Origin of the sequence: Brevundimonas sp., from assembly GCF_047617075.1 — a bacterium.
Classification (GTDB): Bacteria; Pseudomonadota; Alphaproteobacteria; order Caulobacterales; family Caulobacteraceae; genus Brevundimonas.
In genome coordinates, this window is sequence record NZ_JBLGCI010000001.1 from 1 (window position 1) to 223273 (window position 223273).

Annotated in this window: 214 protein-coding genes, 2 tRNA genes, 1 other RNA gene and 2 pseudogenes (1 of these 219 cut by a window edge); 129 read left to right on the forward strand and 90 right to left on the reverse strand. The window is 68.4% G+C overall.

The genetic code is table 11. The features are described from left to right. The 3 genes from ACI8U3_RS00005 to ACI8U3_RS00015 form a co-directional block, all read left to right on the forward strand. Nucleotides 1-1543, forward strand: a 1543-nt coding sequence (locus ACI8U3_RS00005; RefSeq protein ID WP_415012832.1) for a hypothetical protein, incomplete at its 5' end; no start/stop codon positions are given. A 21-nt stretch (nt 1544-1564) separates the two neighbouring features. Then, nucleotides 1565-3703 (forward strand): integrase, encoded by a 2139-nt coding sequence (locus ACI8U3_RS00010; protein ID WP_415012833.1) that lies wholly within the window; start codon nt 1565-1567, stop codon nt 3701-3703. 168 nt (nt 3704-3871) lie between these two features. Continuing rightward, nucleotides 3872-4735 (forward strand): ArdC family protein, encoded by an 864-nt coding sequence (locus ACI8U3_RS00015; RefSeq protein ID WP_016744721.1) that lies wholly within the window; start codon nt 3872-3874, stop codon nt 4733-4735. 3 nt (nt 4736-4738) lie between these two features. Here ACI8U3_RS00015 and ACI8U3_RS00020 read toward each other — a convergent pair whose 3' ends face one another. Continuing rightward, nucleotides 4739-5155, reverse strand: a complete 417-nt coding sequence (locus ACI8U3_RS00020) for a MerR family transcriptional regulator (RefSeq protein ID WP_016744720.1) — start codon at nt 5153-5155, stop codon at nt 4739-4741. A 74-nt stretch (nt 5156-5229) separates the two neighbouring features. On the opposite strand from ACI8U3_RS00020, the gene ACI8U3_RS00025 reads away from it, so the two are divergent. The 5 genes from ACI8U3_RS00025 (at nt 5230) to ACI8U3_RS00045 (ending at nt 8493) form a co-directional block, all read left to right on the forward strand. Further along, a complete protein-coding gene (locus ACI8U3_RS00025; protein WP_021224336.1) occupies nt 5230-5589 on the forward strand; it encodes a hypothetical protein in 360 nt (119 codons plus the stop codon). Then, nucleotides 5582-5806 (forward strand): GDCCVxC domain-containing (seleno)protein, encoded by a 225-nt coding sequence (locus tag ACI8U3_RS00030; RefSeq protein WP_021224337.1) that lies wholly within the window; start codon nt 5582-5584, stop codon nt 5804-5806. Before ACI8U3_RS00025 ends, ACI8U3_RS00030 begins: the two co-directional genes overlap by 8 nt. 12 nt (nt 5807-5818) lie before the next feature. Then, nucleotides 5819-6598, forward strand: a complete 780-nt coding sequence (gene merB / locus ACI8U3_RS00035; RefSeq protein ID WP_021224338.1) for an organomercurial lyase — start codon at nt 5819-5821, stop codon at nt 6596-6598. Next, complete coding sequence (locus tag ACI8U3_RS00040; RefSeq protein ID WP_415012834.1) at nt 6580-7929, forward strand: dihydrolipoyl dehydrogenase family protein; 1350 nt, start codon at nt 6580-6582, stop codon at nt 7927-7929. The genes merB and ACI8U3_RS00040 overlap by 19 nt, the downstream gene beginning before the upstream one ends. A 330-nt stretch (nt 7930-8259) precedes the next feature. Next, complete coding sequence (locus tag ACI8U3_RS00045) at nt 8260-8493, forward strand: zincin-like metallopeptidase domain-containing protein (RefSeq protein ID WP_415012835.1); 234 nt, start codon at nt 8260-8262, stop codon at nt 8491-8493. 61 nt (nt 8494-8554) lie between these two features. Here the strand turns inward: ACI8U3_RS00045 and ACI8U3_RS00050 are convergent, their stop codons facing one another. Further along, nucleotides 8555-8794: a hypothetical protein gene (locus tag ACI8U3_RS00050; RefSeq protein WP_045318789.1), complete on the reverse strand. Its 240-nt coding sequence runs from the start codon at nt 8792-8794 to the stop codon at nt 8555-8557. 165 nt (nt 8795-8959) lie between these two features. Here ACI8U3_RS00050 and ACI8U3_RS00055 point away from each other — a divergent pair, with 165 nt between their 5' ends. The 3 genes from ACI8U3_RS00055 (at nt 8960) to ACI8U3_RS00065 (ending at nt 12090) form a co-directional block, all read left to right on the forward strand. Then, nucleotides 8960-9481, forward strand: a complete 522-nt coding sequence (locus tag ACI8U3_RS00055) for a MobC family plasmid mobilization relaxosome protein (RefSeq protein WP_415012836.1) — start codon at nt 8960-8962, stop codon at nt 9479-9481. Then, complete coding sequence (locus ACI8U3_RS00060; RefSeq protein WP_021696602.1) at nt 9478-10518, forward strand: relaxase/mobilization nuclease domain-containing protein; 1041 nt, start codon at nt 9478-9480, stop codon at nt 10516-10518. The genes ACI8U3_RS00055 and ACI8U3_RS00060 overlap by 4 nt, the downstream gene beginning before the upstream one ends. Nucleotides 10519-10998: 480 nt before the next feature. Then, the gene (locus tag ACI8U3_RS00065) at nt 10999-12090 is read left to right on the forward strand and encodes an acyltransferase family protein (protein ID WP_415012837.1); all 1092 of its coding nucleotides are present in this window, start codon (nt 10999-11001) and stop codon (nt 12088-12090) included. Between the two features lie 349 nt (nt 12091-12439). Here the strand turns inward: ACI8U3_RS00065 and ACI8U3_RS00070 are convergent, their stop codons facing one another. Together ACI8U3_RS00070 and ACI8U3_RS00075 are read right to left on the reverse strand one after the other, a co-directional pair. Further along, nucleotides 12440-13564, reverse strand: a complete 1125-nt coding sequence (locus tag ACI8U3_RS00070) for an acyltransferase family protein (RefSeq protein WP_021696601.1) — start codon at nt 13562-13564, stop codon at nt 12440-12442. Between the two features lie 142 nt (nt 13565-13706). Further along, nucleotides 13707-13979, reverse strand: coding sequence for a metal-sensitive transcriptional regulator (locus tag ACI8U3_RS00075; protein WP_415012838.1), 273 nt, complete (start codon nt 13977-13979; stop codon nt 13707-13709). A 100-nt stretch (nt 13980-14079) separates the two neighbouring features. Here ACI8U3_RS00075 and ACI8U3_RS00080 point away from each other — a divergent pair, with 100 nt between their 5' ends. The 6 genes from ACI8U3_RS00080 to ACI8U3_RS00105 all read left to right on the forward strand — a co-directional run bounded on the left by ACI8U3_RS00080 (nt 14080) and on the right by ACI8U3_RS00105 (nt 22276). Continuing rightward, nucleotides 14080-16434 (forward strand): heavy metal translocating P-type ATPase, encoded by a 2355-nt coding sequence (locus ACI8U3_RS00080; protein WP_415012839.1) that lies wholly within the window; start codon nt 14080-14082, stop codon nt 16432-16434. A gap of 272 nt (nt 16435-16706) precedes the next feature. After that, a complete protein-coding gene (locus ACI8U3_RS00085; RefSeq protein WP_196839251.1) occupies nt 16707-17378 on the forward strand; it encodes a DUF305 domain-containing protein in 672 nt (223 codons plus the stop codon). Nucleotides 17379-17438: 60 nt separating this feature from the next. Beyond that, complete coding sequence (locus tag ACI8U3_RS00090; protein ID WP_045318786.1) at nt 17439-17891, forward strand: DUF305 domain-containing protein; 453 nt, start codon at nt 17439-17441, stop codon at nt 17889-17891. Between the two features lie 139 nt (nt 17892-18030). Next, on the forward strand, nt 18031-19893 hold the full coding sequence (locus tag ACI8U3_RS00095) for a copper resistance system multicopper oxidase (protein ID WP_021696596.1): 1863 nt from the start codon (nt 18031-18033) through the stop codon (nt 19891-19893). Nucleotides 19894-20141: 248 nt separating this feature from the next. Then, complete coding sequence (locus ACI8U3_RS00100) at nt 20142-21446, forward strand: copper resistance protein B (RefSeq protein ID WP_415012840.1); 1305 nt, start codon at nt 20142-20144, stop codon at nt 21444-21446. 260 nt (nt 21447-21706) lie between these two features. After that, nucleotides 21707-22276 (forward strand): HAD family hydrolase, encoded by a 570-nt coding sequence (locus ACI8U3_RS00105; protein ID WP_081703401.1) that lies wholly within the window; start codon nt 21707-21709, stop codon nt 22274-22276. A gap of 147 nt (nt 22277-22423) precedes the next feature. On the opposite strand, the gene ACI8U3_RS00110 is transcribed toward ACI8U3_RS00105, so the two are convergent. From ACI8U3_RS00110 to ACI8U3_RS00130, 5 genes are all read right to left on the reverse strand, one after another. Then, nucleotides 22424-22834, reverse strand: a complete 411-nt coding sequence (locus ACI8U3_RS00110; protein WP_021696592.1) for a copper resistance CopC family protein — start codon at nt 22832-22834, stop codon at nt 22424-22426. Nucleotides 22835-22862: 28 nt separating this feature from the next. Beyond that, nucleotides 22863-23180 (reverse strand): hypothetical protein, encoded by a 318-nt coding sequence (locus ACI8U3_RS00115; protein WP_021696591.1) that lies wholly within the window; start codon nt 23178-23180, stop codon nt 22863-22865. 223 nt (nt 23181-23403) lie between these two features. Next, a complete protein-coding gene (locus ACI8U3_RS00120) occupies nt 23404-23982 on the reverse strand; it encodes an RNA polymerase sigma factor (RefSeq protein WP_021696590.1) in 579 nt (192 codons plus the stop codon). Nucleotides 23983-23990: 8 nt separating this feature from the next. Further along, nucleotides 23991-24431, reverse strand: coding sequence for a Spy/CpxP family protein refolding chaperone (locus ACI8U3_RS00125; protein ID WP_021696589.1), 441 nt, complete (start codon nt 24429-24431; stop codon nt 23991-23993). Further along, a complete protein-coding gene (locus ACI8U3_RS00130) occupies nt 24428-24697 on the reverse strand; it encodes a hypothetical protein (protein WP_415012841.1) in 270 nt (89 codons plus the stop codon). The genes ACI8U3_RS00125 and ACI8U3_RS00130 overlap by 4 nt, the downstream gene beginning before the upstream one ends. 128 nt (nt 24698-24825) lie before the next feature. On the opposite strand from ACI8U3_RS00130, the gene ACI8U3_RS00135 reads away from it, so the two are divergent. From ACI8U3_RS00135 to ACI8U3_RS00150, 4 genes are all read left to right on the forward strand, one after another. After that, entirely contained in the window at nt 24826-25479 is a 654-nt protein-coding gene (locus ACI8U3_RS00135; protein WP_196839252.1) for a DUF2231 domain-containing protein, read from the forward strand. Nucleotides 25480-25578: 99 nt separating this feature from the next. After that, on the forward strand, nt 25579-26118 hold the full coding sequence (locus tag ACI8U3_RS00140) for a YybH family protein (RefSeq protein WP_045318783.1): 540 nt from the start codon (nt 25579-25581) through the stop codon (nt 26116-26118). A gap of 197 nt (nt 26119-26315) precedes the next feature. Further along, nucleotides 26316-26630, forward strand: coding sequence for a DUF411 domain-containing protein (locus tag ACI8U3_RS00145; protein ID WP_021696585.1), 315 nt, complete (start codon nt 26316-26318; stop codon nt 26628-26630). 14 nt (nt 26631-26644) lie between these two features. Next, nucleotides 26645-27367: a PepSY domain-containing protein gene (locus tag ACI8U3_RS00150; protein WP_196839255.1), complete on the forward strand. Its 723-nt coding sequence runs from the start codon at nt 26645-26647 to the stop codon at nt 27365-27367. Between the two features lie 30 nt (nt 27368-27397). Here ACI8U3_RS00150 and ACI8U3_RS00155 read toward each other — a convergent pair whose 3' ends face one another. From ACI8U3_RS00155 to copC, 3 genes are all read right to left on the reverse strand, one after another. Then, nucleotides 27398-27880 carry a DoxX family protein gene (locus ACI8U3_RS00155; RefSeq protein WP_415012842.1) on the reverse strand — a complete coding sequence of 161 codons (483 nt, stop codon included), beginning with the start codon at nt 27878-27880 and terminating at the stop codon, nt 27398-27400. A gap of 74 nt (nt 27881-27954) precedes the next feature. Beyond that, nucleotides 27955-28887 carry a copper homeostasis membrane protein CopD gene (gene copD, locus ACI8U3_RS00160; protein ID WP_021696582.1) on the reverse strand — a complete coding sequence of 311 codons (933 nt, stop codon included), beginning with the start codon at nt 28885-28887 and terminating at the stop codon, nt 27955-27957. A gap of 6 nt (nt 28888-28893) precedes the next feature. Beyond that, complete coding sequence (gene copC / locus ACI8U3_RS00165) at nt 28894-29256, reverse strand: copper homeostasis periplasmic binding protein CopC (protein ID WP_415012843.1); 363 nt, start codon at nt 29254-29256, stop codon at nt 28894-28896. 216 nt (nt 29257-29472) lie between these two features. Here copC and ACI8U3_RS00170 point away from each other — a divergent pair, with 216 nt between their 5' ends. Further along, nucleotides 29473-29835 (forward strand): hypothetical protein, encoded by a 363-nt coding sequence (locus tag ACI8U3_RS00170; protein WP_045318780.1) that lies wholly within the window; start codon nt 29473-29475, stop codon nt 29833-29835. Nucleotides 29836-30132: 297 nt separating this feature from the next. Here ACI8U3_RS00170 and ACI8U3_RS00175 read toward each other — a convergent pair whose 3' ends face one another. The 4 genes and pseudogenes from ACI8U3_RS00175 to ACI8U3_RS00190 all read right to left on the reverse strand — a co-directional run. After that, entirely contained in the window at nt 30133-30819 is a 687-nt protein-coding gene (locus ACI8U3_RS00175; protein ID WP_415012844.1) for an LPD7 domain-containing protein, read from the reverse strand. A gap of 95 nt (nt 30820-30914) precedes the next feature. Continuing rightward, nucleotides 30915-32759 carry a type IV secretory system conjugative DNA transfer family protein gene (locus ACI8U3_RS00180; RefSeq protein ID WP_415012845.1) on the reverse strand — a complete coding sequence of 615 codons (1845 nt, stop codon included), beginning with the start codon at nt 32757-32759 and terminating at the stop codon, nt 30915-30917. Next, on the reverse strand, nt 32725-33105 hold the full coding sequence (locus ACI8U3_RS00185) for an ATPase, T2SS/T4P/T4SS family (protein WP_415013173.1): 381 nt from the start codon (nt 33103-33105) through the stop codon (nt 32725-32727). The genes ACI8U3_RS00180 and ACI8U3_RS00185 overlap by 35 nt, the downstream gene beginning before the upstream one ends. Before the next feature lie 71 nt (nt 33106-33176). Further along, nucleotides 33177-33263, reverse strand: a pseudogene (locus tag ACI8U3_RS00190) (RNA polymerase sigma factor); the annotation flags it as partial. A 580-nt stretch (nt 33264-33843) separates the two neighbouring features. Between ACI8U3_RS00190 and ACI8U3_RS00195 the strand changes: the two are divergent. After that, complete coding sequence (locus ACI8U3_RS00195; protein ID WP_415012846.1) at nt 33844-34086, forward strand: helix-turn-helix domain-containing protein; 243 nt, start codon at nt 33844-33846, stop codon at nt 34084-34086. 152 nt (nt 34087-34238) lie between these two features. On the opposite strand, the gene ACI8U3_RS00200 is transcribed toward ACI8U3_RS00195, so the two are convergent. Both ACI8U3_RS00200 and ACI8U3_RS00205 read right to left on the reverse strand, forming a co-directional pair. Beyond that, entirely contained in the window at nt 34239-34475 is a 237-nt protein-coding gene (locus tag ACI8U3_RS00200; protein ID WP_081703410.1) for a helix-turn-helix transcriptional regulator, read from the reverse strand. Nucleotides 34476-34710: 235 nt separating this feature from the next. Continuing rightward, nucleotides 34711-34786 (reverse strand) — tRNA-Lys (locus ACI8U3_RS00205). 117 nt (nt 34787-34903) lie between these two features. On the opposite strand from ACI8U3_RS00205, the gene ACI8U3_RS00210 reads away from it, so the two are divergent. Beyond that, nucleotides 34904-35245, forward strand: coding sequence for an Hpt domain-containing protein (locus ACI8U3_RS00210; RefSeq protein ID WP_415012847.1), 342 nt, complete (start codon nt 34904-34906; stop codon nt 35243-35245). A 267-nt stretch (nt 35246-35512) separates the two neighbouring features. Further along, on the forward strand, nt 35513-36211 hold the full coding sequence (locus ACI8U3_RS00215) for a hypothetical protein (RefSeq protein WP_415012848.1): 699 nt from the start codon (nt 35513-35515) through the stop codon (nt 36209-36211). Nucleotides 36212-36248: 37 nt separating this feature from the next. Here ACI8U3_RS00215 and ACI8U3_RS00220 read toward each other — a convergent pair whose 3' ends face one another. Beyond that, nucleotides 36249-37652 (reverse strand): helix-turn-helix domain-containing protein, encoded by a 1404-nt coding sequence (locus ACI8U3_RS00220; protein WP_415012849.1) that lies wholly within the window; start codon nt 37650-37652, stop codon nt 36249-36251. Nucleotides 37653-37809: 157 nt separating this feature from the next. Between ACI8U3_RS00220 and aceA the strand changes: the two genes are divergently transcribed. The 3 genes from aceA (at nt 37810) to aceB (ending at nt 41103) form a co-directional block, all read left to right on the forward strand. After that, nucleotides 37810-39093 carry an isocitrate lyase gene (aceA, locus tag ACI8U3_RS00225; RefSeq protein WP_415012850.1) on the forward strand — a complete coding sequence of 428 codons (1284 nt, stop codon included), beginning with the start codon at nt 37810-37812 and terminating at the stop codon, nt 39091-39093. Nucleotides 39094-39104: 11 nt separating this feature from the next. Continuing rightward, nucleotides 39105-39314, forward strand: coding sequence for a hypothetical protein (locus ACI8U3_RS00230; protein ID WP_415012851.1), 210 nt, complete (start codon nt 39105-39107; stop codon nt 39312-39314). A gap of 208 nt (nt 39315-39522) precedes the next feature. After that, nucleotides 39523-41103, forward strand: coding sequence for a malate synthase A (aceB, locus tag ACI8U3_RS00235; protein ID WP_415012852.1), 1581 nt, complete (start codon nt 39523-39525; stop codon nt 41101-41103). Between the two features lie 10 nt (nt 41104-41113). Here aceB and ACI8U3_RS00240 read toward each other — a convergent pair whose 3' ends face one another. From ACI8U3_RS00240 to ACI8U3_RS00260, 5 genes are all read right to left on the reverse strand, one after another. Continuing rightward, nucleotides 41114-41686: a cob(I)yrinic acid a,c-diamide adenosyltransferase gene (locus ACI8U3_RS00240; protein ID WP_415012853.1), complete on the reverse strand. Its 573-nt coding sequence runs from the start codon at nt 41684-41686 to the stop codon at nt 41114-41116. 7 nt (nt 41687-41693) lie between these two features. Then, a complete protein-coding gene (locus tag ACI8U3_RS00245) occupies nt 41694-41900 on the reverse strand; it encodes a twin transmembrane helix small protein (protein WP_415012854.1) in 207 nt (68 codons plus the stop codon). Nucleotides 41901-41933: 33 nt separating this feature from the next. Further along, nucleotides 41934-43583 carry a M28 family metallopeptidase gene (locus tag ACI8U3_RS00250; protein ID WP_415012855.1) on the reverse strand — a complete coding sequence of 550 codons (1650 nt, stop codon included), beginning with the start codon at nt 43581-43583 and terminating at the stop codon, nt 41934-41936. 76 nt (nt 43584-43659) lie between these two features. Continuing rightward, nucleotides 43660-44859 carry an NAD(P)/FAD-dependent oxidoreductase gene (locus ACI8U3_RS00255; RefSeq protein WP_415012856.1) on the reverse strand — a complete coding sequence of 400 codons (1200 nt, stop codon included), beginning with the start codon at nt 44857-44859 and terminating at the stop codon, nt 43660-43662. A gap of 3 nt (nt 44860-44862) precedes the next feature. Then, a complete protein-coding gene (locus tag ACI8U3_RS00260) occupies nt 44863-46164 on the reverse strand; it encodes an SLC13 family permease (RefSeq protein ID WP_415012857.1) in 1302 nt (433 codons plus the stop codon). Nucleotides 46165-46253: 89 nt separating this feature from the next. Here ACI8U3_RS00260 and ACI8U3_RS00265 point away from each other — a divergent pair, with 89 nt between their 5' ends. Together ACI8U3_RS00265 and greA are read left to right on the forward strand one after the other, a co-directional pair. Continuing rightward, nucleotides 46254-47108: a hypothetical protein gene (locus ACI8U3_RS00265; RefSeq protein WP_415012858.1), complete on the forward strand. Its 855-nt coding sequence runs from the start codon at nt 46254-46256 to the stop codon at nt 47106-47108. Between the two features lie 72 nt (nt 47109-47180). Next, nucleotides 47181-47657, forward strand: a complete 477-nt coding sequence (gene greA / locus ACI8U3_RS00270; RefSeq protein WP_415012859.1) for a transcription elongation factor GreA — start codon at nt 47181-47183, stop codon at nt 47655-47657. A gap of 42 nt (nt 47658-47699) precedes the next feature. On the opposite strand, the gene ACI8U3_RS00275 is transcribed toward greA, so the two are convergent. Continuing rightward, nucleotides 47700-49247, reverse strand: coding sequence for a GNAT family N-acetyltransferase (locus tag ACI8U3_RS00275; RefSeq protein WP_415012860.1), 1548 nt, complete (start codon nt 49245-49247; stop codon nt 47700-47702). A 107-nt stretch (nt 49248-49354) separates the two neighbouring features. On the opposite strand from ACI8U3_RS00275, the gene hslU reads away from it, so the two are divergent. Next, nucleotides 49355-50656, forward strand: coding sequence for an ATP-dependent protease ATPase subunit HslU (gene hslU / locus ACI8U3_RS00280; RefSeq protein WP_415012861.1), 1302 nt, complete (start codon nt 49355-49357; stop codon nt 50654-50656). 3 nt (nt 50657-50659) lie between these two features. Here hslU and ACI8U3_RS00285 read toward each other — a convergent pair whose 3' ends face one another. Next, entirely contained in the window at nt 50660-51568 is a 909-nt protein-coding gene (locus ACI8U3_RS00285) for an Hsp33 family molecular chaperone (protein ID WP_415012862.1), read from the reverse strand. Between the two features lie 125 nt (nt 51569-51693). On the opposite strand from ACI8U3_RS00285, the gene ACI8U3_RS00290 reads away from it, so the two are divergent. The 5 genes and pseudogenes from ACI8U3_RS00290 (at nt 51694) to ACI8U3_RS00310 (ending at nt 57888) form a co-directional block, all read left to right on the forward strand. Continuing rightward, the gene (locus ACI8U3_RS00290) at nt 51694-53076 is read left to right on the forward strand and encodes an SDR family oxidoreductase (RefSeq protein WP_415012863.1); all 1383 of its coding nucleotides are present in this window, start codon (nt 51694-51696) and stop codon (nt 53074-53076) included. Nucleotides 53077-53167: 91 nt separating this feature from the next. Further along, nucleotides 53168-53716: pseudogene (locus tag ACI8U3_RS00295) on the forward strand (HAD-IB family phosphatase); the annotation flags it as partial. Between the two features lie 123 nt (nt 53717-53839). Further along, nucleotides 53840-55084 (forward strand): phosphoglycerate dehydrogenase, encoded by a 1245-nt coding sequence (gene serA / locus ACI8U3_RS00300; RefSeq protein ID WP_415013174.1) that lies wholly within the window; start codon nt 53840-53842, stop codon nt 55082-55084. A gap of 88 nt (nt 55085-55172) precedes the next feature. After that, the gene (locus ACI8U3_RS00305) at nt 55173-56996 is read left to right on the forward strand and encodes an autotransporter domain-containing protein (protein WP_415012864.1); all 1824 of its coding nucleotides are present in this window, start codon (nt 55173-55175) and stop codon (nt 56994-56996) included. A 256-nt stretch (nt 56997-57252) separates the two neighbouring features. Then, nucleotides 57253-57888 (forward strand): M23 family metallopeptidase, encoded by a 636-nt coding sequence (locus tag ACI8U3_RS00310; protein WP_415012865.1) that lies wholly within the window; start codon nt 57253-57255, stop codon nt 57886-57888. Between the two features lie 3 nt (nt 57889-57891). Here ACI8U3_RS00310 and ACI8U3_RS00315 read toward each other — a convergent pair whose 3' ends face one another. Further along, nucleotides 57892-58290 carry a hypothetical protein gene (locus ACI8U3_RS00315; protein WP_415012866.1) on the reverse strand — a complete coding sequence of 133 codons (399 nt, stop codon included), beginning with the start codon at nt 58288-58290 and terminating at the stop codon, nt 57892-57894. A gap of 120 nt (nt 58291-58410) precedes the next feature. Between ACI8U3_RS00315 and ACI8U3_RS00320 the strand changes: the two genes are divergently transcribed. Further along, nucleotides 58411-59364, forward strand: coding sequence for an ABC transporter ATP-binding protein (locus ACI8U3_RS00320; RefSeq protein WP_415012867.1), 954 nt, complete (start codon nt 58411-58413; stop codon nt 59362-59364). Then, a complete protein-coding gene (locus ACI8U3_RS00325) occupies nt 59361-60815 on the forward strand; it encodes an ABC transporter permease (protein WP_415012868.1) in 1455 nt (484 codons plus the stop codon). The genes ACI8U3_RS00320 and ACI8U3_RS00325 overlap by 4 nt, the downstream gene beginning before the upstream one ends. A 72-nt stretch (nt 60816-60887) precedes the next feature. On the opposite strand, the gene rpsU is transcribed toward ACI8U3_RS00325, so the two are convergent. Further along, entirely contained in the window at nt 60888-61118 is a 231-nt protein-coding gene (rpsU, locus tag ACI8U3_RS00330) for a 30S ribosomal protein S21 (protein WP_148291571.1), read from the reverse strand. Between the two features lie 202 nt (nt 61119-61320). Between rpsU and ACI8U3_RS00335 the strand changes: the two genes are divergently transcribed. After that, on the forward strand, nt 61321-61959 hold the full coding sequence (locus tag ACI8U3_RS00335) for a COQ9 family protein (RefSeq protein ID WP_415012869.1): 639 nt from the start codon (nt 61321-61323) through the stop codon (nt 61957-61959). Nucleotides 61960-62026: 67 nt separating this feature from the next. Then, nucleotides 62027-62416 (forward strand): endonuclease domain-containing protein, encoded by a 390-nt coding sequence (locus ACI8U3_RS00340; RefSeq protein ID WP_415012870.1) that lies wholly within the window; start codon nt 62027-62029, stop codon nt 62414-62416. A 41-nt stretch (nt 62417-62457) separates the two neighbouring features. Here the strand turns inward: ACI8U3_RS00340 and ACI8U3_RS00345 are convergent, their stop codons facing one another. Then, complete coding sequence (locus ACI8U3_RS00345; RefSeq protein ID WP_415012871.1) at nt 62458-63537, reverse strand: 5-(carboxyamino)imidazole ribonucleotide synthase; 1080 nt, start codon at nt 63535-63537, stop codon at nt 62458-62460. Continuing rightward, nucleotides 63537-64028, reverse strand: a complete 492-nt coding sequence (gene purE / locus ACI8U3_RS00350; RefSeq protein ID WP_415012872.1) for a 5-(carboxyamino)imidazole ribonucleotide mutase — start codon at nt 64026-64028, stop codon at nt 63537-63539. Before purE ends, ACI8U3_RS00345 begins: the two co-directional genes overlap by 1 nt. 246 nt (nt 64029-64274) lie before the next feature. Here purE and ACI8U3_RS00355 point away from each other — a divergent pair, with 246 nt between their 5' ends. Genes ACI8U3_RS00355 through ACI8U3_RS00365 form a run of 3 tightly spaced genes read left to right on the forward strand, consistent with a single transcriptional unit; the run spans nt 64275 to nt 67108 of the window. Beyond that, nucleotides 64275-64862: a GGDEF domain-containing protein gene (locus tag ACI8U3_RS00355; protein WP_415012873.1), complete on the forward strand. Its 588-nt coding sequence runs from the start codon at nt 64275-64277 to the stop codon at nt 64860-64862. Between the two features lie 55 nt (nt 64863-64917). Then, entirely contained in the window at nt 64918-65889 is a 972-nt protein-coding gene (locus tag ACI8U3_RS00360; protein ID WP_415012874.1) for an aspartyl protease family protein, read from the forward strand. Nucleotides 65890-65944: 55 nt separating this feature from the next. After that, complete coding sequence (locus ACI8U3_RS00365; protein ID WP_415012875.1) at nt 65945-67108, forward strand: aminotransferase class V-fold PLP-dependent enzyme; 1164 nt, start codon at nt 65945-65947, stop codon at nt 67106-67108. Between the two features lie 19 nt (nt 67109-67127). Here ACI8U3_RS00365 and ACI8U3_RS00370 read toward each other — a convergent pair whose 3' ends face one another. From ACI8U3_RS00370 to hppD, 9 genes are all read right to left on the reverse strand, one after another. Continuing rightward, nucleotides 67128-68018: a hypothetical protein gene (locus tag ACI8U3_RS00370; RefSeq protein WP_415012876.1), complete on the reverse strand. Its 891-nt coding sequence runs from the start codon at nt 68016-68018 to the stop codon at nt 67128-67130. Between the two features lie 84 nt (nt 68019-68102). Continuing rightward, on the reverse strand, nt 68103-68891 hold the full coding sequence (locus ACI8U3_RS00375) for an energy transducer TonB (RefSeq protein WP_415012877.1): 789 nt from the start codon (nt 68889-68891) through the stop codon (nt 68103-68105). Next, nucleotides 68891-69898 (reverse strand): fumarylacetoacetate hydrolase family protein, encoded by a 1008-nt coding sequence (locus tag ACI8U3_RS00380; protein ID WP_415012878.1) that lies wholly within the window; start codon nt 69896-69898, stop codon nt 68891-68893. Before ACI8U3_RS00380 ends, ACI8U3_RS00375 begins: the two co-directional genes overlap by 1 nt. Nucleotides 69899-69938: 40 nt before the next feature. Continuing rightward, entirely contained in the window at nt 69939-70592 is a 654-nt protein-coding gene (locus ACI8U3_RS00385) for a hypothetical protein (RefSeq protein ID WP_415012879.1), read from the reverse strand. Between the two features lie 86 nt (nt 70593-70678). Then, nucleotides 70679-70954: a hypothetical protein gene (locus ACI8U3_RS00390; protein ID WP_415012880.1), complete on the reverse strand. Its 276-nt coding sequence runs from the start codon at nt 70952-70954 to the stop codon at nt 70679-70681. Then, complete coding sequence (locus tag ACI8U3_RS00395) at nt 70945-71421, reverse strand: methyltransferase family protein (protein WP_415012881.1); 477 nt, start codon at nt 71419-71421, stop codon at nt 70945-70947. Before ACI8U3_RS00395 ends, ACI8U3_RS00390 begins: the two co-directional genes overlap by 10 nt. 69 nt (nt 71422-71490) lie before the next feature. Continuing rightward, a complete protein-coding gene (locus tag ACI8U3_RS00400) occupies nt 71491-72555 on the reverse strand; it encodes an isoaspartyl peptidase/L-asparaginase family protein (protein WP_415012882.1) in 1065 nt (354 codons plus the stop codon). Between the two features lie 16 nt (nt 72556-72571). Beyond that, a complete protein-coding gene (locus tag ACI8U3_RS00405; protein WP_415012883.1) occupies nt 72572-72757 on the reverse strand; it encodes a hypothetical protein in 186 nt (61 codons plus the stop codon). Nucleotides 72758-72770: 13 nt separating this feature from the next. Continuing rightward, nucleotides 72771-73874 carry a 4-hydroxyphenylpyruvate dioxygenase gene (gene hppD / locus ACI8U3_RS00410; RefSeq protein ID WP_415012884.1) on the reverse strand — a complete coding sequence of 368 codons (1104 nt, stop codon included), beginning with the start codon at nt 73872-73874 and terminating at the stop codon, nt 72771-72773. 134 nt (nt 73875-74008) lie between these two features. On the opposite strand from hppD, the gene ACI8U3_RS00415 reads away from it, so the two are divergent. Genes ACI8U3_RS00415 through ACI8U3_RS00425 form a run of 3 tightly spaced genes read left to right on the forward strand, consistent with a single transcriptional unit; the run spans nt 74009 to nt 75839 of the window. Next, nucleotides 74009-74686: an exopolysaccharide biosynthesis protein gene (locus tag ACI8U3_RS00415; RefSeq protein ID WP_415012885.1), complete on the forward strand. Its 678-nt coding sequence runs from the start codon at nt 74009-74011 to the stop codon at nt 74684-74686. A 44-nt stretch (nt 74687-74730) separates the two neighbouring features. Further along, nucleotides 74731-75279: a disulfide bond formation protein B gene (locus ACI8U3_RS00420; RefSeq protein ID WP_415012886.1), complete on the forward strand. Its 549-nt coding sequence runs from the start codon at nt 74731-74733 to the stop codon at nt 75277-75279. After that, nucleotides 75279-75839, forward strand: coding sequence for a demethoxyubiquinone hydroxylase family protein (locus ACI8U3_RS00425; RefSeq protein ID WP_415012887.1), 561 nt, complete (start codon nt 75279-75281; stop codon nt 75837-75839). Before ACI8U3_RS00420 ends, ACI8U3_RS00425 begins: the two co-directional genes overlap by 1 nt. Here ACI8U3_RS00425 and wecC read toward each other — a convergent pair whose 3' ends face one another. The 3 genes from wecC to ACI8U3_RS00440 all read right to left on the reverse strand — a co-directional run bounded on the left by wecC (nt 75840) and on the right by ACI8U3_RS00440 (nt 79271). Beyond that, a complete protein-coding gene (wecC, locus tag ACI8U3_RS00430) occupies nt 75840-77111 on the reverse strand; it encodes a UDP-N-acetyl-D-mannosamine dehydrogenase (RefSeq protein WP_415012888.1) in 1272 nt (423 codons plus the stop codon). Continuing rightward, the gene (wecB, locus tag ACI8U3_RS00435; protein WP_415012889.1) at nt 77089-78207 is read right to left on the reverse strand and encodes a non-hydrolyzing UDP-N-acetylglucosamine 2-epimerase; all 1119 of its coding nucleotides are present in this window, start codon (nt 78205-78207) and stop codon (nt 77089-77091) included. The genes wecC and wecB overlap by 23 nt, the downstream gene beginning before the upstream one ends. A gap of 86 nt (nt 78208-78293) precedes the next feature. Continuing rightward, nucleotides 78294-79271, reverse strand: a complete 978-nt coding sequence (locus tag ACI8U3_RS00440) for a hypothetical protein (protein ID WP_415012890.1) — start codon at nt 79269-79271, stop codon at nt 78294-78296. A 145-nt stretch (nt 79272-79416) separates the two neighbouring features. Here ACI8U3_RS00440 and pseC point away from each other — a divergent pair, with 145 nt between their 5' ends. From pseC to ACI8U3_RS00505, 13 genes are all read left to right on the forward strand, one after another. Further along, nucleotides 79417-80556, forward strand: a complete 1140-nt coding sequence (gene pseC / locus ACI8U3_RS00445) for a UDP-4-amino-4,6-dideoxy-N-acetyl-beta-L-altrosamine transaminase (protein ID WP_415012891.1) — start codon at nt 79417-79419, stop codon at nt 80554-80556. 1 nt (nt 80557) lies between these two features. After that, entirely contained in the window at nt 80558-81265 is a 708-nt protein-coding gene (pseF, locus tag ACI8U3_RS00450) for a pseudaminic acid cytidylyltransferase (RefSeq protein WP_415012892.1), read from the forward strand. Continuing rightward, nucleotides 81262-82296 (forward strand): PseG/SpsG family protein, encoded by a 1035-nt coding sequence (locus ACI8U3_RS00455; RefSeq protein ID WP_415012893.1) that lies wholly within the window; start codon nt 81262-81264, stop codon nt 82294-82296. The genes pseF and ACI8U3_RS00455 overlap by 4 nt, the downstream gene beginning before the upstream one ends. Nucleotides 82297-82304: 8 nt before the next feature. Next, nucleotides 82305-83429, forward strand: coding sequence for an ATP-grasp domain-containing protein (locus ACI8U3_RS00460; protein WP_415012894.1), 1125 nt, complete (start codon nt 82305-82307; stop codon nt 83427-83429). Nucleotides 83430-83477: 48 nt separating this feature from the next. After that, complete coding sequence (locus tag ACI8U3_RS00465) at nt 83478-84407, forward strand: NAD-dependent epimerase/dehydratase family protein (RefSeq protein ID WP_415012895.1); 930 nt, start codon at nt 83478-83480, stop codon at nt 84405-84407. Continuing rightward, complete coding sequence (gene pseI, locus ACI8U3_RS00470; RefSeq protein WP_415012896.1) at nt 84407-85462, forward strand: pseudaminic acid synthase; 1056 nt, start codon at nt 84407-84409, stop codon at nt 85460-85462. The genes ACI8U3_RS00465 and pseI overlap by 1 nt, the downstream gene beginning before the upstream one ends. Continuing rightward, nucleotides 85459-88671: a hypothetical protein gene (locus tag ACI8U3_RS00475; RefSeq protein WP_415012897.1), complete on the forward strand. Its 3213-nt coding sequence runs from the start codon at nt 85459-85461 to the stop codon at nt 88669-88671. The genes pseI and ACI8U3_RS00475 overlap by 4 nt, the downstream gene beginning before the upstream one ends. A 34-nt stretch (nt 88672-88705) precedes the next feature. Continuing rightward, on the forward strand, nt 88706-89716 hold the full coding sequence (gene pseB / locus ACI8U3_RS00480; protein WP_415012898.1) for a UDP-N-acetylglucosamine 4,6-dehydratase (inverting): 1011 nt from the start codon (nt 88706-88708) through the stop codon (nt 89714-89716). 103 nt (nt 89717-89819) lie between these two features. Further along, nucleotides 89820-90029: a hypothetical protein gene (locus tag ACI8U3_RS00485; RefSeq protein ID WP_415012899.1), complete on the forward strand. Its 210-nt coding sequence runs from the start codon at nt 89820-89822 to the stop codon at nt 90027-90029. A gap of 90 nt (nt 90030-90119) precedes the next feature. Further along, entirely contained in the window at nt 90120-90983 is an 864-nt protein-coding gene (locus tag ACI8U3_RS00490) for an ABC transporter permease (RefSeq protein WP_415012900.1), read from the forward strand. Between the two features lie 9 nt (nt 90984-90992). Further along, the gene (locus tag ACI8U3_RS00495) at nt 90993-91661 is read left to right on the forward strand and encodes an ABC transporter ATP-binding protein (protein ID WP_415012901.1); all 669 of its coding nucleotides are present in this window, start codon (nt 90993-90995) and stop codon (nt 91659-91661) included. Next, nucleotides 91658-92794: a hypothetical protein gene (locus tag ACI8U3_RS00500; protein WP_415012902.1), complete on the forward strand. Its 1137-nt coding sequence runs from the start codon at nt 91658-91660 to the stop codon at nt 92792-92794. The genes ACI8U3_RS00495 and ACI8U3_RS00500 overlap by 4 nt, the downstream gene beginning before the upstream one ends. Further along, nucleotides 92791-94437, forward strand: coding sequence for a polysaccharide biosynthesis/export family protein (locus ACI8U3_RS00505; protein WP_415012903.1), 1647 nt, complete (start codon nt 92791-92793; stop codon nt 94435-94437). The genes ACI8U3_RS00500 and ACI8U3_RS00505 overlap by 4 nt, the downstream gene beginning before the upstream one ends. Nucleotides 94438-94464: 27 nt before the next feature. Here ACI8U3_RS00505 and ACI8U3_RS00510 read toward each other — a convergent pair whose 3' ends face one another. From ACI8U3_RS00510 to ACI8U3_RS00550, 9 genes are all read right to left on the reverse strand, one after another. Then, complete coding sequence (locus tag ACI8U3_RS00510; protein ID WP_415012904.1) at nt 94465-95238, reverse strand: methyltransferase domain-containing protein; 774 nt, start codon at nt 95236-95238, stop codon at nt 94465-94467. Beyond that, entirely contained in the window at nt 95235-95891 is a 657-nt protein-coding gene (locus ACI8U3_RS00515) for a hypothetical protein (protein ID WP_415012905.1), read from the reverse strand. The genes ACI8U3_RS00510 and ACI8U3_RS00515 overlap by 4 nt, the downstream gene beginning before the upstream one ends. Then, the gene (locus ACI8U3_RS00520; RefSeq protein ID WP_415012906.1) at nt 95888-97609 is read right to left on the reverse strand and encodes a hypothetical protein; all 1722 of its coding nucleotides are present in this window, start codon (nt 97607-97609) and stop codon (nt 95888-95890) included. The genes ACI8U3_RS00515 and ACI8U3_RS00520 overlap by 4 nt, the downstream gene beginning before the upstream one ends. Nucleotides 97610-97715: 106 nt before the next feature. After that, nucleotides 97716-99575, reverse strand: coding sequence for a glycosyltransferase (locus ACI8U3_RS00525; protein ID WP_415012907.1), 1860 nt, complete (start codon nt 99573-99575; stop codon nt 97716-97718). Nucleotides 99576-100150: 575 nt separating this feature from the next. Continuing rightward, a complete protein-coding gene (locus ACI8U3_RS00530) occupies nt 100151-100810 on the reverse strand; it encodes a cytidylyltransferase domain-containing protein (protein WP_415012908.1) in 660 nt (219 codons plus the stop codon). Then, nucleotides 100807-101871, reverse strand: a complete 1065-nt coding sequence (locus ACI8U3_RS00535; protein WP_415012909.1) for a nucleotidyltransferase family protein — start codon at nt 101869-101871, stop codon at nt 100807-100809. Before ACI8U3_RS00535 ends, ACI8U3_RS00530 begins: the two co-directional genes overlap by 4 nt. Next, nucleotides 101868-103007, reverse strand: a complete 1140-nt coding sequence (neuC, locus tag ACI8U3_RS00540) for a UDP-N-acetylglucosamine 2-epimerase (RefSeq protein ID WP_415012910.1) — start codon at nt 103005-103007, stop codon at nt 101868-101870. Before neuC ends, ACI8U3_RS00535 begins: the two co-directional genes overlap by 4 nt. Beyond that, the gene (locus tag ACI8U3_RS00545; RefSeq protein WP_415012911.1) at nt 103004-104059 is read right to left on the reverse strand and encodes an N-acetylneuraminate synthase family protein; all 1056 of its coding nucleotides are present in this window, start codon (nt 104057-104059) and stop codon (nt 103004-103006) included. Before ACI8U3_RS00545 ends, neuC begins: the two co-directional genes overlap by 4 nt. Then, entirely contained in the window at nt 104056-105054 is a 999-nt protein-coding gene (locus ACI8U3_RS00550; protein ID WP_415012912.1) for an SDR family NAD(P)-dependent oxidoreductase, read from the reverse strand. Before ACI8U3_RS00550 ends, ACI8U3_RS00545 begins: the two co-directional genes overlap by 4 nt. 187 nt (nt 105055-105241) lie before the next feature. On the opposite strand from ACI8U3_RS00550, the gene otsB reads away from it, so the two are divergent. From otsB to ACI8U3_RS00565, 3 genes are read left to right on the forward strand one after another with little or no spacing between them, the layout of a single operon-like run. Beyond that, nucleotides 105242-106003 (forward strand): trehalose-phosphatase, encoded by a 762-nt coding sequence (otsB, locus tag ACI8U3_RS00555; RefSeq protein ID WP_415012913.1) that lies wholly within the window; start codon nt 105242-105244, stop codon nt 106001-106003. Further along, complete coding sequence (locus ACI8U3_RS00560; RefSeq protein WP_415012914.1) at nt 106000-107793, forward strand: glycoside hydrolase family 15 protein; 1794 nt, start codon at nt 106000-106002, stop codon at nt 107791-107793. The genes otsB and ACI8U3_RS00560 overlap by 4 nt, the downstream gene beginning before the upstream one ends. Then, the gene (locus ACI8U3_RS00565) at nt 107790-109202 is read left to right on the forward strand and encodes an alpha,alpha-trehalose-phosphate synthase (UDP-forming) (protein ID WP_415012915.1); all 1413 of its coding nucleotides are present in this window, start codon (nt 107790-107792) and stop codon (nt 109200-109202) included. Before ACI8U3_RS00560 ends, ACI8U3_RS00565 begins: the two co-directional genes overlap by 4 nt. Before the next feature lie 5 nt (nt 109203-109207). Here the strand turns inward: ACI8U3_RS00565 and ACI8U3_RS00570 are convergent, their stop codons facing one another. Further along, nucleotides 109208-110710: a CoA-acylating methylmalonate-semialdehyde dehydrogenase gene (locus tag ACI8U3_RS00570; RefSeq protein ID WP_415012916.1), complete on the reverse strand. Its 1503-nt coding sequence runs from the start codon at nt 110708-110710 to the stop codon at nt 109208-109210. 138 nt (nt 110711-110848) lie between these two features. Between ACI8U3_RS00570 and ACI8U3_RS00575 the strand changes: the two genes are divergently transcribed. Together ACI8U3_RS00575 and ACI8U3_RS00580 are read left to right on the forward strand one after the other, a co-directional pair. Next, nucleotides 110849-112006, forward strand: coding sequence for a hypothetical protein (locus ACI8U3_RS00575; RefSeq protein ID WP_415012917.1), 1158 nt, complete (start codon nt 110849-110851; stop codon nt 112004-112006). Beyond that, a complete protein-coding gene (locus tag ACI8U3_RS00580) occupies nt 112003-113406 on the forward strand; it encodes a cytochrome P450 (protein ID WP_415012918.1) in 1404 nt (467 codons plus the stop codon). The genes ACI8U3_RS00575 and ACI8U3_RS00580 overlap by 4 nt, the downstream gene beginning before the upstream one ends. 233 nt (nt 113407-113639) lie before the next feature. On the opposite strand, the gene ACI8U3_RS00585 is transcribed toward ACI8U3_RS00580, so the two are convergent. Then, nucleotides 113640-115703 (reverse strand): prolyl oligopeptidase family serine peptidase, encoded by a 2064-nt coding sequence (locus ACI8U3_RS00585; RefSeq protein WP_415012919.1) that lies wholly within the window; start codon nt 115701-115703, stop codon nt 113640-113642. A gap of 312 nt (nt 115704-116015) precedes the next feature. Here ACI8U3_RS00585 and ACI8U3_RS00590 point away from each other — a divergent pair, with 312 nt between their 5' ends. The 8 genes from ACI8U3_RS00590 to ACI8U3_RS00625 all read left to right on the forward strand — a co-directional run bounded on the left by ACI8U3_RS00590 (nt 116016) and on the right by ACI8U3_RS00625 (nt 127124). After that, on the forward strand, nt 116016-116891 hold the full coding sequence (locus ACI8U3_RS00590; RefSeq protein ID WP_415012920.1) for a GNAT family N-acetyltransferase: 876 nt from the start codon (nt 116016-116018) through the stop codon (nt 116889-116891). Next, nucleotides 116884-117354: a tRNA (adenosine(37)-N6)-threonylcarbamoyltransferase complex ATPase subunit type 1 TsaE gene (gene tsaE, locus ACI8U3_RS00595; protein ID WP_415012921.1), complete on the forward strand. Its 471-nt coding sequence runs from the start codon at nt 116884-116886 to the stop codon at nt 117352-117354. Before ACI8U3_RS00590 ends, tsaE begins: the two co-directional genes overlap by 8 nt. Then, complete coding sequence (amgK, locus tag ACI8U3_RS00600; protein ID WP_415012922.1) at nt 117341-118432, forward strand: N-acetylmuramate/N-acetylglucosamine kinase AmgK; 1092 nt, start codon at nt 117341-117343, stop codon at nt 118430-118432. Before tsaE ends, amgK begins: the two co-directional genes overlap by 14 nt. After that, nucleotides 118429-119142, forward strand: coding sequence for an N-acetylmuramate alpha-1-phosphate uridylyltransferase MurU (gene murU / locus ACI8U3_RS00605; RefSeq protein WP_415012923.1), 714 nt, complete (start codon nt 118429-118431; stop codon nt 119140-119142). The genes amgK and murU overlap by 4 nt, the downstream gene beginning before the upstream one ends. Next, nucleotides 119139-122156 carry a double-strand break repair protein AddB gene (gene addB / locus ACI8U3_RS00610; RefSeq protein ID WP_415012924.1) on the forward strand — a complete coding sequence of 1006 codons (3018 nt, stop codon included), beginning with the start codon at nt 119139-119141 and terminating at the stop codon, nt 122154-122156. The genes murU and addB overlap by 4 nt, the downstream gene beginning before the upstream one ends. Continuing rightward, nucleotides 122153-125656 (forward strand): double-strand break repair helicase AddA, encoded by a 3504-nt coding sequence (gene addA, locus ACI8U3_RS00615; RefSeq protein WP_415012925.1) that lies wholly within the window; start codon nt 122153-122155, stop codon nt 125654-125656. The genes addB and addA overlap by 4 nt, the downstream gene beginning before the upstream one ends. A gap of 77 nt (nt 125657-125733) precedes the next feature. Continuing rightward, a complete protein-coding gene (gene trxA, locus ACI8U3_RS00620; RefSeq protein WP_415012926.1) occupies nt 125734-126072 on the forward strand; it encodes a thioredoxin in 339 nt (112 codons plus the stop codon). Between the two features lie 47 nt (nt 126073-126119). Beyond that, a complete protein-coding gene (locus tag ACI8U3_RS00625) occupies nt 126120-127124 on the forward strand; it encodes an adenosine kinase (protein ID WP_415012927.1) in 1005 nt (334 codons plus the stop codon). Between the two features lie 12 nt (nt 127125-127136). Here ACI8U3_RS00625 and glk read toward each other — a convergent pair whose 3' ends face one another. The 6 genes from glk to ACI8U3_RS00655 all read right to left on the reverse strand — a co-directional run bounded on the left by glk (nt 127137) and on the right by ACI8U3_RS00655 (nt 136063). Beyond that, nucleotides 127137-128126, reverse strand: coding sequence for a glucokinase (gene glk, locus ACI8U3_RS00630; protein WP_415012928.1), 990 nt, complete (start codon nt 128124-128126; stop codon nt 127137-127139). Next, entirely contained in the window at nt 128126-130030 is a 1905-nt protein-coding gene (edd, locus tag ACI8U3_RS00635; protein ID WP_415012929.1) for a phosphogluconate dehydratase, read from the reverse strand. The genes glk and edd overlap by 1 nt, the downstream gene beginning before the upstream one ends. Nucleotides 130031-130034: 4 nt before the next feature. Next, nucleotides 130035-130736 carry a 6-phosphogluconolactonase gene (gene pgl / locus ACI8U3_RS00640; RefSeq protein WP_415012930.1) on the reverse strand — a complete coding sequence of 234 codons (702 nt, stop codon included), beginning with the start codon at nt 130734-130736 and terminating at the stop codon, nt 130035-130037. A gap of 246 nt (nt 130737-130982) precedes the next feature. Continuing rightward, the gene (gene zwf, locus ACI8U3_RS00645; protein WP_415012931.1) at nt 130983-132434 is read right to left on the reverse strand and encodes a glucose-6-phosphate dehydrogenase; all 1452 of its coding nucleotides are present in this window, start codon (nt 132432-132434) and stop codon (nt 130983-130985) included. A gap of 149 nt (nt 132435-132583) precedes the next feature. Next, nucleotides 132584-134545, reverse strand: a complete 1962-nt coding sequence (locus ACI8U3_RS00650) for a TonB-dependent receptor (RefSeq protein WP_415012932.1) — start codon at nt 134543-134545, stop codon at nt 132584-132586. A gap of 120 nt (nt 134546-134665) precedes the next feature. Beyond that, nucleotides 134666-136063, reverse strand: a complete 1398-nt coding sequence (locus ACI8U3_RS00655) for a UDP-N-acetylmuramate--L-alanine ligase (protein WP_415012933.1) — start codon at nt 136061-136063, stop codon at nt 134666-134668. Nucleotides 136064-136138: 75 nt separating this feature from the next. On the opposite strand from ACI8U3_RS00655, the gene ACI8U3_RS00660 reads away from it, so the two are divergent. From ACI8U3_RS00660 to ACI8U3_RS00695, 8 genes are all read left to right on the forward strand, one after another. Continuing rightward, nucleotides 136139-136990, forward strand: a complete 852-nt coding sequence (locus ACI8U3_RS00660; RefSeq protein ID WP_415012934.1) for an LD-carboxypeptidase — start codon at nt 136139-136141, stop codon at nt 136988-136990. A 51-nt stretch (nt 136991-137041) separates the two neighbouring features. Continuing rightward, nucleotides 137042-138094, forward strand: a complete 1053-nt coding sequence (locus tag ACI8U3_RS00665) for a LacI family DNA-binding transcriptional regulator (protein ID WP_415012935.1) — start codon at nt 137042-137044, stop codon at nt 138092-138094. Between the two features lie 117 nt (nt 138095-138211). After that, complete coding sequence (locus ACI8U3_RS00670; RefSeq protein ID WP_415012936.1) at nt 138212-139375, forward strand: fumarylacetoacetate hydrolase family protein; 1164 nt, start codon at nt 138212-138214, stop codon at nt 139373-139375. Further along, nucleotides 139372-140130 (forward strand): SDR family NAD(P)-dependent oxidoreductase, encoded by a 759-nt coding sequence (locus ACI8U3_RS00675; RefSeq protein ID WP_415012937.1) that lies wholly within the window; start codon nt 139372-139374, stop codon nt 140128-140130. The genes ACI8U3_RS00670 and ACI8U3_RS00675 overlap by 4 nt, the downstream gene beginning before the upstream one ends. Nucleotides 140131-140179: 49 nt before the next feature. Continuing rightward, nucleotides 140180-141688: a sugar porter family MFS transporter gene (locus ACI8U3_RS00680; RefSeq protein ID WP_415012938.1), complete on the forward strand. Its 1509-nt coding sequence runs from the start codon at nt 140180-140182 to the stop codon at nt 141686-141688. Nucleotides 141689-141813: 125 nt separating this feature from the next. Next, on the forward strand, nt 141814-143256 hold the full coding sequence (locus ACI8U3_RS00685) for an aldehyde dehydrogenase family protein (RefSeq protein WP_415012939.1): 1443 nt from the start codon (nt 141814-141816) through the stop codon (nt 143254-143256). 2 nt (nt 143257-143258) lie between these two features. Further along, on the forward strand, nt 143259-144116 hold the full coding sequence (locus tag ACI8U3_RS00690) for an SMP-30/gluconolactonase/LRE family protein (RefSeq protein WP_415012940.1): 858 nt from the start codon (nt 143259-143261) through the stop codon (nt 144114-144116). Further along, nucleotides 144116-144964 carry an aldose 1-epimerase gene (locus ACI8U3_RS00695; protein ID WP_415012941.1) on the forward strand — a complete coding sequence of 283 codons (849 nt, stop codon included), beginning with the start codon at nt 144116-144118 and terminating at the stop codon, nt 144962-144964. Before ACI8U3_RS00690 ends, ACI8U3_RS00695 begins: the two co-directional genes overlap by 1 nt. A gap of 5 nt (nt 144965-144969) precedes the next feature. Here the strand turns inward: ACI8U3_RS00695 and ACI8U3_RS00700 are convergent, their stop codons facing one another. Next, entirely contained in the window at nt 144970-146757 is a 1788-nt protein-coding gene (locus ACI8U3_RS00700; protein ID WP_415012942.1) for an IlvD/Edd family dehydratase, read from the reverse strand. 152 nt (nt 146758-146909) lie between these two features. After that, the gene (locus tag ACI8U3_RS00705; RefSeq protein ID WP_415012943.1) at nt 146910-147674 is read right to left on the reverse strand and encodes a FadR/GntR family transcriptional regulator; all 765 of its coding nucleotides are present in this window, start codon (nt 147672-147674) and stop codon (nt 146910-146912) included. Nucleotides 147675-147879: 205 nt separating this feature from the next. On the opposite strand from ACI8U3_RS00705, the gene ACI8U3_RS00710 reads away from it, so the two are divergent. Beyond that, complete coding sequence (locus tag ACI8U3_RS00710) at nt 147880-150297, forward strand: glycoside hydrolase family 3 N-terminal domain-containing protein (protein WP_415012944.1); 2418 nt, start codon at nt 147880-147882, stop codon at nt 150295-150297. Between the two features lie 45 nt (nt 150298-150342). Here ACI8U3_RS00710 and ACI8U3_RS00715 read toward each other — a convergent pair whose 3' ends face one another. Continuing rightward, the gene (locus ACI8U3_RS00715) at nt 150343-151044 is read right to left on the reverse strand and encodes a DUF1499 domain-containing protein (protein ID WP_415012945.1); all 702 of its coding nucleotides are present in this window, start codon (nt 151042-151044) and stop codon (nt 150343-150345) included. Nucleotides 151045-151388: 344 nt separating this feature from the next. Continuing rightward, nucleotides 151389-153014 carry a long-chain-fatty-acid--CoA ligase gene (locus ACI8U3_RS00720; protein ID WP_415012946.1) on the reverse strand — a complete coding sequence of 542 codons (1626 nt, stop codon included), beginning with the start codon at nt 153012-153014 and terminating at the stop codon, nt 151389-151391. Between the two features lie 165 nt (nt 153015-153179). Here ACI8U3_RS00720 and udk point away from each other — a divergent pair, with 165 nt between their 5' ends. Continuing rightward, complete coding sequence (udk, locus tag ACI8U3_RS00725) at nt 153180-153827, forward strand: uridine kinase (RefSeq protein WP_415012947.1); 648 nt, start codon at nt 153180-153182, stop codon at nt 153825-153827. A 56-nt stretch (nt 153828-153883) separates the two neighbouring features. After that, a complete protein-coding gene (locus ACI8U3_RS00730; protein ID WP_415012948.1) occupies nt 153884-154570 on the forward strand; it encodes a TetR/AcrR family transcriptional regulator in 687 nt (228 codons plus the stop codon). Here the strand turns inward: ACI8U3_RS00730 and pdxH are convergent. Continuing rightward, nucleotides 154561-155223: a pyridoxamine 5'-phosphate oxidase gene (gene pdxH, locus ACI8U3_RS00735; protein WP_415012949.1), complete on the reverse strand. Its 663-nt coding sequence runs from the start codon at nt 155221-155223 to the stop codon at nt 154561-154563. The two genes, ACI8U3_RS00730 and pdxH, sit on opposite strands and share 10 nt — an antisense overlap. 89 nt (nt 155224-155312) lie before the next feature. Between pdxH and ACI8U3_RS00740 the strand changes: the two genes are divergently transcribed. From ACI8U3_RS00740 to ACI8U3_RS00750, 3 genes are read left to right on the forward strand one after another with little or no spacing between them, the layout of a single operon-like run. Continuing rightward, nucleotides 155313-156035, forward strand: coding sequence for a DnaJ C-terminal domain-containing protein (locus ACI8U3_RS00740; RefSeq protein WP_415012950.1), 723 nt, complete (start codon nt 155313-155315; stop codon nt 156033-156035). Nucleotides 156036-156047: 12 nt separating this feature from the next. Further along, complete coding sequence (gene aroC / locus ACI8U3_RS00745; protein ID WP_415012951.1) at nt 156048-157166, forward strand: chorismate synthase; 1119 nt, start codon at nt 156048-156050, stop codon at nt 157164-157166. Then, a complete protein-coding gene (locus ACI8U3_RS00750; protein WP_415012952.1) occupies nt 157163-157420 on the forward strand; it encodes a hypothetical protein in 258 nt (85 codons plus the stop codon). Before aroC ends, ACI8U3_RS00750 begins: the two co-directional genes overlap by 4 nt. Nucleotides 157421-157430: 10 nt before the next feature. Here ACI8U3_RS00750 and galU read toward each other — a convergent pair whose 3' ends face one another. Then, complete coding sequence (gene galU, locus ACI8U3_RS00755; RefSeq protein WP_415012953.1) at nt 157431-158315, reverse strand: UTP--glucose-1-phosphate uridylyltransferase GalU; 885 nt, start codon at nt 158313-158315, stop codon at nt 157431-157433. 160 nt (nt 158316-158475) lie between these two features. Here galU and ACI8U3_RS00760 point away from each other — a divergent pair, with 160 nt between their 5' ends. After that, nucleotides 158476-158763: a hypothetical protein gene (locus ACI8U3_RS00760; RefSeq protein ID WP_415012954.1), complete on the forward strand. Its 288-nt coding sequence runs from the start codon at nt 158476-158478 to the stop codon at nt 158761-158763. Here ACI8U3_RS00760 and glmS read toward each other — a convergent pair. After that, entirely contained in the window at nt 158750-160567 is a 1818-nt protein-coding gene (glmS, locus tag ACI8U3_RS00765; protein WP_415012955.1) for a glutamine--fructose-6-phosphate transaminase (isomerizing), read from the reverse strand. The genes ACI8U3_RS00760 and glmS overlap by 14 nt on opposite strands. A 172-nt stretch (nt 160568-160739) precedes the next feature. Between glmS and glmM the strand changes: the two genes are divergently transcribed. Further along, complete coding sequence (glmM, locus tag ACI8U3_RS00770; protein WP_415012956.1) at nt 160740-162089, forward strand: phosphoglucosamine mutase; 1350 nt, start codon at nt 160740-160742, stop codon at nt 162087-162089. 32 nt (nt 162090-162121) lie between these two features. Continuing rightward, nucleotides 162122-163123 carry a YeiH family protein gene (locus ACI8U3_RS00775; RefSeq protein WP_415012957.1) on the forward strand — a complete coding sequence of 334 codons (1002 nt, stop codon included), beginning with the start codon at nt 162122-162124 and terminating at the stop codon, nt 163121-163123. Here the strand turns inward: ACI8U3_RS00775 and ACI8U3_RS00780 are convergent. Together ACI8U3_RS00780 and ACI8U3_RS00785 are read right to left on the reverse strand one after the other, a co-directional pair. Next, nucleotides 163120-164619 carry a phosphomannomutase/phosphoglucomutase gene (locus tag ACI8U3_RS00780; protein ID WP_415012958.1) on the reverse strand — a complete coding sequence of 500 codons (1500 nt, stop codon included), beginning with the start codon at nt 164617-164619 and terminating at the stop codon, nt 163120-163122. The genes ACI8U3_RS00775 and ACI8U3_RS00780 overlap by 4 nt on opposite strands. Before the next feature lie 18 nt (nt 164620-164637). Further along, nucleotides 164638-164769, reverse strand: coding sequence for a hypothetical protein (locus ACI8U3_RS00785; protein WP_415012959.1), 132 nt, complete (start codon nt 164767-164769; stop codon nt 164638-164640). Between the two features lie 127 nt (nt 164770-164896). Between ACI8U3_RS00785 and gpmA the strand changes: the two genes are divergently transcribed. From gpmA to ACI8U3_RS00800, 3 genes are read left to right on the forward strand one after another with little or no spacing between them, the layout of a single operon-like run. Beyond that, nucleotides 164897-165610: a 2,3-diphosphoglycerate-dependent phosphoglycerate mutase gene (gpmA, locus tag ACI8U3_RS00790; protein WP_415012960.1), complete on the forward strand. Its 714-nt coding sequence runs from the start codon at nt 164897-164899 to the stop codon at nt 165608-165610. Beyond that, entirely contained in the window at nt 165607-166233 is a 627-nt protein-coding gene (gene ribD / locus ACI8U3_RS00795) for a bifunctional diaminohydroxyphosphoribosylaminopyrimidine deaminase/5-amino-6-(5-phosphoribosylamino)uracil reductase RibD (RefSeq protein ID WP_415012961.1), read from the forward strand. The genes gpmA and ribD overlap by 4 nt, the downstream gene beginning before the upstream one ends. A gap of 50 nt (nt 166234-166283) precedes the next feature. Then, on the forward strand, nt 166284-167558 hold the full coding sequence (locus ACI8U3_RS00800; protein ID WP_415012962.1) for a pentapeptide repeat-containing protein: 1275 nt from the start codon (nt 166284-166286) through the stop codon (nt 167556-167558). A gap of 51 nt (nt 167559-167609) precedes the next feature. Here ACI8U3_RS00800 and ACI8U3_RS00805 read toward each other — a convergent pair whose 3' ends face one another. Beyond that, nucleotides 167610-168071, reverse strand: coding sequence for an Hsp20 family protein (locus ACI8U3_RS00805; protein WP_415012963.1), 462 nt, complete (start codon nt 168069-168071; stop codon nt 167610-167612). A gap of 258 nt (nt 168072-168329) precedes the next feature. Between ACI8U3_RS00805 and ACI8U3_RS00810 the strand changes: the two genes are divergently transcribed. From ACI8U3_RS00810 to ACI8U3_RS00820, 3 genes are all read left to right on the forward strand, one after another. Beyond that, complete coding sequence (locus ACI8U3_RS00810; protein WP_415012964.1) at nt 168330-169205, forward strand: class I SAM-dependent methyltransferase; 876 nt, start codon at nt 168330-168332, stop codon at nt 169203-169205. A 116-nt stretch (nt 169206-169321) separates the two neighbouring features. Further along, complete coding sequence (locus ACI8U3_RS00815; RefSeq protein ID WP_415012965.1) at nt 169322-170245, forward strand: class I SAM-dependent methyltransferase; 924 nt, start codon at nt 169322-169324, stop codon at nt 170243-170245. After that, nucleotides 170242-171288 (forward strand): alpha/beta fold hydrolase, encoded by a 1047-nt coding sequence (locus ACI8U3_RS00820; protein WP_415012966.1) that lies wholly within the window; start codon nt 170242-170244, stop codon nt 171286-171288. The genes ACI8U3_RS00815 and ACI8U3_RS00820 overlap by 4 nt, the downstream gene beginning before the upstream one ends. On the opposite strand, the gene hisN is transcribed toward ACI8U3_RS00820, so the two are convergent. Together hisN and ACI8U3_RS00830 are read right to left on the reverse strand one after the other, a co-directional pair. Beyond that, nucleotides 171285-172073 (reverse strand): histidinol-phosphatase, encoded by a 789-nt coding sequence (gene hisN / locus ACI8U3_RS00825; protein WP_415012967.1) that lies wholly within the window; start codon nt 172071-172073, stop codon nt 171285-171287. The genes ACI8U3_RS00820 and hisN overlap by 4 nt on opposite strands. 50 nt (nt 172074-172123) lie before the next feature. Next, entirely contained in the window at nt 172124-172510 is a 387-nt protein-coding gene (locus tag ACI8U3_RS00830; RefSeq protein ID WP_415012968.1) for a helix-turn-helix domain-containing protein, read from the reverse strand. 199 nt (nt 172511-172709) lie between these two features. Between ACI8U3_RS00830 and ACI8U3_RS00835 the strand changes: the two genes are divergently transcribed. Next, nucleotides 172710-172958: a GlsB/YeaQ/YmgE family stress response membrane protein gene (locus ACI8U3_RS00835; RefSeq protein WP_409748429.1), complete on the forward strand. Its 249-nt coding sequence runs from the start codon at nt 172710-172712 to the stop codon at nt 172956-172958. Nucleotides 172959-173028: 70 nt separating this feature from the next. On the opposite strand, the gene ACI8U3_RS00840 is transcribed toward ACI8U3_RS00835, so the two are convergent. Further along, on the reverse strand, nt 173029-173544 hold the full coding sequence (locus ACI8U3_RS00840) for a superoxide dismutase (protein WP_415012969.1): 516 nt from the start codon (nt 173542-173544) through the stop codon (nt 173029-173031). Between the two features lie 211 nt (nt 173545-173755). Here ACI8U3_RS00840 and ACI8U3_RS00845 point away from each other — a divergent pair, with 211 nt between their 5' ends. Then, the gene (locus tag ACI8U3_RS00845; protein ID WP_415012970.1) at nt 173756-177019 is read left to right on the forward strand and encodes a hypothetical protein; all 3264 of its coding nucleotides are present in this window, start codon (nt 173756-173758) and stop codon (nt 177017-177019) included. A 176-nt stretch (nt 177020-177195) separates the two neighbouring features. Here ACI8U3_RS00845 and typA read toward each other — a convergent pair whose 3' ends face one another. From typA to ACI8U3_RS00875, 6 genes are all read right to left on the reverse strand, one after another. Next, complete coding sequence (typA, locus tag ACI8U3_RS00850) at nt 177196-179028, reverse strand: translational GTPase TypA (protein ID WP_415012971.1); 1833 nt, start codon at nt 179026-179028, stop codon at nt 177196-177198. A gap of 122 nt (nt 179029-179150) precedes the next feature. Next, complete coding sequence (lptB, locus tag ACI8U3_RS00855; protein ID WP_415013175.1) at nt 179151-179873, reverse strand: LPS export ABC transporter ATP-binding protein; 723 nt, start codon at nt 179871-179873, stop codon at nt 179151-179153. A gap of 110 nt (nt 179874-179983) precedes the next feature. Beyond that, the gene (locus tag ACI8U3_RS00860) at nt 179984-180508 is read right to left on the reverse strand and encodes an LptA/OstA family protein (protein WP_415012972.1); all 525 of its coding nucleotides are present in this window, start codon (nt 180506-180508) and stop codon (nt 179984-179986) included. 12 nt (nt 180509-180520) lie between these two features. Continuing rightward, complete coding sequence (lptC, locus tag ACI8U3_RS00865) at nt 180521-181180, reverse strand: LPS export ABC transporter periplasmic protein LptC (RefSeq protein WP_415012973.1); 660 nt, start codon at nt 181178-181180, stop codon at nt 180521-180523. A gap of 2 nt (nt 181181-181182) precedes the next feature. Further along, complete coding sequence (locus ACI8U3_RS00870) at nt 181183-181797, reverse strand: ribonuclease D (RefSeq protein WP_415012974.1); 615 nt, start codon at nt 181795-181797, stop codon at nt 181183-181185. Between the two features lie 88 nt (nt 181798-181885). Further along, nucleotides 181886-181972, reverse strand: a tRNA-Leu gene (locus ACI8U3_RS00875). Nucleotides 181973-182156: 184 nt separating this feature from the next. Between ACI8U3_RS00875 and ACI8U3_RS00880 the strand changes: the two genes are divergently transcribed. Further along, on the forward strand, nt 182157-183116 hold the full coding sequence (locus ACI8U3_RS00880; RefSeq protein WP_415012975.1) for a complex I NDUFA9 subunit family protein: 960 nt from the start codon (nt 182157-182159) through the stop codon (nt 183114-183116). Here the strand turns inward: ACI8U3_RS00880 and ACI8U3_RS00885 are convergent. Further along, the gene (locus ACI8U3_RS00885; protein WP_415012976.1) at nt 183113-183919 is read right to left on the reverse strand and encodes an undecaprenyl-diphosphate phosphatase; all 807 of its coding nucleotides are present in this window, start codon (nt 183917-183919) and stop codon (nt 183113-183115) included. The two genes, ACI8U3_RS00880 and ACI8U3_RS00885, sit on opposite strands and share 4 nt — an antisense overlap. Before the next feature lie 41 nt (nt 183920-183960). Beyond that, nucleotides 183961-185124, reverse strand: coding sequence for a citrate/2-methylcitrate synthase (locus tag ACI8U3_RS00890; protein WP_415012977.1), 1164 nt, complete (start codon nt 185122-185124; stop codon nt 183961-183963). A 164-nt stretch (nt 185125-185288) separates the two neighbouring features. Between ACI8U3_RS00890 and ACI8U3_RS00895 the strand changes: the two genes are divergently transcribed. From ACI8U3_RS00895 to queG, 3 genes are read left to right on the forward strand one after another with little or no spacing between them, the layout of a single operon-like run. Continuing rightward, entirely contained in the window at nt 185289-186239 is a 951-nt protein-coding gene (locus ACI8U3_RS00895; protein WP_415013176.1) for a cation diffusion facilitator family transporter, read from the forward strand. A 37-nt stretch (nt 186240-186276) separates the two neighbouring features. Next, nucleotides 186277-186966: a glutathione S-transferase family protein gene (locus ACI8U3_RS00900; RefSeq protein ID WP_415012978.1), complete on the forward strand. Its 690-nt coding sequence runs from the start codon at nt 186277-186279 to the stop codon at nt 186964-186966. Nucleotides 186967-186997: 31 nt separating this feature from the next. Next, nucleotides 186998-188035: a tRNA epoxyqueuosine(34) reductase QueG gene (gene queG / locus ACI8U3_RS00905; protein ID WP_415012979.1), complete on the forward strand. Its 1038-nt coding sequence runs from the start codon at nt 186998-187000 to the stop codon at nt 188033-188035. Here queG and gcvA read toward each other — a convergent pair. Continuing rightward, the gene (gcvA, locus tag ACI8U3_RS00910) at nt 188032-188961 is read right to left on the reverse strand and encodes a transcriptional regulator GcvA (RefSeq protein WP_415012980.1); all 930 of its coding nucleotides are present in this window, start codon (nt 188959-188961) and stop codon (nt 188032-188034) included. The two genes, queG and gcvA, sit on opposite strands and share 4 nt — an antisense overlap. A gap of 102 nt (nt 188962-189063) precedes the next feature. On the opposite strand from gcvA, the gene cysG reads away from it, so the two are divergent. The 5 genes from cysG to ACI8U3_RS00935 all read left to right on the forward strand — a co-directional run bounded on the left by cysG (nt 189064) and on the right by ACI8U3_RS00935 (nt 194719). Continuing rightward, nucleotides 189064-190458, forward strand: a complete 1395-nt coding sequence (gene cysG, locus ACI8U3_RS00915; RefSeq protein ID WP_415012981.1) for a siroheme synthase CysG — start codon at nt 189064-189066, stop codon at nt 190456-190458. Further along, nucleotides 190455-190736, forward strand: a complete 282-nt coding sequence (locus tag ACI8U3_RS00920) for a DUF2849 domain-containing protein (RefSeq protein WP_415012982.1) — start codon at nt 190455-190457, stop codon at nt 190734-190736. Before cysG ends, ACI8U3_RS00920 begins: the two co-directional genes overlap by 4 nt. Further along, nucleotides 190736-192391, forward strand: a complete 1656-nt coding sequence (locus ACI8U3_RS00925) for a nitrite/sulfite reductase (RefSeq protein ID WP_415012983.1) — start codon at nt 190736-190738, stop codon at nt 192389-192391. The genes ACI8U3_RS00920 and ACI8U3_RS00925 overlap by 1 nt, the downstream gene beginning before the upstream one ends. After that, nucleotides 192378-193448, forward strand: coding sequence for a phosphoadenylyl-sulfate reductase (locus ACI8U3_RS00930; RefSeq protein WP_415012984.1), 1071 nt, complete (start codon nt 192378-192380; stop codon nt 193446-193448). Before ACI8U3_RS00925 ends, ACI8U3_RS00930 begins: the two co-directional genes overlap by 14 nt. A gap of 245 nt (nt 193449-193693) precedes the next feature. After that, nucleotides 193694-194719: a cysteine synthase A gene (locus ACI8U3_RS00935; protein WP_415012985.1), complete on the forward strand. Its 1026-nt coding sequence runs from the start codon at nt 193694-193696 to the stop codon at nt 194717-194719. Nucleotides 194720-194725: 6 nt separating this feature from the next. On the opposite strand, the gene ACI8U3_RS00940 is transcribed toward ACI8U3_RS00935, so the two are convergent. Continuing rightward, entirely contained in the window at nt 194726-195748 is a 1023-nt protein-coding gene (locus ACI8U3_RS00940) for a class I fructose-bisphosphate aldolase (protein WP_415012986.1), read from the reverse strand. Nucleotides 195749-195827: 79 nt separating this feature from the next. Beyond that, complete coding sequence (locus ACI8U3_RS00945) at nt 195828-196601, reverse strand: YebC/PmpR family DNA-binding transcriptional regulator (RefSeq protein WP_415012987.1); 774 nt, start codon at nt 196599-196601, stop codon at nt 195828-195830. Nucleotides 196602-196723: 122 nt separating this feature from the next. On the opposite strand from ACI8U3_RS00945, the gene ACI8U3_RS00950 reads away from it, so the two are divergent. After that, nucleotides 196724-196903, forward strand: a complete 180-nt coding sequence (locus ACI8U3_RS00950) for a hypothetical protein (RefSeq protein WP_415012988.1) — start codon at nt 196724-196726, stop codon at nt 196901-196903. Nucleotides 196904-196920: 17 nt separating this feature from the next. Here the strand turns inward: ACI8U3_RS00950 and ACI8U3_RS00955 are convergent, their stop codons facing one another. The 5 genes from ACI8U3_RS00955 to ACI8U3_RS00975 form a co-directional block, all read right to left on the reverse strand. Continuing rightward, the gene (locus tag ACI8U3_RS00955; protein ID WP_415012989.1) at nt 196921-197742 is read right to left on the reverse strand and encodes a TIGR00282 family metallophosphoesterase; all 822 of its coding nucleotides are present in this window, start codon (nt 197740-197742) and stop codon (nt 196921-196923) included. Next, nucleotides 197739-198362, reverse strand: a complete 624-nt coding sequence (locus ACI8U3_RS00960) for a 5-formyltetrahydrofolate cyclo-ligase (protein WP_415012990.1) — start codon at nt 198360-198362, stop codon at nt 197739-197741. The genes ACI8U3_RS00955 and ACI8U3_RS00960 overlap by 4 nt, the downstream gene beginning before the upstream one ends. Nucleotides 198363-198398: 36 nt before the next feature. After that, nucleotides 198399-198560, reverse strand: a non-coding RNA gene (gene ssrS, locus ACI8U3_RS00965) — 6S RNA. A 101-nt stretch (nt 198561-198661) separates the two neighbouring features. Next, nucleotides 198662-198970: a cell division protein ZapA gene (locus ACI8U3_RS00970; RefSeq protein WP_415012991.1), complete on the reverse strand. Its 309-nt coding sequence runs from the start codon at nt 198968-198970 to the stop codon at nt 198662-198664. Beyond that, nucleotides 198970-199224, reverse strand: coding sequence for a hypothetical protein (locus tag ACI8U3_RS00975; protein ID WP_415012992.1), 255 nt, complete (start codon nt 199222-199224; stop codon nt 198970-198972). Before ACI8U3_RS00975 ends, ACI8U3_RS00970 begins: the two co-directional genes overlap by 1 nt. Nucleotides 199225-199375: 151 nt before the next feature. On the opposite strand from ACI8U3_RS00975, the gene tkt reads away from it, so the two are divergent. Both tkt and purT read left to right on the forward strand, forming a co-directional pair. Beyond that, entirely contained in the window at nt 199376-201325 is a 1950-nt protein-coding gene (tkt, locus tag ACI8U3_RS00980) for a transketolase (protein ID WP_415013177.1), read from the forward strand. A 53-nt stretch (nt 201326-201378) separates the two neighbouring features. Beyond that, nucleotides 201379-202578, forward strand: coding sequence for a formate-dependent phosphoribosylglycinamide formyltransferase (gene purT, locus ACI8U3_RS00985; protein WP_415012993.1), 1200 nt, complete (start codon nt 201379-201381; stop codon nt 202576-202578). A 38-nt stretch (nt 202579-202616) separates the two neighbouring features. Here the strand turns inward: purT and ACI8U3_RS00990 are convergent, their stop codons facing one another. After that, a complete protein-coding gene (locus tag ACI8U3_RS00990; protein ID WP_415012994.1) occupies nt 202617-203504 on the reverse strand; it encodes an AraC family transcriptional regulator N-terminal domain-containing protein in 888 nt (295 codons plus the stop codon). Between the two features lie 143 nt (nt 203505-203647). Here ACI8U3_RS00990 and ACI8U3_RS00995 point away from each other — a divergent pair, with 143 nt between their 5' ends. Then, complete coding sequence (locus ACI8U3_RS00995) at nt 203648-204382, forward strand: SDR family oxidoreductase (protein ID WP_415012995.1); 735 nt, start codon at nt 203648-203650, stop codon at nt 204380-204382. Nucleotides 204383-204431: 49 nt separating this feature from the next. Here ACI8U3_RS00995 and ACI8U3_RS01000 read toward each other — a convergent pair whose 3' ends face one another. Beyond that, entirely contained in the window at nt 204432-205061 is a 630-nt protein-coding gene (locus tag ACI8U3_RS01000; RefSeq protein ID WP_415012996.1) for an EF-hand domain-containing protein, read from the reverse strand. Between the two features lie 144 nt (nt 205062-205205). On the opposite strand from ACI8U3_RS01000, the gene ACI8U3_RS01005 reads away from it, so the two are divergent. The 19 genes from ACI8U3_RS01005 to ACI8U3_RS01095 form a co-directional block, all read left to right on the forward strand. After that, nucleotides 205206-205916, forward strand: coding sequence for a response regulator (locus tag ACI8U3_RS01005; RefSeq protein ID WP_415012997.1), 711 nt, complete (start codon nt 205206-205208; stop codon nt 205914-205916). Then, complete coding sequence (locus tag ACI8U3_RS01010) at nt 205913-207439, forward strand: ATP-binding protein (protein WP_415012998.1); 1527 nt, start codon at nt 205913-205915, stop codon at nt 207437-207439. The genes ACI8U3_RS01005 and ACI8U3_RS01010 overlap by 4 nt, the downstream gene beginning before the upstream one ends. Nucleotides 207440-207559: 120 nt before the next feature. Then, on the forward strand, nt 207560-208567 hold the full coding sequence (gene gap, locus ACI8U3_RS01015) for a type I glyceraldehyde-3-phosphate dehydrogenase (RefSeq protein ID WP_415012999.1): 1008 nt from the start codon (nt 207560-207562) through the stop codon (nt 208565-208567). Next, nucleotides 208567-208866 (forward strand): hypothetical protein, encoded by a 300-nt coding sequence (locus ACI8U3_RS01020; protein WP_415013000.1) that lies wholly within the window; start codon nt 208567-208569, stop codon nt 208864-208866. The genes gap and ACI8U3_RS01020 overlap by 1 nt, the downstream gene beginning before the upstream one ends. 2 nt (nt 208867-208868) lie before the next feature. Beyond that, entirely contained in the window at nt 208869-210068 is a 1200-nt protein-coding gene (locus tag ACI8U3_RS01025; protein WP_415013001.1) for a phosphoglycerate kinase, read from the forward strand. 193 nt (nt 210069-210261) lie between these two features. Next, on the forward strand, nt 210262-210945 hold the full coding sequence (locus ACI8U3_RS01030; protein ID WP_415013002.1) for an MgtC/SapB family protein: 684 nt from the start codon (nt 210262-210264) through the stop codon (nt 210943-210945). 62 nt (nt 210946-211007) lie between these two features. After that, nucleotides 211008-211508: a crossover junction endodeoxyribonuclease RuvC gene (gene ruvC / locus ACI8U3_RS01035; RefSeq protein ID WP_415013003.1), complete on the forward strand. Its 501-nt coding sequence runs from the start codon at nt 211008-211010 to the stop codon at nt 211506-211508. Continuing rightward, nucleotides 211505-212122 carry a Holliday junction branch migration protein RuvA gene (ruvA, locus tag ACI8U3_RS01040; protein ID WP_415013004.1) on the forward strand — a complete coding sequence of 206 codons (618 nt, stop codon included), beginning with the start codon at nt 211505-211507 and terminating at the stop codon, nt 212120-212122. The genes ruvC and ruvA overlap by 4 nt, the downstream gene beginning before the upstream one ends. Then, on the forward strand, nt 212119-213150 hold the full coding sequence (ruvB, locus tag ACI8U3_RS01045; protein ID WP_415013005.1) for a Holliday junction branch migration DNA helicase RuvB: 1032 nt from the start codon (nt 212119-212121) through the stop codon (nt 213148-213150). Before ruvA ends, ruvB begins: the two co-directional genes overlap by 4 nt. A gap of 24 nt (nt 213151-213174) precedes the next feature. Further along, complete coding sequence (gene ybgC / locus ACI8U3_RS01050; RefSeq protein WP_415013006.1) at nt 213175-213618, forward strand: tol-pal system-associated acyl-CoA thioesterase; 444 nt, start codon at nt 213175-213177, stop codon at nt 213616-213618. 138 nt (nt 213619-213756) lie between these two features. Beyond that, the gene (tolQ, locus tag ACI8U3_RS01055; RefSeq protein WP_415013007.1) at nt 213757-214512 is read left to right on the forward strand and encodes a protein TolQ; all 756 of its coding nucleotides are present in this window, start codon (nt 213757-213759) and stop codon (nt 214510-214512) included. A 3-nt stretch (nt 214513-214515) separates the two neighbouring features. Then, nucleotides 214516-215010 carry an ExbD/TolR family protein gene (locus ACI8U3_RS01060; protein ID WP_415013008.1) on the forward strand — a complete coding sequence of 165 codons (495 nt, stop codon included), beginning with the start codon at nt 214516-214518 and terminating at the stop codon, nt 215008-215010. Nucleotides 215011-215014: 4 nt separating this feature from the next. Then, nucleotides 215015-215815: a hypothetical protein gene (locus tag ACI8U3_RS01065; protein ID WP_415013009.1), complete on the forward strand. Its 801-nt coding sequence runs from the start codon at nt 215015-215017 to the stop codon at nt 215813-215815. Nucleotides 215816-215946: 131 nt separating this feature from the next. Beyond that, the gene (gene tolB / locus ACI8U3_RS01070; RefSeq protein WP_415013010.1) at nt 215947-217314 is read left to right on the forward strand and encodes a Tol-Pal system beta propeller repeat protein TolB; all 1368 of its coding nucleotides are present in this window, start codon (nt 215947-215949) and stop codon (nt 217312-217314) included. Between the two features lie 128 nt (nt 217315-217442). After that, nucleotides 217443-218006 (forward strand): peptidoglycan-associated lipoprotein Pal, encoded by a 564-nt coding sequence (pal, locus tag ACI8U3_RS01075; protein ID WP_415013011.1) that lies wholly within the window; start codon nt 217443-217445, stop codon nt 218004-218006. A 189-nt stretch (nt 218007-218195) separates the two neighbouring features. After that, the gene (locus ACI8U3_RS01080; protein ID WP_415013012.1) at nt 218196-219107 is read left to right on the forward strand and encodes a tol-pal system protein; all 912 of its coding nucleotides are present in this window, start codon (nt 218196-218198) and stop codon (nt 219105-219107) included. Further along, the gene (tilS, locus tag ACI8U3_RS01085; RefSeq protein WP_415013013.1) at nt 219095-220471 is read left to right on the forward strand and encodes a tRNA lysidine(34) synthetase TilS; all 1377 of its coding nucleotides are present in this window, start codon (nt 219095-219097) and stop codon (nt 220469-220471) included. The genes ACI8U3_RS01080 and tilS overlap by 13 nt, the downstream gene beginning before the upstream one ends. Before the next feature lie 29 nt (nt 220472-220500). Beyond that, nucleotides 220501-222426 carry an ATP-dependent zinc metalloprotease FtsH gene (gene ftsH, locus ACI8U3_RS01090; RefSeq protein ID WP_415013014.1) on the forward strand — a complete coding sequence of 642 codons (1926 nt, stop codon included), beginning with the start codon at nt 220501-220503 and terminating at the stop codon, nt 222424-222426. A gap of 86 nt (nt 222427-222512) precedes the next feature. Beyond that, nucleotides 222513-223273 carry the 5' portion of a ligase-associated DNA damage response exonuclease gene (locus ACI8U3_RS01095; RefSeq protein ID WP_415013015.1) on the forward strand. Its footprint extends 283 nt past the window's final position, so the window shows 761 of its 1044 coding nt (coding positions 1-761); its start codon is at nt 222513-222515; its stop codon lies beyond the right edge, outside the window.

Below are 223273 nucleotides of genomic sequence, written 5' to 3' on the forward strand. Positions count from 1 at the left end.
GGTCTATCGCCACTTCTTCGCCTGGCTTGGCGATGATGCGCCGGAGGTGACCGGCGTCAACGACCTGCGCGCAGTCCATATCGATGGCTTTGCGTCCGCGCTCGAACGGCGTGGGATGGGCGCGATCCACCGGCACATAACGGTCGGCAAGGTCATCAACACGCTGCGCGCGATCGAGGCAGACCGGCCCGATCGGATCGCGCCCGACCTGCATGAGCGGCTGCGCTACACGCTGGCCACTTCGGCGGGCCGCTCGACCCCGCGCGATGCCTATAGCCCCTTCGTCGCCCGCGCGCTGCGCGACGCCGCGAGGGCCGATATCGAAGCGATGCTTCGCCGCCTCGGCGCCGACGACCGCACTGATGAGGGCGACCCTGTCGTCGCCAGGGCGCGCGCCGATGTCGAAGCGATCATCGCGCGGCAGGGCTTTATCGTCGCAGACCAGCCCGCGCTGAAGCGCCTCTATTTCATGCGCATGCGGCGCGGATTGCCGATCAGCACGCTCATCGACGACCTGCATGGCCGCCATCATCTGCTCGCGCGCGATCTGCCGGCGCTGCTCGTGCTGCTCACGCTCGATACCGGCCTCGAGCCGGAGTGCCTGAAGACGCTGACCGTGGATTGTCTCACCAACCCGCATGCCGGCACGGTGGAGCTACGCTATCTGAAGCGCCGCGCCCGCGGTGCCGAGCACAAGAGCATGCGGGTCCGCGATGGTGGTAGCGGCACACCCGGCGGCCTCATGCGTCGCCTGATCGACGTCACCGCCGTCGCACGCGAGCATCTGACCGACGATTGCCTCTGGCTCTATCACAACGTTGGCGGCCTTCGCGCCGGCATCGTCGATCCCAAGTTCCAACTCGCCGCCTGGGCTCGTCGCCATGGTATCGCCGGCGATGATGGGAAGCCGCTCCATCTGCTGCTTTCCCGGCTGCGCAAGACCCACAAGGCGCTATGGTACACCAAGACCGAGGGGCATATGGCCCGCTTCGCGGTCGGTCACACCCGCGAGGTCGCGGCGCGCCACTATGCCGATCTGCCGTCGCTCCGGCCGTTGCACGAGGCGGCCGTCGCCGATGCCTTCCGCGCAGCGGTCGCTGCGGCGATGCCGACCGTGCTTCCACCCACCGCCGAGCAGGCGCTGCGCGAAGCGCCCGAACAGGTCGCGTCGCTGATGTCGGCTGATACGGTGGGTCCGGTGCTCGACGGCGAACAGGATGTCTGGCTCGCCGCCTGCGCGGGCTTCCATAGCAGTCCTTTCGCCGAGCCCGGTTCGCCCTGCGCGCAGCCCTTCTGGGGCTGCCTCGATTGTCCCAACGCCGTCATCACCGCGCGCAAGCTCCCCGCGATCCTCGCCTTTCTCGCGTTCGTCGAAGAGCAGCGATGCAGCCTGCCGGCGAGCGACTGGGCCGCCAAGTTCGGCCGCGTCCACACCCGGATCACGGTCCAGGTCCTGCCGGTCTTCTCCGATGCCGTTATCGCCGAAGCGCGCCGGCAGATGGGGAGCGAACGGCTCTATCTGCCGCCGGAGGCACGCGCATGACCACGCCCCGTCCATGCCCTCGTGCCCGCGTTCGACGATCGCCCTGTGCTGGCGAGCGCGCCGCTCAAGGCGGGCCATGCCCGCGAGGAGCTGTCGCACGTCGGCGACCCGACCTGGGATCTCGGTCCCGCCGTCTTCCGCGAGAACGCTCGGCGCTGCCACGTCACCGTGCATTTCGACGTGCTCGAACATGCCGATGTGCAGGCGGCAATGCGCGCCTATCTCTACGCCCGCCTCAACGTCGGTCTTCCCGGCTACCACCCGAAGCTGCCGCCCGCCAGCATCCGACAGGCATTCAACCGGGCTCGCCGGTTCTTCGCCTTCGCGCGCGAGCGGCTTGGGCGGCTCGACCTGGGCCGCATCGATCAGGCGCTGATCGACGCTTATGCGCGCCACCTGCGGGATGATTCAGCGCGGCGCCCCGTCATCGTCGGCCAGCTCTTGCAGGTGGTCACCGATCTCTACCATCTCCGGGATCACCTGCCTGGAGGCGGTCTCGGGTTCGAGCCGTGGGCCGGGCAAGCGGCTGCGCGCGTCGCCGGATATCGGCATGTGCGCGAGAACCGCACCCCACGCATGCCGGAGGAGATTGTCACGCCGCTGCTCGCCTGGTCGCTGCGCTATGTCACGACCTTCGCGACCGATATTCTGGCGGCTCGGGTCGCGCTCGATCGGCTCGAGGCAGTCCGCGCTCGGCTGCTCGCCGCCGAACGCGGACTGCCTGATGCAGAGCGCCGCCTGCGGCAGCGCGCGCGCCTCGAGCGCTATCTCGCGCGCCGAGCCCGGCAAGGACGCGGCGTGCCCATCTGGACGACGGCACACAACGGCGCCACGCGCATCGATCCCCTCACCGGGGATGCAACCCCGCCGATCAACGCCCATCTCCTCCATTTGCATGCCGGCATCGATGCCGTCGCCGAGCCGGCCATGCATCTCATGCTCACTACCGGCGCACCGGATGTCATTCGCGAAGCGGTTGCATCGCTTGGTACCGAGGTCGGCGGCATGGACACGCCGATCTCGATCGCTCCCGAGAGCGGTCGGCCATGGCGTGCCCGCTTCGACGTGAAGACCCTAGCGATCGAGGAGCGGATGCTGCAGGCCGCCGCCTATATCGTATGCGCCTATCTGACCGGCATGCGCGACTGCGAGGTCCAGGCGATGCGGCGCGGCTGCCTCTCGATCGCGCGCAGCGAAGACGGCCTGATCGAGCGGCAACGCGTCCGATCGACCCTCTACAAGCGCCGATCGAGCGCCGGTGAGTCGGCGAGCTGGGTGACGATCGAACCGGTGGCCGAGGCGATCACGGTGCTCGAACGGCTGTCGGAACACGCGGCACGGAAGACTGGAAGCGACACGCTCTGGCCGGTGCTTCGTCCCCGCGCTGTCACCAAGACGCATCTGTCGAGCGAGGTGGTCCGCCAGCTCAACGCCTTCCGCGACCACCTCAACACCGTCTTCGGCAGCCCCGATGCGCCGGTCATCCCACCCGGCCCCGATGGCAAGCCGTGGCGCATCACGACGCGGCAGTTCCGGCGCACCATCGCGTGGCACATCGCCAACCGTCCGTTCGGCACCATCGCCGGCATGATCCAGTACAAGCATGCCTCGGTCGCCGCTTTCGAGGGCTATGCCGGGACCAGTGGATCGGGGTTTCGCGCAGAGGTCGAGGCGCAGCGCCGGCTCGGTCAGATTGACGATCTGCTGGACTATTTCGACCGGCGGCAGGGCGGCGCATCACTCGGCGGACCGGCGGGACCACGCATCGCGCGGACCCTCGACGATGCCGCCGTTAAGCTCGGGCCACTGCCCGCCATGATCGCCGATCGGGCCCGCCTGCGCGTCATGCTCGCCAGCGTCGCGCGCACCTTCCACGTCGGTCTGCTCGCGGATTGCTTCTTCGATCCCGCGACCGCGCTCTGCCTCAAGCGCGTGACGACCCCCGATCCCAGGCAGCCGCTCACCGCTCTGTGCGAGCCGACCCGCTGCCCCAACGCCTGTATCACCGCCCGCCACAGGCCGGCGTGGGAGCGCGCGGCCGATGATGCCAGGGCGCATTTACGCGAACGGCGCATGTCCGATCTCCAGCGCCGCGCGCTTGAGGGCGAGCTTGGCCGCCTGACCGCGGTGATTGCCGGGATCGACCCTCCCGCGCCGTAGACCACCCCGGCTGTTGGCGGAGTCCTGCGCCGGTCGGCGCACCCGCGCAACGGCTTCGCCGTCCTCCGCTTCGCTGCGGCCCTGACGGGTGCGCGAGCCCCCTGTGCCCGGCGCGAACGGGCCTCCGCCGCCGGGGATGGTCCCCGGCGCGAGAACGGAGAACAGATCATGTCAGCCTCACCACGCTCAGACGTCTATGCGCGCGTCACCGACGCGATCGTCGCCGCGATCGAAGCCGGCACCGGCACCTGGCGCATGCCGTGGCATCATTCTGGCGCCGACGTCACCCGCCCGACCAACGTCGCCAGCGGCAAGCCCTATCGCGGCATAAATACGGTCTCGCTCTGGGCGGCCGCCTATGGCAGCGGCTATGCGAGCGGGGTCTGGGGCACCTATCGCCAGTGGCAGGCGCTCGGCGCGCAGGTCCGCAAGGGCGAGCACGCCAGCCTCGGCGTCCTCTGGAAGGAGTTTCGCGCGAAGGGCGATGACGCCGGCGACGATGACGACCACCGACGGCTTTTCGCCAAGGCATTCAGCCTGTTCAACGCCGATCAGGTCGATGGCTATGCGCCCGAACCGGGGCCGGTCCTGCCCGAGAGCGAACGCCTCGCCGCCGCCGAAGCCTTCATCGCCGCGCTCGGCATCGATACCGTCTACGGCTCGGCCAGTGCCTATTATCACATCGCCGAAGACCGCATCCACTTGCCGGATTTCAGCGCCTTCCACGACGCCCACGGCTTCTATGCCACCCACATTCACGAAGCGGCTCATGCCAGTGGCGCAGTCCATCGGCTCGACCGGGATTTCAGCGCCAAGTGGACCAGGCACGCGCTCGCGATGGAGGAAGCAACCGCCGAGCTGACCGCATCGTTCCTGCTTGCCGATCTCGGGATCGCGCACGAACCGCGACCCGATCATGCGGCCTACATCGCCTCCTGGCTGCAACTGCTCAAGGACGAGCCTCGGGCGATCTTCACCGCGGCGAGCAAGGCGCAGGCGGCAGCCGACTGGATGCACGCCCGACAGCCGTAATGCTCACGCGACCCGCACTTCGGCGCCAAGTGTGTCGAGCAGCGGACAGCCCGGATCCCGACCGGCATCGCAGGCGCGCACCGAGTCGGCCAGAACCCGTTCCATCCGCTTGAGGTCCGCGATCCGCGCGCGTACGTCCTTCAGGTGCGACGCCGCGAGCTCGCGCACCTCGGCGCAGGAGGCCTGACCGCCAACCGCGAGTCCGAGCAAGGCGCGTACCTCGTCCAGGGTAAAGCCCAGCTCCCTCGCGCGGCGCACGAAGCCCAGGCGAGCCACGTCCTCCCGGCCATAGCTGCGGTAGCGGCCCCGCCGCGGCGGAGCGGGCAGCAGCCCGATCCGCTCGTAATAGCGGATCGTCTCGATGTTGCATCCGGTGCGGCGTGAGAGTTCGCCGATCTGGATCGCGCCGGTTGCGGCCATCCCCAAAATACCTCTTGAGTCTGTAGTCGCTACAGATGTTAGGACAGCTCAATGCCCGCCACAAGGAGTCGCCCGTGACCCAGACGCCAAGCCCGCCTAAGGGGATCGGCACCGCCACGCTCACGCTGGCGGGGATCGCTGCGGCGTTCGGCGTCGCCGCCTGCTGTGCGCTGCCGATCCTCTTCGCATCCGCCGGGATCGGCGCAGCTTGGCTCGGCGGCGTGGCCATTGTCGCCGCGCCGTATCGCACGCCGCTTCTCCTCATTGGCGCATTGTGCCTGCTTGCCGGCGCGGCGCTGCTGTTGCGCCAGCAAGTTACGGCGGCGCGCTGTGGGCCGGGCGGCATATGCACGCCGCGCTGGATGCGTGTTCTCACGCTCATCGGATTGCTGCTCGGTGCGGCCCTGCTCTGGGCAGGCTATCGCTATGTCTGATGCCACCCCCGAGCTGCGCTCGACGCTGACCTGTCCCCACTGCGGTCATCGGGCGACGGAGACCATGCCGACCAATGCCTGCCAGTATTTCTACGACTGCCGGGGTTGCGGCGCGGTCCTCAAGCCCAAGCCGGGCGATTGCTGCGTCTATTGCTCCTACGGCGACGTGCCCTGTCCGCCGATCCAGGAGAGCGGCGGTAAGGCGTGCTGCGGCTGAGGAGGGCGGGCGATGGCGCGCGCATCATCCGCTGAAGCCGCCTTTGGATCGACGGTTACATTTCCCGGCGGTGCCGTTGTCCCGGACTGGAGCGCAGTCACAACACCCAGCGCCCGCGCAGCCCTGACGGCACTGTTCGCGGCGTTCATCGGTTCGAAGTGGCGCGGGATGGACGGCGTCGAGGAGCGGGTCCGGCGCGCCGTGCTTCAAGCCTATGCTGCCGATGGTCGCTCGCCGGTGCCGGCACAGATCGCCGCCGCATCGGGACTCCCCTCCGGCGAGGTCGGCTCGGCCCTGCAGCGGCTCGCCGGGCGCGATCTCGTGGTCCTCGACGGCGCGGGCCGGGTGACCGGCGCCTATCCGTTCACCGACGGCCCCAGCGAACATCAAGTCGAAGTCAGCGGAGTGACCATGAGCGCCATGTGCGCCATCGACGCGTTGGGGATCGGCGCCATGCTGGAGCGGGACTGCATGATCCGCTCGGCCTGCCGCCAGTGCCGGCGCACGCTCGCCATCCATACCCCCAGCCGCGGCCGCGAGCTGGAAGAGGTTGAGCCGGGCGCGATCGTCGTCTGGTCCGGCCGTCGCTATGCCAGTGGCTGCGCGGCATCGTCGCTCTGCACCTTGCAGGCCTTCTTCTGCGATGACGATCATCTGGCGGCCTGGTGCGCGAGCGGTCCGGTCGGAGCCGATGACGGCATTCGTCTGTGCCTGGCCGAAGCGCTCGAGGTTGGGCGCGCGATTTTTGCGCCGATGCGGATGGAGATGCGACCATGGCTTCCTACGACCTGATCGTCATCGGCAGTGGCACGGCAGCGCAGGTCGCGGTCGGCCGGGTCCGTGCCGCTGGATGGTCCGTCGCCGTCATCGATCACCGTCCGTTCGGCGGCACCTGTGCGCTGCGTGGCTGCGATCCCAAGAGGATGCTGGTCAGCGGCGAGGAAGCGATCTACGCGGCAAGGCGCATGGCCAGACATGGCGTCGACGGCACGCTGGCGATCGACTGGCCCGACCTGATGGCGTTCAAGCGGACCTTCACCGATCCGATCCCCGCCAAGCAGGCGCACCGCTACGCCGAGCTCGGTGTCGACGCATTACACGGTGTTGCTCGCTTTGCCGGCCCAGACACGATCGTGGTGGAAGGCCGGACATTGCGGGCCCGCCATATCCTGATCGCCAGCGGCGCGCGTCCAGTCCCGCTCGGCATTCCGGGCGAAGATCTGGTGAGCACAAGCGATGCGTTCCTGGAGCTTCAGGCCCTGCCGCGCCGGATCGTGCTGATCGGCGGCGGCTATGTCGCTGCGGAGTTCTCGCATCTGGCGGCCCGAGCGGGCGCAGAGGTCACCATCCTACAGCGGGCCGAGCGGCTCCTGCCGCACTTCGATCCCGACCTGGTGGGCTGGCTGACGCCCCGGTTCGAGGCGCTCGGCATCCGCGTCGAGACCGGTGCCACCGTTACCCGGGTCGAGCGCAGCGGGAGCGGTCTGCTGGTCCACGCCGAGCGCCAGGGCGAGCCTGATCTCAGCGTCGCCGCCGATCTCGTCGTTCATGCCGCCGGGCGCGGTCCTGACCTCAAGGCGCTCGACCTGTCCGCCGGCGAGGTGGCCGTGCAGGACGGGCGCCTGCAGCTCGACGCGCATCTGCGGAGCATTTCCAACCCGCGGGTCTATGCCGCCGGCGACGCTGCCGGAGTCGGGCCGCGGCTGACGCCGGTGTCCAGCCACGATGCCAAGGTAGTTGCCGCCAACCTCCTGGATGGCCCGACGCACCAGCCGGACTATCGCGGCGTGCCGAGCGTGGCCTTCACTCTGCCGCCGATCGCCGCCGTCGGACTGTCAGAGGAGGCGGCGCGCCGCGGCGGCGTCGCGCTCCGGGTCAACGCAGCCTCGACGCCAGACTGGTTCACCGCCCGCCGCCTCGCCGAGCCGGTCTACGGCCATAAGCTGCTGATCGACGAGGACACGGACCTCATCCTCGGCGCGCATCTCGTGGGGCCGAACGCCGACGAGGTAATCAACGTTTTCGGTCTGGCAATCCGCCACGGCCTCACCGCGGCCGATCTTCGCTCCACCATGTTCGCCTATCCGACCGGCGCCTCCGACGTCGGCTACATGCTGACTTAACGCACGAGCGCCACTGCCATGGCGGCCGATCCCTCGCGCGATCGGCCGCTTCGCGATGCATGTCGATGCGGGCTGTCGCCCGCCATTAAGCGGACGCCGCTTGCGCGGCGGCTCCGATTTTTTGGCCTCTCCCTCGATGCGGGAGTGGTCGGCGCTCCCTGCTAGGCCCGCCGCGGCGCGCTGCAAGCCTCGGCTTCGCCGGGCTGCTCCATTTCATTTCGCCCCTGCGGGTGCAGCCCGCCGCTTCAGCAGGCCTCTCCGGTCGCTCTCGCCGCCCACCCCCGCCTCGGGGGAGGCCATGGGGCTTTTGGGCAGTGCTGGAGGCAACCGATGGTTTTCACCTTCCAACCGCCATTTTGGGCTGGACTGTCAGGATATGTGGCGGAATTGGGCGCAGCATTCCTGTGCGCCGACCTCGAACTCCATCTGGAACCGCGTGACGATCACGCCGCCTATGTCGAGTCCTGGCTCCGGGTGCTGCGCGACGACAAGCGTTTCGTCTTCAGCGCGGCCGCCCACGCCCAACGCGCGGTGACCTTCCTGCACGAACTTCAATCCGGCTGAGACCGTCAATCGTATCGACGCCGCGTGGCGGCGGCGTCGATCTACGAGGTTGGATCGTTCGTCACGTCGCTGAATCTACCCGCAGAAGGCGTATCACCGCCAGCCGTTCATCCGACATCTCCGTGAAGAAGCTGTGTGGTTGACCGGGATAGACGGTGAAGATGGTCGCGTCCGCGGCGTCGTGGGGCGACAGAAAATACACGCAGTCGAACCTGAGGGGTGTGTTCTCCAACCGCCGCCGCACAAGTGCCTGGAACGCTGAGAGCACGATCTGGATGAAAGCATGGCGGGGTCCATCCATCGCCCGTCGTCCGGCTGGGGCGCCCTTCAGGGCGGTGGGCGAGCGGTCGCGAAGCGGACGCCGAGGGGAGGACGGGGCAGCCCCGCAGGCCTACGGGGCGAGGGAGGTGACTGTCTAGGGCAGGATAGGCTTTGCGCCGGCAATGTCTGACAAAGCCCTCGACCGATGGACCGCCTCACCCTTCGCCTCTCGCCCGATCTGGCCCGTCGTTTCGACGCCGCCGCAGCCGGTCACGGGGGCCGGTCGCGCTTCCTGCGCAGCCTCATGGAGGGCGTCGCGCAGGCACATCTTCCCGTGCCCGAGAACCCTCCGACGGGCGGCAAGTCGAGCAAGCTGACCCTCCGCCTCAGCGAGCTGGATGTGGCCCTGCTCGAGACCGAGGCGGCAAGCGCGGGCCTGTCCCGCACCCAATGGTCTGTCGCCCTGATCCGCGGACGCCTTCACAACCGGCCCCAGTTCACCCGGCCGGAGGCCCTGGCGTTCATCGAGGTCCAGCGCGAACTCCGGCGGATCGGCGTCAACGTCAACCAAATCGCCCGCGCCCTGAACACGGCGGTGATGGAAGGGACGGTGCTCGACCTGGAGACGGCCCAGCTGGCGGCCTTCAGCGACGAAGTCCGGGCGCACATCGCGGGTCTGCATGATGCCTTCAACGGGAACTTGGCCTACTGGTCCGCGGAGCTATGACCGACTTCCGGACACCCTTCGGCTTCGAGGAGGTCCTTCGGCCGCCCATCGACATTCGACGCGCGCGGATCACTCCGACCGTGCTTCGCGGACCAACCGCCGCGGCAGGGTCGGGAACGCGCGCGCAACTGGCGCGGGTCGTGCGCCGGGCGCCGGAGGTGATGGTCAAGATCACGGGTCGGACGCGCGATGGAGGCCATCTTCTGCGCCACCTCGACTACATCTCGCGCAACGGCAAGCTCGTTCTGGAGGGGCCGGACGGCGAGCGGCTGGAGGGTCGATCTGCGGTTAAGTCACTGGCGGAAGACTGGACGGCCGAACTTTCGGTCGACCCAAGGCATCGACGGAATTCGCCGGTGTCGCTGTCGATCGTGCTCAGTATGCCGGCGGGGACCGACTCGTTTCGGGTCCACGACGCCGCGCGCGCCTTCGCCGACCAAACCTTCGGCGACCGCCATCCCTATGTGTTCGCGCTCCACACAGACGACCGTCACCCTCATGTGCATATGACTGTGCGGGCGCTCGGGCGGGATGGAGAACGGCTGAACCCGCGCAAGGCCGATCTGCAGGTTTGGCGGGACAGGTTCGCAGCCGCGATGCGGGCGAGGGGCGTCGAAGCCGAGGCGACCCCGCGTCGCGCGCGAGGCGTAGTCAAGAAGGCCGAGCGCATCCCCGTACGCAAGCTGCGGGAACGGTTCGTCGCGGGGACGGGTGAGATCCCTGCGGTGCTGGCCAGCGCCTATCGCGACGCCGCCAGACCGGACGGTCGTGACGCCGGCTGGCTCGGACCGATCCGGGACCGGCAGCTGACCATAAGGCGAGCGTTCGTCGCGGAGGCGCTGAGGCTCGCCCGGTCCGGTCAGGTGGAAGACCAGGCGATGGGCCGCAGGATCGAGCAGTTCGTGCCCGACATGCCGCCCGTCCTAACTCGAGGACAACAGATCGAGCGTCAACTCGATCAGGCGTGGCTTGGGAAGGATTTCACCCATCCTCCGGCGGCGCCGCCACCCGACCGATCGGCGCGCCGTCGCCGCTGATTGGCGGCAGCCGAAAGCGTCAGGACGAAGCCCTGTGTTTCGGTGAGCCGTTTGTCGTCATTTTCATTGCAGAATCACGAGCGCTTTTGAGGCGGAAAAATCAGTAAGGAACAGCGAAGCGCGACATGCCTGCCGCCGTGCTTAATCGTCTTCGGGTTGAGCGTGACCGACAGGTCCACGCCGAGCGGTTCTTCCTGGGCCGTTCGATTAACCGCTGCGACGAGCCGCGCTAGACCCCCTTGGGGTCCGTCAGCTCCAATACAAGGGCCAGCAACATCGGATCGTCCGGCGCTGAATAGACCTGAGTCGGAATCCGGCTCTGGGTCAGTCTCATGGCGATTTCTACTCAGCTCCCCCACGGAGCGCCGCCTTCCTTTCAGATAGAGCGCGAAATAATTAATTCGTCGAGGAAGTCGAACGAGCGGAGTGAGGGAACTAGTCGCTCGCCACGTAATCAATTTAGGAAGCGGAGGACTGTCGATGGTTGGTGCGCAGCGTCTTGCTTCGCTCGATGTGATGCGCGGTTTCGCCGTCGTAGGCATGATTATCGTGAATTGGGCGGCTACGGTCGCAAACCATCATGTCAGCGTCGTGCCTTGGCCCCTTCTCCATGCAGAATGGACGGGTTTAACCCCTGCTGATCTCGTATTCCCAGCGTTCGTTGTACTGATGGGGGTCTCGCTGGGGCTCAATTATGACGCCTCTGTAAAGCAACCGTTTCGACGAGTCCTGGTCCGATCAAGCCGCCTCTTTGCCGTAGGCCTTGTGCTTTCCAATCTCTATTGGTTGAGGGATCCGGACCCAGACACATTCCGTATACTCGGCGTTTTACAACGGCTCGCCCTTGTTTATTTGGCGACCGCCCTTCTCATTCGCCATACTTCCAGCCGTTTCCAGATAGTCATGATTGCAACTCTTCTTGTCGGGTACTGGGCGGCTCTCCTCGCGCCGCTACCCTCCGGTGTCCCTAGAGATATAACGGTGCCGGGCGCAAACTTCGTCTCGTGGTTTGATCGCGTGACGCTCAGCGGCCACATCTACGTACCGGGCCCTTCGGGTTACGATCCGGAAGGGGTTCTCAGTACGTTTCCTGCGGTGGCCCTGTGTATGATCGGTGTGATGGCGGGTCTATGGTTGTGCAAGCGCACTCCGTCCGCTGGTATATCCTTTCGCTTAGCGATTAGCGGTGCTCTGTTTTTGGCGGTGGGCGTTGTCTGGTCAGGGGCGCTCCCGATCGTAAAGAACCTCTGGACTAGCAGCTATGCGATGGTCAGTGCTGGCCTCACTCTTTTGATACTGGCATCTGCATACTGGTTAGTCGACGTCCTTGGCCGACGGCCCATCGGCACCGAATTCTTCCGGTCGTTCGGGCTCAATGCGATCGCGGCTTACGTTCTGCATGCGCTGATTTTGACGGCGCTTTCCGCTGGACGCTTATATGTAGGCCGGGCTTTCGACGGGTTAGTAGGAGGGGCGACCCTAGCGTCGTTATTTTCACTCGCTGTCGTGCTAGGCGTCACTTGGTTTATAGTAGCTTGGCTGCGACAGCGTCAGGTATTTTTGCGGATATGAGTGCCGCTAGATTGCTTGCGGCCAATTCTGTCGGGCCGAATTCAAGGAGTTCGTCTTTCTGCTGATGAATTGGCGGCCTTGACCTACAGAAAGGCGGCGTGTCCGTAGCTATCCTAGCCTAGCTGCCTGACGTTGCGGGCCGAATAAGCTTGATGACAAAGTCCCTGCGAGGAGTGGTGACAAGTGGGGGCATTCGTGGACTTGAACCACGGACCTGCGGCTTAAGAGGCCGCAGGTCTGCGCGTCAGCGTCTGAGCTATTAGATCAGGAGTCGCCGACGGCTCCGACAAGGCGGTCGGGCCGACACCATCATTTGGGCTGAAAGAACCAGCAGCAGGATAGATGCTGATTAGTCGGGCGCAACTCCTTCAGACCTATGGCTCTCGAACCTGCGTCGTATCCAAGTTCGACCGGGTTTCTCTACGAGCAAATGCAAGGCGGCTGCGATCAGCGCCGTGGCGACAAACAACCCCGTCAGTTCGACCGGTGTGATCCGGAAAGCGCTGTCGATGCCTCGGAGTTCGGCAACGACACCCTTGAATGCGACGATGACGGGCATATGCACGAGATAGAGGGCGAAGGACGCCTCGCCGGCGAAGACTAGGGCCGGGGCGGCAAGGGGGCCTTCGCAGTCCGCGCGGGCGAGCAGCGACCATGTCAGGATCACGGGGGCCGCGAGGGCGACGATGATGCGGTCGTCCAGCGACAGCTGCATCGCACCGAGCAGGAGCACTGTGGTGAACAGGGCGGCGGCGGCGGCGACGGGCCGGCTCCAGCGCCAGCGATGGCCCAGCGCATAAAGCGCCATGCCGATCAAGAATTCCGGGACGATCCGCAGGATGCCGAGCGAATCCTCGGCCCGGGGCAGGACCTTGCCGAACGCCTGGACATACAGGGCGTCGATCGCAATGAAAGCCACCGCTCCGATCCCGAGCAACGCCCAGGGGCGCGCTCGGAACCGCAGGGCCAGCCATGCAAAGGCGGGGAACAGCAGATAGGCAAACCATTCCGCCGAAAGCGACCAACTGGGTCCGCTCCAGTTGATGACGGCGTCCGTCGGGAACCAGGACTGGACGAGGAACAGGGTCTGGAAGAAGGCGAGCGGAGGGTAGCTGTCGGCGTCGAACTGCACCCCGGCCGCCATGGCGCCCAACACCATGATCAGCACCCCTGTCAGTACGGTCAGATGCAGGGGGTAGAGCCGCGCCAGCCGGGCCACGATGAAGCGCCTGTAATTGAAGGTCCCGGCAGCGAAGGCCGGCCCGTAGACGTGGGTCAGGATGAAGCCCGACAGCATGAAGAAAGCGTCCACCGCCAGGCGGCTTCGCTCAATAATCGGACTGAAGCCCAAGGCTGGGTCCCACTGGAGCTGATAGTGGAATAGCACCACCCCCACCGCCAAGAAGGCCCGCAAACTGGTCAGGGCCCTCAGTTCGGCGGGGTAGCCGTCGCGGGTCGGCGGTACAGACGTCATGAGCGATGGCCCCCAAGGCGGGCGGGGATAAAACGTCCGCCTAATCGGGTTACGCATCGGATGCAGACAGCCCTCATACCGGACCCCGGCGTCGGAGGATATCTCAGCACGTCGCCGAACCGCTCCGACGGGACCTGTCGCGTTAGCGGGCGCGAGCGAGAAGGTAGATCAGTTCGGTGGCTTTGGCTTTGCGGTCGGCGAGATCGTCGCCGGTCATCGCCCCCATGACGCAGTGGTCGAGGTGGTCCTTCAAGACCTCGCTCTCGACGCGCAGGAGGGCGGCCCGCACCGCCTGGAGCTGGGTCAGGACCTCGACGCAGTACCGATCTTCTTCGACCATCCGACCGATGCCGCGCACCTGTCCTTCGATTCGGTTCAAGCGGTTTAACACCTTGGGCTTAGCTTCGGTCTGCATCCAATTCCTCGATCGAGTGGTTGGACCGTATCCCAGGTCGGCGCCTTGCGATATACCCCCGTAGGGTATATTTGAAGCGCGGCCTTCCAAGGAGCCCGCAATGTCCATGCCCTCCCATTCGCCGCCAGCCGGTCACAGCTGCTGCTCGACCAAATCGGCGGACAGGGACTCAAAGACGGTCGATCCGGTCTGCGGCATGACCGTCGATCCGGCGACCACGGCGCATCGAACCGCCCACGAGAGACAAGATCACTTCTTCTGTTCGGCGGGCTGCCGGACCAAATTCATCGCCGATCCGGACCGGTATCTCAGCGAGGCCCCGGGACCGGCGTCCGTCACCCCCGACGCGATCTACACCTGTCCCATGCATCCGGAAGTGCGCCAGGAAGGCCCTGGCTCCTGCCCGATCTGCGGCATGGCGCTGGAGCCGGAGACAGTCTCCGCCGAGGCGCCGGTCAATCACGAACTGATCGACTTCACCCGCCGCCTCTGGGTCGGCGCGGTGTTGACCCTGCCGGTCTTCGCGCTCGAAATGGGCGGCCATCTGACGGGACTGGCCATGCGGATTCCGGGCCAGACCTCCAACTGGATTCAGTTCGCCCTGGCGACGCCCGTTGTGCTGTGGGCCGGCTGGCCCTTTTTCCAGCGTGGTTGGGCTTCGATCCGCAACCGCAGCCTCAATATGTTCACCCTGATCGCCATCGGCGTCGGAGCGGCGTGGATCTACAGCGTGGTCGCGGTGATGGCGCCAAGTCTGTTCCCGGACGCTATCCGGCGGATGGACGGAAGCGCGCCGGTCTATTTCGAGGCTGCGGCCATCATCACAGTGCTGGTTCTAGTGGGCCAGATCTTGGAACTGCGTGCGCGCGAACAGACATCCGGCGCCATCCGGGCGCTGCTGGATCTGGCACCCAAGACCGCGCGGCGGGTTCGTGACGACGGCGGCGACGAAGACGTCACGCTCGACTTGGTCGTCGTGGGAGATCGGCTGCGCGTCCGTCCCGGCGAGAAGGTGGCGGTCGACGGCGAAATCCTGGACGGTCGCGTGACCATCGACGAGTCCCTGGTCACGGGCGAATCCATGCCGGTGACCAAGACCGTCGGCGACAAGGTCGTTGCCGGGTCGCTCAACAAGACCGGCTCCTTCGTCATGCGGGCGGATAAGGTTGGCGCCGACACCCTGTTGGCCCAGATCGTCCAGATGGTCGCCCAGGCGCAACGAAGCCGAGCGCCTATCCAACGTCTGGCTGACAAGGTTTCGGGCTGGTTCGTGCCGGCGGTGATCGTTATCGCGGTTCTCGCCGCAATCGTCTGGGGCCTGGTCGGTCCCGAACCGCGACTGTCATACGCGCTGGTCGCTGCGGTGTCGGTCCTGATCATCGCCTGTCCGTGTGCGCTGGGTCTGGCCACACCCATCTCAATCATGGTCGGGGTAGGACGCGGCGCCCACGCGGGGGTTCTGATCAAGAGCGCCGAGGCGTTGGAGCGCTTTGAGAAGGTGGACACCCTGGTGCTCGACAAGACCGGCACCCTGACCGAGGGACGCCCGTCGGTGACGACTATCCGCCCAGCCGCCGGTTTCGACGAGGTTGAGCTTCTAAGGCTCTCCGCCAGTTTGGAACGCAGCAGTGAACATCCGCTGGCCGATGCGGTCGTACGCGCAGCGACCGACCGAAATCTGGTGCTGTCGGAGGCGTCGGAGTTCGACAGCCCGGTCGGGCGCGGCGTCACCGGGGTGGTCGACGGTCGCCGGGTGGTGCTCGGTAACGGCCGCTACCTCAAGGAGATCGGCGTCGACGTCGCAACGCTTGAGGCCGAGGCTGAGGCGCTTCGCCAGGACGGCGCCACCGCCATCTTCGTGGCCGTGGACGGAGCTGCGGCCGGCGTCCTGGGCATCGCCGATCCAGTCAAGGCGACGACCGCCGGGGCTATCCGCGACCTGAAGGCGGCGGGCCTGCGTCTGGTGATGATGACCGGCGACAACCGAACCACGGCAGAGGCGGTGGCGCGCCAGCTAGGCATCGACGACGTCCAGGCCGAGGTCCTGCCGCAGGACAAGGCGGCAGTCGTCGAGCGGCTGCGCGCCGAGGGCCGGATCGTCGCCATGGCCGGGGACGGGGTCAACGACGCTCCAGCGCTGGCCGCCGCAGATGTCGGTGTGGCGATGGGCGCAGGTTCGGACGTGGCGATCGAAAGCGCCGGCGTCACCCTGCTAGGCGGCGACCTTCAGGGCATTGTCCGAGCCAGGAAGCTGTCGAAGGCGGTGATGAGCAACATCCGCCAGAATCTGGTCTTCGCTTTCGGCTACAACGCCCTTGGCATCCCGGTCGCGGCGGGGCTGTTGTACCCGATCTTCGGCCTTCTGCTGTCACCGGCCCTGGCGGCGTTGGCGATGGCCTTATCCTCGGTCAGCGTCATCGCCAATGCGCTTCGGCTTCGTGCGGTCCGGCTTTGAAGGGGGCGGCGTCGGGATGCGATCAGGGAACATGATGAATGGCGCTTGGGTCAATACGCATCCCGGCGGAAGACCCTTCGCCTGATCTGGCGACGCTCCGGTATATTTAATCAAGGCGGAACCGTGGCGGCTGGCCCGGATTAGGTTGTCATCCATGTCCGGCGTGTTGCCGGGGCAGGTCAAGTCCGCCCCGCCGCAGCGGATGCCGGACGCCCCTCATTGTTTGGCCGCCCCGCGAATCGCCGGCGACCGCATCGAAGCCGGAGATTCCATTGATCAACCCAACCATCACGCGCTTGACCCTCCTTGCAGCCGGCTCTTCAGCTCTCGTTCTTGCAGCCTGCAGTCCTGCGGCAGAGGCGCCGTCGGCGCCGGAGGCGGACGCCTCCTCGGAACCCATGGCGATGGCGCAGACGCCGTTCTCCGCCGCCGAGACCGAAATGCACGAGGCCATGAGGGCGGCGACAGGAGCCAACGCCGGCGAGTCATGGGCCCGCAAGATGATCCCCCATCATCAGGGCGCCCTCGACATGTCCCAGATCGTGCTGCGGGATACCCGGGATGCCGACATTCGCCGGATGGCGCAGAAGACCATCGACATGCAGACCGGGGACATCGCCGAGCTCCGGCGTTGGCTTGAGACGAACGTGGGGGCCGCAGACGGTGCGGCGGCGCCGGACGGAGGCGGTGAGCCGCCGTTCGCGCCGGCCGAAGCGAAAATGATAGACGCCATGATGGCCGCGACCGGAGCGAACACGGACCAGATGTGGGCCAGCAAGATGATCGCTCACCACCAGGGCGCTCTCGACATGTCCCAGGTGGTGCTGCGCGAGAGCCAGGACGCCGGCATCCGGCGCATGGCGCAGAAGACGATCGAGATGCAGACGGCCGACATCGGCGAGTTACGCGCGTGGTTGGAAGCCCATCCCGGGAATGCCGGCTGACGCAGCGTTGCTGATGCGGGGGCGGGTTTTGATCAGAAAAGGGTTGCAGCCGTGGAAAACATGAAAGCCATGAAGGGGAGCTATCGGTCGTTTGCGATCGAACTCGTCCTTGATTTCATCATCATGTACCTTGTGATGTATACGATGATCGCGTCCCTCGATCATTTCTACCTTAACCTCAATAACGTCTACATGACCCTGATGATGGTCTCGCCGATGGCGATTCTTATGCTGGTCTTCATGAGGTCAATGTATCCCTCTAAACGAACCAATCTGCTGATCGGCGCCGCCGCCGCTTTGGTCTTCGCGGTCAGCTTCTGGGGGATGCGGACCCAGGCGGCGGTGGGCGATGCGGAATTCCTGCGTTCGATGATCCCGCACCACTCCGGCGCCATCCTGATGTGCCAGCAGGCGTCGCTGACGGATCCGGAAGTGCTCAGTCTGTGCGAAGAGATCGTCAGCTCCCAGGAACGAGAAATCGCCCAGATGAAGGCTCTTCTGGCGCGGCGGTAATTCGGCGGGCGGTCCAAGAAGGCGCTGGCGCGGTCGGCTCTCTGCGGCAGCGTGTCGCGAGGGACGGCCGCGCCGCTTGCGTAAATCCCTATAGATCGTCGCCGTTCGGAGGTGCGATCATGACTTTCAGGAGTATCCCATGAAGCTGGATCGTCGACTGCTGCTGCGCGGCGCCGTCGCCGGAGGCAGTCTTGCGGCCTTGCAGGGCATGATGCCTGCCTGGGCACAGACCGGCACGCCGGGACTGAGGTCCGACCTGCCGACCCTGACGGGACCGAACATCGACCTCACCGTCGGCCAGACCCCATTCACCGTGGGCGGCAGAACCGGTCTCGCGACGACGATCAATGGGATGCTTCCGGCGCCCCTGCTTCGGATGCGCGAGGGCCAGAACGTGCGACTGTCTGTGACCAACACCTTGGACGAGGACACCTCGATCCACTGGCACGGCCTGTTGCTGCCGTTCCAGATGGACGGGGTTCCAGGCATCAGCTTCCCAGGCATCAGACCGCGCGAGACGTTTGTCTACGAGTTCCCGATCCGTCAGTCCGGGACCTTCTGGTACCACAGCCATTCGGGGCTCCAGGAAGCGCTCGGCCACTACGGCCCGATCGTCATCGATCCAGCGGCCGCGGACCCGATCGGCTATGACCGAGAGCATGTTCTGGTCCTGTCGGACTGGAGCTTCATGAACCCCCACGACATCCTGACCAAGCTTAAGCAGAGCCCGGGATATTTCAATCGGCAGCGGACGACCTTGGCCGGGCTCATCTCCGGCGAGGACCGGATGAGCCTGGAGGAACGCCGGATGTGGGGCGAGATGCGCATGGATCCGCGCGACATCCTCGACGTCAACGGCACGACCTACACTTATCTGATCAACGGCCACGGGCCGCAGGAGAACTGGACCGGCCTGTTCGGGCCGGGCGAGCGGGTGCGCCTGCGCATCATCAACGCCTCGGCCATGTCGATCTTCAACGTCCGCATCCCCGGCCTGCCGATGACGGTGGTCCAGGCCGACGGCGAGAACGTCCGGCCGGTCGAAACCGACGAATTCCAGATCTCGGTCGCCGAGACCTATGACGTGATCGTTCGGCCGACCGAGGACCGCGCCTACACCATCGTCTCCGAGGCCATCGACCGTTCCGGCATGGGTCGGGCGACCCTGGCGCCGCGCCTGGGCATGAGCGCCGAGGTGCCGCCGCTGCGCGAGGTCCCCAACCTGACCATGCGCGACATGGGCATGGGCGACATGGGCGGCATGGGCGGGATGGATCACGGGTCCATGGGAGCCCAACCAGGCGCGGCCATGGCCGGGATGGACCACGGGGCCATGACCGGCGCGTCCGGCGGAGCCATGGCGGGCATGGATCACAGCGCCATGGCTCCCCAATCCGCCGGGACGATGAGCGGGATGGACCATGGGTCCATGGCCGGGATGAACATGCGCGATCCTGAGAACGCGCCGCCCGACATGGCGGTCGGGGTGGGCGTTGACGCCATCGCCATGGCCCCGGCGAACCGGTTGGGCGAGCGCCCGACCGGGCTACAGGACGTTCCCCACCGCGTCCTCGTCTACACCGACCTGGTGTCGCTCCAGCCCAATAAGGACCAGCGTCCCCCGTCACGGACGATGGAAATCCATCTGACCGGCAACATGGAGCGATTCATGTGGGGCTTCGACGGGCGCAAATTTAGCGAGATCGTTGAACCCATCCGCTTCGAGCGAGATGAGCGTGTGCGGGTGACCCTGGTCAACGACACAATGATGGCCCACCCGATCCACCTGCACGGCCATTTCTTCGAACTCGTGACGGGCGGACCAGCCGGCCACCAGCCCCTCAAGCATACGGTCAATGTCGCGCCGGGCGGCAAGGTCACCTTCGATCTGACGGCCGACGCCCCCGGCGACTGGGCTTTCCACTGCCACATGTTGATGCACATGCACGCGGGGATGTTCAACGTCGTCACCGTGCGCCCCATGGATGGAGTCGCCTCGTGATCCGGACCTCAGTCGCCCTTCTGCCGCTCATCCTCGCATCCGCGTCTCCCGCCCTGGCTCAGTCCCATGCTGGGCACTCGGTCGCCGCCCAGCCCGCGCAATCCGCGCCGCTTCCGCCAGGCTGTGTTCGACGCGGCGCCCCGACCGGCGACGCCGCGCGGGTCAGCGCGACCGGGGCTCCCATTTGTCCTGTGGGAGCCGTTCCCGAACGCGTTCAGCCCGCCGCAGATCCTCACGCCGGCCATGACATGTCCGCGATGCCGTCGGGATCGATGCCCGCGACAGGACAGGTCGATCCGCACGCAGGCCACGACATGTCCGCGATGGGCCAAGCCCAGCCGGCGCAGGCGGATCCCCATGCCGGCCATGACATGTCCACGATGCCGGCGGGATCGATGATGCCCGCGGCCGGACAGGGCGATCCGCACGCAGGCCACGACATGTCCGCGATGGGCCAGCCTGAGCCGAGGCAACCGGATCCCCATGCCGGCCATGACATGTCCACGATGCCAGCGGAATCGATGCCCGCGACAGGACAGGTCGATCCGCACGCAGGCCACGACATGTCCGCGATGGGCCAAGCCCAGCCGGCGCAGGCGGATCCCCATGCCGGCCATGACATGTCCACGATGCCATCGGAACCGAGGCCCGCGACTGGCCAGGCCGATCCGCACGCAGGCCACGACATGTCGGCGATGGGCCAGCCCCAGCCGGGACAAGCGGATCCCCATGCCGGCCACGACATGTTAGGGATGGCAATTCCCCCCGACGTGCCGACGAGCGCCGACACCCCGGGGCGCCCCCCGGAGATGCCGGTCCCGTTGGCCGCGACCTCTGGTCCCACGCATGCCGCCGATCTGTTGTTCGATCCGGCTGAGATGGCGGCGTCGAGGGAGCAGCTTCGGATCGAGAACGGCGAGGTGCGCGCCAGTTCCGTCATCATCGACCAATTGGAAGCGAGCTCCTCGGATGGCGAGGAGGCATACGGCTTCGATGTTCAGGGTTGGACGGGCGGAGACATCAATCGCTTCTGGTGGAAATCGGAAGGGGAGGGTGAGTTCGATGGCGGGTTGGAGGAGGCCGAGCTTCAGGCCTTGTACAGCCGCGCCATCAGACCTTTCTTCGATTTCCAAACCGGAGTGCGCCAGACTTATCGCCCCGACGGAGGCGACCGGACTGATCTGGTCGTCGGTATCCAGGGGCTGGCACCCTATTGGTTCGAAGTCGATGCAGCCGCCTTCCTGTCCACCAAGGGCGAGCTGACGGCGAGGGCGGAGGCCGAATACGATCAGCGAATCACCAATCGCTGGATCGTGCAGCCGCGCGCTGAAGTGGTGTTGTCAGCCGAGGACATTCCCGAGCTTCGAGTCGGGTCCGGCCTGTCGTCGCTCCAGGTGGGGGCTCGGTTGCGGTATGAGTTCCGCAAGGAGTTCGCCCCTTATGTCGGCTTGGAATGGACGAAGAGCTTCGGCAATACGGCGGACTTCCTCGAAGCCGATGGGCGAAGTTCTGAAGACACGCGGTTCGTCGTCGGTATCCGGACGTGGTTTTAGCGGGGTTGAGGGCGGCAAACCTCATCCGACCTGAAGCTATCGCAGGCCCTTCCGGACCGCTCGCAAGATCAGCCCGGCGCCCGCCCGCAGGGCGGCGTCGTCGGTCGTGGTCATCGATATGGATGATACGCTGATCTCGGCTTACCGCAGGCCGGATTAGGCGTAGCGGAGCGTTTGCTTGGCGTTGCAAGCCGAGCTTGGAGACTTGGCGCCAGACATCGCGGCACAGGCCCTGAACCAAGCCGGCGAAGCGTTCTGGCGTGACCCGAACAGTCACCGCCGGGGCCGCGCCGCCCGCCGCATCGCCGCCGCCGCCTTCAAAGGCGCTTGACCGGGAGGGATATCCCGCACCGCTGACGGAGGTGGCCGAGCGCCTCGCTCACGCCTTCAGCCAGCAGCGAGACCAAGACATACGGCTCGAGGTCGGGGCGGAGGCGCTGCTGGTTGAGTTGCGGAACGCGGGACATCGTTTCGCGCTTCTCACCAACGGCTCCGGTCCGTTGCAGCTCGCCAAGATCAAGCGGTTCGGTCCCGAATCCTATTTCGATCACATCTGGATCGAGGGCGAAGTCGGTATCGGAAAGACCTGCCCCGCCGCGTTCAGACGGGCGTTTTGCCCCCTGGCGGGTGAGCCCCGCAAAGTCTGCGTGATCGGCGGCAACCCCGAAAGGGACATCGTCCGTCCAAGGCTCTGGGCTGTTTTACTATCCTATACGATCCGGAGGCGGGCCAAGGGTAAGGGGCCGTTCCGGCGACGCCGATATCGTGGTCCGGACCTTGGCGGGCCTGGGCGAACGGCTGGTCCCGGCCCCCAGAGCCAGCGTGGATGAAGACCGCCACACGCGCGATCTCACCGCCGCTTGCAATCGACCGATGATCAGAGGTCAGGAGGCCGATGATCCGATTGGTCAAAAAGGAACGCCGCGCGGCGTTCCTTCACATCTGTTTGGGCCCTCAGGAGGCGAGAGGCCGCCGCCTCAGTGAACCATGAAACGAACGACGCCATTCATCTCGTGGCCGTCGGGGCCATTCGCTGCCCAGGCGGCGGTGTAGGAGCCGGGCGCCATGGTGGGAAGCGGCGCCCTGACCATGGTCGCAGGCGCAGCATCCGCCGACACGGCCACATCGACCGCCTGCCCCGAAGGCCCGCCGGTCAGGCGAAGCGACGTCAGGACCATGGCGTGCGGGAAGGTCGCCGAGAAAGCGGTCGGGGCGGCGGACAGCATGGCGTTGTCCGCCGGGGTCGTCACGACGCCGTTGGCCGGTGCCTGCATTGCAGCGTGCTCCTGCGCCGACATGCCCGCGTGCGGCTGGCTCTGGGCGTGGGCGAGGGAGACGGGAGCCAGCGCCGCCAAGATAGCGAAGCCGGCGAGAATTGAACGGTTCATGGGAAAAACTCCTGATACTTACGCGGAACTATTGGTTGGGCGGCATGGTCATGTCGTCCATCTTCGACATGTCATGGCCGGCCATCGGATCGGCGGGCGGCGGCGTCGGAACGGGCGCTGGCGCTGGCCGGGCCGGTCGGGGCGCCGGGGCACGCGGGGTCGCGGGCGCCGACTCGGCGGTCTGCGGCTGCGGGGTCGGCTCGGGCGTGACGACCGGCGCGGCGTCCATCGGGGTCGTCGCCGAGGCGTCCGGCGCAGTCTGGGCGTCGACAGGCTGAGGCTCGGCGGCTTGCTGGCAGGCGCCCAGGGTGACCGCCGCAGCGGCGGTGAGGATCAAGGTTCTCATGTAACGGCTCCTCAGAAAGGGGTGACGGTCGGGTCGCCTTTGGCGACGCCTAGGTCAAAAGGAATTCGGCCTTGTTGGGCCACCCGCGGGAGCGGGCGACGTCTTATACTTGATTACGCGGGCGCGCGCCGCAGCCCTCGCCGACCATGTCGATCGACTGGCGCTCGGTCCGGCGCGAGCATATGGCCGGACGCCGATGACGGTCCCGGGGACAGCGGACCGGTCACTCCAGAATGGTCCGGACGGCGCTCGTGTCCCCCAAGGCGTCGGAAAGTTTGCGGCGGGCGCGCGCCACGCGGGTCTCGACGGCCTTGATGGAGATCCCGAGCATTCCAGCCGTTTCCGCCTGACTGCGGCCCTCGATCGCCGTGAGCAGAAGCGGAGCCTTGAGGTGAGGGGGTAAACGGCTCATCGCCTCGTTCAGCCGGGCGAGCCGCTCGCCGGCCTCCATCCTCTCGTCCGCCGACTCGGCCACGTCCGGCACGGCCATGGCTTCCGGCGAAGACAGATCGACGCCGCCCCGGATGAGCCGCCGGACGGCGCGACGGCGGCTCCAGTCCCTGCATTTGTTGAGCGCGATGGTCCGGATCCAGGCCTCGAAGGGCCGCATCGGATCGTAGCGGTGGATGTTGATCCAAGCCGCCGCATAGGTCTCCTGTAACAGATCCCATGCCTCCTGCTCGTCGCCGACATAGCGCCGGACGAAGCGGAACAGCGCCGTCTTGGTCTGCCGCATCAACTCGCTGAAGGCCGCCCGGTCGCCGCCGGCGGCGCGGGCTGACAGGTCCGTTGGACTCTCCACCCGGACCGCTAGTTTTCGTCGGGCGCGAGAGCCGCGACGATGCGGTCGTCGAAGACCTCGGCCTGGGCCGGCGTCAGCACCGATCGCATCTCGAACACGTGGGCGATCGTCTCCTTCTGGAGGGCGCCCATCGCGACGTGAAAATGGTCCACTGCGGCTTGGACCTGGGGCCCGTCGCCATCGCTCTGTTCAATGGCGCGCGCCAATTCTCGGTTCGCCGCGCGGACGTCGGCTTCGAGCGCAGGCCGGCGGGCCGCGAACCGGGCTTCGACCGCCTCGATGCGGGTCAATTGGTCGGATGAGAGCGTGAGGCCATTGTGCACGATGTCGTGCAGCGACGGCGGTTCGCGCCGGCTCAGCACCCAGCTGGCGCTGATCCAGGTGCCCGCGCCGCCTGCGACTGCGGCCAGCACGGCCGTCAGGACGATCGCCCGCCAGCCGCGCATCATCGGCCGGTTTCCAGGCGCACCAGGAGCGACAGGCCCGCATCAACCGTGAAGATGGCCATTTCGCCGGGCGGTCGTGGCGCGGCGACAGCGCCGACGCCGCCTGCGGTAAGGCCGGTCGCCAGGGCCATGGCCACAGCCCCGAACCGAAGCTGCGCGACGAGGCGCTCCCCCCTTAAAACATCGACTCGGCGCCAGATGATGGGCTCCAGTCCGTCGAGCGACCTATCGACGGGCATCGCCGCCCACCGCACCAGAAGATCATCCAAATTACGCATCATCGAACATTCTCCTTGCGCCCCTAATCCCTATTACGCCGAAACGCGCCAAATCCCTCGAGCGAGGGGACGGGCTTTGCGGCGCGTAGATAGCAGAAGGGACAGGATTGGAGAGGGCCATGGCGCTGCGTAGATTTCTGTCGGGTCTCGCCCTGGTGCTGGCGCTGTCGGTCAGCGCGCCGGCAATCGCGCACGAGGACCATGACAAGCAGGCTGCGGCCCGCGTCCAGGCCGCTGCCCCGGCCGGCGCCGTGCCGGAGGGGGGGATGATGGCCATGCCGGACATGGCCCAAGACATGGACCACGGCGCCATGATGGCAGACGAGAGTCCCAGGCCCATGCCCCAGCGTTTGTATCGCTGGTTCGGCGCCATGCATCCGGCGGCGGTGCATTTCCCTATCGCACTGTTCCTCGTCGCCGCCCTTCTCGAGATCGCTGCTCTGACGTTGCGTCGGCCGGTCCTGACCCAGGGCACCCGCGTCATCATCGCTCTGGCGGCGATCTCCTCGATCGTCGCGGTGGCGCTGGGGTGGTTCGCCATGGGGCTTCCCGGCAAGGACGACGCGACCCACGCCTATCACCGGTGGCTCGGCACCTCGATCGCCCTTCTGGGCCTGCTCTGCTGGTGGGCGAAGGAACACTGGGTCCGCCGACCGGGGCGCGGGCGTGAGATGATCTACATCGGCCTATTGACGCTCACCGCCGCCGCCGTGATGGTCAACGGCCTGCTGGGCGGGATGCTGACTCACGGCATGAGACATCTGATGTTCTGACGGTCCCCAAGGACGCTCGCCGTCCAGCCACATTGTTTTCGATCCACTTCGGCCGGACCAGGACGCTTTCGCGGCCGCGGCTAACCAGGAGCTTGATCCATGTCGTTTCGTTCAGCACTCGCCGGATCGGCGCTCGCCGCCATCCTCGCTACCTCTGCCCAGGCCCAGGCGCCCCACTCTCACGCCCCCGGCTCGACACACACTCCAGGCTCGGCACACGCCCCCGGTCATGCGCAAACCGCTGACGAGGCGCAGGTCCGAACCGTCGTCACCGCCTACAAGGACGCCATTATTCGGATGGACGTGTCACAGACCACGGCTCTGTTCTGGGAGGACTCGGCGATTTTCGAGAACGGCGGCGTCGAGGGGACGTTCGCCTATTATCTCGAGCACCATCTCGGACCCGAGTTCACCGATCTGGCGGGTTTCGAGTTTCGTAACCACGAGATGACTGTGGAGATCGACGGCGATACCGCATTCGTGAGCGAGACCTACACCTATCACATCACCTTCAAGGACACGGCGCGCGAACCGATCGAGCGCCGCGGCGTCGCCACAAGCGTCCTGCGCAAGCGGGGCGACGAGTGGAGGTTCGACATCTATCACTCTTCGGCTCGGCCCTTGCGTCGGGCGACTTGACGCCCAACCGGGTTACCCCGCCTCTCAATCACCAGAGTAACGAGCCAATGATAATGTCGCTTTCGCGCCGCTCTCTTCTGATCATTGGAGTCAGCGCCTCGGCAGCCGCAGCCTGCTCGCAAACCTTGCATCCTTCATCTGACCTCGCCGTCTACAAATCGCCCACCTGCGGCTGCTGCGGCGCGTGGGTTGAGCACATGACAGCGGCGGGCTTTCAGGCGCAAATCACCGAGGTGAGCGACCCTGGCACAGTTCGCGGCGCCGAAGGCGTTCCCGCGTCTGTAGCCTCCTGTCATACGGCCGTGATCGGGGGATATGTCCTGGAGGGCCATGTACCAGCCGAGGACGTGCGCCGGCTGCTTGCGGAGCGTCCCGACGCCCTGGGTCTGGCGGTGCCGGCGATGCCGCTGGGGTCTCCCGGCATGGAGACGCCCGACGGCCAGCGGGAGCCTTATGAAACCCTGCTGATCCTCAAGGGCGGCGGCACGCGCGTCTTCGCGCGTCACGGCTAGGCGGAGGCGCGGGCATGAAGGTTCTCAGGCTCTCCACCCAACTGCATAAATGGATCGCGCTCGTCGTCGGTCTTCAAGTGCTGTTCTGGGTCGGCGGCGGTCTGGTGATGACGGCCATCCCGATCGAGACGGTGCGCGGCGAGCATCGCGCGGCTGAACTCAACCCGGTGCCGCTGGAGCTCGGCGCCCTTCCGGCCCTCGGCGAGATCGCCCGCCGCGCGGGCGTCGCGCCGGTCCAGGCGGAGTTGCGCACAACGCCGCGGGGCCCGGCGTGGACCCTGACACCGGCGGCGGGCGAGCCGGTCATCGTGTCGGCTGCGACAGGTCGGCCGTTCGGACCGATGTCGACCGCCCAGGCCACGGGCTTCGCCAGGCGCGCTTACAGGGGCGAGGCGGGGGTGTCGGAAGCCGTGTTCCTGAACACCGCGCCCCAGGAGACCGGACAAACCGGGCCGTTGTGGCGGGTGGACTTCGCCGACCGCGAAAAGACCAGTTTCTACCTGTCGCCGGCGACCGGCGAGGTGGTGACACGCCGGTCGGGCGTCTGGCGGATCTTCGACTTCTTCTGGCGTCTCCATGTCATGGACTGGAACGATGGCGAGGATTTCAATCACCCCTTGATCATCATCACCACGGCGTTGACGCTGAGCATCGTCGTGTCAGGGTTCATCCTGTTGTGGATAAGGATTTCGCGGGACCTGAAGACGGCGCGCGCGTCCAGGGGATCCAAACGCTGAGTCTGTGCCTGTCTCGACGGCCTGGACCAATCAGTCGGGTGATTTGCGGCGGCCATGGAAGGGCCAGTCGATCACGCCAGAGCACCAGAGTGCCCACCAGACGATGATCGGCTGAAGCGCTAGCCGAGGGCCATGATACCACCAACCTGGGAAGGCGCTGGCCTCAGCGGCCGAGTCCATGGCGTGCTTGATGTTGGCCGGGAAGACGCAGATCGCATACGCGGCCAAGGCCAGTCCGGCCGCGCGACGCAGGCGCGGGACGTACAGGGCGCTCGCGCCCAGTATCTCCAGCAGGCCCGTGACGCGGATCACCGTTTGCGGCCAGACCACCCAGTCGGGTGTGATCGCCAGGAACGGTTCTGGCGCTGTCAGCTGGAGGATGCCTGCCATCACAAACGCGGCGGCCAGAAGGGCCTTGGCGATGGTTTTTGCCAGGGAACCGATATGTCGCCTCACAATACCGGGTGCAAAAGGACACGCCAGGACCCCGGGTCCGATGGACCGGCGGCGCACGACGGCTTCGAGAAACGTTTCTGGGTCTTCGTGCGGTTTCGAGGCTTCTTTGCACCCATTTCAGAACCTGACGGCTACATCGTCATGTCCATTGCAGAGACAGGCGCTAAGGTGCCCATAACCGCAACGAGCACGAGAAGCGCTAGGGCCAGCAGAGTTTCCATGATCAGGCTGCGCTTCAGACGTCCCACCGCGACCCGAAGATCCTCGGGATCATCGAGGACGCGGGCGAGATCCGGGGTTAGGTGGAAGCGATTTGCTGCGGCCAGGACCAGCATGAGCACGAAGATGACAAGCTTGCCCGTCAGCAGCAGGCCGTAGGGCGTGGTGAGAAGACCAGAGAGTCGGTCAGGTCCGATCAGGAACCAGCTGTTGACCAGGCCGCTCAGCACCAGGACGGCGACCGACGCGGTCCCCACGCCTGCGAAGCCGTGAAGCGCCTGGTGAAGGATCCGGTCAGCGGCTGGGGCGGGACGGTGGCGGACCGTCAGGATCAGCAGGGCCGCGAGCGCGCCGAGCCAGACTGCGGCCCCCCAGCTGTGCAGTATGGCCGCCGTCAGGTGAACGAGACCTCCCGGCCCCTCCGTGGCCGCGCCGTGCCCCGTCCAAGCGAAACTGGCGCTCACGACGAGCCCGGCCAAGGCGACGACGATCCAGACCGGTCGGGAAGGCTTGGCCAGCACAAGGAGGACCAGAGCGGCCGCAGCGACCAAGGCGCGGGCCAGGAAGGCCGGCCCTAGGCTCGTGCCGGTGATCATGAAACCCAGGGAAGCGGGTTTGAGACCCTCGGCGATCGAGCCCGCCATCACCGAAGTCTGGGCCCCGAGCGCTGCGGCCGAGCTCAGGGCGACAACGGCCGAGGCGGCGATCAGCAGCGGCCTCGGCCAACCGAGTGCCACCCCGTCCGACGCGCGCAGTCCATAGATGAGGAACAGCGGCGTTCCCAGAAGGACGACAGCGCCCCCGTACTGAGCGAGCCGGAGCAGAATGACCAGGCTGTCGAGCACGAAGGCTCAGCGCACGGTGAAGGCGATAACGCCGGTCATGCGGTGACCATCAGCCGACGCCGCGCGCCAGTTGAGATTGTAGGCGCCGGCGGCGAGCGGGCGGGCCGTCCGCCCTGAGATGGTCTTGCCGTCCTCGGAGACGGTGGTGGTCACGGCGAATTTGGCCCCCGCCGCGTTGACGACCTCAAGGCCCGAGAAGGCCGGGACCACGCGCTCGCTGAAGGTCACCGTGAGCGCCCGGGGAGAAGCGATGGTCGCGGTTGCCGCCGGCGTGGAGGAGACGACGCGGGCATGGGCCTCGGCCTGGGTGGCGACCAGCAGCAGAGCGCTGGCCGCGCCGACGAGGGAAAGGATCTTGCGAGGGGTCATTCTGGATACTCCGAAACCAAAGGGGTTCAACGATATATACGGGCGCCGGGGCTCAATCCCTCATCCGACCTTCGGCTGACGCAAACTCACCCCGGGTCGGCGCTGTCCGGAATGGGATGCGGTGCAAGGCAATCGGCACCCATTGGCCGCGCGAGGGCCTGACGCAGGCAAGATCGGTCGTTTGACTCCGCGTCGGCAGGGGTGGGATGGAAGGGCATGTGGAATATCGTTCGCACCGTTCTGTTCGCCTTGGCAGTGGCCGGCTTTATCGGGCAGTCGTCGGCGCACGCCACCCCGTTGCAGGTGTTCGCATCGACGGGTGGCATGGCGGAGATGGACTGCGCCCTAATGATGGTGATGGAGGACGAGTCTTCCGGCAAGGCGATGAGCCCCTGCGACGAGATGACGCCCGATTGCATCGCCAAGATGGGCTGCGCCGCCGTTGCGGCGCCCCTGCCGCCGGCGCCGACTGTCCAACGCCCGTCCGCGCGGCGGGGGATCAGGTTCGACGCCGTCGATGTCGTGCGAGAGGGCGCTGGCCCGCTTCCACACAAGAATCCGCCAAAACGGCTGTCGTAGAACGGCTTCCGCTGCTTGGGAGGCCGTGCGCGCCGTTACGCGGCGACCGCCGATCAATTTAGCTCGTGGCCGATATCCGCCCATACGGGGGGTACGACGGTTTCGAGGAATTTCATGACCATCCATGGTTCACTAGGAGAATGACGATGAAAATTTCCAACCTGCTGGCGGCCGCCGGCGCGATCCTGACGCTGAGCGCTGGCGCGGCTCTCGCCGCCGAAGCTTGCGAATGCTGCAAGGATATGGCGGCTGACGCCGAGATGAAATGCTGTGACGACATGAGACCGGCCCAAGAACCTACGGCGCCGTCGGCTGAACCGTCCGATGAGGCCTCAGCCACGCCGGAACCAGCGCCCCAAGGCTAGGCGAAGCGTTCCTCTGGAGCGAGTGTTCAGGCTTCCGGCGGCGAGGGCGTCGCCGCCGGAAACCTTCCGGACCTACCGTTTCAGCGGTCGCGGTTCTGATCTCTCTGCCGCACAGACCCATGTCCGGTGCCCGACGAATCCGCTCCAGATGCGCCGTCGCCCGGGTCCAGGCCCGCTCGATCAACCGGCCCTGCGCCTGCGGATCGGTGACCAGCGTGCGAATGACGGCGGAAGCGATCTTCACCCGATCGTCCACGGTTCGCCCGACCTGGACGCGAGCGGGAGCCGTTTCCTGCTGGCGCTCCTGGACCTCGCCGCCAGCTTGGCGGTCTCGCTGTCTCGGGCGGTATCCGGTAACGTCCATGCCGAGCGACTTGGCCTGGACCCAGACCTCTCGCCGGAACGACTCGTCCCCCGCGACCCGGATTTTCGACCAGCCCCGATGCTGGGCCACCTTGAGCATGTCGGCCACGGCGTCCGGATAGGCCTGCGAGGCGACCAGGGATCGCCCCTTGTCGCGAAACATCGGCTCCCTGGCCCTGTGGTCGCGGAAGAACCGCTCGGCGCGGCCCTGTCGGTCGCGCTCAACCAGATAGCGGTCAAGCACGGCGGCGGGCATGTCGCCCTTCGCCGTCGAGCGCGGGCGGTGCGCGCCAGGACCGGACGTCGGAGCAAGCCGGTTCTGATCGGGGCTCGGTTGTTGCTGGGTCGCCATCAGCGGTCGCGCGCCTCCACGAGGTCGGCGGCCGGTGGGGCGGCGGTGTCGATCATCCGATCGATCCAGTCGCCGAAGGCGCCCTCGGATGCGTCGACCGGCGGCGGAGCGAGCCCTTCGGCGGCGAGAGCCAGGGCAAGGCTGTCGAAGTCCAACTCGGGCTCCGCTAGCGACGACGGGGGCGGCGTCGCAGACCGAGGCGTGGGCGACACCACCGGAGCGGGCCGAAGGCGGTCCACGAACGCCCGTTCACGGTAATAGACGATCTTGCGGGCGCGGACCGGCGGCAGCCCGGCCTTCAGCACGATGAGCCTGTCAGCGTGCATCTGCATCAGTTCTTGCGGCAGCATCAGGGCGCGGCGCTGGTCGGAGTCCGTCAGGCTTCGCCGTCCCGCGGCGAGCCCGCTCGGCCGACTGCGGCTTCGAGCGCGATAGGTGTAATAGCCGAGCCGCTCGCTGAGGTCCTGGGCGACCTTCAGTTCCTTGGGCGCGAAGACGATCTCGAGGCCGCAGTTGGTCAGAATCTCTTCGGTGACATCGGGGCCGTAAAGCGCGCGGAGCTGAGCCGGGCTCTGGATCACCGGCAGCAGCCGCAGGCCGTAGCCGGCGGCCCAGGCGAAGGCGTGGGCCAGTACGGGCGCCGGACCCAATCGGGCGAACTCGTCCAGCAAAACCAGAACGGGCCGATCCGACGGGCCGGGCAGGGTTCGGCTGTTCAGATCGACGAGTTGCTGGAACAGCAGTCCATAGAGGGGCGCGACACGCAGCATATTGTCCGGCGATGCGCCGAGATAAAGCGATACGCGCCCTCGGCGCAGATCCCGCAGATCGAAATCGCTTGTACTGGTTGCGGCATCGACGGCTGGATTGAGCCAGAGGCCCATCCGGGTGGTGATCGTCTGGCGGATCGAGGCGAAGGTGTTTTCGCTGGAGGAGCAAAAGTCGCTCAACGCGGAGACGCAGCCGGGCGATAGCGGCGATCCCTCGTCGCGCCGACGTCGGATCAGCCCGGGGAAGCGCCCACGGGGATCGGCTTGAGTTAGTTGCCGGAACATCTCGCCCAGGGTGAACGGCAGCGTCGGCGTCTCGGCCACGAAGGCGCCGACGCCGATGAAGCCGGTCCGGGCCGCCTCCGACCAGAATGGGTCAGAGTGTTCGCTGCCGACGAACAGCATCGACGCCATGCGCTGAAGTTCGTCCACCACCGCGACGGAATCGGTCCGGTCGATGTGACCTAGCGGGTTGAAGCGTGCCGTCCGACCGTCTGCCGCCAACGGATCGAACAACAGGACCCGCTGGCCCGCCTCGGCGCGATAGCCGGCGGTCGCCGCGAAATTCTCACGTTTGATGTCCAACACGACCGTGGAGCCGGGCCAGGCGAGCAGGTTGGGGATGACGACCCCGACGCCCTTGCCGGTGCGCGTGGGCGCATAGAGCATGACATGGTCGGGACCGTCGGCGATCAGGAGGCCGTCGCCGGAGCGGCCGAGGATCAAGCCCTGGCGGGCGCGCAGGCCCGCGCGGCGTTGTTCCGAGGCCGACGCCCAGCGCGCGGCACCGTGCAAGGTACGTCGGCGGTTGAGCAGGGCGCCGGCCCCGATCATCAGGGCGGCCAGCGCCGTCGAGCCGGCGCCGATGGTCAACCAACGACGCACCTCTGGATCGTGCCGGTAATACCAAAACCAGGTGGGAATGCGGGCAGGGTCAATGTCTCCCGAGAACCGGCCAAGACCGATGAGCGCCACGGTCATCGCGCCGAACGCGATGAAGCCAAGGCCGATCAAGACGGTGGCGGCGACCAGCGCCGCTCTAGTCGCCGGACCGGCGCTTTCGAAGCGGGTCATGCCAGACCTCCGTGATCCGAAACCGGCCGTCGCTCTTCTTCATCTGCACGACCACATCGACCAGCAGATGGAGCAGGGCGCGGATGTCCTCGCGCGGCAGATCGCGTCCGCCCTCGGATTCCCGGACCAGCAGGGTGAGTTGTTCGAAGGCCAGGGCGGCGGAATCCGCGTGCACCGTGGTGATCGAACCGGGGTGGCCCGAGTTGACGTTACGCAGATACCGCCAAAGCGGCTCAATACGAAGATGTCCCGATACAGCGGCGGCATGGTAAGGATGATTTGCTTCAGCATCAGCTGTTCCGCCTGAGAAGCGGCCCCACTCTGCTCTTGACCAAAATCGCCCAATGCCTCGTGCTGTCGTTTCAGGCGCCGGCTCTCGTCACGAACCAGATTGAGCGCAATCCGCAGCAAGAAAGACTTGGGGTGTCGGATGTCCGCGCTCCGATAGGGCGCGGCCCGCAGATAAGTCTCTTGAACCACGTCGGCTGCCTGGTCGGCGCCCACGTGCGCCCTGAGCCGCCCATCGAGCCAGCCGGCATAGCGGCGATACAGGCCGTTTAGGCCCTCCGCTGCTTCCGGTTCCAGCTCTTTGGTATCGGTCAACGCACCTCTCCGACCTTCAGGGAAGGACGGGGAATCCGCAGACGAGATCAGACGGGTCGCCGCCGTGCGGACGCACGGGCTCTCTCCGTCGACAAGCGACAAGCGCGCGGGGCGCGCGTCGTTTGAGTTTGACTTCGCACAGGGGATTCCAAGCCCCTATCGGCGCGCACGCCGACACTAGAGCATGAATCAAACGGAATCCTGACGCAAGGCGGAGGGGTCGGGCGTTGGAATCCTCGCGAAACGAGGCCCGATACTTCGACGCGCAGCGCTGCCTCCGCCATGGGCGAACCCCGGCTCCAGCTCCGCGCCTATCTCACGGCGCCCGACCGGAGGGCTGTAGTCGCCGACGGCTGCGGGTTCAACCGTCCGACAAGGTTGGCAGGACCGCAAGAAACCTGCGGGAAAGCCGCAAAACATTGACGTTGCTCGCGCTTCGATCCGCCGTGTACGGATGGACCGAGTCAACCACTGGTGTAGCATGGAAGCTAATGCCGAAGACCCGGAACCCCAGCTGCCCCCGGCCTCGCTGAGCCCTCGCGAACAGGAGTGTCTGCAGTGGGTGTGTCGCGGGAAAAGCTCCGCAGACATTGGGACCATCCTCTCATTGTCGCCGCGCACGGTGGACAGCTACCTTGAGAAAGTCTGCTCCAAGCTGAAGGTTCGAACGCGAATTGAGGCTGTCGCGTCGGCTGTTCGACAAGGTTTGATCGAAGCACGATGATGAGGGAAGGGGGCGGGCCAGGAACTTCTGTGATGAAGCCCGGCGTTTCGACCCTGGTCGCCGTCGACGCTAAGCGTCCCCTGACTCAAGACCAGCGCCTACCCGTTCCGGAACCCGCCATTCACGAGTCTAAATGAGGGCGGATGACAAGGCTAGGCGCGCGGTGACGCCGGATGCGGACCGGAATGAGGATCGGATGTCGAGGCTCGAAGACCGCTGTCGGCCCATTGGCAAAGGTCGTCGAGATCGTAGACCACGCGTCCGCCGAGCTTTCGATACACGGGCCCCGTGCCGTAGGTTCTGTGCTTCTCGAGCGTTCGGCTTGAGAGGCCCAGATATTCCCCTGCTTGCGGGGTGCGTAGAAATCGCTGACCGACCCGTGCGCTCACGGCGAACCTCCGTCTCAGTTCGGACCATCATCCCCCGAACAGCAGGCGGACGCGACCCGAGGGATTCGCACCGTGAAAAGGCGGGGCGGTTTCCTCCATCACGAAGAAGTCACTCGTTCTTAAAAGCCGTGAACGTCAGCCGAAAGCACCGTTCTAAATACCGTTCTAAACGGCCAAGCTAGAACGGAAGGGCACCTCCGGAGAGGTTTAACTTGCTGTTTTTATTGGGAAACGATGGTGGGTGATGTAGGGTTCGAACCTACGACCCGCTGATTAAGAGTCAGCTGCTCTACCAACTGAGCTAATCACCCGAACCATCGTACGCCTCGCCGGACATGTCCTGCGAAGGGCGGACCACCTACTAGGTCGCGAATGCTTTCGCAAGGCTTTTGCGTCGGTCATGATGACGAACGGGAACGGAGGGCGTGATGGCCAGGCGGGATGTGAGCGGGGCGGTGGATTTTTCGGTGCTGGAGCGGACCACCGGCGGCGACGACGGGGTGTCCGAGGAGGTGCTGGCCCTGTTCGCGGAACAGGCGGCTATCTGGGCTCCGATGCTTCAGGCCGGGACCGACGGCTGGCGCGACGCGGCCCATACCCTGCGCGGCGCGGCGGCGGGCATCGGGGCGGGCGACCTGGCCCGCGCCTGCGCCGAAGCGGAGGCCGGAGACGGCGTCGGGCTGGACCGGGTGCAAAACGAACTGGACCGGGCCCTGGCCGATGTGGCGGCGTGGCGGCACGAGTTGATGCTGAGGTCGCTGAAGGGCTGATCGCGCCGGGGCCCTTGTCATCCCGGCCGGAGCTCAGCGGAGAGCCGCTCCTTTTGTCATCCCGGCCGGAGCGCAGCGGAGAGCCGCTCCTTTTGTCATCCCGGCCGGAGCGCAGCGGAGAGCCGGGACGGGCGGGCTGCGGGATTGGTCGCCGAAAATGGGGAATTCCGGGCGCGTTCGGGGCGAGGCGCCCCGACAGGTTCCGTGTGTTGCGGTCAGGGGCGGCGGCCATAAGCTGACGGTTCCAGTGACGGCGAGGGGCGCGGGATGATCAGTTCGGCGGTGAAGAGCCTGGCGGCGCTCGTGGCCTCTCTCGGCTTGACGGCCTGCATCACCCAAAGCGACGGGGTTCTGGCGCCGGATACGCGGGGCGTGGTGATCCATGCCGGAACGGGTCAGCCGGTGGAGGGCGCTCAGGTGCGCCATGCCGGCCTTGCCGATGCGCCGACGGTGGTTACGGGGGCGGACGGCGGCTTCATCCTGGAGGGCCGCAACGAGAGGCGGCTGATCCTCACCCATCCGCTGGGCGGCGGGGTGTTTCGCGATGCGCGACAGGTGCGGGTCTCGGCGGCGGGTCTGGCGGACGGCTACGCCACCGCCGGCTTCGTCAACAACTGGTCGGGGCCGGGCCCGACCCTGTACGCCGTGCCGGTGCTGATGTTTCCGGCCGACGCCGCTGAAACGCCGCTGCACGCCCTGATGCGCGACTGCATCCAGCGGCCCGACCAGCATCACGCGGTGCATGTGGCCGCCTATATGGAGCGCCTTGATCGCGACAGCCCGCCGGACTGGATGGACGCCGACGCCGTGGACGGGCTGATCGAACATCTGGATCGCGTGCTGCCCTTTTCGGGCTTTGACGCCTGTGCGCAGGGGGCGGCGGCCAGGACCCTGTTCCTGTCCCAGAGGGCGGCGCTGGAGGCGCTTCAAACGCCCCGGACCATCGTGATGCCGCGCCCGGAGTGATCGGGAGGGTTTCCGGGGGCTGTGGCGGGGCGCCCCGCTACCCCGCCGCGAACGGATAGGGACTCACCGACTTGGCCCAGTCGTCGACGGTGAGGGGGCGGCCCTGGGGCGGTTCGGCGCGTTGGGGGCAGGGGTGTCGGTCGCACAGGCGGCAGGCGGGGCCGATGCCGGTGACCTCGGGGGCGTCGAGATTGAGGCCGCGGGCGTGGATCAGGCGGTGGGCGTGCTTGAGCTCGCAGCCCAGACCCACGGCCAGGTCGTGGTCGTGGGTCCCTTGTCGCGGCACCGTGCGGGCCAGGGTGAACCAGCGCTGGCCGTCGGGGGTCTCCACGATCTGGGTCAGGACCCGGCCGGGGGAGCCGAAGGCGTCGTGCAGGCGCCAGCGGGGGCAGCCGCCGCCGAAGCGGGCGAAGGGGAAGGCGGACGAGGCGTAGCGCTTGGACACATTGCCCGCCCGGTCCACGCGGATGAAGAAGAAGGGCACGCCGCGCGCCGTGGGCCGCGACAGGGTGGTCAGCCGGTGGGCCGCCTGTTCGAACGAGACGCCGAAGCGGGCGCACAGGCGGTCCATGTCATAGCCGCTCTGTTCGGCCAAGGCCTGGAAGGCGCCGTAGGGCATCAGGACGGCGGCGGCCAGGGTGTTGGCCAGGGAGACCTTGAGCAGGCGCGCCGAGGCGGCGTCCGGCGGGGCGGCCTGATCCACCAGGGCCTGAAGCTCGCCGCCGTGCTCCATCAGGCCCAGCTGATAGGCCAGGGCGAAGGCGCGCGAGGCGGGGGACAGCACCTCGGAGACCAGCAGCCGCTTGCGGTGCGGGTCGAAGCGGCGGGTCCATTCCACCATCACCTCGGCGGGCATGACGCGCACGCCCATGTCGTGGCGGGCCTTCAGCCGCTCGCGGATAAGGGCCTCGGGCCCGGCGGTCTGAAGCGTCGCGGGGTCGGGCGCCAGATCATGGCTGAGCGCCTCGCCCATCAGGTCCAGTTCGGGGAAGTGGTTGCGGCGGGCCTGAATGTGGTCGCGGACCCAGTCGGCGGGGCCGGCGGTCTCGGCGGCCGGGGCGGCGGGGCGGCCCTGCGAGAGGGCGCGGTACAGGCGCACCACCGCGTCGGCGGCGCCGGGCAGATCCTCGGCCAGCTGCAGGATCTCGTGGCGCGGGATGGGGATGCCCTGGAACAGGGGGTCGGCGAAGACCTCGGCCAGCGCCGCCTCGCCGCCGGGACCGGTCTGGCCGCCGAAGGCCCGCAGGTCCACGTCATAGGTTTCCGCCAACCGCAGCAGGAGCTGAGCCGAGACGGGGCGCTGGTTGCGCTCGATGTGGTTCAGATAGCTGGGCGAGACCCCCAGATCCGCGGCCATGGCCGTCTGCGACAGGGCGAGTTCGCGCCGCAGCCGCTTGAGGCGTCCGCCCAGAAACAGTTTGCGGTCGGCGTCGTCGCTCATTCGGTCATGATGTCATGAAGTGACTGGATAATGCTAGTCACGATGTGACCAATAAGCGCGAAAGGCGGGTGTGTGGCTGTTACAATCCGGGCGGCAGCGTGTTTTCTGGCCAGCGACGCGGCGATGCAGCCGCAAGATCGGTTGTCGGAGACACATCATGACCACTTTCGCGGAACTGGTTCCGGGCGCCCCCGAGGGACGGTTCGACGGGATCGAGCGTCCCTATGGCCCCGAGGAGGTGCTGCGCCTGCGCGGCTCCTTCCCCATCCAGCACACCCTGGCCGAGCGCGGCGCCAACCGCCTGTGGGAGCTGCTGCATACCGAGCCCTTCATCAATGCGCTGGGGGCCGTGACCGGCAACCAGGCCATGCAGATGGTCCGCGCGGGGCTGAAGGCCATCTATCTGTCCGGCTGGCAGGTGGCGGCGGACGCCAACACCGCCTCGGCCATGTATCCGGACCAGTCGCTGTATCCGGCCAATGCGGCGCCGGAGCTGTGCCGCCGCATCAACCGCACCCTGCAGCGCGCCGACCAGATCGAGCACGGCGAGGGCGGGGCGAAGCGGGACTGGTTCGCCCCCATCGTGGCGGATGCGGAGGCCGGCTTCGGCGGGCCGCTGAACAGCTTCGAGATCATGAAGGCCTTCATCGAGGCGGGCGCCGCGGGCGTGCACTTCGAGGACCAGCTGGCCTCCGAGAAGAAGTGCGGCCATCTGGGCGGCAAGGTGCTGATCCCCACCCAGGCCCACGAGCGCAACCTGATCGCCGCCCGTCTGGCCGCCGACGTCATGGGGGTTCCGACCCTGACCGTGGCGCGCACCGACGCGGAGAGCGCCCAGCTGATCACCTCGGACGTGGACGAACGGGACCACCCCTTCATCGACCGCGAGAACCGCACGCCGGAGGGCTTCTATCGCCTGAAGGCCGGGACGGGTCTGGACCACTGCATCGCGCGCGGTCTGGCCTATGCGAAATACGCCGACCTCTTGTGGTGGGAGACCTCGCATCCGGATCTGGACGATGCGAAGCGGTTCGCCGAGGCGGTTCAGAAGGAACATCCCGGCAAGCTGATGGCCTACAATTGCTCGCCCTCGTTCAACTGGGAAGCCAAGCTGGACAAGGCGACCATCGCCAAATTTCAGCGCGAGCTGGGGGCCATGGGCTACAAGTTCCAGTTCGTGACCCTGGCCGGGTTCCACAGCCTGAACAACGGCATGTTTGAGCTGGCCCAGGGTTATCGCGACCGGGGCATGGCGGCCTATTCCGAGCTGCAGCAGCGCGAGTTCGCCAACGAGGCCGCTGGCTACACCGCCACCCGGCACCAGCGTGAGGTGGGCACCGGCTATTTCGATCAGGTGGCCATGACCATCTCGTCGGGGAACTCGTCCACCACCGCCCTGAAGGATTCCACCGAGACCGCCCAGTTCGTGGCGGCGGAATAAGGAGCACCATCATGACCGAGATCAGAAGCGCCGACGCCATCATCGACTTCTGCCTGGCGCCGCTGGCGCTGGACGGGAAGAGCGCCGCCGAGCGGGAGGTGCGTCACCGCATGGCCCATGTCATCAAGACCTATCAGGCGCGCATCCCCCAGCCGGTGGCCGTGGACTTCAACGCCATGCCGCCGCTGGTCATCAACGAGGCCGCGCACGGATATGAGTAGCGTCTCCTTCTCCCGATGGGAGAAGGGGGACCCGCGCACCTGAGCGTAGCAGAAGGTTCTGCGCGCGGGGGATGAGGGTCGGGTGGTCCGGCTGGGAAACACCGGACCCTCACCCTGCGCGCAAAGGAGCGGACTGCTTCGCATTCCGCTGCGCGCAGCCCTCTCCCACCGGGAGAGGGGACGCCGAGGCTGAAGAAAGAGATACGACATGCCGCTGGACACCCTGACCGACCCCGCCATCCGCGTCACCGGCCCCGTCGAGGGCCGCGCGGGCGAGATCCTGACGCCGGAAGCGCTGTCCTTCGTGGCCGATCTGCACCGGCGTTTCGACGCCCGGCGGCTGGCGCTGCTGGCCGAGCGGGACGCGCGGCAGACGCGGTTCGACGTGGGCGAGACGCCGGACTTCCGGGCGGACACCGCCCATATCCGTCAGGGCGACTGGCGGGTCGGGCCGATCCCGGCGGAACTGCTGGACCGGCGGGTGGAGATCACGGGCCCGGTGGACCGCAAGATGGTCATCAACGCCCTGAACTCCGGGGCGAAGGTCTTCATGGCCGACTTCGAAGACGCCACCAGCCCCACCTGGACCAATCAGGTGGAGGGGCAGGTCAATCTGAAGGACCTGTGGGCGGGAACCCTGTCGTTCGATGATCCGAAGACCGGCAAGGCTTACCGGTTGAAGGACAAGCGCGCGGTGCTGAAGGTTCGCCCGCGCGGCTGGCACCTGCCGGAGCGGCACATGACCGTGGACGGCAAGCCTGTGTCGGGCGCCCTGTTCGACTTCGGCCTGTACGCCTTCCACAACGCCAAGGCGGCGATGAATGCGAGATCAGGCCTGTGGTTCTACCTGCCCAAGCTGGAGACCATGGAGGAGGCGGCCCTGTGGGACGAGGTGTTCCGCGCGGCGCAGGACGGGCTGGAGATACCGCACGGGACCTTCAAGGCCACCATCCTGATCGAGACCATCACCGCGGCCTTCGAGATGGAAGAGATCCTGCACGCCATGAAGGACCACATCGTCGGTCTGAACTGCGGCCGCTGGGACTACATCTTCTCGACCATCAAGCGGCTGGGCGGCAACCCTGACTTCCTGACGCCGGACCGCTCGGCCATGGTCATGGGCGATGCGTTCCTGAACGCCTATTCCCTGAAGCTGATCGATGCGTGCCACCGGCGCGGCGCCTTCGCCATGGGCGGCATGGCGGCCCAGATTCCGGTCAAGAATGACGAGGCCGCCAACACCGCCGCCTTCGCCAAGGTCAAGGCGGACAAGGAGCGGGAGGCGTCCAACGGCCACGACGGCACCTGGGTGGCGCACCCCGATCTGGTCCCCGTGGCCATGGAGGTGTTCGACCGTTTGATGCCCGGCTCAAACCAGCTGGAGCGGCCTCTGTCGGGTCAGGAGATCGGCCGCGAGCGTCTGCTGGAGATCCATCAGGGACCGCGCACCGAGGCGGGTCTGCGCGAGAACATCCGCGTGGGGATTCTGTACACCGAGGCTTGGCTGGGCGGACGCGGCGCGGTGCCCCTGTTCAACCTGATGGAGGACGCCGCCACCGCCGAAATCAGCCGCACCCAGGTGTGGCAGTGGCGCAAGCTGGCCGCCCATCTGGACGACGGCCGGGTGGTGGACGAGGCGCTGGTGCGGGCCCTGATCGAGGACGAGATCCGGCGCATGCCGAAGGATCTGTCCCATCTGGAAGAGGCGGTGCGCCTGTTCACTGACCTGTGCCTGGCCGAGACCTGCGAGGAATTTCTGACGCTGCCGGCCTACGAGCGGCTGGATTAGGTCGGGCCTGTCAGCGGGTCGCGCCGGGCCTCCACAGCACATCCTCGGCGCCGTTGACGTTGGCGCGGCGGCTGGCGACGAACAGCAGGTCGGACAGGCGGTTCAGGTAGATCACCGCCTCGGGGGTGACGGTCTGGCCGGACTCCACCAGGCGCACGGCCTCGCGCTCGGCGCGGCGGCAGACGGTGCGGGCCAGGTGCAGGTGGGTCGACAGGGGCGACCCGCCGGGCAGAATGAAGCTGTCCAGCGGTTTCAGGGCTTCGTTGATCTCGTCGATCTCGGATTCCAGCCGCTCCACCTGGGACGCCACAATGCGCAGGGCCTCCCACTGGGGCGGCGGGTCGTGGGGCGTGGCCAAGTCTGCGCCCAGGTCGAACAGCTCGTTCTGGACGCGGGCCAGCTTGGCGTCGATGCGGTCATGCTGGGCGGTGTGCAGGCGGCACAGGCCGATGACGGCGTTCAGTTCGTCCACCGCGCCGTAGGCCTCGACCCGCAGGTCGGACTTGGATGTGGGCGCGCCGTTGGCCAGGCGGGTGGCGCCGTCGTCGCCGGTCTTCGTGTAGATCTTGTTCAGCACCACCATGGGCGGATCAGCCTCCGTTCTGGGTCTTCCACCACATGCCCGCCACCAGCAGGATTACGGCCACGGCCTGAAGCGCCACGCGCAGGCGCATCAGCTTGTTGGAATGGGACCGGGCGAAGTCGCCGCCGCGGTACAGCGAATAGATGCCCATGAGCAGGGTAACGGCCACCGCGCCGATGGCCAGCAGGATCAGGATGTCGAACAGGTTTGCCATGACCTGCGTTCTACGCCCCGACGTAGCCGCGCGCTAGCGACGCGACGCCGCGGAGGCCTGACGCACCGCCTCGAACTCGTCGCCCTCGGTCCATTCGGGCCAGACGTCGGAGTTGGCCAGCTCGGCGCCCACATCGAACAGCAACTGAACATTGGCGGCGGCGGCGTCCATGGTCCAGCTCTCGTCCCACTCGTCGGACGGCTGGTGATAGCGGTTCTGCACATAGTCGCGGCTGGCCTCGTTGTGGCCGGTGAAGTCCGCCGCCGCGAACAGGGCGGGCACGCCCCGGCGCGCCAGGGGGAAGTGGTCCGAGCGGTAGAAGGCGCCGGCGTGGGGCGCCGGGTCCGGGATCACCGTGCGGCCCGCCGCCTCCACATGGCGCTCCAGAATGGCGTCCAGCTGGCTCTTGCCCGGGCCGATGATGACGACCTGCGGGTCGATCTCGTCGCCGGGCAGGAAGGAGTCCATGTTGATGTTGGCCACCGTGGTCTCCAGCGGCGCCAGCGGATTGACCGCATAGTACTCGGCGCCCAGAAGGCCCGGCTCTTCCGCCGCCCAGGCCATGAAGATCACCGAGCGTTCCGGCTCGGGGCCTTCCGCGAACAGGCGGGCCAGCTCCAGCAGGGCGGCCAGGCCGGTCCCGTTGTCCACCGCCCCGTTGTAGATGTCGTCTCCGTCCGCATCGGGGGTGGCGCGGCCGAAGGCGTCCCAGTGGGCGCCGTAGATGACCGTCTCGTCCGGGCGGTCGGCGCCGTCCACGCGGGCCACCACGTTCTGCGTTTCGATGCGGTCCACGGTCTGGCCGAAGTCCACCGACAGGGTGACGCCGTCCAGCTCCACCGGCTGGAAGTCGCGCTGCTGGGCGGCGGCCTTCAGCGTATCGAAGTCCAGACCGGCCTGTTCCAGCAGGGCCTCGGCCTGTTCACGCTGGATCCAGCCCTGGAAGGGGGCGCGATCGGCGTTCGGGTCTTCGCGCACGATGTCGAGCTTGGGCGCCGGGGCGGAGTTCTGCAGTACGCTCCAGCCATAGCCGGCGCCGGAATCCTCGTGGATCACCAGCACCCCGGCCGCGCCCTGACGGGCCGCTTCCTGGAATTTGTAGACCCAGCGGCCATAGAAGGTCATGGCGTTCCCGTCGAACAGGCCCGCCGTGGGGTGGTCCTCCGGAACCTCGAAGTCCGGATCGTTGACCAGAACCACCATGATCTTGCCGGTCAGGTCCACGCCCTTGAAGTCGTCCCAGTCGCGCTCGGGCGCGCTGACGCCGTAGCCGACGAACACCAGCGGGGCGTCGGTGACGGTGATGCGGGTTTCGGGGCGGTCGCTGCTGACCAGAATGTCGGGGCCGCGCTCCAGCGTGCGGGTCCAGCCGTCGGCGGCGGCGGTGATGGTGGCGGGGCCGTCCTGGGTCGTGCGGCTGAGGGGCACGGTCTGGACCCACTGGCCGTCGGGGCCGCCGGGCTGCAGGCCCAGGGCCTGAAACTGCTCCACCAGATAGTCGACCGTAGGCTGTTCGCCGGGTCCGGCGGGGCCGCGCCCCTCGAACTCGTCCGAGGCCAGCACCCGGACGTAATCGTTCATGCGATCCGCATCGACGGCGATTTCGGGGCCGTCCGAAGACTGGGCGCAGGCGGCCAGAATGGCGGCGGACAGTGCGGGAATGAGGGCGCGGCGCAGGGACATGGGGTTCTCGGGCTCGGTCAGGGATCGCCCCAAGGCTGCCCGGCGAGACGGGCGAAGTCGACCCCGGCGGCCGAATTCAGCCCAGCCAGTCCGCCGCGCCGAGGCCCGCCGCGCGGCCGGTGGCGAAACAGGCCTGCAGCAGATAGCCGCCGGTGGGCGCCTCCCAGTCCAGCATCTCGCCGGCTGCGAACACGCCGGGCAGGGCGGTCAGCATCAGGCGGTCGTCCACCGCATCCCAGGCGATCCCGCCCGCGCTGGAGATGGCGCGCTCCAGCCCCTGCACCCCGGTCAGGGTCAGGGGCGCGGCCTTGATGCGGGCGGCCAGGGCGGCCGGGTCGGTCGGCGGGGCGTCGCCGGTTTCACGCAGCAGGCCGATGGCGACGGGGGGCAGGCCGGCGGCCTTTCTCAGATGGTTGGACAGGGACTGGGACCCGCGCGGGCGCGCCAGCCGGTCAGTGAGGGCCGCGAGGGCCAGGTCCGGCTTCAGGTCGAGGGTCAGGACGGCGCGGCCGTCGCGCTGGACAGCATCGCGCAAGGGGGCGGACAGGGCGTAGATCGCCCCGCCCTCGATGCCGTAGGCCGCGATCATGGCGTCGCCGCGCACGGTTCGGCCGTCGAAGGTGAAGGCGGCCCCTTTCAGCGGCTGACCGGCGAAGCGCGCGATGAAGGCCGGACTCCAGTCAGCCAGAAAGCCGCTGTTGGCGGGGCGAAAGGGGGCGACCGGGACGCCCCGCGCGCTCAGCCATTCGGCCCATTCGCCGGTCGATCCCAGCCGCGGCCAGCTGGCGCCGCCGAGGGCCAGCACCACGGCGTCGGCCGTCTCGGCGCGCTCTCCGTCCGGCCCGGCGACGATCAGGCGCCGCTGGTCATCCCAGCCGCGCCAATGCTGGCGAGTGCGGACCTCCACGCCCTGATCCGCCAGCCGCGTCAGCCATGCGCGCAGCAGGGGTGAGGCCTTCATGGCGCGGGGAAATATGCGGCCGCTGGTTCCGGTGAACACCGGCTGGCCCAGACCCTCGGCCCAGGCGGTCAGGGCGGCGGGCGGAAAGGCGTCGATAAAAGGCGCGAGGCGATCAGCGGTCTCGCCATAGCGGCCCAGAAACGGCGCGATCGGCTCCGAATGGGTCAGGTTCAACCCGCCGCGCCCGGCCATCAGAAACTTGCGCGCGACCGAGGGCATGCGCTCCAGCACGGTGACGCCGTGGCCGCGCTGGGCAAGGGTCTCCGCGGCCATTAGGCCGGCCGGCCCCGCGCCGATGATGGTGACCCGCGCCACGGCTCAGAAGGGGAAGAACAGCGGAATGGTCAGCCCGCCCACCGCCCAGGTGATCAGGTTCATGGGCAGGCCCACCCGCACGAAGTCCATGTAGCTGTAATTGCCCAGCTGATAGACGATGACGTTGGTCTGGTAGCCGAACGGCGTGGCGAAGGCGGCGCTGGCGGCCATCATAACGGCCACGATGAAGGGCCGGGCGTCGACGCCCAGGCTGTCGGCCAGGGCCACCGCCAGCGGCGTCAGCAGCACCGCCACCGCCGCATTTGACAGCACCTCGGTGGTCAGCAGCACGAAGCCGTACAGCAGGAACAGGGCGCCCCACGGCCCCAGCGGCTGGATCAGGCCGATCAGGCCGCCGGTGATGGCCGAGGCCAGGCCCGTCACCTCGAACGACAGGCCCACCACCACCATGCCCGCGATCAGCAGCAGCACCTCGGGGCGCAGGCCCCGGTAGGCCTCGTCGGCGTTGATGGTGCCCAGCAGCACCAGCAGCACCGCCCCGGCGAAGGCCGAGGCGGCGATGGGCGCCCAACCCATGGCCGCCACGATGACCACCCCGGCGAACACCCCGGCCGACACCAGGGCGCGGGAGAGGTCCAGCGGACGGTGCTTGGCGAACAGCTCGGCGTCGCCGACGAAGCCGACCCCGGAATCCGCCGCGTCCTGATCCGCCGCGCCGCGTTCGTCGTCGGCGTGTTTGGCCAGGGTCCGGCCGCCCAGCAGGAACAGATAGGCCGCCCCCGCCGCCCCGATGATCAGGGCCACGGAGGTGATCTCGAAGATACCGAAGGCGGGCTGACCGGCGTTCCTGGCCATATCGTTGACCAGCAGGTTGGTGGAGGTGCCGATCAGGGTGCAGGCCCCACCCATGATGGTCAGATAGGACAGGGGAATCAGATAGCGCTTGGGCGAATGCCCAAGGGACTGGGCCATGTCCCGCACCACCGGCGCGGCCAGCACCACGATGGGCGTATTGTTCAGAAACGCGGACCCGGCCCCGCACAGGGCCATGGTCAGCCACACGCCCAGTACGCCGATCCGCCGGCACAGGATGATGGCGCGCTGGATCAGCCAGTCCAGCAGGCCCGACAACTCGATGGCGTAGGCGATGACGAACAGGCTGGCCAGGGCGATGATGGCCGGGCTGGCGAAGGCGCCCTGCACCTCCACCGGGCGAATCACGCCCGTGGCCAGCAGCGCCGCCGCCCCCGTCAGGGCCACTACATCGGAGCGCACCTTGCCATGAATCAGGGCGGCCACCACGGCCGCCAGAATCACCAGTGCGAGCATTTGATCGAAGGTCATGGGATCAGGACACAGACCCGAGGCCCTGCGTCAACACTCCGTTGCGTGATCTGACTGTCGCAGCGCAAAGTCTGTGCTAGGGTTCGTTCATGTCTAGCTCTCCGTCTAATCCGAACCGCCTGCGGCTGATCCTGGCGGCCGTGGTGTTCGTGATGATCCTGGGCGCCGTGGGCGTCATGCTGCTGCGCGGCGATCCCACCCCCGAAGAGCCGGAACCGGCGGTCGAGCCGGAGGTCGTTGAGCCGGTGCAGACCCCGACCATTCCCCTGCCGCCGCCCGCCCTGACACGGGCCGAACTGCTGGACATGGTCGATCAGGCCACCGCCGCCTATGCGGCCGGGGAGCCGGCGCCCGAGGGCGAGGCCGACTTGGCCGGGCGCAATTTCCGCATTCGCATTCCCTTCGGCTGTTTCGGACCGCGTCAGGCGGGATCGGACGCCTGGGCCTGGTGGGAATACGCCGACGAGGGCGCGACCATCCGCCTGTCGGCCACGCCCGAGAACTGGACCGAGACCGGCTTCGTGGCCCAGCTGGGCGGCGGACCCTATGACGCGGTGGAGGGCTTCTGGATTCCGCGCCCGTGGATGACCGGCGACGGCTGTCCGCCGATCCGCGTCGATCCGCTGGGCGGCGCCCCGGCCGCCTCGCCCCAGACCGTGGGTCTGGCCGCCTTCTTCGAGGCCGACAGCTCGCGGGTGAACCAGCGCGGCGACCGGCCCTGGCAGGCCGCCATCCGCGCGGAGGAAGGCGAGACGCTGGAACGCCCCACAGGCTTCCACCTGATCATCGAGGGGCGTCTGGGCGCCTTCTCCGACGGCCGCCCCGTGCGCTGCCAGAGCGCCGGTCCCGATCAGCGCCCCCTGTGCGTCATCCGCATCCGCCGCGAGTATGTGGCCTTCGCCCCCATCGGCTCTGACGAGATCATTCAGGAGTGGCGCAGCTGACGGTGGAACCCGTCCGTGCGCTGACCCTTTCTCTGACATGACCCTGATGACGCACCCCATGCGAGGGCGGCCATGAGCGTGGCCTTCACCCGCGAGGAGGATCTGGAGGCCACGGCCGCCGATCTTCCCGATCGCCCCGTCTCCGCCCATCCCAATCTGGTGACGCCGGACGGGCTGGCCATGATCGAGGCCGAACTGGCCTCCGCCCGCACGGCCTATGCCGCGGCCCAGGCGAAGGGCGACATCGAGGCGGACCGCACCGCCATGGCGCGGGCCACGCGCGACCTGCGCTACTGGTCCGCCCGGCGTGGCAACGCCCAGCTGGTGGAGACGGCCCCGGACGGCGCCGTGCGCTTCGGCGGTTCGGTGACCATCGAGCGCGAGGACGGCCGCACCCAGACCTGGCGCATTACTGGCGAGGATGAGGCCGACCCGGCGAAGGGATCGGTGTCGCACGTGTCGCCGCTGGCGCGCGCCCTCATGGGCAAGCGGGTCGGCGACAGCGCCGTCGTGGCGGGGCAAGACGTGGAAATCACCGCCGTCGACTGAGGGCGACATCGGATTCTCGCGTCGACGTTAGCCGATGGCCGCCTAGCCCTTGTCGCTCCAGACGGTCTTGTAGAGGTCGAAGCGGCGGTCGCGCAGGTTGCGCACAGTGCCCTGGGCCTTGGCCCAGGCCAGGTCGGACAGGTCCAGGTCGGCCACGGTGACCGTCTCGACATTCTCGGACGCCTCGGCGGCGATGCCGTCGCGGGCGAAGGGGAAGTCGCACGGGGTCAGGATGCAGGACTGGGCGTACTGGATGTCCATGTTCTCGACGTTGGGCAGATTGCCCACATTGCCGGACAGGGTGACGTAGCACTGGTTCTCGATGGCCCGGGCCTGGGAGCAATAGCGCACCCGCAGATAGCCCTGACGGTTGTCGGTGCAGAACGGCACGAACAACAGGCGCGCGCCCTCGTCCACCAGCCGGCGGGCCAGTTCGGGGAACTCGGAATCGTAGCAGATCAGCACCCCGATCGGGCCGCAGTCCGTCGGGATTGCGTGGACCATGTCGCCGCCCTTGATGTTCCACCAGTGCCGTTCGTTGGGCGTGGGGTGGATCTTCTCCTGCTCGTGCACCGAGCCGTCACGCAGGAAGACATAGGCGACATTCTGGATCTCGCCGTCGTCGGTCCGGGTGGGGTGCGAGCCGCCGATGATGTTGATGTTGTAGCTGATGGCCAGCTTGGACATTTCCTCCACGAAGCGCGGCGTGTAGCGGGTCAGCGCCTCGATGGATTCGGCCGGATTCAGCTTCTTCTCCTCAAGCGCCAGCAGCTGGAGGGTGAACAGCTCGGGGAACACAACGAAGTCCGAGCGATAGTCCGCCGTCACATCGACGAAATATTCCACATTGTGCATGAACTCCTCGAAAGAGGAGACCTTGCGGGCCTGGAACTGCACCGTCGCCACGCGCACGTTTTCCTTGGAGGCGAACACCGCCCCCTTGGCGCCGCGCTCCTCGGGGTAATAGGGATTGCGCCAGATCATGTGGGTGGCGTGACCCATGGACTGGCGGTCGGCGGGCAGATAGTCCTTCAGCACCCCTATGGGCTCGAAGCCGGCCCTCAGGTGGAAGGCCACCACCGGGTCCTTGGCCTTTCGCGCCGTGACGGCGTCCAGATATTCCTCTGGCGAGGGATAGGTCTTTTTCCTGCGATCCAGGCCCGGCATGCGTCCACCGAAGACGATGCCTTTCAGTTCCAGATGCTCGCAAAGCTCGCGCCGCGCGTCATACAGGCGCTGACCGATGCGCAGGCGGCGCGCGTCCGGATCGACGCACACCTCCATACCGTACAGCCACTCGCCATTGGGATCATGGCGCGAGGCGTAGCCGCCGCCGGTGATCTCGTCCCAGGTGTGGGCCTGCATGGCTGTCTTTTCGTCGATCAGGAAGCCGGCGGCGTAGCCCACCAGGTCGCCCTCGTATTCGACGATGAACTGGCCCTCGCGGAAAGTCGCCACCTGCCCCTGCAGCATGCCGCGCGTGTAGCCGCTGTTGCCGTAGACTTTCTGGACCAGGTCATAGATGCGGGGCACGTCCTTCAGCGTCGGATTACGGATTTCGATGAGGGCGGTGCGGGCGGTCTTGGTCATGGGACTCCAGATGGTCGGCGTTATGTTCTGGCCAGCTTAACCGTTCAGCGGCGGGTTGGATGCATGCCCCCCTCCCTTTGCGGCCACACAGCGCCTATGTGTGCGCCATGACAGACCTCTCTCCCCGCGAAATCGTCTCCGAACTCGACCGCTTCATCGTGGGCCAGCACGACGCCAAGCGCGCCGTGGCCGTGGCCTTGCGCAACCGCTGGCGGCGCAAGCGCGCGCCCGAGGACATCCGCGACGAGATCACCCCCAAGAACATCCTGATGATCGGCCCCACGGGCGTGGGCAAGACCGAGATCGCCCGGCGCCTGGCCCGGCTGGCCGGCTCGCCGTTCCTGAAGGTTGAGGCCACCAAATTCACCGAGGTGGGCTATGTGGGCCGCGACGTGGACCAGATCATGCGCGATCTGGTGGAGGCGGCGCTGGTGATGGTGCGCGAGGATCGCCGCACGGGCGTGAAGGCCAAGGCCGAAGCCGCCGCCGAGGATCGCATCCTGGACGCCCTGGTCGGGCCGGGCTCGCAGCCGACCACCCGCGACGCCTTCAAGAAGAAGCTGCGCGCCGGCGAGATGGACGACAAGGAGATCGAGCTGGCGCTGGCCGACACCGCCTCGCCGTTCCAGAACATCGACCTGCCCGGCGGGGCGGGCATGGGCGTGCTCAACCTGTCGGAAATGCTGGGCAAGATGGGCGGCGGCAAGACCAAATCGGTCAAGCTGAAGGTGCGCGACGCCTGGGCGCCCTTGATCACCGAGGAGAGCGACAAGCTGCTGGATCAGGACAGCCTGACCCGCGAGGCGGTGATGCTGGCCGAGAACGAGGGCATCGTCTTTCTGGACGAGATCGACAAGGTTGCGGCCAAGTCCGACCGCTCGGGCGCCGACGTCAGCCGCGAGGGGGTGCAGCGCGACCTGCTGCCCCTGATCGAGGGCACCACCGTTTCAACCAAGTACGGGCCGGTGAAGACCGACCATGTGCTGTTCATCGCCTCGGGGGCGTTCCACGTGGCCAAGCCCAGCGATCTGCTGCCCGAGCTGCAGGGCCGCCTGCCGATCCGGGTCGAGCTGAAGGCCCTGACCCGTGATGACTTCAAGCGCATCCTGACCGAGCCCGAGGCCAATCTGATCCGTCAGAATCAGGCCCTGCTGGCGGCCGAGGAGGTGACCCTTGTCTTCACCGATGACGCCGTCGAGGCCATGGCCGACGCGGCGGTGGCCGCCAATGGCGCGGTGGAGAACATCGGCGCGCGGCGTCTGGTGACCGTGATCGAGCGGGTGCTTGAGGAAACCAGCTTCAAGGCGTCGGACCTGTCGGGCCAGACCCTGACCTTTGACGGCGACATGGTGCGCGAAAAGGTCGGCGATCTGGCGAAGAACGCCGACCTCAGCCGTTTCATTCTCTGATCGTCAGACGCTCGCGGGTTCGATCTCGTAGGTGGTCGAGCAGTACTCGCAGGTGACGCGGATCTTGCCGTCATCCTCGACCATTTCGGCGCGCTGATCCTCGGGGAACGAGCGCAGCATGCCGGTGACGCGCTCGGGCGAGCAGCGGCACACGGCGGCCAGGGCCTGCGGATCCTCCAGACGCACGCCGTCCTCGTGGAACAGGCGGAACAGCAGGGTTTCCGGCGTGATGGTGGGGTCCACCAGCTCATCGTCGCCCAGGGTGGCGAACAGGGCGCGGGTGCGGTCCCACACCTCTTCCGTGGAGCCGCGCGTCTCGTCGCCGGCGATCAGCTGGATCATGGCCCCGCCCGCGCGCCATTGCTCGCCCGCATCGGTAGTGACGCGGCCGACGGCCAGATTGACCCGAGTGGGCACCTGTTCGGACTGGGCGAAATAGGTCTCGGCGCACAGGGCCAGGGTCTCGCCCTCGATGGGGGTGACGCCCTGATGCCGGTCACGGTCCGACCCCTGATCCAGCGTCATGATGAAGACGCCTTCGCCCAGCAACGACTTGGCCCCGGGCCGCGCGAAGCCCTTTGACGCTTCCGCCACCTCGTCGGGGTCGAACCGGCAATAGCCGCGCAGGGTTCCGGCCGTGTCGTAGTCGGCGACCACATAGCGCACGGGGCCATCCCCTTGCGCCTGCACGATCAGGCGGCCCTGGAACTTCAGGGCGGAGCCCACCAGGGCGGCCAGGGCGCAGGCTTCGCCCAGCAGGGCGGCCACGGGCTCGGGATAGTCGTGGGCGGACAGAATGGCGTCCACGGCCGGGCCCATGCGGACCAGGCGGCCGCGCACGGGCCAACCCTCGATCTGGAAGGCGGCGGCCAGATCGTCGTCAGGCGTATGAATGGGCGCGGCGTCGCTCAAGGCGCATATCCTCTGGTTTGTCGGGCGGACGCGGTCAGATAGTGTCTATCATCGCCCATGATAAGGGGCGGAACCCGTCGCGACGACGGGCCGTTCCGATTCCGACCCGTGCAGCAAGGCCATACATGTCCCGCAGACCCAAGCTGAAGCCCCTTTCGAAACAGGCCATCGTCATCACCGGCGCCACCTCCGGCATCGGCCTGGCCACCGCACGGCGGGCGGCCAAGGCGGGGGCCTGTGTGTTCCTGATCGCCCGGGGCGAAAGCGACCTGAAGGCCCTTTGCGAGGAGATCCAGGCCGAGGGCGGACGCTGCGCCTATGCGGTGGCGGACGTGGCGGACCATGACGCGCTGGCGGAGGCGGCGGACAATTGCCGTCGGCTGTTCGGCGGGATCGACACCTGGGTGAACAATGCGGGCGTGTCCATCTATGGCCCCATCCGCGAGACGACGCTGGAGGATCACAAACGCCTGTTCGACACCAACTACTGGGGCGTTGTGAACGGGTCGATCATTGCGGTGGAGCATCTGCGCGCCCGGCCCGGCGGCGGGGCCATCATCAATGTGGGCTCGACATTGTCCGACGCGCCGTTCCCGGTGCAGGGGCTGTATGCGGCGTCAAAGCATGCGGTGAAGGGCTTCACCAACTCCCTGCGCATCGAGATGCTGCGCGAAGGGACGCCGGTGAAGGTGTCGCTGGTCAAGCCGGCGGCGGTGGATACGCCCTATCCCCGACACGCCCGCAACCTGACCGGCGAGGCCGTCCGCAACCCCCAGCCGGTCTATGCGGCCCATGTGGTGGCCGAGGCCATTCTGCACTGCGCGACCCATTCTACGCGAGAAATCACGGTGGGCGGGAGCGCATCGGTGCTGGCTGCGTTCTACTCGCTGTTCCCCGGTGTGGCGGAACCGCTGCTCGCGCGCTTCGGACCCTCGATGATGCGTGATCGGCGTGCAGATTATCAGACCTATGACGACGGGCTCTATGACCCGACGGAAGACGGTCTCTATGAAGAGGTTCATTATCCGATGGTTCGACAGTCCAGCCTTCTGGCTCAGGCCCGCATGCACCCCGGCATCACCGGAGGCGGTCTGGCTCTGATCGCCCTGGCCGGCGTCGCGGCTGTGCTTCTGACCCAGCGCAGCGGCCCCACCCGCTATGAGCGCCTGCGCGAGCGCGTCGACCCGCGTAACTGGCGTCGCCGGCCCAGCGTAACCGACCGGCTGGGCCGCTGGACCGACCGGGTCCGCGACGACGCCGAGGACTGGGGCGGCCGCGCCGCCAAGGACGCCCGCCGCTGGTTCGACCGCGCCGCCGACGCCTTCCCGTCGGAAGAGATCGAGGCCGGCGCCCGCAAGACCGGTCGCATGGCCCGCGACGGCGCTGTGCGCACGGGCCAGTTCGCCAAGGATCATGCGCGGGAGGGCGGTGCGCTGCTGGCGCTGGCTACGATCGCCGCTGCGGTGGGCGCCGCGGCGCTGGAGCATCACCGCGCGCAGGACCGCTGAACGGCCTTCAGAGAAAAAATGCCCCGGAATCGGTCCTGATCGGACCCTCCGTGCATTGCTGCACCCGCGAAGGGGCGGCTAAAGAAACGGAATGAACGCTTCGCCGTCTTCCGCTTCCACAGCCGCCCCTTTTGTCGTGCTGGATTTCGACTCCACCCTGGTCAAGGTGGAGACGCTGGATGCGCTGGCAGATCTGGTGCTGAGGGAGTCCGCTGAAGCTGACGCCATCCGCACCCGCGTGTCGCGCCTGACCGATCAGGCCATGGCGGGCGACATTGACTTCGGCGAGGCCCTGAAGCGGCGCTTGGAGCTGCTGCAGCTGACCCGGAGCCATGTGGAGGCGCTGGCCGGCCGCATCCTCGGTGAGCTGACGCCCTCGGTGCGCCGCAACGCGCGGTTCTTCGCCGAGAATGCCGACCGCATCATCATCCTGTCGGGCGGTTTCCGCGAGATCATCGCGCCGGTGGCCGCCGAACTGGGTGTGGCGCCCGCGCGGGTGCTGGCCAACGACCTGCTCTATGACGACGAGGGCCGGGTCACCGGCGTGGACGAGACCAATCCCCTGTCCCGCGAGGGCGGCAAGGCCGAGGCGCTGAAGGCGCTGAACCTGCCCGGCCCGGTGATCCTGATCGGGGACGGCTGGAACGACGCAGTGATCAAGCAGGCCGGGGTCGTGGACCGCTTCTACGCCTTCACCGAAGTGGCGCGGCGCGAGCCGGTGGTGGCCGCCGCCGACGCCGAAGCCCGCTCGCTGGACGAGGTGCTGCACGCCGAAGGTCTCAGCGGGCGCTGGTCGTTCCCGCGCAGCCGCATGAAGATCCTGCTGCTGGAGAACATCCACCTCCTGGCCGTGCAGCGGCTGCGGGAGGAAGGCTATTCGGTCGAAACCCTGAAGGGCGCGCTGGACGAGGATGCGTTGATCGAGCGCATCAAGGGCGTGCATGTGCTGGGCGTACGCTCCAAGACCAATGTCTCGGCGAAGGTGCTGGAGGCGGCGGACAAGCTGATGGCGGTGGCCGCCTTCTGCATCGGCACCAACCAGATCGATCTGGAGGCTGCGGCCGACCGGGGCGTGGCGGCGTTCAATGCGCCCTATTCCAACACCCGCTCGGTGGTGGAGCTGGCCATCGGCCTGACGGTCACCCTGATGCGCGACGTGGTGGACAAGTCCGCCGCCATGCACCGGGGCGCCTGGAACAAGTCCGCGACCGGATCGCGTGAGCTGCGTGGCAAGACGCTGGGCATCGTGGGCTACGGCGCCATCGGCTCGCAGCTGTCGGTGCTGGCCGAAGCGCTGGGCATGCGGGTGGTGTTCTACGACGTGGTGGAGCGGCTGGCCCTGGGCAATGCGCGGCGGCTGCGGTCGCTGGATGCCCTGCTGGCCGAGGCGGACGTGGTCAGCCTGCATGTGGACGGGCGCCAGTCGAACACCAATCTGATGGGCCCGCAGCAATTCGCGCGCATGAAGCCGGGCGCCCTGCTGCTGAACCTGTCGCGGGGCCATGTGGTGGATATCGGGGCGCTGGCCCAGGCGCTGGGCTCGGGCCGGGTGGCCGGGGCGGCGGTGGATGTGTTCCCGGAGGAGCCGCGCACCAATGACGACCCGTTCGACAGCCCGCTGAGGGGCCTGAAAAACGTCATCCTGACGCCCCACATCGGCGGCTCCACCGAGGAGGCGCAGGAAGCCATCGCCGACTTCGCCGCCGAGCGGGTGCTGGGCTATCTGAACCGGGGCGACACCACCTTCAGCGTCAACCTGCCCAACGTCCAGCTGGCCGAGGTGACGGGCGGGCACCGGCTGCTGCACATCCACCGCAATCAGGCGGGCGTGCTGGCGGCCATCAACCGGGTGCTGGCGGACGCCGGGCTGAACATTCTGGCCCAGCACCTGAAGACCGACGAGCGCACCGGCTATGTGATCGCTGACGTGGACCGGGACTACGACCGCGCCCTGCTGGCCGACCTGAAGGCCATCCCGGGCACCCTGCGGTTCCGAATTCTGCACTGAACCTTCCCTAGCGGCATCTTGCGTCCGCCGCTGGTCGGCGCACACTGCCCTGAACGACCGCATGCTGACGGTCGAAGGGAGGAAGATCATGTCTCGTCAAACCGTTTCGGCGGCGGCGCTCGCCGTCGTCCTGGGCGTCACCGCCTTCGCCGCCGCCCCCCAAGCCCAGGCCCAGTCCTATGACCGGCTCGTCGTGTTCGGCGACAGCCTGAGCGACAACGGCAATCTGTTCGCCTTCACCGGGGGAACCCAGCCGCCGGCGCCGTTCTACTTCAACGGCCGCTTTTCGGACGGGCGGGTGTTCACCGAACTGCTGGGCTTCGATCTGACGGGCTTCGGCACGACCTCTGGCAGCGTCAACTACGCCTTTGGCGGCGCTCGAACCGATGCGGCCATGAACCCGCCGGGCATGCAGGTCCAGCTTCAGGCCTATCTGGGCGCCGGGGGCACATTCGGCTCGAACGACCTGGTCAGCATTCTGGGCGGCGCCAACAACATCTTTCAGGCCATTCAGGTGGTGGCCACCACACCGCTGGCCGATCCCATCGGTTACCTGACGCTGGAGGCCACGGACGCGGCCGCCGAGGTTACGGGCCTGGTCAACGCCGTGGCGGGCGCCGGCGCCGGAACGGTGCTGGTCTCGAACCTGCCCAGCCTGGCCGCCACGCCGCAGTTCCGCGGTGGCCCGGCCCAGAATCTGGCGGGGGGCGCGACAGCGGCCTTCAACGGAGCGCTGCGACAGGGGCTGTTCGCCGCCGCAGCGGCCAATTCCAACAGCAACATCATCCTGATGGATCTGGAGACGGCCTCGGCCTTCTTCGCCGCCAATCCGGGCCTGTTCGGGGTGAGCAACGCGACGGACGCCTGCTTCAACCAGACGACCCTGACGGTCTGCGCCAATCCGGACAGCTATTTCTACTTCGACGGCGTGCATCCCACGGCGACGGGGCACCGGGCGCTGGCGAACCTGGCGCTGGATTACATGTACTACGGCGATGCCGGGGCCCAGACCACGGTGCTGGGCGAGACCGCGTTCCGCCACCGCGAGCGGTCGCTGGAGGACGGCTCGTCCCGCCTGTCGGGCCGCGAAGGCTGGGTGGAAGGCTCCGGCGGCGTCAGCGCCACCGCGATCTATGACCAGACCGAGTTCGACGCCCGGGGCGCAATCGCGGCGGCCGAAACGGAGACCTGGGGCGCCCGTTTCGAAGCCGAGGCCATGCCGTCGTCCAACTGGCGGTTCGGCGTCGGCGTCGGTTTCGACGAGGGCGATCTGACCGCCGGGCGACTGGCGGCGGATATTGAATCCGTCGGTGCGGACCTGTGGGCCGGTTGGCGCTCGGACGCCTGGTTCGTCAACGGGGTGCTGGGCGCCTCCAGCACGCGGTTTGACGACATCTCGCGCCTGACGGCCCTGACCCCCGTGGCCCATTCGGGCAAGACCCGCGCGGTCACCACCGGGGCCAGGCTGCAGGCCGGAACCTGGATGGACATGGGCGGGGTCAGCCTGTCGCCCCGTGCGGCCCTGGCCTGGGTCAGCGCGGATGTGGACGGCTATGTGGAGCAAGGTCCGGCCGCCCGGCACGAAATCGCCGACCGCACCGTTGAAGGCCTGACGGCCGAGGTGGCCATGCGTCTGGAAGGCGGCGGCCCGGCGTTCGGCTTCTATGCCGAGGGCGGTTATCGCGATCTGATCAACGACGACGCCGATCCGGTCACCGTCGGCCTCGCGGCTAACCCGGCCCAGGCGCTGTCCACGGCGTTCGACAATCCGCTGTCGCAGCAGGCCATGGTCAATCTGGGGGTCAACGCCCGCCTCGGCGAGCGGCTGAACCTGGACATCGGCTATCGCGGCCGCTTCGCCGAAGCCGCGGACAGCCACGTGGGCGCTGTGACCCTGCGGCTGCCGTTCTGATCCACGGCGAGGCCTGATGAGAGACGGCGGCGGGCCATGCTCGCCGCCGTTTTTCCGTCACGATCCCAGAAGGTTGCGCGGGTGCGACAGTCTGACGCATGCGGCGCCCAGATATAGCCCCATCGGTCCGCAATAAAGGCTGCTCGATCAGGTCGCCGACCTTCTTGCCTGAAGGTTCCGGGTCTCTCGCAGACCCGCGCGGCGATCTTCCCATCGAGCTTTCACGAGCTTGTCACGCCGCCGACGGAGCCGCCGCTTGCGACGACTATTGCCGACTGCGAGGTCTTTCCTCACCCACACCAGCCAGACCATGGGTCTGGCCGCCGTCGCCGTGATGGCCATGGCCGCCGCGCCCCAGGCCATGCATGTGGCGGTCGAGGCGCCCGCGCTGGTTGAGGAAAAGCCGATCGCGCCGCCGGTGATCGCCGAGGCCAAGGACATGGGCCCGCCCACGCGGATCATCCTGTTCGACCTGCCCGTGAAAAATCACCCCATCAACTCCCGCTTCGGCACCCGCCATCTGGCGGGCGAGGCGGCGGCGCGGGCGCACCAGGGCGTGGACATCGCCGCGCCCACCGGCACGCCGATCCTGGCCACCAGCGAAGGCGTGGTGACCGCCGCCGGTTATGACCGCGCGGGCTATGGCCGCTATGTTGAGGTGCGTCATCCCAACGGCCTGCGCAGCTTCTATGCCCATATGAGCGCGGTGGACGTGCAGGTGGGCGCTGAGGTGGCGGGCGGCCAGGTCATCGGCAAGGTGGGCTCCACCGGCTATTCCACCGGTCCGCACCTGCATTTCGAGATCCGCCGTGGCGGGGCCCGCCTGAACCCCGCCAGCTATCTGGGCCGCGAGTTCACGGTGCGCATTCCGGGCGACCACGCACGGGGCTGAGCCTTATTCGACGACGCTGGAGAGCGGCGCAGAACCACCGCTCATTCGCTGGCTCGTCCATTGGGCCAGGGTGCTGCCGACCCCCACCACCGCCAGAGACAGGGCCAGGAACCAGAGCGGGTGGGGCATCATGACCACCAGCGCGATCACAGACGCCGCCATCAAGCCGCCCACAATCAGCGCCGCCCAGTCGACCCTCGCCAGCCGCGCGGCGGTCAGGGCGCCCAGAAAGGTGGCGACGCCGTAGCCGACGATCACCAGAGCCAGGGTCGGCGCGCCGGGCGCCACGTCCAGACGCGTGGGCGGCGGGGGCATCAGATAGTGGGCGGTCATCTCCCACAGGCTGGTGATGACGACGGCCAGCACAATCCCCGCCAGCGTCCCCAGAACTCGTCTCAGCACATCCGTCTCCATGAAAGCCCCGTCTGACCATCCGACGCGGCCGAAGTTGCGTCAACGGCCACGGTTGGCGGGCGGTGGAGAAGCGGGCTAGGGATAGCGTTCGCGAACAGGGGAGGCGGCATGGGTCCGGCGCTCGCACTTACGGATGTCAGCAAAAGGTACGGCGCCTTTCAGGCCGTGCGTGATCTGAGCTTTCAGGTTCCCAAGGGATCCATCTGCGGCTTTCTGGGGCCGAACGGGGCGGGCAAGACGTCCACCATCCGCATGATCCTGGGCCTGACGCCGGCCACCTCGGGGCGCATTGAGATTCTGGGCGCGGACGACGGGCGCAAGGTGCGCGACCGCATCGGCTTCCTGCCCGAAGAGCGCGGCCTGTACCGCAAGATGACGCCGGTGGACGCCATCGCCTTCTTCGCCGGTCTGAAGGGTGTGCCGCTGGGCGAGGGCCGCCGGCGCGCCCGTGTCATGCTGGAGGCCCAGGGACTGGGCGCCGCCGCGAACAAGAAGATGAAGGACCTGTCCAAGGGCATGGCCCAGAAGGTCCAGCTGATCGCCGCCCTGGCCCATGAGCCGGAGTTCGTCATTCTGGACGAGCCGTTCTCGGGCCTCGACCCCATGAACCAGCAGGGGCTGGAGGTCATGATCCGCGACATCGCCGCCAAGGGCGCCACGGTGCTGTTCTCGACCCACGTGATGCAGCACGCCGAGCGGCTTTGCGACAAGGTGGTGCTGATCGCCGGCGGGCAGAAGGCGTTCGAGGGTACGGTGGACGAGGCGCGAGCCACGGCGCCGCGCTATCTGGACCTGGAAGGCGCCATCGCGCCGGACGCCGTCGCGGCCTTACCGGGCGTGGTCTCGGTGGACAGCGAGGATCTGGGCGAGACGCGCCGCATCCGCGCGACAATGGCGGCGGGCGGCGCGGGACAGGAGGCGCTGAAGACCGCCTTCATCCAGGGCCTGGACGTGCGCACCTTCCAGATGCGCGAGCCCAGTCTGCATGACGCCTTCATCGGCCTGACCGGGACGGACCCCGAACAGGCCCAGGTTCGTCAGGACGAGGAGGCCGCCCGATGAAACGCGCTCTGCTGATCGCCCGCCGCGAATATCTGGCCTACGCCCGCACGGTGGGCTTCTGGCTGTCGCTGCTGGCCCTGCCGTTCTTCGCTGTTCTGGGCGGCTCGGTGCCCATTCTCATGGAACGCTCTGAACCGGTGCGCGAGGTGGTGCTGGTGGAGGCGCAAGGGGAAGGCGCGTCCCTGAGCGCCGCCGTACGCGCGGCGCTGGACCGTGAGGCTCTGGGCCGACAGGCGCAGGCCCTTCGCGCCGCGGCCCGCATCGAGGCCGGGCCGGAGCAGGCGGACGGCGTGCGGGATATTGCCGAGCGCGAGGGTTACGAGGCCGGGCTGGCCGAGTTGAGGCGCGTGGCGCCCCAGGCGGCCATGGGGTTCAGCGCGCCGCGCGAACGCATCCGCATCGTCGAGCCGGTCCCCGCCGAACTGACTGAAGTGGCGTCGGCGCAGGATCCGGCGGCGGTTCTGGCGCCTTGGTTCGAGGGCGAGCGCATGCTGCCCGGAGATGTGCGGCTGGACTCGGCGGTGATCCTGAACCGGACCGACGGCGCGCCCTCGGCGGTGGTGTGGTCGCGCCGAGCCACGGACGACACGGTGGAGGATGCTGTGCGCGCGGCCCTGGTGGAGGTGAACCGGCGCGAGGCCCTGACCGGCGCCGGCGTGGCCGATGCGGTGGTTGACGATGTGCAGCGGTTCCGGCCGCAGGTGCAGCTGTTCTCGCCGGCCAGCGTCAGCGGGGGCGAGGTGTCCCTGCGCGACCGCCTGCCCGGCATCATCGGTTTCGCCCTGGGCTTCATGCTGTGGTCGCTGGTGGTCACAGGGGCCTCCATGCTGATGAACAGCGTCATGGAGGAGAAGGCCAACAAGGTGCTGGAGGTGCTGATGTCCTCGGCCTCGTCCACCGAGATTTTGGCGGGCAAGGTGCTGGGCGTCGCCGCCCTGACGGGCACGGTGCTGCTGGCCTGGGGGGCCATGGGCGTGGCCGGATTTGCGGCCCTGATCCCCGAGATCGGCGCCGACGTGGCCTCGGTGCTGATGCAGGACGGGCTCTTGTTCTACCTGTTCGCCTATCTGGCGGGGGGCTATCTGATGTACGCGGTGATCTTCGCCGCCATCGGCGCCTTTTGCGAGACGCCGCGCGAGGCCCAGACCCTGATCGGGCCGATCATGATGATCCTGATCGTGCCGCTGCTGGTCATGCAGCTGGCCATGCGGAGCCCAGACGCCATGGTGGTCAAGGTGCTGTCCTGGATCCCGCTGTTCACCCCGTTCCTGATGAGCGCGCGGGCGCCTTCGGGTCCGCCGCTGATCGAGATCCTCGGCACCATCGCGGCCATGGCCCTGACGGTGGTGATCGTCACCTGGCTGGCGGGGCGGGCGTTCCGGGCGGGCGCCCTGTCGGGGATCAAGCTGGACTGGAAAAGCCTGGGGCGGGTGCTGAAGCGGCAGGCCTGACGCCGGGGCCAGAACGCGAAAAGGCCGCTCCGGCGAACCGGAGCGGCCTGATCGTTTAGCCGGCGTGAAGCCTTAGCGGCGCGGCGGCGGCGCGGGCAGCAGACCCTCGCGCTGGGCGCGCTTGCGGGCCAGCTTGCGGGCGCGGCGCACGGCCTCGGCCTTTTGACGGGCGCGCTTTTCCGACGGCTTTTCATAATGCACGTGACGCTTCATTTCACGGAAGCTGCCTTCGCGCTGCATCTTCTTCTTCAGGGCCTTAAGCGCCTGATCGACATTGTTGTCGCGAACGAAAATCTGAACCAGGGGTCTCTCTCCTTTGGCCGCCCGCCGCGTCCTTATCCAAGGGAGACGGGCGAACAAGAAACAATTTCTCGCGGAAGGCGGGCTCCCGCAAGGAAGGCGTGCGGATACACGAACCGCGTAAGCCTGTCTAGGTTTCCGGTCCAAAGGACGCAGATTGTGATGCAGGCTCGCCACGCGCGCGGGCCGGGCGTATTCTGAACGCATGACCACGAGCACGAAACCTGATTGGGCCGACCGCATGGAGCAGGCGGTGCTGGACGCCGCCATCGAGCGCGCGCCCACGCTGGGCTGGAACCGCCGTCTGGTGCGCGCGGCCTGCGAGGCGAACGGCCTGTCGCGGGGGGATGAGGAACTGCTCTTGCCCAACGGCCCGCGCGATCTGGCCGCTCTTCTGTCGCGTCGCCACGACGCCCGGGCGCTGGACGGCCTGTCGTCCGAGGGCCTGAAAATCCGCGAGCGCATCTTCGCCGGGGTTTCGGCCCGCATGGAGGCCGGGGCTGCGGACCTTGAGGCCACCCGCCGCTGCGCCGGCTTCCTGGCCCTGCCCACCAACGCCGACCTGGGGCTGGAACTGGCCTGGGAGAGCGCCGACCGCATCTGGCGCTGGGCCGGCGACACGGCCACGGACGAGAATCACTACTCCAAGCGCATGATCCTGTCGGGCATCCTGATCCCGGCCCTGACCATGCGCTGGTTCGACGGCCGCGACGCCGCCGAGGCCTTCGTCCAGCGCCGCATCGCTGACGTCATGACCTTCGAAAAGTGGAAAGCCGGCAAGGATTTCGACGCGCCGCTGCGCAAGGCCACGGAATGGCTGGGCCGGATGCGGTACAGAGGCTAGAACTCTCCTCTCCATTCATGGGGAGGGGGACCGCGCCCGACAGGGCGTGGTGGAGGGGGCGGCGCCGATGGCGGACAGCAAATCCCATGAGCGCGCACGAACGTTCCGGCGCGAACTCACCCCGCCGGAGGCTCGGCTCTATGTCCAACTCAGAAGCCGAAAGCTGCGCGGCCTGAAGTTCCGCCGCCAGCACCCTATCGGGCCGTACATTCTGGACTTCTATTGCCCCGCCGCGAAGCTGGCCGTCGAGGTGGACGGCGCTTCGCACTTGACCGCCGAACGCGGCGCCCACGATGGACGCCGCACGGAATGGCTGGCCGGGCAGGGCATCAAGGTCATGCGGATCGCCGCGTCGGACGTGCGGGACCATCTGGTGGATGTGCTGGGCTGGATCGGAGATGCGGCCGAGGCGCGCTTGCCTGAAACACCCGGCCGCCCCCTCCACCACGCGGGCTGAGTCGCCCGCGCGGTCCCCCTCCCCGCGAGCGGGGAGGAGAACTAGAGGTTCCGCACCCGGTTCACATGTCCCATCTTCCGCCCGGGGCGCGCCTCGCCCTTGCCGTAGAGGTGCAGCCGCGCGGCGGGGTCGGCGGACAGAGCGGGCCAGTCGAGGACGTCTTCGCCCAGCAGATTGGTCATCTCCACCCGGGCTGTGGCGTCGGTTGACCCCAGCGGCCAGCCGGCGATGGCGCGGATGTGCTGTTCGAACTGGTCGCAGAGGCAGCCGTCCTGGGTCCAGTGGCCGGTGTTGTGCACCCGGGGCGCGATCTCGTTGACCAGCAGGGTTCCGTCCGCCAGCTCGAACAGCTCCACCCCGATCACGCCCACATAGGCCAGCCCGTCCAGAATGGCCTCGGCGATCTCGCGGGCGCGGGCGGCGGTTTCGGGGCGCACCTCGGCGGGAGCGAGGGTGGTGCGCAGGATGCCGTTGGCGTGTCGGTTCTCGCCCAGCGGATAGACGGCGATCTCGCCCTCCAGACCGCGCGCGGCGATGATTGAAAGCTCGCGCACGAAGTCGGCCTTGGCCTCGAGGATGGCGGGCGCCCGCCCGATGGCCTCGAAGGCGGCCTCGGCCTCGTCCGCCGAGCGCACCCAGGCCTGACCCTTGCCGTCATAGCCCTCGCGCCGGGTCTTCAGCAGGGCGGGCAGGCCGATGCGGGGCAGGGCGGCGGCGATGTCGTCGGCGGAATCGATGGAGGCGAACTCCACCGTCGCGGCGCCCACGGCGTTGAGGAAGGTCTTCTCCGCCGAACGATCCTGCGCCACCGCCAGCGCCGTGGGGCCGGGCGCCACCGCCGCGCCGTTGACGGCCAGCAGGTCCACGGCCGCCGAGGGCACGTTCTCGAACTCGAAGGTCACCACATCCGACACCCGGCCCAGCGCCTCCAGCGCATCGGGATCGTCGAAGGGGGCGGTGATCTGCTGGCGCGACACGCGTCCCGCCGGGCTTTCGGCCTGCGGGTCGAGGATCACCACGTCGAAGCCCAGCCGCGAGGCCGCCTGCGACAGCATCCGGCCCAGCTGGCCGCCGCCGAGAATGCCGATGCTGGAGCCGGGAGCGAGGGGAAACTGCGCCATCAGTCCTCGACGGTCTCCGCCACGGACTCGGTCAGCTCCGCGCGCCATTTGGCCAGCCGTCCCGCCAGCGCCTCGTCCGACAGGGCCAGGATCTGGGCGGCCAGCAGGCCGGCATTGGTGGCTCCCGCCTCGCCGATGGCCAGGGTCCCCACCGGCACGCCGCCGGGCATCTGGACGATGGAGAGCAGGGAATCGAGCCCCTTCAGCGCCTTGGACTTCACCGGCACGCCCAGCACAGGCAGCTCGGTCATGGAAGCCACCATGCCCGGCAGGTGCGCCGCGCCGCCCGCGCCGGCGATGATGACCTTGAAGCCTTCGCCCTTGGCCCCGCGCGAGAAGGCGACCAGCCGGTCGGGGGTGCGGTGGGCCGAGACGACGCGCGCCTCCCAGGCGACATCAAGCGCGTCCAGCGCGTCGGCCGCGCACTTCATAGTGGGCCAGTCCGAACGGCTGCCCATCACGATGGCGACCAGGGGCGTAGAGCGGTCCATGAACCCTCCGACGTCAAGGAAACAGCGGGCTTATAGGACCGGCGTTGCGCGAGCAACCGGGTGCGCCGGGATCAAGATCGATTCAGGCGATCTCGCCTGAATCATGAATCTTGATCCCCGCTTTTAATCTGGAGCCTGATTCACGCTTTAGGGGGAAGCGCGGCGCGCGCTTGCCCTAAAGCGATCAGGCTCTAGCATCAGGTCTGTAAACGGGGGTGAGTCGCGCCCCCGGCGGGGAGTTCGGGAGTGTCCGACGGTGGTCAGGGTCCGGTGAGCGGCGCGCTCGCGATCGACCTGGAAGGCGAGCTCCGGCGTCTGCGCGCGGAGGTCGAGGCCCTGCGCGCCCGCGCCGAGGCGGCCGAGGCGGCGGCGGACCACGATGTTCTGACCCCGGCCCTGAACAGGCGCGGCTTCATGGAGGCGCTGCACCGGACCCTCGCCTATTGCCGCCGCCACGACGTTCCGGCGGTGCTGCTGTATCTGGATCTGGACGGCTTCAAGGGCGTCAATGATGCGCTGGGCCATCCCGCCGGGGATGCGGCGCTGAAGCGCGTAGCCGAACTGATGCTGGCCAATCTGCGGGAAAGCGACGCCGTGGGCCGTCTGGGGGGCGACGAATTCGCCCTGCTGCTGCTGAACGCGGGCGCTGACGAAGGCCGCGACAAGGCGCGCCGCCTGCTGGAGGCTCTCAATTCCGACGGTTTCGAATGGGAGGGCGAACGGGTGCCGCTGGGCGGCTCATTCGGCGTGCGCGCCTATGCGGGCCAGCCCGACGCCGAAACCTGGCTGGCCGAAGCCGACGCCGCCATGTGGGTGAAGAAGAAGGGGCGCTGATCCGGACGCCGCGCCGCAGCGCGGAACGCGTCGATTACCGCTACGTTGGCTGCCCATGCCCGATTCCCCCTCCCGCCCGCGCGGCCGATCGCGCCGCTCCGTCCTGACCAGCCTGGGCCTGCTCGGCGCCGGCGGGGCGGCGGCGTGGTGGGCGCGGGAGAATCTGTTCTGGCCGGGGCCGAGCGCCACCTTCGCCGAGGACGGGACCAGCGGCTGGCTGGCCTTCGCCACCGAGCATCGCCTGTTCGTCTCGACCCGCGCCGTGATCGGCGGCGTGCCGGTGGACGCCCTGATCGACAGCGGGGCCCAGCGCTCGGTGGTGGACGCCGGCCTGGCCGAGGAACTGGATCTGCCGCGCCGTCTCAGCCCGCCCCAGATCGCCTATGGCCTGGGCGGCGGCGCCCAGCTGGGCCATGCGGTCAATGCGGACGTGCGGCTGGGCTGGATGACCCTGAACGGATTGACGGCGGGGGTGCTGGACCTGGGCCCGCTGGCGTCCAGCGGCCTGAACACACGGCTGGTGCTGGGCTATGACGTGCTCAGCCGCATGGCGCTGGACATCGATTTCCCGCGCCGCCGCCTGCGCTTCGGGCGCGACGAGGCCGCCGTGGCGCCGCCGGGCGCCCAGGTTCTGCCCGCCGAGCGCGAGGGCCGGTCCCTGATGACCCAGGTGTCGGTGGAGGGGGCGGTTCTGGAGGCGGTGCTGGACACCGGCGCCTCGCCCGCCCTGAGCCTGAACATGGAAACGGCTGAGGCGGCCGGGCTGCTGGACGGGCGGGCCGCGCGCGAGGCGTCCAGCATCGTGCTGGGCGGCGTTCTGGCGGGCCAGGTGGTCACGGCCCGCACCCTGACCCTGGGCGAACGGCTCTATGAGGATGTGGAGGTTCACGCCTATCCGCGCAGCAGCCTTCCGGGCGTGCCCGCCGTGCTGGCGGGCATGGGCCTGTTCCGCGACGACCGCCTGATCCTGGACATGGGCGCCGGGCGGCTTCTGGTTGCGGCGAGCCCGACGTCCGAGTCTTCTTGAGCCGGCCCGGCGCCCGCGATAACCCTGCCTCTCCGGCTGCGATGTGGAGACGACCTTGAGCTACAAGCCCCTGTTCTCCCGCGCCCTGGGCGCTGATCCGAAACGGCTGCATTTCGCGGCCCACAGCCACCACCTGTGGCCGGACGCCAGTTTCGACGGTCAGGTCCGGGCCTGGGCCGAGGCCAATCGCTACGCCGACCGCAAGTGGGACGTGATCTTCGGCGAGGTGGTGCCGAAGGCGCAGGCGCATGTGGCGCGCGAGCTGAAGCTGCCGTCCGCCGACACGGTGGTGTTCGCGCCCAACACCCACGATTTTCTGGTCCGCATCGTATCGGCGATCGAGAAGAAGCCCGTCCGCATCCTGTCCACCGACGGCGAGTTCCATTCCTTCCGCCGTCAGGCCGCGCGCTGGGAGGAGGCCGGCGAGGCCGTGGTGACCCGTGTGCCCATCGCCCCCTTCGACACCTTCCCCGCCCGCTTTCTGGAGGCCGCGCGGGCCGGCGGTCATGACCTGATCATGGTCAGCCAGGTGTTCTTCCGCACGGGCTGGATGGTGGAGGCCTTTGACGAGCTGGCGGCCCTGGCCGATCCCGCTGGCCCATGGGTGGTGGTGGACGGCTATCATGGCTTCATGGCCGCCCCCACCGATCTGTCGCGGGTGGCGGACCGCGTGTTTTTTGTGACCGGCGGCTACAAATACGCCATGTCGGGCGAGGGCGCGGGCATTCTGCATGCGCCGCCCGGATTTGGGCGCCGACCGGTGGTGACCGGCTGGTTCGCCGAGTTCGGGGATCTGCAAGGCCCGCCGGGCGGCGTGGGCTACACCACGGACGCGGGCCGGTTCTGGGGCGCCACCTTCGATTCCACCCCCCTGTACCGGTTCAACGCCGTTCGGCGCATGCTGGATGACGCAGACCTGACGACGGCGGATATCGCGGCCCACGCGCGTGGCCTCCAGACTCTGTTCTCGGGCGCTGTGAGCGACAGGAAGGCCGGGCGACTGTCAGAGGCCGAGCTGCTCAATCCCGTGGACGGTAAAAAGCCTCGCGCCCGTTTCCTGGCCTTCCGCCACCCGGACGCCCAGGACTGGAAGGCCCGGCTTCAGGACGCCAATGTCATCACCGACGTGCGCGACGACGTGCTGCGCTTCGGTTTCGGCCTGTATCAGGACGAGAACGACCTGGGCCGTCTCATCGAGGTGTGCCGCCGGGTTCTGTGATCTGCCTGAGAGGGCGGCCTCAGAAGAAGGTGGCGTCTTCCTGCGTCTCGGCCCGGGGCGCCTCGCGCGGGGCGGCGGGGCGGCTGGGCCGCGAAGGCTCGGCCCGGTTCCCTTCGGGCGCCGGATCGACCGGAGAGTTCATGGGCGGTTCGCCGTCGTCGGCGCCGTCCGACGGCGGAATGTCCGGCAGGTCGCCCACCTCGGGGTAGGGCAGGGGTTCGGAGCCGAAGTCATCCTCCACCGGCGCTTCGGGCGGCGAGGTCATGTCCGGCGCGTCCAGATCATCGCGGATGAAGGCCCACGAGCGCGGGTCCGAACAGGCGCAGGCCTTCAGATAACCCTCGCGGTCCCGCCACAGGATCAGGGGGTAGCCGGCCCCGACACCCTGGCCGCGCAGCAGGTCGCTCAGCCGATCAACGAACTCGCGTCCCGCCGCCACCACGGCGCCCCGCGCCAGATTGCCGTCCGCCGAAGGGATGCCCGCCGCGGTCCAGTTGCGCGGCGCGGTGGCCGTCCAGCGCTCATAAAGGGTCCAGTCGCGGCTCAGCCATATCTCGGCCACCGTGGCCCGCTCGGCGGCCGTGGACTGGGCCATGCCTTCGCGGTCCGGCCGGGCGAAGACGATGATGCGCGGCTCGACCCCCGCCGCGCGCAGCTTGGGGAATTCCTCGCGCTCATAGCGCTGGGCCGCAGCGTTGTCGCGCCAGGCGACCACATAGAGGGGCTCGCCGCCGCCGCCGGGCGAAATCCATGAGGCCTCGTCCAGCAGGCGCTGGATTTCGGCCTGGTCCCGCTGGATCACCACCGGCTGGAACCGGGCGTAGAAATTCCAGTAGGCCCAGTACCCGCCCCCGGCGAGCCCCAGGCCGATCACCAGCGCCAGCGCGCTCCAGACCAGAAATCGACGCATGATTGGCTCCCCCGGTTCAACCAGGCCCTACATAGCGCGGGAATGTGCAAAAATCAGGCCGGAAGGGCGCAGCGAGGGAGTCTGTCACTGCATCCGCCAGTTTATCGGCAAGCGGATCACCGACTCGCCATAGGGCACGCCTTGCACGTCCATTGGGGTCATGCGGAACCTCGAGGAGAGAGCGACAGTGGCGGCGCCGAACCCCATGCCCTCGGGCTCTTCGGACAGAACGATACAGTCCTCAACCTGACCGTTGGCGGCCACGCGGCACTCCAGTACGGCGCTTCCAGTTATGCGGTTTCTCGCTGCGTCTCGTGGATATAACCGCGCCAGATCAGATCCGCTTGGTCTGGCTACCCAATCTGGATTGGTGATGCGGGCCCCGTCGACGAAAGGCGAGGATACGGGCTGCCCGCAGGCTGCAAGCACGGCAGCGAGCGCGGCCTCACTGGAGGGAGCTGCCAGTTCGTAGTGGTGCGCGGGCCCCTCGTCTGGGCGCAACTCCACCGAGGCCGGCTCCCGATCAATCAGATTCCAGGCCAAGCGGAGCGGCTGGCGCGCAAAAACCACGGCTCCATCCTGTGAAAGCCGCCAGCGTTGCTCGGGGAAGTCAGTGTCGCCAAGAGTGAAGCTGACAGCCACGTGAGGCTGGGATACCGGCTGGCCCAGCGTCATTCCGACATCAAAGGTGCGTCCGTCCGTGCAGCGGGCAATCATCTGCACCCCCGACGGCCATTCGGCGGAGACGGCGACCACGTTGTTCGGGGCCTCCGCGACAGGCGCCCAGGTCTGGGCGTGAACGGTCCCGGCCACACTGGACAACGCAGCCGCCGTGAAGGCCGACAGGTTCCGTGCAAAGGCCCGACCCTTCATCACACCGCCTCCACCACCTGCTCGATGGTTCCGAAGATGGAGTGATGCTTCTCGTCCAGCATTTCGATGCGGACGGTGTCGCCGTGCTTCAGGAACGGCGTCTCCGCCTTGCCGCGCAGGATGGTCTCGACGGTGCGGACTTCGGCGATGCAGGAGTAGCCCAGGCCGCCGTCGCTGACGGGCTTGCCCGGACCGCCGTCGGCGTCCCGGTTGGACACGGTGCCGGAGCCGATGATGGAGCCGGCGACCAGCGTCCTCGTCTTGGCCAGATGGGCGATCAGGGTACCGAAGCAGAAGGTCATGTCGACGCCCGCGTCGGCCTTGCCGAAGGGCTGGTCGTTCAGGGTGACGGTCAGCTCGCCGTGCAGCTTGCCGTCCTTCCACCGATCGCCCAGCGCGTCCGGTGTAACGAACACGGGCGACAGGGCGCTGGCGGGCTTGGACTGGACAAAGCCGAAGCCCTTGGCCAGTTCGCCGGGGATCAGATTACGCAGGGACACGTCGTTGACCAGGCCGATCAGGCGGATGTGCTTCAGCGCCTCTTCCCGCGTCACGCCCTGGGGCACGTCGCCGGTGACCACCACGATCTCGGCCTCCAGATCGCAGCCCCAGGCCTCGTCCTTGAGCGGGATGGCATCACGGGGGCCCAGCATGGAGTCCGAGCCGCCCTGATACATCAGGGGATCGGTCCAGAAGCTCTCGGGCATCTCGGCGCCGCGCGCCTGACGCACCAGAGCCACGTGGTTCACATAGGCCGAGCCGTCGGCCCACTGATAGGCGCGCGGCAGGGGCGCGGCGGCGTCCCGCTCGTGGAACCGGCCGCGCGGCACGGCTTCGTGCTCCAGACTTTCGGCCAGGGCGTGCAGTTGCGGTTCACAGCGGTCCCAGTCGTCCAGCGCCGCCTGCAGCGTCGGGGCGATCAGGAAGGCGTCGGTGAACCAGTTCAGGTCGTTGGAGACGACCACGAGGCGGCCGTCACGGCCGTGTTTCAGAGATGCGAGTTTCATGCCTCAGGCTTACCGGTCATGGCCGGGCTTGGGAAGCCGATCAGCACAGGTTCGCCCGGGCGCGGCGCAGTTCATCCAGGCGGTGGGGCTTGTCGCGCCAGTGATCGGCGAAGGCGTGCAGGGCGGCGCGGAGCCGGGACACCTCGTCGCGCGGTTCGGTCTTGTGGGGCTTGTCGCGCGCGTCATGGGCGGCGGCGCCCGGTTTGTGGTCGCCCTCGCCGGCGCCTGCGTGAACCGTCATGCGGCCGTTGTTGACCACCACCACGTCGGGGCGGTCGCGGTCGGGCTTTTCAGGATGCGGCGGGTGGTCGTGACCGCTGTGGCTGTCGTGGGGTTCCGGTTCGGGATCAAGCACGGCCTTGATCTCGCTCCAGGGGGCATCGACGCCGTGGGCCAGGGTCAGCACGCCGCCCAGGCGCCGGTCCAGCACCTCGATCAGGCGGCGGGCCTTGCCGCGCACGTCGTCGCGGGAGGCCTTTAGTGCGTCCTCGGCCGCCTTGCGCACGGCGTCGTAGATGGCGTCGCAAGGGTCCTTCTGTTTCGGCCCCATCTGTTCGCGAGCGTACCAGCCGCACAACAGGGCCAGCAGCAACAGAAGCAGGAACAGCAGCAGGATCACCGGCGGGACGCTGAGGAACAAGTCGGAGTCCGCCGGATAGGCGGCGGCCGGCGTCTCGAATTCCGATGGATACATGCGCGCCTCCCCTGAGCTCAGCCATCTTGGCCAAGCGGGGCCGTGTGGCAATCGAAAAGGTTAACGCGGCTCCTCGAACCGGGTTCTCAGGATTCGGAGGCGTCTTTGGTCAGGGTGGCGCCGGCCTCTGCGCCCACACCGGCGGCGGGGTCGCGCACCTCCACCTCGACCCGCACGGCGCCGGCCGGGTCATGGGCCCAGATGTAGCGGCGCTCGATCTCCACCTCGCGGCCCGAGGGCGCGAAGCCGGTGAAGCTGTCGCCCCAGGGGGTGATGCGGGTCAGCTCGGGCCAGCTGAGGCCGCAGGCGGCGTCCAGCTCCTCGATGGCCATGGCCGACAGCTCGTCGTCGTTCACAGCCATCGGCGCACCTTGCCCTTGTAGGTCAGGTAGGCCTGGCCGAATTTGCGCTCCAGATAGGCCTCCTCGCGGACGATGACGAAGCGGTCGATCACGATCAGACAGGGCAGGATCATGGCCGCGGCGAGCGGGCTGTCCAAACCGATGGCCAGGCCCGCATAGACGATGGTGAAGCCCACATAGATGGGGTTGCGGCTCAGCCCGTAGATGCCGTTCGTGACAAGGGCCGTGGACGGCTTCCACGGCTCCACCGCCGTCCGGGCCCGGCGGAACAGGCCCGCCGCCCAGCCCTCGACGATGAGACCGGCGGCGATCAGCACCAGGGCGCCGCCGCGCCGCCACAGGTCGGGCAGTCCAAAGGAGGGCTCGCCGATCAGATTGCCCAGGGTCCAGCCGCCCGCCAGGAAGGCCAGGAAGATGATGGGCGGCGGGGCGATGACGCCGGGGATGTCGCGGGGTGCGGAGGTCATGGAGGCATCCTATTCGTCCGCGCATTCGGGCGAAAGGCGGCGTACTTCGGCGACGCCGGGTGAAACGCGTCAGTCCTCGTCGCCGTAGATGGCCACGCGGGCCTCTGAGCCGGAGGACGCCGCGCCCCGGTACATGCCCGAGGTGTTGAGGCTGAAAGCCACGTTGCCCTCGACGTCCAGGGCGATGACGCCGCCGTCGCCGCCCAGCTCACCCACCTGCCGGATCTCCGCGTCGGCGGCGGACTGGAGGTCGCCGCTTATGGCGAGCCTCAGGCAGATGTCCCGGGCCACCGTGGCGCGGATGAAATACTCGCCCGAGCCGGTGGCCGAGACGGCGCAGCCGTCCTGATTGGAGGCGTAGGTGCCCGCGCCGATCACCGGCACGTCCCCAACCCGGCCCCAGCGCTTGGCGGTCATGCCGCCGGTGGAAGTGGCGGCGGCCAGCCGGCCTTCGGAATCCAGCGCCACGGCGCCCACCGTGCCGAATTTGCGCTCGTTCAGGGGCGGGGCTGGAAAATTGGCCTGCCCCTCCGCTGTGGGCGCCCCTGCGGGGCGTTCGGGGATGGGCAGGTTCTGGGCCTCTAGCGCGCTGACCAGACCGTGCCAGCGGCGCTCGGTGAAGAACCACGACGGGTCCACCTGCTCCAGGTTCTGTTCGACGGCGAAGGCGTCGGCGCCCTGGCCGATCAGCATGACGTGGGGGGATTGCTCCATGACCGCGCGGGCCAGGGCCACGGGATGGCGGGTGCGGGTGACGCCCGCCACGGCGCCGAGATTGAGGTCTGACCCGTCCATGATGGCGGCGTCCAGCTCATTGGCCCCGGCGGCGGTGAAGACCGCGCCGCGCCCGGCGTTGAACAGGGGATCGTCCTCCATCAGCTCGATGGCCGCCTGCACCGCGTCCAGGGCCGAGCCGCCGTTTCGCAGCACCGCCGCGCCCGCCTCCAGCGCCGTGGACAGGGCCGCGCGATAGGCCGCGTCCTGCTCGGGGCTGAGGTCGTCCCGCTCGATGACGCCCGCGCCGCCGTGGATGGCCAGCGACCAGCGGGGCTCCGCATCCTGGGCCTGGGCGGCGCCGGAGAAGATGGCTGCGGCCGCGAGAGCGGCGAGCGCGGTTTTGGTGATGGACGACATAATTTCCCCCGAGTGTTCAGTGATGTCCGCCCGTACGCCAGCGCCAGATGCGCACGATCAGATAGGGCAGAAAGCCGACGACCAGACCGATCAGCACAAGCTGCCAGTAGCCCGCGCGCGGCAGAAGGGCATAGGCGGCCAGAACGGCCAGGCCCGCGAGCGGCGGGCCCAGCCAGGGCAGCCAGCGGGGCGGCTGGACCACCGCCGCCTCTCCGTCAGGCGTCCACCTTGATGACGCCGCGCCGAATCTGGTCCAGCTCGATGGAATCGAACAGGGCCTGGAAATTGCCCTCGCCGAACGCCTGGTTGCCCTTGCGCTGGATGATCTCGAAGAAGATCGGGCCGAAGGTGTCCTGGGTGAAGATCTGCAGCAGGATGCCGTCCTCGTCCGAGCCGTCGATCAGGATGCGGTTTTCGCGCATGCGGGCCACGTCCTCGCCGTGGCCGGGCAGGCGCTTGTCGATCAGGTCGAAATAGGTCTCGATGGTGTCCTGGAAGGGGATGCCCCGCCGCTTCATCTCCTCGACGGTCTCGAAGATGTTGTCGGTGTGCAGGGCGATGTGCTGGATGCCCTCGCCGTTGTAGCGCTTCAGGAACTCCTCGATCTGCGAGTTGTCGTCCTGGCTCTCGTTCAGGGGGATGCGGATGGCGCGATCAGGCGCGATCATGGCCTGGGACAGCAGGCCGGTCGCCTTGCCCTTGATGTTGAAATATTTCTGCTCCTCGAAGGCGAAGACGTCGCCGTAGAAGCCCGACCAGGTGCGCATCTGGCCCCGGCGCACATTGTGGGTCAGGTGGTCGAGGCTGAACAGGCCGACGGAGTTCTTGCGCTCGGCCTCCTGCCAACCCTCGATCTCGGTCCAGCCGTCGTACAGCGATCCAGCGGCGCCGTATTTGTCGATGATATAGAGCAGCGAGCCGCCGATCCCCTGCAGCACATAGGGATAGCCGCCGGCCAGCGCGCCGCCGTCGTGCCCCTCGGCGGGCTTGGCGCCGCGCGAGACTGCGCCCTCGAAGGCCGCCTTCGCATCGTTGACGCGGAAGGCCATGCCGTTGGCCGAAGGACCGTGGTCGTTCGCGAACTCGGCGGCCTGACCCTTCGGGGTGCGGTTCACCAGCATGGTGATGTCGCCCTGCTTCATCCGAACCACGTCATTGGCCGGGTTCACATGGGTCTGGGTGAAGCCCATCAGCTCCAGTCGTTCGATCATGGCCTTGGGCTCGGGGCCTGTGAACTCGACGAATTCAAAGCCGTCCACGCCCAGCGGGTTCTCGGCGTCCAGAGCCTTGGAAGCGGTGGTCTGAGGGGCGTCGTGCATGGGGAATCTCCCTGAATCCTGTGCGTCCCGGACGTTCTCGCCGGGCGTTTGGCCCGGAACCTAGGCGTCGAAACGACGCGGGACAAGAACGGGCGCCATATGGAAACCTTTGTCGAGCAGGATCGCTCCCGATCATGACCCAGGTTCACGCAGACATGACCGACGCCGCGCATACCGGCGATGGCGGACGGCATCAGGACGACGCCGGCCGCGGCGCCATCGACATGATCGTCCATCTGGCCCGGGAGGGCGAGCGGGACGGCCTGACCCTGCGCGACATCCGCGATCATCTGGACGAACGCGGTTTCGGTCTGATGATCCTGATCCTGTCGATCCCGTGCCTTGTGCCGGCGCTGTACGGCGTGCCGCAGGTGCTGGGGATACCGCTGTTGCTGCTGGCCGGTCAGATGCTGGTGGGACGTCAGGAGCCGTGGTTGCCCTCTGGCGTGCTGGACCGGCGGGTGCCGTCGTCCTGGCTGAAGCGGATGGCGGACTTCGCCGACAACCGCCTGCGCTGGACCGAGCGTTTGTCGCGGGCGCGATTGAAGATGTTCGCCGATGGACCGGCGGAGCAGGTGGCGGCCTTCTTCATGATCGTGGCGATCCTGACCATCGTGCTGCCCATGACCAACACCGTGCCCTCGGTGGGGCTGGCGTTGATGGCGGCGGGCCTGATCCAGCGGGACGGCCTGTTCGTGCTGGCGGGGATGGGGGTGGCGGCTGCCTGGGCCCTGTTCCTCGGACTGGTTGTGGCGGGGGTGGTGATGGGCGCGAGCTGGGCGGCGGGTTTCGCCGGGCTGCTGCCGGGCTGATTGAGCGCATCGACGGGCAAGCGCAGCCGGTCTAGAACATCGCCATGCTGAGCGCTTATCGCCTGATCACACGCTGGTGGACCGCCTTCGCCCTTGTGGCGTCCCTGGCCATGCTGGGCGCGGCCCACGCCTTCGAACGCTATGCGGGCCTGGCCCCGTGCAATCTGTGCCTGAAACAGCGCGAGGTGTTCTGGGCCGCGGTGGCCATCGCCCTGCCCGCCACCCTGTGGGCCGTGTTCAGCCGGGCCAGCCGCGGCACGCCGCGCATCGCCGCCTTCCTGCTGGCCGCCGTGTTCGCCACGGGGGCGGTGACGGCCGGATTCCATGCAGGCGGGGAGCTGGACTGGTGGGCCCTGCCGGCCACCTGTGCCGGCGGAGGGATGGTGGATCTGGAGGCGCTGACGGCGCTGGCCAGGGGCACGGCGCCCGTCGCTCGGCCAGCCATGTGCGACGCGGTGGTGTGGAGCTTTCTGGGTCTGTCCATGGCAGGATGGAACACCCTGCTTTCGGCGGGGTTGGCGGTGTGCAGCCTGATGGCCGCCAAACGTCCCAAGGATGCCCGCGCGCCCAGGATCACGCCGGAGAAACGCTGATGAACCGACGCATTCCCCTGCCGCGCCCCGGTCGTGGGGCTCCCGCCGCCAGACTGGCCGAAATACTGCGCGTGGATCATGCGGGCGAGATGGCGGCGGTGCAGATTTATCGCGGCCAGAAGCGTGTGTTCGAGGCGGCGGGCCGCTCGGGCATCGCCGCCGACATGGGGCGGATGGAGGCCGAGGAGGACGTGCACCTGAAGCGCTTCGAGGCGCTGCTGACCGAGAAACAGGTACGGCCCACCCTGATGACGCCGGTCTGGCGTCTGGCGGCTTACGGGTTGGGCGTCGGCACGGCCCTTATGGGCGAGAAGGCGGCCCACGCCTGTACAGAGGCGGTGGAGAGCGTCATCGGCGAGCATTACGCCGACCAAGCCGAGGAGATGGCGGACCGCGATCCGGAAATGGCGGCCCAGTTCCGCCAGTTCCGCGACGAGGAGTTGGCCCACCACGACCACGCCATCGCGGAAGGGGCCCACGAAGCGCCCGCCTATCCGGTGCTGAGCGCGGTGATCAAGGCGGGCTGCCGCGCCGCCATAAAGATCAGCGAAAAGGTCTGATCAGGCCCACAGGCCGCAGGCGTCCACCACCTGGGCGTCCGGACGATTCGCGGCGCGGAACTCCACATGGGGCACCAGGGCCAGAACCACCGGCTGGGCCAGGGCTTCTTCCGCCTCCACGAGGGCCAGGCCATGGTCGGCCGGCAGGGCGTGCCCGTAAGGGTCGGCGCAGACCACGCGACCCGGATACAGGGCCGACAGAGCCTTTGCGATATTCAGCGACGGGCTTTCGCGGAAGTCGTCCACGTCCGCCTTGAAGGTCATGCCCAGGCAGCCCAGACGGAAGGCCGGGTCCAGGTCCATCAACTCGCAGACCTTTTCGATGACGAAGCGCGGCTTGCCGTCGTTCACCAGGCGGGCGGTGCGGATCAGGCGCGCGGTTTCAGGCGCCTGGGCCACGATGAACCAGGGATCCACGGCGATGCAGTGGCCGCCCACACCGGGCCCGGGGGTCAGTATGTTCACCCGGGGATGGTGATTGGCCAGCTGGATGATCTCCCACACATTCAGGTCCAGCTCGTCGCAGACCAGCGACAGTTCGTTGGCGTAGGCGATGTTCACGTCCCTGAACGCGTTCTCGGCCAGCTTGACGAACTCGGCCGAGCGGTCGTCGGTCAGCAGGATTTCACCGGAAGTCAGGGAGCGGTAGAGGGCGGCCGCCCGGCGCGCGGCCTGGGGCGTGACGCCGCCGACCACGCGGGCGTTGGTTTCCAGTTCGCGCAGGGTGCGACCCGGAATGACCCGTTCGGGTGAATAGGCCACGTCCACCTCGCCCGCGTCGCGATCGGACGCGCCGGTGGCCACCTTGAGGTCCGGGCGCAGCTCGGCGATACGCCGGGCCACCTGGTTGGTCGTGCCCACGGGGGACGTGGATTCGAGAACCACCAGTGCTCCGGCCTTCAGGCGCGGGGCGATGGCGTCCACGGCGCTGAACACGGACGACAGATCCGGATGATTGAAGTCGCCGGACTTGGTGGGCGTCGGCACGGTGATGAGGTAGGCCTCCGCCTCGGGGGCCTCGTCCGTCGCCGTCAGTGACTTGCTGGCGGTGACGGCGGCGAGCAGCAGGTCCAGGCCCGGTTCCACCAGATGGCTGCGGCCTTCGCGAACGGAGGCCACCACTTCGGGCTTGATGTCGTAGCCGATGACCCGGTGTCCCGCGCGGGCCAGGACGGCGGCGGTGGGCAGGCCGATATAACCAAGCCCAACCACCGCAATGGTCAGCTGTTCACGCGTTTCCGGCTGAAAGTCAGCGTAGAGAGTCAGCGGCATCAAGAATTCCCTGAACGATACGATGGCTCGCGCGCCCGTCGCCGTATGGATTGCTTATGTCGTTCCGCATTTCACGGCCCAAGACATCAAACACGCCTGACACGATACGGTTCGGATCGGTGCCGACCAAATGTGACACGCCGGCGTCGACGGCCTCGGGACGTTCGGTCACTTCGCGCATGACGAGCACCGGCTTGCCCAGACTCGGGGCCTCTTCCTGGACGCCGCCGGAGTCCGTCAGGATCACGTCACACCGATCCATGAGATAGACAAAACTCTCGTAATCCACGGGCTCGACCAGATGAACCCTGTCGTATCCGTCCAATAGCGCATGTACCGGACCCTGCACATTCGGATTCAAGTGCACGGGGTATATGATTTCGAGGTTTTCGGTCTCGCCGAGGCGTGCCAGAGCCTTGCAGATGTTGGCGAAGCCCGCGCCGAAACTCTCGCGCCTGTGGCCGGTGACCAGCACCAGCCGCTTCTCGGGGTCGAGGAACGAGAACCGCTGGTCCAGTCGTGCGCGGACCTCCGGCTGGTCGGCCATGCGGTCGACCATGGTCAAAAGGGCGTCGACCACGGTGTTTCCGGTGACCAGCACCCGTTCCGGCGCCGCGCCCTCCGCCAGCAAGTTGGCGCGAGCCCCTTCGGTGGGCGCGAACATCAGTGAACTGACCATGTCCGTGAGGCGGCGGTTGAATTCTTCCGGCCAGGGCTGATCCATGCGGCCGCTGCGCAGTCCGGCTTCCACGTGACCGATGGGGATCGCCAGATTGAAGGCCGCCGTGGCCGCGGCGGCCGCCGTGGTGGTGTCGCCATGGACCAGAACCAGATCGGGGCGATTCGCCCTGAGCAGGGCGTCCACACCCGTCACGGCGGCGGCGAACAGATCGTTCAGGCTCTGGCCCGGCTTCATCAGGTCCAGGTCGCCGTCCGCGCGAAGGTCGAACAGGCCCAGCACCTGGTCCAGCATCTGGCGGTGCTGGCCCGTGGACCACACCTGGCAGGTGATCGCCGGCTCGGCTTTCAGAGCCCGGACCACCGGCGCCATCTTGATGGCTTCTGGCCGCGTGCCGAAGATCACCGCGATGTGCATGAAGGCGTGGTTCCTGAGCCGCCGACCGTCTGAATGCGGTCGTGTGGCGGCGCTGAATAAGGCCAACCGCCGGAAAATGTAAGCCTTCAGGCGCGTATTCGGGCGACCTGCCCGGCCAGGCGAGCCGCGCCCAGCCCGTCCACCGCTGTCTGGCCAGCGAGACTCATGGCCGCGCGGACCGAGGCGGAGTTCATGGCTGCGAGGCAGTCCAGGATGCGATCCTGCAGACCCGGCGCGTCCCACATCCCGGCGGACAGCATCGCGCCGGTCGCGGGCCATTCCCGCAGGTGCTTCGTCTGATTGTCCGCGACGCCAATCATCAGCGTGGGAACCCCGCAGCGCGCCAGTTGGTAGAGCGTCTGGCCCGCCGCGCTGATGGCCAGATCCGCCTCCAGCATCAGGTCGCGCAGAACCTCCGGGGCCAGGGCCCGGTGAACGGTGACAGGGCCGGACCCTGAGACGTCTCCGCGCGCCCCGGCGCCGCGAACCAGATGAATCCGGCTGCCCGGAAAGGCCTCGCGGGCGAGGGCGGCCAGGCGACCGCCCATGTCGCGCAGATCGGTGCCGCCGGCCAGGACGAGAACGGAGCCGATGGTCTCGGCCACGGGTTTTCGTTCGGCCACGGTCCAGAACGCCGACGGCATGGGCTGCCAGGCCGGGCCGATCAGCCATTCGGCCCGGCGGCCAGTCCGGTCCAGCGGTCCCGGCGCGCTGTGCACCACAAGGCCCGGCGGATAGTCATCCTGTTCAAGGTCATCGAGATAGACGGCCGCGCCAGCTCGCTCTGCGATGGCCTGGAGCGCGGCCGCGCTCGCACCATAGGAGTCGGCGATGGCGACGGCGCCTTCGGCCTCGGGAATATCCCCATCGTCCTGCCAGCGGCGCCAGACCACGGTTTCTCCGGTCAGAAAGCGGCGCGCGGCGTCATCGCCGTCCACGACCCACAGAACCCGCCGTCCCATGCTCCGCCAATGCTGGGCGTAACCCAGGCATCGCCCCAGGTGGCCCAGACCCCGCGCCCAGTCGCCTTCTGTCAGGATCACCAGATCGGGAAGCCGTGTCATGCGGTGTCAAACGCCGTAAGGTTGCGTCAGGGCCATTGTGAACCGGATTGGGCTTGCTGACGACCGGCGGGCGGGTTAGCCGTCAGCGGCCGTGATCACGGGTTCGTGTTTTCGGCCGGATCAACCCAGAACCGAGGACAGCGCCGTGATTCCCTATGGCCGACAACTGATCGAGGCCGACGACGAGGCGGCGGTTCTGGAGACCCTGCGGTCCGATTTCCTGACCCAGGGCCCGAAAACCCAGGCGTTCGAGCGGGCGCTGGCTGAGCGCGTCGGGGCGCGCCACTGTCTGGTTCTGTCCAGCGCCACGGCGGCGCTGCACGTGGTCTATGCGGCCATGGAGCTGGAAGGGCGCGAGGGGATCACCACGCCCAACACCTTCGTGGCGACGTCGAACGCCATGGCCTATGCGGGCATGAAGCCGCGCTTCGCCGACATCGACCCGGCCACCTTCAATCTGGATCCCGACGCGGTGGAAGCCGCGCTGACCGACAATACGGCCCTGATCGCGCCGGTGCATTTCGCCGGCCTGCCCGCCGAGATGGCGCGGTTCGCAGCGCTGGCGAGGGCGCGCGGGCTGAAGGTGGTCGAGGACGCCTCCCACGCCATCGGGTCGGAATATCCGGACGGCGGCCGGGTGGGCGACTGCCGCTACTCCGACGCCACGGTGTTCTCATTCCATCCGGTCAAGACCATGACCACGGGCGAGGGCGGGGCCATCACCACCAATGACGACGCGCTGTACGAGCGCATGGCGCTGCTGCGGTCGCACGGCATCGAGCGGGCGCCCGAGCGCATGGCCGAGACCCCCGGCCCCTGGTTCTATGAGCAGCAGCATCTGGGCTTCAACTACCGCATGACCGAGCTGCAGGCGGCGCTGGGCGAGACTCAGCTGGCCAAGCTGGACCGGTTCGCGAACCGCCGCCGAGAGATCATCGCCGCCTATCACGCCGGGCTGTCGGACCTGAACTGGCTGGGCCTTCCGGTGCAGCCGTCCCAGACCGTGTGCCACCACCTGTTCGTGCTGCAGATCGATTTCCAGGCCATCGGTCAGAGCCGGGCCGAGGTCATGGCCCGGCTGAAGGCGGCGGGCGTGGGGACGCAGGTCCATTACATCCCGGTGCATCTGCAGCCCTGGTACAAGGCGCAGTGCGGCACGGCGCCGGGGGATTTCCCGAATGCGGAGCGGTACTATGACCGCACGCTCAGCATTCCCCTGTATCCCGCCATGACCGATGCGGATGTGGCCCAGGTGATCGCCGCCGTGCGCGCCCTGGGGGCCTGAGATGCGCATAGCGGTGATTCCGGCGCGGGGCGGATCCAAGCGCATTCCGCGCAAGAACATCCGCGAATTCGCCGGACAGCCCATGATCGCCTGGCCGGTGGGCGTGGCGCTGGAGAGCGGCCTATTCGACCATGTGGTGGTCTCCACCGATGACGAGGAGATCGCGAGCGTGGCCGAGGCGGCCGGGGCGACCGCGCCCTTTCGCCGTCCCGCCGAGCTGGCCGACGACCACACCCCGACGCGGCCGGTGATCGCCCACGCCATCCGCGAGATGCAGGAATTGGCCGGCCGCGAGGTGACGCAGGCCTGCTGCATCTACCCGACGGCGCCGTTTCTGGATGCGGGCGACCTGAGGACCGGTCTGGACCTGCTGGCTGACAGCCGTTTCCGCTATGCGTTTTCGGTGACCAGCTTCGCCTATCCGGTTCAGCGCTCCCTGAAGCGCCTGCCGGGCGGCGGGGTGGACATGCTGCAGCCCGAGCACCGCCACGCCCGGTCGCAGGACCTGGAAGAGGCCTATCATGACGCAGGCCAGTTCTACTGGGGAACCGCCGAGGCCTTCCTGACCGACCAGCCGGTGTTCGCGCCCCATTCGGCGCCGGTCATCCTGCCGCGCTGGCGGGTTCACGACATCGACACGCCCGAGGACTGGACCCGCGCCGAGCTGGTGTTCCGCGCGCTGAAAGAAGGCGGGGCCCCCGGCGCATGATCCTGTTTCGCTGCAACGTCTCGCCGTCGGTAGGCGCCGGGCACCTGACGCGCTGCCGGACGCTGGCCGCCATGCTGAGGGCGCGCGGCGTCGCCTGCGCCATGGCGGGGCCGGACGAGACCTGGCGGCTGGGCGGCGACGACACCCTTTTCCAGAGCTGGACGCCCCTGACCTGGACCACGGGCGAGGCGGACGCGGAGGCCTTCATCGCCCTGGCGAACCGGCTTGGCGCGCGGGTGGCGGTGATGGACGACTACCGCATGGATGAGCCCTATCAGCTGCGCCTGCGGGCCGCCGGGCTGAAGTGGCTGCAGCAGTTCGACGCGTCCAATCCGCCCCCGTTCTGGGCCGATTTCGTGGCGAACGGCGGTCCCCGTGAAACCCCGGAGCACTACCGCGCGTTGGCGCGGAACCCGGGGACCGAATTCCTGCTGGGGCCGGAGTTCGCCGTCCTGAGACCCGCCTTCGCCAATCTGCCGCCGCGTGATGCGGATCGCCCGCTGAAGCGGCTGCTGATTTCGTTCGGCGGCGGCGACGATCGGGGCATGGTCGTGCGTACGCTTGAGGCGCTGATGGACAAGGGACCGGGCGACGTATCGTTGCGTGTGATGTCCGGCGTCGGCAACCCCGGCAACGCCGCCATCGCGGACTGGATCGTCGGGCATGCGCCGGAGCGCGCGGTGCTGGCGGTCAATCCCGATGACGTGGCGGGCGAGTATCTGAATGCGGACCTGGCCGTGATCGCCGGGGGCACCAGCACCTTCGAGGCGGCGGCGGCGGGCATTCCGATGCTGATCACCGCCATGGCCGACAACCAGATCCGGCAGGGGCTGGGCTGGCAGGACCGGGGCGCCGCCATCTATCTGGGCCGCGCGCCGGAGGTGAATCCCCTCGACATCGCGGCGCATGTGACGGCCCTTGCCGCCGACGACGGGCGGCGGGCGGCCATGTCGCGGGCGGGGCAGGCCAATGTGGATGGTCAGGGCTGCGCCCGTCTGGTGGACCGGCTGATCGGGGCGATGAACGGATGAACGAGGCCATGCGCGAAAAGAGGGCCCTGGTGCTGGGCGCCAACGCCGGTCAGGCGGACCTGATCCGCTATCTGGCGGAGCATGGCTGGCGCGTCACCGCCTGCGCCCACCGGGCGGGCGGGGCGGGCGCGAAGCTGGCGCACGACTTCGCCCTTGTGGACATCAACGACAGGGACGGGGTGACGGAGCTGGCCCGGTCGATCGGGGCGGATCTGGTCTATTCGGTCTCGTCCGACATGGCGGTCCCGGCGGTGGTGGAGGCGTCCAGCCGGCTGAACCTGCCGCACTATTTCGATCACGATCTGGTCGCCCTGCTGGACGACAAGGCGGCCTTGCGGGCGCATCTGAACGAGCGCGGCCTGTCGGTGGTCCCCTATCGCCGCGTGAAGACGTTCGCGGACTGCGCCGACTGGTCGGCTTTCCCCTGCATGGTCAAGCCGGCGGACTCGCAGGGCCAGCGCGGGGTGGCCAAGGTCAATGACGCGGCCGACTTCGAGGCGGCGGTGCGCCGCGCGCTGGACCTGTCGCCCACCGGCACGGCCATCGTCGAGGCGTGGCTGGAAGGGGTGGAAATCTCCTACAATGTGCTGGTCGCGGACGGCCGCGTTTTGGTCAATGAGTGCTCGGAACGGCTGGTGCACGGCGAGCATCTGGTGGGGGTTCCCCGCGGCCACCTGATCCCGCCGGTGGCGGTGGATCAGGCGGTGGTGGATCAGGGCGCCGAACTGGTGGAGGCCGTGGTCGCGTCGATGGGCGTGCGCGAGGGCACGCTCTATTTCCAGATGAAGGCCACGCCGGACGGGCCGAAAATCATCGAGATCGCGCCGCGTCTGGACGGGTGCCACATCTGGCGGCTGATGAAACACGCGCGGGATCTGGACTATCTGGACCTGGCCGTGCGTCGCCTGGCCGGCGAGGACATCTCGGCCCTGACGGACGGTCGTCCGGCGGACGGTGTTTACGAACTGATGTTCCAGCAGACGCCCCCGGGCGGGGCGTTCTCGGCCTCCGACTTCCCGATCCCGGACGACGCCCTCTATCACGAGTACCGCTACGAGGACGGCGAACAGGTCCTGCCCATCAATGGCCGCATGGAAGTGGTCGGCTATTACGTCCGCAGGCGGTCGAACTGACATGAAAGCCTGCTACGGCCATCAGATTCGTATCAGGAGGCAGCACGCATGAGGGTCGCCGTCACCGGCGCATCGGGCTTCATCGGCCGCTATCTGGTCCCCGCGCTGGTCGCCGGGGAGCATGAGGTCGTGGCGCTCGGCCGCGAGGCCGGTGGGCTGGCGCCGCTGCAGGGCGACGGGGTGACGGTGCGGGCGACCGACTACGGCGCGGGCGACCTGGCTTATGCGCTGAAGGGCGTGGAGGCGGTGGTCCATCTGGCCGGGCGGCGCAGCCAGCGGGACGATGATCCGCTCAGCTTCCGGCCATTCGCCGAGACGAACCTGAACCTGCTGGAGACGCTGTTCTTCGCCGCGCGGGATGCGGGTGTATCCCGTTTTGTTCAAGCCTCGACTATCGCGGTCTATTCGGCAGCCAACGCCGTTCCGTATGCGGAGACCGACCTGCCGGTTCCGCTCAACCCTTACGGCCTGTCCAAGCTGACGTCCGAGCAGTTGCTCACCCTTTGGGGCGGCAAGACCGGGATGCGGACCAACTCGCTGCGGCTGGCGGCCTCGTACGGCTACGGAGAGCGCATCTCGGCGGTGCTGATGAAATTCGCCGATGCGGCCTGGCGTCGTCAGACTCTGACGGTCCGGGGAAATGGACGGATCGGAATTGATCAAATATATGTGAAGGATGTGGTTCGGGCGTTCGCCGCCGCTTTGGCGCCGGACGCGCCGGGAGGGGCCTTCAACGTCGGAGCCGGCCGGGTTTTCACCCTGCTGGAGATGGCCGAGGCGGTGAACGCCGCCTTCGGCAACCACGGCAATCTGAGGATCGAGGATCCCCAGAACGGGCCCGCCCCGGCGCCGCACATGAGTATCGAGGCCGCGCGTCAGGGGCTTGGGTGGAAACCCGAGTTTTCGCTGGGGCGCGCCTTGCGTGATTTTTGCGAGACGTGGCGCGCGGTCGAGGCGCGCCCGAACGAGGAAGACTGATGAGCCGTCTGAAGCAGTTGCTGAACCCCAACGCCGCAGACGATGGATCGCCCTTCGTGATTGCGGAGATGTCGGGCAACCACAACGGTTCGCTGGACCATGCCCTGGCCATCGTCGATGCGGCGGCCGAGGCGGGCGCCGACGCGGTCAAGCTGCAGACCTACACCGCCGACACCATGACGCTGGACATCGCCGAGGGCGAGTTCGTCATCAATGATCCCAAGTCCCTTTGGAAGGGCCGCAATCTGTACGACCTGTACCGCGAGGCGCACACCCCGTGGGATTGGCACGCCCCAATCATGGCGCGGGCGAAGGAGAAGGGCATTTTGTGCTTCTCGTCGCCGTTCGACGAGACGGCTGTGGATCTGCTCGAGAGCCTGGGGGCGCCCTGCTACAAGATCGCCTCGTTTGAGTGCATCGACCTGCCCCTGATCCGGCGGGTGGCGGCGACGGGCAAGCCGATGATCATCTCCACCGGCATGGCCACCATCGCCGAGATCGCCGAGGCGGTGGAGACCGCGCGCGAGGGCGGATGCCCGCACTTGGTGGTGCTGAAGTGCACCAGCAACTATCCGGCCCCGCCGGAGCATTCCAATCTGCTGACGATCCCGCATATGGCCCAGCTGTTCGACTGCGAAGTCGGGCTGTCGGACCACACCATGGGCATCGGGGTGCCCGTGGCCGCCTGCGCCCTGGGCGCCACGGTGATCGAAAAGCACATGACCCTGGACCGCGAGGACGGCGGGGTGGATTCCGCGTTCTCGGCCGAGCCGGCCGAAATGGCGGCGCTGGTGGCCGAGGCGACACGGGCGCGTCAGGCGCTGGGCGTCATCCGCTACGGTCCCACCGAGGTGGAGCGCAATGCCCGCCGCCGCCGCCGGTCGCTCTACATCGCCCAGGATCTTCAGGCGGGCGATGAACTGACGCCGCAAAACCTTCGCCGGGTGCGGCCGGGCCACGGCCTCGAGCCCAAACACTACGACGTGCTGCTGGGCCGCCGCGTGTCGAAGGCGGTCAAGGCGGGCACGCCCATGAGCTGGGACCTGCTGGGATGAAGACCGACACCGTTACGCCCATGCGCCGATTGCTGACGGATGTGCGCGCCATGCATCGCAGGCTCGTGCTCAGGACGGCCGGTCCGCTCACGCGCCATCGCATGGGGGGGCTGGCCTTGTGGCAGCTGAGCGCCCTGGAGCGCGCTGGACAGGCCAACACCGAGGTCATCGAGGCCCTGTTCCGCACGCACAGCAAGCTGGGCAATGCGAAAGAGGCGGACGCTTACCGCGCCAAGATCCTGCGCGGTCGAGCGACCCGCGCCGCGAAAGCCAAGGGGCTGGATCGGCCGATCCAGAATCTTCTGCGGGCCATGGCCGGACTGGAGCTGATGAATCTGGCGGCCCCCTTGCCGGCCGCCGCCAGGCTGACAGAACTCATGGGCGCCGACGATGGTCTGAGCGTGCTGCTGGACGCCTCGGAGCCGGTGATCGAGGAATTTCCCCAGAGCGTGACGCTTATCTATGTCCGCGCCTTCGCCCTGGCCAAGAAAGAGCGCATCCCCGAAGCCTCGGCCCTGGTCATGGAAGCGACCCGGCTGACAACGGACCTGACGCCGGACAATCCGGTTGAGGAGCGGCGCAAGTCCGCCCGGTTGAAGAACCTGGGCAAGATCTGGCGGGTCGTGGACGCCGTGGCCCGCGACAACATGGCCTGGCTCGACGGAGGCGCCGAAGCGGACGCCTCTGACAGCGAGCCAAACGCCGACAGAGGCGACGGCGCCGCCGAGGCCGACGATGCGCCCACCGAAGCGCCCATCGAAAGTGAAGCCCTGCTCCAGAGCCGCAGGCAGGGCCGCTATCTGGCGGCGTGCAGGCAGCGGTTCAATGCGGAACCGGAACTGCGCGAGAAGCTGATCGCCATCAATGACATGCTTCGTCAGGGGCTGCGCAGGTTGCCGACCTATCACGCCTCTTACGAGGCGGCGCGCAAGGCGTATGTCTCTGTGCGTCAGATGTGGACGCCTATGCTGGCCATTGATGACGACGCCGTCGCTGCGAAGTTGATCGGCGGCGATGGCGGATTGAAAACGGCGCGTGTGCTCATTCAGGTCCTGCAGCTGGCGCGCGAGCTGGGCTTCGAGGACGATGTGGCTACCCTCGAGAGCGCCCTGCTGGCGCTGGCGTCCAGGAATGAGGCCCGAACCGCCCTCTGGACGGTGGCCTCGGTTCTGGTCAACGGGGATCCCGACCGGTTCACTGAGGCGACCACGACTCTCGTGGAGAATGCGCCCGCCCCGACCAAGGCGCATGAGGTCAGGGACTTCCTCGCCTGGGCGGCCGGCGCCCGCCGGCACGACCTGGCGCACGCGTATTTCAACGCGGCCCCCGAGCAGATCCGGCGATCCTACCCCGCCATCCACTACGTCAAGATTCTTCAGAGGGACGGACAGTTCAACAGGGCGCTGACCTTGTTGCGAGCGATCACCGCGTCGGTGCTCGCGACTCCCAAGAGCTTCTGTCCCCATCGTCACTGGACCCTGATCCGCCGGATCATGGAGATGGAATTCCTCGTGGATTCGGCCAAGTGGATGCGGGCCGTCCCCCAGCCGACCAAGCCCAAGGGGCTGATCTTCGTGTCGCCGCGGAACGCCGGACTGCTGACCCGCTATCCAATGGCGGCTCTGCTGGAGCTGAAGAAGCAAGGCTGGGCCATCGTCCCGCTTGTGGAAGGCGTGTTGCCGCTCGAGCTCACCGGCGATCCCGACATCGATCAGTTCATGGGGTGCCAGCTTCAGGACGTGCGTCTGAACGGGCATGCTCGCGAGCATTTCCAGCCCATCAGCGACTTCAACCCGCGCGTGGACCAGGGCCAGCTGACATGGCGGGACATGAGCTTCGCCCAGTCATTGTGGGAAGAGTCCGCGGTTCACAGGCGGCGTTTCAACATCGATTACACGTGCCCTTCGCTGCAGAAGCACCTGGGGCGGTTGACGGAGTGGACGCGGCTTCAGGCCACGGTGCTTGAGAACGCCCATCGAATATTCAAGCGCAAGAACCTGAGGCTGGCTTTCATGGTGCCGTACCAGGTGCGCATGCCGGATGTGGTGAACCGCTTCTATTGCGCGCAGTACGGCGATCCGAAGACGTTCTTCTGTGTTCACGTGTCGAACGGCTACGAGAACTATTTCGCCAACTTCAAGTATCTCATCTCGACCAAGGCCGCGATGCGCAACATGACGGCGCACCCCGAGCTTCGCTCAGCCGGCTTTCCCGTGCCCTCGCAATTCCTGCAGTGGTATGACGCCCGCAAGGCCTATGGGCGGGCCATGCTGGACCAGGTCCGCGACACCACCAAGGTCCGCCGCTCCACCCGCACCGCCGCCGCGCCGCCTCCCGAAGCCATGGCCTGTCTTGATCGTCTTCGGGCGCATCGCGCGCAAGGCGGCAAGGTCGCCTGCGCCTTCGGGAAGCTGGTTTGCGACATGCTGGCGCCGACCGACGGCGGGCCCGCGCACAGCAACATGAAGGACTGGCTGAACCACACCATCGAGTCCGTCAGGGGGTCGGACACCCTGCTGCTGATCAAGCCGCACCCTCACGAACTGCGCAACGAGATCGCCACGTTCCTGACGGAGTATCTGGTGGATCTGATCGAGGTGGATATCCCCGACAATGTCATCATCTCGGGTCAGGACTGGTTCGACCTGAACGATCTGGACGGGCTGGTGGACCTGGGCCTGCTCTACAACGGGACCACCGCCATCGAATTGGGGCTGATGAACATTCCGGCGGTGGTGTGTTCCGATTTCGCGCCGATCGATTACCCCATTGGCCACGCGGTCCCTCGCAACCGGTCGCACTATCGCAAGATGGTTCGCTTCGAGGCGCCGGTGAAGGTGGCCGAGGATCTGCCGGAGCGAGCGGCCGCCTGGATTCACTATATGAGCGGTGATCTACTCACCATTCCCTACCGCTATCATGCGCGACCTCTGACCAATAAGGTCGTCATGCCGCCGCGCTGGTTCGACGAAGACATCACCAGATACCTTCAGAAGGGCGACCCCAACGTGGTCCGGCTGGCGGCGCGGCTGGACAAGGTTCCAAACGTCGCCGGCGTGCGAACCAAGGCGGTCAGGCCGAAGCCCCTCCCTGTCAAGGCGGCCGGCGAACCGGGCGCGCGATCCGCCGCGACCGGCGCCCGGCGCAAGGCCCCGGCCTCGTCACCCTCCCGTCGACGGCGCACGACGCGCGCCGCCGCGGCCGAATAATTCAGACATTCAGAACTTCAGGGCTTCAACACGCATGTTCGACGATAAATCCATCCTCATCACCGGCGGCTCCGGCTCGTTCGGCAAGATGTACGTCCGCACCATCCTGGAGCGCTACAAGCCGCGTCGCCTCATCGTCTATTCCCGCGACGAGCTGAAGCAGTTCGAGATGGGCCAGTCGTTCAACGACCCCAGCATGCGCTATTTCCTGGGAGACGTGCGGGATCGTGATCGGCTGATGCAGGCGATGCGCGGCGTGGATTTCGTCATCCACGCGGCGGCCATGAAGCAGGTGCCGGCGGCGGAGTACAATCCGACGGAATGCATCCGCACAAACATCCACGGCGCCGAGAATGTCATTCACGCCGCCCTGGCCAACGACGTTGAACAGGTCATCGCCCTGTCCACCGACAAGGCGGCCAATCCGATCAATCTGTACGGCGCCACCAAGCTGGCGTCCGACAAGTTGTTCGTGGCGGCCAACAACATGGCGGGCAGCCACCGCACCAGCTTCGGGGTGGTGCGCTATGGCAATGTGGTCGGGTCGCGCGGATCGGTCGTGCCGTTCTTCGAGAAGCTCATGGAGCAGGGTGTCACGTCCCTGCCGATCACCGACACGCGAATGACGCGGTTCTGGATTTCCCTGCAGCAGGGCGTGGACTTCGTCCTGACGAACTTCCAGCGCATGCACGGGGGCGAGATTTTCGTGCCCAAGATTCCTTCGGTCCGGATCGTCGATCTGGCGACTGCCATGGCGCCGGACCTGCAGCAGCATGTCATCGGCATCCGGCCGGGCGAGAAGCTGCACGAGATCATGTGCCCCGCCGACGACAGCCATCTGACGCTCGAGTTTGACGATCACTATGTGCTGTCGCCCACGATCCGCTTCCATCGCGGCGACCTCGACTATGCAGTCAATCGACTCGGGGAAAAGGGACAGCCGGTGCCCCAGGGGTTCGAGTACAACTCGGGGTCCAACGAGGTCTTCCTGACGCCGGACGAGATCGTCGAATTCAACCGTGTCGCCCTGGAGCGGGGCGCCTGATCCGGGGCACCCACGGAGCATGGTTAAGAAACTGTGTTATATCGCCCGTCGCGATGCGACGCGAATGTCGTTAGAAGCCATCTTTCACAAGGGCAGAGAAGCAATGACTCGTTTCGTAGAATTGACGCAGGAAAGCGGCTCCAAGATCACGGTGAATGTGGAGCAGATCGTGACCTTCGCGCCCCTGGGCGGAGATCCGCTGCGGGGCACGGCGATCGCCTTCGGTTTCTCGACCGGGGACAAGATGGCCGCCCGAACAGTCCGGGTGGTGGAGCCCTACATCGAGGTCTCCAAACTGTTCGCCAGAAAATAGGGTTTCTCGCCAGGGGCCGCTGACACTGTTCAGGCTTGTTGCGGCCTGATAACCATCGGGGCAGTGCAAGCCTGAGGTTGATCCCGCCCCATGTTCATGACTGAGGGAGAACAGGTCCACGAAGGCCTGCCGCGGCGACGTCGTATCCTGGCGGCCGCGTCCCCGTTCCTGACAGCGGCCCGGTCCACCATCGTAACGATCCACGCCCTTCTGCTCAGGGAGTCGCGCACGCGATATGGTCGCCGTTCCGGTGGTTACGTCTGGGCTCTGATCTCGCCGATGATCCTGCTGGTCACCATGGTCGCCGTGTTCGCGGTGATCACACGGCCAGCCGGAGCGGGCGACAGCATGGTGGTCTTTTTCCTGACCGCGATCCTGCCCGTCTTTCTGGTGCGCAACGTCATCGCTCGGGGCGGAAACGCTATCCGGGCCAACCGCGTCCTGATGCACTATCCGCAGGTCAACGCCTTCGAGGTGATCACGGCCCGCACCCTTCTGGAGTGTCTGACCTATTTCATCGTGCTGGTCCTGTTCGCCCTGATCATGTTCGCCTTTTTCGGACTTTCGTTCTCGGCGTGGATCGATCAGCCGATGGGCATGCTGGAGGTCGGGGGGGCGCTTTTCCTGCTTTGCTATGGCGCGGGTTTCCTGAGTTCGCAGATCGGCCGGGCGTTCGACCCGTGGAACGAGCTGACCGGTCCCATCGGCCGCGTTCTGCTGCTGACGTCCGGACTTTGGTTCACGCTGGGCAGCCTGCCGCCCGAGTTCCTGGCCATCGTGAAGTACAATCCCTTGGCGCACATCGTGGAGTGGATCCGCGACGTGTCGATCCGGGATTTCCGCAGCGATCTCTACAATCCCTGGTATCCCATCGGGATGGGAGTGGTTTTCCTGGCGGCGGGGCTGTTCATCGACTGGCTTTACCGGATCAGCGGTTATGACCTTCAGCCCTGAGGCCGCAGCATGATCGAACTCATCGGGGTCGAGAAATCGTATCGGACGCGGTTCGGCAAGCGACCGATCATCCGGCCCACCGACCTGGTCTTCTATCGCGGCTCATCCACCGCGGTTCTGGGACTGAACGGAGCGGGCAAGTCCACGCTGCTTCGGCTGATCTCGGGTGTGGAGCGGCCCGATCGCGGCGAAGTCCGGCGGTCGGTGACCGTGTCGTCCCCGCTGGGACTGGCAGGCGCCTTTCACCAGACCATGACCGGGGCGGAGAACCTGAAATTCGTCTGCCGCATCTATGGCAAGGACATCGCCGAGACGACCGACTTCGTGCGTGATTTCTCGGAGCTGGGGCCGTATTTCCACGAACCGCTGGGAACCTACTCTTCCGGCATGCGGGCGCGGCTGTCGTTCGCCCTCAGTCTTGCGGTGGACTTTCAGGTCTATGTGATCGATGAAGGTCTCAGCGTCGGCGACGCGGCTTTTCGCAGGAAGGCTCAACAGGCGTTCGCCGAACGGCGGGCGCGATCTGACATCATCATGACTTCCCACAGCATGTCGACCATTCGTGAATTCTGCACCCGCGCCGTGGTCATGGATCGGGGCGAGGCGGCGGCGTTCGAAAGCTTGGACGCCGCAGAGGACTACTACATGGAAATCGTGGCCAGAGGGCGCGCCGCATGACCACCATCGACGTTCCCGTGACGGCCGGCAGGGACAAGGCCGCGCGCCGACGCACCTGGCTGGCGCGGTCGGCCGTCCTGTTCATCCTCGGCCCGGCGATTCTCTATGCGCTATATCTGATCCTGCTGGCTCCGGCGCAGTACCAGACCAACACCGCCTTCGCGGTCCGGGGGGCCGAAGCCGCGCCCATCGACGCCCTGGGCGCCCTGGGCATCGCCCCGCCCAGCTCCAACACCCTGGATGCCCGCATCGTCGAGGAATACATCCGCTCCAATGCGATGGTGGAGGGCCTGCGCGAGCGCTACGGCTTCGAGGAGGCCTATTCGCGGTTCAGCCTGGACCCGTTCTCGTTCCTGTCAGCCAGCGCTGACCACGAGACGGCGACCCGTTTCTGGCGCGGCAAGGTGCGGGTCATGCATGACGCCGCGTCCCAGTCCGCCACGGTGGAGGTCAGCGCCTTTACGCCTGAGGATTCCCTCCGCCTCAGCCAGGGCGTGCTGACTCTCAGTGAGGAACTGGTCAACCGGATGTCCGATCGGGCCATGGACGACCTGATGGCCGCCGCCGACCGGGAGATCGAGCGCAAGCGCGAGGAATACGAGGCTGCCCGCGACCGGCTGGCCGAATATCAGGGCCAGCGCTTCTCCGGCGTCGATGTGGCCACGCCGGCGCAGCAGGCCATGGCCCTCGTGGGCAGCCTGGACACCCAGCTGGCCCAGAAGCGCACCGAGCTGGCCACCATGAGCCAGACCTATCAACCTGACGCGCCCCAGCTGACCGGCCTGCGCCGTGAGATCGCAGCGCTGGAGGCCGAGCGGGCCCGGGCCGTGCAGCGCGCCATGTCGACGCCGGGCGAGCAGGCTTCCGGTCGTCAGATCGAGGCCCAGGCCGTGCTGATGGACTATGAGTTCGCCCAGCAGGCCTACACCACCGCCCTGCAGGCCGCCGAGAGCGTCCGGCGCCAGTCCATCAACGACCGTAAATACGTGGTGGCCTATGTGCCGCCGCGCGAGCCGGAGCAATCAAACTGGTGGTCGCGTCTGGGCAATATCTTCGCCGTGCTGATCGGTTCGGCCCTGCTCTGGGGCGTCGGCGCCCTCATCTATTCGATCATTCGGGATCACATGGAATGACCGGTTCTCGCTTGCTGAAGATCGCGGCTATGGTCGCCGCCCTGATGGCGCCGGCCGGTCTGGCCCAGGCCCAGACGGGGGCCGCCGCGCCGACCCTCACCGCGCCGGAGCAGGCCGCGCCGCAGGGTCCGGAAGCCCTGGTCATCCAGGAGCGGCGAGGGGTGCGCCCGCCGCCGCTGGGCGCGGACATGTTCGGGGGCGAGGCGCCCCAGGCCTCCACCGACGTCGTGGACCCGGACTATATCCTGCAGCCCGGCGACACGGTGCAGGTGACCCTGTGGGGCATGGTCGAGGGAACCCACGAACTGACCATCGACGCCCAGGGCAATGTGGTGGTGCCCGGCGTGGGCCCGATCCGCCTGGCCGGCGTGACGGCGTCCCAGGCGCCCGTCGTGGTCGAGCGCGCCAGCCGCCGGGTCTACAATGAAGGCGTGCAGGTTTACGCCACGCCCATCACAACCGCCTCGACGCGGGTTCTGGTCACCGGTCCGGTGGAGCAGCCGGGATCCTTCGCCGGCGCCTCGGACGACGCGCTGATCGTCTATCTGCAAAGGGCGGGCGGCATCGATCCCGTGCGCGGCAGCTATCGCCGCATCCGCATCCTGCGCAACGGCGAGGTGATCGCCCGCGCCGACCTTTATGATTTCCTGCGCGAAGGCGTCCTGCCGCGCGTCAGCTTCCGCACGGGCGACGCCATCGTGGTGGAGGATCAGGGCTCCATCGTCTCGGTCAGCGGCGACGTGCGTGCGCCCTTCACCTTCGAACTGGCGGGGTCGACAGGCCAGGGCGGAGAATTGATGCAGTTCGCCCGGCCCCAGCCCGGCGCCACCCACGCGGCGGTGGTCGGTGTGCGCGACGGACAGCCCATCAGCGCCTACATCCCGCTGAACCAGTTCTCGGCCTTCACCCTTATGGATGGCGACCGGGTCCAGTTCGAGTCCGATACGCGACCCGCCAACGTGCTGGTGCGGGTCGAGGGCGCGCATGGTGGACCCTCTGTGTTCACCGAGGCGCGGGGGATCACCGTGGCCCAGGTCCTGTCCCAGGTGGCCATCGACGCGGACGCGGACATGGAGTCCATCCACCTGCGCCGCCAGAGCGTGCGTGAGGCCCAGCGCCAGACCCTGAACGAGGGGCTGGAGCGTCTGGAACGAACCGTCCTGCTGTCGCCTGCGCGGTCGCCGGCCGAGGCCCAGTCGCGCGCCAGCTCCCTGGCGTTCGTGACCGAATACATCCAGCGCGCCCGGCAGGTTGAGCCGCTGGGCATCCTGGCGCTGGACGGTCAGGACCTGAACCAGGTGCGGGTGGAGACCGGCGACGTCATCGTCATCCCGCGCCGTTCGCAGGTGGTGACCATCGCCGGCGAGGTGAACGCACCCCAATCGATCCTGGCCCAGTCGGGTCAATCGGTCTCCAGCTATGTTCGCGCCGCCGGCGGCTACACGTCGCGCGCCGACCGACGTAATGTTCTGGTGTTCCGCCAGGACGGCCAGTTGCGCGAGGGCGGGCGGGCCATGCCGGGCGACCGGATCCTGGTCATGTCCAAGCCCGACTCTACGCTGCTGCCGTTCCTGCGGGACCTGACCCAGACCATCTTCCAGATGGCCGGCGTTCTGGTGGCGGTGGATCGGTTCAGCGACTGAGCGGACAAGGGCGCGGTCTCGGCCGCGTCAGCCTGCTTTCTTGTTGCGCGCGCGGCGCTGATCGCCGAAGGGCCGCAAGGCGTCCAGCTCCCAGGACTCCCAGGGACGGATCAGGTGCAGGTGCAGTTCCGCCGTCAGACGCTCGTCGTCCGAGGCTTCGGGAAGGCGCGCGGCGGCCGCGCCCTGATCCGCCGGGGTGCGCCACACGCGACGCTGCCCGGCGATCTCGAAGCCGGCGCCGAGCATCAGGGCGACCCAGGCCGTGGGCGTCAGAAAACCGTAACCCGGGGCGTCCTGTGAATCGCCGCCGTCGCCGCAACGCAGGCGCGCGAGCATCTCGCCACCCGGTCGCAGCAAGGCGTAAAGCCGCTCAAGTCGATCTTCCAGCCCGCTCAGGGGCAGGAAACCGTCGAGCTGGCGAGCCAGGATCAGATCCGCGGCCCCGTCCTCGAACGCGTTCAGCGTCTCAAGGCCGGCGGTGAGCTCCACGGCCGCCATGTCCTGAAGGTTCCAGGCGGCCCCGCCGCCCACGCCGGTCCAGTATGGATGATGATCCAGGCCCGTCACCGAACGTGCGCGCCCGCTCGCCGCCAGGGCGCCGGCCAGACGGCCGTCGCCGCATCCCAGCTCCAGCACGTCCGCGCCCTCGACCACGGGGGCGAAGGGCGCGAAAAGATCGTTCCACAAGGCGACCGCGTCTTCCCAGGCGGCCTGATCCGCCGGATCGACCCGCTGTGGTCCAGGCAGGATCACCTGCCGACCGGAGCGCAGTATCTTCCTGGCCTTGTTCAGCATGGTCATGCCGCGCCTCCCGCCTTTCTCGCGACCAGGCGCAGGGCGCCGGTGCTCAACTCGACCGGATCGTAGGCGGCCAGTCGCGCCGAATGCAGCAGGCCGAGCTCCTGCGGCAGCCGCTGCGCGCCGACGCCGTCCAAGGCTGCGGGATGCAGCCCGGCGGAACGCAGCAGCAAGGTCCAGGACGCCGCCGTCAAGGGCGCTCGCGCCGCCCGACCGTCCTCCAGCTCGCCTGCGCGCGCCAGATGAGGAAACAACAGAGCGTCGAAGTCCTCGTCCGGCCCCGGCGCGGCGAAGGTCTGGATTTCGGCGGCCAGAACGCCGTCCTCCGTCAGAAGCTCAGCCAGGGCGGCCAGGCGTGACCTCACTTGCGAAAGGCCGCCGATCTCCAGCCCGCCGCCGGCCACGATCAGATCGAAGGCGCCGGGCCGGACCGCAGCCAGGTCAGTGAGAGTCGCCGGATCTGTCCTGAAGCGCGCGCGGGGCGGCGGAGGATCGGGATGAAGCAGGGTCAGGCTGCCGGGCGACAAGGCTGTCTGGACGGCTCGCGCCAGATCCGCGCCCTGGGGCCCGAATACGAGGGCGTTCTCGACGCCGGTCGGCGCGCCCAGGCTTTTCCAGCGCCTGGCCAGGGACTGGACGGGGGAGGCGGGACTCATACGGGATCCGCCTTCAACGCCTGACGGTAGGCTGCGTCGTAGCGCCTGACGCCTGACAGGCGGAATCGTCGCGGCCCACGCCTCTGTTCCGCCAGCGGCTCGAACGCCTCCGGCGCCTCGACGAGGGCGCGCAGATGGCCGGGCGAGAAGACCGCCGCCGGATCAACACAGGCGATCCGGGTCTCGCCCAGACCGGCGATGAGCTTCGCCATCATCTCCACCTTGATCTCGTCGCGATCCGCCAGAACGGGGAAACCGTGCGGACTGCGTTCCCAGCCCGCTTCCAGCCAGGTCGGCAGTCGCGCGGCCATGGCCTGATTCCACGCATCGGCCTGGGCCGCGGAACGGACCACGGAGCGTCGCAGCAGGGCCAGGGGGGCGATTCTGGCGGTGATCAGGCTGTCGGTTCTCATCCTGAGGGCGGCGACGACCAGATCCGCCGCCGCCTCGGCGGCCATCGCATCGACCGTGTTCAGGGCGTGACGCACGGTCCGGTCGCGGACATGAGCGGGGGTCGACAAGGCCATGGTCGTCGGTACGACCACCAGGTCGTCATAGGCGGCGAAGGGCGCCGTTTTCCAGCGCATCCACGCAGGCAAATCCAGCTGTTCGGGCCGGTCGACCAGCACGACGTTCGCGCCGAGACGCCTTGCCTCGGCGAGAGTCTTCTCGTTCAGCGCGCCGGGGCCGAAGCTGACGACCTGCGGCGCCGCGCCGACGATGGACAGATAGCGCTCATGAGCAAAAGCGGTGACGGCGACGTCGTCCAGCTGAGCCAGGTCTTCCGACAGGGCGCGCCACGGTTCGGGGTTGACCATCAGTCCCAGGGCGTGCCCGCGCGTCACGAGCAGGTCTGTCAGCCGCCGGACCTCATCGTCGCCCATGGCCTCGGCGGCGAGCGCGTCCACCAGAAACAGACCTTTGAAATTGCTCTTCTCCAGGGTCAGAACCACGCTTTCGAGCGCCGCCTCGCCTGTTCCGGACCACCACTGGCGTGACGCGACGTCCCGCACATCGGCCATCGGCGACAGGTCGGGACGCGCCGTCACGTCCACGGCGATCAGCAATGCCGATCCGATGGCCTCGGCCTGCGGCGCGAGTTTGTCGGGACGCCCCGGCGCATGGGACGCAGGCGCGCCTCGAATGACCTTGTCTTCTGTTTCGGGGCGCGGGACGGGACGGTCGCCTCGCTCATCGGCGGCGGCGATCATCGCCGGCGTGATCTCCAGTCCCTTGCGGTTGCGCCAGCGGCCGCGGACCTTCGGCAGAATGTCGTACTCGAACTGCCCATCCCGCAATTGACCCGGCGGCAACAGAAAACGCGGCTTGCTGCTGACCATGTCCACAAGAGGTCGATCAACGCCCGGCCGCTTGACCTGGAGACGGTACAGGTCAGCCCCCTTGACCACCTCGCCCATCAGCAGGTCGGGCGCGGGTGTTTCAAGGTCATCGCCGATGCGAGGGATCGGCGCATAATCATGCAGCCGCGAGAAGCGTTCCTCGGGATCGTCGATGGAGCGCACCATGACCCGGAAGGCGAGCTGATCGGGCGTCAGCCGAAGATCGGCGGGTAGCCGACATTCCGTCCGGAAGCCGTCATATACCCGCTGGCGCTCGCCCGTGTCCTGGTTTCGTACGATGACGCGGTACTGCTGATCGGGGCCGGCGGGCTCCCACCGCAGCACGGGACTGGCGACACATCGACGAATGGTCTTCAAGCGGCCGGCTCCTGCTGTCAGGCCTGGGGAACGCTCGGGGCTCCGCATGGCTGCGCCCCATGCGGATATCGGCGTGGCGGCCTGTGGTCAATCAAGCGCTCGCCGTTCAGGCCGCCTTCTGGGCCCACTGGCCATAAAGATCATCCAGACCCGCTGCGGCGCGAGCCCATGTGAAGCGCTGCTCAACATCGCGACGCGCGTTCCGGGCGACAGCCATGGAGCGGTCGGGGGCTCCGATGACCTCGCCCAGCAGGTCGGTCAGCTCACCCACGTCCCCCTTGTTGAAGAGGAAGCCGTTCTCCCGGTGGATGAGGGTTTCGGATATGGCCGACACATTGGACGCCACCACCGGCAGCTCCATGGACATGGCCTCCAGCGGCTTCAGGGGCGGCACCAGTTCGGTGACTTGCGCCGGACGCCGTGGATAGACCGCCACATCCATCAGGGAATACCAGCGTGGCGCATCTGTGTGGGGCACGCGGCCCGGCATGATCAGGTGATCGGAGACCCCCATGACCCGAGCCGCTTCCCGCACCTCGCGGAACGCGGGGCCGTCGCCGACCAGAAGGGCGCAGACGTCCAGACCGTCCTTGCGCAGGTGGGACAGCGACGTGATCAGATCGACCAGGCCTTCGTAACCGGTCATGGACCCCAGGAAACCGAGCACGCGCCGGTCATCCAGGCCCATTTCGCTGGCCAGGGCCTGGTCGCGGGGGCGCGGACTGAAAACCTGCGGATCCACGCTGTTGGGAATGACGATGATCTTGCGCCCGTCGACGCCGCGAGAAATCAGCTCGTTCTTCAAACCGTTCGAGATCGCCACCACCGCGTCAGCCTCCTGGGCGACGACGGTTTCCTGGCGACGCTGGAATTCAAAGCGCTCCGAGCCTTCCCAGTGGGGCGTGCGGGCCGCGCTGGTCAGTTCCCACAATCCGCGAACTTCATAGACGAAAGGAAGGCCGGCCCGGCGCGCCGCCATGAGGGCGGGGGCTGCGTTGACGTGGTTGGACGCCGCCTGAACCACCGACGGCCTGACCTTGTGGATGTGATTCAGCAGGGCGCCGCCGGCTTCGTCGCAATACCGGTCAAACGGCGTGGCGTTGGACGGCGGCCCGGCGAGGCGGGAATAGACCACGCCATCGACCTCCTGAGGGCCGAGGCGACCGGTGACATGCTGGGCGTCGTTGCGATCGGCGGGATAGCCGGGCCGGGTCACGGCCTCCACACGCCAGCCCTGGCGGCCGATCGCCTTGATCAGGGAATGGGTCCGCGCCGCGTAGCCCGTGACGTGATGGGGAAAGGAGCTGGCGGCCACATAAAGCAGCGAGCGATCCCCCACCGGTTTGATGGACCGTCTTGCCGGCACCGACAGGCCGGAACGCTGGATGCGGGCCACGCCTTCGATCAGGTCCCGCCGTAGTCTGGCGTGGGCCGGCAAGGTGGCCTGGGCGTCGTCGAGCCGGCGATACAGGGCCAGCGGCTCATCGATCATGCCGGCGTTGTAGAGCACGCCGGCCAGCCACAGAATCCTGTGGGGGCTGGGGTCATGCTCCACCGTGCTGCGCGCCAGGGCGATGCTCTTGTCGAAGTCCACCAGCTGTAGCGACATGGACAGATCAGCCACCACCCGCATCGCCAGCTTGGGGTCGCGGCATTCCGTCAAGGCGGTGGCGACAATCTCCTCCGCCCTCATGTCGAAGACATTGAGGCTGAGCTGCTGGATACGTGCTGCGGTATCAGGATTCAGGTTGGGGTCACGGACCGAGGATCGCCCCCGGCGCTGCCGGGACTGGCGCACGAGCCGAAGCAGTCCGGCCGGCAGTTCGATCGCGCCACGCCAGGTCTTGGCGCGGATCAGCAGATTGCCGAGCTGGAACGAAATGGTGTCCTTGAGGCGCTCGTTCTCCGCCGACAGGGCCAGCACCTTGAGGCGCAACTGGGCCGCTTCGGCCGCCAACTTCAGCATGTTTTCGCTGGAGGCGCCCACGGTCGGCGAGCCTGGCGAAGATTCATGCGATTGCGTCGCGGACGAGGCTGACGAACGGTGAATGCTGTCGGGCAAGCCGCGCCTCACGGAAAATTCCTAACGCATCGGTTGTGTCACACAGAGGCTTGATTGGCCACCGACCCGCAGGTCCGTGTTTCATTGCTGTGTGAATTGTGCCGTTAAGGCCACGCAGACAGCCCACAACCCCTTCAAAAAAAAAGGAAGTGTTGATTGGTTCCTGACGTCCAGAGGTAATTTCGTCAGCCTTCATCCACGGCTTCGAGCACGAGGGATCGATGCTCCGTGATGGGCCGAACCTCGGCGTAAAGCCCAGCCCCGCGCCCCGCGGCCCCATAGAAGCGATCCGCCCGTCGTTCTTCGCGGCGAGGCTCACTCACGACAGGTCTCTTGTGATCCTGACTGGCTTCCATCGTCATGGCTTCCCCTTCCTCTGACTCCGGATCCGACGGGGCTGGACTCTTAGTGATCTGGAAAGGATGCGCAAGCATTTATCGCGCCATCGTAAGTCTTCGTCAGGCGCGCGAATTCTGAAATCAGGATTTCAGAAACTGTGCTGCGCGGCCGAGGTCCTCCATGGTGTCCACGTCCACTGATCGACTCTCGACCATGACGTGATAGGCCGTGTCCTGAGCGATGAATCCGCCTGCGATATTGGCGTGTTCCCATTTCAGGACATAGACGGCCCCGTTGAGGGCGAAGGGCGTTCCATAGGCGGATGCCGGCGCGAGCGCGCCATCTCGTCCAATCACCAGGGTTTCCGGCTTCAAGACCGGGGTCACGCTGACGGCGGTGGAGCAACCCCGGTCGCGGCAGAGCCTCAGGGTCACGTCGATATCCTCGGCCGTGCGCAGGGGCGAGGTGGGCTGGAGCAGGACCAGGTGGGAGAAGGCGCCGGGTTCGTCCTCATCAGCCCAGGCCATGGCGTGGCGCACAACGTCGAACGAGGAGGCTTCGTCCGTGGCCAGTTCGGCGGGACGCGTGAAGGGGACCTCGGCGCCGCCCGCGCGGGCGGCCTCGGCGATGGCGGGGTCGTCGGTGGAGACGATCAGGCGATCTATGCCGCGCGCTTCCAGCGCCGCGTCGATGGCGCGCTGAAGCAGGCTGCGGCCGTGCAGGTCGGCCAGATTCTTGCCGGGCAGGCGTTTGGAGCCGCCGCGCGCGGGGATCAGGCCGAGGACGCGGTTTCGGCTCATGGGGTCGCGGCGGCGAACACCGCCTCATAGTCGCTGCGGGCCAGCTCGAAGTCCGGCGGGCGGCCGATGTCGATCCAGTATTCGTGAATGGGGAAGGCGCCGACGGTATCGCCCCGGTCCGACAGGGCGGCCAGCAGGGTGGGCATGTCGTAGTGGCCGCTGTCCGGCACTTGTTTCAGGGCGTCCGGGCCCAGCACATAGATCCCGGCATTGGCGAACCAGCGGAAGGTGGGCTTTTCGCGGATGGAGACCAGCCGGTGGCCTTCGGTCTCCACCACGCCGAAGGGGGCCTCGAACCGGTGCTCGCGCACGCAAACGGTGGCGGCGGCCTCATGATCGCCGTGGAAGTCCAGAAGCTGGGCGAAATCCAGCCGGGTCAGGACGTCGCCGTTCATGACCAGGAAGGGTTCGTCTATGGGCTCGTCCAGCAGGGCCAGGGCCCCGGCGGTGCCGCGCGGCTCTGTCTCGCGCAGGTAGGAGATTTCCACGTCAAACGCCGAGCCGTCGCCGAAATGGCCCTCGATCACCTCGGCCAGATAGTTGACCGCCAGCCGGAAGCGCCCGAAGCCCTGATCGCGCAGGCGCTCGATGATGGTCTCCAGCAGGGGGCGGCCGGAAATGGTCAGCATGGGCTTTGGGGTGTGACGGGTCAGGGGGGCCAGGCGCGCCCCGCGTCCGCCGGCCATGATCACCACCAGATTGTCGCGCAGCCCGGCCTCGCCGTAGTGCTCGGGATACAGGCCCACCACCCGGCCCGCGCGGTCGATAACGGGGGCCTGGGTGGCGCCGCGCACGTCCAGCTCGGCCTGAATCTCGACAGGGTTCTGGCCCCGGCGCACGGCCACGGGCTCGGCATTCATGGCCGTCTCGACGCCGGCCTCCATGGGGGTCATGCGCAGCAGGGCCCGGCGCACGTCGCCGTCGGTCAGGGAGCCGCGCAGTCGGCCGTTCTCATCGATGACCACCACCAGCTGGCCGCGCACGGCGTCCAGCCGTTCGATGGCCTCGCGCAGGGTGGCCTGATCGGACAGCAGGTAGGGGGCCAGTTCACGACGGGTCATGATGGGCGCTCCTCGGGAAAGGACTTTTGTCTGAGACGGGCGTCGATGGGCTCGGCGGCCAGACGGGCGGCGATGCGCGGGCCTGCGCGGCCGTCGCCATAGGGATTGATCATGGCGGTCAGGCTGGCCCGGAAGGCCGGGTCCAGCGCGCGGCTCAGGGCCTGCCGCACGGCGGCCGGGTCGGCGGGCGCGTCGACGACGTTGGCGCCCCGGTCGCGGCCTTTCTGGCGGTCGCCCACATTGACCACGGGCAGGGCGAAGGCCGCCGCCTCGATGATGCCGCTGGACGAATTGCCCGCCATCACCGCCGCGTGGGCGAGGGCCGGGGCGTAGAGGGCGCCGAGGCTGGGGATCAGGTGAACGCTAGTCTGTTCCTCGGCCCAGCGGCGGATGTACGCCGCCTGTCCCGCTCCGCCGGGGTCTGAGTTGACGCCGGTGAACAGGACCGGACGTGCTGCGTCCGACAGGGCCTTCAGCAGAGCCTCCAGCCCAGCGGCGCCGCCGTCGGCGGTCAGGGTTTCCGGATGCCAGGTGGCGAGGATGAAATCGCCGGGATCGGTTATATTCAGGGCGCTGAAGAAGTCGACGCGCGGCATGGGCGGCGCCGACATCAGCAGGTCCAGCCCCGGCGCCCCGGCGAGGGTGATGCGCCAGTCCTCCTCGCCCATGCGGACCAGGCGCGCCGCAGCGGATTCGGTGGCGGGGAAGTGCAGGTGGGCCAGTTTGGTGATGGCGTGGCGGAACGCGTCGTCCATGGCGCCCAGGGTCAGTTCGCCGCCGTGCAGGTGCGCGATGACCACACCCGCCAGCGAGGCCGCGCCCGCTGCCGCCAGGGTCTCGTACCTATCGCCGGTCAGGACGACCATGTCGGGCAGTTCGTCGGCCAGCACTTCGGCGAAAGCGGCGGTGAGGGCGCCCATGCGGCGGCCCGGGTCGGCGGGGCCGTCCCCGTCCATGTGGGCGGGGATGCGGCGGGTGCGCACGCCGTGATCCTCAATCAGGCTGTCGGGGCCGAGCGGATCGTCCACCACCATGGCCCACGCTGACACCCCCGCCTCGTCCAGCGCGGGGCCCACCACCGCCGCCATGGCGCGGTCGGCGCGGGAGACGGAGACCACGCAGACCGTTCGCGTCATGTCCCGGCGGGCTCCACATCGGCCCAGCCCACGGGCTCGTCGGGCTGCAGGGCGCGTGTCAGGCGATGACCGATCAGGCGCGGCAGATCGTCGGGCGGGGCGCCGGTTCCGGGGCGCTTGCAGCCCAGATGGGCGGCGGTCAGCAGGGTTCCGGCGGGCAGGGCGTCCAGCGCCACCACGCTGCGCCGGATGCCCGGAATATTGGCGGCCTCGGACGGGCGGGGGCGCTTGACGCCATCCCCCAGCATGGCCTCGATCCGGCGCACGGCGCGGACCAGGGCGGCGAAGTCGTCCGGCGCCATGGAGGCGGCGTGGTCCGGGCCGGCGGCGGCCGTGTCCAGAGTCAGGTGCTTTTCGATCACCCGGGCGCCCATGGCCGTGGCGGCGACGGCGGCTTCGGCGCCCAAAGAATGATCCGACAGCCCGACCACAACGCCCAGCTCACCCGACAGGGTGGTCAGGGCGCGAAGGTTCATCTCCCCGTCCGGGGCCGGATACTCCGACACACAGTGCAGCACGCACACCGGCGGATCGCCCCCGGCGCGCACGGCGGTCAGGGCGTGGCGGGCTTCGTCCAGGGTGCTGGCGCCGGTGGACAGAATGACGGGGCGGCCCGTCTTGCCGGCGGCGGTCAGGAAGGCGGAATGGTTGACCTCGCTGGAGCCGATCTTGACCACGGCCATGTCCAGATCCCCGGTCAGGTACGTCAGGGTGTCGAAGCCCTCGGGCGTGGACATGAACATCACGCCCGCCGCCTCGCACGCGGCCTTGAGCCGGGCGGTGTCCTCCAGCCCGATGCGCAGGCGCTCCAGCAGGTCGTAGAAGCTCTCCTGAACGCCGGTGGTGCGCTCCAGATAGTCCACCTTGTGGCTGAACCGGCCGACGATCTCGCCCGGCAGCCAGGTCTGGAACTTGACCGCGTCGGCGCCCGCAGCGGCGGCGGCCTCGATCAGGGCGAAGGCCTTGTCCATGTCGCCGTCGTGGTTCACCCCCGCCTCGGCGATGATGAAGACGCGGTCGTCCCAAGGGGCGTTTTTGGGTGCGGCGGTCATGTGGCGTAGTCCTGCGGCCGGTACAGATGCAGGTTGTCGCGGATGAAGGCGACGGTGCGCTCCAGCCCCTCCTCCAGCGACACGCGCGGGGTCCAGCCCAGGGCCTCGCGGGCCTTTGAGGCGTCGGCGATCAGGCGGTCCACCTCGCTGCCCTCGGGGCGCAGGCGCTGGGGGTCGGTGACGATCTCGATGTCGCGGCCCGCCGCGCGGCTTATCATCAGGGCCAGGTCGCCGATGGACACCTCGCGACCGCCGCCGAAGTGCAATGTCATGCCCTCGACCCCGGGCGCGGCGGCGGCGCGCAGGAAGGCGTCGGCGGTATCGTCCACGAAGACGAAGTCGCGGGTGGGGCTGGTGGCGCCCAGGTTGACGGTATTTCCGCTGAGCGCCTGCACCGCCACCGCCGGGATCACCGCCCGGGCGCTCTGGCGCGGGCCGAAGGTGTTGAACGGGCGCAGGGTCACCACTGGCACGCCGAACGACAGGTGGAAGGACTCGACCAGTTTGTCCGCCGCGACCTTGGAGGCCGCATAGGGGGACTGGGCCTGAAGCGGATGGTCCTCGGTCATGGGGGTGAAGCGGGCGGTGCCGTAGACCTCGCTGGTGGAGGTGTGGACCATGCGGGCGACGCCGCACTCGCGCACCGCCTGCAGCACATTCAGCGTCCCCAGGGCGTTGACCCGCACGTAGCTTTCGGGCGCGGCGTAGGAATAGGGAATGGCGATCAGGGCGCCCAGATGCAGGACGATCTCGCAGTCCCTGACCGCGTCCATGACCGAGTCCCGGTCCGCCAGATCGCCGCGCCGGATGTCGACCTCGGCGCGCACGGGCGACCCGTCCAGCCACTCGGCCGTGCCGGATGAAGTGTAGAGCACCAAGGCGCGCGTTTCCGCCCCGGCCTCGACCAGCCGTTCGCACACGCGGCTGCCGATGAAGCCGCCGCCGCCGGTGACCAGCACCCGCTTGCCCTTAAGGGAAGCGATGGGATCGATCATGTGAATTACGCCCCGGAACGCGAATCGCTTTGCGCAGTTTAGCGCGGCGCCTCCCCACCCAATCCTTAACGACGCGACCACACGGCGCGATTTCGCAGTTGCGAAGAAAAATGCCGCCCGGGGGGTCAACTTCGGGGGCGATCACGCGTTAGGGTGCGGGGGACAAGCCAGACAGTACATGAGGACCATGCCCGCAGACGCCGCCCACGCCGTTACGCCCCTGTCCGCGCCCCCCGCCTTGCCGGAGCGGCCGGCCCTGTTTCTGGACATGGACGGGGTGCTGGCCCCGATCACCGCGACGCCGGGCGGCGTGGGGCCGGACGCCCGCCGCAGCCGGGTTCTGGCGCGGCTGCTGGAGCGGCTGGACGGCCGGCTGGCGGTGCTCAGCGGGCGCACCATCGCCGAGATCGACCGCATTTGCGAGGGCGTGGTGCCCTGCGTGGCCGGCGTTCACGGACTGGAGCGGCGCGGCGCGGACGGGCAGGTGCGGCGGCTGGACCCCCACCCGGCGCTGGGCCGGGTTCACGACGCGCTGGAGGATTTCGCCCGCGACCGGCCCGGCGTGCTGATCGAGGACAAGGCGCTGGGCGTGACCCTGCATTACCGCCAGGCGCCGGATCAGGCGGGCGCGGCGCGGGATCTGGCGCGCGGCTTGGCGGAAGAGCACGGTCTGACCCTGCAACCCGGCGACATGGTGCAGGAACTGAAGACCCCTGGCGCCGACAAGGGCCGGGCCTTGACCGCCTTCATGGACGAGGCGCCGTTCAGGGAGGCCGTGCCCATCATGACCGGCGATGACCTGACTGACGAGTTCGCCTTCGCCGCCGCCGCCGGGCTGGGCGGGTTCGGGGTGCTGGTGGGGCCGCCGCGCGAGACGGCGGCGACCTTTGGCCTGACGGATTCCGGGGCGGTGATGGATTGGCTTGAAACCCTGGCGGAGCGCGCATGAACGGTCATCGACCCAATCTGGACCTGGCCCCCATCGGCAATTGCGCCATTTCGAGCCTGATCGACCGGCAGGGCCGCCATGTGTGGTCCTGTGCGCCGCGCGTGGACGGGGACCCGGTGTTCTCCGCCCTGATGGACGGCGACGATCCCCAGCACGGATTCTGGTCCATCGAGCTGGAAGGCCAGAAGCATGTGGAGCAGGCCTATGTGCGCAACACCCCGGTGCTGCGCACGGTGCTGACGGCCGAGGACGGGGCGGCGCTGGAGATCATCGATTTCGCGCCCCGTCACGCCAAGCACAGCCGCACCTATCGCCCCATCGCCCTGGCCCGGATCATCCGGCCGCTGCACGGCGTGCCCCGCATCACCATCCGGATGCGGCCCGCCCGGGACTGGGGCGCCGCGCGTGCGCCGATCACCTCGGGCTCGAACCACATCCGCTATCACTGCACGGACCTGACGTTCCGCCTGACCACGGACTGTCCGGTGTCCCATGTGCTGGACGAGCGGACGTTTAGGGTAGAGCGGACCCTCTCGTTCTTCTTCGGGCCGGACGAGGGCTACGATCAGGAAGTGGGGGCCGGGGTCGCCGCCGCGCGCGAGCGGACCGAGGACTACTGGAAGCAGTGGGTGCGGACCCTCTATTTGCCGCTGGACTGGCAGGAGGCGGTGATCCGCGCCGCCATCACCCTGAAGCTGTGCGCCCATGAAGAAACAGGGGCCATCGTCGCCGCCCTGACCACCTCGGTGCCCGAGTTTCCCGAGAGCGGGCGCAATTGGGACTACCGGTTCTGCTGGATCCGAGACGCCTATTACACCGTGCGGGTGCTGACCCGGCTGGGCGCCATCGACATTCTGGAGAACTATCTGGTCTATCTCAGGAACCTGGTGGACAACGCGGCGGGCGGCCATGTGCAGCCGGTTTACGGCGTCGGGCTGGAGGGGGCCATCACCGAGCGGACCGTGGACACGGTCGCCGGCTATCACGGCATGAAGCCGGTGCGCGTGGGCAATCAGGCGCACGAGCATCTGCAGCACGACGTGTACGGACAAATCGTCCTGCCGCTGGTGCAGTCCTTCTACGACCAGCGCCTTCTGCGCCCCGGTTCGGTGGAGGATTTCCATGCGCTGGAGAAGGTGGGCGAGCGCGCCTTCGCCGTGCACGACCAGACCGACGCGGGTCTGTGGGAGTTCCGCACCATCGCGCGGGTGCACACCTATTCCTCCATGATGTGCTGGGCCGCCTGCGACCGTCTGGCCAAGGCGGCGGACCAGTTGAGGCTGCACGACCGGGCCGAGGTCTGGCGCGAGCGGGCCGGCATCATCCGGGAACGCATCGAGAAGGAAGCCTTTGTGCCCGAGGAGGGCCGCTTCGCCGCCAGCTATGGCGGGACCGAGCTGGACGCCTCGCTGCTGCAGATGGTGGAGCTGGGCTTCCTCGACCCCATGGATCCGCGTCAGGTGGCCACCTTCAACGCCATCGAGAAGGACCTGAAGAAGGGGCCGTATCTGTTCCGCTATGTGGAGCCGGACGATTTCGGCGAGCCGGAGACGGCGTTCAACTTCTGCACCTTCTGGTTCATCGAGGCCCTGCACATGAACGGACGCGTGGATGAGGCGCGCGAGATGTTTGAACAGATGCTGAGCCGCCGCACCCATGCGGGCCTGCTGTCCGAGGACATATCGCTGGGCGATGACGAACTGTGGGGGAACTACCCGCAGACCTATTCCCTTGTGGGGATCATCAACTGCGCTGTGTTGCTGAGCCGTTCCTGGACGGATGTGAGATGAGCCGACTGATCGTCGTATCCAATCGTGTTTCCGCGCCGAAGGATGCGGGAGAAAGCTCGACCGGAGGCCTGGCCGCGGCCCTGTCGGCGGCGCTGCGGCGGTATGACGGCATATGGTTCGGCTGGTCGGGCGAGACCACCGAGACCTTCACCGGCGAGCTGAAGATGGAGGACCGGGCCGGGGTCACCGTGGCGCTGGTCGACCTGGAGGAACAGGACGTCGACGAATATTACAACGGCTACGCCAACAAGACCCTGTGGCCGCTGTTCCACCACCGGGTCGACCTGACCGCCTATGAGCGGTCCTACGGCGAAGGCTATGAGCGGACCAACGCCCGCTTCGCCGAGGTTCTGGCGCCCCTGATCCAGGATGACGACATCGTCTGGATCCACGACTATCACATGATCCCCCTGGCCCGGGATCTGCGGCGGTTGGGGGTGAAGAACCGGATCGGCTTCTTCCTGCACACGCCCTGGCCGGTGCGGCAGCTGTTGGTGACCCTGCCGTTCCACCGGCGGCTGGTGGAGTCCCTGTTCGACTACGACCTGTTGGGCTTCCACACCCGCGAGTGGCTGGACCTGTTCCGGGACTATGTGGCGTCAGAGGCGGGCGGACGGCTGGTGGGCAACGACGGCATGGAGGCGTTCGGCAAGACGGTGCAGGGCGGGGTGTTCCCCATCGGCATCGACGTGGACGGCTTTGTCGCGGCGCGGGACTCGGCGCTGGGCCAGCGCACCTATGACCGCATGGCGGCGTCCTCGGCATTCCGGTCCATGATCGTGGGCGTGGATCGGCTGGACTACTCCAAGGGGCTGGAACAGCGGCTGCTGGGCTTCCAGCAGTTCCTTGAGGACAACCCCTCCATGCGCGGCGAGGTGTTCCTGCTGCAGGTGACGCCCATCTCGCGCGACGAGGTGGACACCTATCAGGATCTGCGCGCCCGGCTGGACGCCCTGGCCGGCCATGTGAACGGCGCCTATGCGGACATGGACTGGGCGCCGGTGCGCTATTTGAACCGCACATATCGCCGGGACCAGCTGGCGGGCATCTATCGGGCGGCGAAGGTGGGGTTAGTGACGCCCCTGCGCGACGGCATGAACCTGGTGGCCAAGGAATATGTGGCGGCCCAGAATCCGGACGATCCCGGCGTGCTGATCCTGTCGCGCTTCGCCGGGGCGGCGGAGGAGCTGCGCGACGCCCTGATCGTCAATCCCTTCGCCCGCGAGGAGGTGGCCCAGGCCATCCACAAGGCCCTGACCATGTCGCGGGACGAGCGGATCGAACGCTGGAAGAGCCTGATGACGGCGGTGCGGGCCTCGGACGTGGCCATCTGGCGCGACGACTTCGTCAAGGCGTTGACGGCCCTGCCGGGCAAGGAAGAGGCCGCATCCGACACGGACGCGGCCTGATCAAACTACCGCATCGTCGGAATGACGAAGCTGGAATCCGCGTGCTCCAGCTCGGAGTCGGGCCAGCGGGCCGTGACGGTCTTGGTCTTGGTCCAGAAGCGGACGCCTTCCATGCCGTGCTGGTTGATGTCGCCGAAGGCCGAACGCTTCCAGCCGCCGAAGGTGTGATAGGCCACCGGCACCGGGATCGGAACATTGATGCCCACCATGCCCACATTGACCCGGGCGGCGAAGTCGCGGGCCGCGCGGCCGTTCTGGGTGAAGATGGCCACGCCGTTTCCGTACTGATGCTGTGACGGCAGGGCCAGGGCCTCCTCGAAGTTCTCGGCGCGCACAATCTGCAGCACGGGGCCGAAGATTTCCTCCTTGTAGGACTCCATGCCCGGCTTGACGTGGTCGAACAGGGACGGGCCGACGAAGTAGCCCTTCTCGTGGCCTTGCAGGGAGAAGCCGCGGCCGTCGATGACCAGTTCGGCGCCGTCCTTGACGCCCTGGTCGATCCAGCCCTCGACGCGGGCCTTGTGGGCGGCGTTGACCACCGGGCCGTAGTGGGCCTCGGCGTCGGTGGAGACCCCGATCCTCAGCTTCGGAATCTCTGCCACCAGACGTTCGCGCAGGGTCTCGGCGGTCTTCTGGCCCACCGGCACCACCACGGGCAGGGCCATGCAGCGCTCGCCCGCCGAGCCGAAGGCGGCGCCGGTCAGGTCCTTGATGACCTGATCCATGTCGGCGTCGGGCAGGACGATGCCGTGGTTCTTGGCGCCGCCCATGGCCTGGACGCGCTTATGTTTGGCGGCGCCGGTCTGGTAGACATAGTGGGCGATGTCGGACGAGCCGACGAAGCTGACCGCGTGCACCAGCGGATGAGTCAGGATGACGTCCACCGCCGTCTTGTCGCCGTGGACCACGTTCAGCACCCCGGCCGGGGCGCCCGCCTCCATCATCAGTTCGCCCAGACGGACCGGCACGGACGGATCGCGTTCGCTAGGCTTGAGGATGAAGGTGTTGCCCACCGCGATGGCCACGCCGAACATCCACATGGGGATCATGGCCGGGAAGTTGAACGGGGTGATGCCCGCCACCACGCCCAGCGGCTGGCGCATGGAATAGACGTCGATGCCGGGCCCGGCCCCTTGCGTGTATTCGCCCTTCAGAGCGTGGGGGATGCCGCAGGCGAACTCGATGACCTCGAGGCCGCGCTGGATGTCGCCCTTGGAGTCGGCGATGACCTTGCCGTGCTCGGACGACAGCATCTCGGCCAGGTCGTCCATATTGGCCTCGACCAGGCGCTTGAACTCGAACATCACCCGGGCGCGGCGCTGGGGGTTGGTGGAGGACCAGGCCTCGAAGGCGTTCTGTGCGGCCTGCACGGCCTTGTCGACTTCGCCCTCGGTGGCCAGCTGGACCCGCGCCTGCACCTCGCCGGTGTTGGGGTTGAAGACGTCCCCGAAGCGGCCCGAGGCGCCTTCGAAGGAAGCCCCGTCGATGAAGTGGCGAATGTCGCGCATGTCCTGAATGTTCCCTGATCTGGTTGTTTGGGCGCCGTCTTAAACCCGCCGCGCGCCCGTGGCCAGCGGAGCGGGAGAGTGGCGGTTTGACACGGCCGGGCGGCGCGGGTTCATTGCCGCCGGGGATGGAGGGGACAAATGCGGGATCAGGTCGATTCGGCCGGGCAGGAGCGCGCGCACCGGCGCCGGCTGCTGTTCATTCCCGGCTACGACCCCCGCTCGCCCGCCGCCTATCACCGCATGTGGACCGAGGAGGCGCCGAGGCAGGCGGCCGTGTCGGGCGCGGTGATCGCGGTTGGGCGCAAGCACGCCGACGGGGACCATGCGCTGGGCTGGACGGTGCAGACGATGATGGACGGGCGCGCGGCGGAGACCCGGGTGACCCTGCTGCGCTGGGATGATCTGGTCCGGGCCTGGTGGCTGAGAGGCGAGCGGCGGGTGATCGCGGCCATGCCCCGCTGGGTCGGGGCCATGGCCGGCGCCGGGGTTTACGGTCTGACGCGGCGATCGGCGCGGGCCCTGTGGCTGTGCCTGATGACGCCGCCGGTGATTCTGAGCGCGCTGGTCGGGTTGATGGCTCTGGTGGCGCTGGCGGCGGGGCTGGCTGCGTCGTGGGCGGCGATCCCGGTGGCGGCGGCGGCGCCCTTCGCTATCGTCTGGCTGTGGCGGCGCATCGACTCGCAGGTGAACTGCGGCTGGGTCAGCCAGTGTTTTTCCTACATGGCGCGCATCGCCGCCGATCCGCCCCCCGAGCAGGCCGAGCGGTGCGACCTGTTCGCGCGGCGCCTGATCGCGGCGGTGGACGAGGGCTGGGCCGACGAGGTGGTGCTGGCGGGTTTCAGCCTGGGCGGCAATCAGGCGGTGCGGGCTCTGGCGAGGGCGCTGGCGCTGCGGCCTGATCTCGGGCGCGGATCGACGGCGGTGACCCTGTTGACCCTGGGACAGGGTCTGTGCATCCAGGCGGCGCTGGGGGATGAAACATTCCGGGGAGCGTTGAAGACTGTTGAGGCCGAGCACTCCATCGGTTGGGTGGACGCCACATCGGCATCGGACCCGGCGTCGGCCTGCACGATTCATGCGCTACACGGCGTCATCGACGCCCCGGATCCGAACCGGCCGCTGAGGCGGGCGCCGCGCTTTCACAAGCTGCTGACGGACGAGCATTTCCGCGCCATCCGCCGCGACCCGCTGGCGTTTCATTTCCAGTATCTGAAGGCCACCGATCTGCCGGACGGCTACGACTGGTTCGCCCTGGCGGCGGGACCGGATTTCCTGATCCAGCGGAGCCCGGCATGAGCCTGTTCATCCCCCCGCGCCCGGCCACGGCCCCGGAGAAGCGCTCGACCCTGACCCAGCGCATCGCCCTGCTGCGCTCAGGCCTCGGCACCTTTCGAGAGGGCAGCTACGGCCAGAAGATGGGGCGGCACGGGTTCCGCACCCTGCCGTTCTTCAAGCGGCGCTGGATCTTCACCGTCCGCGATCCGGAGCTGGTGCGCGAGGTGCTGGTCAAGCGGGCCGAGGACTTCCCCAAGTCCGGCCTGATGGACGCTATGCTGCGGGCGCTGACCGGCTATTCCATCTTCGTCAGCAACGGCGAGGTCTGGGGGCGGCAGCGGCGGCTGGTCGACCCGGCGCTGGAGCAGGCCCGGGTGCGGGATGTGTTCGCCCGCATGCTGGAGGCCGCCACGGTCGCCACGGCGCGCATGGAGGCCCTGGCCGACACGGGCGAGCCGGTGCGGGTGGACATGGAGATGACCCGCTTCGCCGCCGACGTGATCTTCCGCACCATCTTCTCCGAACCGATCTCGGACGAGGCGGCCGAGCGGGTGATCGCCGCCTTCGAGGTGTTCCAGGGGGTGGCCTACGCCCACGGCATGCTGGGGCTGGCGCGGGCGCCGTCGCGCATCCTGCCCGGCTGGGGCCGGGCCCGGCGGGCGGCGCGCATCATCCGCAAGGCCATCGACGAGCCGCTGCGCCGGCGACTGGCCGACCATGCGGCGGGGCGGCCGACGCCAGACAACGACATTCTGGCGGCCCTGATCGGCGGGGTGGACCCGGTGACGGGCACGTCCTTCGACGGGGACGAGCTGCTGGACCAGATCGCCATGCTGTTTCTGGCCGGCCACGAGACCTCGGCCAGCGCCCTGGCCTGGAGCCTGTATCTGATGGCCGAGGCGCCGGACGTGCAGGCCCGGGTGCAGGCCGAGGCCGACGCGGTGCTGGGCGAGGACACGCCCGCCTTCGAGCACATGAAGCGGCTGGGCTTCACCCGCGACGTGTTCCGCGAGGCCATGCGGCTATATCCGCCCGTGGCGTTCCTGGCGCGGGACTGCCCGGCGGGGGACAAGCTGGGCAAGAAGGTCATTCCCGCCGGGTCGGTGGTGATGGTCTCGCCCTGGCTGAGCCACCGGCAGGCCGAGCGGTGGACCGAGCCCCACGCCTTCGATCCCGACCGCTTCGGCTGTCCCGAGGGCAAGGCGGCCATGGCGGGCGGCTATTTCCCCTTCAGCGTCGGACCGCGCGTGTGCCCCGGCGCCGCCTTCGCCCTGCAGGAAGCGGTGCTGGTGCTGGCCATGCTGAGCCGCCGGTTGAGGTTCGAGGCCGATCCCGCCTGGACGCCCGTGCCGGTGGCCCGCCTGACCCTGCGCTCGGCCAACGGGGTGCGGCTGAGGGTGTTCAGGCGGGGCGAGGGCTAGGGTGTGAACCCATAAATTGCGTTCAAATAATCTAGTGATTTCAACAACCGTCACCCTCGGGCTTGTCCCGAGGGCCCACGGTGGATGTGATCTCGACAGGCCTCCAGGGTCGAACCGGAGGCTCACGCTCCCTTACGACCGCGCCCAAGGCCAAAATGGGTCCTCGGGACAAGCCCGAGGATGACGCATTTATAGGTTCAGAACCTAGACCTTCGCCACGGAAAGAGGAGCGCCTACTCCGCCCCCTCGCCGATGTGGCGGTCCAGCCAGCCGAACACCTCGGTGTGCCAGCGCAGGCTGTTGCGGGGCTGGAGCACCCAGTGGTTCTCGTCGGGGAAGTAGAGGAACTGGCTCTCGATCCCGCGCCGTTGCAGGGCGGTGAAGGCGGCGATGGACTGGTCGGTGGGCACCCGGTAGTCGCGGCCGCCCTGGATCACCATCATGGGGGTGCGCCAGTTCTGCACGTGGTTGACCGGATTGAATTCCTCATAGGTCGTGCCGCGCTCCCACGGGCTGCCGCGGTTCTCCCATTCGGTGAACCACAGCTCCTCGGTGGAATAGCCCATGAAGCGGGTGTCGAAGACGCCGTCGTGGTTCACCATGCACTGGAAGGCGTCCGGCCAGTTGCCCGCGATCCAGTTGATCATGTAGCCGCCGTAGGAGGCGCCCAGGGCGCAGGCGCGGCCGCCGTCCAGGAATTCGTACGTATCCAGCGCATGCTCCCAGCCCTTCTGCAGGTCCTCCAGCGGACGGTCGCCCCAGTGGCCCGAGATGGCGTCGGTGAAGGCCTGGCCGTAGCCCACCGAGCCGTGGAAATCGATCATCACCACCGCATAGCCGGCGCCGGTGTAGGTGGACGGGTTCCAGCGGTAGGACCAGCTGTTGCCGAAGGAGCCCTGCGGCCCGCCGTGGATCAGGAAGGCGACCGGATAGGTCCCGCCCTCAACATAGTTGGCCGGCTTGATGACGTAGCCGTGCACCGTCTCGTCGTTCCAGCCCTGGAAGGTGAACTGCTCGGGCTCGCCGAAGGCCAGGTCGTCCAGCTGCGGGTTGTGGTCGGTGATGCGGATGGGCATTTCGCGGCCGCGGAACGTCTTGCGGTACAGAGCCACGGGGCTGGTCAGGCTGTCCATGGCCAGGATGAAGCCGGAGGGCGTCTGCTCCACCGCCGCCACATGGCCTTCGCCGGTGATGGGGATGACCGAGCCGGAGATGACGTCGATCTCGAACAGCTTCACCTGACCGGTGTCATAGGCGGTGGCGTAAAGGCTGTTTCCGTTGGCGGACCATTGCAGGCTGTCGGGCGAGCGGTCCCAGTTGGCGGCGATCTGGCGCACCTGTCCGGTGTCCATGTCGCGCAGCATGATCTGCCACTGGTCGGCCTCGAAGCCGGGGCGGCTCATGGCGCGGTAGGCCATCGTGCGGCCGTCCGGCGAGAACACCGGGCCGGCGTCCCAGGCGGGGTTGCTGTCGGTCAGATTGACCCGCTCGCCCAGACCCTCGGCCTCGATGGGCTGCAGATAGATGTCGAAATCGGTGGACCACGGCTCGCTGGTCCCGGCCTCGCGGGAGGCGAAAACGATCCCGTTGCCGTCGGGGGTGAAGGTGAAGGCGCTCTCGTCGCCGAAGGGGCGCGAGGGGGTGTCGCCGTCGAAGTCGCGGGTGGCCCAGACGGGCTCGCCGTCGGCCACGCCCTGGCCGCTCAGGTCCATCACGAAGACGTGGTTGCGCGTGCCGTCGGTCCACTGATCCCAGTGGCGCACGAACAGCTGGGTGTAGAGGGTCCCGGAATTGTCCGGCTCCTCGTCCAGGCGGGCGGCGGTGCAGGCCAGATCCGGGCAGTCGGGGAAGACGGCCGCGGCCACGGCGATGCGATCGGCGGCGGGGCTGAGCTGATAGGTCTGTACGTCCACGGGCAGGTCGGTGACCTGAACGGCGACCTCGCCGGCTTCATCGGTACGCCAGACCTGCGACGAGCCCGAGCGGTTCGACAGGAAGAATAGCTGGCCGTCGGCGCTCCAGCGGGCGGTGGAGGCGCCGTCGTCGGAAATGGCCAGGCGGCGCGGCTCGGACTCGCCGTCCAGATCCAGGATGTAGAGGCTGGAGGAGCCGCCGGAGAGCGGCGTGGTGCGCAGGCCGTAGACCACCTGATCGCCGTCCGGTGAGACCTGCGGGTCCGACAGCCGGTTGACGTTCAGCATGTCCTGATAGGTGAACGGTCGATCCTGCGCCGAGGCGGCGGCGGGCAGGACGAGGGCCGCAGCGGCGGCGGCGCAGACGAGGGCGGAAAGGCGCATGACAGGTACCCCAGAGCCGGATTTGCGGTCACGGTTAGCACGTGGGTGGTCTCAGCGGAAACACGAGGCAGCGGGTGGTCGTGCGGATAGAGAACAATCTCCGCTCACCCCAGCGAAGGCTGGGGTCCAGATCATAGCGCGCTATCGCCACAGGACGGGAGGCATGCTGAATCCTGAAGGTCGAGTCTCCTCATCTGGCCCCCAGCCTTCGCTGGGGTGAGCGGTGGAAGTTGGGGACTGTACTGAAAGAGCGCGTGCCCCCTCATTCCCCCGCTTGCTCCGGCGCACGGCAAAGGCGAGACTTGCGGCCTGATGGTTCTCGCCGACGCCCCGGCGGCCCCGGCTGTGGCCGGCCCCGCCGCCCCCCACATCGTTGACCAGTTGATCGCCGAGCGTGCGCCGCGGCTGACGCGGTCGTTTGTCTGGCCGGTGGTCAAGCCGGTCCTGTACGGCCTGCTCAGCTATGGCCCCGCGCGCAGCATGGCCGATGCGGTGGCGGTGCGCTCGGGCGCCGATGCGCTGGGCTATGTGGCGGACCTGCTCGATCTGGAGGTCAGCGCCCTGATGCTGGACCGGCTGCCCCGGACGGGACGCTGCATCGTGGTGGCCAACCACCCCACCGGGATCGCCGACGGGCTGGCGGTGCACGAGGCGGTGCGGCAGGTGCGGGATGACGCCATCTATTTCGCCAATGCGGATGCGCTCAGGGTCTCGCCGCGTCTGGGCGAGGTCGTGATTCCGGTGGAGTGGGTGGAGACCAAGCGCACCCGCGAAAAGACCCGCGCCACCCTGGAGGCCGCCCGCCGCGCCTTCGAGGAGGAGCGCTGCGTGGTGATGTTCCCGGCCGGGCGGCTGGCGCGGGTCAGCAAGGACGGCTCCCTGACCGATCCGCAATGGGCGGCCACGGCGGTCTCGCTGGCGCGAAAATACGAGGCGCCGATCATCCCGATCCATGTGTCGGGGCCTTATTCGCGAATGTTCCACCTGTTCGACCGGTTCTCGGCCGAGATGCGCGACATCACGCTTTTCCATGAGATGCTGAACAAGCGCGGCAAGCCCTATCGCCTGATCGTGGGCAAGCCCATCGATGCGCGGCGGCTGGACACGGACGCGGCGCGGGCGACCTATGCGCTGAAGGCGTTCACCGAACGCACCCTGGCCAGCCAGCCGGACGCCGACTTTGCCTGAGGCCCGCCGGATCCTGCTGGCCGACGCGGCGGCCACGGCGGCGCTGGGCGCCGCCATCGCACCGATGCTGAAGCCCGGCGAGGCGGTGCTGCTGTACGGGCCGCTGGGCATGGGCAAATCGACGCTGGCGCGGGGCCTGATCCGCGCCCTGACCACGCCGGACGAGGACGTGCCCAGCCCCACCTTCACCCTGGTGCAGTTCTACGAGAGCGCGCCGCCGGTGGCGCACTTCGACCTGTATCGCCTGACCCGGCCCGAGGAGGCGCTGGAGATCGGGCTGGATGAGGCGCTGGACGTGGGCTGCGTGGTCATCGAATGGCCGGAGCGGCTGGGGGACGATCCGGAGGAATTCCTCGGGCCGGACCGACTCGTCATAGAGATCGCCGAGGATGGGGACGGCCGGGTTGCGACCGTTTCCGGCGCAGGCGCGTGGAAGGACAGGATCCAGCATGTCGGATCGTGAAGAGCAGCGGATCGAATTTCTCAAGGGCGCGGGCCTGGCCGACGCCCTGCGCGACCCCTTGCCCGGCGACGCCTCCACCCGCCGCTACGAGCGCCTGACCACCCCGGCGGGGGCCAGTCTGATGCTGATGGACCAGGCCCCGGCGGCGGAAAGCCCGCCATGCGACCCCGCCTGGACGCCGGAACAGAGGCGCGCCGCGGGGTGGAACGCCACCGCGCGCCTGTCGGCCGGACGCATCGAGGCCTTCGCGGCGGTGTCCAACCTGTTCCGCGGGGCGGGTCTGTCGACGCCGGAGATCATCGCCGTGGACGCGGGGTCCGGCTTTGCGGTGATTGAGGACTTCGGCGACGATCTGTTCGCGCGGGTGATCGAGGACGGGGAGCCGGCCGCGCCGCTGTATCTGGCGGCGGTGGAGGCGCTGGCGAAGCTGCATCTGAACGCGGTGATGCCCGATGTGCTGAGCGGGCCGGGCGGGGACTGGCCGCTGCTGACCTATGACGCCGTGGCGTTGCAGGGCGGAGCGGACCTTTTCGTGCAGTGGATGCCCAGGCTGAACCCGGCGCTGGATTTCGGCGCGGCGGCGCGGGACGAGTGGGCCGAGGCCTGGGCGCCGGTCGTGGCCATGGGCGAGGCGGGGGCCGGATCGGTGGCGCACCGGGACTATCACGCCGAGAACCTGATCTGGCTGCCGCAGCGGCCGGGCGACCGGCGGGTGGGGATGATCGACTTTCAGGATGCGGTGCTGGCCCATCCGTCGTGGGACCTGCACTCGCTGTTGCAGGACGCGCGCCGGGACGTGGCGCCCGAGCTGGAGGCCGTGGCCCTGAACCACTATTTCGAATGCATGCCCGGCGTGGAGCGCGAGCCGTTCCTGGCCGACTACGCCGCCCTGGCCGCCCTGAACGAGGCGCGCATCCTTGGGGTGTTCGCCCGGCTGATCGCGCGGGACGGCAAGCCCCGCTACCGGGCCTTCATGCCGCGCATGTGGCGACATCTGGAGGCCAATCTGCAGAAGCCCGGCATGGAGGCGGTGCGCGGCTGGTTCGAGCGGCACGTGCCGGCGGAGGTCCGGGCATGACGGGGCCGAAGACCGCGATGGTGCTGGCGGCTGGCCTCGGCACCCGCATGCGGCCGCTGACCGACGACCGGCCCAAGGCGCTGGTTGAGGTGGGCGGCAAGGCCCTGATTGACCATGTGCTGGACCGGCTGGGCGATGCAGGGGTCGAGCGGGCGGTGGTCAATGTGCACTGGTTCGCCGAGCGGCTGGAGGCTCATCTGGCCGCGCGCACGGGCGGGCCGGAGATCATTATTTCCAACGAGCGGGCGGAACTGCTGGAGACCGGCGGGGGGCTGAAGAAGGCGCGGGGCCTGCTGGGGGACGACCCGGTGTTCGTGGCCAATATCGACAGCGTCTGGATCGACCGGGGGGATGCGCTGGGCGACCTGATCCGGCTGTGGGATCCGGCGCGCATGGACGCGGCCCTGCTGCTGGCGCGGCGCGAGGGGTCCATCGGTTTCGAGGGGGACGGGGATGTCTTTCTGGACGAGGACGGGCGGCTGACGTTCCGGGGCGACAGGCCCAGCGCGCCCTTCGCCTATATGGGCGTGCACATCACCCGGCCCGATTATGCGGATCGGGGGCCGGAAGGGCCGTTCTCGCTGAGCGGGCTGTGGCGACAGTCGGCGTTGGAAGACCGCCTTTATGGCTGCGTGCTGGACGGGGACTGGATGCATGTGGGCGACCCCGGCGCGCGGGATGAGGCGGAAGCGCGGCTGACGGCGCCATGAGCCGGTTCGACCCCTTTGCGGGCGCCGGGCCGCGCTGGTGGTCCATCGAGGCGCACCGGCCGTTTCTGGAGGATCTGGCGGCGGGGGTGCTGGACTGGCTGGGCGAGGACGCGCCCGAGACCCTGAGCGATGCGGTGATCCTGCTGCCCAATCGGCGGGCGGCGCGGGCCTTCACCGAGGCCCTGACCCTGCTGTCGGGCGACCGTCCCGTGCTGCTGCCGCAGGTGCGGCCGCTGGGCGATCTGGAGGAGGACGAGCCGCCGTTCGCGCCGGGCGAGCTGGAGCTGGACCTGAAGCCCGCCATCTCGCCCCTGAAGCGCCGGTTCGAGTTGGCGCGCCTTGTGGCCGCGCACCACGGCGGGGCGGTGGAGCCTTTGCGCGCGCTGGAGATGGCCGAGGCGCTGGCGGCGTTTCTGGACTCCTGCCAGATCGAGGAGGTGGCCGATCCCAGCCGCGTGGCCGATCTGGTGGAGGCCGATTTGGCCGAGCACTGGCGCTCCACCGCCGCCTTCCTCGCCGTGGCGGTGGAGGCGTGGCCGAGGCGGCTGGACGAACTGGGTCTCAGCGATCCGGCGGCGCGGCGGGTGACCCTGCTGAAGCGGCTGGCCGAGGCGTGGGATGAACGGCCGCCGACCTTCCCGGTGATCGCGGCGGGGTCCACGGGCACCGTGCCCGCGGCGGCGGCGGTGCTGGGGGCGGTGGCCCGGGCGCCGTCGGGCTGCGTGGTGCTGCCGGGACTGGACCGGGACCTGTCGCAGACGGCGTGGGACCAGATCACCGACGATGACGGCGAACAGCATCCGCAAGGGGCGCTGAAACGGCTGATCGGGCGGCACGGCATCGACCGGGCCGGGGTGCGGGCCTGGCCTGCACGGGACACGGGCGAGAGCGCGCGTCTGGGCCGGGCGCGGCGCCGACTGATCGCCGAGGCCCTGAAGCCGCCGGCCTCCACCGCCGACTGGACAAAGGCCATCGACGAGATGCGGTCCGGCGGGGGCGACCCCATCGCCGAGGGGTTGGAGGGCCTCACCGCCGTCACCGCCCGCACCGAGGAGGCCGCCGCCGCGCTGGCCGCCGTGCTGATGCGCGAGGGGGTGGACAAACCTAGGCAAACCGTGGCGCTGGTGACGCCCGATCCGCTGTTCGCCCGAAGGGTGCAGGCGCGGCTGGGGCGGTGGGGGCTGATGGCCGACTCCTCGGCGGGCTCACCCTTGTCCGAGACGCCGGCGGGCGTGCGGCTGGCCCAGCTGGCGCAGCTGGCCAAGACCTTCGGGGCGGTTTCGCTGCTGGCCATTCTGAAGCATCCGTGGACCACGCTGGCGGGGGCAGGCGAGATCGAGGCGCTGGAGCGCGAGGGTCTGCGCGGGGCGGGGCCCGCCGACTGGGATGCAGTGCGGCGGCGGCTGGAGACCAATCGTTTGCGGCGCGGCGAGAGGCGCAAGGACGAGGATCAGGCGCGCATAGACACGGCCCACGCCGTGGCAGACCGGCTGGATGGCGTGCTGTCGGTCCTGACCGGTATGGACGAAGCGACGCCCGGTGCGTGGGCGCGGGTCCTCTGCGAGGCGGCGGAGGCGCTGGGCGAGGGGGCCGAGGTCTGGCGCGGGGCGGACGGGGCAAGCGCGGCCCGGCTGATGGCCGCCCTGATGACCGAGGGCGCGGAGGCGGGGACGCTGAACGCCTCGGCCTTCGCCGAACTGCTGGGGCGGCTGATGGGCGCCGAGGTGGTGCGCACCGGCGGCGACGCCCACCCGCGCCTGAGAATTCTGGGCGCCATCGAGGCGCGGCTGGTGCGGGCCGACCGGGTCATTCTGGCCGGGCTGGAGGAAGGGGTGTGGCCGCGCGGGGGAGGGACCGATCCGTTCCTGTCGCGGCCCATGCGCAAGGCCCTGGGCCTGCCGCCGCCGGAGCGCCGTATCGGCCTGTCGGCCCACGACTTCGCCCAGATCGCCTGCGCGCCCGAGGTCTATCTGCTGCACACCGAGCGGCGGGACAATCAGCCGTCGGTGAAGTCGCGCTGGCTGTGGCGGCTGGAGACGCTGGTGCGCGGAGCCTTCCCGGATTCGCCGCGCCTGCCGCAGCGGCTGGACCTGCATGATCTGGCCCGGCGGCTGGACGCGCCCGACGCCGATCCGCCGCAAAGCCTGAAGCCCGCCGGCCGCCCGGCCCCGACGCCGCCGGTCGAAGCGCGGCCCAAGAAGATGTCGGTGACACGGGTGGAGGAGTGGGTGCGCGATCCCTACGCCACCTACGCCCGCTTCGTGCTGAACCTGCACCAGATGGAGCGCCCCGACGAACGAGTGGACGCCCGCCTGCGCGGCACGGCCATCCACAATGCGCTGGAGGTGTTCGCCCGCGAGTGGGAGACGCTGGGCGAGAGCGGCGCGCCGAAGCGATTCCTCGACCGCTATCTGGCCGAGCTGGCGGCGGCGGGCATGACCCCGGCGGCGCTGGCGCGGGAGAAGGCGCTGGGCGCGCGCATGGCCGACTGGGTGACCGGGTTCGAGCGCGGCCGCCGGGCCGGGCGGCCCCATGTGGCGCTGGAGGCCTACGGCCAGTGGTCGCCCATCGAGGGTTTCCTGCTGACCGCCCGCGCCGACCGCATGGAGGTGGCCGAGGGCCGCCTGTCGGTGATGGACTACAAGACCGGCGCGCCACCGTCGAAGAAACAGGTGGAGACCGGGTTCAGTTCGCAGCTGTCCCTGACCGCCGCCATCGCCCGCGAGGGCGGGTTCGGGGCCGTGCTGAAGGCCGAGCCCGACGATCTGCTGTATGTGCGCCTGACCGGCCGCGACCCGGCGGGCGAGATCATGGACAGGAGCGGCGAGGCGGGCGCGGCGGCCCTGGCCGACGAAGCGGTGGAGGGCCTGAGAAAACGCATCCGCCAGTACGCCAGCCCCAGCCAGCCCTATCGCTCGCGCATCGCGCCCCAGTTCGCCCAGGCGAAGGTGTCGGACTATGACCATCTGGCCCGCGCAGCCGAATGGTCCACGGCGGCGGAGGATGAGGGATGAGCACGGTCATTCCTTTTCCGTCAAAGCGATCCCCCCAGGCCGTCGCCGCCGATCCGGCGGTCAACGCCTTCGTCATGGCCAACGCCGGGTCGGGCAAGACCACCACCCTGGTCAACCGGGTGGCGCGGCTGCTGCTGGCCGGATCGGCGCCGGGCGCGATCCTGTGCCTGACCTTCACCAAGGCGGCGGCGGCGGAGATGCAGCGGCGGCTGTACGAACGGCTGGGCGACTGGGCGGTGGCGGGCGACGCGCGGCTGCGCGACCAGCTGGCCGAACTGGAGGAGCGCGAGGCCGCCAGCTTCGACGCCCATGACCTGTCCCGCGCCCGGGCCCTGTTCGCCCGGGCGCTGGAGACGCCGGGCGGGCTGAAGATCCAGACCATCCACGCCTTTTGCGAGCAGTTGCTGCGGCGCTTTCCGGTGGAGGCGGAGGTCTCGCCCCTGTTCCGGGTCATCGACGAGGCCGAGGCCGCCGACATCCGCCGCCGGGCCCGCGACCGGGTGGCGCTGGCCGACGACATTCCGGGGCTGGCGAGCGCCTATCTTCACATGGCGGGCAAGCTGTCCCAGCCGGACTTCGAGGCCATGTTCGACCGGTTCGAGGCCAAACGGGCCGAACTGACCGACTATGTGGCGCAGGACGGCGGGGCTGCGACTTTGCAGGCGCGGGTGGCGGCCTCGGTGGGGCTGGACCAATGGATCGAGCCGGAGGCGGCCGAGCGCGCGGCGGTGACGGCGCCGGGCTTAGACGCGGCGGCTTGGTTCGACGCGGCGGCGGCTTGCGCGCGGGGCAGCGAGAAGGGCGACCAGCCCATGGGCCGGAAGCTTCAGGCCGTGGCCGAGGCGGTGCTGAACGGCGATGCGCCGGTGGAGGCGGCGCGGGGCATCTTTTTCACGGCCGAGGGCGAACTCCGCAAGCGGCTGGGCACCAAAGCGGTGGACCCGGCGACTCTGGACTGGCTGGGGCTTGAGCAGGCGCGGCTGGCGGCGCATTTCGAGCGGGCGCGGGCGGCGCGGGTGGCGCTGGACACGGTGTCGGCGCTGGTGCTGGCCTACGCCTATGGCCGGGCCTATGAGGCGGCCAAGGCTGCGACCGGGGCGCTGGACTTCGCCGACCTGATCCAGCGGGCGCGGCATCTGCTGACCGACGGGCCGGGCGCGGCCTGGGTGCTCTACAAGCTGGACGGCGGCGTCGACCACGTTCTGGTGGACGAGGCCCAGGACACCTCGCCCGAGCAGTGGGCCATCATCGACGCCCTGACCGAAGAGTTCTTCTCCGGCGCGGGGGCGACGCCGGATCGTGGGCGCACCATCTTCGTGGTGGGCGACGAGAAGCAGTCGATCTTTTCCTTTCAGGGCGCCGCGCCGCAACTGCTGCCCGCCAAGGCCGACGTCTATCAGGTGCGGATCGAGGGCGCGGGCGGACGTTTCGAGCCGGTGGCTCTGGAGCAGTCCTGGCGATCCAACCGACAGGTGCTGGAGACGGTGGATGCGGTGTTCGCCGTTCCAGACAGGGCGCGCGCCCTCAGCCCCGGGCGGGGCCGGGATGGCGCCCCGGCGGATGTCCTGATCCGCCACAGCGCCGCACGCACGGACGACCTGGTGGGAACCATCGACCTGTGGGAGCCGGTGCAGGACGAAAAGGACGAGGACCGCCGCGCCTGGGACGAGCCGCTGGACGCCGCTGTCCGGCGCGGCGCCCGTCGCCAGGTGGCCGAGCGCATCGCCGCCGAGATCCGGGCCTCGGTGGAGGCCGGGCACGCGGTCCACGACAAGAAGACGGGGCTGCGGCCCATGGACTGGGGCGATGTGCTGATCCTGGTCAAGCAGCGCGGGACCATGTTCGAGGAGGTGCTGCGCGCGCTCAAGCGCGGCGGCGTGCCGGTTGCGGGCGCCGACCGGCTGGTTCTGTCGGCGCACCCGGTGTTTCAGGATCTGCTGGCGCTGGGGCGGGTCGCGCTGCACCCGGCTGACGACCTGACCCTGGCGGGCGTGTTGCGGTCTCCCCTGTGCGACGTGTCTGAGGATGACCTTTTCGCCCTGGCCCACGACCGCAAGGGCGCGTCCCTCTGGAGCGTCCTGAATGCGCGGGCGGCGCGTGATCCCGCGCCGTCGGCGGCGCGCGACCTGATCGCGGATTTCCGCGCGTGGTCTCTCAGTCTGACGCCCTTCGGCCTGTATGGCCGTCTGCTGAACCGGCTGGACGAGCGGGGGTTGAGCGTTCGTCAGCGGTTCCTGACCCGGCTGGGGTCCGAGGCGGGCGACGCCATGGACGCCTTCATGGATCAGGCCCGCGCGGCCGAAGGGCGCGGCGCCTCGGATCTGGAGCGATTTAGCCATCAACTGGCCGCGCTGGACCAGACGGTCAAGCGCGAGATGGACGAGCCGCGCGGCGAGGTTCGGGTGATGACGGCCCACTCGTCCAAGGGGTTGGAGGCGCCGGTGGTGATCCTGCCCGACGTGCTGTTCGAGACGCCCAAGGGCGACGCCCTGCTGCGGACCGAGGAGGGCGCCTTCCTGTGGTGCGGGTCCGGCGACGACGATTGCGAAGTGTCCAAGGCGGCGCGGCAGGCCAGGAAGGACCGGGCCGAGGAAGAGTCCCTGCGCCTGCTCTATGTAGGGCTGACACGGGCGCGGGACCGACTGATCGTGACCGGGCGGTTGCGTTCGGATCGCAAGCTCGAGAAGGCCGAGGCCTGGTGGGCGCCTGTCATGTCCGCCTTTGATCGGCTGAGCGAAGACAAGGAGCGCGGCGGGGGTGTGCGCGATGTGGAAACCCCCACCGGCCCTGCCCGGCGTTACGGCGCCGACCCGGTGACGCTGACGCCCGTAACGTCTGCGGTGCAGTCTGAGTCGGTCCCACCCGCCTGGCTGACCATGGCGCCGCGCGCCGAGGCGTCGGAGCGGCGCATGGCCCCGGGACGGATGGAGGACGCCGCGCGCACGCCGGCGCCGTCGCCCCTGTCGCGGGTCGGGGGCGGGCTGGGCCGCTGGCGGCGTGGGGAGCTGATCCACCGGCTGCTGGAGCGGCTGCCCGACGTGGCGCGCGAGCGTCGCGCCGAAGCGGCCGCCGCCCTGCTGGCGCGGGAGCCGGATCTGGACGAGGCGCAGAAGGCCGAGATGGCGGCCGCGGCGCTTGGGCTGCTGGACGACGCGCGCTTCGCCGAGGTGTTCGGCCCGGCCTCGCGGGCGGAGGTGGCGCTGTCGGGCTCTGCGCCCGAGCTTGCGGCCGGGACGGTGGTGTCGGCGCGGCTGGACCGGCTGGTTGTGACGCCGGACCGGGTGCTGGTGATCGACTTCAAGACCAACCGCCCGGCGCCGGACCGCATCGAGGACGCGGACCCGGCGTATGTGCGCCAGCTGGCGGTCTACTGGGCGGTGCTGCGGCGGCTGTATCCGGGCCGGACCGTGGAGGCGGCGCTGGTGTGGACTGACGGGCCGCGGCTGACGCCGGTTCCGGAAAGCCTGATGCGGCAGGCGCTGGGCGAGACGCGTGGTTGACCCGGGGCTCCGGCGTCCCCACATCGTGACCCGCGCCGGAATCGCCTTAAACTGACCGGCCGCTCAGGAGATTGTTCATGCCCACCCTCAAGGTCACCGACGACAGCTTCGAAGCCGACGTCCTGAAAGCGTCCAAGCCCGTGCTGGTCGATTTCTGGGCGGAATGGTGCGGTCCGTGCAAGCAGATCGGCCCGGCGCTGGAGCAGATCGCTGACGACTATTCCGAACAGCTGACCGTGGCCAAGATCAACATCGAGGACAGCCCCATGACGCCCTCGAAGCTGGGCGTGAAAGGCATCCCGACCCTGATGCTGTTCAAGGACGGCCACATGGCGTCCATGAAGGTGGGCGCCATGCCCAAGCAGAAGATCATGGAATGGCTGGTGGAGTCCGGGGCGGCGAAACCGGCGGAATAAGCGTTACGCCGCTGGAAACGGTCGGCCCGCCCCGCTAAGGAGCGGGCATGACCAATCCCCCGATCCGATACGACGTCTGCGCCGTGGGCAACGCCATTGTGGACGTGCTCGCGCCGTGTGAACCCGAATTCCTGTCCGCGCGCGGCCTCCAACCCGGCTCCATGCAGCTGGTGGACGAGGCCCAGAGCGCCGCCCTTTACGACGACATGGCCGCGGGCGTGGAGGCGTCGGGCGGCTCGGCGGGCAACACCGTGGCGGGCGTCGGCTCCTACGGCGGGCGTGCGGCCTATATCGGCAAAGTGTCCGAGGACACGCTGGGCGACGTCTTCGCCCACGATATCCGCGCGGCCGGGGTGGCGTTCGACACGCCGCGTCTGAGCGAGGGGCCGTCCACGGGCCGCTGCCTGATCAATGTCACCGACGACGGCCAGCGCACCATGTGCACCTTCCTGGGCGCCGCCAACCAGCTGACCGCCGACGACATCGACCCGGAGATGATCGGCGAGAGCGCCATCGTCTATCTGGAAGGCTATCTGTTCGACCCGGCGCCCGCCCGCGCCGCCTTCGAGCGCGCCGCCGACATCGCCCACCGGGCCGGGCGCAAGGTGGCCATCACCCTGTCGGACACCTTCGTGGTGGCCCGTTGGCGCGCCGAACTGCTGGCCTTCATCGAACAGTCCGCCGACATTGTGCTGGCCAACGAGGCGGAGCTGGGCGCGCTGTTCGAGACCGAAGACTTCGACGCCGCCTGCGACCAACTGGCCGGCATGGTCGAGGTGGCCGCCGTGACGCGCGGGGCCCAGGGCTCGGTGGTCATCAAGGGCGACCAGCGGGTGGCGGTGGACGCCGTCTCCGTGGACAAGGTGGTGGACACCACCGGCGCCGGCGACCAGTACGCGGCGGGCTTGCTGCTGGGTCTGGCGCGCGGCCTGTCGCTGGAGGACGCAGGCAAGCTGGGCTCTCTTGCCGCCGCCGAGGTCATCGCCCACTGGGGTCCGCGCCCCATGACCAGCCTGGCCGATCTGGCGAAGGACAAGGGCCTGAAACTTTAGAGGCTGATCGGTCTAGCGCTCCGCGAAGGCGACCCGCGCGGCGCCCAGAAGGGCGGCGTGCTTGTGGGTGATCACCCATGTGGGAATATCGGCCATATAGCCCTTGAATCGGCCCTTTCGCTCGAACCGCTGGCGGAACGGGCTGACCTTCAGGAAGGGCAGGATGCGCGGGGCGATGCCGCCGGCGATATAGACCCCGCCGCGCGAGCCCATGGTCAGTGCGATGTCTCCGGCTGCGGCTCCGAGAATGGCGCAGAACCGGGCGAGGGTGGCGCCGCAGGCGCTGTCGTGATCCTCCAGCGCCGCGCGGGTGATTTCGGCCGGATCGTCGATATGGCTTTCGCGTCCGTCGATCTCCGCCAGGGCGCGGTGCATGTTCAGCAGGCCCGGCCCGCAGATCAGCCGCTCGATGGACACCCGGTCATAGCGGCGGCGCAGGATGCGCAGGATTTCGTCCTCGACGGCGTCTCCCGGCGCGAAACAGGCGTGCCCGCCTTCGGACGGCAGGGCCATTTCATTGCCGTGGATATCGCGCGCCAGCCCGGCGACGCCGAAGCCCGTGCCGGGGCCCAGCACCGCGATGGCCGAATGGGGATCGCCCTGTTCCGGCCCGCCGAGGCTTTCCAGACAGTCGCCCGGCACGATGGGCGCGCCCCAGGCCAGGGCCTCGAAATCATTGATCAGGCGGACGGGGTCCAGACCCAGGGTCGCCAGCTCGGCCTCGGACACCTGCCAGGGCGAGTTGGTCAGGTCGATGGCGCCGTCGGTGACCGGCCCGGCCACCGCGATGATCCCGCCGGTGGGCTTGACCTCGCAGCCGTCGATAAAGGCGCGCACGCCCTCCAGAAACGTCGGATAATCGGCGCCCAGAAAGCTCTCGTGATGCTCCAGCACCGGGCGGCCGTCCTTCCAGCGGGCGATGGCGAAGCGGGCGTTGGTGCCGCCCACGTCGCCCACCAGCAAGGTGCGCTCATCGGTTCGGACGGTATTGGACGGGATCATCAGGCGTCCACCGTGCGGTCAACGATATTGGGGTCGGCGGGCGTATCGGCGCGGGCCGGTCCGCTTGCCGCGAAGTCGAAACAGACCGAGGCGCCGTCCTCGGCGGTCCCCACCACATGGCGGAACGCGGCGAACAGCTCGCGGCCATAGCCCCAGGCTGAGCTGTCGGCATAGGCCTGCGGGCGCGGCGCCAGCTCCCGGTCTTCGAAGCCGTCGGTCCCGATCACGGTCAGCACGCCGCTCTCGGCGTCCAGCCGGATCACGTCGCCGTCCTGCACCTTCGCCAGGGCGCCGCCGTCCAGCGCCTCGGGGCTCAGGTGGATGGCGGCGGGCGTCTTACCCGAGGCGCCGGACATGCGGCCATCGGTGACCAGCGCCACCTTGAACCCGCGATCCTGAATCACCGACAGGGCGGGGGAAAGACTGTGCAGCTCCGGCATGCCGTTGGCCTTCGGTCCCTGGAAGCGCAGGACGATGATCACGTCGCGGTCCAGCTGCCCGGCCTTGAACGCCTCCAGCACGTCTTCCTGACTGTCGAAGACGGCGGCGGGGGCCTCGACCACCCGGTTCTCCGGCTTGACCGCCGAGACCTTGATCACCGCCCGGCCCAGCGCGCCCTTGACCAGACGCAGGCCGCCGTCCTTCTGGAACGGGTCCGACGCGGGGCGCAGGATTTCCGGGTCCAGCGTCTCGGTCACACCGTCCTTCCAGACCAGTTCGCCGTCCTGAAGCATGGGCTCCTGGAAATAGGCCTCGATGCCCTGGCCCATGACCGTGGTCACGTCGCTGTGCAGATAGCCGGCCTGGGCCAGCTCGCGGATGACGAAGGCCACGCCGCCCGCCGCCTGGAACGCGTTCACGTCCGCCGAGCCGTTGGGATAGACCCGCGCCAGCAGGGGCGTGACCGAGGACAGCTCGTCCATGTCGGTCCAGTTGATGATGACGCCCGCCGCCCGCGCCATGGCCACCAGATGGATGGCGTGGTTGGTGGACCCGCCGGTGGCCAGCAGGGCTACGACCATGTTGACGATGGACTTCTCGTCGATGACGTCGGCCATGCGGCTCTGGTTCTCGCGGGCCAGCTCGACCGCCCGCTTCGCCGCCGCCGCCGTCAGGGCGTCGCGCAGGCCAGTCTCCGGGTGCGCGAAGGCGGTGGACGGCAGGTGCAGGCCGCCCACCTCCATCATCATCTGGTTGGAATTGGCGGTGCCGTAGAAGGTGCAGGTGCCCGGCGAATGGTAACTGCCGATCTCGCTTTCCAGCAGGGTCTGGCGGTCCACCTTGCCCTGCGCATATTCGGCGCGAACGCGGGCCTTCTCCGCATTGGGAATGCCCGAAGGCATGGGCCCGGCGGGGGCGAAGACCACGGGCAGGTGGCCGAACGCCAGGGCGCCCATGAACAGGCCCGGCACGATCTTGTCGCAGACCCCCAGACAAAGCGCCGCGTCGAAGGCGTCGTGGGTCAGGGCCACGCCCGTGGACATGGCGATGACGTCGCGGCTGAACAGGGACAGCTCCATGCCCGGGCGCCCCTGGGTGACGCCGTCGCACATGGCGGGGACGCCGCCCGCTACCTGGGCGGTCGCATTGGCTTCGCGCGCGGCCTGCCGCACGATGTCGGGGAAGCGTTCGAACGGCTGGTGGGCCGACAGCATGTCGTTATAGGCGGTGACGATGCCCACATTGGGCTGGCTGCCCGACATGGCGTTCAGCTTGTCCTTGACCGGCGCGCCGGCGAAGGCGTGGGCCCAGTTGGCGCAGGACAGCTTGGCCCGGCCGGGCGTGTTTCCGGCGGCCCAGTCCATGCGGCGCAGATAGTCCGCGCGGGTCTCGCGGCTGCGGTCGATGATCCGCTCGGTGACGGCGGCGGTGACGGGATTCATGGTCGCAGGAGTGGGGGGCATCAGCTTACTCTGTCCAGAGGACCTCGAGAGGGGCGCCGCTGGCGATCAGGGCGGCGATGGGCTGGACGGCGGGATCACCCGTCGCCTCGGCCTCGAAGACCGCGCGCTTCCTCGCGCCGGTCAGGGCCAGCACCACGCGGCGGGCGCGGGCCAGGTAGGGGATGTTCAGGCTGATCCGCTCCTGCGGCGGCGCCATGCCGTCGCGGCCGGGCGGCACGCCGAAGACGGCGGGCTCCAGCGCCGTGGTCAGCAGGGTCTTCAGCGTCGGGCTGCCGGGAAACATGGAGCAGATGTGTCCGTCCTCGCCCATGCCCAGCAGCACGGCGTCCAGCGGCCCCTCGGCCTGCAGCGCCTTCGCGGCCATGGCGGCGGCGCGGTCCACGGTGACGGCGGCGTGGTGCAGGGGAATGAAGCGCGCGGCGGCGGCCCGGCCGGTCAGCAGGGTCTCGCGCATCAGCCGGGCGTTGGAGTCCGGCGAGCTTTCCGGCACGTGGCGCTCGTCCACCAGCGTCACGGCGACCCGCGACCATTCGAGATCAGCCTCGGCCAGCCGGCGATAGATGGGCGAGGGCGTCGACCCGCCCGCCCCGGCGAACAGGGCCGTAGCGTTTGCCGACAGACCTTCGCCCAGCGCACTCGCCAGGCGTTCGGCGCAGGCCTCCGACCAATCGGCGGCGGAGGAAAAAGCTTCGATAGCGACGGTCATGCGGCCTTCTCCGGTCGCAGGTATTCGCATAGCCGCCGATAGCTCAAAATTATCCGCTCATCCCCGCGAAAGCGGGGACCCAGTGATTTGGGTGTTGAAGCGGAAAACGACAATTCGCGGATCGCCGGTCCTGAGGCGCCGGCGTCAAGCTGGACAGAACTGGGTCCCCGCTTTCGCGGGGATGAGCGGAACTGAAAATTGCGCGCAGCCCTCTCCCACCGGGAGAGGGATCTTTGATCCTGCATCCTACTCATTCCACGCCCGTCCGTTTCGGCTCATCAGATCGAAGGCGCCGGAGGGGCCCCAGGTTCCCGCCTCATAGGGTTCGGGCTTCATCTCGGCGGCGCGCCAGGCGGCCGAGACGCCGTCCACCCACTCCCACGCCTTCTCCGCCTCGTCGCGGCGCACGAACAGGGTGGAGTCGCCGTTCAGCGCGTCCAGCAGCAGCCGCTCATAGGCGATGCGGCGGCGCGGGGGGCGGGCGTTCGCGCCCTCCATGCCCCAGGACAGCGACATGCGGATGGGCTGCAGCCGCATCCGGGCGTCCAGCCCCGGCGCCTTGTTCATCACCGACAGGGACACGTCCTCGTCCGGCTGCAGGGCGATGACCATGCGGTTGGCGACGATGTCGCCGCGCCCGTCGCCGTCGAAGATAGAGTGGGGCACCGGTTTGAACTGGATGACGATCTCGGTGCGCTTGTCGGGCATGCGCTTGCCAGTGCGCATGAAGAACGGCACCCCGGCCCAGCGCCAGTTGTCGATGTCGGCGCGCAGGGCGACGAAGGTGTCGGTGTCCGACGCCTGGCCCCGCTCGTCCTCATAGCCCTTGACCGCCCGGTCCTCGACGGTTCCGGGCGTGTACTGGCCGCGCACGGTGACCTTCTTCGCGGCCGCCTTGGTGATGGGGCGCAGGGATCGCAGCACCTTGACCTTCTCGTTGCGCACCGAGTCCGGATCCATGTCCGACGGCGGCTCCATGGCCACCAGACACAGCAGCTGAAGCATGTGGTTCTGCAGCATGTCGCGCAGGGCTCCGTACTCGTCATAGTACGGCCAGCGGTCGCCGACCCCGGTGGTCTCGCCCACGGTGATCTGCACGTGATCGATGCTGAGGTTGTTCCACAGGGGCTCGAAGATGACGTTGGCGAAGCGCAGCGCCATCAGGTTCTGGACCGTCTCCTTGCCCAGATAGTGGTCGATGCGGAACACCCGATCCTCGGTGAAGGCCGCGCCCACCGCCTGGTCGATCTCGCGGAAGGTGTTCAGGTCGCGCCCGACGGGCTTTTCCAGCACGATGCGCGTGCCGGCCCCGGTCATGCCGATGGCCTTCAGCGCATTGACGATGGGGGCGTACAGCGAGGGCGAGACGGCCAGGAAATAGGTGACGTCCTCGGTCCCCGCCATGTCCTTGAGCGCGAACAGGCTTTCCGGATCGGTGGCGTCCACGGCCAGATAGTCGATGCGCTTGGCCAGCCGGTCGAACGCCTTCGTGCTCCACTGGCTGTCGGCCTCGGCCCGGGGCTGGACCCACTCGCGCACGCGGGCCAGATAGTCGTCGCGGCTTTCCTCGCTGCGCGCGGCCGCGATGACCTTCAGACCCTCGGGCAGCAGGTCGTCGTGCTCCAGGAAATAGAGCGACGGCAGCAGCATGCGCAGCGCCAGATCGCCGCCTCCGCCGAACAGAACGAGCGTCGGCATTCGCGCCTCACCTTCACCAGTTGCGTGGATAGCCTGTCTTGGGGGATTTCCGCGCCCGCGCCAACCGGACCAATCCCCATTGAAACATCAGTTTATGCGCTGACACCGGTTTCCATGAGCTCGCGGAGCAAGATTTCACTCGATCAAGGTCAATAGGTGAGCCGCAGTCCCGCGCGCAGGGTGCGCGGGGGACCATAGCCGGGCACGCCGTCGCCGGTGAGGGCGACCTTCACATTCTCATCGAACAGGTTGTCGGCGGCCAGATACAGCACGGTGCGCGGGCCCGCCCGCCACTGCGCCCGAGCGTCCAGCACCACGGCGGGATCCAGCGTGCGGCTGTTCAGATCGTCGTCGAAACGGCGGCTTTCATAGCGGGCGCGGGCGGACAGACCCAGCCGGTCTGACGCGCGCCAGTCGATCCCGGCCGTGGCGCTCCAGATGGGCGCCTGGGCGGGGCGGAGGCCCGTCAGTTGGGGCGCATCGACGCCGCCGTCCATGCGGGCGTCCGTGGCCGACAGGGCGCCCGACAGGGTCACGGTCTCCAGCCGCCAGCGGGCTTCCATCTCGACGCCGGTGGCTTCAACGGTTCCGGCGTTGCGGCGCTGGCGCAGCACCCCGCCCGCCGGCACGAAACCGGCCACGGGAAAGGTCCCCGGCCCTTCGCCGATGGTGACGTTGACGATGGCGTCCTCGATCTCGTTGTGGAACACCGTGGCGGTGAGATCGAGCGCGCCGCCGCTCCACGCCAAACCCGCCTCAATGCCGCGCAGGACCTCGGGCTCCAGCTCTGGATTGGCCTCGGTGATGTCGTTGCCGACACGGAAGGGGCGATGCAGCTCGTTCAGGGTCGGGGGGCGGAACCCGGTATAGGCCGCCGCTCGCGCCGCCCATCCGCCGCCCAGATCGCGCCGCGCCGCCAGACGCGCGCTGACCACCTCGCCGTCACGGTCGGGCGAGCGCTGGTCCAGCAGCACCACATCTGTCGCCGTATTGGTCTCCAGTCGGCGGCCGTTCTCGTTGCTCCACCGGTCGGCGCGCAGCCCCCCAGCGATCAGCCAGGGCCCGCCCGTCCAGGAGCCCTCGGCGTACGCGCCCGCGATCAGGGTCTCGCCGCCCGCGATCCGCTGGCGGTTGAACGCGTTCACTTCGCGCACCTCGCCCTCGGTGGATCGCACGTCGGCGCCCACCTCCCATTCCAGCGAGCCGCCCCAGCGCTCGGCGGCGCGGCGCAGAGCCAAGTTGGCGCCCAGCCCCGTGGCCGGGGTGGCGTACTGGTTGTTGGCCAGTGACGCGCTCGATCGGTCGTCGGCCACGGAGACGAAGGTGTTGCTGAGATCGCTGTCGTGGCGCCAGACCTGCGCCCGCCAGCCCAGTCGGTCCTCGGTCGGCTGGCGGGCCGCCGTCAGGCTGTAGATCTGGCCGCTGGATTCCGCCCGCGCCCCGTCCAGCCCGGCGCCGCGCTCGTCCTCCCAGGCGCCGACCCGGGCCGAGATCGCGATGTCGTTCGTGGCCGCCCAGTCGGCGCGCAGGGCGCCGCCCAGGCTCTCAAGGTCCGTGGGCGTGTCCGCGGCGCCCTGTTCCGGGCCGCGCACGGGCACATAGCCGTCGCTGTGTTCGTAGAGGCCGGAGGTGGTCAGGGTCAGCCGCCCGAATCCTTGCGATCCCGATCCGGACAGGCGCGCGCCGCCGCGCTCGGCCACGGAAGCGTCCAGCACCGCTCCCGCCTCACGCTCGCGCATCACGATGACCCCGGTCAGGGCCCCGGCGCCGTACGGGCCTGCGCCCGACCCGCGCACGATGTCCAGACTGTCCAGGGACTCCGGCGCCAGTTGCGACCAGATCACCCAACCCCCAAACGGATCGTTCAGGGGCACGCCGTCCAGGTTCACCAGAGTGCGGCCCGCGCCCGACGGGGCGATGGCGCGCAGGGATATGCCCTGGGTCGTCGGATTGGCGGAAAGGCTGGACGTGCGGCGGAACAGGGACACGGCGGGTACGCCGGTCAGGGCCTCGTCCACCCGCAGGCTGGCCTCCAGATCCTGCTGGTCCAGCCGGATCACCGCAAAGGCGGCGTCGCCGGCGGCCGGCGGCAGGCGCGCGGCGGTGACCACGATCTCGTCAACGGTGACGGGCGGGGCGGGCGGGACGTCGGCTTGAAAGATGGCGGGCTCCGGCGGGCAGACTGGATGTGAGGGCGACCTGTCGAACAGATGGAATGGGCGGGCGTTCCCTCAAGCCGCCGGGCCGAGGCGCTTCAGCAGCTCGGCGGCGAACTCGGACAGGGTGTCGTCGCGGGCGCCCATGATCAGAATGCGGTCACCGGGGCGCGCCATCTGAATCAGGCGCTCGCCGCAGGCGGCGCGGTCGGGCAGGGCCTGCGCATGGCGCCCCGCCGCCGTCACCCCGTCGGCGATGTCGCCCGACCCCACGCTGCGGTCGGTGGTGCCGCCGTAATAGACCGGCTCGGGCATCAGCAGCACGTCGTCGGGGTTCATCAGCCGGGCGAAGACGTCGATGAACTCGGCCTTCATCAGCTTCAGCGGCCCGAAGCCGTGGGGCTGGAACAGGATCAGAAGGCGGCCGGGAAAGGCGTGCAGGGTGTTCAGGGTGGCGGTGATCTTGTCCGGGTTGTGGGCGAAGTCGTCGATGACGGTGACCCCGCCCGCCTGACCGGCCACCTCCAGACGGCGACGGATGCCGGAGAAGTCGGCAAGCGCGGCCACCGCCTCCGCGACCGGGACGCCCAGCGCCCTGACCGCCCCGACGGCCGCCAGCGCATTGGCGACATTGTGGGCGCCGGGCACGCGCAGTGCCGCGTCATGGGTCGCGCCGCCCTTCTCGATCAAGCGGAAGGTCATGCCTGTGGCGGTGGGCGCCAGATCCACGGCGCGCAGGTCGGCGTCCGGATGGTCCAGCGCGAAGGTGATCGCCGCCTTCGCCTGTCGCGCCAAAGCAGGGGTCTCGGCGTCGTCCAGGTTCAGCACCGCCGTCGCCGCCCGGCCCGCGAAGCCGCCGAACAGGGCCCGCAATTCCTCCATGGACTTGTGGTCCAGCGACACGTTGGAGATCACCGCCACGGACGGCTCATAGCGGGCGATGGAGCCGTCGGACTCATCCACCTCGCTGACGAACAGGTCCGGCCCGCCGATCAGGGCGCTGGCGAAGGGCTGGTCGTGCTGGACGAAATTCTTCATCACCGCGCCGTTCATGACCGTGGGTTCTCGCCCGGTCCGGTGCAGAATCCAGGCGATCATGCCGGTGATGGTGGACTTGCCGCTGGTGCCCGCCACCCCGACGCTGACCTCTGCGCCGTTGAACAGGTCCGACAGCAACTGGGGCCGGGTCAGGATGCGGGCGCCCACGGCCTTGGCCGCGCGGATGTCGGGCACCGTGTCCTCCACCGCCCCGGTGGCCACCACGGTATGATCGGCGCGCACGCCCGATCCGTCCTGGTGATGCAGGGTGAAGCCCTGGCCGCGCAGCCAGTCGAATTTCTCGGGCGTGCGGCCTTGATCCAAAGCGCGGTCCGAGCCCTCCACGGAGGCCCCGCGCGCCTTCACGATCAGGGCCAGAGGCAGCATGCCCGAGCCGCCGACGCCGCAGAAGAAATAGGACTGGTCTTGATTCATGCGCCGCGAACCCCGAAGGCTTGAAGCGTCTGACTAGCACGGCGCGCCCGCAGCGCCAGAGGATTGCGCGAGAGAATGGCCAGCCCCGACAAGCCCTTCCGCATCGGCGTCGCGGCCGCCAGCTCCCGCTTCGAACGGGAGACCGCCGAACAGGCGCACGAGATGGTGCGCGCGCTCTATCCCGACGGGTCGGTCGAATTGAAGTTCCACCCCGCGTCCTTCGGCAAGCACGGCCATTTCGCGGGCGACGACGCCAGCCGCGCCAAGGCGTTTCTGGATGTCGCCAATGATCCAACCCATGACGCGCTGTGGTTTGCGCGCGGCGGCTATGGCTCGTGCCGTATCGCCGAAGCGGTGATGGCGGGGCTGAACGACGTCGCCCGCAAGAAGACCTTCATGGGCTATTCCGACGCCGGCTCGATTCTCGCGGGGCTTTACCGGCTGGGATTTGAACACGTGTTCCACGGGCCAATGGTGCAGGACCTGCGCCGGTCCGACGGCAAGGTCGCCTTCGTGCGCGCCCTCGACTGGCTGGTGCGGCGGGACAAGGCGGCGCTGGAGCCCTCTGTGTTGACCGACGCCGCGCCGACGGCTGCATTCAACATCACCATTCTCAGCCAGCTTCTGGGCACCGCGCTGGAGCCGGACCTGACCGGCCACGTGCTGATGCTGGAGGAGGTGGGGGAGGCGGACTACCGCACCGACCGGGCCATGTTCCACATCACCGGCCAGCCCGCGATCCGGCGCGTGGCGGGCATTCGTCTGGGCCGGATCAGCGACATCACCCCCAACGACCCGGACTTCGGCCTGAGCTCCGAACAGATCGTGCGCTACTGGTGCGACCGGTCGGGCATTCCGTACCTGGGCCGCGCCGACATCGGTCACGATTCCGCCAACCGCGTCGTGCCCTTCGGCCCGTTGACCTGAGCCCTTCCAGGGTCGATCAGAGGACGTTGCAATCTGAAAGGGCGAGCAGGCTTGGCCGACTCCCGCAAGGACAGAAAGGGCGCCGTCACCATCCATGACGTGGCGCGCCGCGCCGGGGTGTCGCCCATGACCGTGTCGCGGGTCATGAACGAGGCGCCGGGCGTCAAGGACGCCACCCGCAAGACCGTGCGCGAGGCGGTGGATGCGCTGGGCTACGCGCCCAACGCGGCGGCGCGCAGCCTGGCGCGCCAGGGCGGGGGCCGCATCGGCCTGCTCTACTCCAATCCGTCGGCCGGCTATCTCAGCGAGTTTCTGGTGGGGGCCCTGGACGGCGCCCAGAAGACCGGCGCCCTGCTGCTCATTGAGAAGTGCGACCCTGATCCGGACAGCGAGCGCGCCGCCGTCGGGCGCCTGATCGCGGGCGGCGCCTCGGGCGTGATCCTGCCGCCCCCCCACGGCGAATCCTACGCGGCCCTGTCCGAGCTCAAGGACGGGGAGGTGGCGGTGGTGGCCGTGGCCGCGGGGCGCTTCCGGTCGGACGCCAGCGCCGTGCGCATCGACGACTTCGCCGCCGCCTCCGAGATGACCCGCCACCTGCTGGCGCTTGGCCATCGCCGCATCGGTTTCATCAAGGGCGCCTCTAACCAGACCGCCAGCGCCGAGCGCCTGCTGGGCTTCGAGACCGAGATGCGCGCGGCCGAACCCGTCGCCACCGCCCTGATCGAGGCGGGTGAATTTACTTATCGCTCGGGCCTCGAGGCGGCCGAGCGCCTGCTGTCCGCGCGGCGTCCGCCGACGGCGATCTTCGCCTCCAACGACGATATGGCGGCCGGCGTCCTGACCGCCGCCCACCGCAAGGGGCTGGACGTGCCGGGCCAGCTGACCGTGGTGGGCTTCGACGACACCTCAATCGCCACCGCGGTCTGGCCGGAGCTGACCACCGTCCGCCAGCCGGTGGCCGAGATGGCCGAGGCCGCCGTGCGCATTCTCAGCGAGGATATCCGGGGGCGGGGCCAGGCGCGCGCGGACGCGCCCACCGACCGGCTGGTGGCGCACACCCTTGTGGTGCGCGGCTCCTGCGGTCCGGCACCTGAGGACGCCTGACCAGCGGATTGTAACCCGCTTGATGGGCCTTGACACTGGCGGCCAGCCCTTCGATGTTACCGCTAACAGAAACGACCGCGCCGGTGGGTTCGCCCACCTCACGCGACGGCGGGGGAAATGACCAGTATTGTTGATTGCCTTGCGGCGGATTGGGACGCCGCGACCCTGATCGGACGGATCGAATTGCCAGAAGGCCCGACGCCCATTCGCGTCCGCGCGGGCCGGGTTCAGGACATCTCCGGTTTCGCGCCCACCTGCGCCGATGCGATGGCCCGCGCCGATGAGCTCGCCGCCTTCGAGGGCCGCGATCTCGGCGCCCTGGCGGACATGGATTTCGCAACGGTCTGGGACGCGCCGTCTCCCGATGCGATCAAGCTGCTGTCGCCCGTCGATCTGCAATGCGTGAAGGCGTCCGGCGTCACCTTCGCCGTCTCCGCCGTGGAGCGGGTGATCGAGGAGCGCGCCAGGGGCGACGCCGCCGCCGCCGATGAAATCCGCAAAGCCCTGAAGGACAAGGTGGGCGCCGACCTGTCAGCCGTGAAGCCCGGCTCGCAGCAGGCCGCCGCCCTCAAGACCGCCCTGATCGCCGACGGCCTGTGGTCCCAGTATCTGGAGGTCGCTATCGGCCCGGACGCGGAGATCTTCACCAAGGCGCCGATCCTGTCCTCGGTGGGCTGGGGCGACTATGTGGGCGTGCGATCGGATTCCGCCTGGAACAACCCGGAGCCCGAGGTGGCGGTGGTCTGCGATTCCACCGGCCGCATCCTGGGCGCGACCCTCGGAAACGACGTCAATCTGCGCGACATCGAGGGCCGCTCGGCCCTTTTGCTGGGCAAGGCCAAGGACAACAACGCCTCGGCGGCGCTGGGCCCCTTCATCCGCCTGTTCGACGATGCCTTCACCCTGGCCGACCTGCGCCGCGCCACAATCTCGCTGGAGGTGGTGGGCGACGACGGCTTCATCATGAAGGGCGAAAGCTCCATGAGCCTGATCAGCCGCGATCCGGTGGAACTGGTGGGTCAGACGGTGGGCAAGCACCACCAGTATCCCGACGGCCTGATCCTCTATCTGGGCACCATGTTCGCCCCCATTGAGGATCGTGATGCGCCCGGCGGCGGCTTCACCCACAAGCCGGGCGACCGGGTGCGGGTGTCCTCGCCCCGCCTCGGCGTTCTCGACAACAAGGTGACCACCTGCGACCAGGCCCCGCCCTGGACGCTGGGGGTCTCCGGACTGATGCGTAATCTGGCCTCTCGCGGCCTGCTTGGAGGCGCGCGATGAGCGAAGCGATCTATCCCTCTCTCAAGGACCGGATTGTAGTCGTCACCGGCGGCGGCTCCGGCATCGGCGAGGGCATGACCGAGGCTTACGCCCGGCAAGGCGCGCGGGTGGTGTTTCTGGACATTGCCGAGGAACCCTCGCGGGCGGTGGAATCGCGCTTGTCCACCCTGGACCCCGCACCGGTGTTCATGTCCTGCGACCTGACCGACCTGGAGGCGCTGAAGGCCTGCTTCGCCCGCATCGAGGCCGAGCACGGCGAGGTGGATGTGCTGGTCAACAACGCCGCCAACGACGATCGCCACCAGGTCGACGCCGTCACGCCCGCCTACTGGGACAAGCGCATGGCCGTGAACCTGCGCCATCAATTCTTCGCCGCCCAGGCCGTGGCCCCCGCCATGCGTCGCCGGGGCAAGGGGGTGATCCTGAATCTGGGCTCCATCTCGTGGCACCTGGGATTGCCGGATCTGTCGCTCTACGAGACCGCCAAGGCGGCCATCGAGGGCATGACGCGGGCGCTGGCTCGCGAATGGGGCGCCGACGGCGTGCGCGTGGCCTGCATCGTTCCGGGTAATGTGAAAACCGAGCGCCAGATGAAGTGGTACACGCCGGAGGGCGAGGCCGAGATCGTGGCGGCCCAGTGCCTGACGCTGAGAATCGAACCCCGGGACATCGCCGCCATGGCTCTGTTCCTGTCGTCTGATGACGCCCGAGCCATCACCGGGCATGAGTATTTCGTGGACGCCGGCTGGCGATAGCCGGGCGTCTCAACCGGGGCCGGGAGAGCCCCATCGGGAGGACTGAGGCATGACGGATGTAAATCAGACGGGGGGGCCACCCTCCGCCGAACTCGAGCGAACGAACATGGGGCTGGTCATCCTCACCGTTCTGGTGGCGACGATCGGCGGTTTCCTGTTCGGCTACGACAGCGGCGTCATCAACGGCACCGTAGACGGTCTGCGTCAGGCCTTTAATTCCGAGGAAGTGGGCACAGGATTCAACGTCGCCTCCATGCTGCTGGGTTGTGCGGTTGGCGCGGCCTTCGCCGGGCGCGCGGCCGACATCTGGGGCCGCCGCAGCATGATGATCCTCGCGGCGGTGCTGTTCATCGTCAGCGCCTGGGGCTCCGGCATCGCGGGCACCTCCACGGAGTTCGTGATCTACCGCATACTGGGCGGCCTGGCCGTTGGCGCCGCCAGCGTCATGGCGCCGGCCTACATCTCCGAGATGGCGCCCGCCCATATGCGCGGCCGCCTGACCACGATCCAGCAGATCGCCATCATCTCGGGCCTGTTCTTCTCCTTCCTGGCCAACTACCTGCTGGCCAATACGGCGGGCGGCTCGACCACCGAGTTCTGGCTGGGCTTCACCACCTGGCGCTGGATGTTCTGGATCGAACTGATTCCGGCGGTCATCTTCTTCTTTGCCCTGTTCCTGATCCCCGAAAGCCCCCGCTTCCTGGTCATCAAAGGCAAGCACGAGAAAGCCACCGAGGTTCTGTCCCGACTGCTCGGACCGAAGGCCGCCGGTCTGAAGGTCGCCGAAATCCAGCAGTCGCTGACCGCCGATCACAAGCCGCGCCTGTCGGACCTGATCGACCGCAACAAGGGCGGCGTGCGCATGATCGTCTGGGCCGGCATCGGCCTGGCGGTGTTCCAGCAACTGGTAGGTATCAACATCGTCTTCTACTACGGCGCGGTGCTGTGGCAGTCGGTGGGCCTCAGCGAAAACGACGCCCTGCTGATCAATGTGCTGTCCGGCGCCCTGTCCATCGCGGCGGTGATCGCGGGCCTGCTGGTGATCGACAGGCTAGGCCGCAAGCCCATGCTGCTGATCGGCTCGGTGGGCATGGCCATCACCCTGGGGCTGGTGGCCTACGCCTTCTCCACCGGGACCTTCATGGCCTCGGGCACGGTGCTGGAGGCGGGCACGGTGCTGAACAACGGAACGGTCTATGACGCCCAGACCACCCTGTCCTCCAGCTTCCTGGATCTCACGCCCGGGATGGGGCTGCTGGCGCTGGTGGCGGCCAATATCTACGTGATGTTCTTCAACTTCAGCTGGGGCCCGGTCATGTGGGTCATGCTGGGCGAGATGTTCCCGAACCAGATCCGCGGCTCCGGCCTGGCGGTTTCGGGCTTCGCCCAGTGGATCGCCAATTTCGGCATCACCATGAGTTTCCCGATCATGGCCGCCGGCATTGGCCTGACGCTGACCTATGGCTTCTACGCCGTGAGCGCCCTCGTTTCGGTCTTCTTCGTCCTGGCGCTGGTTCACGAGACCCGCGGCAAGGAACTGGAGCAGATGACCGGCTGATACCGCCGGTCCCTCGACGATGAGCAGACGGGGGCCGGACGAATTCCTTCGTTCGGCCCTTGCCTGATTTGTATGATGACTTAGGGTCCGCGACCTCCCCGGCCGGACCAAACAGGAGACACGCCATGTCCGACACCCTCGAACTGTCCCACTGGATCAACGGCGAGAAGGTGTCGACGGACCGGCCGTCCGAGAGCCTGAACCCGTCCGACACCCGTGATCTGGTGGCCCGCGTCCCCGACGGCGGTGACGCCGAGGTCAATGCTGCGGTGGACGCCGCACGCGCCGCTTTCGGCGGCTGGGCCGACGCCTCGCCGGAGGTGCGCGCCGATGTGCTGGACAAGGCCTCCAACATCCTGATGGAGCGCCGCGAGGAGGTGGGTCGCCTGCTCTCCCGCGAAGAGGGCAAGACCCTGCCCGAGGGCATCGGCGAGACCGTGCGCGCCGCCCGCATCCTGAAGTTCTTCGGCGGCGAGGCCCTGCGCCTGCACGGGCAGAACCTGATGTCGACGCGCCCCGGCGTGGAGGTCCAGACCTATCGCCAGGCGGTGGGCGTCTACGGCCTGATCACGCCCTGGAACTTCCCTATCGCCATCCCGGCCTGGAAGATGGCGCCAGCGCTCGCTTTCGGGAACACGGTGGTGATCAAGCCCGCCGGACAGACCCCCGCCACCGCCGAGGCGCTGGTGGCCATCCTGCACGAGGCGGGTCTGCCCAAGGGCGTGGTCAACATGATCATCGGCCGGGGCCGCGTGGGTCAGGCCATCGTGGATCACACCGGCGTCGACGCCGTCAGCTTCACCGGCTCGCAAGGCGTCGGCGCGGGCGTGGCCCAAGGCGCGGTCAAGCGTCAGGCCCGCGTGCAGCTGGAGATGGGCGGCAAGAACCCGCTGGTGGTCATGGACGACGCCGATCTGGATCGTGCGGTGCAGATCGCCCTGGACGGTTCGTTCTTCGCCACCGGCCAGCGCTGCACCGCCTCCTCGCGGCTGATCGTTCAGGACGGAATCCACGACAAATTCGTCGCGGCCCTGGCGGAGAAGGTGAAGGCCCTGCGCGTCGGCGACGCCCTGGACCCCGACACCCAGATGGGCCCCGCCGTCAGCGAAGACCAGATGGAGACGTCGTACCGCTACATCGAGGTGGCCAGGGGCGACGGCGGCCGCATTGTTACCGGCGGCGACCGCCTGCAGATGGAAAAGCCCGGCTGGTACGTGCAGCCGACCCTGATCGCCGACACGGCGAAGGACATGCGCATCAATCAGGAAGAGGTCTTCGGCCCCGTCGCCTCCACCATCCGGGTGAAGTCCTATGAAGAGGCCCTCGAGGTCGCCAACGGTGTTGAGTTCGGCCTCAGCGCCGGCATCGTCACCACCAGCCTGAAGCACGCCCGCCACTTCCAGCGCAACGCCCGCGCGGGCATGGTGATGGTCAATCTGCCGACGGCCGGTGTGGACTATCACGTGCCCTTCGGCGGCTCGAAGAAATCCAGCTACGGCCCGCGCGAGCAGGGCTTCGCGGCGGTGGAGTTCTTCACCCAGACCAAGACCGCCTACTCCTGGAGCTGATCGTGCCCGCGCCCGAACTGATCTGGGACCTCAGGGCCGAGCTGGCCGAGGGCCCGGTGTGGGACGCGGACCGGCGCTGTGTCTGGTTCGTGGACATCAAGGGCCGCACCCTGAACCGCTACGGCGTCGATGACGGAGCGAAGCAGAGCTGGTCCGCGCCGGACCAGATCGGCTTCGCCCTGCCGGCCGAGGACGGCTCGCTGATCTGCGGGGTGCGCGGCGGGCTTCATCGGTTCGATGTGGAGCGGGGTGATTTCTCCCTGTTCCAGCCGGTGGAGCAGGACCGGCCGCAGAACCGCCTGAACGACGGCTTCGTGGCCCCTGACGGCGTCCTGTGGTTCGGCTCCATGGACGACTCCGAACAGCGCAAGACCGGCGCCCTGTACCGCTGGGCGGCCGGTGCGCTGACGCTGATGGACGACGGCTACGGCGTCACCAACGGCCCGGCCCTCAGCCCGGATGGCAAGGTGCTCTATCACCACGACACCCTCGACAAGGCCGTCTACGCCTTCGATCACAAGGACGGCGCAATCGGCAACAAGCGCCTGTTCGCCACGACATCCGAAGGTTACGCCGACGGCCCGTCGATGGATTCAGCGGGCGTGCTGCACGTGGGCCTGTTCGGCGGCTGGGGCGTGGGGCGCTATGCACCCGACGGCGCGTATCTGGGCAAGATCGACTTCCCCGTCTCGGCCGTGACCAAGGCCGCGTTCGGCGATGACGACCTGAAGACCCTGTACTGCACCACCGCCTGGCTGGGGCAGGGCGCCGAGACCCGCGCCGCACAGCCCATGGCCGGCGGTCTGTTCCGCGTTCGCGTGGAGACGCCCGGCCTGCCCCAGGCGACAATCCGTCTCTGATGCGCCTGACCTGCGGCGACTGGAGACTGATCCTGCGGCCGGACCTGGGCGGTTCGATCGAGGCGCTGACCTGGCGCGGTGTTTCCATTCTCCGCCCCGCGCCGCCCGAAACCGGCGACATTCTGCAAACCGCTTGCTTCCCGCTGGTCCCTTACGCCAACCGGATCATGGGCGGACGGTTTGCATTTGAAGGACGGGACGTGCGGTTGCCGGTGCTGGACACCTTTGCGCCCGACGCCCTGCATGGCGATGGCTGGCTTGCCCCGTGGCGGGCTGAGGCGACGGGGACGGACGCAGCGATCCTGATCTACGATCACGCTCCGGGCGCCTGGCCCTGGGCCTACCGGGCGGTGCAGACCTTCACCCTGTCCGACGCGGGGCTGCGCATCGACCTGTCCCTGTGCAACGCGGCCGATGAAGCGTCGCCCGCCGGTCTTGGCCTGCATCCCTATTTCCCTCGCGGCGACGCCACTCGCCTGACGCTCGAGGCCGACGGCGCCTGGGACGTCACATCGTCTGACGTACCTTGGCGGCCCATCAGCGCAGGCGACGGCATGGACTTGTCAGGCGGGCGGCGCGTGGCCGAAGCGCCTTTCATCGATCACGCCTATTCAGGCTGGAACGGCCGCGCGCGCCTGGATCAGGGCGATCACGTCGTGCGCATCGCGGCGTCGGAAAACTGCCCTGTCGCCCAGGTTTTCACGCCGCCTGGGGAGGATTTCATCTGTGTCGAGCCGGTCACCCACCGCCCCGACGCCGTCAACGGCGCGCCTGATGCGCGAGGTTCCATGTCAGTGCTTCAGCCCGGCGAGGCCTTGGGCATAAGCCTGGGCCTCAGCATCGCCTGACGAGCCTAATGATTGTCCCTCGGCGCGCGGGCGATGGTGTCGACGATGCGGTGGTATTTGACGCTGTTCTCGAGGGTGGCGCCGGTTTCCAGCTGGCCGGTGAGGTCGCGCTGGATCTCCTGCCAGGGAGTCTGTGAGGCGGGGTAGGCGTAGCCGCCTGCGGCCTCCAGCGCGGCCTTGCGCGCCGCGATCTCCTCGTCCGGGACCATCAGGGTGACGGTGGATGTGTTCAGGTCCACGCGGATCCGGTCCCCGTTTCTGAGCACGGCGATGGTCCCGCCGGCGGCCGCCTCGGGCGAGGCGTGCAGGATCGAGGGGCTGCCCGAGGTGCCGGACTGGCGTCCGTCGCCGATGCAGGGCAGGGCGGTGACGCCCTGTTTGATCAGGTGCGCGGGCGGGCGCATGTTGACCACCTCGGCGGCGCCGGGATGGCCGATGGGCCCCGAGCCGCGCATCACCAGCACCGAGCGCTCGGTGATGTCCTCAGCCGGATCGTCGATGCGGTGGTGGTAGTCCTCGGGCCCGTCGAACACCACGGCGGTTCCTTCGAAGGCCTCCGGATCGGCAGGGTCGGACAGATAGCGGTCGCGGAACTGGGGCGAGATGACGCTGGTCTTCATCACCGCCGACGTGAACAGATTGCCCGAAAGCACCATGAAGCCCGCCTCGGCCATCAGCGGCGTCTCGAAGGGCCGGATCACGTCGGGCAGGACGATCTCCGCGCCCCGGCAGTTCTCACCGATGGACTTGCCGTTGACCGTCGGCGCGTCCTCGCGGATAAACCCTTGGCCCATCAGCTGATTGACCACGGCGGGCACGCCACCGGCCTGATGGAAGTCCTCGCCCAGATAGGTTCCCGCCGGCTGCAGATTGACCAGCAGGGGGATGTGGTGGCCGTGGTCCTGCCAGGTCTTCAGCGGCAGCTCGACCCCCGCGTGGCGGGCCAGGGCGGTCAGGTGCACCGCCGCATTGGTGGAGCCGCCGATCGCCGAGTTGACGGCGATGGCGTTCAGGAACGCGTTCTTTGTCAGGATGTCCGACGGCTTCAGGTCCTCTTTCACCATGTCCACGATGCGCAGGCCGGTGCGGTAGGCGCACTGCCCCCGCTCGCGGTAGGGCGCCGGGATGGCGGCCGAGCCCGGCAGCGACATCCCGAGCGCCTCGGCCAGGCTGTTCATGGTGGAGGCCGTGCCCATGGTGTTGCAGTAGCCCACCGACGGGGCCGAGGTCGCCACCAGCTCGATGAAGCCGTCATAGTCCAGCTCGCCGCGGGCCATCATCTCGCGGGCGGTCCAGATGATGGAGCCCGAGCCCACCCGCTCGCCCTTGTTCCAGCCGTTCAGCATGGGGCCCACCGACAGGGCGATGGCGGGGATGTTCACGGTGGCCGCCGCCATCAGGCAGGCGGGGGTGGTCTTGTCGCAGCCGATGGTCAGCACCACCCCGTCCAGCGGATAGCCGTACAGAAGCTCCACCAGCCCCAGATAGGCCAGGTTGCGGTCCAGCCCGGCTGTGGGCCGCTTGCCCGTCTCCTGGATGGGATGGACCGGGAATTCCAGGGCGATGCCGCCCGCCTCCCGGATGCCCTCGCGCACCCGCTTGGCCAGCTCGATGTGGTGGCGGTTGCAGGGCGACAGGTCCGAGCCGGTCTGGGCGATGCCGATGATCGGCTTGCCCGAGCGAAGCTCCTCCAGCGTCAGGCCGTAGTTCAGGTAACGCTCCAGATACAGCGCCGTCATGTCCGGGTTCGCGGGATTGTCGAACCACAGACGAGAGCGGAGAGGCTTGGTCATGAGTGCCTGTCGGTCAGGGCCGCCGGCGCGGGCCGGGGGGCGGGGAGACGGAAACGGGTCGGCTGACCCCATCGGTCTTCGCTGCCGGCCCGCCAATTAGTCAGACAAATAGCCGCGTCTCAATGGTCGGACAAGTCTCAAATGATCGATGATCAGGCGCGCGGGCGCTGCTGCAGGGCGCGCGCCGTATCTTGCAGGGCCATCTCCACCAGTTCGGTCATAGCCGCCCGCGCCGCCTCCGGCCCGCCAGAGGCGATGGCGTCGAACACCTTCCAGTGGTCGGGCATGGGATCGCGCGGCAGCTCTTTTTTTCGTTCCTTGTAGACCGTGGTCCAGCGGACGCCCGCGCCGATGGTGCTGGCCAGGCTCAGCAGGGGCGGATTGTCCGTGGCCTCAAGGATGGTCGCGTGGAAATCGCGGTCGGCGGCCTTGCCTTCCTCGGTGCTCAGGCCGTGGCGCTCCATGGCCATCAGGGCCTCGCGCATGCGGGTCACCTGTTCGGGGCTGCGGCGCTCGGCGGCCAGGGCGGCGGCGGCGGGTTCGATGATGAGGCGCAACTCGAACAGACCCTTGACCAGAGAGGGGCTGGGCTCGGTTTCAAAGGACCAGGCCAGCACGTCCGGATCCAGCAGGTTCCAGCGCGCCTCGGGGTTCACCCGGGTGCCAGTCTTGGGCCGGCTCTCCACCAGCCCCTTGGCCGCGAGGATGCGGATGGCCTCGCGATAGGCGCTGCGGGACACCTCCAGACGCTCAGAGAAATCGATCTCGTTCTGCAGGATCTCGCCGGGTTTGTACTGGCCCGAGACGATGGCCACGCCCAGGTCGTGGGCGATGGCGCCATGGATGCGGGCGGGGCTGCGCGCCGGCTTGCCGATGCGCTGGTCCGCGACGGCTCTGGATCTGGTTTCGGACGCCATGGGCGGCTGTTTCGCTCCGTCGCGGCATGCAGGCGCGGGCGTTTCTGAAGACCCGCGTCTTGTGCGAGAAATGCGTATGCGACGTTCTGCGGCGCCATGCAATCGTCAGACCATTGGTTGACCAGCGCGCCGGGATGCCGTCTAAATAATGATAGCGCTACCAAGCCGGTCGCGAATGAACCGGCGGGAGCGAGGGAGGATGCAAATGACCAAATGGGACCGGCCGGAGCGATTCCGGCGAGGACGGGCGCTCACCGCCTTCGGGGCCGCCCTGGCCATGATGCTGGCGCCGATGCAGCCGGCTTTCGCCTATCAGGAACAGACGCCCGTCTATCGCGACGCGTCCGCGCCGATCTCCGAACGGGTCGAGGACCTGCTCTCGCGCATGACGCTGGAGGAGAAGGTCGCCCAGATGCAGGGGCTGTGGGAGAACAAGGGCGACGTCCAGACGCCGGAGGGCGACTTCTCGCCCGAGCGCGCCTCCGCCGTCTTCCCTCACGGCCTGGGCCAGATTTCCCGCCCGTCCGACATGCGCGGCGTCGATCCGGCCGCCAACGGCGCGGCGGGCGTCACCGAGGGCGCCGTCAACCGCGACGGCCGCCAGACGGTGGAGTACATCAACGCCGCCCAGCGCTGGGCCGTTGAAGAGACTCGCCTCGGCATCCCGCTGATCTTCCACGAGGAGTCGCTGCACGGCTACACAGCCCGCGGGGCCACCAGCTTTCCCCAGTCCATCGCCCTGGCCAGCACCTGGGACCCGGACCTGATCGAGCAGGTGTTCAATGTGGCCTCGCGCGAGATGCGCGCCCGCGGTGTTCACCTGACCCTTGCGCCCGTGGTTGACGTGGCTCGCGACCCCCGCTGGGGCCGCATCGAGGAGACCTACGGCGAGGACCCGCATCTGGTGTCCGAAATGGGTCTGGCCGCGATCCGGGGGTATCAGGGCGAGACCCTGCCGCTGGCCGAGGATCGCGTCTTCGTCACCCTCAAGCACATGACCGGCCACGGCGAGCCCGAGAACGGCATCAACGTCGGCCCGGCCCAGATCTCCGAGCGGGTTCTGCGCGAGGTGTTTTTCCCGCCGTTCGAACGGGCGATCACCGAACTGCCGGTGCGCTCGGTCATGGCCTCCTACAACGAGATCGACGGCCTGCCGTCCCACGCCAACCGCTGGCTGTTGCACGACGTGCTGCGCGAGGAGTGGGGCTATGACGGCCTGGTCGTGTCCGACTATTTCGCCATCCGCGAGATGGTCACGCGCCACCAGATGTTCGAGGATATCCAGGACGCCACCGTGCGCGCCATGGACGCCGGCGTGGACATCGAGCTGCCGGACGGCGAGGGCTACATCCACCTGCCCGAGCTGGTCCGCGAGGGCCGGGTGTCGGAGGCCCAGATCGATGACGCTGTGCGCCGTATCCTGACCATGAAGTTCGAGGCGGGTCTGTTCGAGAATCCCTATGCGGACCCCGAAACCGCCGACGCCCTGACCGCCACCCCGGACGCCATCGCCCTGGCCCGTCAGGTGGCCGGACGCGCCATCACCCTGCTGAAGAACGACAACCAGACCCTGCCGCTGCACGCGGACGGCCTGGGCCGTCTGGCGGTGCTGGGAACCCATGCGGTGGACACCCCCATCGGCGGCTACAGCGATGTGCCCGCCCACGTGGTCAGCGTGCTGGAAGGCCTTGAGGCCGAGGCCGAGCAAGGCGGCTTCGAGGTGGTCTATTCCGAGGGCGTGCGTCTGACCGAAAGCCGTGAGTGGGCCGCCGACGCGGTCGATCTGATCGACCCCGCCGTCAACGCCCGCCTGATCGAGGAGGCCGTCGAGGTCGCCCGCCAGTCCGACGTCATCGTCATGGTGCTGGGCGAGAACGAACAGCTCAGCCGCGAGGCCTGGGCCGAGAGCCATCTGGGCGATCGCGCCGACCTTCAGCTGGTGGGCCAGCAGATGGACCTGGCTCGCGCCATCTTCGCCCTGAACAAGCCCACCATCGTGCTGCTGCTCAACGGCCGTCCCCTGGCGGTGAACGAGCTGGTCGAGGAAGCCGACGCGCTGATCGAGGGCTGGTACCTGGGTCAGGAAACCGGAAACGGCTTCGCCGACGTCCTGTTCGGCCGGGTCAATCCGGGCGGCAAGCTGCCGGTGACTATCCCCCGCTCGGTGGGCCAGCTGCCGGTGTTCTACAACCACAAGCCGACCGCGCGCCGGGGCTATCTGTTCGATGAGACCAGCCCGCTGTTCCCGTTCGGCTACGGCCTCAGCTACACCAGCTTCGACATGTCCGCGCCGCGTCTGGTACAGCCAGTCATCGGCGTGGGCGAGGCGGCCCAGGTGCAGGTGGACGTCACCAACACCGGCGCTGTGGCGGGGGACGAGACGGTGCAAATCTATGTCCGCGACGACCACGCCTCGGTCACCCGCCCGGTCATCGAACTGGCCGCCTTCGAGCGGGTGACGCTGCAGCCCGGCGAGACCCGCACGGTGACGCTGGACCTGCCGGCCCGCGCCCTGTCGGTCTGGAACGTGGACATGGAACGGGTGGTGGAGCCCGGGACCTTCACCATCCACGCCGGCCCCAACTCCGTCGACCTGCAATCGGCGACCCTGACGGTGCGCTGATCCTCCCCGGTCGCCCGTCGTTCCTTCGGGAACGGCGGGCGGCGCCTACTCGGCGGCGCGCAGGCGTTCGCTGATCTGGCCCGCGAGACGGCACGCCTCGCCGCCGTCCGGCCTGTCTTCACGCCCGGACACGCGCATGTCCGTGCGGCCCGGCCGGATGCGGAGCACCGCGTCGTGGGTGAATCCGAACCAGAAGCTGTCGCGCGTGCCCTCGATGCGGAACGGCGACGTGCCCACCACCGTGAAGCCCGCGGCCTCCAGCGCCGCCTCGCCCACCTCGGGCGCCACCTGCGTCCGGGCCACAAGCGCCTGATCGCAGACGGCGGCGTGGCTGGTGGCCAGAGGCGCGGCCCCGGCGCGGGCGCGCTGCGACCCGATCACCCGCGAAAAGCCCAGCGGCTCGTCCCAGTCGCTGGCGGCTTCATGCACAGGAGGATGAGCGGCCTGCGTCTGGCGGTGCGCCATGTGCAGATAGAGGGTCGCCCCCGCCGCCAGCACAGCCACGAGCGCATACAGCCCGCGCCGCTTCACATCCCCGATGGACAGCAGCAGCGTCGCCAGCGCCGCGCCCGCGCTGACCCAGGCCAGCCGCCAGCCCCAGATCAGGGTCAGCTGTTCATAGCCCAGTCGCCACTCGATCAGCCCGACCCGCGTAGCGAAGGCCGCCCCGAAGCCCAGCAGCGGCGCCGCCAGGGCGATCAGGAACACCGCCTTCAGCAGGACGCCGCCGTATTTTGATCTGCTCATGCCGCCGCTCCCGCCGTTGTTCGCCGATGGTGACGCCAATTTCCGCGTTCCGAAAGCCCGCTCGCCCCCCTTGTCATCCCGGAAGCGCCGCAGGCGCTATCCGGGACGGAATGAGCAATAAACTCCGCTCACCCCGGCGAACGCCGGGGTCCAGATCATAAGGCGCGATAGTCGGACGTCCGGGCTCGCCTCAATTCCTGACCGCTCCGCCCGCCATCTGGATCCCGGCCTTGACTGCTACGCGCCGCCCTTCGGGTCGCCGGGATGAGCGGGGAGTGTGCGGCTGCGTCCCGGCTCGCCCCCCGGAACAGGTCCGGGGTGCGGCCGGGATGACAAGGCTCCGATCACGCCGTCGGCAGCGTATAATCCTTGAACTCCTCGCGCAGGATCTTCTTGTCGATCTTGCCGGTGGCGCCCAGCGGGATATCGTCCACGAAGACCACATCGTCGGGCATCCACCACTTGGCGATCTTGCCTTCCAGGAAGTCGAGGAACTCCTGCTTCTCGGCGGCCTGGCCGTCCTTCAGCTTGACCAGCAGCAGGGGACGCTCGTCCCACTTGGGATGGGCGATGCCGATGACGGCGGCCAGCGACGCCTTCGGGTGCCCCACGGCCACGTTCTCGATGTCGATGGAGCTGATCCACTCGCCGCCCGACTTGATCACGTCCTTGGCCCGGTCGGTGATCTGCATGAAGCCGTTGGTGTCGATGTTGGCCACGTCGCCGGTGTCGAAGTAGCCCTCGTCGTCCAGGATGTTCCCGCCCACGTCCTTGAAATAGCTGGCCGCCACCGTGGGGCCGCGCACCATGAGGCGGCCCACCGCCTCGCCGTCGTGGGGCAGCTGTTCGCCCTCGTCGCTGACCAGCTTCAGCTCGATGCCCACGGGGGGGCGGCCCTGCTTCAGGCGGAACGGCATCTGCTCGTCATAGGACAGGTGCGCGATCTCGGGGGTGGGGGTGGAGACGGTGCCCACCGGCGAGGTCTCGGTCATGCCCCAGCCCTGGCGCACGTCCACGCCCAGATCGTTGAAGCCGCGCACCAGCGCCTCGGGCAGGGCCGAGCCGCCGATCAGCACGTTCTTCAGGGTCGAGAACTTCAGGTCGTTGGCGGCCACATGCTGCAGCAGCATCTGCCACACGGTGGGCACGGCGGCGGAGAAGGTCACGCCCTCGGCCTCGATCAGCTCATAGATGGCCTCGCCGTCCATGCGCGCCCCGGGCATGACCAGCTTGGCGCCCACGGCGGGCGCCGAGAACGCCACGCCCCAGGCGTTGGCGTGGAACATGGGCACCACCGGCAGGATCACGTCCGCCCCGGTCACGCCCATGATGTCCGAACTCATGGTGATCAGGGTGTGCAGGAAGTTGGAGCGGTGCGAATACAGCACCCCCTTGGGGTCGCCCGTGGTGCCCGAGGTGTAGCAGAGGCCGCAGGCGGTCAGCTCGTCGAAACCGCCCCAGGTGAAGTCCTCGGACTGCTCGGAAATGACGTACTCATAGCACTCGGCGTTGGGCAGCTTGGTCTCGGGCATCGAGACTTCGTCGGTCATGATGACCACGCGCTCCACCGTCGGGCAGTGGGCGATGATGGCGTCCAGGATCGGCACGAAGGTCAGGTCGACGAAGATGACCTTGTCTTCGGCGTGATTGATGATGAAGGCGATCTGGCTGGGATGCAGGCGGGGGTTCAGGGTGTGGCAGACCGCGCCCATGCCCATGATGCCGTACCAGGCCTCCATGTGCCGCGCCGTGTTCCAGCCCAGGGTGGCGACCCGGTCGCCCAGCTTGACGCCCCAGCCCGCCAGGGCGTTGGACACCCGCTTGGCCCTGCGGTGCACGTCGGCATAGGTGGTGCGCACGATGGGCCCTTCCACCGTGCGGGTGACGATCTCCCGATGGCCGTGCCAGACGGCGGCGCGATCAATGATCCGGTCGACCGTCAGCGGCCAGTCCTGCATTCGTCCCAGCATGCATCCCTCCATGTGCGCCTTGTTGAGAGCGGCGCTTTCAAATCGAAGCTACTTTGGTGATCGTCGTTAAGCAACGTGACGCTAGGTCAGGCAAGGCGTTCCGCCTTGGCTGACCCGCCCAGAAAGCCCTAAAGGACGGCCCTCGTCTATCGCGGAGCGCACCCCTTGAGCCTTCTCATCGCCATTACCGGAGGGTCCGGCTCCGGCAAGAGCACCCTGGCCCAGGCCCTGGCCGAGGCCCTGGGGCCGGATCAGGCGGTCGTGGTGCTGGAGGACTGGTACTATGTGGACGCCGCAGCCCTGCCGGATTTCGACGCCGCGACCTTCGATTTCGATCATGTGGACGCGCGGGATCACGCGTTGCTCGCCGAACATCTGACCGAACTGAAGGCGGGCAAGGGGGTCGAGGCGCCGATCTATTCCCTGATCCACCACGGCCGCGATCCGGGGGGGACGCCGGTGGGCGCCGCGCCCGTAGTGATCGTGGAGGGCATCCATCTGCTGGCAACGCCGGCCGTGGCCGACCTGTTCGACTTGAGAGTGTTCGTGGATACGCCCGCCGACATCCGCTTCATCCGGCGTCTGCTGCGGGACCAAAGGGAGCGGGGGCGCACGGCCCAGTCGGTGATCGACCAGTATCTGAAGACCGTCCGGCCGGGCCACGAACGCTTCACCGAGCCGGGCCGCGCCCTGGCCGATTTCGTGGTGGCGGACCAGACGGCCGCGGTGGTGCTGGAGGACCGTTCTGCTGTGGATCGGCTGGTGGCGCCGGTGCTGGCCCATCCGGTGCTGGCGCCGTTCCGGAGAAGCTGAGGAAAAAGATCGGTTTCTGCCCCTTGCGCCGGAAACCCGCCTCACGGACCATTGGTATGGTTAAGTCCGCCGTGCTGGACGACGAAGATGACGGCCGCATCAAGATGAATGACGCCGCCCACACGGGCGAACAGGCACAGGCTTTGCACCACAAGCGCAAGGAGTTGCTGAAGGTCGCCCGGCGTCATTTCCTCGCGGAGGGTTACGCCGCCGCCCGCATGGAGGCCATCGCCCGCGACGCTTCGGTCTCCACCGCCACGCTCTATGCGTTCTTTCCGTCCAAGACCGACCTGTTCAAGCATGTGATCGACGACGCCTCGGACGACTTCGCCCGCCAGATCGAGGGCGTGCGTGTCCAGGGCGGTGATGTGCGGGGCCAGCTGATCGCGTTCGCCGAGACCTACGCCCGCTTCATGGGCGACCCGTTCGTGCGCGCCGTGTTCCGGCTTGTCATGGCCGAGCGCAAGCGATTCCAGCCGACGGCGAACCGCTTCTTCGAGCGTGGGCGAGCCGAGATCGGCGGCGTTCTGATGCGGGTCATCGTCCAGCACGTGGAGGCGGGCGCACTGGAGGTTGAAAGGCCGTCATGGGCGGCGGGACAGTTGATGGGGATGATCGAGCACCCGGTTTTCTTCGTACCCATGGTCACGGGCGACGATGTCCAGACCCGGCGCGACGCCGCATGCATTGCAACCCAGGCGGTGGACACCTTCCTGGCCCGCTACGGGACCGGTCAGGGATAGAGCCGGGTCCGCCGCCAGTCGTCGCCCTCGCGATCAAACCTCAGACGGTCGTGCAGCCGAAACGCCCGGTCGCGCCAGAATTCGATCTGATCGGGGATCACGCGCCAACCGGTCCAGTAGTCGGGCCGAGGGGGCTCTGCGCCCTCGAACCGCGCCTCTACCGCACGCACGGCGGCCTCAAGCGTTTCCCGGCTGTCCAGCGGCCGGGACTGGGTCGAGGCCCAGGCGCCGATGCGGCTCTCGCGCGCCCGACTGGCGAAATAGGCGTTCGCCTCCGCCTCGCTGACGGGCTCGACGGCGCCGCGCACCCGCACCTGACGGCGCAGGGATTTCCAGTGGAAGAGCAGAGCGGCCTTCGGCTGCCCCGTCAGCTGCCCGCCCTTGGCGCTTTCACGGTTTGTGTAAAAAGCGAAGCCCCGTTCATCCACGCCCTTAAGCAAAACCATGCGGCAGTCGGGCAGACCGTCGGCGTCCACGGTGGCCAGAGCCATGGCGTTGGAGTCGTTCAGCTCGGACTTCCGGGCATCCGCCATCCATTCCAGGAACAGCGGCAGGGGCTCGTCACGCTCGAACTGCGCCTCGTCGGCGTTGGCCGCCAGCTGGGCGGCGTAGTCTTCGGTGGTCGGGGTGGGCGGAATGGGGTGATCGCTCATGGCGCCTTCTTAGCCCCTCGGCGTCGTTTGGGGGAGGTCCAGCGTCACGGTTAACCCGGCCTTGACCATATTATCCGCCAATCGGGGTCATGACCGCCCAGACCCTGACCCTGCGCGACGCCTATGGCCTTTTGGGCCTGCACGGTCCTGTGGAGCCGCGCCGCCTGGCGGAGCTGTTCCGCGCCGCGGTGAAGGCCGCTCGCCCGGACCAGCCCGGCGGCGACGCCGACCGATTCCGCCGGGTCATCGAGGCCTATCGCCTGATCCAGAAGCGCGGCGGCCTGGGTCCGGCGCTGGATGCGCCAAAGGCCCGACCCATGCCGCTGCCGGTGGTGGTGCTCAGTCCGCTGGAGGCGATCCACGGCGCCTGCGCCACCGTGGCCCTGCCCGGGCGGGGCGCCCTGCGCATCATGGTCCCCGCAGGCCTGCGTACCGGCGAGCATGTGCGCCTGAGGCGCGCGGCGCCGGACGGCGGCGATCTTTATCTACCCGTGCTCATTCGCGCGACCGACGGCCTTAAGGCGCTCGGCGACGACCTGTTCATGACCTGCCCGGTGGACCCGCGCCTGCTGGCCGACGGGGGGCGGGCGGAGATCGAAACCCATGCCGGGCCGCGCCAGGTCTGGGTCGTGGGCGGCATGGAAGGGACGGTCCGCCTCTGCCTGAAGGGCCTTGGCCTGCCGGCGCGCGGGGCGCGTCCCGCCGGGCGACTGTTCGTGACGCTGGAACCTGTGGCCGGCGCGCCCTCGGCCGCCGAACATCTGCTGGCCCGGTTCAGTTCGGTGTGGACGTCCGAGCGCATGGCGGCCTAGAGGCTGTAAGCCATGTCCCACAACACCTTCGGCCATCTGTTCCGCGTCACTACCTGGGGCGAAAGCCACGGACCGGCCATCGGCTGCGTCATCGACGGGTGCCCGCCGGGCATTGCGCTGACCGAGGCGGACATCCAGCCGTGGCTGGACCGGCGCAAGCCCGGCGGCTCGCGCTTCGTGACCCAGCGGCGCGAGGCGGACGAGTGCCGCATCGTCTCCGGAACCTTCGACGATGGCGACGGCCCGGTCACCACCGGCGCGCCCATCGCCATCCTGATCGAGAACACCGACCAGCGGTCCAAGGACTACGGCGAGATCGCCCGCGCCTTTCGGCCCGGTCACGCTGACTACACCTATCAGGCCAAATACGGCGTGCGCGACCATCGGGGCGGCGGACGCTCGTCCGCGCGCGAGACGGCCTGCCGCGTGGCGGCGGGTGCAGTGGCGCGCAAGGTCTTGGGCGAGGGCCTGAGCATCCGCGCGGGGATTGTCCAGATCGGGCCGCACCGCATCGCGGACGACCGGATCGACTTCGGCGCGGTTGAGCACAACGCCCTGTTCGCCGCGAACGCCGAGGTGGTTCCGGCCTGGGAAACCTATCTGGATGATATCCGCAAGGCCGGGTCCTCCATCGGCGCGGTGGTGGCGGTGGAGGCGACGGGCGTGCCCGCCGGATGGGGCGCGCCGCTTTACGGCAAGCTGGACGGCGAACTGGCCAGTGCGCTGATGTCCATCAATGCGGCCAAGGGCGTGGAGATCGGGGCGGGCTTCGAATCCGCCGCCCTGACCGGCGAACAGAACGCGGACGAAATGCGGATGGGCGATGACGGCGAGCCGGTTTTCCTGTCGAACAAGGCGGGCGGCGTGCTGGGCGGCATCTCCACTGGACAGCCCGTCACGGCGCGCGTGGCCTTCAAGCCGACCTCTTCCATTCTGACGCTTCGGCGCACCGTCACCCGCGACGGAACCGAAATCGATCTGCGCACCAAGGGCCGCCACGATCCCTGCGTCGGCCTGCGCGGCGTGCCTGTGGTCGAAGCCATGACCGCCTGCGTCCTGGCTGACGCCCTGATGCGCCATCGGGCCCAGACCGGCTGGGCCTTTTCCTCTTCCAGCGAGCCTCAAACATGACCCGCATCCTGTCCATCGCCGCCATGATCGCCGCCGCTCTGATGCTTCAGGGATGCCTTGTGGGGACAGCCGTCGGCGTCACCGGCGCCGTGGTCGGCACGGGCGTGAAGGCCACCGGCGCCGTGGTCGGCGCGGGCGTCGACGCGGTCACCACCTCGGACGCGGAAACCATGCGGGCTGAACGCCGCGCCTGCGAGCGCCGGGTGCGCCGCGGCTCCGACGAGGACTGCCGCCGCTACCGCACCGACGACTAGGGTCGGCCGACTAGAGCAGGGCCGAGATCGCTTCGCGCGCCGCCGCGCCCAGATCCTCACGCTTGAGGGCCAGGGCCACATTGGCCCGCAGCAGGCCGATCTTGTCCCCGCAGTCGTGGGTCACGCCTTCGTACTCCACCGCCGTGAAGGCCTGATCCTTCATCAGTCGGGCCATGGCGTCTGTCAGCTGGATCTCGCCGCCCGCGCCCCGCTCCTGTGTCTCCAGCAGGTGGAAGATCTCGGGCTGCAGGATGTAGCGGCCGGATATGGACAGGTTCGACGGCGCGGTTCCCTTCGCCGGCTTCTCGACCATCGCCTTCATGCCGATGCGATTGCCCGTGCGCTCCAGCGGATCGACGATGCCGTATTTGTGGGTCATGTCCTCGGGCACCGCCTCCACGCCGATGACGTTGCCGCCGACCTCCTCATAGACGTTCATCAGCTGCTTCAGGGCGCCCGGCGCCGCATCCACGATCACGTCAGGCAGGATCACGGCGAAGGGTTCGTCGGCGACGATGTCCCGGGCGCACCACACCGCGTGGCCCAGGCCCAGCGGCTTCATCTGGCGGGTGAAGCTCATCTCGCCCGCGCGCGCCAGTTCGGCGTTCATCATCTCCAGGATGTCGGTCTTGCCCTTGGCCTCCAGCTGGGCCTCCAGCTCGATCTGGTGGTCGAAATAGTCCTCGATGGCCTGTTTCGCCCGGCCGGTGACGAAGACGATGTGCTCGATGCCCGCCTCGCGCGCCTCCTCCACGATGTAGCTGAGGATCGGCCGGTCCACGACGTTCAGCAGCTCCTTGGGCGTGGTTTTGGTGCCGGGCAGGACCCGGGTGCCCAGCCCCGCCACGGGCAGGACGGCCTTGCGAACACGTCGAGGGGTCTTGGCGTCGGTCATGGAGGCTCCAGCTTGGGTCAGTTCGGCGAGCCGTTGATAGGCGCTTCGGGCGGCGCTGCAAACGGTCCGCTGCGATGCCGGGCGGAACCGCCGGGCTGGCGGACGGTTCCGTCATGTGATGTCGTGGTCGCCCGACCGTTCGCATCCGAAAGGCCCAGACATGATCCGATCGCTCGCCGTCCTGACCCTGACCCTGTCCTCGCTGGCCCTGGTCGCCTGCGGTGAACAGGAGCCCGATGCCCCCGCCGTGCCGCCGACCACGGCGGAGACCCTGGAGGTGCCCGAAGATCTGGTGATGCCGCCCGAGGAGTCGGAGGTTCCGCCCGCCGTGGGGCAAGAGGCCGCCGCCATGCCGCAGACGCCGCCGGTGCTGCCGGAGCGTGGTCCGGATGAGAGCCCGGCCGCCAGCCCGCCCCCGGCGGAAGACGGCGCGCCTATTCGACCGTGACGGACTTGGCCAGGTTGCGCGGCTGATCCACGTCCGTGCCCTTTTGCACGGCGGTGTAATAGGCCAGCAGTTGCACCGGCACCGCATAGACCAGCGGCGCGATGAAGGGGTCGCAAGGCGGAATCTCGATCCGCCGCACCTCGGCGCCGTGGGGCGAGGGTGCGCCCTGGGCCGTGATCATCACCACCGGGCCGCCGCGCGCGGCCACTTCCTGCAGGTTGGATGCGGTCTTTTCGAACACCTCGTCCATGGGGGCCAGGGCGATGACGGGAGTTTCCTCGTCCACCAGGGCGATGGGGCCGTGTTTCAACTCGCCGGCGGCATAGCCCTCGGCGTGGATGTAGCTGATCTCCTTCAGCTTCAGCGCGCCTTCCATGGCCAGCGGGAACATGGCGCCCCGGCCCAGGAACAGCACGTCCGAGGCCTTTGACAGGTCGTGAGCGACGGCCTTGATCTCTTCATCGGCCTGAAGCGTCTCGGCGATCAGGCGGGGCGCCTCGAACAGCGCCTTGACCAGACGGGCCTCCTCGTCCGGCGCCACCCGGCCCCGCGCCACGCCTGCGGCCAGGGCCAGCGAAAGCAGGGCGGCCACCTGGGCGGTGAACGCCTTGGTTGAGGCCACGCCGATCTCCGGTCCGGCCCAGGTGGGCCACATGGCCGCCGCTTCCCGCGCCATGGACGAGGTGTGGACGTTGACCACCGCCGCCGTCTCGAAGCCCTGCGCCTTGCACCATGTCAGACTGGCCAGCGTGTCGGCGGTCTCGCCGGACTGGCTGACGGCCACCACCAGGGTTCCGGGGGTCAGGGCCGGGCTGCGGTAACGGAACTCGGACGCGATCTCCACGTCGCAGGGCACCCCGGCCAGCCGCTCGAACGCATAGCGGGCGATCTCTCCGGCGTAGAAGGCGGTGCCGCAGGCGATGATCTGGATGCGGCTGACCTTGGTCAGGTCGATGGCGTCCTGGGGCTTCACCTTCTGGGCCACCAGATCCAGATAGGCCGACAGGGTGTGCTGCACGCTGTCGGGCTGTTCGTGAATCTCCTTTTCCATGAAGTGGCGATATTCGCCCTTCTCGACCATGGCGGCCGAGGCGGAGACCACCACCACGGCGCGGTTCGCCTTGACGCCCCGCTCATCGCGGATGTCGGCGCCGTCCCGGGTCAGCGCGACGTAGTCGCCTTCTTCCAGATAGCTGATCTTCTGGGTGAACGGGCCCACAGCCAGGGCGTCGGAGCCCAGATACATCTCGCCCTCGCCCCAGCCGACCACCAGCGGGCTGCCCTTGCGGGCCCCCAGAATGAGGTCGTCATGGCCCTCGATCAGCACGCCCAGGGCATAGGCGCCGCTCAGACGATCCAGCACGGTCTTGAAGGCGGTCATGGGCTCGTCGCCGGCGTCCAGCCGCGCGTCGATCAGGTGGGCCACCACCTCGGTGTCCGTCTGGCTCTCGAAAACACGGCCGGCGGCCTCCAGCTCAGCCTTCAGCTCGGCGAAGTTTTCGATGATGCCGTTGTGCACCACCGCCACGCGGCCGGCCTTGTGCGGGTGAGCGTTGGGCTCGGTGGGCGGGCCGTGGGTGGCCCAGCGGGTGTGGCCGATGCCCACAACGGACTGCAGGGGCGAGCTGCTCAGCACGGCCTCCAGCTCGCGGATCTTGCCCTTGGCCCGCCGACGCTCGATGCGGCCGTCGACCAGCGCCGCGACCCCGGCGGAATCGTAGCCCCGGTATTCCAGCCGCTTCAGGCTGTCGATCATCAGGGGGGCCGCCTGAGACGTCCCGGTCACGCCGATAATTCCACACATGGCTTGATCTGGTCTCCCGAGACGAAAGGATTCAGGCTGCTTGGCACAGGCCGCGCCCGGCGTTAAGCCCGCGTGCAAGAGGCGGGCCTGATCGTGCGGCTTTAACCGAAAGGCCGTAACCGCCACACTAAAAAGACGTTTCGCCAGGTTTCGGGCGAGATCGGGAGGGATCGTGAGCAAGCGACGCTATTTCGGCACCGACGGCATTCGCGGCCGCGCCAACAGCCACCCCATGACCGCAGAGGTGGCGCTGCGCGTCGGCCTGGCCGCAGGCAAGCTGTTCATGTCCGGCGACGACCGGCGCCATCTGGTGGTGATCGGCAAGGACACCCGGCTGTCCGGCTACATGATCGAGCCCGCGCTGGTGGCCGGTTTCGCGGCGGTGGGCATGGACGTGCGCACCTTCGGCCCCCTGCCGACGCCCGGCGTGGCCATGATGACCCGATCCATGCGCGCGGATCTGGGCGTGATGATCTCCGCTTCGCACAACAGCTACGCGGACAACGGCATCAAGCTGTTCGGCCCGGACGGCTACAAGCTGTCGGACGAGATGGAGCTGAAGATCGAGGCTCTGATGCATGAGGACCTGGGGCAGGGTCTGGCCGACGCCGACGCCCTGGGCCGCGTGAAGCGCATCGACGACGCCCAGGCCCGCTATGTTGAGATCGCCAAGGCCACCTTCCCGCGCCGCCAGAACCTGAACGGCCTGCGCATCGCCATCGATTGCGCCAACGGCGCCGGTTATCGCGTGGCGCCCACCACCCTCTATGAACTGGGCGCGGACGTCTTCCCGGTGGGTGTTGAGCCCAACGGCCTGAACATCAACGCCGAGTGCGGCTCGACCCATCCGCGCACTTTGTCCGAGGCGGTGAAGCGCTACGGCGCCGACATCGGCATCGCCCTGGACGGCGATGCGGACCGGCTGGCCCTGTGCGACGAGAAGGGCCGGGTCATCGACGGCGACCAGATCATGGCCCTGATCGCCCGCGATTGGGCCAAGCGGGGCATCCTGACCGGAGGCGGGATCGTGGCCACGGTCATGTCCAATCTGGGGCTGGAGCGGGTTCTCAACGCCGAAGGCCTGACGCTGGAACGCAGCCAGGTGGGCGACCGCTATGTCATGGAGCGCATGCGCGAAGGCGGGTTCAACGTGGGCGGCGAGCAATCAGGGCACCTTATCCTCAGCCGTCACGCCACCACCGGCGACGGCCTGATCGCCGCGCTGCAGGTGCTGGCCGTGATGGTGGAGTCCGGCAAGCCCATGAGCGAACTGGCCGCCCAGTTCGAGCCGGTGCCCCAGAAGCTGAAGAACGTGCGTCATTCGGGCGGGGCGCCGCTGGCCGACAAGGGCGTGATGGACGCCATCGCCGCCGGGCAGACGCGCCTGAACGGCTCGGGCCGTGTGGTCGTCCGCGCCTCGGGCACCGAACCGTTGATCCGCATCATGGCCGAGGGCGACGACGCCAGATTGGTGGAAGCCGTGGTCGATGACATCGCCGAGGCGGTCAAGGCGGCGGGCTGACGGCCGTTTTTGCAGTGGCCCCTAACTCACCCATGACCCGGATCTCGGTGCTCGCACCCGGCGTGGCGCTCAGCCTCGTCGTCGCGGCCATGGCCATGGGCTTGCAGACTTTCGAGACCCGGATGTTCGACCGTATCTGGCTGGAAGGCCTGGTGCTGGCGATCCTGATCGGGGCCGGGGTGCGGACCCTGTGGCCGCCGCCGGAAGCGTTTCGCGCGGGCGTGGCCTTCAGCGCCGGGTTCCTGCTGGAGGTGGCGGTGGTGCTGCTGGGCGCCTCGCTCAGCGCCCCGGCGCTGGCGGCCATGGGGCCGGCGCTCCTGCTGGGAATCGTTCTGGTGGTCGCGGTCGGGGTCACCGGAGGCTACTGGCTGGGACGCTGGTGCGGCCTGACGCGTAACGCCGCCCTGCTGGTGGCCTGTGGCAACGGCATCTGCGGCAACTCAGCGATCGTCGCCGTGGCGCCGGTGATCGGGGCAAAGGGCGAAGAGGTGTCGGGGGCCATAGGCTTCACCGCCGTTCTGGGCGTCGGCATGGTGTTGCTGCTGCCGGTGGTCGCGGACCTGCTGGGCCTTTCGATCATCGATGCGGGCGTGCTGGCGGGCCTGACCGTCTATGCAGTGCCGCAGGTGCTGGCGGCGGTGGCGCCGATGGGGCTGGCGGCCGCGCAGGTCGGCACGCTGGTGAAGTTGACCCGGGTGTTGATGCTTGGTCCGGTGTGCGTCGTTCTGGCGCTGACGTCCGGTGAGCGGGTGGGCCGCAAACCGGGTCTGGCGCGGTTGATCCCCTGGTTCATCCTCGGCTTCATCGCCATGGCGACCCTGCGGTCATTCGGCCTGATTCCCGAAGCGCTCATCGAGCCGATCACGGCGGTGGCGGGCGTCCTGACGGTGATTGCCATGGCGGCGCTGGGCCTGACCACGGATCTGCGCGCAGTGCTGAGGTCCGGCCCGCGCGTGGCCTTGGCCGCCGTCTTGTCTCTGGCCCTGCTGATGGTCCTCGCACTGGGCCTGATCGGACTGCTGACCCTGCTCTAGATTTCCTGGTTCCAGGCGCCGACGTTGTCGTGTCTGGCCAGACGCGGCTTCACGTCCTTGTGGAACAGGTCGCGCATGTCGTCCGGCGATCGCATGCTCTCGACCACCACCACCAGCTCCGGCTTGTTGGACGAGGCGCGCACCAGCACCCACGACCCGTCCTCAAGACGCACCCGCGCGCCATTGACGGTGATCACCTCGGTGATCTTGCGGCCGAGGATTTCGCCGCCCCTCGCGTGCAGGTCGACGTATTCCTTCTGCACCGCCTCCACGACCGCGTATTTCGCTTCGTCATCGCAGTGCGGGCTCATGGTCAGGGAGGTGAAGGCGTCCGGCAGGGCGGCCTTCAGCTGCGACAGGCGCTTGCCCGGATTGCGCTCCAGCATGGACAAGACCGCGCCCGCCGCCACGATGCCGTCGTCGTAGCCGCGTCCGATGGGGGCGTTGAGGAAGACGTGTCCGGACTTCTCGAAGCCCGCCAGAGCCTTCAGTTTGGCGATCTTTCGCTTGATGTGGCTGTGGCCGGTCTTCCAGTAGACGGTGGTCGCACCGTTTTCCGCCAGAACCGGGTCGGTCTTGTAGAGGCCGGTGGACTTCACATCGACCACGAAGGTGGCGTTCTCGTGCAGAGCCGACAGGTCGCGGGCCAGCATCAGGCCGATCTTATCGGCGAAGATTTCCTGGCCGGTGTCGTCCACCACGCCGCAGCGGTCCCCGTCGCCGTCGAAACCCACCGCCAGGTCGGCTCTGGTCTCCATCACGCGCCGGGACATCTCGGCCAGCATGGCTTGGTCCTCAGGATTGGGGTTGTATCGGGGGAAGGTCCAGTCGAGCTCGCAGTCCATCTCGATCACCTCCGCGCCCATGCGGCGCAGGGCTTCGGGCGCGAAGGCGCCGGCTGTGCCGTTGCCGCAAGCGGCCACCACCTTGAGCGGGCGGGTCAGCTTCACCCCGGCGGTGACCTCTTCCAGATACCGCGCCCGGAAGTCCTCGATGCGCTCCAGCCTTCCGCCGGGACGGGCGACGCCTTCGCCGTTCAGCACAATGGTCTTCAGGCGCTGCATCTCCTCAGGCCCGAAGGTCAGGGGCGGCGCGGCTCCCATCTTCACGCCGGTCCATCCGTTTTCGTTGTGGCTGGCGGTGACCATGGCCACGCAGGGGGCGTCCAGGGCGAACTGAGCGAAATAGGCCATGGGCGACAGGGCCAGGCCGATGTCCAGAACCTCCATGCCGCCCTGCAACAGCCCCTGCGTCAGGGCCTGTTTGACGCTCTCGGAATAGGACCGGAAGTCGTGGCCTGCCACGATCCTTGGCCGTACCCCGATCTCGTGAATGTAGGTCGCCAGCCCGAGGCCGAGCGCCTGAAGACCCACAAGGTTGATCTCCGTCTCCAGGATCCAGCGGGCGTCGTACTCGCGGAACCCCGTGGGCTTCACCAGGGCGTGAGTCTCGTTTTCAGCGGTGTCGGGAGCCAGGCCGGGTCGGGGCGTCAGCATGTCTCCCTCCAGGCGGCGTCAGCCGGCGGGCGCGTCGGCGGGCGCCGGGGCCATGCCCCGTCCCGCCTCGCCCTCGGGCCAGTTCAGCGCCAGGGCGACCATGGCGACGGCGATCAGCGCCATCAGGGGAAAGAACAGCCGGTTCCGCATGACTCCGCTATAGCAGGGGCGTTTCCCGGCTCACAACATCGCAGGGAACGGACGGCGCCGGGCCGCGCTTGCGGGTTGACCCCCGGGCACGCCGGTCCTACCCGGTCAGGTCCAACTGGAGACACCGATGCCCCGACTGATCCTGCTGCGACATGGCCAGAGCCAGTGGAACCTGGAGAACCGCTTCACCGGCTGGGTGGACGTGGATCTCACCGACCAGGGCGAAGCCGAGGCCAAGCGCGGCGGCGAGCTGATCGCCAGGGCGGGCTTCAAACCGGACGTCATGTTCACCTCGGTGCTGAACCGGGCGAAGCGCACCGGCGCCATGGCTCTGGAATCGGCGGGCCTGAAGGACGTGCCGGTGATCGAGGACTGGCGGCTGAACGAGCGTCACTATGGGGGCCTGACCGGACTCAACAAGGCCGAGACTGCTGAAAAGCACGGCGAGGAACAGGTCACCATCTGGCGGCGCAGCTACGACACGCCGCCGCCGCCGCTGGCCCCCGGCGGCGAGTTCGATTTCACCGCCGACCCCCGCTACGCCGGGCAGGACATTCCCGACACCGAAAGCCTGAAGATCACGCTGGAGCGGGTTCTGCCCTACTGGAACAGCGCCATCGCGCCGCGCCTGAAGGCGGGCGAGGACGTGCTGATCGCCGCCCACGGCAACTCGCTTCGGGCCATCGTCAAGCATCTGTTCGGGGTGCCGGACGACGAGATCGTCGGGGTCGAAATCCCCACCGGCAACCCGCTGGACATCGAACTTGACGCCGAGCTGAAGCCGGTTTCGGCCCGCTATCTGGATGAGGACAGGGCCCAGCCCCTGCCGGCCCTGTCATGAGCGACACGCGCGATCAGGAATTCATGCGCCGGGCCATCGGCCTGGCCCGGGACCAGATGGGCAAGACCTGGCCCAATCCGGCGGTCGCCTGTGTGGTGGTCAAGGACGGCGAGGTGGTCGCCGAGGCCGCCACCGCGCCGGGCGGTCGGCCCCATGCGGAAGAGCAGGCCGTGCCCGCCGCCGGCGACAAGGCGAAGGGCGCCACCGCCTATGTGACCATGGAGCCGTGCGGCGCGCGCTCTTCGGGCCGGACGTCCTGCGCGCAGTTCCTGATTGAAGCGGGTGTGGAGCGGGTGGTCATCGCCTGTCTGGATCCATCCCCCTTCGCCGCCGGGCGAGGCGTGGAACGGGTTAAGAGCAAGGGGCTGGAGGTGGAAACCGGCGTGCTCGGCGACGAGGCGGCGATCCTCTACGAAGGCTATCTGCACCGGCTGGAGACGGGCCGTCCGATGGTGCGCGTCAGCGACAGCGGCGATGGTTTTGACGGCCAGTTCGCCGCCTCTGCCAAGGCGGATCTGGCCACCGAGCTGAAGCGGCTCGGCGAGGCCGGTTACACCCGGCTGTGGACCGCGCCGGGCCCCCTGGCTGACGCCCTTGCCGAACAGGGACTGCTGACCGAATAGGGGCCGGGATTCCAACGCTTTCTTAAGCGGCGATCAGGCATCTTCCCGGCATGTCGGCGCACTCCGCCCCTATAGATCCCGCCAACAGGCGACGGCTGACCCAGGCCGAGCTGGACGCTATCTGCGCCCGGCACGACCGGCTGTGGCAGGCGAAGCCCGGCGGCGCGCGGGCGGTGTTCACCTGGATGGACCTGTCGGGTCTGAGCCTGAAGGGCCGAAACCTGACCGATGCGGACTTTTCGGCGGCGGACATGTCGGGCTGCGATCTGTCCGGCGCGCGACTGGACAACGCCGTGCTGTTCGGGGCCGACCTTCAGGACGCCCTGCTGATCGAGGCCAGCCTGAGGCGGGCCGACCTGCGCGGCGCCTGTCTGCGGGGCGCGGAGCTGACCGGCGCGGACCTGTTCGAGGCGGACCTGCGCGAGGGCGCCATCGCGGCGGCGGACTCCAAGCTGGGCTTCCGCATGGTGGAGCATCTGGTGCGCGACCGGGCGCGGGCTTCGGGCGCCAATCTGTCCGGGGCCAATCTGGAGCGGTCCAAGCTGACCGGCATCATCGCCATCGCGGCCGATTTCTCCGGCGCGGTGATGAAGGACTGCAAGCTGGTCCGGGCCAATCTGAAACAGGCCAATTTCAACGGCGCCGACCTGGCGGGCGCGGACCTGTCCGGCGCCGACCTGACCGGCGCGGACCTGCGCGACACGGTTCTGGTGGGCGCCAAGCGGGCCATGTGGCGGACCGACGGCGCGGACATGACCGGCGCCCTGACGGACGAGAAGTCTTCGGGCGCTCCGGTGTCGAAATTGCCGGCGGCGGACATGCTGGGCGAGCACGCCCGCTGGTGCGAGACGGGCGGGGCCGAAGGCAAGCCGTCGGTCTTCGACGATGTGGATCTGCGCAGCCTGAAATCCATCTGCGGCCTGACCCTGACCGGTCTGTCGGCCAGACGCGCCGTCTTCTATGGTCTGGACATGGAGGGGGTGCAGCTTCAGGGCGCAATGCTCGAGGGCGCGGACCTGCGCTCGGCCAGGATGCGCGGCGCGGACCTGCGCGGCGCGCGGCTGAAGGGCGCGCGCCTTACCGGCGCGGACCTTCGCGAGGTTCAACTGGGGCCGCTCATGATCGCCCAGGACCGCCTGTTGCCCGCCGATCTGACCGGCGCCCATCTGCGCGGCGCGGATCTGTCGGGGGCGGATCTGCGCCGGGCGATTCTGGTGCAGGCCGACCTCAGCCGCGCCGCCCTGCACGGCGCCCAGACACGCCATGCCGAGTTCCTCGCCACCCAGCTACACGGGGTGCGCGGCCTGGAGCTGGATGCGGAATGAAAAAGGGCGGCTCATCGAGCCGCCCTTTCCAGTTCAGAACGCCATCAGGCGTTACGCCGCCTTCTTGCCCTTGCCCTCGATCAGGGCCGGGCCGGCGTTGATCTCGATCCGCCGGGGCTTGAGGGCCTCGGGCAGTTCGCGCTTCAGGTCGATGGTCAGAAGGCCGTTGTTCAGGCCCGCTTCGGTCACCACCACATAGTCGGCCAGCTGGAAGCGGCGCTCGAAGTCGCGCTCGGCCAGGCCGCGATGCAGGAAGGTGCGGTCCTCGCCGTCATTGGCCGTGCGGCGGCCGGTGACGGTCAGCAGGTTCTCCTTGACCTCGATGTTCAGCTCGTCGGGCTTGAAACCGGCCACGGCGATCTCGATCCGGTAGGCGTTCTCGCCCGTCGTCTCGATGTTGTAGGGCGGCCAGCCGCCGGCCTCGCTGGTGCGCGCGGCGCTTTCCAGCAGACTGGCCATGCGGTCGAAGCCCACGGCGGAACGGTAGAGGGGGGTGAAGTCGATGGTGCGCATTACAATCCTCCTGATGCACAGCAAGGTTGAACCGCCCCGTTTCCGGGGACGGACGGTGTCAGCCTTTGGCGGTCCCTGATGGGCCCCGCCGCGACCGTGAAAGCCCGGCGAACCGGCGCTTCCGCACAAGGATTTAGGGGTGACTGAACCGGCTGCAAGAGGCGCGCGTGCGAAATTCGGAAAACGCCGCTTGCCCGGTCATGCGAGGCCTTTAGGGTGCGCGCAACGGAGACGCCGCCCATCCACTGGAGACCGCCCATGCGCCGCCTGACCCTCGCCGCCGCCCTTATCGCCCTGACCGCGCCCGCCGCCTACGCCCAGACGCCCGAGGCGCCCGCTCGCGGTTCGGCCGCCGCGCCGGTTCACGCGGAAGACGCCGTGCTGGCCGACATCATCGGCTCGGACACCCGGGCGCCCGCCAATGCGGCCCGGGACCAGTATCGCCGCCCCTATGAAGCCCTGACATTCTGGGGCCTGCGCCCCGGGCTGACGGTGGTGGAGATCGAACCGGGCGGCGCGGGCTGGTGGACGGAAATCCTGGCCCCTTACGCCCAGCAGACCGATGGCGAGTACATCGCCGCCTGGATCGATCTGGAGGCGCCCAATGTCTCGGACCGCGCCCGCGAGGCCCGCGCGGGCCTTGAGCAGGAGCTGGCGGCCTTCGGCGGAGCCGCCCGCGCGGTGAATTTCGGCCCGGCGTCAGGTCTGGGCGTCGAAGACGGGACGGCCGACATGGTTCTGGTGGCCCGGGCGTTTCACAATTGGGCTCGCGCTGACCTGACGGAGCGCTACATGGCCGAGTTCTTCCGGGCGCTGAAGCCGGGCGGCGTGCTGGCTGTCGAACAGCACCGGGCCGAGGAAGGTCTGAACGTCGCCGACACCGCCTCCACCGGCTATGTGCCCGAAAGCTATGTGATCCGCGCCGCCCAGGCCGCCGGATTTGAGCTGGACGCCCGCAGCGAGCTGAACGCCAATGCGGCCGATGACCGGGACCATCCGTTCGGCGTCTGGACGCTGCCGCCGGTGCGTCGCACCGAGCAGGGTGGTCGCACCCTCACCGATGCCGAGCGCGCCGCCTTCGACGCCATCGGCGAGAGTGACCGCATGACCCTGCGCTTCCGAAAGCCTGAGTGATCATCGGCAACATGCGTCACGGGGCGCTTTGACGGGTATGGTGAACCGCTTTAAGTCCGAAGCCACGGTCGTGTCGGGGCGGCCTGGGAACACGAGTCTGGCGGCGCATGGGATTAATGGCTGATCGGTCCTGGAATCGGGAAATTTCCGCATCGCGTCGGCGGCTGCTGCTGGGCGGTGCGGCCGTGGCTGGGCTCACGCTGATTTCAGCGTGCGGGCGGCGCGATGAGGCGGAAACCTCCAGTGACGAACCGGCCGGGCCCCCTCCGGCGCCCGAAGGCAGTCTGGAATGGGCCGTCGCCGGTCCGTGGCGGGTCCATGATCGAGGCCGTGACCAGTGGCGTCATCCGGTCGAGACCCTGACCTTCTTCGGCATCGAGCCCGACATGCGGGTGATCGAGATGTGGCCGGGCGTGGGCTGGTACACGGAAATCCTGGCGCCCTATCTGGCGCGTGGCGGGGGCCAGCTGATCGCAGCGGGCTTCGAGACGGGGCCTGACGCCGACCCGTCCCTCATCCAGGTCATGGCCCGGTTCGAGGGGCGCTTCGCCGCGGATCGACGACTTTACGGCGACGTCCAGATCACCGCCTTCGGCCCGACCAGCGGTCCACTGGCGCCGACAGGGACCGTCGATATGGTGCTGTTCCTGCGCAGTCTGCACGCCTGGATGGCCGCGGGCATCGCCGAGAAGGCGTTCGCGGACGCCTATGCAGCCCTCAAGCCCGGCGGCGTCCTGGGCGTCGAGCAGCACCGCGGGGCCTCGGGAGCCGATCAGGATCCGGCGGCGGCCACCGGCTATGTGCAGGAGGCCTTCGTCAAGCAGCTGGCCGCCGAAGCGGGTTTCGTCTTCGTGGCCGCAAGCGAGATCAACGCAAACCCCGAGGACACCAAGGACCACCCCTTCGGCGTGGACACACTGCCGCCCAACGGCCTGACCGCCCCGCCGGGCGAACCGGCCGACCCCGAATTCGACCGCAGCCGCTATGACGCCATCGGCGAGAGCGACCGCATGACCCTGAAGTTCCGGAAACCCGAATGAACGCTTCCACCGCCACCGGCGTGAACCGCGCCGCGGCCTTCGCCGCCAACGCCCCGCTCATGGGCGTGCCCGGCGCGTCCTCGCCGCCAGGCGGGGTGGGAGAGTGGTATCGCGGGGCCGGCGGGCTGCGTCTGCGCGCGGCCTTGTGGACTCCGTCCCCGTCGGTTGAGGATGCGCCGCGCGGCACCGTCATCGTCAGCCCCGGCCGAACTGAGCCCATCGAGAAATACTTCGAACTGATCGGCAATCTGCTGGCGCGCGGTTTCTGCGTGCTGGCCCATGACTGGCGCGGACAGGGCCTGTCGGCGCGGCTATTGCCGGATCGGCTGCGGGGTCATGCCCGGGCGGTGGAGGAGTTTCTGGACGACTACGCTCGCCTGCTGGACACGTTCGAGGCGCGGCTGCCCAAGCCGTGGATAACGGTGGGCCATTCCATGGGCGGGGCTCTGAACCTGCTGACGCTGGAAGCGGGCGAAGAGCGTATCGCGGGCGCCCTGATGTCCAGCCCCATGCTGCGCATCCGCACCGGAAAGCGTTCGTTGTGGTCGGCCAAGATGGCGGTGAAGTGGAACCTGCGCCACGGCAAGGCCGGCGACTATGTGCTGGATGACCCGGATGATCCGTTCGACCATACCTTCGAGACCGACGCCCTGACCTCCGACGAGAGCCGGTATGAGTTGTGGCGTCAGCAGCTTTACGCCTGTCCGCACCTGGCGCTGGGCGGGCCCACCTGGGGTTGGCTGGCCTTCGCCTTCGACGCGGGCGAGCGGGCGTTGAAGCCCAAGGCGCTGAAGCGTGTCTCAATCCCTGTGTCGATCGTCCAGTCGGGCGAGGACGACGTGGTCTGGAAACAGACCAACCGCTGGGCCGCCAAGCGTCTGGGCCGGGGCCGCTATGTAGAGGTGGCCGGCGCCAAGCATGAAGTCATCATGGAGGTCGACGACCTGCGCGCCGCCTTCCTGCGTGAGTTCGACGCCATGGCCGACTATCTGGCGCCCAGAGCTTCGCAACAGACCCCGGCCGAACCCGCCGAGGTGATCTAGAGCGCCGCGCGTTTCAGCGTCACCAGGGCCTGTTCGATCAGGGCCTCGTCGCCCACGGCCAGCACCTGGCCCTTGTCGTCCGGCGCCTGGCCGCGCCAGTTGACCACCTTCCCCCCTGCGGCCTCGATGACCGGGACCAGGGCGGACCAGTCCCACGGTTTCAGGTTGGTCTCGGCCACCAGATCGATGCGCCCGGCCGCCACCATGGCGTAGGCATAGGCGTCGCAGCCCAGCCGGGCCAACCGGGCCGCCGCCCGCACCTGGGTCCAGGCGCCCAGCTCGGCGCCGGTGAAAATGTCGGGGTCGGTGGTGGCGATCACCGCGTCGTTCAGACGGGGACAGGGGCGTGTGCTGAGGGGGGAGGGGGCTTCGTCGCCCTTGAGCAGCACCGCGCCGGAGGGGCCGCCCAGGAAAATCTCGTCCAGCACCGGCTGGGCGATGACGCCGGTGACCGGGCGTCCTTCATGGCGCAGGGCGATCAGGCTGGTCCACAGGGGCAGGCCGGCGACAAAGGCGCGTGTGCCGTCCACCGGGTCCAGCACCCAGACAAAGTCCGCCTCGGGGCGATCCTCGCCGTACTCCTCGCCGATGACGCCATGATCGGGAAACCGGTCGGCGATCAGGCGGCGCATGGCGGCCTCGGCGTCGCGGTCCGCCCGGGTCACGGGATCGAAGGCGCCGGGACCTCCCTTGTCTTCTTCACCACAATCGGTGCGGAACAGGGGCAGGGTCACGGCGGCGGCGGCGCGCGCCAGTTCGACGGCGAAGGTTTCGTAAGAGGTCATGACCGGCGGGCATACAGCGCGCCCGCCGACGCGTCACGGTCTTATGCGGCTCAGGCCGTTTCCGGCGTGCCGTGCAGAGACTTGGCCAGGTCCAGCAGGCGCCGGCGAGGCCGCTCGCCAAGCTGGTAGTAGGCCTGGATCAGGTCGATGGTTTCCTTGCGGGAAAACATCTCGCCCCCATGGCCGTTGCCCGGCCCGGCGTCCTTGCGCTCCAGCGCCTCGGCCAGACCGTCGTAGAAATAGTTCACGGGCGTCTCCAGCGCTTCGGCCAGTTGCCAGAGACGCGCGGCCGAGATGCGGTTGGCGCCGCACTCGTACTTTTGAATCTGCTGGAAGCGAATGCCGACCTGAACGGCCAGCTGTTGCTGGGTCAGGCCCAGCAGGCGGCGACGGCGACGCAGCCGGCGGCCCAGATGAAGGTCGATTTCGGTGGCCATTCTCAGCCCCTCCTCGTCTTGGCGACCGCTGTTCCACAACGGGACAGCTCGCCTGTCCAGCGGCAAGGGCCATGCCGGTTTCGTGCGGCGCGGGAGGAGATTCATCTTTCGGGCGTGCAATATGGCTGCAATCAGGCAACCTTGGCCGCGTCGGCGCATTACAAGGCCGACCCTCGTTTATCAACGGAAGGAAATCGACATGGGTGGAATGGGTTGGATCGCCTGGATCATTATCGGCATCATCGCCGGCTGGCTGGCGGAACAGATCATGGGCCGCAACCACGGCCTGCTGACGAACCTGATCGTGGGCATCATCGGCGCCCTGATCGGCGGCTTCGTCGCCAATGCGCTGGGCTTCGCCTGGGGCGGCTGGATCGGCTCGACCATCGTCGCCACCATCGGCGCGATCATCCTGCTGTTCATTCTGGGCCTCGTGAAGCGGCGCTAAGGCGAAGCTTCAGACAGCAAAAAGGGCGGCTCGAAAGAGCCGCCCTTTTCTTATGTCCGGTCAGTCGGGATTACGACTTGGCCTCGGGTTCCTCGACCGGCGTCATGGTTTCCGCCGTGGGTTCCGGAAGGGCTTCCGGTTCCGGCTTGGGCTCCTCGGTCACTTCACCCTCGCCCGGAAGCGGGGCTTCGGTCGAGGAGACGTTCGAGGACGTGTCGGCCACCGCAGGGGCCGCTTCGAACTCGGCCTCGGTCCAGGTCAGGACCACAGCGCCGTTGTCCAGGGTGGCGCCGTCGATGGGCGCTTCACGCAGCTGGCCGTCCTCGGCGCGAATCTGCAGGGTCTGCTGACCCGAGGCGTCCACGCCGGCGCCTTCAAGGATGCCCAGCGACGCGCCGTCCGACGCCTTCACTTCGGCGCCCGGAGCGACAGAGCCGCTCTGTTCAGCCGTGGCTTCGGCTTCAGCAGCCGGGGGCTGGGTCATGGGATCCGTGGCCGGATCCTGGGTCATGTCCTGGGCGAAGGCGGGGGCGGCGAACATCAGGGCGCCGGCGACTCCGGTCAGAAGAGCGGTCTTGCGGATCATGATGAAATCTCCTGTTTCGCGAGCCGGGAGGCGCTCGCATAAAAGTGAACACGGGGGATTTCGATTTGTTTCGCGTGCCCTGAAATGACCTTGGCCTCGCCCCATTCAGCAAACTCCCGATCTCTCACGCCAGAAAAGGAAATGCGCGGCTCGACAGGGCCCAAGGTCTTTCCGATGATCGACGATTATCGAACAAGGGTCGTGCTGGGTCATGGAAATCGTCAGCCTGAATCGCTGGGAGATACGCCTCTGTGACATTCTCACCCATGGGCAGGTGGTGGATTTCGGAGGTGAGGCGGCGGTTATTCGCGCCGCGGTTCTGAGGCGCCTCCTGCTGGGATTGCCGCTTACGGCGCGATGCAAGTCGCCTCGCAGGATACCGAATGCCGGCGTGGTTGTGCGAAACGCCGTCATTGATGGCCGCATAGATCTGGACAACGCCAGTTCAGATGGTGACGGCGCCCTGTGCGCTCTGGTGCTTGAGGATTGCGAGCTGCGCGGAGGTCTGACCGCGGCCCACGCTCACCTTGGACGGTTGTCCCTGGATCGTTCGACTTTCGTCCAGGGGGCAATGGACGAACCGACTATCAATCTGGCCGACTGCGCCTGCGCCAGTGATGTCAGCCTGCGGGACATACGGCCGCGACAGGACGAGGGTTTGTTGTGGATCAGGGCGAAGGGCGCCCGGATCGACGGCGATCTGGATTTTTGCGACGCGACGTTGCGGGCCGATCCACCGGCCCGGGACCGCAGAACCAGGGAACGCCGCCATGTGGCCATGGCCATGCAGGGAATCGAGATTACCGGTGAAATCCTGGGTCTGAACGCCCAGATTCACGGTGGTCTCGCCATGTTGAGCGCGCATGTTCAGGGCAGTGTCTGGCTTGGGGGGGCGTTCCTCAGGGCGTTCCCGGGCCAGAACGCCCTGGATATGCAGAACGCCGTTATCAATGGAAATCTGGACCTTGGAGCCCGCCCGGACTCCATGGCGGCTCCGGATCCAAGACGGTTCCGGTCGGAGGGTCAGGTCTGGCTAATGGCCTGCCGCGTCGACGGAATTCTCAACTTTGGCGGCGCCGACATTTCGGCTGTGTCGGGTGCGACGCCGGGCGATGACGCTCCCGCCGAAGCGCTCAACCTCGACATGATGACAGTGAGCAAGGACGTGTTCGCCCTTGCGCAAGACGGACCGACCCGAATTCGAGGCGGGCTTTCAGCACGCAACCTGCAGGTCGGCGGAAGCGCGACCCTGAGCCGGCTCAGGCTTGGATTTGAGGGCAAGGCGGAAAGCTCTCTGGACCTGAGGGGAGCCCGCATTGAGGGTGATCTGGAGGTCACGGCCGTCAGGCCCCCCGACGGCGAACAGAACCGACCCATGAGCGCCGAGCGGAGGCGCGAGAACGGCCCTTCGATAACCCTGTATATGACCGGCCTGCAGGCGGCCTCGATCTCGATGGCTCAGGTGGAAATCGGCCGAGTGAGCGCGGTGGGCATGGTCAGTCGCGGCAATTGCGACCTGGGTCTGACTGTGAAGAGCGACGCCGATTTCACCGGCTCCAAGATCGACGGCGCGCTGGACCTCAGCCATTTCATGTTCGCCGCAGGGGGGTCGGAGCAACTGCTGAAATTCAACGATGCGCACGTGGGCCGGGCGCTGAGGGTCGGTGGTGAATGGCGTCGAGAAGGGGAACCCAGCCGCGTCCGTCTCGTGGCGGCGCGGGAAAAGCGACTGGTTTGCTATCCGGGTTGGCGCTTCGTGGAAGGTCTCTGGCTTGGCCTGCCAGAGCTGGAGGAACGTGATGCCGCGCAGTCGGCGCATCTGATACATGATGATGGGAGCGTTCGGACCCTCACAGGCCAGTCCGAGGACTTTCACGTTCTCAACGACCAAGGTTCGCTTTCGCTCACTGACATCGCCGGCGCCGAAGAATACCTGCGCCTGTTCAGCGGCTCCATCCGTGGCGATGAAGGCGCCTTTCGCATCGTTGACGGCTGGTCGGATGTGCGCGCCGAACCCGAAGCTTTCGAGGGCAAGCCGGTCACGGACGCGGATTTCCGCATGACCCCCGGGAGCGACGGCGCCGCCTATGTCTTTGACGCCATGGTCGCCTACGGCAACGCCCTTTTCCGCGTGAAGCAGAAAGTCTCGCCCAAGGGCGCGGTCGAAATGCTCGAGGATACGCCTCTTGCCCAGTCAGAGACGATGTCATCGCCGCAGTTTCGGGGAAAGCTGATCATAGCGAAGGGGGGCGACTCCGGCGCGAAAACCTGGCCCCAGACACCGCTCCTGCCTGGAAGCCGGGAGATCGAAGAGAACCGGTTGAAGGCGCTGCAGGCCAAGCTGGAGCCTCAGATCACCGCTGTCAGCCTGTTCAGTGCTGAGGTCAATCTGGAGGACTTGTCATGCGAGACGCTGGAGGATGACGGCGGCGCCGCATGGGGCGAGGATGTGACGCTGAAGCTTGATCGTCTGACGTATCGCCACATGACGCGTAAGAACGCCGAGCTGGATCTGCCTCAACGGGCGCGCCCCCTGCTTCTGGCTTTGGATCGCCTTGGCGGCGCATGGCTGAAGACGAGGCTCGAAAAGGCCGGATTGGCGGACAACTGGCGAAGAGCCGTCGGCGAAATGCACACGGCCTGGGAACGGCGACGGGACTGGCTCTATCTGCAGTATCCGGGAGTCAATGTGGGCGTGGCTCCCCCTTTCAACGTCTATCACTCCCAACCCTTCGCCCAAGCGATCCGGGTGTTTCGCTTCATGGGAGACGAGGAAGCGGCCACGGAACTGGAAATCCTCAAGCATCGGATCGAAGCGCGGCATTTTGCCGATCGAACCCTGCCGTCTTTCGTGGGCGCCGGCCTGCTCCTGGGGGTCACGATCCTCGCGCTTCTGGTCTGGTCCGGTTGGGGGATTTGGGGCGGCCTTTTGATCGCCGCCGCCGCCGCCGCGACCCTTGGCGGCGCGGCCTATGCGGGCGACGCCCTTTACCGCTGGATGTTCGGTTATCTCAAGAAGCCGCTCAGGGCCCTGGGAACGATCATAGTCAGCTTCGGGGTCGGCTGGATGGGCGTTCACTCCGCCAACAGCAATGAACGCCTCGTTGTCGACGTGACGCCCGTCGCGTCGGTGCTCAGGCAGGACGCGAATACATTGATCGTGGCGTCTCCGGTGGTGGAGGAAGTCGCCAGGGCGAGCGTAGCGTGTGGCGATTCGATCAATGAGGCGCTCTACGCCGTCGATCTGTTTATTCCCCTGGTCGATCTGCGACAGGAAAGCCGCTGCGAGGTCGGCGTACCCGACAGGGGCGTATCGGACGATGTTGCTGGGACGGACCGCAGCAATCCCCTACGTTCGACGATTTTCTGGGATGCTATGAAAGCCGTCTATGCGGTGGCGGGCTGGCTTGTGATCTCGCTCAGCATTCTAACCTTCGCGCAAGTCGCTCGTCGGCGCGACGAGGAAACGGCCTGATCCGTCAGCCCAGCCGGACTCCCGCCCGGCTGGGCCGACTTGATCAGACAGCCGTCTGCAGATTAGAGCAGCGGGCGGCCGTCCTTACTGAAGGGTGGCCTCGAACTCGGCTCCGGTCATGAATCGTGACCACCGCGCCGCCTTGACGTCCGGCACAGCGGCGACGTCGTCCCGGATCAGTCCTCCTTGACGCGCTTCTTGCGGAAGGAGGGGTTCAGCACCTGCTTGCGCAGACGGATGGACTTGGGCGTCACCTCGACCAGCTCGTCGCTCTCGATATAGGCGATGGCCTGTTCCAGCGACGGACGGCGCGGCGGGGTCAGGCGCACGGCCTCGTCCTTGCCCGAGGCGCGCACGTTGGTGAGCTGCTTGCCCTTGATGGGGTTCACGTCCAGGTCGTCGGAGCGGCTGTTCTCGCCGATGATCATGCCCTGATAGGTCTTTTCGCCCGCGCCCACGAACATGACGCCGCGATCTTCCAGGTTCCACAGGGCGAAGGCGGCGGTGTCGCCGTCGGAGTTGGAGACCAGCACGCCCTTCTGGCGGCCTTCGATGGCGCCCTTGTGCGGTTCATAGTGGCTGAACACGCGGTTCAGCACGCCCGAGCCGCGGGTGTCGGTCAGGAACTCGCCCTGGTAGCCGATCAGCGCCCGCGACGGGCACATCAGCTGGATGCGGGTCTTGCCGGCGCCCGACGGGCCCATGTCCTTCAGCTCGGCCTTGCGGGTCGACAGCTTCTCGATGACCACGCCGGTGTACTCATCGTCGACGTCGATCATGACGTCCTCGATGGGCTCCAGCCGCTCGCCGTTCTCGCCGGTCTGATAGACCACGCGCGGACGGGAGATCGAAACCTCGAAGCCTTCGCGGCGCATGTTCTCGATCAGCACGCCCAGCTGCAGTTCGCCGCGGCCGGCGACTTCATAGGCGTCGGCGCCCGGGGTCTCGGTCACGCGGATGGCGACGTTGGCCTCGGCTTCCTTCAGCAGGCGGTCACGGATGACGCGGGACTGGACCTTGTCGCCTTCGCGGCCGGCCAGCGGGCTGTCGTTGACCGACACCGTCATGGAGATGGTGGGCGGGTCGATGGGCTGGGCCGGCAGGGCCTCGGTGACTTCCAGCGCGCACAGGGTGTCGGCCACGGTGGCCTTGGACATGCCGGCGATGGCGACGATGTCGCCCGCTTCCGATCCTTCGTCCAGGGCCTGGCGCTTCAGGCCGCGGAAGGCCAGCACCTTGGTGATGCGGCCCTGCTCGATCTGCTTGCCTTCACGGTCCAGCGCCTTGATGGCCATGCCCGGAACGGCCTTGCCGCTCTCGATCCGGCCGGTGAGGATGCGGCCCAGGAAGGGATCGGACTCGATCAGCACGTTCAGGATCTGGAACGGCTTGTCCTTGTTCGCCTGAACGGCGGGCGGCGGCACATGGTCGACGATCAGGTCGAACAGGGGGGCCAGGGTGTCCGACGGCTGGTTCAGGTCCAGCGTCGCCCAGCCGTTGCGGCCCGAGGCGTAGATGTGCGGGAAGTCCAATTGTTCGGGCGAGGCGCCGATGGCCTCGAACAGCTCGATGGTCTCCAGATGCACCCGGTCCGGATCGGCGTGGGCGCGGTCCACCTTGTTGATGCAGAGGATGGGGCGCAGGCCCATCTTCAGGGCCTTGGTCAGCACGAATTTGGTCTGGGGCATGACGCCCTCTTCAGCGTCCACCAGGATGACGCAGCCGTCGACCATGCCCAGGATGCGCTCGACCTCGCCGCCGAAGTCGGCGTGGCCGGGGGTGTCGATGATGTTGATGCGGGTCTCGCCGGACTTGCCGTTCCACAGCACCGAGGTGGCCTTGGCCAGGATGGTGATGCCGCGCTCTTTTTCCTGATCGTTGGAGTCCATGGCGCGCTCGGTCGTCGCCTCATTGGCTCGGAACACGCCGGACTGGGCCAGCAACTGGTCCACAAGGGTGGTTTTGCCGTGGTCGACGTGGGCGATGATGGCGACGTTGCGGAGGTTCATGGCGATGATTCAGACGTGTAAGGCGGGCGCACGGACCGGCTCGGTCCGTTCGGGCCGCTGGATTTGCGGATCGGGGAGGCGGGGGCCTCATATAGGAGGCGCGGGCAAAAGGCCAGCGGTGCTCAGCCGTACAGGTCGCCCAGATAGACCCTGCGCACGTCCGGATCGCTGATGATCTGGCCGGGCGTGCCCTCGAACAGCACCTCGCCGCCGTGAATGATCGAAGCCCGATCAATGATGTCGAGGGTCTCGCGCACATTGTGGTCGGTGATCAGCACGCCGATGCCCCGATCGGCCAGGTATCGGATCACCTGTCTGATGTCTGCGATGGCCAGAGGGTCGATGCCGGCGAAGGGCTCGTCCAGCAGCATGAAGCTGGGTTTGCCGGCCAGGGCCCGGGCGATCTCCACACGGCGCCGCTCGCCGCCGGAAAGCGCCGTCGCGGGCGCCTCGCGCAGGTGATCGATGTGCAACTCCTCAAGCAGGCGGCTGACCTCTTCGGAGATGGCGGTTTCGCCGGTCGTGTTCAGCTCGACCACGGCGCGGACGTTCTGCTCCACGGTCATGCCCCGGAAAATCGAGGCTTCCTGGGCCAGATAGCCCAGACCCATGCGGGCGCGCTGGTACATGGGCTGACGGGTGATGTCCTCGCCATCCAGCCAGATGGCGCCGGAATCCGCCGTGATCAGGCCGGTGATCATGTAGAAGCAGGTGGTCTTGCCGGCGCCGTTGGGCCCCAGCAATCCAGCCACCTCGCCGCGATTCACGTGCAGGGACACGCCGCGGACCACCTGACGCTTGCCGAAGGCGCGGGCCAGGTTCTCGACCCGCAGGCCCTTCTGCACCGACTCGGCGGCGGGAGCGCCTGCGGGCGAAGGCGCGGCGACCGCGCGGGCGCGGGTCGGCCGGGGCGGTCGGTTCAGAGCGGACAGTTCCTTGCGGGCCAACGGCGGACTCAGTTCCGGTCGGGGTAGAAGACGCCCCGGACCCGGCGTCCGGCGTCTCCAGACGGGGCGCCTTCCATGCGCGCCTGCCCCGATCCGATGTTGATGCTGAGGCTGGCGCCGGTCATGACGTTTTCGCCCTGGCGCAAGATGACGTCCCCGGTGACGACCAGGGTGTCGCTGGCGGCGGTGTAGACAGCGCGATCACCGCGGACCACCTGCTCCGGCGTCACGAAATAGACGTCGCCGATCGCCTCGATGCGATCCAGGCCGCTTCCCATGCTCGTCACCGCGGAGTTCTGGTCGCCGGAGCGGCCGTAATACAGATCGAAGCGCTGGGCGCGCAGACGATTCTCGCCCTGCATGGCTTCCGCCCGGCCGACGTAGCTGATCAGGCCGCGCCCTTCATCGAACTCCACATCGTCCGAGTTGATCATGAAGGGCTCGCTGCTGCGCGAAATCTGGGCCCAGCCGGCGGAGGCCAGTGCGCTCGCAGCCAGTACCGCCGCTGTCAGTGCGATTGTCATGCGACGCATGATCGTAATCCCTTATCCGGCTCGGCCGGGGTTGATCGTGGTTCGGACCTTATCATCGCCCGAGCCGCTGAACACGACACGGCCGCCCTGATCATAGATGGCATAGGACGCCGCGTTGATGGTTCCAAGGGCTCCGACGCCCTCGATGCCCTTGTCGCCGGTGATGATTCCGGTGCGGGTGTCCACGACGGCCTCGGGGGTGACGAACCGGAAGCCCGCGCCGCCGTCCTCGATGATCACCTGCTCGCGCAGGATCAAGGTCCGGGACGGCTCGTCATACAAGCCGTGTCCTGCGGACAGTTCGCTCGTGTCGCCCGTCTCCAGGATCAGCCGCATGACCGGCGCATCCAGTCGGAACATGCCGGTGTCAGGGTCGCGAACCGCCTGTTCGGCCCCGATGATGAAGGAGCGGCCCTGTTCGTCCTGGCCGTGGAACATGGGGTTCGACAGCCGGACCTCCCGCGACTCCACGCGGCTTCTTTCAACCCCGGCGATAATGGACCGCGTCCCGACCCAGAGGACCGCGCCCCCCGCCAGAACGACGATGATGATGGGCAGCACCCGGCGCAGCAGCATGACCCGCCGCGACCGCGCCCGCCAACGCCGGCCCGCCAGCGCGACACGGCGCTCGTCCGCCGCCTTGAGCTCATCGCTGGAGGTCGGTTCTGTCATGCTCAGGTGTGGGCGAAGATGTCGGTGTCTTCCCAGCCTTCCAGATCCAGTCGGGCGCGAACGGGCAGGAAGTCGAAACAGGCCTGGGCCAGGTCGGTGCGCCCCTCGCGCGCCAGCATGACGTTCAATCGCTCGCGCACCACATGCAGGTGCAGCACGTCAGAGGCGGCATAGGCCAGTTGTTCGGGGCTGAGGACATCCGCGCCCCAGTCGGAGGACTGCTGGGCCTTGGACAGGTCCACGCCCGCCAGTTCGCGCACCACGTCCTTCAGGCCGTGCCTGTCGGTGTAGGTGCGGGCCAGCTTGGAGGCGATCTTGGTGCAATAGACCGGCCGCGTCTCGACCTCCAGATGGTTCTCGAACATGGCGATGTCGAAGCGGCCGAAGTGGAACACTTTCAGCACGTTCCGGTCCGCCAGCACCCGCTTCAGGTTTGGGCAATCATAGGCGGGACGGGTGAGCCGCACCACGTGGGCGTCGCCGTCGCCGGCCGACAGTTGCACCACGCACAGATCGTCGCGGTTGTGACGCAGGCCCATTGTTTCTGAATCCACGGCCACCACCGGACCCAGGTCCAGATCGCCGGGCAGGTCGCCTTCGTGAAAGTGAACAGTCATGAGGGCCTCGCGCAGAACCGGGGGAGCTGATTCCGGATCATCATAGACGAACGGCGCCGCGTCCCAAGACACGGCGCCGCCGAAAATATGGTGCCCAGGAGAGGACTCGAACCTCCACGACCTTTCGATCACTGGCACCTGAAGCCAGCGCGTCTACCAATTCCGCCACCTGGGCCCGAAGGTTTCCCCTCGGAAGGCGCGGACCCTTAAGGCAGCCGAAACGCGCGGTCAATGGCGCTTTCGATCATATTGCGCAGAACGGGCCGCGCGCGCGTTGCGGGGGCCGGTGGCTTGGTCTATCCCCGGCGCGCCGGACGCGTTTCAAGACCCGGCCCAGAGTGTCGGCCCGGAGCATTCCCATGACCACATCGTCCAGACTCGTCACCGTCTTCGGCGGTTCGGGATTCATCGGCGGCCAGGCCGTGCGCGAACTGGCGCGGCTGGGCTGGCGCATCCGCGTGGCCGTCCGCAAGCCGAACACGGCCCATGACCTGCGCCCGCTGGGCGACGTGGGCCAGATCCAGCTGATGCGCTGCGACGTGACCCGGCAGGCGGATGTGGAGGCGGCCCTGCGCGGCGCCGACGCCGTGGTCAATCTGGTGGGCACCTTCAACACCCGCCGGTTCCAGGCCATGCATGTGGACGCCGCCCGCTACATCGCCGAGGGCTGCAAGGCCAACGGCATCACGCGGCTGGTGCAGGTGTCGGCCAACGGCGCAGATGCGAACTCGCCCGCAGCCTACGCCCGCTCCAAGGCCGAGGCCGAGGCGGTCATGCGTGAACATGTGCCCGGCGCGGTGATTCTGCGCCCGTCGGTGGTGTTCGGGGCCGAGGACGATTTCCTGAACCGGTTCGCGGCCATGGCCTCCATGTCGCCGGCCCTGCCCCTGATCGGCGGCGGCGAGACGCGGTTCCAGCCGGTCTATGTGGGCGACGTGGCCCAAGCCATCGCCCGCGCCGTCAACACACCGGGCATGGAGGGCCAGACCTTCACCCTGGGCGGCCCCGCCATCTACACCTTCAAACAGATTCTTGAGCTGATCCTGCGCGAGACCTATCGCGAGCGGGTTCTGGTCCCGGTGCCGTTCTTCGCGGCCCGGCCGCTTGGAAGCGTCCTGCAGTTGGCCGAGCTGTTCGGCCTGCCCGCGCCCCTGACGCGGGATCAGGTGCTGATGCTGGAGACCGACAATGTGGTCCCTGAGGGCGCGCCCGGCCTCGCCGAGATGGGCGTCACGGCCACGGGGCTGGAAGCGGTGGCCCCGTCCTATCTGTGGCTCTACCGCCGGGGCGGCCAGTTCGCGGAACCGGCCGCCTCCTAAAACGCCCCGGTCAGCCAGAGACCGGCGAGTCCGGCTGTCCCCACCACGATCCGCCACCAGGCGAATACGCCGAAACCGTGCCGCGTGACGAAGGCCAGCACCGCCTTGACGGTCAGGAAGGCGGTCACTGTGGCGGCGATGAAGCCTACGGCGATCAGGCCGAAGTCCGAGAAGTCCAGCACGGCGCGGTTCTGGAACAGGTCATAGGCTACCGCCGCCCCCATGGTGGGCAGGGCCAGGAAGAACGAGAACTCCGCCGCTGACCGCTTGTCCGCGCCCAGCAGCAGCCCGCCGGCGATGGTGGCGCCCGAGCGGGACACGCCTGGGATCATGGCCAGGCACTGCACCACGCCGATGATCAGATACATGCGGAAGGGATATTTCGCCGCGTCCAGATGCACCGGCGTCATGGGTCTGCGGTCCAGCCACAGCAGGACGAATCCGCCCAGAATCAGCGAGACGCAGATGATGACGGGCGTTTCGAACAGCACCGTCTTGATGATGTCGTACATGAACACGCCGATCACCATGGCCGGCAGGAACGCCAGCAACAGGCCGATCAGGAAGTGGCGCGCCTGGGGGTCATGGGGCCACTGGGTGGCCAGCTGGAACAGGCGGCGCAGATAGACGGTGATGACGGCCAGAAGGGCGCCCAGCTGGATCACCACCTCGAAGGTCTTGCCGGTGCTCTCGAACCCCAGGAAGTGGCCCAGCAGCAGCAGATGGCCGGTGGACGACACGGGGATGAACTCGGTCAGGCCCTCGACGATCCCGAGCAGCAGCGCAATCAGCCAGTCGCCCATGCGGCGAACCCCCGTTGAGTGTCAGATGGGCCCGGCGCTCGTCAGTGCGCGCCCGGTTCGACGCCCACATAGCGCAGGCGCGCCCGGATGGGCGCCCCTTCCAGCAACTGATCCAGCGCATGGGCCAGAAGCCCCGCCGTCCGGCCGATGGCGAACAGGTCGAAGGCGCCGTCCCGGGGCAGGTTGAACCGCCGCACGATCAGGGCAAGGGCCAGGTCGAACGAGGGCTTCATCCCCGTGGCCCGCTCGCCCGCTTCCACCAGGGCGGCCAGATCGCGCGGCAGGTCGGCGGCGGCCAGAAGGGCGGCGGCGCGCGGGTCGCCGTCAGGGTAAAGCTCATGGCCGAAGCCGGGCAGGCGGCCGTCCTGATCCATGCGGCGGCGCACGGCTTCGGCCGGATCGCGCCGGGCGTCCAGCACCAGGGCGTTGGCGGCCGACAGCTGGCGGCTGACGTCCGGGCCGGTGAGGGCGGCCAGGCCCGCCATGGCCGCCGCCGCCGGGCTGGCGCCGGTGCCTGCCACGGCCCGGGCGGCCAGAACCGCGCCGTTCAGCTCGTGGTCGGCGGCAAGGACCAGGGCCCGGCGCAGGATGCCGGAGTCCATCTCGGGAATCTTCCAGGCCCGGGCCAGTCGCTGATGCAGATGCAGGCGCGGGCCCATGCCCACGATGGCGTCCACCATCTCGCTCAGCACCCCGGCGCATTCGATGGTCAGGTCGCGCGCCGACCGGTCTGCGGCGGCCGGATCTTCCTCAACGCGCCGGGCGATGAACTGCAGCAGCCGCGAGCGGGACGGCCCGGCGTAAGCCACGTCGATGCGCGGCTTCAACGGCGCGAAGGGATTGGCGTCCCGCGCGTTCCACAGCACCCGGGCCGCGTCTTCCAGCGTGGCGTGCTCGGCCAGCTGGACGGCGTCGCGGCCGCGATAGAACAGGCGGCCGCCGATGATGGCGGTGACCGAGGACTGCACCGTGGCCTCGCCGCGCACCGGCGAGCCGCCGATCACGGCCGGGGCGGCGGGGGCGGGGGTTCCGTCGCAAAGCCGCGCCACGTCGTCGGCGGCGTAGAGGCTGCGTCTGGGGTTCTCGGGGTCGGGGCGGGCGGTGATCCGTCCACGGCTGACATAGGCGTAGAGCGTCTGGGTTTTCACCCCCAGGCGGTCCAGGGCCTCGTTGCGGCCGATCCAGTGTCGCTGGGCGGTCTCCATGACGGCTCCCTTGTCCTGCGATCTTCGTGCGGTTGATCCACCTACGACGATCAACATTGACAAACTGTTCCCCGGAAGGGGCGATTTGATGACGGTTGAGGCAATTTTCGACCTCGCGGTGCGTCTGGTTGCGTCTGACCCCGCTGTTGCGCCACAAGACCCCGATGACCGAAACCGCCACGCCTCCGGACGCCCACGCCGCGAACCGCCGCATCACGACCCTGTCGGTGGGCGTCGCGGTGTTCCTGATCGCCATCAAGGCCTTCGCCCTGGGCGCGTCGGGGTCGGTGTCGATTCTGGCGTCGCTGGCGGATTCGGCGCTGGACCTGATCGCGTCGCTGGCGGTGTTTTTCGCCGTGCGCTGGGCCGCGATCCCTCCGGACCACGAGCACCGCTACGGCCACGGCAAGGCCGAGGCGCTGGCGTTTCTGGTCCAGGCCGGTCTGGTGTTCGCCTCGGCGGTCTTCATCGCCTGGGAGTCCATCCAGCGCATGATCGACCCGCGACCGATCACGGCGGGCGGCTGGGCCGTGGCGGTGATGGTGACGTCCATCGTGGTCACTCTGGGGCTGGTGTGGCTGCAGAGCCGGGCCATCCGCGCCACGGGCTCGTTGGCGGTGCGGGGCGACCGGGCCCACTACGCCGCCGACCTGGGCGCCAATATCGTGGTCCTGATCGGGGCGGCGTCCGGCGCCTTCCTCGGCGCCGCCGGGCTGGACGCGGCGGCCGGGCTGGTGGTGGCCGTCTGGTTGTTCTGGGGCGCCCTGGGCATGCTCAAGGGGGCGGCCGATCATCTGATGGACAAGGGCGTGGACGACGAGACCCGCGCCCGCATCGTCGCCGCCGTTCTCGCCGATCCGCGCATCGGCGGGGTGCACCAGCTGCGCACCCGCATGGCCGGGCCGGTGCTGATGATGCAGATGCACGTGGATCTTGAGCCGGACCAGACGCTGGAAGCCGCCCACGGCGTGGTGGTGGAGGCGGAAAGCCGCATCCTGAAGGCCTTCCCCGGCGCCGACATCCTGATCCATCCCGACCCGCGCGGCCGCACGCGGCCCCACGGCGGCGTGACGGGCGACACCGGCGCCTCCACCGGCGTCCCGGTGACGGAGTAAACGCGGGATTAAGGACGACGGGCGCATGGGTTCGAGCATGTCTTCGCCCGTCGCCGCCCTGTTGCATTATCCGTTCGATCCGGCCTCCCGTGCCGCGCGCCTGGCGCTGGGCGAGGCGCGGGTCGAGTTCAGCGAAAGCCCGGTCAAGCCGTGGGAGCCGGACTGCATCCTGAACCAGGTCAATCCCACCGGCATGCCCCCGGTGGTGCGCACCCTGCTGGACGGGCGAACCCTGACCCTGTGCGAGCTGGGCGCCATCCTCGGCTGGATCGAGGACAGCGCGCGCGGCCCCCTGCTGATGCCCGTGGACCCCGTGGAGCGGGCCGAGACCCGGCGCCTGACAGGCTGGTTCGAGCGCCGCTTCAATGACGAGGTCAACGCCGTGCTGCTGCACGAACGGCTGGAGAAGGCGATTCTCAAGCTGGGCCCGCCGGACGCGCGCGGCCTGCGTCAGGGGCGCGAGGCCCTGCGCCACCATCTGGCGGAGCTGGAAGAGCTTCTCCAGGGCCGCGACTGGCTGGCCGGACGGCGCATGACCCAGGCCGATCTGATTGCAGCGGCTCATCTGTCGGTCATGGATTATTTCGGTGAGATGCCCTGGCCGTCGTTCCCGGCGCTGAAGGCCTGGTACGCCCCCATCAAGTCGCGGCCGTCGTTCCGCCCGCTGCTGACCGACCGCTTCCCGGGCGTGGCGCCGCCGGTGCATTACGCCGATCTGGATTTCTAGCTTTCCGCCGCTGCGCGCGCTATCGCGCCCTATGGCCAGGGACCCCCGAGACGAGATCCGCCGCCGTGCGACGGACCTGGGCTTCGACGTCTGCCGCTTCGCCTCGGCGGCCGAGCCCTGGAGCGCGGGCGAACGGCTGGCCCATTTCGTGGATCAGGGCCGCCACGGCGAGATGGGCTGGATGGAAACGACGCTGGCGCGCCGCGCCCACCCCACCGCCATGTGGCAGGACGCCCGCACCGCCATCGTCCTGGGCCTCAATTACGGTCCCGAGCACGATCCGCTGCCCGAGATGGAAGACCGCTCGGCCGGCTATATCTCGGTCTATGCCCGGGGCGACGACTATCACGAGCTCATAAAGGGCCGGCTGAAGCAACTGGCCGGGATCGTGGCCGCCCGCTCCGGCGAGGACGTGAAGGTGTTTGTGGACACCGCGCCGCTTATGGAAAAGCCGCTGGCCCAGCGCGCGGGTCTGGGCTGGCAGGGCAAGCACACCAATCTGCTCAGCCGCACCCACGGCAACTGGCTGTTTCTGGGCGTCATCCTGTCGGCGGCGGACTATGAGCCCGACCCTGCCGAGGACGAGCACTGCGGCTCATGCCGGGCGTGTCTGGACGCCTGTCCCACGAGCGCCTTTCCGGCCCCGTTCCAACTGGATGCGCGACGCTGCCTGTCCTACCTGACCATCGAGTTCGCCGGGCCGTGGCCTGAGGAATTTCGCGTGGCGACCGGCAGCCGCATCTACGGCTGCGACGACTGTCTGGCGGTCTGTCCGTGGAACAAGTTCGCACGAGGCGCGCACGAGGCGCGGCTCCACGCCCGCGACAGCTTGACCGCGCCACACCTCGCCGATCTGGCGGCGCTGGACGACGCGGCCTTCCGCGCCCTGTTCACCAAGAGCCCGGTAAAGCGCATCGGCCGCGATCGATTCGTCCGCAACGTTCTGTACGCCATCGGCAACAGCGGCGATCCTGCCCTGATCCCGTCGGCTGAACGCTTGCTGGAGGATCCGGCCCCGGTGGTGCGCGACGCCGCCGGTTGGGCGCTGGGCCGACTGAGGGCCGCCTAAAGCTGGTCCATGTTGTTCTCGTGATCCACCGCCTCGCGCTTTAACCAGTCGGTGAAGGCGACGGCGCTGGGCGAGGCCGGGCGGTCGCGCGGGGTGACGATGTGATAGGCGAAGCCCACCGTCTGGCTGCCGTCCGGGAAGGGCGCCATCAGCCGGCCCGCGCTCAGGTCCGCCTGGGCCAGGGTGCGCTTGGCCAGGGCCACGCCGCGCCCCGCCACCGCCGCCTCGATCAGCAGGCTGGACTGCGAGAAGCGCGATCCCCGGCGCGGGTCGGGATGGCGCACCTTGCGCGCCTTCAACCACATGGCCCAGTCCGGTCGCCCCGGATCGGCGTCCGAGGACACGTCGTGCAGCAGGCCATGGTGGATCAGGTCGGCAGGTTTCCTGATGGGCTTGTCGCCGTTCATCAGGCCGGGCGCGCAGACCGGTAGCACCTGTTCGGTCATCAGCAGGTCCACATGGGCGTTGGCGTAGCCGCCGGGACCATAGCGCACCGCCACGTCCACCGTGCCGTCCGACAGGTCCGCCGGCTCCATGTCGGCGGAAATCCACACCTCCACCTCGGGATGCTCGGCGTGGAACCGGTCCATGCGCGGCATCAACCATTTGGCGGCGAAGGACGGGGCCACGCTGACGCTGATCTGCTTCTTGCGGGGCGGCTCGCGCAGCAGGGCCGAGGCGTCCATCAACCGCTCCATGCCCTCGCGCAGCAGCGGGATGGAGGCGCGGCCCAGATCGGTCAGGGCCAGCCCCTTGGGCTCGCGCTTGAACAGGGGCGCCCCGACGATGTCCTCCAGCAGGCGGATCTGCTGGCTGACGGCCCCGGGCGTCACCGACAGCTCATCGGCGGCGCGGCTGAAGTTCAGGTGCCGGGCGGACGCTTCGAAGGCGCGCAGGGCGTTCAGGGGCAACAAGGGTCTGGCCATGCACCGTCATTAGATTTCCTAACAGGAAGCGCAAGGCATAATGGTTTGTGAGGCGCCCGGCGCCGGGTGTTGGATCGCGGCTCGTTTCAAGAGTTCCGAACCATGCGCGTCTTCCTGGCCTCCATCCCCCTGACCGACGTCCGCGTCGCCGTGATCGGCGGCGGCGAGGCGGCGCTGGCCAAGCTGCGCCTGTTCGTGGGCTCGCCCGCCGCCCTGTCGTGGTTCGCCGTCGGCGAAATCGCCGACCGCCGCGAATGGCCCAATGGCGCGCCCGAGCCGGTCTTCGCCGAGCCTGCCGCCGAGCATCTGGCCGGCGCCCGGCTGGTGTTCATCGCGGTGGAGGACGCGGGCGACGCCGCCCGTCTGGCCGCCATGGCCCGCACCACGGGGGCCCAGGTCAATGTGGTGGACCGCCCGCACCTGAGCGATTTCCAGACTCCCGCCCTGATCGACCGCGATCAGGTGGTGGTGGGCGTGGCCACCGGCGGACTGGGACCCATTCTGGCGCGGGACCTGCGCTCGCGCATCGAGGCGGTGCTGCCCGCCGCCCTGGGTCCGCTGGCCCGGCTGGCCGGCGAACTGCGCGAGACGGTCAAGGCCTCGGTGCCCGACTTCATGGCGCGCCGCCGGTTCTGGGAGCGGGCCTTCCGGGGCCCCGCCGCCGATCTGGTGGCCCACGGCCGCGAGGCCGAGGCGCGGCGCGAGATGCTGCGCCTGCTGAACGTGGCGGCGCCCGAGCACGGCGTGGTGCACATCGTCGGCGCCGGGCCGGGCGATCCCGAGCTGCTGACGCTAAAGGCCCTGCGCGTGCTGCAGGACGCCGACGTCATTATCCACGACCGGCTGGTCAGCGATGCGGTGCTGGAGCGCGCCCGCCGCGACGCCAAACGCATCTATGTGGGCAAGGCCAAGGGCGACCATTCCGTGCCCCAGCGGGACATCGAGGCCCTGATGATCGCCGAGGCGAAGTCGGGCCACCGCGTGGTCCGCCTGAAGGGCGGCGACCCCTTCGTGTTCGGGCGCGGCGGCGAGGAGCTGGCGGCCATGCAGGCGGCGGGGGTTCAGGCCCATGTCATCCCCGGGATCACCGCCGCCCTGGCCTGCGCCGCGTCGGCGGGCATTCCCCTGACCCACCGCGACCACGCCCAGGCGGTCAGCTTCGTGACCGCCCAGCCCAAGCCGGGCGGGGAAGCGGCCCATTGGGCTTCGCTGGCCACGACCAATCACACCGCCGCCATCTACATGGGCGCCGGACTGGCGGATCAGGTCAGCGAGAACCTGATCGCCGCGGGCCGGGCGCCCTCCACCCCCGTGGCCGTCGTCGAGAACGGCACACGGCCGGACGAGCGGGTGCTGACCGGACGGCTGGACGATCTGGGCGGACTGGTCGCCCGCCACGCCGTCACCGGCCCGGCCATGCTGTTCGTGGGCGAGGTGGCGGTTTTCGCCGAGTCCTCCGCCGAACCGGTCCGTCAGCTTCGGGAGGCTGCGGCATGAAGGTGCTGACCGCCAACCGCCTGTCCGACGGCCGTGTCCTGTATTGGGGCGCGCAGGGTCTGGCCACCGAAGCCCTGGCCGATGCCCTGTGGCTGGACGACGCCGAGGCCGACAGCGCCCTGGCCGCCGCCGCCGCCCGGCCCGACCTGTTCGTGAACCCCTATCTGGTGGAGGTGAACGACGGCGCGCCCTCTGGCCGCGACCGCTTCAAGGAGTTCATCCGCTCCACCGGCCCCACGGTGGGCCATAGCCGCCCCGACATCGAAGGGGCCGCCTGATGTACCGCTATGACGAGTTCGACCATGCCCTGGTCAAGGAACGCATCGCCGAGTTCACCGATCAGGTCCGCCGCCGCGTGGACGGCCGCCTGACCGAAGACCAGTTCAAGCCCCTGCGCCTGATGAACGGGGTCTATCTGCAGCTACACGCCTACATGTTGCGGGTGGCGGTGCCCTACGGGACCATGAACAGCGCCCAACTGAAGAAGCTGGGCCACATCGCGCGGGTCTATGACAAGGGCTACGGCCATTTCACGACGCGCACCAACATCCAGTACAACTGGCCTGCCCTGTCGGACCTGCCCGCCATCCTGACCGAGCTGGCCGAGGTCGAGATGCACGCCATCCAGACCTCGGGCAACTGCATCCGCAACGTCACCACCGACGTCTTCGCCGGGGCTACGGACGAGGAGATCGAGGACCCGCGCCCGTGGTGCGAGATCATCCGCCAATGGTCTACCATCCACCCAGAATTCTCGTTCCTGCCGCGCAAGTTCAAGATCGCCGTCATCGCGTCCGAGACCGACCGCGCCGCCATCCGCACCCACGACGTGGGGCTGCAGATCGTGCGGGGCGAGAATGGAGAGGCCGCATTCCGCGTCTTCGTGGGCGGCGGGCAGGGGCGCCTGCCCCACATCGCCCAGGAGATCGCCCCCGCCGTGCCGGGCCGCGAGCTGCTGGCCTATCTGACCGCCATCCTGAGGGCCTACAACCTGCTGGGACGCCGCGACAACATCCACAAGGCGCGCATCAAGATTCTGGTGGCCGCCCTGGGCATCGACGCCTTCCGCGAGGAGGTTGAGCGCCAGTTCGCCACCCTGCGCCGCGAAGACCTGCGCATCCCGGATGAGGAGCTGGCCCGCATCCAGGCCTATTTCGCCCCGCCGCCGTTCGAGACCCTGCCGAAGCACTCCGGCCCGTTCGACCGGGCGATGCTGGCCGATCCCGACTTCGCCCGCTGGAGCCGCAACAACGTCCGCCGCCACCGCGCGCCCGGCTACGCCAGCGCGATCATCTCGCTCAAGCCCGTGGGCGGCGTGCCCGGCGACATGACGGCGGACCAGATGGACGTGGTCGCCGATCTGGCGCAGCGTTTCTCCTTCGATGAAGTGCGGGCGGCCTATGAGCAGAATCTGGTTCTGCCCCATGTGAAGCTGGACGACCTGCCCGAGGTCTGGCGCACCCTGCACGCCAACGGTCTGGCCACCGCCAATGCCGATCTGGTCACCGACGTCATCGCCTGCCCGGGGCTGGACTACTGCAGCCTGGCCAACGCCCGCTCCATCCCGGTGGCCCAGGCCCTGTCGAAGCGGCTGGCCGATCTGGACTTTCAGGAGAAGCTGGGCCCGATCCGCGTCAACATGAGCGGCTGCATCAACGCCTGCGGCCACCACCATGTGGGCCACATCGGGGTGCTGGGCGTGGATCGGAAGGGCGAGGAATTCTACCAGATCACCGTCGGCGGTTCGCCCGATGAACAGGCGGCGCTGGGCGAAATCGTGGGCAAGAGCCTGCCCGCCGAGGAGGTCGCCCCCGCCATTGAACGGGCCTTGAACCGCTATCTGGCCATCCGCCACGATGGCGAACGCTTCATCGACACCGTGCGCCGCACCGGCGCGGAACCCTTCCGCGAGGCCATCTATGAGGCTGCTTGATCCCCTGCCCGAAACCGAAGAGCCGGACGCCGCCATTCCGGGCGACACGCCGCTGGCCGAGGTCGAGGCGGCGGCCAGCGGCGCCAACCGCCTGACCATCCGCTTCGGCGCCTTTCGCGACGGGCGCGGCTTCTCGCTGGCCTCCATCCTGCGCGAGCGGGGCTATGGCGGCGAGCTGATCGCCACGGGCGACCTGTTGCCCGATCAGGCCCGCCACCTGAAGCGCTCCGGCTTTGACGCCGTGCGCCTGAATCCCGGCGCCGACCCAGCCGAATGGCGCGCCATGCTGGCGGTGATCGACACGGTCTATCAGCCCGCCGCCGACGCCGCCGTCCCGGTCTGGCGCCGCCGCGCCGCCGTCGAGACGCTGGAGCAGAAGGCCGCCCGGCTGGACGCGCAGTATCGGGATGCCGAGCCCGAAGCGATCCTCGCCGCCGCCCACCGCGAATTCCCCGGCCGCATCGCCCAGCTGTCGTCCTTCGGCGCCGAGGCGGCGGTCAGCCTGCATCTGCTGGCCCAGACCGATCCGTCGACGCCGGTGCTGTTCCTCGATACCGGCCAGCATTTCCTCCAGACCCTGTCCTACCGCGATCAGCTGGCGGACCGCCTCGGCCTGACGAACGTCAAGATCGTCCTGCCCGACGCCGCCGAGCGCGCGGGCGAAGACCCGAAAGACAATCTGTGGCGCACCGACCCGGACGCCTGCTGCGACCTGCGCAAGGTCCGGCCGCTGGGCCGGGCGGCGGCGGCCTATGACGCCCTGATCACCGGCCGCAAGCGGTATCAGGCCGCGACCCGCGAGCGGCTGGCGGTGTTCGAGGTGCTGGACGGGCAGGTGCGGGTCAATCCGCTGGCCAATCTGGACGCCGACGAGGTGGAGGCCCGCTTCGAGGCCCACGATCTGCCGGCCCACCCGCTGGCGGATCAGGGCTACGCCTCCATCGGCTGTTGGCCCTGCACCCGCGCGGTGCGGTCGGGCGAGGACGCCCGCGCCGGCCGCTGGTCCGGTACGGACAAGGTGGAGTGCGGCATCCACATGGGCGCCCGTGCTGCATGACTGCCCGCTCCAATCCTTCTCCCGATGGGAGAAGGGGGAACCCGCGCACCGGAGCGAAGCGGAGGTTCTGGCGCGGGGGATGAGGGTCGGGTGGATCAGAAGGCCACCACCCGACCCTCACCCTGCGCGCGAAGAACGGATGCTGCCGCATCCGTGCGCGCAGCCCTCTCCCATCGGGAGAGGGTGAATGCTTCTGATCGTCCCTATATCACTCTCAACCTCTCCCCACCTGCCGAATGACAACCATGCCCATCACCCAGTCCGTCGCCGACCTGATCGGCAATACGCCCCTGATCAAGCTGAAGAAGGCGTCCGAGCTCACGGGCTGCACCATCCTGGGCAAGGCCGAGTTCCTGAACCCCGGCCAGTCCATCAAGGACCGCGCCGCCCTGGGCATCGTCACCGCTGCGCGCGCTTCGGGCGAGCTTCGCCCCGGCGGGGTGATCGTGGAGGGCACGGCGGGCAACACCGGCATCGGTCTGGCGCTGGTGGGCGCGGCGCTTGGCCACCCGGTGGTCATCGTCATCCCCCGCACCCAGACCGAGGAGAAGAAGGCCGCCATCCGCGCCCTGGGCGCGCGATTGGTCGAGGTGGACGCCGCGCCCTTCAGCAGTCCCAACCACTTCGTCCACTATTCCGGGCGTCTGGCGAAGGAGCTGAATGAGAGCGAGCCGAACGGCGCCTTCTGGTCCAACCAGTTCGACAACACCGCCAACAGGGGCGCCCACTACACCGGCACCGCCCCCGAAATCTGGGAGCAGACCGAGGGCAAGGTGGACGCCTTCGTCAGCGCCGTGGGCTCTGGCGGCACCATCACCGGCGTCGGCGCCTTCCTGAAGGAGCGCAACCCCGACATCCGAATCGCCCTGGCCGACCCCATGGGCGCAGCGCTCTACAGCTGGTTCACCACCGGCGTCATGCAGGGCTCCGGCTCGTCCATCACCGAGGGCATCGGCGTGGCGCGCATCACCGGCAATCTGGAAGGCTTCACGCCCGATCACAGCTATCAGATCACCGACGAGGAATTCCTGCCCATCGTGTTCGACCTGATCCGCGAGGAGGGCCTGTCCCTGGGCGGCTCCAGCGGCGTCAACATCGCCGGCGCCATCCGGCTGGCGCGCGACATCGGCCCGGGCAAGACCATCGTCACGCCCCTGTGCGATCCCGGCACGCGCTATGCGTCCAAGCTGTTCAACATCGACTTCCTGAAGTCGAAGGGTCTGCCCCTGCCGCCCTGGGCGGCCGCCGCTCCGGCTGAAGCGGCGGCCTAGTCGGGTTTACGCCGCCTCGTTTTCCATCGACGCGTCGTACTGGCCCAGGCTGGCCAGGCTGTTCATCTTCGCGCGGTGGGCGAAGGCGGCCTGGGCCTTGGCGGCGTTGGCGTTGTCCCCCCCCCAGGCGCGCTGGGGAGCCGCCTGAAGCGCGCGGCCGTACGAGAAGGTCATCTTCCAGGGGAAGCCGCCGATGCGGTTCATGGCGTCCAGATGGGCGGTGGCCTGCTCGTCGGTCTGGCCGCCTGACAGATAGGCGATGCCCGGAACCGCCGACGGCACGGTGGCTTTCAGCGCCGCGATGGTGCGCTCGGCCACTTCCTCGACCGGGGCCTGGCGGACGCTGCCCTTGCCGGAGATGACCATGTTGGGCTTCAGCACGATGCCCTCCAGCGCCACGCGCTGCTCGAACAGCTCGTTGAAGACGGTCTGCAGAACCTGACGCGTGACCTCGTCACAGCGGTTGATGTCGTGGGGGCCGTCCATCAGCACCTCGGGCTCCACGATGGGCACGATCTGCTCCTGCTGGCAGATGCGGGCGTAGCGGGCCAGGGCGTGGGCGTTGGACTTGATGCAGGTCCAGGTGGGCACGCCGTCCGCGATGTCGATGACGCCGCGCCACTTGGCGAAACGGGCGCCGCGCTCGCGATAGGACCGCAGGCGCTTGCTGAGGCCATCCAGACCCTTGGTCACCGTCTCGCCCGGGAAGCCGGCCATCTTGGTGGCGCCCTTGTCCACCTTGATGCCGGGGATGGACCCCGCGGCATTGATCAACTCCACCAGCGGCGTGCCGTCGGCGGCGTCCTGAAACAGGGTCTCCTCGAACAGGATGACGCCCGAGATGTAGTCCTTCATGGCGTCGGCGCGGAACATCAGTTCGCGATAGTCGCGCCGGTTGTCCTCGGTGTTCTCCACCCCGATGGCGTCGAAGCGCTTCTTGATGGTGCCGGTGGATTCGTCCGCCGCCAGAATGCCCTTGCCGGGCTGCACCATAGCCGTCGCCACCGCGTTCAGAGCCGCGAGATCCATGCCGATAGTCCCCTGAATATGTTGTTTTGCCGCTGTCTAGCGCCGGGCGGCGGCAAAGTCACGCAGGGTTACAGGGGGATCAGCCCCCGTACTTCGCCGCGTCCTCGTCCGAGACGTCTTCGTTGGAATAGACGTTGGCCACGTCATCCTCGGCGTCCAGGGCGTCCAGCAGCTTGAACAGGGTGCCCACGGCCTCGCCGGTGACCGGCACTTCGGACTGCGGCTTCCAGACGATGGCGGTGGACTTGGGGTCGCCCAGAACCTTGGACATGGCCTCGGCCACTTCGTTCAGGTCCTCGAAGGCGGTCCAGATGGTGTGGCCGGGCGCGTCCTCGTAGATGTCCGGCTTGACCAGATCGCTGTGCACGTCCTGGGCGCCCGCCTCGATGGCGGCCTCCATGACGGCTTCCTCGCTGCCCGCCTCGGCCGGATAGCGGATCTCGCCGACCCGGTCCCACATGAAGGCGACGGAGTTCATTTCGCCCAAGGCGCCGCCGTTCTTGGTGAAGGCGGCGCGGATGTTGGATCCGGCGCGGTTGCGGTTGTCGGTCAGGGCCTCGACGATGATGCCCACCCCGCCGGGGCCGCGGCCTTCGTAGCGGATCTCCTCCATCGTATCGACGTCGCCGCCGGACGCCTTGCTGATGGCGCGCTGGATGACGTCCTTGGGCAGGCTCTCGGCCTTCGCGTTGTTGACCGCCAGACGCAGGCGCGGGTTCAGCGCCGGGTCGGGCAGGCCGGACTTGGCCGCCACGGTGATTTCCCGCGACAGGCGCGAGAACAGCTTGGAACGCACCGCGTCGGCGCGCCCCTTGCGGTGCATGATGTTCTTGAACTTGGAATGGCCGGCCATGCGAGCGCCCCGGAATCTGGACCAGAGAAGGAAGGGCGCCGTCTAGCGCAAGGCGGCGACGGTCACAAGGAACCCCGGCCCACCCTGCGGATTAGGCAAGGGCCAGCCAGCGGGAGGACCACATGGGCGCCGAGGAAATCGCGATCGAGGACGAGGACGAAGCGGACATCGTCGAATGGTACGAGGCGCGGCCCGTCACCGTCTCCACCGCCGTGGCCACCGGCGCGGTGGTCACCGCCTTTGCGCTGGGCGTTCTGACCGGCGTCGGCGCCCTGGCGCTCATGGGGTGGCTGGACGACTAAGCGAGCGCGGCGGCCTGTCAGGCCGTCGGGACACTCTGGCTCAACCGACCGCCCACCCGGATCGGCTCTACCCTTGTTGCCAGGCCCGTGCGGTCGTCGGTCTCCACATAGACTCCACACACTGTCGCCGGGCCGCTGGCCGGGGCGTAGCGGCCGCCGGACAGGCGGGTTGTGAAGCGCCGGAGGGGTTCTTCCTTGTCGTTGCCGATGACCGAGTCGTAGTCGCAGCACCCGCCCGCGTCGGTCTGATAGGCGGTGCCGCCCGGCAGGATCTGGGCGTCGGCGGTGGGGACGTGGGTGTGGGTGCCCACCACCAGCGATGCGCGGCCGTCGCAGAAATGGCCCATGGCCATCTTCTCGCTGGTGGCCTCGCAGTGGATGTCCACGATCACGGCGTCGGCGACCACGCCCAGCGGCGCCGTGTTAAGCTCACGCTCCACCGCGCTGAATGGGTCATCCATGGGGTCCATGTGAACCCGGCCCAGCACGTTCATGACCAGCACCCGGCGGCCGTCTGAGGTCGTGAACACGTCCGCGCCCCGGCCCGGCGCGTCCATCAGGCGAGGATAGTTGGCCGGGCGGATCAGGCGCGGCTCGCGCACGATGTAGGTCAGGGCCTCGCGCTGGTCCCAGGAGTGGTTGCCCAGGGTCAGGACGTCGGCGCCTGCGGCGAAGATCTCGCGCGCCGTGTTCTCGGTGATGCCGAAGCCGCCCGCTGCGTTCTCCGCATTCACCACCACGAAATCCAGCTTCAGGTCGCGGCGAAGGCCCGGCAGGTGATCGGACAGCCCGTCACGCCCGGACTTGCCGATCACGTCGCCGAAGAAAGCCAGTCTCATTCAGATATCCTTTTGGCGGACCTATAGCCCGCTTCGGTCAGGACGCCATCCAGCGGCTGGTCGTGGGGGTCCATGGGCAGGTTGTCCATTTCCTGAGCCGCATAGGCCAGGCCGACGGCGGCGATGCGGGGGATGCGGTCCACGGCGCGCAGGGCCTCCAGCGTGCGGTCGTAATAGCCGCCGCCCTGGCCGAGCCGTCCGCCCGAGGCGTCGAACGCCAGAAGCGGCACAATGATGAGGTCCGGCGTGACGTCGCCCGCCAGGTCCAGCGGCGCCGGGCATCCGGCCTGATCCAGCTCCAGCGGGTCGCCGGGGCGCCAGCGGCGAAACACCAGTGGGGCGTCGCGACGGACCACGACCGGCATTGCCAGCTCCAGCCCGTGAACCATCAGGGCGCGAGCCAGGGGGGCGGCGTCCATCTCGGACCCCTGCGCCCCATAGAGGGCCGCGGTGAGGGTCCGGTCGGGGGCGTCTGTCGCGAAGTCGCCGGTGCTGGAAAACAGAGCATCCAGCATGGCGCCCACATGCTCCACCAGCCGCTCGGCGGCGTAGGGGTTCGCGTCGGCCGCCTGTTTGCGGCGGCCGCGCATGGCGGCGCGAAGATCGGATTTGACGGTCACGATCCCAGCCTTAGCGCATTTTCAGGAAGAAAGGTTGGCGGCGCCGCGAGAGCCGTGAAGGACGGTTTGATCCTCTCGAGCCTGGATAACCAGGTGGGCGCCGTATGCCCAGGCCCACGAGCCCGGACAGGGACAACTCCCTTCGAGTGAATTAAGGCCGCGAGGATATGTTGCCTTCGACGTGAGCCACAGCATGACCCGCCACCGCGCAAGATAGGCGCGGGCGGTGTCTGCAACAAGGCGGATTCAGTTCTGCTCCTCTCCCCGCTCGCGAGGAGAGATTGGGTGAGGGGCAGAAGTCAGATCCCTGCCGCGATCTTCTCGATGCGGGCGGCCACGGCGTTCAGGGCTTCGGCCACGCCGGCCTCGGAAGGGGCGGCCGCAGGAGCGGCTGGAGCCTCGCCCATGCGGGCTTCCTGAAGCTGGTCGGCCAGAACAAGGGCCGCCATCAGGAAGAGGCGGATATCGCCCACCTGGCCCACATCGGCGGCCACGTCGCGGACATGATTGTCGAACTGTTTCGCCAGGATGCGCACGCGCTCTTCCTGACCGTCGGCGCAGCCCACCGCATAGGGACGGCCATTGATCTCGACGGTGACGGTGGCCATCAGTCCTCTCCGTTCAGCATGGCGCGAACCTCGTCCGCGGCGCGGGACAGGGCCTTCGACGCCTCGTCGGCGGCGGTCTCCAGCTCGGCTACCCGGGCGGCGTTTCCGGTCTCGGCGCCGTCGCCGGGACGCGGGGCGAACAGGTCGTCGTCGCGGATCGGCGCCGGGCGCGCCTTCAGCTCGCGCACCTTGCGCTCCAGATCGTTCAGCGCACGGTCGATGCGGGCCCGTGCGGCCTCGACGGCGTCAGCCATGCTCAAATCCTCCAGTTTTCGTATAGAACCCGAAGGCGCGTCGGGGTAAAGCGGCGCCGCCCCCGTTTACTATTCATTGTTCGAGAGGTCCGCCGCCGTGGCCGAACCCCAGACCACCCGCACCCCGCCCGCAAAGCCCACCGCGCGCCAGATGGCCGATGCGATCCGGGTGCTGTCCATGGACGCGGTGGAAAAGGCCGCCAGCGGCCACCCCGGCATGCCCATGGGCATGGCTGATGTGGCGACGGTGCTGTTCTCGAAATATCTGAAGTTCGACGCCAGCCGTCCGGACTGGGCGGACCGGGACCGGTTCATCCTGTCGGCGGGCCACGGCTCCATGCTGCTGTACAGCCTGCTTCACCTGACCGGCTACAAGGCCGTGACGAAGGAGGAGCTATCCAACTTCCGTCAGTGGGGATCGAAGACGGCGGGCCATCCCGAGTACGGCCATATCCCCGGCGCCGAGACCACCACCGGGCCGCTGGGCCAGGGCCTGGCCAACGCCGTGGGCTTCGCCATGGCCGAGCGGCACCTGAACGCGCGCTTCGGCGACGATCTGGTGGATCACCGCACCTGGGTCATCGCCGGCGACGGCTGTCTGATGGAGGGCGTCAGCCAGGAGGCCATCGGCATCGCCGGGCGGCTGAAGCTGAACCGCCTGACCGTGCTGTGGGACGACAACGACATCACCATCGACGGCTCGGTGCGCCTGTCGGACGCCACCGACCAGCTGGCGCGCTTCAAGGCCTCGGGCTGGGCGGTCAAGGCCATCGACGGCCATGACGAAGGCCAGATCCGCCGCGCCCTGGTGTGGGCCACGCGGCAGGACAAGCCGACCCTGATCGCCTGCAAGACGAAGATCGGCCGCGGCGCCGCCACCATGGAAGGCAGCCACAAGACCCATGGCGCGGCCCTGGGCGCCGCCGAGGTGGCCGCCACCCGTCTGGGCCTGAACTGGGATCACGCCCCGTTCGACCTGCCGGAAAACATCGAGAAGGCCTGGCGCGCCGTCGGCCGCCGGGGCGGCAAGCTGCGCAAGGCCTGGGAAGGCCGGCTGGCCGCGCACCCGCAGGCGGAGCACTTCACCCGCGCCATGAAGGGCGACCTGCCCACGGGCGCCTTCGACGCCCTGGACGCCAAGATCGCCGAACTGGTGGAGACGAAACCGGCCCAGGCCACGCGCCAGTCGTCGGGCGCCGCCCTGACCGAACTGTTCGGCCACATCCCCGAGATGATCGGCGGCTCGGCCGACCTGACCGGCTCCAACAACACCTACGTCAAGGACACGCCCATCCTCGATACGCCGGACTATTCCGGCCGCTATGTGAACTGGGGCATCCGCGAGCACGGCATGGCCGCGGCCATGAACGGCATGGCGCTGCACGGCGGGGTCATCCCCTACGGCGGCACCTTCATGGTGTTCTCGGACTATTCGCGCCCGTCGATCCGTCTGGCGGCCCTGATGGGCATCCGTGTTGTCCACGTGCTGACTCACGACTCCATCGGCCTGGGCGAGGACGGCCCCACCCACCAGCCTGTGGAGCATCTGGCCGCCCTGCGCGCCATTCCGAATCTGCTGGTGTTCCGCCCGGCCGACACGGTGGAGGCGTTCGAGTGCTGGAAGCTGGCGCTGGAGCATCGCGCCGCCCCGTCGGCCATGGCCCTGTCGCGCCAGAAGACCGAAGCGGTGCGCGTCACGGCGTCCGATGAAAACCTGTGCGGCAAGGGCGCCTATGAGCTGCGCCCCGCCGACGGTGAGGCGAAGGCCACCCTGTTCGCCACCGGCACCGAGGTTCCGCTGGCGCTCAAGGCCCGCGACACCCTTCAGGCCCAGGGCGTTCCCACCCGCGTGGTCTCGGTTCCCTGTTTCGAACTGTTCGAGCAGCAGCCCAAGGCCTATCAGGACGCGGTCATCGGCCGGGGCACGGTCCGCGTGGCCGTCGAGGCCGCCATCAAGCAGGGCTGGGAGCGCTTCATCGGCGAGGACGGGGGCTTCGTCGGCATGTCGTCCTTCGGCGCATCGGCCCCGGCCCCGCGCCTGTACGAAGGCTTCGGCATCACCGCCGACGCGGTGGTGGCGCAGGTGAAGGAACGACTCTGATCTTCATGTCCTTCTCCCGGCGGGAGAAGGGGCCCCGCGCGCCGGAGAAGGAAATGGTCATGAAACTGGGCACGCCGCTTTCCGACACCGCCGTGCGCGTCATGCTGCTGGGCGCGGGCGAACTGGGCAAGGAAGTGGCCATCGAGCTGCAGCGTCTGGGCGCCGAAGTGGTGGCGGTGGATCGCTATGCGAACGCTCCGGCCATGCAGGTGGCCCACCGCAGCCACGTCATCCCCATGACCGACCCGCACGTTCTGAACGGGGTCATCATGGCCGAGGCGCCGCACATCATCGTGCCCGAGATCGAGGCCATCGCCACCGAGGTGCTGGCCGACATCGAGGCGGCGGGCATGGCCACCGTCATCCCGACAGCCCGCGCCACGCAGCTGACCATGAACCGCGAGGGCATCCGCCGTCTGGCCGCCGAGGAACTTGGGTTGCCCACCAGCCCCTACGCCTTCGCCGGCTCGGCTCTGGAACTGGCGGACGCGGCGAACCGCATCGGCCTGCCGGTCTTCGTCAAGCCGGTCATGTCCTCCTCGGGCAAGGGCCAGAGCTATGTGGAGGCGCTGGAGGATTGCGCCAACGCCTGGGCCTACGCCCAGTCGGGCGGCCGGGTCGAGACGGCGCGGGTGATCGTCGAGGGGCGCATCGACTTCGATTTCGAGATCACCCTGCTGACCGTGCGTTCTTTGCGTGATGGTCAGGTGGTCACCGATTTCTGCGACCCCATCGGCCACCGTCAGGTCAAGGGCGACTATGTGGAAAGCTGGCAGCCGCAGGCCATGACCGACACGGCGCTGAACTCGGCGCAGGACATCGCCCGCAAGGTCACGGAATCCCTCGGCGGCCTTGGCCTGTTCGGTGTGGAACTGTTCGTGAAGGGCGATCAGGTCTGGTTCTCCGAGGTCTCGCCCCGCCCGCACGACACCGGGCTGGTCACCCTCGCCAGCCAGCGCTTCAGCGAGTTCGCCATCCACGCCCGCGCCATCCTGGGCCTGCCGGTGGACGTCAGCCGCACCGACATCGCCGCCAGCGCCGTCATCTATGGCGGCATGGATGCGCAGGGCATCGCCTTCGAAGGCGTCGATCACGCCCTGTCCGTGCCTGCAGCCGACATCCGCCTGTTCGGCAAGCCCGAAAGCTTCGAGCGCCGCCGCATGGGTGTGGCTTTAGCGCGTGGTGATGACACGGATCAGGCTCGTGAACGGGCCCGCGAGGCGGCCTCGCGCGTCAGGCCTGTCAGGGCTTAAGGGGCGATACGGGCTCGCCGTCTGATCAGACTGCGCCGTCAGACGACCGCCGCCAGCATCCCCTCGGCGCGCAGCCGGGCGGCGTCCCGGGCGGGTGGCGTTCCGAACAGGCGGGCGTATTCGCGCGAGAACTGGGACGGGCTGTCATAGCCCACCTGGAAGCCCGCGCCCTGGGCGTCGCAGGCTTCGCTCAGCATGAGGCGGCGAGCCTCCTGCAGGCGGATCTGCTTCTGGTACTGAAGGGGGCTCATGGCCGTCACCGCCTTGAAGTGCTGGTGCAGGGCCGAGGGGCTCATGCCCGCCTCACGGGCCAGGGTGTCCATGCGGAACGGGAGATGATAATTGTCCCGGATCCAGGTGATGGCGCGGCTGACATGGGAAAGCCGGCTGTCGGGCGCGCCGATCTCGCGCACCACGCCCGCCTGATCGCCTGTCAGCAGCCAGTAGTGGATCTCCCGCCGGATCAGGGGGGCGAGAACCGCAGCGTGCTCCGGATTGTCCAACAGCTGCACCATGCGCGTCGCGGCGTCCGCCAGTTCGGGGGTGGTGCGGCTGAGGTGGACTCCGCGCGACCCTTCCTCGCCCGGCGGGGGCGGGCGCTGGGTCATCAGCTCGGTCAGCAGCGCCGGTTCCAGATCGATGCGCAGGCACAGATAGGGACGCTCGGGCGAAGCCTCGGTCACCTGCCCGGTCAGAGGCAGGTCCACGGACACCACCAGATGGGAGGCCGCGTCATAGCGATAGGTCTCCTCGCCCAGCATGATCACCTTGGCGCCCTGGGCGATGATGCAAACCGCCGGTTGGTGCAGAACCGGAATCCGGTCCGTCGGCTGTGTCTGTCGAATGACCGCCATGCCGGGAATGGCCGTTTCCACCACGCCGTTTCCGGACGTGTGTCTGGCGATTATGGAGGCGAGATTTTCCATGCTTCTGCTTCCCACCCGCGCGCGCGGTTCGCAAGCCGACATGCCGCAGTGTGGAGGATCGTGCAAGGATGCCGGAGGACCATTCTAACGCCCCGGTCCCGCCGCGTCCTATCTCCTGTCTCGCCAGATCAAAGGAGGCAGACATGACGCAAGCAATGAACAAGGTGGTGCTCGTGACCGGGGCCAGCAGCGGCATCGGCGAGGCGATCGCCCGCGAACTGGCCGGGGCCGGCGCACAGGTGGTGATCGGCGCGCGGCGGCTGGATCGGCTGGAAGCCCTGAAGGCCGAAATCGAGGCGACGGGCGGCCAGGCCATGGCCCGCTCCCTGGATGTGACCTCGCGTGAGGACGTGCAGGCCTTCGTGGACGCAGCGCGCGAGCGCTTCGGTCGGGTGGACGTGATCGTCAACAATGCGGGCGTCATGCCCCTGTCGCCGATGGCCGCGCTTAAGGTCGACGAATGGGACCGCATGATCGACGTCAACATCCGCGGCGTCCTGCACGGCATTGCGGCGGCCCTGCCGGTCATGGAGGAACAGGGCGAGGGTCAGATCATCAACATCGCCTCTACCGCCGGGCACCAGATACTGCCCACAGCCTCGGTCTATTGCGCCACCAAGTTCGCGGTGCGGGTGATCTCGGAGTCCCTGCGTCAGGAAACGGACAAGGTGCGGGTCTCGGTCGTCTCGCCGGGCGTCACGGAATCGGAGCTGGCTGAAACGATCACCCACGCCGACACCGCCGCCTTCATCGACGAGTACCGCAAGAAGGCGATCCCGGCCGAGGCCATCGCCCGCGCCGTGCGCTTCGCCATCGAACAGCCGCGCGAGGTGGACGTCAGCGAGATCATCGTCCGCCCGACCGCAACCACGGTCTGACGCGCTGGCAGGGAGAAGGCGGCGTATGCCTTCTCCCTGCCGCCCAACCCTATTCTTCCACGCGCTCGCGGCGGACGATGCGCCGCGCGCCGTGTTCACCGTCTTCCAGATAGCCGGAGCCGTCGGCGTCCATGCGGCGGAAGGCGTCGCCCATGCGGGCCAGGAACTCGGCCTCTGACACGCGGCCGTCGCCGTCGGTGTCCATGGCGCCGTCGCTGTCGCCCAGCATCATGATGCGCGGGCCGTGTCCGCCGTCGTACTCGCCGCCCGGACCGCCGCGCACGATGCGACGCACCTCCACGCGGGTCTCGCCGTCCCCGCCGCCCGAGCGTTCGATGATCACCGGGCCGTCCTCCCCATGCCATTCCATCGGACCGTCTTCGCCCGAGCGGAACATGAAGACGTGACGCTCGCCGTCCTCGCCGCCGCCAACGCCCCGGGCCAGATCCTCGGCGGACACGCGGCCGGCGCCCTCGACGTCGATCCGCTCCCAGGCGGTCATCATGGGCGTCAGGAATTCGTCGCGCGTGACATAGCCGTCGCCGTCCCGGTCCAGCCCGCCCTCGCCGCCGGGCCCGTTCAGGACCATGACGCGGGTTTCGGTGCGGGTTTCGGCGTCCTGCGCCCCGGCGGCGGGAGCGATGAGCATGAGGGCGGCGATGGCGGCGGCGGTGCGCATGAGAGGTCTCCCGTTTGTGCGCCTTCGATCGGGCGCGGACGGCCATGAAGAAGCACGGCCGCCTTGCTGGGATATTTCACTCGACCCGGCCTTTGTTTCAGCCTTGAAATACGTGCGCCGCCACAGCCTTTCAGAATGAGGCTCATGACCGACGCCAAAGCCCGCCCACGCCTGCTGGTGGTGGATGACGACCCCGGCATCCGCGAGGTGCTGTGCGAGTATCTGGACCGGCACGGCTATGCCGCCGAACCCGTCGCCTCCGCCGCCGAGATGGACCGGGCGCTGCAGGCGCGGCCCGCCGATCTGGTGGTGCTGGACGTGATGATGCCCGGCGAGGACGGTCTGTCCGCCTGTCGTCGGCTGGCCGCGCGGGGCCAGCCGGTGGTGATGCTGTCGGCCATGGGCGAGGAGACGGACCGCATCGTGGGGCTTGAGCTGGGCGCCGACGACTATCTGGCCAAGCCCTGCAATCCGCGAGAGCTGTTGGCGCGGGTGCGCGCGGTGCTGCGGCGGCGCGACGGCTCGGCGCCCGTGGGCGAGACGCGGGTGTTGGCCTTCGCGGGCTGGCGGCTGGACCTGACCCGCCATGAACTCGCGACGCCGGACGGCCGCGCCGTACCCTTGACGGCCGGCGAGTTCGCCCTGCTGCACGCCCTGGCGCGGCGCCCTGGCCGGGTCATGAGCCGCGACCAGCTGCTGGACGCCGCCTTCGGCCAGACCGCCGACAGTTTCGACCGCGCCGTGGACGTACAGATCAGCCGACTGAGGAAGAAGCTGGATGACGGCTCCGGCCGCCACCTGATCGTCACCCGGCGGGGCGAGGGCTACCTGTTCGACGCGGCGGTGACGCGATGAGACGCTGGATCTCGGGATGGACCGCGCCGCCGGTGCTGGTCCAGGTGGCGGCCCTGGCGGCGGTGGCGGTGATCGCGGCCCAGGCGGTGACCTTCGCCCTGATCGTGATGGCGCCCGAACCGCGCCCGGCAGGCTTCAGCGTCTCCGCCGCCGCCGAGGCCCTGAGGGGCGGGGAAGCCGAAACATCGGACGGCCGCCCCCTGCGCCGCCGCATGGCCGGCCAGCCGCCCTCGGCCCCGCAGACATCGCCGCTTGAAACCGCGCTGGCCGCCGCCCTCGCCGAACGCCTCGATGTAGAGCCTGACGCTGTCCGCGTGCGGCTGGAGGCGCCGCGCCGTGATCGGTTCGCACCGTCCTTGCGGGGGCTTTCGCCGGGAGGCGGGGCCCAGCAACGCAGCGAGAGTTTCGTCTTCGTCCAGCGCGGGGAGCAGGAGGAGTCGTCCGTCGTCCCGGCTCTACCGTCCGCTGAAGCCCCGACCGAGGTCCACACAGAGGTTCGGGTCGTGCGTCAGGCAGAAGCGGGGGCGCCGATCCGCATTGAGCGGGGCGGGGCCGGCTTCACCCTTCTGGCCGAACACCTGACCTTCGCGCCCTTCACGGCGGCCTTCCAGATGGAGGACGGGCGCTGGGCGGTGGTCAGCCCGCCCCGCGGCCTGCTCAGCCCGTGGCAGGCCCGCATCCTGATAGGCCTTCTGATCACCCTGGCCCTGCTGGCGCCGCTGGTCTGGATCATGGCCCGCCGCCTGACCCGGCCCATCCGCCTGTTCGCTGACGCCGCCCAGCGGCTGGGCGCGAACCCGGAGGCCGAGCCCCTGACCCCGTCCGGGCCACGCGAGGTGCGCACCGCCATGGCCGCCTTCAATGACATGCAGGATCGCATCCGCCGCCATGTGGCCGAGCGCACCCAGACCATCGCCGCCATCGCCCACGACCTGCGCACGCCCCTGACCCGCCTCCGATTCCGCGCCGAGCAGGCCGCGCCCGCCGTGCGTGACCGCATGGCCGCCGACATCGAGGAGATGGACGCCCTGATCGCCCACGCCCTGGCCTATGCGCGGGGGGAACAGGAAGGCCGGCCGCACGCGCGGCTGAACCTGACCCGCCTGGCGCGGGAAACGGTGCGCGATTTCGCCGAGACGGGCGCGGCGGTCTCCATGACCGGTCGCAAGGCCGCCGAGGCGACGGGCGACGCCGCAGCCCTGCGCCGGGCCCTGGCCAATCTCATCGACAATGCGGTGAAGTTCGCTGGCGCCGCCCGGGTCCGGACCCAGACCGGCTCCGGCGGCGTGTCCGTCGTGATCGAGGACGACGGTCCCGGGATTCCGCCGGATCAGGTCGAGGCCCTGTTCGAGCCGTTCAGCCGGGGCGAACGCTCGCGCAATCGTCAGACCGGCGGGGCGGGTCTGGGCCTGGCCGTCGCGCGCCGCATCGCCCGCGCCCACGGGGGCGAGGTGACGCTGGAGACCCGCCCTGGCGGCGGCCTGACCGCGCGCCTGACGCTGCCTGCGGCCCGCGAAACCTGACGCCGTCACCGACGCTTGCAGAGCGTGACCGTGGCCGGACTTGAATCCCGCGCGCCGGGGCGTCACTAAGACGCCAACCAAAACATCGCCGTCAGGCCCTTCAGGAAGAGGTTCCATCCCATGACCGTTCGCGTCGCCATCAATGGTTTCGGCCGTATCGGCCGTCTGGTCCTGCGCTCCATCGTCGAGCACGGGCGCCGCGACATCGAGGTGGTGGCGATCAACGACCTGGGCCCGGTGGCCACCAACGCCCACCTGCTGAAGTACGACTCGGTCCACGGCCGCTTCCCCGGCACGGTGGAGTCCGGCGACGACTGGATCGACGTGGGCCTGGGCAAGATCAAGGTCACGGCCGAGCGCGACCCGGCCAACCTGCCGCACAAGGACCTGAACGTGGACATCGCGTTCGAGTGCACCGGCATCTTCACGTCGAAGGAAAAGGCCAGCGCTCACCTGAAGGCCGGCGCCAAGCGGGTGCTGATCTCGGCCCCCGGCGACGGCGCGGACAAGACCATCGTCTATGGCGTCAACCATGACAGCCTGACGGCGGACGACATCATCGTGTCCAACGCCAGCTGCACCACCAACTGCCTGGCCCCCATCGCCAAGGTGCTGCACGACCTGGTGGGCATCCAGCGCGGCTACATGACCACCATCCACGCCTACACCGGCGACCAGCCGACGCTGGATACCATGCACAAGGATCTGTACCGCGGCCGCGCCGCCAGCCTGTCCATGATCCCCACCTCCACCGGCGCGGCCAAGGCCGTGGGTCTGGTGCTGCCGGAACTGAAGGGCAAGCTGGACGGCTCGTCCATCCGCGTGCCCACCCCCAACGTCTCGGTGGTGGACCTGAAGGTGGTCGCCGGGCGCGACACCTCGGTGGACGAGGTCAACGAGGCGCTGCAGGCCGCCGCCGACGGCGCCATGAAGGGGGTGCTGTTCACCACCACCGACCCGGTGGTGTCCAGCGACATGAACCACATCGCCGCGTCCTCCACCGCCGCCCTGCCGCAGACCCAGGTCATCGACGGCTCGCTGGTGCGCGTCCTCAGCTGGTACGACAACGAATGGGGCTTCGCCACGCGCATGAGCGACACGGCGCTGGCGATGAGTAAGCTGATCTGATGAAGCCGGGGGCGGATATCCTCCTCAGGCTGTCCGCCCAGCATGCCCTGCTCGGCGCTGTCACCCCGAATCTGAGATCGTTCTCGGTCGAGATGAATGATGAAACAGTCATCTGTCAGGCTGTTTTTGGAGAAGCGCCTGCGGCCGAAGAGATCGATCTGGTTCAGTCTGCGGGCACTGAAATCATCGCTGATTTCGTGGACGCTAAGATCGACGAGCGATTTATCGTCTGCGGTGATCAGGCCATGCCTAAGGCTCTTACCTATCTGATTTATCAGCGGCATGAGCCGCAGGACTGACCATGACCTCCTTCCGCACCCTCTCCGACCTCACCGACCTGTCCGGCAAGACCGCCCTGGTCCGCGTGGACTTCAACGTGCCCATGGAAGGCGGCAAGGTCAGCGACGACACCCGCCTGCGCGCCGCCCTGCCCACCATCAACGCTCTGCGGGATCTGGGCGCAAAGGTGGTGCTGATGGCGCACTTCGGGCGGCCCAAGGGCCAGCCGAACCCCGAGATGAGCCTGAGGCCGGTGGTGGAGCCGCTGGAGCTGTTGCTCAGCGCCCCGGTCTGGTTCGCCGAGGACTGCGTCGGCGAGACGCCCCGCGCCGTGATCGCCGACGATCTGGCCCCCGGAGGCGTGGCCCTGCTGGAAAACGTGCGCTTCCACGCGGGCGAGGAGAAGAACGACCCCGATTTCGCCGCCGAATTGGCCAAGCTGGGCGACATCTATGTGAACGACGCCTTCTCGGCCGCGCACCGCGCCCACGCCTCCACCGAGGGCATCGCGCGCCTGCTGCCCGCCTACGCCGGCGAGTCCATGCGCCGAGAGCTGGAGGCGCTGGACAAGGCGCTGGGGACCCCGGTCAAGCCGGTGCTGGGCATCGTCGGCGGGGCCAAGGTCTCATCCAAGCTGGACCTGCTGAAGAATCTGGTGGCCCAGCTGGACCACTTGGCCATCGGTGGCGGCATGGCCAACACCTTCCTGTTCGCGCAGGGCGTCGATATCGGCGGCTCCCTCTGTGAAAAGGACATGGCCGACACCGCCCGCGAGATCATCGAAGAAGCCCGCCGTCAGCGCTGCGAACTGCTGCTGCCCGTGGACGTGGTGGTCGCCAAGGCGGTCAAGCCGGGCGTGGAGTCCGGCGTCCGCGCCCTGGACCGCATCGCCGCCGACGACCTGATCCTGGACGCCGGGCCCGAGACCGTCGCCCGCCTGAAACGCGCCATGGACCTGTCCAAGACCCTGATCTGGAACGGCCCGCTGGGCGTGTTCGAGGTGCCGCCCTTCGACAAGGCCACGGTGGACGCCGCACGCCACGCCGCCGAACTGGCCAAGGCCGGCAAGATCACCGCCGTCGCGGGCGGCGGCGACACCGTCTCGGCCCTGAACCACGCGGGAGTCGTGGACGACATGACCTTCGTCTCCACCGCCGGCGGCGCCTTCCTGGAGTGGATGGAGGGCAAGCCCCTGCCGGGCGTCGAGGCGCTGCGCGCTTAGATACTCTCTTTCCGCTCATCCCCGCGAAGGCGGGGATCCAGTCCTGTCCAGCTTGACGTCGGCGCCTCAGGACGGGCGAACGGCGCGTGTTCGTGACCCGCTGCAACACCCAAAGCACTGGGTGCCCGCGTTCACGGGGATGAGCGGATGGTGGAAAACCGAACCGTTCCGCTTCCCGCCGCGTTGAGCCCTCATGCTCAATGACCTGATGCAATACGCCGGCCCCATCCTGGGCGCTCTGATCGCGGGGGCCATGATCGGGTTCGAGCGGGAGTATCGCGGCCGGCCGGCGGGTTTCCGCACCCATATCCTGGTCAGCCTGTCCTCGGCCCTGCTGATGCTGGCGGCCGTGCATCAGGCCCAGTGGACCTTCGATCTGACCGGTGACGTCAATCTGGTCATGGACCCGACCCGCATGGCCCACGGCATCCTGACGGGCATCGGCTTCCTGTGCGCCGGGGTGATCTTCCGCACCGGCTTCTCCATCCACGGCCTGACCACGGCGGCGTCCCTGTGGATCACCTCGGCCATCGGCATCCTGTTCGGCGTCGGCATGTTCGCTCTGGGCGGGCTGGCGACGGTTGTGACGGCTCTCATCCTGATCGTGCTGCGGGTGGTGTCCAAGGGTTTGCCCCAGAAGACAGTGGTGGACGCCGAGGTGTGCTGGACCGCCGGCGCCGCCCCCGCCGAGGCGGTGGAGGCCATCCTGTCGGAACACGACGGCGCCCTGAAGCGCACGGGCTACACCCGCGACGGCGATCAGGTGCGCCGTCTTTACCGCCTGCGGGCCAGCGACGCGCACTTGGCCGAACTGGGCGACAGGCTGGGCGCCGTGCCCGGCGTCACCGGCTTCCGCCTCGATCCCAGAGACGACTGAACACGACAACTGACGGGGCTGGTCATTGTTCGCTAACCCTCTTTGGGGCATGACTGGAACGAATGACGAACAGCGCGATTCGAGTCCTCGGCCTGGACCCCGGCCTGCGACGCACCGGATGGGGCGTCATCGCCTGCGAGGGCGCGCGCCTGTCGTGGGTGGCCCACGGCGTGGTGGCCCCGCCCGAGACTGCGCCCTTCTCCGAACGCTTGCTGCATCTGCTTGAAGCCGTCGGGGCGATTTGCGCCGAGCACCGCTGTGACGAGGCGGCCATCGAGGAGGTGTTCGTCAACATGAACCCGTCCTCCACCCTGAAGCTGGGCCACGCCCGCGCCGCCGTCATGCTGGGCCCGGCCCGCTGCGGCCTGTCCGTGGCCGAATACGCGCCCAACCAGATCAAGAAGGCCGTGGTGGGCGCCGGCCACGCCGACAAGACCCAGATCGCCTTCATGATCCGCCGTCTGCTGCCCACGGCGGGCGATGTGAAGGCCGACGCCGCCGACGCCTTGGCCGTCGCCATCACCCACGCCCACCTGCGCCGCGTCCGGACGCTGGCCGCATGATCGGGCGTCTGAGGGGTACTTTGGTCGAGACCGGCGAGCACGACTGCCTGATCGACTGCGCCGGAGTCGGCTATGTGGCCAGCTGCGGCGCCCGCACCCTGCAGCGCCTCCCCGCGCCCGGCGACGAGGCCATCCTGCATGTGGAGACCCAGTGGAGTCAGGAGAACGGCCCGCGCCTGTACGGCTTCCTGACCCGGGACGAGCGCCGCGCTTTCACCACCCTTCTGGCCATTCAGGGCGTGGGGCCCAAGGCGGCGCTGGCGGTGCTGGACGTGCTGCCGCCGGGCGAGCTGGCCGCCGCCGTAGCCCGCGAGGACAAGGCGGCCGTGGCCCGCGCCAACGGGGTCGGACCCAAGCTGGCCCTGCGCATCGTCACCGAGCTGAAGGGCAAGCCGCTGGGCGACACGACCTTCGCCCCCTCCGCGCCTGGCGTTCACAGCGCGCCGTCGGCGCCGGTGCCCTCCATCACCGGCGAGGCGGTCTCGGCCCTGCTGGGTCTGGGCGTGGCCGAGGTCAACGCCCGCCGCGCCGTGGATCACGCGATCATCAAGCTGGGTGAGGACGCCGATCTCTCCGCCGTCATCCGCGCCGCCCTGCAGGAGCTGGGGCGGTGACCGACGATCGCATCATCTCCAGCGACGCGGCCCCGGGCGAAAGCCACGATCGCGCGCTGCGGCCCCAGACGCTGTCCGAATTCGTCGGTCAGGAGCAGGCCAAGGGCAATCTGAAGGTCTTCATCGACGCCGCGCGCGGCCGGGCCGAGTCCCTGGACCATGTGCTGCTGTTCGGCCCGCCGGGGCTGGGCAAGACCACCCTGGCCCAGATCGTGGCCCGCGAGCTGGGCGTCGGCTTCCGCGCCACCTCCGGCCCCATTCTGGCCAAGGCGGGCGATCTGGCGGCCATCCTGACCAATCTGGAGCCTCGCGACGTCCTGTTCATCGACGAAATCCACCGCCTGAACCCGGCGGTGGAGGAAATCCTCTATCCCGCCATGGAGGATCATGTGCTGGACCTGATCATCGGCGAGGGGCCCTCGGCGCGTAGCGTGCGCATCGATCTGGCGCCTTTCACCCTGGTGGGCGCCACCACCCGCGCGGGCCTGTTGGCGACGCCTCTGCGCGACCGGTTCGGCATCCCCCTGCGGCTGGAGTTCTACACCCCGGCCGAACTGGTCCGGGTCATCACCGGCGCGGCTCGCAAGATGGGCGCGCCCATCGACGACGAGGGCGCGCTGGAGATCGCCAGCCGCGCGCGCGGCACCCCCCGGGTGGCCGGCCGCCTGCTGCGCCGGGTGCGCGACTTCGCCGAGGCGGAGGGCTCACCCGTCATCGACCGCCTCGCCGCCGCCCGCGCGCTTGCGCGGCTGGAGGTGGACGAGGCGGGGCTGGATTCCCTGGATCGCCGCTTTCTGAAGGCCCTGATCGAGAATTACGGCGGCGGCCCCGTGGGCATGGACACCCTCGCCGCCGCCATCGCCGAGGCCCGCGATGCGGTGGAGGACGTGATCGAGCCCTATCTGCTGCAACAAGGCTTCATCCAGCGCACCCCCCGCGGCCGCATGGCCTGCGCGAAAGCCTACGCCCACCTGGGCCTGACCGAGCCGCCGCGAACACCGGAACAGGGCGGGCTGTTCGGGAAGTAGGCGGTTTCTGCTAGTCAGGCAGTCATGACCGACCTCCCCACCGCCGGCCGTTTCGAGGGCCGGGAGCATATCCTGCCCGTGCGCGTCTATTACGAGGACACCGATTTCACCGGCCTCGTCTATCACGCCAACTATGTGCGCTATTTCGAGCGGGGACGATCCGACTTCCTGCGGCTGGCGGGGGTGGGCCACGCCGACCTGCTGGCGGGCGAGACGCCGCTGGCCTTCGTCATCACCAGCATGGACCTGCGCTTCCTCAAGGCCGCCCGCATCGACGACGCCCTGATCGTGCGCACCACCTATGACACCCTGCGCGGCCCGCGCCTGACCATCCGCCAGACCATAGAACGCGGCGACGAGGTTCTGTGCTCGGCCCAGGTGGAGGCTGCGGTCATCGACCTGACTGGTCGTCCCCGCCGCGCGCCCGCCACCCTGATCGCCGCCGTCACCCCGTGGCTGAAACCCTGACGAATCCGGTTTTTCAGCCCGTCACACCCGCCTGTTAACCCTTAAGCCTTGAAATCGTCACGCCATCCGGATGGATAGGCCCGATGCTTGCACGGCGCGCGGCGATTCTTCGCCCACGCCCACCAGGGACTGAATTTTATGGTCGACGCCGCTCCTCACACCGCCTCCATGCTGGATCCCATCGCGCTGTTCCTCGCCGCCGACTGGGTGGTGAAGGCGGTGATGATCGGCCTGGCCATCGCCTCGCTGTGGTCCTGGGCCGTCATTCTGGACAAGGCGTTCAAATTCGCTTCGCTGAACCGCCAGGCCAACGCCTTCGAGAATGATCTGGCCTCGGGCCGGTCGCTGGAGGACATGGCCAATCAGGCGGGCGCCAATCCGTCCCACCCCCTGCCGCGCATGCTGGTGCTGGCCATGACCGAGTGGCGCACCGCCCGCGGCCAGAACCTGACCGACCATCAGAGCGCCATGCTTATCTCGCGCATCGACCGCAGCCTGGACTCGGTCATTGCCCGTGAGAGCCAGAAGGTAGAGGACGGGCTGGGCGTGCTGTCGGTGGTGGCCACCTCGTCGCCCTTCATCGGCCTGTTCGGCACGGTCTGGGGCATCATGAACGCCTTCGGAGCCATCGCCGAGGCCGGCAACACCAACCTGACCACCGTGGCCCCGGCCATCGCCGAGGCCCTGTTCGCCACAGCCATCGGCCTGGCCGCCGCTATCCCGGCCTACATGGCCTACAACAAGTTCTCCATCGACGCGGGCAAGTTCACCGGCCGTCTGGAAAGCTTCGCCGACGACCTTCAGGCCGCCGTGGCCCGCCGTCTGGGCGGGGCCGCCGCCACGCCGCCGCCTCCGCCGCCGTCCGATTTCGACGGCTTCAACCGGGGGCGCTGAGCCATGGCCCTGGGTTCCGGTCCCGGCGCGAGCGGCCATGTGCGGGGCCGCCGCCGCGCCAAGAAGCGCCCGCTGAGCGAGATCAACGTCACGCCCCTGGTGGACGTGATGCTGGTGCTGCTGATCATCTTCATGATCTCGGCCCCCCTGCTGACCGTCGGCGTGCCGCTGGAGCTGCCGCGCACGGATGCGTCTGCAGTGTCGGCGGAAAACGAGCCGATCAGCGTTTCGGTGGATCGGGCGGGCGGCATTTATGTGGATCAGGACCCCGCCAGCCTCGACCAGCTGGGCCCCCGCGTGGCCGCCATCGCCGGGGCAGGCGTGACGGACCGGCCCATCTTCGTGCGCGCCGACGGCGCCGCGCCCTATGAGGCGGTGGCCCGGGTCATGGCGCGGCTGTCAGCCAGCGGCTTCTCAAGCATCAATCTGATCACCGACACGGCCCCGACGGCTTCGACCGCCGCGTCCACGGCCCCCGCGCCCGAAAGCGAAGGCTGAGCCCATGCGCCGTCCCGGCATCGCCACGATCGCCTCGATCGGGCTGCATGCGGCCGTGGTGGCGCTCGCCCTGATTCCGTGGCCGCGCAAGGATCCGCCGGTGATGGTGTCCTCGGTGCCGGTCAGCATCGTTTCCAGCGAGGTGGCCGCCGCCGCCCCCGCCGACAATCCCTCCGACGAACAGGTCGACGCCGAGGCGCTGGAGACGCTTCAGGAGTTGCTGGAAACCGAGGCCCAGCTGGAGGAAATCCCCGAGGTTCCGACCCCGCCCCAGCCGCGCCCGCCTGAGCCTTCGCCCGAGCGCGCCGATACGCGCCGCCCGGACCCGGCGCCGTCGCCGCGTCCCAGTCAGACCCCGCCTGAAAAGGCCCGTCCGACTCCCGCGCCGCGCCCCAGCCAGAACCGCCCAGATCCGGGCCTGGATCTGGACGCCCTGGCCGAGCCCCGCCCGCGCACCCAGCAACAGCGCCCCACCGGCCAGTCCGGCGCGGGTCAGGCGCCGCGCGCCACGGGCTCCCAGATCGCCAATCTGGGCGGTCAGGTGACCCGGCACTGGATCCTGAACTGCGATCTGGAGGGCATGCGCGACCTGTCCATTCCCGTACGCGTCACCATCACCTCATCGGGTCGCATCAGCTCGGGTCCCACCGTGACGGACCAGCGCAGCGGCGCCACCTGGCGCACGGCGTCCGAGGCCATGCTGCGCGCGGTTCGCGCCGCCGAACCCTTCGACGTGCCCGACGGTTTCCAGACCCAGGAGATCAATTTCCGCTTCCGCGCCGACCAAGCCTGCGCCAACCGGTGAGGGAAGGGGAGCCGCTATTCCGCCCGCGCGTTTGTGACTTGCACGCGCATGGCCAAGCCTGAAAGTCGCCGCAATGCTCCGGCGCCATGCCGAAGCGCCTACCAACCGCCTGCCCGGGGAGATTTCATCTCATGCGACCGAACAAACGCCTCAACGCGCTGATCGCCGGCGTCGCCGCCATCGCCCTGGCGCCGGCCGCCGTCACGCCGGTGATGGCCCAGTCCGGACCCCAGGAAGTGGAGATCACTGAAGGCGTCCTGCGCCCGCTCCAGATCGCCGTCGCTCCGTTCAGCGGTCCCAACGGCGCGGACATCTCCGGCGTCATCTCCAACAACCTGCAGCGCTCGGGCTTCTTCGATCCCATCGATCCCAACGCCTTCATCCAGCAGGATCTCAGCCTCTCCAACCAGCCGGACTTCCCCCAGTGGACCCGCATCGGCGCCCAGGCGGTGCTGTACGGTTCGGCCACGCCCCAGGCGGACGGACGGGTGCAGGTGGGCTTCCGCCTCTATGACCCTTACCGCGAATGCCAGCTGGTGGGCTTCGCCTTCACCGCCACGCCCGACAACTGGCGCCGCCTGGCCCACAAGGTGTCGGACGTGGTCTATCAGCGCCTGACCGGCGAACAGGGCTATTTTGACACCCGCGTGGTGTTCGTCTCCGAAAGCGGCACGGGGCTGGAGCGCTTCAGCCGCCTGGCCGTGATGGATCAGGACGGATTCAACCCCTTCTTCCTGACCAGCGGCGAGGAGATCATCCTGACGCCGCGCTTCTCGAACAACCCCAACGAAATCACCTACATGGCGCTGGGTGACGACTATTCGCGCATCTACATCATGAACCTGCAGACCGGCCGCCGTGAAAGCATCGGTGAGTTCCCCGGTCAGGTGTTCGCCCCGCGCTTTTCGCCTGACGGTTCGCAGATCGCCTTCTCCATAAGCGTGGGCGGCAACACCGACGTTCACATCATGAACCTGCGCACCCGCCAGACGCGCCGCCTGACGTCCGATCCCGGCATCGACACCTCGCCGTCGTTCAGCCCGGACGGCGGCCGGCTGGTGTTCGTGTCCGACCGCTCCGGCTCGGCCCGGCTCTACACCATGAACACGGACGGCTCGGGCCAGCGGCCCATCTCGCGCGGCGGCGGCGTTTACACCGCGCCGTCGTGGAGCCCGCGCGGCGACCTGATCGCCTTCACCAAGCAACAGGGCGGACGCTTCCATATCGGCGTCATGGACGCCTCGGGCGGTAGCGAGCGCATTCTGTCCTCCAGCTATTTCGAGGAAGGGCCATCTTGGGCGCCCAACGGCCGCTACATCATGTTCGCGCGCCAGGCGCCCGGCGGCGGCTCGCGCCTGTGGACCGTGGACGTCACCGGCCGGGTGGTGGGTCAGGCGTCCTATTCGGGCACCGCCGGCGATCCCGCCTGGTCGCCGCTGCTGGACCCGCCGCCAGCCAATCTGGGCGTCGGCCAGGCCTCGGACAGTTGTCCGGGGTGAGCAAGGCGGTCGGGAGCCAACCGCTCAACTGTGCGTTACCGCCGCTGGCGCCCTTGAAAAGCCAAGGTTAGGGCTAAGGGCAAAGCTGGGCAGATTACTGCCGGAGCCATGAGAAGGAGACGACCCTGATGCAATCCCACCGTTCGATCATCCGTCTGTCGACCGTCGGCGTTCTGGTCGCCGCCATGGCCGCCTGCGCCCCGCGTCCCGAGCCCGAGCCCATCCAGCCCGACCCCGGTCCGTCGCAGCCGTCGCAGCCCAACCAGCCCGGCGCCCCCACCGGCCCGGTGAACCCCGGCACGCTGCCCGGCGCCGCCGCCCCCGGCTCCGTCGGCGACTTCCGCCAGAACATCGGCGATCGCGTCTATTTCGATCTGGACAGCTATTCGGTCCGCGCCGACGCCATGCCGCGCCTGGACGCCCAGGCCCAGTGGCTGAACCGTTATCCGAACGTGCGCGTGCGCATCGAGGGCAACGCCGACGAACGCGGCACCCGCGAATACAACCTGGCCCTGGGCGCCCGCCGCGCCGAGGCCGTGCGCAGCCATCTGGTCAACCGCGGCGTCGCCGCCAACCGCATCGACACCATCTCCTACGGCAAGGAGCGTCCGATCGCGCAAGGCTCCACCGAGGAAGCCTTCGCCCAGAACCGCAACGCTCACACCGCCATCATCTCCGGCGCGCCGCAGTAAGCGCGCCTCGCTCGCCTATCCCTCCCCCGCCGGGGGAGGGCGCTGAGCCGCAGGCGAAGCGGGTGGGGGCGGCTCGGCAAGGCCGCGCTCAAGCGGTGGCGCATCAAGACCGTGCTCCCGTCGCCCAGCCCTCCCCACCCGGCCGTCGCTTCGCGCCGACCGCCCTCCCCGAACGGGGAGGGAGACGCCTTGCGTCCGCCGCAAACCGATGGAACCTATGCAGGCATGACCCAGCTTCGTCCGTTCACCGTCTCCGCCCTGATCGCCGGAACCGCCTTGGCGCCGCTGATGGCCGTGGTGCTGGTCGCCGCGCCCGCGACCCCCGCCGGGGCCCAGCAGGTTCCCGACCAGCCTGTCGAATGGACGCCGCGCCGTCTGAACCAGCTGGACCGCAACGTGCGCCGCCTCGAACGGGCCGTGACCCAGCGCAACGCCGCGGGCGACCCCGTCCTGATCGAGACCGACCCCGAGGTGGTGGTGCTTCAGGGCGTGGTGGACAACATGCAGCGCCGCCTGTCGGACCTGGAGGCCACGGTCCAGCGCATGAACGGCGACATCGAGCGCCTGACCTTCGCCAACGACGAGGCCCAGCGGGACAATGCGGCCATGCGCCGGCTGCTGACCGATTCCAACAACCGCATCGCCGAGCTGGAGGGCCAGCTTGAGGCCGTGGCCGAGGCCAACGCCCCCATCGTGGTGGATTCCCCCACTGGCGACGCTCGCCAGGACTTCGAGCGGGCCATCCGCCTGGCCAATGAGCAGGACGTGCGGGCCCTGCGAGCGCTGGAGGTGTTCGTCATCACCTGGCCCGATGAGCCCCAGGCCCGCGAGGCCAATTACCGGCTGGGCGACCTGCGCGCCGAGGCGGGCGACCAGCCCGGCGCCGTTCAGGCCTACGCCTCGTCCCTCAGCGGTTGGCCGCGCACATCATGGGCCCCCGACGCCACCATCAAGCTGGCCTCGGGTCTGGACGCCACGGACCGCGACGAGCAGGCCTGCGCCGCCGTGCGCGAGTTCTTCGAGCGCTATGGCGAGGGCGCGCCCACGACCCTCATCAACCGCGCCGAGCGCATCCGCGATCAGGCGGAGTGCGAGGCCTGATCGACAGCGTCGCCGCCGCGCTGGACGCGCGGCTGTCCCGCGACGCGGATCGCCCTGTCGCCCTGGCCCTGTCCGGCGGCGGCGACTCCATGGCCCTGCTGCATGTGGCGGCCGACTGGTGCGCGCAGCGGGGCCGGCGCCTGCTGGCCCTGACCGTCGATCACCGCCTGCATCCTGACAGCGCCGACTGGACCGCTTTCGCCGGTGATGCGGCCCGGGCCGTCGCCGCCGACTGGCGCGCCCTGTCGTGGGACGGCCCCAAGCCCTCCACTGGCTTGCCCGCCGCCGCCCGCATGGCTCGCCACGCCCTGCTGGCCGAGGCGGCGCGAGGGGCCGGCGCCCGCGTCATCCTCATGGCCCACACCGCCGACGACATCGCCGAGTCCGACTGGATGCGGGATCAGGGCGCCACGCTGGGCGGCCTGCGCGACTGGTCCCCATCCCCCACATGGCCGCAGGGCAGGGGAGTCATGCTGCTGCGCCCCCTGCTGACCGCATCCCGCGGGGACCTGCGCGCTTACCTCGCCGCCCGGAACGCCCGCTGGCTGGAAGACCCTGCCAACGCCGACCCCCGGTTCCTGCGCACCCGAGCGCGCCACGCCCTGAATCCTTCTCCCGATGGGAGAAGGGGGAACCCGCGCACCGGAGCGACAGCGGAGGTTCTGCGCGCGGGGGATGAGGGTTCGGTGACTCAGGAGGAATCACCCGACCCTCACCCTGCGCGCGAAGAACAGATGCTGGCGCATCTGTGCGCGCAGCCCTCTCCCATCGGGAGAGGGGACGACTGGGCCGGCCTCCTCCTCCTGCCGCGCGTCATCGCCGCCCGAACCCTCGCCGCCGCCCTGCTGAGCGTGTCCGGCCAGACCACGCCGCCCCGTGGCCCCCGCCTGGCCGCCCTTCAGGCCCGCCTCGCGTCCGACGCCGACGTCACCGCCACCCTCGCCGGCGCCCGCGTCGAGACAGAAGGCGACCAACTCCTCATTACTCGCGAACCCGGCCGAGGCGGCCTGCCGGACATTCCCCTTCCGCCGAACGCGCCCGCCGTCTGGGATGGGCGTTTCGAAATCACCGCGCCTGTCCCCGGTTGGCGCGCCGGTCCGCTGCAGGGCCGGATGGCCGGTCTGGGCCCTGCCGATCAGGCGATCGTGAAGCGTCTGCCCGCATCCGCGCGCCCCGCTTTGCCCGTACTGTTCCGGGACGATGACCCTCGCCCGCGTCTTGCATGGGGCGTCGCGCAGACGCGCTGTCTGGTCGCAGGCCGCTTCATCGCCGCCGTCGGCGGGATCGGGCATGAAGACCAGTTGACGCATTCAAGTGGCGAAACGCCGCCCGCTGACCTATTTCTGAACCGTAGCGGCGGCTGAACGTCGCCGCACCGAGTTTGAGGACCCTTATGAACCTTCGCACCCTGGCCATTGTCGGCGTCATCATGATGGCTGTTCTGGCCGCCTACGCCATGGTCGGCCCGTCCGGCCCCGGAACCGCCGGCAAGGCGGGCGCCGGAACGCGGCCCGCCGAGATCACCTATTCGGAACTGCTGTCCCGCATCCAGGCCGGGGACATCGAGTCGGTGGTCATCAAGGGCGACACCGTGCGCGGGGCCTTCAATGACGAGACTACCTTCACCGCCACCACGCCCTATCCCAACGAGGGCCTGATCGAGCGGCTCGAGGCCGCCGAGGTGGCCATGGACGTGGAGACCACCCGCAATCCCTGGTGGATGAGCCTGCTGGGCCTGATCCTGCCGGTGGGCCTGCTGATCCTGTTCTGGTTCTGGATGATGAACCGCATGCAGGGCGGGGCGCGCGGCGCCATGGGCTTCGGCAAGTCCAAGGCCAAGCTGCTGACCGAGCACAAGGGTCGCAAGACCTTCGACGACGTCGCGGGCGTGGACGAGGCCAAGGAGGAGCTGAGCGAGGTCGTGGACTTCCTCAAGGACCCCGGCAAGTTCCAGCGTCTGGGCGGCAAGATTCCCAAGGGCGCCCTGCTGGTGGGCCCTCCGGGCACCGGCAAGACCCTGCTGGCCCGCGCCGTGGCCGGTGAGGCGGGCGTGCCGTTCTTCTCCATCTCCGGCTCGGACTTCGTGGAGATGTTCGTGGGCGTGGGCGCCAGCCGCGTGCGCGACATGTTCGAACAGGCCAAGAAGAACGCCCCCTGCATCATCTTCATCGACGAGATCGACGCCGTCGGCCGTCACCGGGGCGCCGGTCTGGGCGGCGGCAATGATGAGCGCGAGCAGACCCTGAACCAGCTGCTGGTGGAGATGGACGGCTTCGAGTCCAACGAAGGCATCATCCTGATCGCCGCCACCAACCGGCCCGACGTGCTGGACCCGGCCTTGCTGCGTCCCGGCCGCTTCGACCGTCAGGTGGTGGTGCCCAACCCCGACGTGAACGGCCGCGAGAAGATTCTGCGCGTGCACATGAAGGACGTGCCCCTGGGCGCCGACGTCAATGTGAAGACCATCGCCCGGGGCACCCCCGGCTTCTCCGGCGCCGACCTGGCCAATCTGGTCAACGAGGCGGCCCTGATGGCGGCCCGCAAGGATCGCCGCATGGTCACCCATCGCGATTTCGAGGACGCCAAGGACAAGGTCATGATGGGCGCCGAGCGCAAATCCATGGCCATGAACGAGGAAGAGAAGAAGCTGACCGCCTATCACGAGGCCGGTCACGCCATCGTGGCCATGAACGTCAAGATGGCGGACCCGGTGCACAAGGCCACCATCGTTCCGCGCGGCCGCGCCCTGGGCATGGTCATGCAACTGCCGGAGGGCGACCGCTATTCCATGAAGTACCGCCAGATGGTGGATCGCATCGCCATCATGGCGGGCGGCCGTGTGGCCGAGGAGCTGATCTTCGGCAGGGACAACATCACCTCCGGCGCCTCATCCGACATCGAACAGGCCTCCAAGCTTGCAAGGGCGATGGTCACCCGCTGGGGCTTCTCCGACAAGCTGGGCACGGTGGCCTACGGCGAGAACCAGGAAGAGGTCTTCCTGGGCCACTCCGTCGCCCGCAACCAGAGCGTCTCGGAAGAGACCGCCCGCATCATCGATGAAGAGGTCAAGCGCCTGGTCACCGAGGGCTGGGACGAGGCCCGCAAGATACTGACCGAAAAGGCCGGGGACCACGAAAAGCTGTCCCAGGCCCTGCTGGAGTACGAAACCCTGTCCGGCGACGAGATCAAGGACCTGCTGGAAAAGGGCCTCGCCCCCAACCGGGACGAGAACAACTTCCCCAACGCCGGTCCCTCCGTCGCCGTACCGGTGACCCCCGTCTCCGACGGCGTCGAGGTCGGACAGCCCACGGTGCATTAGGTCGTTCGCCGTCCCTTTCTCTCGAACGGGCGACAAATGCGGGGGCGGGGGAACGGCGTGTCGTCCCACGGCCTTATGATCACGCCATGCCGTCGTCCGTCCTGAAACCCGAAGCCCTGCTGCGCCCCACGCCCCGGGGGCTGTGGTGCGAGCCGGGCGATTTCTACATCGACCCGCCGCGTCCCGTGGACCGGGCCGTGATCACCCACGGCCACGCGGACCATGCGCGGGCCGGGCACGGATCGGTGCTGGCCACGCCCGAGACCCTGGCCATCATGGGCGAGCGCTACGGCCAGGATTTCGCGGGCCGGACCCAGGGTCTGGCTTGCGGCGAGACTGCCGAGATCAATGGCGTCTCGGTCCGCTTCGCCCCGGCTGGCCATGTGCTGGGCTCGGCACAGGCGGTGCTGAGCCATCGCGGCCTGAGCGTGGTGGCGTCCGGCGACTACAAGCGGCGACGCGACCCCACCTGCGCCCTGTTCGAGCCGGTGCCCTGCGACGTGTTCATCACCGAGGCCACCTTCGGTTTGCCCGTATTCCGCCACCCGCCCGACGCGGGCGAGATCGGCCATCTGCTGAAGTCCGTGACCCAGTTCCCCGACCGGGCCCATCTGGTGGGCGCCTACGCCCTGGGCAAGGCGCAGCGGGTGATCCGGCTGCTGCGCGAGGCGGGCTATGACGAGACGATCTATGTGCACGGCGCGCTGGAGCGGCTGAACCGGCTGTACGAACATTACGGCGTGGATCTGGGGCCGCTGGCGCCCGCGACGGGGTCCAAGGCGGACTTCGCCGGAAAGATTGTGGTGGCCCCGCCCTCGGCCATCGCGGACCGGTGGAGCCGCCGCTT

Excerpts from the sequence above, each read along its gene's own strand:
- ACI8U3_RS00530 (WP_415012908.1), bottom strand. The coding sequence starts at position 100,810 with ATGAGCCGAAACCGCGTCCTCGGCCTGATCCCCGCGCGCGGCGGCTCC.
- ACI8U3_RS00870 (WP_415012974.1), bottom strand. The coding sequence starts at position 181,797 with ATGACTGTTCACTTTCACGAAGGCGACCTGCCCGGCGATCTGGACCTG.
- tolB (WP_415013010.1), top strand. The coding sequence starts at position 215,947 with ATGCGACCGAACAAACGCCTCAACGCGCTGATCGCCGGCGTCGCCGCC.
- ACI8U3_RS00995 (WP_415012995.1), top strand. The coding sequence starts at position 203,648 with ATGACGCAAGCAATGAACAAGGTGGTGCTCGTGACCGGGGCCAGCAGC.
- ACI8U3_RS01010 (WP_415012998.1), top strand. The coding sequence starts at position 205,913 with ATGAGACGCTGGATCTCGGGATGGACCGCGCCGCCGGTGCTGGTCCAG.
- ACI8U3_RS00800 (WP_415012962.1), top strand. The coding sequence starts at position 166,284 with ATGTCGGCGCACTCCGCCCCTATAGATCCCGCCAACAGGCGACGGCTG.
- ACI8U3_RS00195 (WP_415012846.1), top strand. The coding sequence starts at position 33,844 with ATGGAAGCTAATGCCGAAGACCCGGAACCCCAGCTGCCCCCGGCCTCG.
- ACI8U3_RS00900 (WP_415012978.1), top strand. The coding sequence starts at position 186,277 with ATGTCTTCGCCCGTCGCCGCCCTGTTGCATTATCCGTTCGATCCGGCC.
- ribD (WP_415012961.1), top strand. The coding sequence starts at position 165,607 with ATGAGCGACACGCGCGATCAGGAATTCATGCGCCGGGCCATCGGCCTG.
- murU (WP_415012923.1), top strand. The coding sequence starts at position 118,429 with ATGACGGGGCCGAAGACCGCGATGGTGCTGGCGGCTGGCCTCGGCACC.
- ACI8U3_RS01000 (WP_415012996.1), bottom strand. The coding sequence starts at position 205,061 with ATGCGCACCGCCGCCGCCATCGCCGCCCTCATGCTCATCGCTCCCGCC.
- ACI8U3_RS00495 (WP_415012901.1), top strand. The coding sequence starts at position 90,993 with ATGATCGAACTCATCGGGGTCGAGAAATCGTATCGGACGCGGTTCGGC.
- ACI8U3_RS00375 (WP_415012877.1), bottom strand. The coding sequence starts at position 68,891 with ATGAAGGGTCGGGCCTTTGCACGGAACCTGTCGGCCTTCACGGCGGCT.
- ACI8U3_RS00955 (WP_415012989.1), bottom strand. The coding sequence starts at position 197,742 with ATGAGACTGGCTTTCTTCGGCGACGTGATCGGCAAGTCCGGGCGTGAC.
- ACI8U3_RS00590 (WP_415012920.1), top strand. The coding sequence starts at position 116,016 with ATGGTTCTCGCCGACGCCCCGGCGGCCCCGGCTGTGGCCGGCCCCGCC.
- pgl (WP_415012930.1), bottom strand. The coding sequence starts at position 130,736 with ATGACCGTCGCTATCGAAGCTTTTTCCTCCGCCGCCGATTGGTCGGAG.
- ACI8U3_RS00580 (WP_415012918.1), top strand. The coding sequence starts at position 112,003 with ATGAGCCTGTTCATCCCCCCGCGCCCGGCCACGGCCCCGGAGAAGCGC.
- ACI8U3_RS00575 (WP_415012917.1), top strand. The coding sequence starts at position 110,849 with ATGCGGGATCAGGTCGATTCGGCCGGGCAGGAGCGCGCGCACCGGCGC.
- addB (WP_415012924.1), top strand. The coding sequence starts at position 119,139 with ATGAGCCGGTTCGACCCCTTTGCGGGCGCCGGGCCGCGCTGGTGGTCC.
- ACI8U3_RS01065 (WP_415013009.1), top strand. The coding sequence starts at position 215,015 with ATGCGCCGTCCCGGCATCGCCACGATCGCCTCGATCGGGCTGCATGCG.
- ACI8U3_RS00215 (WP_415012848.1), top strand. The coding sequence starts at position 35,513 with ATGATCAGTTCGGCGGTGAAGAGCCTGGCGGCGCTCGTGGCCTCTCTC.
- ACI8U3_RS00490 (WP_415012900.1), top strand. The coding sequence starts at position 90,120 with ATGTTCATGACTGAGGGAGAACAGGTCCACGAAGGCCTGCCGCGGCGA.
- ACI8U3_RS00970 (WP_415012991.1), bottom strand. The coding sequence starts at position 198,970 with ATGGCCACCGTCACCGTCGAGATCAATGGCCGTCCCTATGCGGTGGGC.
- ACI8U3_RS00050 (WP_045318789.1), bottom strand. The coding sequence starts at position 8,794 with ATGGATGGACCCCGCCATGCTTTCATCCAGATCGTGCTCTCAGCGTTC.
- ACI8U3_RS00845 (WP_415012970.1), top strand. The coding sequence starts at position 173,756 with ATGGAAATCGTCAGCCTGAATCGCTGGGAGATACGCCTCTGTGACATT.
- ACI8U3_RS00020 (WP_016744720.1), bottom strand. The coding sequence starts at position 5,155 with ATGGCCGCAACCGGCGCGATCCAGATCGGCGAACTCTCACGCCGCACC.
- ACI8U3_RS00930 (WP_415012984.1), top strand. The coding sequence starts at position 192,378 with ATGAGGCTGCTTGATCCCCTGCCCGAAACCGAAGAGCCGGACGCCGCC.
- ACI8U3_RS00535 (WP_415012909.1), bottom strand. The coding sequence starts at position 101,871 with ATGACCCGTCGTGAACTGGCCCCCTACCTGCTGTCCGATCAGGCCACC.
- ACI8U3_RS00100 (WP_415012840.1), top strand. The coding sequence starts at position 20,142 with ATGTCCGCGATGCCGTCGGGATCGATGCCCGCGACAGGACAGGTCGAT.
- glmS (WP_415012955.1), bottom strand. The coding sequence starts at position 160,567 with ATGTGTGGAATTATCGGCGTGACCGGGACGTCTCAGGCGGCCCCCCTG.
- ACI8U3_RS00720 (WP_415012946.1), bottom strand. The coding sequence starts at position 153,014 with ATGCTGGGACGAATGCAGGACTGGCCGCTGACGGTCGACCGGATCATT.
- ACI8U3_RS00485 (WP_415012899.1), top strand. The coding sequence starts at position 89,820 with ATGACTCGTTTCGTAGAATTGACGCAGGAAAGCGGCTCCAAGATCACG.
- ACI8U3_RS00570 (WP_415012916.1), bottom strand. The coding sequence starts at position 110,710 with ATGCGCGACATTCGCCACTTCATCGACGGGGCTTCCTTCGAAGGCGCC.
- ACI8U3_RS00380 (WP_415012878.1), bottom strand. The coding sequence starts at position 69,898 with ATGAAACTCGCATCTCTGAAACACGGCCGTGACGGCCGCCTCGTGGTC.
- ACI8U3_RS00860 (WP_415012972.1), bottom strand. The coding sequence starts at position 180,508 with ATGCGTCGCATGACAATCGCACTGACAGCGGCGGTACTGGCTGCGAGC.
- ACI8U3_RS00065 (WP_415012837.1), top strand. The coding sequence starts at position 10,999 with ATGGTTGGTGCGCAGCGTCTTGCTTCGCTCGATGTGATGCGCGGTTTC.
- ACI8U3_RS00040 (WP_415012834.1), top strand. The coding sequence starts at position 6,580 with ATGGCTTCCTACGACCTGATCGTCATCGGCAGTGGCACGGCAGCGCAG.
- galU (WP_415012953.1), bottom strand. The coding sequence starts at position 158,315 with ATGACCGACGCCAAGACCCCTCGACGTGTTCGCAAGGCCGTCCTGCCC.
- ACI8U3_RS00710 (WP_415012944.1), top strand. The coding sequence starts at position 147,880 with ATGACCAAATGGGACCGGCCGGAGCGATTCCGGCGAGGACGGGCGCTC.
- ACI8U3_RS00990 (WP_415012994.1), bottom strand. The coding sequence starts at position 203,504 with ATGGAAAATCTCGCCTCCATAATCGCCAGACACACGTCCGGAAACGGC.
- queG (WP_415012979.1), top strand. The coding sequence starts at position 186,998 with ATGGCCAGGGACCCCCGAGACGAGATCCGCCGCCGTGCGACGGACCTG.
- edd (WP_415012929.1), bottom strand. The coding sequence starts at position 130,030 with ATGCCCCCCACTCCTGCGACCATGAATCCCGTCACCGCCGCCGTCACC.
- ACI8U3_RS00265 (WP_415012858.1), top strand. The coding sequence starts at position 46,254 with ATGTCTAGCTCTCCGTCTAATCCGAACCGCCTGCGGCTGATCCTGGCG.
- ACI8U3_RS00715 (WP_415012945.1), bottom strand. The coding sequence starts at position 151,044 with ATGAGCAGATCAAAATACGGCGGCGTCCTGCTGAAGGCGGTGTTCCTG.
- ACI8U3_RS00360 (WP_415012874.1), top strand. The coding sequence starts at position 64,918 with ATGCCCGATTCCCCCTCCCGCCCGCGCGGCCGATCGCGCCGCTCCGTC.
- ACI8U3_RS00455 (WP_415012893.1), top strand. The coding sequence starts at position 81,262 with ATGATCCTGTTTCGCTGCAACGTCTCGCCGTCGGTAGGCGCCGGGCAC.
- pseI (WP_415012896.1), top strand. The coding sequence starts at position 84,407 with ATGAGCCGTCTGAAGCAGTTGCTGAACCCCAACGCCGCAGACGATGGA.
- ACI8U3_RS00740 (WP_415012950.1), top strand. The coding sequence starts at position 155,313 with ATGACCGCCCAGACCCTGACCCTGCGCGACGCCTATGGCCTTTTGGGC.
- lptC (WP_415012973.1), bottom strand. The coding sequence starts at position 181,180 with ATGACAGAACCGACCTCCAGCGATGAGCTCAAGGCGGCGGACGAGCGC.
- ACI8U3_RS00565 (WP_415012915.1), top strand. The coding sequence starts at position 107,790 with ATGAGCCGACTGATCGTCGTATCCAATCGTGTTTCCGCGCCGAAGGAT.
- ACI8U3_RS00940 (WP_415012986.1), bottom strand. The coding sequence starts at position 195,748 with ATGGATCTCGCGGCTCTGAACGCGGTGGCGACGGCTATGGTGCAGCCC.
- ACI8U3_RS00170 (WP_045318780.1), top strand. The coding sequence starts at position 29,473 with ATGTGGAATATCGTTCGCACCGTTCTGTTCGCCTTGGCAGTGGCCGGC.
- ACI8U3_RS00510 (WP_415012904.1), bottom strand. The coding sequence starts at position 95,238 with ATGACCATGCTGAACAAGGCCAGGAAGATACTGCGCTCCGGTCGGCAG.
- ACI8U3_RS00015 (WP_016744721.1), top strand. The coding sequence starts at position 3,872 with ATGTCAGCCTCACCACGCTCAGACGTCTATGCGCGCGTCACCGACGCG.
- ACI8U3_RS01025 (WP_415013001.1), top strand. The coding sequence starts at position 208,869 with ATGACCTCCTTCCGCACCCTCTCCGACCTCACCGACCTGTCCGGCAAG.
- ACI8U3_RS00070 (WP_021696601.1), bottom strand. The coding sequence starts at position 13,564 with ATGACGTCTGTACCGCCGACCCGCGACGGCTACCCCGCCGAACTGAGG.
- cysG (WP_415012981.1), top strand. The coding sequence starts at position 189,064 with ATGCGCGTCTTCCTGGCCTCCATCCCCCTGACCGACGTCCGCGTCGCC.
- ACI8U3_RS00810 (WP_415012964.1), top strand. The coding sequence starts at position 168,330 with ATGCGCCGCCTGACCCTCGCCGCCGCCCTTATCGCCCTGACCGCGCCC.
- ACI8U3_RS00460 (WP_415012894.1), top strand. The coding sequence starts at position 82,305 with ATGCGCGAAAAGAGGGCCCTGGTGCTGGGCGCCAACGCCGGTCAGGCG.
- ACI8U3_RS00500 (WP_415012902.1), top strand. The coding sequence starts at position 91,658 with ATGACCACCATCGACGTTCCCGTGACGGCCGGCAGGGACAAGGCCGCG.
- ACI8U3_RS00815 (WP_415012965.1), top strand. The coding sequence starts at position 169,322 with ATGGCTGATCGGTCCTGGAATCGGGAAATTTCCGCATCGCGTCGGCGG.
- ACI8U3_RS00250 (WP_415012855.1), bottom strand. The coding sequence starts at position 43,583 with ATGTCCCTGCGCCGCGCCCTCATTCCCGCACTGTCCGCCGCCATTCTG.
- tkt (WP_415013177.1), top strand. The coding sequence starts at position 199,376 with ATGGCCGATGCGATCCGGGTGCTGTCCATGGACGCGGTGGAAAAGGCC.
- hslU (WP_415012861.1), top strand. The coding sequence starts at position 49,355 with ATGACAGACCTCTCTCCCCGCGAAATCGTCTCCGAACTCGACCGCTTC.
- ACI8U3_RS00400 (WP_415012882.1), bottom strand. The coding sequence starts at position 72,555 with ATGTCGTCCATCACCAAAACCGCGCTCGCCGCTCTCGCGGCCGCAGCC.
- ACI8U3_RS00180 (WP_415012845.1), bottom strand. The coding sequence starts at position 32,759 with ATGACCCGCTTCGAAAGCGCCGGTCCGGCGACTAGAGCGGCGCTGGTC.
- ACI8U3_RS00115 (WP_021696591.1), bottom strand. The coding sequence starts at position 23,180 with ATGAGAACCTTGATCCTCACCGCCGCTGCGGCGGTCACCCTGGGCGCC.
- neuC (WP_415012910.1), bottom strand. The coding sequence starts at position 103,007 with ATGACGCGAACGGTCTGCGTGGTCTCCGTCTCCCGCGCCGACCGCGCC.
- typA (WP_415012971.1), bottom strand. The coding sequence starts at position 179,028 with ATGAACCTCCGCAACGTCGCCATCATCGCCCACGTCGACCACGGCAAA.
- ACI8U3_RS00550 (WP_415012912.1), bottom strand. The coding sequence starts at position 105,054 with ATGATCGATCCCATCGCTTCCCTTAAGGGCAAGCGGGTGCTGGTCACC.
- addA (WP_415012925.1), top strand. The coding sequence starts at position 122,153 with ATGAGCACGGTCATTCCTTTTCCGTCAAAGCGATCCCCCCAGGCCGTC.
- ruvA (WP_415013004.1), top strand. The coding sequence starts at position 211,505 with ATGATCGGGCGTCTGAGGGGTACTTTGGTCGAGACCGGCGAGCACGAC.
- ACI8U3_RS00935 (WP_415012985.1), top strand. The coding sequence starts at position 193,694 with ATGCCCATCACCCAGTCCGTCGCCGACCTGATCGGCAATACGCCCCTG.
- ACI8U3_RS00110 (WP_021696592.1), bottom strand. The coding sequence starts at position 22,834 with ATGAACCGTTCAATTCTCGCCGGCTTCGCTATCTTGGCGGCGCTGGCT.
- ACI8U3_RS01020 (WP_415013000.1), top strand. The coding sequence starts at position 208,567 with ATGAAGCCGGGGGCGGATATCCTCCTCAGGCTGTCCGCCCAGCATGCC.
- ACI8U3_RS00750 (WP_415012952.1), top strand. The coding sequence starts at position 157,163 with ATGACCCGCATCCTGTCCATCGCCGCCATGATCGCCGCCGCTCTGATG.
- ACI8U3_RS00335 (WP_415012869.1), top strand. The coding sequence starts at position 61,321 with ATGACCACGAGCACGAAACCTGATTGGGCCGACCGCATGGAGCAGGCG.
- ACI8U3_RS00945 (WP_415012987.1), bottom strand. The coding sequence starts at position 196,601 with ATGGCCGGCCATTCCAAGTTCAAGAACATCATGCACCGCAAGGGGCGC.
- ACI8U3_RS00660 (WP_415012934.1), top strand. The coding sequence starts at position 136,139 with ATGGCCAGCCCCGACAAGCCCTTCCGCATCGGCGTCGCGGCCGCCAGC.
- ACI8U3_RS00885 (WP_415012976.1), bottom strand. The coding sequence starts at position 183,919 with ATGGGCGACTGGCTGATTGCGCTGCTGCTCGGGATCGTCGAGGGCCTG.
- ACI8U3_RS00385 (WP_415012879.1), bottom strand. The coding sequence starts at position 70,592 with ATGTATCCATCGGAATTCGAGACGCCGGCCGCCGCCTATCCGGCGGAC.
- ACI8U3_RS00030 (WP_021224337.1), top strand. The coding sequence starts at position 5,582 with ATGTCTGATGCCACCCCCGAGCTGCGCTCGACGCTGACCTGTCCCCAC.
- ruvC (WP_415013003.1), top strand. The coding sequence starts at position 211,008 with ATGACGAACAGCGCGATTCGAGTCCTCGGCCTGGACCCCGGCCTGCGA.
- zwf (WP_415012931.1), bottom strand. The coding sequence starts at position 132,434 with ATGCCGACGCTCGTTCTGTTCGGCGGAGGCGGCGATCTGGCGCTGCGC.
- ACI8U3_RS00260 (WP_415012857.1), bottom strand. The coding sequence starts at position 46,164 with ATGACCTTCGATCAAATGCTCGCACTGGTGATTCTGGCGGCCGTGGTG.
- ACI8U3_RS00465 (WP_415012895.1), top strand. The coding sequence starts at position 83,478 with ATGAGGGTCGCCGTCACCGGCGCATCGGGCTTCATCGGCCGCTATCTG.
- tolQ (WP_415013007.1), top strand. The coding sequence starts at position 213,757 with ATGGTCGACGCCGCTCCTCACACCGCCTCCATGCTGGATCCCATCGCG.
- ACI8U3_RS00210 (WP_415012847.1), top strand. The coding sequence starts at position 34,904 with ATGGCCAGGCGGGATGTGAGCGGGGCGGTGGATTTTTCGGTGCTGGAG.
- ACI8U3_RS00925 (WP_415012983.1), top strand. The coding sequence starts at position 190,736 with ATGTACCGCTATGACGAGTTCGACCATGCCCTGGTCAAGGAACGCATC.
- ACI8U3_RS00895 (WP_415013176.1), top strand. The coding sequence starts at position 185,289 with ATGACCGAAACCGCCACGCCTCCGGACGCCCACGCCGCGAACCGCCGC.
- ACI8U3_RS00440 (WP_415012890.1), bottom strand. The coding sequence starts at position 79,271 with ATGACACGGCTTCCCGATCTGGTGATCCTGACAGAAGGCGACTGGGCG.
- ACI8U3_RS00835 (WP_409748429.1), top strand. The coding sequence starts at position 172,710 with ATGGGTGGAATGGGTTGGATCGCCTGGATCATTATCGGCATCATCGCC.
- ACI8U3_RS00830 (WP_415012968.1), bottom strand. The coding sequence starts at position 172,510 with ATGGCCACCGAAATCGACCTTCATCTGGGCCGCCGGCTGCGTCGCCGT.
- hisN (WP_415012967.1), bottom strand. The coding sequence starts at position 172,073 with ATGACCTCTTACGAAACCTTCGCCGTCGAACTGGCGCGCGCCGCCGCC.
- glk (WP_415012928.1), bottom strand. The coding sequence starts at position 128,126 with ATGATCCCGTCCAATACCGTCCGAACCGATGAGCGCACCTTGCTGGTG.
- ACI8U3_RS00305 (WP_415012864.1), top strand. The coding sequence starts at position 55,173 with ATGTCTCGTCAAACCGTTTCGGCGGCGGCGCTCGCCGTCGTCCTGGGC.
- otsB (WP_415012913.1), top strand. The coding sequence starts at position 105,242 with ATGCCCGCAGACGCCGCCCACGCCGTTACGCCCCTGTCCGCGCCCCCC.
- ACI8U3_RS00340 (WP_415012870.1), top strand. The coding sequence starts at position 62,027 with ATGGCGGACAGCAAATCCCATGAGCGCGCACGAACGTTCCGGCGCGAA.
- ACI8U3_RS00760 (WP_415012954.1), top strand. The coding sequence starts at position 158,476 with ATGATCCGATCGCTCGCCGTCCTGACCCTGACCCTGTCCTCGCTGGCC.
- ACI8U3_RS00780 (WP_415012958.1), bottom strand. The coding sequence starts at position 164,619 with ATGCTGACGCCCCGACCCGGCCTGGCTCCCGACACCGCTGAAAACGAG.
- ftsH (WP_415013014.1), top strand. The coding sequence starts at position 220,501 with ATGAACCTTCGCACCCTGGCCATTGTCGGCGTCATCATGATGGCTGTT.
- gap (WP_415012999.1), top strand. The coding sequence starts at position 207,560 with ATGACCGTTCGCGTCGCCATCAATGGTTTCGGCCGTATCGGCCGTCTG.
- ACI8U3_RS00525 (WP_415012907.1), bottom strand. The coding sequence starts at position 99,575 with ATGCTGAAGTTGGCGGCCGAAGCGGCCCAGTTGCGCCTCAAGGTGCTG.
- ACI8U3_RS00785 (WP_415012959.1), bottom strand. The coding sequence starts at position 164,769 with ATGCGGAACCGGCTGTTCTTTCCCCTGATGGCGCTGATCGCCGTCGCC.
- ACI8U3_RS00700 (WP_415012942.1), bottom strand. The coding sequence starts at position 146,757 with ATGACCAAGCCTCTCCGCTCTCGTCTGTGGTTCGACAATCCCGCGAAC.
- ACI8U3_RS00045 (WP_415012835.1), top strand. The coding sequence starts at position 8,260 with ATGGTTTTCACCTTCCAACCGCCATTTTGGGCTGGACTGTCAGGATAT.
- ACI8U3_RS00685 (WP_415012939.1), top strand. The coding sequence starts at position 141,814 with ATGTCCGACACCCTCGAACTGTCCCACTGGATCAACGGCGAGAAGGTG.
- ACI8U3_RS00705 (WP_415012943.1), bottom strand. The coding sequence starts at position 147,674 with ATGGCGTCCGAAACCAGATCCAGAGCCGTCGCGGACCAGCGCATCGGC.
- pdxH (WP_415012949.1), bottom strand. The coding sequence starts at position 155,223 with ATGAGCGATCACCCCATTCCGCCCACCCCGACCACCGAAGACTACGCC.
- pseF (WP_415012892.1), top strand. The coding sequence starts at position 80,558 with ATGCGCATAGCGGTGATTCCGGCGCGGGGCGGATCCAAGCGCATTCCG.
- aroC (WP_415012951.1), top strand. The coding sequence starts at position 156,048 with ATGTCCCACAACACCTTCGGCCATCTGTTCCGCGTCACTACCTGGGGC.
- amgK (WP_415012922.1), top strand. The coding sequence starts at position 117,341 with ATGTCGGATCGTGAAGAGCAGCGGATCGAATTTCTCAAGGGCGCGGGC.
- greA (WP_415012859.1), top strand. The coding sequence starts at position 47,181 with ATGAGCGTGGCCTTCACCCGCGAGGAGGATCTGGAGGCCACGGCCGCC.
- ACI8U3_RS00920 (WP_415012982.1), top strand. The coding sequence starts at position 190,455 with ATGAAGGTGCTGACCGCCAACCGCCTGTCCGACGGCCGTGTCCTGTAT.
- ACI8U3_RS00090 (WP_045318786.1), top strand. The coding sequence starts at position 17,439 with ATGAAAGCCATGAAGGGGAGCTATCGGTCGTTTGCGATCGAACTCGTC.
- ACI8U3_RS00880 (WP_415012975.1), top strand. The coding sequence starts at position 182,157 with ATGACCACATCGTCCAGACTCGTCACCGTCTTCGGCGGTTCGGGATTC.
- merB (WP_021224338.1), top strand. The coding sequence starts at position 5,819 with ATGGCGCGCGCATCATCCGCTGAAGCCGCCTTTGGATCGACGGTTACA.
- ACI8U3_RS00775 (WP_415012957.1), top strand. The coding sequence starts at position 162,122 with ATGACCCGGATCTCGGTGCTCGCACCCGGCGTGGCGCTCAGCCTCGTC.
- ACI8U3_RS00425 (WP_415012887.1), top strand. The coding sequence starts at position 75,279 with ATGAACCGACGCATTCCCCTGCCGCGCCCCGGTCGTGGGGCTCCCGCC.
- ACI8U3_RS00975 (WP_415012992.1), bottom strand. The coding sequence starts at position 199,224 with ATGGCTGACGCCGTCGAGGCCGCACGGGCCCGCATCGACCGTGCGCTG.
- ACI8U3_RS00415 (WP_415012885.1), top strand. The coding sequence starts at position 74,009 with ATGACCCAGGTTCACGCAGACATGACCGACGCCGCGCATACCGGCGAT.
- purT (WP_415012993.1), top strand. The coding sequence starts at position 201,379 with ATGGTCATGAAACTGGGCACGCCGCTTTCCGACACCGCCGTGCGCGTC.
- ACI8U3_RS00370 (WP_415012876.1), bottom strand. The coding sequence starts at position 68,018 with ATGCGTCGATTTCTGGTCTGGAGCGCGCTGGCGCTGGTGATCGGCCTG.
- ACI8U3_RS00230 (WP_415012851.1), top strand. The coding sequence starts at position 39,105 with ATGACCGAGATCAGAAGCGCCGACGCCATCATCGACTTCTGCCTGGCG.
- ACI8U3_RS00150 (WP_196839255.1), top strand. The coding sequence starts at position 26,645 with ATGAAGGTTCTCAGGCTCTCCACCCAACTGCATAAATGGATCGCGCTC.
- ACI8U3_RS00625 (WP_415012927.1), top strand. The coding sequence starts at position 126,120 with ATGACCAATCCCCCGATCCGATACGACGTCTGCGCCGTGGGCAACGCC.
- ACI8U3_RS00585 (WP_415012919.1), bottom strand. The coding sequence starts at position 115,703 with ATGCGCCTTTCCGCCCTCGTCTGCGCCGCCGCCGCTGCGGCCCTCGTC.
- ACI8U3_RS00175 (WP_415012844.1), bottom strand. The coding sequence starts at position 30,819 with ATGCCCGCCGCCGTGCTTGACCGCTATCTGGTTGAGCGCGACCGACAG.
- ACI8U3_RS01005 (WP_415012997.1), top strand. The coding sequence starts at position 205,206 with ATGACCGACGCCAAAGCCCGCCCACGCCTGCTGGTGGTGGATGACGAC.
- aceB (WP_415012852.1), top strand. The coding sequence starts at position 39,523 with ATGCCGCTGGACACCCTGACCGACCCCGCCATCCGCGTCACCGGCCCC.
- ACI8U3_RS00145 (WP_021696585.1), top strand. The coding sequence starts at position 26,316 with ATGACAGCGGCGGGCTTTCAGGCGCAAATCACCGAGGTGAGCGACCCT.
- ACI8U3_RS00135 (WP_196839252.1), top strand. The coding sequence starts at position 24,826 with ATGGCGCTGCGTAGATTTCTGTCGGGTCTCGCCCTGGTGCTGGCGCTG.
- gcvA (WP_415012980.1), bottom strand. The coding sequence starts at position 188,961 with ATGGCCAGACCCTTGTTGCCCCTGAACGCCCTGCGCGCCTTCGAAGCG.
- ACI8U3_RS00820 (WP_415012966.1), top strand. The coding sequence starts at position 170,242 with ATGAACGCTTCCACCGCCACCGGCGTGAACCGCGCCGCGGCCTTCGCC.
- ACI8U3_RS00670 (WP_415012936.1), top strand. The coding sequence starts at position 138,212 with ATGACCAGTATTGTTGATTGCCTTGCGGCGGATTGGGACGCCGCGACC.
- gpmA (WP_415012960.1), top strand. The coding sequence starts at position 164,897 with ATGCCCCGACTGATCCTGCTGCGACATGGCCAGAGCCAGTGGAACCTG.
- ACI8U3_RS00950 (WP_415012988.1), top strand. The coding sequence starts at position 196,724 with ATGGGCGCCGAGGAAATCGCGATCGAGGACGAGGACGAAGCGGACATC.
- ACI8U3_RS00420 (WP_415012886.1), top strand. The coding sequence starts at position 74,731 with ATGCTGAGCGCTTATCGCCTGATCACACGCTGGTGGACCGCCTTCGCC.
- ACI8U3_RS00475 (WP_415012897.1), top strand. The coding sequence starts at position 85,459 with ATGAAGACCGACACCGTTACGCCCATGCGCCGATTGCTGACGGATGTG.
- ACI8U3_RS00095 (WP_021696596.1), top strand. The coding sequence starts at position 18,031 with ATGAAGCTGGATCGTCGACTGCTGCTGCGCGGCGCCGTCGCCGGAGGC.
- ACI8U3_RS00275 (WP_415012860.1), bottom strand. The coding sequence starts at position 49,247 with ATGACCAAGACCGCCCGCACCGCCCTCATCGAAATCCGTAATCCGACG.
- ACI8U3_RS01060 (WP_415013008.1), top strand. The coding sequence starts at position 214,516 with ATGGCCCTGGGTTCCGGTCCCGGCGCGAGCGGCCATGTGCGGGGCCGC.
- ACI8U3_RS00060 (WP_021696602.1), top strand. The coding sequence starts at position 9,478 with ATGACCGACTTCCGGACACCCTTCGGCTTCGAGGAGGTCCTTCGGCCG.
- ybgC (WP_415013006.1), top strand. The coding sequence starts at position 213,175 with ATGACCGACCTCCCCACCGCCGGCCGTTTCGAGGGCCGGGAGCATATC.
- ACI8U3_RS00125 (WP_021696589.1), bottom strand. The coding sequence starts at position 24,431 with ATGATGCGCGGCTGGCGGGCGATCGTCCTGACGGCCGTGCTGGCCGCA.
- ACI8U3_RS00515 (WP_415012905.1), bottom strand. The coding sequence starts at position 95,891 with ATGAGTCCCGCCTCCCCCGTCCAGTCCCTGGCCAGGCGCTGGAAAAGC.
- ACI8U3_RS00290 (WP_415012863.1), top strand. The coding sequence starts at position 51,694 with ATGTCCCGCAGACCCAAGCTGAAGCCCCTTTCGAAACAGGCCATCGTC.
- ACI8U3_RS00055 (WP_415012836.1), top strand. The coding sequence starts at position 8,960 with ATGGACCGCCTCACCCTTCGCCTCTCGCCCGATCTGGCCCGTCGTTTC.
- aceA (WP_415012850.1), top strand. The coding sequence starts at position 37,810 with ATGACCACTTTCGCGGAACTGGTTCCGGGCGCCCCCGAGGGACGGTTC.
- ACI8U3_RS00220 (WP_415012849.1), bottom strand. The coding sequence starts at position 37,652 with ATGAGCGACGACGCCGACCGCAAACTGTTTCTGGGCGGACGCCTCAAG.
- ACI8U3_RS00560 (WP_415012914.1), top strand. The coding sequence starts at position 106,000 with ATGAACGGTCATCGACCCAATCTGGACCTGGCCCCCATCGGCAATTGC.
- ACI8U3_RS00390 (WP_415012880.1), bottom strand. The coding sequence starts at position 70,954 with ATGGCTGTGAACGACGACGAGCTGTCGGCCATGGCCATCGAGGAGCTG.
- wecB (WP_415012889.1), bottom strand. The coding sequence starts at position 78,207 with ATGCACATCGCGGTGATCTTCGGCACGCGGCCAGAAGCCATCAAGATG.
- ACI8U3_RS00890 (WP_415012977.1), bottom strand. The coding sequence starts at position 185,124 with ATGGAGACCGCCCAGCGACACTGGATCGGCCGCAACGAGGCCCTGGAC.
- ACI8U3_RS00695 (WP_415012941.1), top strand. The coding sequence starts at position 144,116 with ATGCGCCTGACCTGCGGCGACTGGAGACTGATCCTGCGGCCGGACCTG.
- ACI8U3_RS00505 (WP_415012903.1), top strand. The coding sequence starts at position 92,791 with ATGACCGGTTCTCGCTTGCTGAAGATCGCGGCTATGGTCGCCGCCCTG.
- trxA (WP_415012926.1), top strand. The coding sequence starts at position 125,734 with ATGCCCACCCTCAAGGTCACCGACGACAGCTTCGAAGCCGACGTCCTG.
- ACI8U3_RS00655 (WP_415012933.1), bottom strand. The coding sequence starts at position 136,063 with ATGAATCAAGACCAGTCCTATTTCTTCTGCGGCGTCGGCGGCTCGGGC.
- purE (WP_415012872.1), bottom strand. The coding sequence starts at position 64,028 with ATGGACCGCTCTACGCCCCTGGTCGCCATCGTGATGGGCAGCCGTTCG.
- hppD (WP_415012884.1), bottom strand. The coding sequence starts at position 73,874 with ATGCACGACGCCCCTCAGACCACCGCTTCCAAGGCTCTGGACGCCGAG.
- ACI8U3_RS00240 (WP_415012853.1), bottom strand. The coding sequence starts at position 41,686 with ATGGTGGTGCTGAACAAGATCTACACGAAGACCGGCGACGACGGCGCC.
- ACI8U3_RS00075 (WP_415012838.1), bottom strand. The coding sequence starts at position 13,979 with ATGCAGACCGAAGCTAAGCCCAAGGTGTTAAACCGCTTGAACCGAATC.
- copC (WP_415012843.1), bottom strand. The coding sequence starts at position 29,256 with ATGACCCCTCGCAAGATCCTTTCCCTCGTCGGCGCGGCCAGCGCTCTG.
- ACI8U3_RS00245 (WP_415012854.1), bottom strand. The coding sequence starts at position 41,900 with ATGGCAAACCTGTTCGACATCCTGATCCTGCTGGCCATCGGCGCGGTG.
- pseB (WP_415012898.1), top strand. The coding sequence starts at position 88,706 with ATGTTCGACGATAAATCCATCCTCATCACCGGCGGCTCCGGCTCGTTC.
- ACI8U3_RS00730 (WP_415012948.1), top strand. The coding sequence starts at position 153,884 with ATGGTTAAGTCCGCCGTGCTGGACGACGAAGATGACGGCCGCATCAAG.
- ACI8U3_RS00545 (WP_415012911.1), bottom strand. The coding sequence starts at position 104,059 with ATGACCGCCGCACCCAAAAACGCCCCTTGGGACGACCGCGTCTTCATC.
- wecC (WP_415012888.1), bottom strand. The coding sequence starts at position 77,111 with ATGCCGCTGACTCTCTACGCTGACTTTCAGCCGGAAACGCGTGAACAG.
- ACI8U3_RS00080 (WP_415012839.1), top strand. The coding sequence starts at position 14,080 with ATGTCCATGCCCTCCCATTCGCCGCCAGCCGGTCACAGCTGCTGCTCG.
- ACI8U3_RS00840 (WP_415012969.1), bottom strand. The coding sequence starts at position 173,544 with ATGATCCGCAAGACCGCTCTTCTGACCGGAGTCGCCGGCGCCCTGATG.
- ACI8U3_RS00320 (WP_415012867.1), top strand. The coding sequence starts at position 58,411 with ATGGGTCCGGCGCTCGCACTTACGGATGTCAGCAAAAGGTACGGCGCC.
- ACI8U3_RS00345 (WP_415012871.1), bottom strand. The coding sequence starts at position 63,537 with ATGGCGCAGTTTCCCCTCGCTCCCGGCTCCAGCATCGGCATTCTCGGC.
- ACI8U3_RS00675 (WP_415012937.1), top strand. The coding sequence starts at position 139,372 with ATGAGCGAAGCGATCTATCCCTCTCTCAAGGACCGGATTGTAGTCGTC.
- ACI8U3_RS00325 (WP_415012868.1), top strand. The coding sequence starts at position 59,361 with ATGAAACGCGCTCTGCTGATCGCCCGCCGCGAATATCTGGCCTACGCC.
- ACI8U3_RS00395 (WP_415012881.1), bottom strand. The coding sequence starts at position 71,421 with ATGACCTCCGCACCCCGCGACATCCCCGGCGTCATCGCCCCGCCGCCC.
- pal (WP_415013011.1), top strand. The coding sequence starts at position 217,443 with ATGCAATCCCACCGTTCGATCATCCGTCTGTCGACCGTCGGCGTTCTG.
- ACI8U3_RS01030 (WP_415013002.1), top strand. The coding sequence starts at position 210,262 with ATGCTCAATGACCTGATGCAATACGCCGGCCCCATCCTGGGCGCTCTG.
- ACI8U3_RS00680 (WP_415012938.1), top strand. The coding sequence starts at position 140,180 with ATGACGGATGTAAATCAGACGGGGGGGCCACCCTCCGCCGAACTCGAG.
- ACI8U3_RS00805 (WP_415012963.1), bottom strand. The coding sequence starts at position 168,071 with ATGCGCACCATCGACTTCACCCCCCTCTACCGTTCCGCCGTGGGCTTC.
- ACI8U3_RS00140 (WP_045318783.1), top strand. The coding sequence starts at position 25,579 with ATGTCGTTTCGTTCAGCACTCGCCGGATCGGCGCTCGCCGCCATCCTC.